We start from the raw sequence: 230,686 nt of genomic DNA, 5'->3' as shown, positions 1-230,686 counted from the left end.
GCATGGGTGTAAAAGCTTATTTAGAACAAGCCTATAATACAGAAAGTTACCGCGCTATGTACACACCAGAACAACTTGAAATTGATGCAAATATGCCAGCATGGGTTACCGCTGCTTTTGCTATTGCAGTTTTTGCTGGTGCTTTAGCTGCTATTGGTTTATTACTCAGAAAATCGTGGTCTGTTAAACTTTGGTACTTATCCCTTTTAGCGGTATTAGTTCAAATGGGATATGCTTTGATAAATGGTTATGCTTCAAGTATAGTCATGACCATAATGATAATAGTATTTGCTTTTATCTTTACTTGGTTTGCCAGAAAATCTGAAGCTAACGGCTGGTTATCATAATTAATTATAGAGTTTTACCTTATCCAACAACCATCCCATGTTGCATCTGTAACTAAAGGGATATCAAATGCTTCTCCATTGTAAGTATTTCCAGAGGCATTACCGCTAACTTCTAAAAAGCGGTAAGCCCAACATTTGTTATCATGATCTACATGGTTATTGGTTAAGGTTAAATTGAGCATTTCCTTAAACGCCAAATGCCCATGGTTCATATAGTTATTGTAAATCTCCAAGTCTGCTCCTTTATACATATACATGCCGCAATTATTTAATGTATTATCATGTATGTAAGTTGTTGCTGGATTGGTTTTTGGATTGTCGTTTGAATACATTAAAATTCCATTCCAGTTATTCACAGAAACTGTGCGCATAGTTATGTTATTATGCCTTATGGTCCAATCTGCATTTTTCCAGTAGACCACTGGACCATCTATATATTCGCTGTCATTACCTTGTAACAAAATATTATGTTCTACTAGTACATTTTTACCATCCGTATTCACAATATCGCCACCTCTATTATTGTGAAAATAATTGTTTCTAATAGCAATATCTTTATTTGTTCTGCCTGCTCCTTCTATGTCTATACCAAACTGAGGCGATGTGCCACTGGTATGATGAATTTCGTTAAATTCTATTAATACATCTGCACTTCCAACAAGAGAAACACCTTGTCTTCTATTATCTGAAAAGTTATTCCTCCTGATAGTAATATGTTTTAAATTTTGAGCTTCGCCCTTCTTATTTCCAACCATTAAAATTCCATCGCCATTAGCTTTACCTAGTATTACATTTTCTACAGTAACAAACTGACTTTCGCCTTCAATACAAATTAAATGCCCTTCATCATGTGCTGTAGCGCCATCAGCTCTTGGGGTGTAAATATGGTTGTCTCTATCGCCTAATATTGTTCCTCCAGAAATGACGACGTTAACTTTATTTCTTACTGCTATGGCACAGTAATTCCATTTATTGTTTGGAGCCATTTCTATAACAGCATCATCATCTAATAAAAACGCTACGTTATTATCCAATGTAATACCAGCTTGATAAATATCGTTACCATATTTCCCTATTAAGTAATGCCCTTCTGGCAAACGAATAATACCGTAACCTTCTGTAATAGCCCAATCTATTGCTGCTTGCATATTATCAGTTGTTTTTACAGCTTCAGATCTGTTATTTGGTATATCCCAACGCTCTAACTCTATTGTGTATGTTCGTGTAGAAATTTCCGAATAAGGTAAAACGGCTATAGATCCCATAACACCATTAAATGGGTTAGGGTTGTTGGAGTCGGTATTACTTAAAGATGAAGGTGTAATATTTTTTGGGTCATCCGAATCATTATAACATGAAGACAGTAAGGTAATTATACACAAATATAAGTACCATTTGGTAGTAGTAGGTTTAAACATAATATAGTAGGCTTTTTGGGGTTGTTACGTACTATTTTACGCTAAAAGTAGTAAAAGATTTTTAATATTACTTATGCCTACCTTTTAATTCTTTTTCAATATCCTTTAGTGTAAAGCCTTTAGCTTGTAATAGCATTAAGTAATGAAATAATAAATCTGCAGATTCATACAAGAATAGCTCATCATTATTATCCATAGCCTCTATTACTGTTTCTACAGCCTCCTCACCTACTTTTTGGGCAACCTTATTAATGCCTTTTGAAAATAAACTTGCTACATAAGATTTAGAGGTGTCTTTATTAGCAACACGTTCAGCAATGACATATTCCAATGTAGAAAAGAAGCCGTAATTGGGCGTATTTTCCTCGTGCCAACAAGTATCGGTACCTGTGTGACATATTGGACCTACAGGATTTGCGCGAACTAAAAGTGTATCTTTATCACAATCGTTCTTAATATCCACCAACTCTAAAAAGTTACCACTTTCTTCCCCTTTGGTCCATAAACGCTGCTTACTTCTACTGAAAAAAGTGACTTTCTTAGTCTCCAATGTCTTTTGATAAGACTCTTCATTCATATACCCTAACATTAGTACATTTTTTGTTGTAGCATCTTGTATTATTGCTGGAACTAGTCCGTTTTGGTCGTATTTTATTATCATAATCTTATGTCATTCCTGCGAAGGCAGAAATCTATTAGTTATTAGTCTTTTGTATGGATTCCGCATCAAGTGCGGAATAACAGCACGCATAATTTTAAATGCGTACTTCTATATCTTGTTTTTTTAATGCTTTCTTTAAATCTGGAATTGGAATTTCTCCAAAATGAAACACACTGGCTGCCAATGCTGCATCAGATTGTCCTTCTTTAAATGTGTCTGCAAAATGCTGCACATTTCCTGCACCACCAGATGCTATAATTGGAATATTTAACATACCCGATAATTTGGCCAACGCCTTATTTGCAAAACCGTTTTTAGTGCCGTCGTGATTCATTGAGGTAAATAATATTTCGCCTGCACCACGTTCTTCAACCTCTTTTGCCCATTCAAACAAATCAATCTCCGTTGGAATCGTTCCTCCTGCTAAATGCACTTTCCAATGTCCATCTACCTTTTTAGCATCAATAGCTACCACCACACATTGGCTACCAAACTTGTCGGCCAATTCATTGACTAATTCTGGGCGTTTAACTGCCGACGAGTTAATAGATACTTTATCTGCGCCATTTTTTAATAAGGCATCTACATGTGCTACACTGGAAATACCACCACCTACAGTAAACGGAATATTAACCTGTTCTGCAACACGTAGTACCATATCTAAAGTAGTACCTCTGTTTTCTAAAGTAGCGGCAATATCTAGAAACACTAATTCATCAGCACCTTGTTCAGCATATTGTTTCGCCAATGCCACAGGGTCTCCTGCATCACGTAAATCAACGAAGTTCACACCTTTTACGGTACGTCCGTTTTTAATGTCTAAGCAGGGTATTATTCTTTTTGTTAACATATCTTGTCATTCCTGCGTAGGCAGGAATCTATTTAATATTACTTTATTGATGTGGATTCCGCATCAAGTGCGGAATGACAGTCTTATAAAAATCTTTATTTAATTACTTTTAAGAATATAACTCTCAAGTTGTCTTAGACTAATTTTATTTTCATAAATGGCTTTTCCTATTATGGTGCCTTCACATCCTAATTCAGCTAATCTTGGTAGCTCTTCAAATTTTGAAATACCTCCAGAGGCAATCAATTTAACGCCTTCTAACTCCCCTAGCATCTTCTCATACAAATCAAACGAAGGCCCTTCTAGCATGCCATCCTTGGCTATATCTGTACAAATTACGTACGACACACCTTCCTGTATATAGTTTTTTACAAACGGAATCAACTCTTCATCTGATTCTTCTAGCCAGCCACTTATGGCAATTTTTTCATTGTTAGCATCAGCACCTAGAATGATTTTGTCTGCTCCAAATTTAGATAACCAACTTTTAAAAACCTCTGGTTTTTTAACGGCAATACTTCCTCCTGTTATTTGTCCTGCTCCAGACTCGAACGCAATGCGTAAGTCTTCATCAGTTTTTAAACCGCCACCAAAATCAATTTTTAAATTGGTTTTCGTTGCAATGGTTTCTAAAACTTTATGATTTACAATATGACTTGCTTTAGCACCATCTAAATCCACTAAATGCAAATACTCAATACCATGATTTTCGTATTGTTTTGCAATTTCTAGTGGATTCTCGTTGTATATTTTCTTTGTGCTATAATCGCCTTTCGACAATCTTACACATTTACCATCTATGATGTCTATTGCTGGAATTATTCTCATTTTCTAGCTTTTGGCAATTAGCTATTGGCCATTAGCAAAAAGCTAAGAGCCAACTGCTAAAGGCTACATATTTATAAAGTTCTTTAATATTTTAACACCTTCATTTCCGCTCTTCTCCGGATGAAACTGAGTGCCATAAAAATTTTCATGTTGTAATGCCGACGCATAATTGATGCCATAATCTGTAGCAGCAATGGTTTCATTACAATGTTCTGCATAATAACTATGCACCAAATACATGTATTCGTTTTCTTTGATATAGGTAAATAATTCGGATTTTAAATCCTTAATAATGTTCCATCCCATTTGCGGTACCTTTACATCATCTGAAAAGCGTTTTACTTTGGTTTGAAAAATGCCTAATCCTTCTGTATTACCCTCTTCAGTATGCAAACACATCAATTGCATGCCTAAACAAATACCTAATACAGGTTGTTTAAGCGTTGGGATTAACTTGTTTAATCCGGTTTCTCTTAGCATTTTCATTGCGGAACTTGCTTCTCCTACTCCAGGAAATATCACTTTATCTGCCGCTTTAATTTCTTCTGGGTTGTTTGATAATACAGCATCATACCCTAACCGCTTAAAAGCAAATTGAATGCTTTTTATATTTCCTGCGCCGTAATCAATAATTACAACAGAAGCCCCTCCTAGCCTCCCCGAAGGGGAGGAACTCATACTCTTATTTATATTGTTATTCATTAATTTCATTTTTTTCTCCTCCCCTTCGGGGAGGTTGGGTGGGGCCTACAACATTCCTTTAGTACTTGGTAAAAACATCTTGTTAGGATCGCGTTTTACAGCCATTTTCATAGCTTTTGCAAAGGCTTTAAAAATCCCTTCAATTTTATGGTGTTCGTTTGTGCCTTCTGCTTTTATGTTTAAATTACATTTCGCACCATCTGTAAACGACTTAAATAAGTGGAAAAACATTTCCGTTGGCATATCCCCTATTTTTTCACGTTTAAATTCTGCATCCCATTCCAACCAATTTCTTCCGCCAAAATCGACAGCTACTTGCGCTAAACAATCATCCATAGGCAAACAAAAACCATAGCGCTCTATACCTAATTTGTTGCCTAAGGCTTTATTAAACAATTCGCCCAAAGCAATCATTGTATCTTCAATGGTATGGTGCTCGTCAACTTCTAAATCGCCATCTACTTTAATGGTTAAATCCATAGCACCGTGGCGCCCAATTTGATCTAACATATGATCGAAAAACGACAAACCAGTATCAATATCATTTTTGCCAGAACCATCTAAATTCAATTTTATATATATCTGTGTTTCATTGGTGTTGCGAGTTATCTCTTCAACTCTATCTTTCAGCTTTAAAAACTCGTATATCTCAGCCCAATCAGTACTTGTTAAGGCTATGCAATCTAAAATATCTTGTTTAGAATTTTCAATCTCATCAGCACCTAATTCTGGATTTTCAGACAAATAAATGCCTTTTGCACCTAGGTTTTTGGCCAACTCCATATCTGTAATTCTATCGCCTAATACAAACGAATTCTTCAAATCATAGTCTTCTGAAAAATATTGCGTTAACAACCCTGTCCTTGGTTTACGTGTCTCTGCATTTTCATGAGGAAACGTTTTATCAATATGTATTGCCGAAAATTCTACACCTTCCTTTTTAAAGGCATCAATGATTTTATTCTGAGCAGGCCAAAAGGTGTCTTCAGGAAAACTATCTGTTCCTAGACCGTCTTGGTTGGTAACCATAACTAACTCATAATCCATTTCACTGGCTATTTTCGCCATGTATTGAAATACTTTTGGATAGAACTCTAATTTTTCAAGACTATCTAATTGATAATCTACTGGCGGTTCCAAAACCAAAGTGCCGTCTCTGTCTATAAATAATACTTTTTTCATTTTTTTGTCATTCCTGCGAAGGCAGGAATCTATTTATGTTATTCAAATTTATACGGATTCCACATCACCTGCGGAATGACAAATCATTCTAACGCTTTTAATGCTTTTATTAAAACTTCATTTTCTTCCTTAGTTCCCACTGTAAAACGCAAACAATTTTCGCATCCGGGTTGTGTGGTTCTATTTCTAATAACGATTCCTTTTTCTATCAATTCATTGTAACGTTTTGTGGCATCATCTACTTTAGCTAACACAAAATTAGCATCGGTTGGATAAATTTTTGATACAAAACTAATAGCATCTAATTCTTCAACTAAAATATCGCGCTCGCTTAATATTGATGCTACTTGCTGTTGCGTTAACTCATTTTGCTCTAATTGCGCAATCGCTTTTTGTTGCGTGAGTTCGTTAACATTATATGGTGGCTTAATGCGATTTATAACCGATATAATTTCCTCGGATGCATAACATATACCTAAACGAATTCCCGCCATGCCATAAGCTTTAGATAATGTTTGAGTGACGATTAAGTTTGGAAACTCATTCAATCTGCTTGCCCAACTTTCTTCGTTTGAAAAATCGATATACGCTTCGTCAATAACTACAATACCTTTAAATTCTCTTACTAATCGTTCTATTGATTTAGCTTTAAAACTATTCGCTGTAGGATTATTTGGCGAACACAAAAACAATAATTTAGAGTTTGAATCTGCTTCCTCTAAAATAGCATCAACTTTAGGTTGAAAATTTTCATCCAACTGCACACGTTTTATGGCTACAGCATTAATATTTGCCAATACACTATACATGCCATAAGTTGGTGGTAAGGTAATGATGTTGTCTTGATTTGGCTCGCAAAACGCACGGTAAATTAAATCTAGCACTTCATCGCTACCATTGCCTAAAAGTATATTTTTTTGAGGAATAGACTTTATTTTTGAAAGTAATGATTTTACAGTACGCTGTTGCGGGTCTGGATAACGATTTACACCATTTTCAAACGGGTTTTCATTGGCATCCAAAAACACCATAGCATCACTATTACCTTGATATTCATCTCTTGCTGATGAATATGGTTTTAACGCTTTTACAGTTGGTCTTATTAAATCTTGAATACTCATTGTTTCAAATCCTTTAATCGAATGCTCACAGCATTTTTGTGCGCCTGTAAGCCTTCTGCTTCTGCCATTAACTCGATAGTTTCGCCAATATTCAAAATACCTTCTTTAGATATTTTTTGAAATGTCATGCTCTTCATAAAGCTATCTAAATTCACTCCAGAATAGGCTTTAGAAAATCCATTCGTGGGTAATGTATGATTGGTTCCAGAGGCATAATCTCCCGCACTTTCGGGCGTATAATCTCCTATAAAAACTGATCCTGCATTATTTATGTTATCAATATAAAGGTCTTCGTTTTTACAACAGATAATATAGTGTTCAGGACCATATTCATCAATCATTTCTATGGCTGTTGCATCATCTTCAACATAAATTAATTTTGAATTTGCGATAGCTTTTTCGGCGATGGCTTTTCTTGGCAATGCTTCTAACTGTTTAGAAACTTCTTCTGAAACACTATCAATTAATGCTTTGGATGTAGATACCAAAATAACTTGACTGTCTACACCGTGTTCTGCTTGACTCAATAAATCTGAAGCTACATACGCTGCATTTGCCGTTTTATCTGCTACCACCAACAATTCGCTTGGTCCTGCAGGCATATCAATAGCAACACCATATTTAGTGGCTATTTGTTTTGCTACTGTTACAAATTGATTGCCTGGTCCAAAAATTTTGTAAACTTTTGGAATGCTTTGTGTACCAAAAGTTAAACCTGCAATGGCTTGAATACCACCAACTTTAATAATTTTGGTTACCCCACAAAGGTGTGCAGCAAACAAAATCTCTGATGCTAACTTACCTTCTTTATTGGGTGGCGAGCATAATACAATCTCTTTACAGCCTGCAATTTGCGCAGGAATTGCCAACATTAAAACTGTTGAAAACAATGGTGCTGTCCCTCCTGGAATGTATAAACCAACCTTTTGGATGGGACGCTTTTCTTGCCAGCATTTAACACCATTTGCGGTTTCTATCTCAATTTTTGACGTTCTTTGAGCATTGTGAAACGCTTCAATATTTCCCTTTGCTTTTTTGATGGCATCTTGTAATTTTTCAGAAACCAATTGAATGGCTTCTTCAATTTCTTCGGAAGTTACCACATTGGAATCTAAAGAAACACCATCAAACTTTTGAGTATATTGCTTAATAGCACTATCCCTATTTGTAGAAACATCCTCAAATACTGTGTTTACAGTATCCTCGATATCTCCAACGGTTTGGGTTGGTCTTTTTAAAATTTCGGACCATTCACTTTTATCTGGATTAAATATTGTTTTCATAAGACTTTTTCAAAACTAAATTGACAAGATTCCTGCCTCCGCATGAATGACAAAAAAAATTAAAGTACCATTTTTTCAATTGGACAAACTAGTATCCCTTGTGCGCCATTAGCCTTTAATTCGTCAATAACTTCCCAAAACTGGTGCTTTGGAATTACAGAATGTACAGAGCTCCAACCTTCTTCAGCAAGTGGTAATACCGTTGGGCTTTTCATACCTGGTAATACTTTAATAATCGCATCTAGTTTATCATTAGGAGCATTTAGCAATACATATTTTGATTGTCTGCCTTTTAAAACCGACTGAATTCTAAACTGTATGGTTTCTAAAATTGCCTGTCGCTCACTATCCATCTTTGGAGATACAGCTAAAACAGCTTCAGAGGTTAGTAATACTTCTATTTCTTTTAGACCGTTTTTAAATAAGGTACTTCCACTTGATACAATATCGCAAATACCTTCTGCTAAACCAATATTAGGTGCAATCTCTACAGAACCGTTAATTTTATGCAATTGTGCTTCTATATTTTGTGCTTTTAAAAACTTTTTAACGGTTTCTGGATAGGATGTTGCAATACGTTTGCCGTTTAGATCCTTTAATGAATTTGCCTTAGAATCTTTGGGAACAGCTATAGATACTTTGCATTTAGAAAAGCCTAAACGTTCTACAAAATCGATACCATCACCTTTTTCGATTAGTACGTTTTCGCCAATAATAGCCACATCTACAACACCATCTTTTAAGTACTGAGGAATATCTCCGTTTCTCAGGTAGAAAACTTCCACTGGAAAACCTTTAGCCGAAGCTTTTAATTGGTCTTTTCCATTATCAATAGAGATACCTATATCTTTTAATAAACGCATTGAATCTTCGTTCAATCTGCCAGATTTCTGTACTGCAATTCTTAATTTACTCATTTTCTTGTTTTTCTGAATTTGAAACTACCAAGCTAAATTAAAATTAAAAAACCCGCTTGAACAGTCTCAAACGGGTTTAAATATATGTTGATTTTACTCAATACATTTTTACTTCGCTTGAGAGCAAATGCAAAAATGATGATGTGTTTGAGTAAAAGTCATTTCTATTATTTGGTGCAAATATCTATAATTTATCTCTATTATTCCAAATTAAATTTATAATTATTAAAATAATTTAAAGAAATATTAAATTTTAAAAATTATAATTAAAAGACCTGATTATAAATTATTGATTTCCCAAAATGATAGGTAATCCACTATCACCAGAACCAATAACAATTACTTTACTATTAGGTGATTCTGATAATTTTGTTGTAGCTTCTATACCTTTATCTTGAAGAATCTTATCTGTTAAAGAAGCACTTAATATACGATTTGCATCCGCTTTACCCTGTGCTTCAATACGCTGTTTTTCAGCTTCTTTTGATGCGGTTACTAATCTAAACTCGTATTCTAAAGATTCCTGTTCCTGCTTTAGTTTTCGTTCAATAGCATCTTTAATTGATGGTGGTAAAGTTACATCCTCAACTAATACTCGCTTAACATTTAAGTACTGTCCTTCAAGCTCTTTACGAACTTCTTCCAAAATTTCTTGTTCTATAACATCACGTTTACTTGAATACAATTGTTCTGGTGTATAACGCCCTACAACACTCCTTGCCGCTGAATTAATTGCTGGATCTAATAACTCAACAACAAAATCTTTCCCTTTTGTTTTTATTAAACTCCCTAGGTTTTCATATTCAGGTTCAAACCATATTGTACCATTAACGGATACCTGCAGACCATCAACTGAAAGCACATTCATTTTATCTGAAATAGATTGTTGTCTAACTTTAAATATTAACATATCATTCCATGGTGCTACAATGTGAAAACCTTCTCCATATGTTTTTTCAGTGTTAATACCATCCCCAAAACGTTCAAAGATCACTCCGCCTTCTCCAGGTCCAATTGTTACTGCAGATTTAGCAATAAGCACAAATAGAATGACAACTAATACTATTACAGGTACTGCTATTTTTGGTAATTTTTCCATAATTATATATTTAAATTAATCCGTTATATTTTCTTAAAAACCATTCAGCTGATAGTGTTAACACTAAAAAACCTAATAGGTATTTCCAATCAATCAAAGGTACAGTATTTTTATCGCTTTTTTGGATAGGCTTATAGCTTTCATTAGACAGCAATTCTGAAATTAAAGCATCCGTTGAATTTACAAAATAAGCCTTACCGTTTGTATTAGTAGCTAATTGTTGCAACTTCGTTACATCAGCATTTAAAAATTGTTGTTCAATATTATATTCTAACACTTCAAAGCTTCCAGATTTTGATATATTTTCATTTTTTGAACGTACTAAAAAATTATATTTTGAAGCCTCTATACCTGTTAAATCTATTTGATAATTATTATTTTTAAGTACAAAAGGTAGCACCTGCTTTTCTTTTGAAATAATGTTTTCTAGAATTAATTCAAGAGACTGTCGCGCATCAAACTCATAGTTCTTATCAAAAATTTGTGATTTAAAAATGATATTAGCACTTCCTGTATAAAACGATTCATAGTCTACTGTTAATCTTGTTTTTCTTTTATTTGAAGCTAAATACTGTACTAACTTTCCAATAAAATTATCAAAATTAGAAAACGATTTTTCATTAATAAAGCTCTGAGCACGCCATCTCCAAATACCTTCTCCAAATAGTATAGCTTCACGTCTTCCATTATATTCTAGGGTTGCCAACAATGGCTCTTCTTTTTGAATACCCAAAACTGTTTTATCTAATAAGGTTTCAAATGGAACAGAAAATTTAGAGGCACCAAAAGCTCCCTTTAGTGGTGGAAAACTTTCAAAATTGATATCTTCTACTAAAAAGGGAGAAAAATTCAGGTTTAATCTAGGTTGAAAATCTTCAACTTGCCCAGTATTCTCGTGTGTTAAAATTTCGTTCGTATTATTTAAAAATCCTAGTTCGGTTTTTGAGCCAATTACTGTAAATGTATTTACCGATAAGGTATTCAATGATTGGTATAGTCTTTTAAACTTATTGCTTGGTTGATATAGTATAATTAACTGAAATTCATTTATTCTATCTAAAATTTCAAAAGGATTTAAAATTGAAACTGATCGCTGCTCATTAGTTTCAATACTTTTCTTAAATGCACCAATATCAGGATGAAGTATATCGCTTACTATTGCTATTTTAGTTTTTTGATCGATAACTTCAACAGCAAAATTCTTTGAATTATTTATAGTGTTTTTTTCTGTTTGTAATGGCTCTAGCGTTGCAACATAACTACGAATACCTACTCTATTAGCTGGTAATGTAAATTGAATGATTTCTGAATTATTTTCTTTTGAGAAATTTATTTTTTTACTAAATATTATTCTTCCATTTGATGACACACTAAATCTAGAAGAAATACGCTTATTACCCTGATATACTAAAATAGCTTCAACAGGAAATTTATTCTTTAAAAAAGCATATTTATTAACATTAAGTTGTTTTATTTTTAAATCGGTATAAGTTACTGTATCTCCTAATATTATTGGGTAAACAGGCTGTGAATACACATTTGAAACAGAATAATCATTTCCAAATGTTTGGTTTCCGTCTGAGATTAATACAATAGGAGCAATATCGTTTTTATAAACTTCTGAAATTTCACGTAATGCTGCATCTATATTACTTCCTTGCGACTTAAAATTAAACGCTTTTGAATTTTTGAGTGCTTCATCAAAAGAAAACATCTCTAAATCAAAATTTTTATTCAATTTAGGATCGTTTTTTAATGATTCTAAAAGCTTTAAAGCATCTTCTTCTTGATTTAAGTGTGCTATCGAATTAGAATTATCTATAGCTAATATGAGATTGGGGGTTTCTGTATAAACTTTAACTTGAGTAAACTTTGGGTTTATCAATAATAGTAATAACGCAAAAACCGTTAAAAAACGTAAAAATGTAAAAACTAAGGATAATTTACCTTTATATTTTGATTTATACTTATACTGAAAAAGCGCTACAAGTAGCGCTATAATTCCAGATAATATAATATACAAAAGTATTTCTGTTTGCATTAAAACTTTAAACTATGTAAGCATTCCACCATCAACATTTAATGTTTGCCCAGTAATATAGGCACTCATATCACTTGCCAAAAACACACATGCATTTGCTACATCTTCAGGTGCGCCACCGCGTTTTAAAGGAATTCCTGCTCTCCACCCTTTTACAACTTCTTCATCTAACTTAGCAGTCATTTCAGTTTCAATAAAACCTGGAGCAATGACGTTACTTCTAATATTTCTTGAACCCAGTTCTAAAGCTACCGATTTAGAAAAACCAATAATTCCAGCTTTAGATGCTGCATAATTTGTTTGCCCAGCATTACCTTTTACTCCTACAACAGAACTCATATTAATTATGGAACCCTTTCTCTGTTTTAACATAGTACGTTGTACTGCTTTTGTCATATTAAAAACAGATTTAAGGTTAACTTCAATAACTTTATCAAAATCTTCCTCACTTATGCGCATTAATAAATTGTCTTTTGTGATACCTGCATTGTTAACTAAAACATCAATACTTCCAAAATCACTCAACACATCTGCTGCTAATTTTTGAGCTTCATCAAAGCTTGCTGCATTACTTTGATAACCTTTTGCGTTTACTCCAGCATCTTTCAATTCTTTTTCTAGTTCGTTAGCAGCTTCAACAGAAGAACTATAGGTAAAGGCTACATTAGCGCCTTGTTCTGCAAAAACTTTTGCTATCCCTCTTCCAATACCACGACTGGCACCTGTAATTATTGCTGTTTTTCCTTCTAATAATTTCATTAGTGTAGTTAGTTATTTTAATTTAATAATAAGCATTTTCTGTTTATTCAAATATAATAAATAGAAGTTGCTCTAAATAAAAAAACCTCACAATATTTGTAAGGTTTTCATTGATTTTGATATGTATTTAGCCAATAACTTCGGCTACTTTTTTTCCTATTTCTGCAGGAGAATCTACAACATGGATACCACACTCACGCATAATCTTTTTCTTTGCTTGGGCTGTATCATCACTACCTCCTACTATTGCTCCTGCATGCCCCATGGTACGACCTGCTGGTGCAGTTTCACCTGCAATAAAACCAACTATTGGCTTTTTACTACCACTTTCCTTGTACCAGTTAGCTGCATCTGCTTCTAGTTGACCTCCTATTTCTCCAATCATAACTACTGCTTCAGTTTCAGGGTCATTAATTAATAATTCAACAGCTTCTCTTGTTGTAGTACCAATAATTGGATCTCCTCCAATTCCTATTGCAGTGGTAATTCCCAAACCTTGTTTTACAACTTGATCTGCAGCTTCATATGTTAATGTTCCTGATTTAGAAACAATACCTATTTTACCTTGCTTAAATACAAAACCTGGCATGATACCAACTTTAGCTTCGCCAGGAGTAATTACACCTGGACAATTAGGACCGATTAATCTTGATCCTTTATCTTTTATATAATTTGAAGCAGTAATCATATCTGCTACAGGAATTCCTTCTGTTATAGTGATAATCACTTTTATTCCTGCATCAGCAGCTTCCATAATAGCATCAGCAGCAAATGCAGGGGGTACAAAAATAATAGTAGTATCAGCTCCTGCTTTTTCTACAGCTTCTTGTACTGTATTAAATACAGGTTTATCTAAATGTGTTTGCCCTCCTTTTCCTGGTGTAACACCTCCTACAACATTGGTACCATATTCAATCATTTGACTAGCATGAAATGTACCTTCACTACCTGTAAAACCTTGAACTATAATTTTTGAATCTTTATTTACTAAAACGCTCATTTGTGATAATTTTTCGTTTATTTTTTGAGTCAAGCAAAAGTAATTTATTTTCAGGGAAAAATAAACTACTTACCACTTTGTTTTTTTAAAGTTTCCAAGATTTCTGGAATTTTTCTAATTGAAGCAATTTCTTTGTATTTTGAACGGAAATCATCAGCAGGAATTCCAAAATAGCCCTTACCGCCTTCTAAAGATTTACTCACACCTGCTTTAGCTGAAATAACTGCTTTTTTACCAATTGTTATACCGCTTGTAATACCCACTTGCCCCCAAATGGTTACTTCATCTTCTATTACCACGCAACCAGCAATACCAACTTGTGAAGCAATCAGGCATTTTTCTCCTATAATTGTATCGTGTCCAATTTGAACAAGATTATCAATTTTAGTCCCTTTTTTTATTGTTGTGTCTCCAGTTACGCCTCTATCAATGGTACAAGAAGCACCAATATCTACATTATCTTCTATTACTACTCTTCCACATGACAATAACCTATCAAAGCCTTCTGGTCTATTTTTGTAATAAAAAGCATTAGCTCCTAATATAGTACCTGCATGAATGGTAACATTATCTCCTATAATAGCATCATCATAGATACTTACATTTGAATGAATGATACAATTTTCTCCAATCTTTACATTATGACCAATAAAGGTATTAGGTTGAATAACTGTATTTTCTCCTATTTCAGCTGTATCAGAAATTGATATGTTAGAGGCCTGAAATGGTTTAAAGTGATGAGATAATTTATTGAAATCTCTAAATGGATCATCACTAATTAAAAGTGCTTTCCCTTCTGGACAATCTACTTTTTTGTTTATTAGAATAATGGTGGCTGCAGACTGTAGTGCTTTATCATAATATTTAGGATGATCCACGAATACAATATCTCCTGGCTCGACCACATGAATCTCATTCATTCCTAAAACAGGAAAATCATCATGTCCTACAAACTCACAATTGATTAATTGTGCTATATTTTTTAAAGATTGTTGTTTTGGAAACTTCAACTATTATTATTCTTTAATTCGTTCTTTATATGTACCCTTTTCAGTTTCAACCTTAATTTTATCTCCTTCATTAATAAATAGCGGTACATTTACTGTAGCTCCAGTTTCAACAGTAGCTGGTTTAGTTGCATTAGTAGCTGTATTACCTTTTACTCCTGGTTCTGTATGCGTTACTTCCAAAATAACACTTGCTGGTAAATCTACTGATAAAGGCATATCATCTTCAGTATTAATTAATACTGTTACCACTTCCCCTTCTTTCATTAATCCAGGATTATCTAAAGCAGCTTCTAATAAACGTATTTGCGTGTAATCTGCTTCATTCATAAAATGATAAAATTCACCATCATTATATAGATATTGAAACTTATGAGTTTCTACACGAACGTCATCTAATTTATGTCCAGCAGAAAATGTATTATCAATTACTTTACCGTTTGTAACACTTTTTAGTTTAGTTCTAACAAATGCCGGTCCTTTTCCAGGTTTAACATGCAAGAATTCAACTATTTTATAAATATCATTATTATATCTAATGCACAATCCGTTTCTAATATCACTTGTAGTTACCATATAATTTTGTTGCTATTTTTAATTTGATTTAAAGTACCCTTTCATTATACCTCTATGCGAATTCTTAATAAATTGAAGAATTTCATCTCGCTCTGGGGTTGCTTGCATTTCTGCTTCAATTATTTCAGAAGCTTGTGTATTATTATAATTCTTTTGATATAAGATTCTATAAATATCTTGAATTTCTCTAATCTTTTCAGTTGTAAACCCTCTTCTTCTTAATCCAACAGAATTAATACCTACATAAGATAGAGGCTCGCGAGCAGCTTTAACATAAGGTGGCACATCTTTTCTTACCAAAGAACCTCCCGTTACAAAAGCATGATTACCAACAGATACAAACTGATGAACTGCTGTCATACCTGCTAATACAACGTGATCTCCTATATTTATATGCCCTGCAAGTGTACTATTATTAGAAAAAATACAATTATCGCCTACTATACAATCATGTGCTATATGGCAATATGCCATTATTAGGCAATTGTTACCAATAACGGTTTTCATTCTATCTGCAGTACCTCTATTAATTGTAACACATTCTCTAATAGTTACATTATCTCCAATTTCAACAGTTGTATCCTCATCATTATATTTTAAATCTTGAGGAACTGCCGAAATAACTGAACCTGGAAATATATTACAATTTTTACCGATACGTGCGCCTTCCATTATGGTAACATTACTACCTATCCAAGTACCTTCCCCTATTACCACATTATTATTAATAGTAGTAAATGGCTCTATTACAACATTTTTTGCAATTTTTGCGCCAGGATGCACGTATGCTAAAGGTTGATTCATTTTTTATGTTTTAATTATTTTACTTTGGAAATCTGTGCCATCAATTCTGCTTCCGCACATAACTTCCCATTTGCATAAGCGTACCCCTGCATATGGCAAATTCCTCTTCTGATAGGAGTGATTAATGTACACTTAAAAATTAAAGTATCTCCAGGGCTTACTTTTCTTTTAAACTTAACATTATCCATTTTCATGAAAAATGTTAGATAGTTTTCTGGATCTGGAACGGTGCTCAATACAAGTATACCTCCTGTTTGTGCCATTGCTTCTACTATTAAAACACCAGGCATTACTGGTGCTCCAGGAAAGTGACCTTTAAAAAACTCTTCATTCATCGTCACATTCTTCATCCCAACAACATGCTTATCTGAAAGCTCAAACACTTTATCCAGTAACAAAAATGGTTGACGGTGCGGTAACATATTCATGATTTGAGTCACATCCATAAGCGGTTCTTGATTCAAATCTATATTAGGCACATTATTACGCCTTTCATTCTTAATTATTTTAGATAATTTTTTAGCAAACTGAGTATTTACAAAATGTCCAGGTTTATTAGCTATAATTTTTCCGCGGATTCGTGTTCCTACTAAAGCTAAATCCCCAAGAACATCTAATAACTTATGTCTTGCTGCTTCATTTGGATGATGTAATGTTAAATTATCTAAAATACCATTAGGCTTTACAGCTATATTTTCTTTATTAAAAGCCACCCTTAACTTTTCCATAGTTTCAGGAGACAATGGCTTATCAACATAGACTATAGCATTATTTAAATCGCCTCCTTTTATTAAACCATTTTCCAGAAGCATTTCTATTTCATGTAAAAAGCTAAATGTTCTTGAATTTGATATTTCATTTTTAAAATCTGAAATCTGATTCAATGTGGCATTTTGAGTACCTAAAACTTTGGTACCAAAGTCTACCATAGTAGTAATTTGATACTCTTTAGCTGGCATTACCAAAATTTCACTACCACTTTCTTCATCAGTATACGATATAACATCAGACACCACAAACTCTTCTCTTGTAGCATCCAACTCTACTATTCCTGCCTCTTCTATGGCTTTAATAAAGAACTTTGATGAACCATCCATTATTGGAGGCTCTGATGCATTGAGCTCGATAATAACATTATCTACATCTAAACCAACTAATGCTGCTAGAACATGCTCTGAAGTTTGAATCATTACACCATTCTTTTCCAAGCAAGTTCCTCTTTGGGTATTGGTTACATAGTTTGCATCTGCTTCTATAACAGGAGCCCCTTCTAAATCTACTCGTTTAAAAGCTAAACCAGAGTTTGCCTTAGATGGCTTAAAAGTTAAGGTTACGTTTTTACCAGTGTGCAAACCGACACCAGTAAGAGACACCTCATTATTTATAGTTTTTTGTTTAGTATTAGTATTAACTATTGCCATAGTTTTTTTCTATATCGTTAATTTTTTTAATAATTTGGGGTAAGTTCTTAAAGTGTACATAAGATTTATTGTAATCACCATAAGCTAAAGCTGGTGATCCTTGCAATACCTCATCATCTTTTACATTTCTCCCAATACCAGATTGGGCTTGAATTTTAACATTGTTACCTATAGTGATATGGCCAACGATACCTACTTGACCTCCTATTTGACAATTTTCGCCAATTTTGGTAGAACCAGCTATACCAGTTTGAGCAGCAATTACAGTGTTTTTACCTATTTCAACGTTATGAGCGATTTGGATTTGATTGTCTAGCTTAACGCCCTTTTTTATAATGGTAGAGCCTAAAGTAGCTCTATCTATAGTAGTTGCTGCACCTATATCTACAAAGTCTTCTAAAATTACATTACCTGTTTGTGGTACTTTTTGGTACTCTCCCTTTTCATTAGGTGCAAAACCAAATCCGTCAGCTCCAATAATAGCTCCCGAATTAATGACGCAGTGGTTTCCAATAACACATTCTGAATATATTTTTGCTCCTGCAAAAACTATGGTATTATCTCCAATCTTAACATTATCTCCTATGTATGAATTAGGAAATATTTTTACGTTATTTCCAAGAACAACGTTTTCTCCTATATAAGAGAAAGCACCTATATATATATTTTCTCCATAAGAAGAGGAATCAGAAATAAATGATGGTTGCTCTACACCAAACTTATTAAGTTTTACCTGATTGTAATATTCTAAAAGTTTTGAAAACGATTTGTAGGCATCATCAACCTTAATTAGAGTTGTTGTTAAGCTTTCTTCAGGCTCAAAAGTTTTATTTACTATTGTGATTGAAGCCTTTGTTGAATATATATAGGATGTATATTTAGGATTCGCCAAGAATGTTAAAGCCCCTTCAACACCTTCTTCAATTTTTGCAAGTTTTGATACTTTAATATTTGCATCGCCAACAATATCCCCTTCAAGAATATCTGCTATTTGTTGTGCTGTGAATTTCACACGTTTTGAGTTAGTTCAGTTTTAATAATTTGAGCAAAAATAGGAAAAATGTAATAAAGTTATAACGCCTTCTTTTTTAAGATATTCTATGGTTGTAAACATTTTAATAATCAGAAAATTATGCACTCGTTTCTATTTTGGATAGCATATATAATATTTAGTAACAGGTTTAGATAAAGCCTTAAGGTTTAAATGATCTGTAGCCTTAACAATATCTTGAATTTTTCCAGACTTGTATAGAATATTAATATTCTGTTTTTTGGTTTGATAGGCTTGATTAAAAATATCTCCAGCAAACACAAAATATTTTGCCTCTTCATTACTAATATTATATTCCTTAGTAACCCTACTCAAATACTTTTCTAAATCATTTGTCTTAATAGGCTTTTTCTTTATTTTTATTTTTAATAATACCCTGTCAATTATCATTTCACATAATTTTTGAAGCACAAAATCATCACTGCTTTTCCAAGATTTCATTGCTGATACGATGTCATAATCATCTAGCTCATTAAAAACATCTAATGTTTTATCAGTAAAATTGTCTATTGAAATATCATTCTGCAAAAAATACTTAAGTGCTTTGCTCGCCTCTAAATTCCAACCTTTACTGGTTAGTTCCTTAGCTCTAGACAACACCCGCATCATTAGTTGTTCTGCCACTAAGCCTGTTTTATGTAAATATACCTGCCAATACATAAAACGGCGGGCAATAATAAATTTTTCTACGCTGTAAATGCCTTTTTCCTCAACAACCAATTCATCATCAACTACATTTAGCATGGTAATTAAACGTTCACTATTTACATTACCTTCTGCAACACCAGTATAAAAACTATCTCGCTTTAAATAATCAGCTCTATCAATATCCAGTTGTCCAGAAATAAGCTGACACATAAAAGAACGATGGTACTCGCCCTTAAATATTTTGATAGCAAGCGTTAAACTTCCGTTAAATTCTTCATTCAAACGCTCCATAAACAACAACGAAATTTGCTCATGAGATACACCATTTACTATACTATGCTCCATAGCATGGGAAAATGGACCATGACCAATATCATGTAACACAATAGCCATATACAATGCATCTTCTTCTTCTTTAGAAATTGTAACTTCCTTATAACGAAGTACATTCACTGCCTTTTGCATAAGGTAAATACATCCTATAGCATGATGAAACCTTGTGTGATGTGCCCCTGGATACACTAAATAAGACATCCCCATCTGGGTAATTCGTCTAAGACGTTGGAAGTATTTATGCTGAATGATATCAAAAACTAACGAATTTGGAATAGTAATAAATCCGTAAATTGGGTCGTTTAATATTTTAAGTTTATTCAAACTTTGAAAGTTTACTAATTTTTACAAATATAAATATATGAAGTCCAATTGGGGACTACATTTCATAAAATAGAGATAATATGATTAACATACTTTGGGTTGATGATGAAATTGATTTATTAAAACCGCACATACTATTCCTTGAAAAGAAAAACTATAAAGTAACCACTTGTAATAGTGGAACTGAAGCTATCGATATTATCGAAGACACTAATTTTGATATTGTTTTTTTAGATGAGAATATGCCTGGGCTCACTGGTTTAGAAACATTAAACGAGATAAAGGAAAAGAAGGACAACCTTCCTGTGGTAATGATAACCAAAAGTGAAGAGGAATATATAATGGAAGAAGCTATTGGCAATAAAATAGCCGACTACCTTATAAAACCTGTAAACCCAAATCAAATTTTACTGAGCCTAAAAAAGAATTTAGATCATTCCAGATTAGTATCTGAAAAAACAACATCAAACTACCAACAAGAATTTAGAAAAATAGCTATGGATTTAGCTATGGTTAATTCTTATGAAGACTGGGTAAACTTATACCAGAAATTAATTTACTGGGAAATTCAACTAGAAGATATTGAAGATGCAGGTATGTTTGAGATACTAGAATCACAAAAAACTGAAGCCAACATCCAGTTTGGGAAATTTATTGATAAAAACTACCCGGATTGGTTTGATGATACATCTGCAGCTCCAATTATGTCCCACACTCTATTTAAAGATAAAATTGTACCAGAGCTTAGTAAAGAACAACCAACACTTCTAGTAGTTGTAGATAACTTAAGGTATGACCAATGGAAAGTTTTTGAACCCGTTATAAACAACTATTATAAAAAGGAACAAGAAGAAGCCTTTTTTAGTATTCTACCTACTGCAACGCAATATGCCAGAAATGCTATTTTCTCTGGACTAATGCCGAGCGAAATGGAAAAGCTATATCCGCAATACTGGAAAAATGACACAGACGAAGGTGGAAAGAATTTACATGAAGCCGATTTTTTAGAAACCCAAATGCAGCGTCTTGGATTAAACAATTTAAATTATGAGTATCACAAAATTACAAACCTGAAAAACGGTAAAAAATTAGTTGACAATTTTAAATCATTAAAAAACAACGATTTAACTGTAGTAGTATATAATTTTGTAGACATGCTGTCTCATGCTAAAACCGAGATGGAAGTTGTTAAAGAACTAGCATCTAACGATAAAGCCTACCGCTCACTAACATTAAGCTGGTTTAAAAACTCTCCGCTATTAGAAATGATTCAACAAGCGCAACACCTAGGCTTTAAATTAATTTTAACTACAGATCACGGCACCATAAATGTAAAAAATCCATCCAAGGTTATTGGAGATAGAGATACAAGTTTAAACTTACGTTATAAAACGGGAAGAAGCTTAACCTTTGATAAAAAAGATGTATTACTGGCGGATAACCCTAAAAACATCCACTTGCCATCTATTAATATGAGTAGTTCCTTTATTTTCGCGAAAGGCGATTTGTTTTTTGCTTATCCAAACAACTACAACCATTATGTGAGTTATTATAGAAACACATATCAGCATGGAGGCGTATCATTAGAGGAAATGATTATTCCGTTTACCGTTTTCACATCTAAATAAAATCTTTGTAATACAGAAAACATCGATGAAGTGCAAAATTTATTAGTTTTTTTAATTTTTTTTGTGTAATATTGCTTGAAATTGAATGATTGATTTGGAAACTACTTATAGTTTAAATGAAGTTGATGGTGTTGCAGAAAGGCTTATAAAAACAGTAAATTCTAAGACTATTTTACTTCATGGTAAAATGGGAGTAGGTAAAACAACACTTGTAAAAAGTATTGCGAAAGCATTAGGAAGTGCTGATGAAGTAAGTAGCCCCACCTTTTCAATCATTAATGAATATAAGGTAGATGAAGGTCTGCTCTATCATTTAGATTTGTATAGAATTCAAGATATTGAAGAAACATACAATTTCGGTATTGAGGAGTATTTATACACAAATCATTGGATTGTAATAGAATGGGCAGAGATCATTAAACCAATATTAGATTATAAATTTTGTGAAATTTTTCTAGAGGAAAATAATCAGAATTTAAGAACTATTAAAGTGAAAATTTAAAATATAAACTTAACCGATAGCCCAAATATAGCATAAGAAAACCAGCATATCTTACATATTTTTAAAAGATTACGGGAAACCCACAACGATATTTTTAAAAATCAATGTTTTTAACATTTTTTTAACATATATCAAAAGATACAGCCTTAGTCTTTACATACCTTTGGGGTAATTAATTAATTAAATCCCTTAAAGAAATGAAAACTAAAAAGTATGTAATTGCCTTAGCAATTTTCGGAGGTATGTTGTTTTTAGCAAGTGCTGCAAACACATACAATTCAAATGCAGATCAGACAGCAAAAATTGAAAAAAGATTATGCAAACCCGGTAAGCACGGATAAATACAGCATATTGCTAGGTAGTATTATAGCTACGCTAATAGCTATTACTCCCTATTTATTTTACTTATATGAAAGTGTTCCAGAGACTGAAACTTGGGACACTTTTTTATTTGTTTATCACAGTAACTTTTATGAGAATGCAAACTCGGCAATGTGGGTTTTAACAGGTAAGGTTGTACCTCTTTTTCTCATTTTTATATGGTTTTTTACTTGCCGTCATTGGTGGTATCATACTCTCTTGGTTCCTATAGTTATGTATCTCTATCAAATTTTAGGAATCTTCAATGAAGAAAATTCGTATCTAGATGAATTTCAACTCATATATATGATACCTGTTATGGCTATAGTAATTCCATCAATCTATTTAATAAGAGCTCGTATATTTAATAGAATGAACGAAGCAGATAAAAGCTTACAAGAGTTAGAAGATGAATTTAAAGCAACACCTAAGAATTTCTGGGGGAAAATCAAACAATATTTCTAAATTAATTTAGCTCTAATCTTTCTCTCTCCTTCAAATCAATTTCTTTCTTTTTGGAATTTAATCTGTAATTGCCTAACTTATAATTAAATCCTAATACAATTAGCCTATTTTCTAAATTGTCATTTACAAACCAATCTTGGTTTAAATATCTAGTGGTTTGGGTAAAGTTTCTAGTATTAAATATATCTCTCACTCCAATATTTAGAGACGCTCTACTATTCCAAAAGGTTTTATTTAAATTAATATCTACTCCTAGTCTACTACTAATATTACTTGGACCAACAAATACGGAGCTAATGTAATCTACACCAATATCAGCTGTTAGACTTTTATCTTTTAAAAAATTAAAATAATTAACTACACTAGCATATACAGACCACCTTTCATTATTTAAAAGTTCATTATTTGTTCCAACTGCAAAAAAATTATTTTCATAAAAAAATAAAGATGATAACACATAAATATTCCAATCTCTAGTAATTTCGGTATAAGTGGTAAAGTCTAAGCCATAAGATTCATTATGATCTATATTAGTAAATACATATTTTAACAACCTATTATCATTATCCTGAATAGGTAATTCTAAAGTTGGGTTTTTCTCATAACGGTAATAGATTTCAAAGGTATATTTATTTTTCAGAGTATAACCCAAGGTAAAACTATCATCTATTTCGGGAAGCAAACTTGGGTCTCCTGTAATAAACGCATTATCATTTAAAAAATATCGAAATGGATTCAATTGTCTATACCGTGGTCTATAAATACGTCTGTTATAACTCAAATATATTTCGTCTTCATTTTTCAAGCGATTTAAAAGATAAAAAGATGGGAAGAGATTTGTATAGTCATTTATATTTGTCGCACTTGTAGATAATGATTCTCCTTCGGTTTCAGTCACTTCTACCCGTAAACCCGTCTTTAAACTCCAACGCTCCCAGTCTTTTTCGTAACTAATATAAGCTGCATAATTTTTTTCATCATAAATAAAAACATCAGAATTGTCTAAATCATCCTCTCTAATACCATTTTCAAAACTAAATTGATCTAAAATATTGTCAGAATTTATACTTACTGCTTTTATTCCTGCTTCAAAAATTGAACCTCCTTCTGATGGTAATCTGTAATCGACTTGAGCTGTACTCAATTTAATATCTTGGCTTGAAAATGTTTGAAATCGATTATCTCTAAAAGATGATGAAGCGTTTGGTAAAAAATAGCCAGTATCTACATTTTGGAATTCAGAAAAATCATAATCTGTATGATGTAAGTCTATAGATAGTAGTTCGCCTTCTCTTTTGAATTTATGCTGATATCCCAATGAAAAAGCCAAATTAAATTTTTCTGAAACTAAATTATTAAAGGTTCGAAACGTAGAATCTAATGCTTGATTAGCACCAAATACTTCTGTTACGCTATTTACTCGAGTTCTGGAATTTTCTCTTGGAGCTATTAAAGTATTTGCTGTAAAGTTTAAACTGTTACGTTCATTAAAATCATAAGTGATTGTACCTGTTATATTTTGGTTATCTGACTCACGTTCTCGTTTAAAATCTGTTTCCCAACTGGATACTATACTATTATTATCAATGAAATTAATTTCCTCTAAATTGTTTCTAAAATCTTTACGAGGACTAATATTATAATTGATGTATGCACTTAGTTTTTTAGATTTAAAGAAATGACTTGTTCCTAATGAAAATTTAGGGAATTGAAATCCTTGTTGATAATTACCAAAAACACTACCATGGTAACCTGCAATAATATTTTTACTTGTTTTTATATTTAACACTGCTCCTCCCTCTGCATCGTACTTTGCCGGTGGATTGGTAATCACTTCAACTGACTTGATATTATTAGCTGGAGTTGCTTCTAAAAGTTGCTGCACTTCATCAATGGATAAATGTACCCGCCTATCGTTTATATAAACTACAGGAGACGTATTTTTTACAGAAATGGAACCATCCACGATGACACCAGGTGTGTGCTTTAAAACATCTAGAACATTACCATTGGATAAGGTAGAATTTTCAACATTAAAAACAATACGATCAACCAATCGTTTTACAGTAGGACGTTTTGCAGTAACAACTACCTCATCAAGAGTTTCCTCTGCTTTTTTTAAAACTATAGTTTTGAAATCAACATTTCCAATCAGATTTATTTTTGTGGAAAAACTCTCAAAACCTAAAAAACTTATGGTTAAAGTATATGTCTTTGCAGTTAAGTCTTCAAACTTAAAAAAACCCTTTTCGTCTGTGGTTGTTCCCAATACCCTATCTTGGTTTTGAGAATCCTCTAATATTACATTTGCAAATGCAACATCTAATTGATTTTCATCGTTTACAATCCCTTGGATACTGTAGTTTTGAGAGAATCCCCAAAAAGACAAAAATAAAGCAAAAAGTAGTGTGATTCTCCTGTACATAAACGATACGATACTATACAAAATTAGAACAATTAAATTAAAGTACAGTGGGCTAATACCGTAAGTTACCTAACTTATATTCTTACTTATTTGTTAATCAGCATACTGCACTATTAAATTATTCGCATTTAAAATATTTATAAAACCAAAAATATTTGTAATTTCAATTTTGATAAATATTTTTACGATGTCTCAATCCTTGTCGCCTTTTACAAAGCAACAATTACTTCCGCAAGAAGAAAAATTAGAAATTTTAAAACATAAAAGACAACTTTATATAGGAGTTCCTAAAGAAACAACTTATCAAGAAAACCGAATTTGCTTAACTCCAGATGCGGTATCTGCATTAGTAAGTAATGGCCATAAAGTTTTGATAGAGTCTGGTGCTGGTAAAGGTGCTAGATTTAGTGATAAGGATTACAGTGAAGCCGGAGCGGAAATTTCTAGTGATACTACAAAGGTATATTCGTGTCCAATGATACTTAAGGTTGAGCCCCCTAGTTTAGAGCAAATAAAATTGATGAACCCGCAAGCAATTTTAATTTCTGCACTTCAGTTAAAGACACAAACCAAAAAATATTTTGAAGCTTTAGCTGCTAAGCGTATTACTGCTTTAGCTTTTGAATTTATTAAAGATGAAGATGGCACCTACCCAGCTGTGCGTTCCTTAAGTGAAATTGCTGGTACAGCTTCTGTTTTGATAGCGTCGGAGTTATTATCAAATGACAAAAATAGTTTAGGCTTAATGCTAGGAAACATTAGTGGTGTTCCCCCTATTGAAGTAGTTATTTTAGGAGCTGGTACTGTTGGAGAGTATGCTGCAAGAAGCGCTATAGGTCTGGGTACTGGAATTAAAGTTTTTGATAATTCAATAACAAAATTGAGACGTATACAGACTAATTTAGGAAAGTCATTATTTACATCCACTATTCAACCAAAGAATTTACTTAAGGCACTAAAACGTTGTGATGTTGTTATTGGCGCTGTGAGAGGAATAAATAGAGCTCCAGTAGTAGTAACTGAAGCAATGGTACAACACATGAAAAAAGGAGCCGTAATAATTGATGTGAGTATTGATATGGGGGGGTGTTTTGAAACCAGTGAAGTAACATCTCACATAGAGCCAACTTTTATAAAACATGGTGTTATACATTATTGTGTGCCTAACATACCTGCCAGATACTCCAGAACTGCTTCTATCTCAATTAGTAATATTTTCACACCCTACCTTATGAAAATAGCTGAAGATGGTGGTATAGAAAATTCTTTAAGATTTGATAAAGGTCTAAAAAATGGGTTGTACTTTTACCACGGTATTTTAACTAATAAATCTGTAGGCGAATGGTTTGACTTAAAGTATAGTGACATTAACCTGCTAATTTTTTAATCTACCGTTAACTCGTTTAAACTTTGTAAATGAAATTGATACAACGTATAGGCTACTATCTTGGTGGTTTCGCTATAGGATTAATAATTTTAGCTTTTTTCTTAAGTGGAAAAAAAACATCTTGCGCTTATGGTCCTGAAGCAAGAGTGTTAAAAAACATTAACTCAAAACCTTTTAAATACTCCAATAGTGCGTTACAAGAATTTGATACAATTACGATTAAGTCTTTGATAGAGACAGGAGATGTAAACTTTTCCAAAAGCGAGCCAAGGCAAGAACCATGTGGCACTTACCTAATTGAAAGCCTTCTAAACGATAAGGATATAGAAATAATTATCGAAAATTGCGATAGTCTAGTTACCATTACTAATCTTTCTTTCCAAGAATGATAAAACGTGTGTTTGATCTTTTTTTTGCTTTGATAGGTTTAATACTGCTATCCCCTTTCTTAATTATTATTGCTATAGTTATAAAATTAGATTCTAAAGGTCCTATTTTATTTATTCAAGAACGTGTAGGTCAACATAATAAGGATTTTAATATTTATAAATTCCGAACTATGTACCTTAAATCTCAAAAAAAAGGGTTACTTACTATTGGCGACAACGACTCTAGGGTTACCAAAATAGGATACTTCTTAAGGAAATATAAAATTGATGAATTTCCGCAACTAGTTAACATCATCAAAGGCGAAATGAGTTTTGTAGGTCCAAGGCCTGAACTTAGATATTATGTTAATTTTTATAAACCTGAGGATTTAATAATTTTTAAATTAAAACCAGGTATTACTGGTTTAGCTTCTTTAGAATATAGAGATGAAGTAGAATTATTAAAAAAAGCTGAAGATCCAGAAAAGTACTTTATTGAAACTATTATACCTGACAAGCTAAGTTATAATAAACGTTATTTGAAGCAACGACACTTCTTATTTGATTTAAAATTAATATTTAAAACCATATATAGAGTTATAGCTAAATAATCTAAATTGGAATATCCTTTAATTATTAATAATTTCACATCGTAAGTGTTTTTATGAAAATGGATATTGAAGTTTTTAAAAGGATTAAAGGTTTAATTGAAGCTTGTGGGCTACTTTCAGAGGGTAAAATTACAGTTAATACCTCTTCAAACTATGACTTTTCAGAAGAAACTATTTTAATAACCGGTGCAGCTGGTTCCATTGGAAGTGGTCTAGTAAAAAAGTTATTATCATCACAATTCAAAAAACTTATTTTAGTAGATAATGCTGAAACACCATTGTTCTTTCTTAAACAAGGCATTACCAATAATCAATCAAACAACATAAAGTTTATCTTAGGAGACATTAGAAATAAACCACAAATGTCCCATATCTTTAAGCTCTATAAACCAACTTTAATTTTTCATACAGCAGCATACAAGCATGTAGCGCTCGTTGAAGATAACCCGTATGAAGCTGTAAAAACAAATATTTTTGCAACACAATTACTTTCTCAATTAGCTCTAGAGTATTCCTCAAAACGGTTCATTTTTATTTCAACTGATAAAGCTGTTAATCCTGTTGGAGTAATGGGAATGACAAAATCTATTGCTGAAAAATATCTAACCAATTTGAATAATAGCTCAACATATACCAAGTTTGTCTCTGCGCGATTTGGAAATATTTTTGGTTCTAATGGTTCTGTTGTACCACTATTTATAAAACAACTTAAAAAGGGCGAACAAATAGCGATTACAGATAAAGAGGTTTCAAGATTATTTATTGATATGAACGAAGCTTGCTCCCTTATATTAGAGCTTGCTAAACTTAATATTAAAAATCATAGCAAAGTTTCATTTGATATGGGTAAGCCAATAAAGATAGTGGATTTAGCTAAAGCACTAATTTCTATATTAAAACCCAAGCATGAAACATTAATTAATGTTACTAAACTACATCCAGGTGAGAAGCTTCATGAGTCTATCGTAGCTAGTAATGAATCCCTTATAAGTTCTGGAAACGAAAAGATATTTTTCCTTATAGACAACAATCACATAACTAAAGATTTAGACATAAAAAGGCTCGATAGCATTAATAACGATACTTCATTGGATATGATAAAAAGTTTACTAATGGAGATATGCGGAACTTAGAGTAGTTTTCGCCTCTGCTTTTCTTTCTTAATAAGTGCTAATTCCCTACCTGTTTGTCCAGCTACTGAAGTGTTTTCTTCTGCTCTCCTAATTAAATATGGCATAACATCTTTTACTGGGCCAAATGGTACGTACTTTGCTATATTATAACCTAGATTTGCTAAATTAAAACTTATATGATCACTCATGCCATATAACTGGCCAAACCATATACATGGATCATTATTCAAAATATTTTTTTCAGACATTAATTTCATTAACAAATAACAACTTTCTTCATTGTGAGTTCCTGCGAAAATAGACATACAATCTAGATAGTCTGTCATATATCTTAATGCTGTATTAAAGTTCTCATCAGTTGCCTGCTTACTTTTACAAATAGGAGATTTATATTTCATTTCTTTAGCTCTATCATTTTCCTTTTCCATGTAAGCGCCTCTCACAAGTTTATAACCTAAATAATAACCATCAGTTTTAGCTTTCGCATGTTCATTTTTCAAGAAGTTCATTCTATCATGCCTATACATTTGTAATGTGTTATATACAATTGCTTTTTCTGTGTTATATACTTTCATCATTTGGGTTATCAAAACATCAGCTGCGTCTTGTATCCAGCTCTCCTCGGCATCTATCAAAACTGCAACATCATAAGCTTTAGCTTTTTTACAAACAGCATGAAATCTGGCTTCTACTCTTTTCCACTCTTCAGTTTCATCAATATTTAACTTCAAATTTTTGTTTTTCTTTTCATAAAGTTCAAAGCGCCCAAAACCAGATGGTTTAAAAACAGCAATAGGAATAGCATCTAAAGCTTTAGCAAATTCAATAATTTTTAAGACTGTTTGTAATGCATTATCGAACTCCTCCTCGCTTTCTTTTCCTTCTACTGAATAGTCTAAAACAGAGCTTACACCTTTTTCATACATTCTATTTATCACAGGCAAACAATCCTCTTCATTTATACCGCCACAAAAATGATCAAATACTGTAGAGCGAATAAGACCTTCTATAGGTAAATTAGCTTTTAAAGCAAAATTAGTTGCAGCGGTTCCAATTCTCACTAAGGGCTCAACCGAAATCATTTTAAACAGAAAATAAGCACGTTCTAACTCAGAGTCGCTCTTTAGACTAAATGCAATATTGGTATTATCAAAAATATTCTTGTAAAGCATATCAATGTTTTCACAAATATAATTATAGTACCATTACCAATTTTATTAAAATCTCCTTAATTTCGCACGCAAATTAATCAATTTAGATATGGACTCCATAACTGCAAATAGTGGTATAATTCATTTCAATGAAGTTTGTTATCCTGCACTAAACCAACATATAAAGAAAAATAATTTTTCCAAGATATTTATTCTTGTAGATAGTAATACTCATGAGTATTGTCTTCCTTATTTCTTATCTAATCTAGACAGCTCTAATAGTATAGAAATTATAGAAATTGAAGCAGGTGAGATATATAAAACCATAGAAACATGTGTTGGAGTGTGGAACTCTTTATCTGATCTAGATGGAGACCGAAAAGGTTTACTGATTAATATCGGTGGAGGCGTTGTTACTGATTTAGGAGGTTTTGTAGCTTCTACATTTAAAAGAGGCATTGCATATATCAATGTACCTACTTCGCTATTAGCTATGGTTGACGCTTCTGTAGGTGGTAAAACTGGAGTTGATTTAGGGACTTTAAAAAACCAAATAGGAGTAATTAGCATACCAGATATAGTTTTAATAGACACTAAATATCTTGATACACTTCCTCAGGAGCAAATGAGGTCGGGATTAGCGGAAATGTTAAAACATGGGCTAATTAGTAATGAAATCTATTGGAATAAATTTAATAATTTTTCTGAGCTTACTTTAGCAGATTTAGACGAGTTGATTTACGAATCGGTTTTAATTAAAAAAGATGTAGTAGATAAAGACCCTAGAGAAAATGGGCTAAGAAAAACTTTAAATTTTGGACATACCTTGGGACATGCCATAGAGTCTTATTTTTTAAGTAACCCTAGCAAGGTAGACTTACTCCATGGAGAAGCAATAGCCATAGGCATGATTTTAGCCATTTATATATCTAAAGAATTAGTTGGTTTTCCAGAAAATAAAGCTAAAAGTATTAAAGAGTTGATTCGTAAATACTATGAGAAAGTTGAATTTGAGGACAATGACTATACTTCAATTATAGAATTGCTTAAATATGATAAAAAGAACTCTCATGGTAATATAAATTTTGTTCTACTGGAAGATATTGGTAAGACTAAAATAGATTGTATAGTTGAAGAAAATGTTATTTTGGATGCTTTTGATTATTATTCTAATTAAAAATTAAATAGTAATAAAAAAGACCTGATAGTTTAAACTATCAGGTCTTTTTTATTTATGTTCTTTTTAGCGAATACCATTTTTTCTTTTTAGGAGCACCATAATACCCATATTTTGCACCATAACCAAAGTTAGATTGTTTTACATCATTTACAACTAACATCATACCATTGAGCTTATTGGTTTCATGAAGTTCATTCGCAAAGTTTAAAATCTCTTTTTCTGTATAATTAGCTCTTGTTAAGTATATAGTATGACCCGCATACTGACTTATTAATATTGTATCTGTCACTAACATAGATGGAGCTGTATCTACGATTACGTAATCGTATTCTTTACTTACTATATCAAATAATTCCTTTACCCTATCTCCCATCAATAATTCTGCAGGATTAGGCGGTACTTTACCTGACAATAATACATCTACATCAATATCATTTACTTTATGTCTATTTATTATATCATTGACTTGTAGAGAGTTCTCTACTAAAAATTCTGTCAGCCCATTTTTAGAATCTTTATCTTTTACAACATTCTTTATAGCTGGAAATATTTGCGGGTTTCTAATATCTGCTCCTACAAGTAGTACTTTTTTTCCTGTATTCGCTATAGTTAATGCCATATTCATACTAAAAAATGATTTTCCTTCTCCATTAATGGTAGAAGTCACAAAAATTACATTATCATAATTTTTAACTTTTCTACCTTTCCGAATGTAATCAGCATTTGTTCTAATTATTCTAAATGATTCTGATAGAATTGAACGGTCATTTATTTCAATAAGCATTTTATTACCTTTATTAAGTCTAGGTATTTCACCTAATACTGTAATATTTCTAAGCTTATTCTGTAAATCTTCTTTATTATGAATTTTGCTATCTAATAAATCTTTCAAATAAATAAAACCAAAAGGGATACATAAACCTAAAACAAAAAATGTAAAATAAGTGATAGAAGAATTGGGAGATACAGCAAAATAGTTAGAATGGGCGGAATCAACTATTTTGGCATTAGGTGAAGTAGATATTAGTGAAATCGTAGCTTCTTCACGTTTTTGCAAGAGATAAAGATATAGTGACTCTTTAATACCTTGTTCTCGTTGAATATCTCTAGATTTTCTAACTTGACCTGGAACTGCATATATTTTCGAATTCAATTTTGAAGATTGATTTTCAAGACTTTTAATTTGAAGACCAACTGTTTCAGCTGAATTATCTAATCCATCTTGTAGACTATTTTTTAAAGATTTTAGTTGTTGATCTAAATTAACAATTATAGGGTTTTTCTCGTTTGAACTTTTTAAAAGTCTGTTACGATTATCTAATAATTCATTATACTTTGAAGCTATAGTATTAAGAGCCCCATTTGCTAGACCTATATTAGCAGGTATTCTTTCAAAGGAATCAACATTTAGCTGATTCTTCATGAAATTTATTTTATTGTATTCAGTACGTGCTGTAACTAAACTTTGTTCTGTTTGAGCATTAGACTGTAAATACAGACTAGCTTCTGACGAAATATCGGTTAATTTATTGCCTGTTTTAAATTGTTCTATTTCGTCATCAACTTTCCCTAAATCAGAGGCTATCAAATTAATTCTTTTGTTGATAAATTCAGCCGTATTGTTAGATTTTGCACTTTTTTCCTCAATTGAAGTTCTATTGTACTCATCTATCAAGGTGTCTAATACTGCTTTAGCCTTTGAAACCACTCTATCATCAAGGGATAAATTTAATACCATAGAAAATTCTGAAACCTGTTTTACTTTTACAGAAGCTCTATAGGATTCGGCAACTCTGTTGATAGGTCTTAATCGAAAATAAAAAATTTGATTAATAAAACTTGATAAGTTACTGGTATTGGGAGTTATTAAAATATCTCCAATAGGTGAATCTACATTTTTTCCAAAGTACCCCTTCTTTTTTAATTCTTGCTCTCCTACTAAATAAATGATATCAAATTCTGTTTCAGAAATCACGTTTAGACTAAAATCTAACTTAGATCTATTAATAAGTGTATCAGACTCTAGAAAATTGATTTTCAATGGAGCTTTTGATAAAGGAAAATATTCGGTATTATGTATACGACCTTGAGCAAAAAAAGTTTTATTTAAATCTAAACGTTTAACAACACCCTCCATTAATCTTCTAGACCTTAAGACTTCTATTTCATCTTCAACTTTTTTACTATCCTTGTTAGGTATCTTACCTAAATCTTGAAGAACCTCTTCTGCGGGATTAGAAACACCGTTATCACCTACAAGCATAATTTTTGCATAAGCATTATACTCTGGAGCTGTATACCTTAGCTTAAAGAAGGCCAGTGTAATAAATATTACACAGCTCAAAACAAACCATTTCCATTGTTTTAGATAGATATTTATTATTTTTTTTAAGTCAATATTTTTATCCATCGATGTAGGTTTTAAATTTTTGTGTCTAAAATAGAAACTATAATTATCATCTAGATAATAAAATTACTGTAGAAGTTATGATGATAGATGCTATAGATATTGCAACATTAACTCTACCATCAAAATACGCCTGAGTTATTGCTGACTTGTTAGGTTCAACATAAACAACATCATTTTGAGTCAAAAAATAAACAGGGGAATCAAATAACTCCTTATTTGTTAAATCTACTCTAGTGTAAGTTTTTGTGCCGTTAAAATCTCTTACTACAAGTATGTTTTCCCTTTTTGCCTTAATTTTCAGATCCCCAGCTAGGGCAATAGCCTCCAAAAGGGTAATTCTCCCTCCGGAAACCTGATACATCCCAGGTCTATTTACCTCTCCTAAAACAGCTATTCTAAAATTCAAAATCCTTATGTTAACTATTGGATCCTTAAGATAATCGGAAAGCTTCTGTTTTAGTAGTTCTTTAGCTTGCTCTACACTTAAACCTAGTAGCTTAATTTTGCCAAGTACAGGGTAATCAATATTACCATCTTTATCAATTAAATAATCGATATATTGCAAACCACCAGAGCTGGTCTGTCCTTTTTTTAAATTAAAAGGCTCTACTGCCTCTAAATCGAATGTGGAAACATAAACGCTAATAATATCATTTATTTTAAGTTTTGGAGTAAATGTATTTGTTTCAACTATAGTCTCAAAATCCTTAGCTGTCTGAAAATAAACAACATCTCTTTTTGAAGCACATGAAAAAAAACAAATTAATACTAAAAAACTAATTACAATTATGGACGCTTTGATGGAATTAAAAAACATTATAAATAAGATTTGGGGTAAAACTACGAGATTTAAAATAAAATTTATTGAACTGACTTAAAAACTTTAGAATCTTTGGACTTATCATCTATTATGCCTTTCGCCTTTTTGTATACCTTAACTCGCGTATCAAATTTCTCGTATTCTGAATTATTAGATTTATATTCTGGTATTAACCCTTTTATTTTCATTACAATATTATTGCTTTGAAAACGATTAGTAATACAGAGCTCTTCAATTGCTGCTTTTACTTTTATATAATCTAACTCTCTTGTTTTACTTATTAATATTTTTTTATGATATGTAGACAAAGTATTTTCTCCATTAGCTAATAACTCTTCATATAACTTCTCTCCTGGTCTTAATCCTGTAATTTTGATATCAATATCTTCTGGATAGCTTAAACCCGAGAGTTTTATCATATTCTTAGCTAAATCGTAAATTTTCACAGATTCCCCCATATCAAATATAAATATCTCACCTCCTTTACCCATAGTACCTGCTTCCAAAACTAATTGAGCTGCTTCCGGTATTGTCATGAAATAACGCGTAATTTCTTTATGAGTTAATGTTAAAGGGCCTCCTCGTTCTATTTGCTTTTTAAACAAAGGAATAACAGATCCGTTAGAGCCTAATACATTTCCAAAACGTGTAGTTATAAATTTAGTTTTGCTCTCTTTTTGAAGACAACTAATATACATTTCTGCCATTCTTTTGGTTGCCCCCATTACACTTGTTGGATTAACAGCCTTATCTGTAGAAACAAAAACAAATTTTTTAACATTATACCTTGAAGCTGTATCTGCTAATAATTTGGTTCCATTTACATTAATTTTTATGGCTTCATAAGGAGATTTCTCCATTAAAGGGACATGTTTATATGCTGCTGCGTGAAACACCATGGTTGGCTTTTCTGTTTGAAAAATTGTATCTATTCTCAAACCATCTCTAATATCCGCAACAATAGCAATGAAATTGTGTTTGTTATTACGTTTTAAATCTTGCTGAACATCATAAAGTGCAGACTCAGCTTGATCAACAAGTATTAATTTCTTCAAATTAAAATTCGCTAATTGCTTTACCAGTTCACTACCTATAGAACCTGCTGCACCTGTTACTAATACTGTTTCTCCATTAAATTCGTTTAATAAATTCGGATTATCTATATTAATTTGAGGTCTTCCTAATAAGTCTTCTATCTGAAATTGCTTTATTTGGCTACTACTAAATTCTCCATTAATCCAATCTTCAATAGGAGGTACCTTTTTAATTTTTACTTCAAAATCAATCAAACTATCAACGAAATGAATCAGATTACTAGGATCTATACTTTGAGAAGCAATTATTATCTCATCAATGTTATTATGTTTAATAAATCGTTCATCAATTGCACTTGGAGGTAAAATCCCAATCCCATTAATTAATTTCCCTTTTTTCTTTTGGTCATCATCAATGAACAATATTGTATTATAATTTGTTTTTGTATTGTTCATTAATGCATTGTATGTAACAATACCTGAATCTCCAGCACCATAAATCATTACGTTTTTATTTGATATCAATTTACACTTGAGATAATTATATCCAAACTTAAATAGTAATCTACAACCGCTTAGTAATACAAAACTTAAAAGCACATGGAATACAATAATGGATTTAGGAATTGTAAAATTAGGTATAAATCTTAAAGAAGAATTTACTAGTACTACCAATGTAGTTATTAAAGCTATTAATGATACTGCCTTAAAAACATTAATAACATCTGCAAAACCAGTATGTCGTATTACACTTTTAAAGGAACCTACCAATAGAAAACTTATTATAGAAATCACTAAAAGGATAGGCGTTTGAATTAAAAACTGTTCTAAATCAAAATTAAGAGTAAAATTGAACCGTATAAAATAAGCAGCAAAAAACGCAATTGTTACTATTGCTAAATCTATAACAAAAACGAGCCATTTGGAGGCAAACTTCTGTGAATAATAGGAAAAGTAATTTTTTAACATAAGTAAGAGTTTTGGTAATTATTTTAATTTAGGGTTTTTAATATTATTTTGAGTATTCTTTCTAAATCGATATCTGTCAGGTTTGAACCGCTTGGTACACAGAGTCCTTTTTTGAATAAATCTTCAGATACACCATTTGTGAAATTTATATACTCTTTAAATACTGGCTGCATGTGCATGGGCTTCCATAAAGGTCTTGACTCTATATCTTCATCCTGCAATGCCAATCTTATTTTTTCTCTTTGTTCAAAAGAATTTGTTTTAATACAAGTTAACCACCTGTTAGAGAAAAAACCAGTTGGCTCTGTTAAAAATTCTATAGATTTAATATGTTCTAGATTATTCTTATAAAATTGAAAATTTTTCCTTCTTGTCACTACCCTATCTTCTAACACTTCCATCTGCCCTCTACCTATTCCCGCTACTACATTACTCATTCTATAATTATAACCAACCTTAGAATGCTCATAATGAGGAGCATCATCTCTGGCTTGTGTCGATAAATGAATAGCTTTATCCTTATCTTTCTTACTATTGGTTATTAAAGCTCCTCCTCCAGAAGTAGTAATAATTTTATTACCGTTAAATGATAAAATACCAAATGTTCCTAAAGTACCACACTTTTTACCTTTATATTTACTACCTAAAGCTTCAGCACTATCCTCAATAACAGGAATATCATATTTTTCTGCTATGGCATTAATTTCGTCATACTTATATGGCATACCATAAAGGTGCACTGCTATGATCGCTTTAGGTTTTTTGTTTTTCTCTAGTCTATCCTTTATAGCTATTTCAAGAAGCTCAGGAGACATATTCCATGTATCCGCTTCACTATCAATAAAAATTGGTGTAGCTCCCTGATACATGATTGGATTAGCTGAAGCGGAAAATGTAAAACTCTGGCATAATACCTCATCTCCTTTAGTAACGCCTAACAAAACCAAAGCCAAATGAATCGAAGCTGTTCCAGAACTCAAAGCTGTAACCTCTTTTTCTCCTAGATATGCTGAAATATCTTGTTCAAAATTGTTTACATTTGGTCCAAGGGGAGCAATCCAGTTAGTGTTGAAAGCCTCTTCAACATAACTCCTTTCTCTCCCCCCCATATGAGGTGACGACAAATATATTCTTGTTTTTGTTAACATTATATAATTAATCCACTTAAAGCAATTAATAAGTAAAATACTGTTTATGAAATCTCCCCTCTATTTAGAAGAAAAACAAAATCAAAAACTAATATTCAAAATTTCCAAAATTGATTTAAAAAGTTGTGATAACATCTAGCGTCATTGAGAGGGATTATGACAAATTATTTTAACAACTTAATTAAATCAAAACTTTGCTATTAATCAATTTAATCTTGTAATACGGGGTAAATTTAATAATTGTTTTAGTTCAAACTGACAACTAATCACTTATTTCGCTAAAAGCGTATTTAAAATCGGCTAACGACATTAAGTGTTTTTTTCATGGATAATGTTTGCATGTTATCGACATGGTAAAGTTTTAAATATAAACTAAAAACCTGTTTATATGTGAACATTTGTTAGAAAATCATTTTTTTAAATGAAAATATGAAGTGCTCTTTTATGATATATAACTATAAACTAAAAAATGAATCAAAAATTAGTAATAAAGCAAGCTAAAATATGTTTGATTACTAAACTTTTCTTGTGCTTACACCTGGTTAAGTTTATGCTTCTATATCCTCTCAGTACTCGTTTTTTGTTTCATTTATGATTTTCACGACGTATTCGGTAATTATACTGATAAATCCTTGGATAGCTAAGTACTGTATAAGTAAGTTATGAAAATCTTGTTGATGACCTCTTTGTCATTTTTCTTTATTTGATAATAGCATATATAACTTAACAGAGTCATAACTCGACGAAGCTCATTTGATGGACACTTCATATTTATTTATAAGGTATCTCGTGTATTATCACTTATTAGAAGGTCTTAGAGCTTTTTTAATGTACCTTCTTTAATATCCGAGTATCAAGTGAGGCATCAGTATACATTATACATTTAAGGCTAGAGTTTTCTACTTCAAGTAACTTTATGTCTTTTAAATGTGTAGTTTCAATCCTCCACACTTTTTGCGTCAATAATAAAAAGGACTCTTGTCTATTCATAGTTCCCAGTCTAATTCAAGAACACTTCTTTCTAATTGGTTCTCCTTTTGAATCTAGATAATTTGTGAACTTGGTAAACCTGCCTGCTGGTAGACAGTTTTTTTTCATTCGACAGCTAAAGATTTAAAACTTGAAAGAAATATGATCATTCCCTTTCTTAATTTAAGAAGTAAGAATTTTTCTTCTATATATTTGTATAACTATTTTAAGTTTATTCAAATACAAGGTTTAAGAACTCCTCTAAATCAGTATAACCATCTCCATCTGTATCTATTGTTCCATCTTTTAATGTTAAATCTGGTCCAAACATAGCTCTTTCCCATATATCAGGCATTCCATCTCTATCGGTATCATAACTTATTGGTCTGACATTATTAGGTGTAGATGGTCTATTATCTCTTGCCGAATCCCTTAGTGACCCATCGTAAATAGTAGGTCTTTCAAGACCGTAAACAGAACTTGTTCTTGAAGCACTTCCATCATCTTTAGCTAAAGCAATAGCTTCTATATCATCAGAATCTCTATAAAATCCTACTGTACCATCTGCATTTAAATATTGACTTGCTCCTACTGATGCAAATAAATCTGTTTTAAGTTCACTATTTGATAAAATTATTGGAGCTTTTCCATTATAAGGCAAAGGTGAGCTAACAAACCAACTTGATTTTACAGGCTCGGTTGCTGCCAAAGGAAAGTTAGACCACGCAGAACTTTCGTCTGTATTTTCATCATAACTAGTTAACGAATAAATATCTAAAACATTTTGATCGATGTGGTTAAACCTGCTATAAATTCGATTATTTGACTGTCCATTACCAGTGCCTAGCTTATGAATCCCTACACCATCATTGCCTCCACTGGCAATTGTATTAATTCCTGATTGAAAATAATTACCCACAAGGTTAATATCAAAACTATCGTTAGCAGTATATGCACTAATGTTAAGTGTTCTGTACCTAAAATTGTGTATGAAATTGTTAACAACATCCAATTTAGCCCCACCGCCAGATGAATTTGGAAATCTATGACTTACATTTGTTATTACATTTCTAAGAAAAGAAAACTCCCCACTCCTAGTATCGTTACTACCAACTATAGCTCCCGTTTTATTTTCATAAAACAAACAGTTTTGTATTGTTACATTACCATCACTTTCACTAGAATCAAAATCTACAGCTTCATCAGTGGCATATGCAAAAGAACAATGATCTACTATAACATTTGAGCATTGGGGGGCAGTTATACAATCCCTCTCAAAAGTATCTTTTTTTCCGTTTCTAAATCTTACATATCTAATAATCCAATTATCGGCAAAAGCAATATACATTCTAGACCCAGTAAGTGTTATACCTCCCTCAGGTGCTGTTTGTCCTGCAATGGTGAAATTTCCACTACCGGCAGTTAAACTTGATTGCAAGTCTATCTCACCAGACACGTCAAAAACAATTATTCTTGTGTAGGTTTTACTTAATGCTTCTCGCAAACTTCCTGGACCACTATCGTTCAAGTTGGTAACGTGTTCTACAACACCACCACGTCCACCTGTTACATTTGCACCTGCTCCATAAGCATCTGGAAATGCCTTTAATTCTGCAGCAACACTATTATCAATATTAACTTCATTTATAGTAATATCAACTTTAGCAGTATCACAGTTTTCTTCTGTACTACTCTCATCACATACAGTGTATTCAAAAGTATCAGTACCAAAATAATCAGAATTTGGTGTATAAATAAATACATCATCGGAAAAATTGTTAAGTGTACCGTTATCCACTATTTCCAAAGTTCCATTTTGTGGAGAAGTATTACTAATACCAAAATTTGTAGGTACACTATTATCATTTTCAAATACTCTAATTTCTATTGAAGCATTTTCACTTGTCTCTACAACGTCATCTTGGAGTTCTATTTGAAAAATTTCTTCTGCTGGTTCTACTTCTTCTGGAATTTCTTCCTCAATAATCTGTTCCTCAAATTGAGATACATAAAGTTCTTCATTGTTACATGAAAACATTACAATCAAAGAAAGTAAAATAAAAAACAATAATTTTGAGTTTTTAAGTAGGTACATCACAATAAACTAGATTTTAGGGACTTCAAATATATTTACTTCAAATCTATTTTTTATGCATTTCATCGAAATTCTATTTTTTATTGTAGTACTTTGAATACAAAATGCATTTCGTCGATTTAAACTTTCATTATTATACGTGACAAAAACATTTTCAGATTATAAAATCTTCTATTTTTTGTAATTGTTCGCAAAAATATGCAGTTAATCGATTATTTTAAAGCTTTATTAATAACTTGTTAATAAGTATTTAAGTATATTGTTCTTTAACGATATTATAAGTCCTTTTATATAGATTTAGGTTTTGGAGTTAAAATAGATTTCTAAAATTAGACATAATATTTTTATATTACATTACACCAATTTCGATAATAACTTTATTTCGACTCTTTATAATGAAAGCATAATCTTTTCTTAAATAATGCTTCTATCTAAAATATTAAAGTTGCAGAATCAAATAAACTAATTCTCCTCCTCGATCCTCTGTTTTAAAGTTGTAAGTAATATGTTGTTTATTTCGCTTAATTGGAATTTCTTTTCTCTAATTAAATATGAAGTTATTTCTAATTCTATGTTATTTTTGCTGTATGCTGCATGATATTTATTGTTTCACTTCGTAATATGAATTTTTACACCTCTTTTGTATTGCCAAAAAAATCTAAATCATTTATAGCAACATAAAGAAAATAATCAAGAATTATTTAATTCACTTTTTAATTTGCCTGTAGAATCTCTTCTTTAAACGCTTTTGTGAAAGCTGTTGCTCCATCTGCAGACATATGTGTAAAGTCTTTCCAATAGTCTACATTATATTTTTTAAAAAAATCAGAATAATCATAATAAGAAGTATTCTTAGATGCAAAGTATTGCTTTGTTATAGATTGAACATTGAAATGATTTCTTTTTAATGTAGGAGAAGTGAAGAATATTAGGCGAGAATTATTATTTCCACTGTAGTCAATGATTAAATCTATAAATTTATTAATTAAAGGGTTAATTTTTACCTCATTTACCATAAGCTTGTCTTGTTCCAACTTTAAACTATCTGATTTCAGCATTTTTTCAAAAATTTCTCTTTGCTCTTGATTAGGATATAAAGGATCATAACCGCAATATTCGCTGTAATCATAACTTGGAGCTAAAGAGTTTTTTAAAATTCCCAATACCTTACTATTATATATATAAGAATTAAAAATTCTTGATATATAAATTTCATTAGGAAAAAAATTATAAATAAAAGCACTAACGTCATCACTCCTTTGAATCATATTTATCAAACCCATCATATCACTACCATTGTACTCTGAGTCATAAAGACTAGCATGGTCTATGTGAACTAATAAAATTTGATCTTTCTTTTTTAATGTAGATATTAAGGCAGCACTATAACCAATTTTAGTACCATCTACACCAATATTAAAAGATGAAATATTTAAAGACTCATTATCTATATGGTGATTAGCTCTTGAGCTTCCAAAAACTAATAAATCAACAGAATCTTTTAATGAAAAAAAATGATTGACCTTGCCTACACTTTGTCCTGTGTAAACCTTTTTATCCATTTTTTTTAAGCATAGGCAAATTAATCTATCCGCAGCAAAAAAAACAAGAGCTAAGACTAACAATAATTTAATTGACTTTTTCATCTAAAATTGAAAATATATAAAGTTACTCGAACTTGAGAAGAATAAAGTTATGTTTATCAAAATAAAAGTAGAAATCACTATAAAACTAGTATTACTTAACTTTGAGCCAAACTCTTCTAAAACTAAATCTTTTCTAAAAATATAGGTATCAAAAGATAAAGCAAGCAATAATCCATACATTAGACTTGTAAAGCTAGAAATATTACCAATATAAGGAGATAGATAAGGGCCTTTTGTAAGTTTTACAAAAATTAAAACAGAATCATCGAAACTAAGAGCTCTAAAAAATATCCATACTAAACTAACCAAACTGAATATAAAAAGATTCTTTAGTAGTGTATATTTTTTTGGTATTAAATTAAATCGCTTTTCAAGACTTAACAGTAATCCATGAATAGCACCCCAAATAACAAAATTCCATGAGCTACCATGCCACAATCCTCCTAATAACATAGTTATTAAAAGATTACGATATTGTATTTTAATTCCTTTTTTATTTCCTCCCAATGGAATATATAAATAATCTTTTAACCATGTAGATAATGAAATATGCCACCTCCTCCAAAACTCAGTAATGGAAACAGAAAAATATGGTAGATTAAAGTTTCGTTTAAAATCAAAACCTAGTATTTTAGCTGTCCCAATAGCAATATCTGAATACCCACTAAAATCAAAATAAATTTGAAATGAGTATAAAACAACAGCCATTGCCAAACTAGATGCATTATGTATATCGGGTGTATTATATATACCATCTATGATACTTCCAATAGCATCTGCAACCACTACCTTTCTAAAAAAACCAATAAAAATTTGAAATAATCCATTTTTAAATCTATCTAGAGACATTTCTCTTTTACGAGCTAGCTGAGGTAATAAATTCGATGCCCTTTCAATTGGACCAGCTACAAGCTGAGGAAAGAAAGAGACAAACGTTGCGAATTCAATAAAATTATTAGTTGGCCTAAGATCTCCTCTATAGATATCGATTGAATAAGACATAGTTTGAAAAGTATAAAAAGATATACCTACTGGTAAAATAATACTTAGTGTAGAAACTGATACCTCGTAACCAAATACAGACCACAAATTCACCCAAGACTCAATAAAAAAATTAAAATATTTGAATATGCATAACAGTCCTAGATTTGATATTAAACTAATAATCAAAAATATTTTTTTCTTTGATTTAGATGAATAAATTTTCAAACCAACCAAATAATCCAAAATAGTAGAAAAGGCAATTAAAGATAAAAATCTCCAATCCCACCAACCATAAAAAACATAACTAGCAATTAGTAGTAAAACATTTTGCCATTTAAAATATTTTTGGGGGATTAGCCAATAAGAAGTAAAAACTATTACAAAAAATAATAAAAAAGCAACAGAGTTAAAAATCATTATTGTTCAATAGTTATTGAATAAATACAGGAGACGAAGATAAATATATATTACTGATGATATAAAACATATTGTGCTGTTTTCGATGTACTGAGCTATTTGGCCATTAAAACGTACTTTAATCTTGAGAGGTTATTTCTTTTATTAATCTTATCGATGAAAATCAGAATTTAATCTCCTTTTTGTTTTTATATCAATACAATTTTTCATCTTTGCTTAGCTATTTTAATAATTTCTAAAATCATTTTAAAACTAGTTAGTTTTAATATAACTTAAAAACAAAATGAAAATACTTGTAACTGGAGCAGCCGGATTTATTGGTTTTTATACGTCAAAAGTTTTAATTGATAGTGGGCATGCTGTAATTGGCCTAGATAATATTAACGACTATTACGACATCAACCTTAAATTTGATAGGTTAAAAGTGTTAGGCATTGATAAAAATGAAGCCTCTACATTTAATAGTTTAAGTAAAAGTGAAAAAAATGATAGTTTTTCGTTTATAAGAATGCATTTAGAAAACCGTGAAGAGCTTCCTAAACTTTTTAAAAATGAAAAATTTGACGTTGTATGTAATCTAGCGGCTCAAGCTGGTGTAAGATACAGTTTAGAAAACCCAGAATCTTATGTAGATTCAAATTTAGTGGGGTTTTTAAATATTTTAGAGTGTTGCAGGAATTTCAAAATAAAGCATCTTGTTTATGCAAGTAGCTCTAGTGTTTATGGCTTAAACGAGAAAATCCCTTTTTCTACACACGATAATGTAGACAATCCAATTAGCTTATACGCCGCTACAAAAAAAAGTAATGAATTAATGGCACATACTTATAGTCATTTATTCAAGTTTCCAACTACAGGGTTACGTTTCTTTACAGTTTATGGTCCTTGGGGAAGACCAGACATGGCTATGTTCTTGTTTACAGATGCTATAGTGAATAAGAAACCCATTAAAGTCTTTAACTATGGAAAAATGGAACGTGATTTTACTTATGTAGATGATATAGTTGAAGGTGTAGTAAGGATTCTTGAACATCCAAATATAGAGAGAATAGAAAATAATGATTTATATAAAGTTTATAATATTGGGAACAACAATTCTGTAAAATTATTAGACTTTATACAAGAGATTGAATCAAACCTTGATACTGTAGCTGAGAAAAATATGCTACCTATACAACCTGGTGATGTTGAACGCACTTGGGCAAACGTAGATGACTTGATAAAAGATTATGATTACAAGCCAAATACATCTATAAAGCATGGTGTAAAAGCATTTGTTGATTGGTATAAAGCATATTATTAGCTTTACGTAACTAACCACATAATCCTTTTTTACCGATAAAAATCATTCAATATATATGCTTTATGATTTTAATCGTAAAAAACATCAACTTAGTATAATAATAAGCTGGGTTTAAATATTTTTTCACATATTTGTGCTAGCTATTAAAAAACCCCCAATTAAATGTTAAATAATCTACTCAATAATACCATATTAGTCACAGGTGGTGCTGGTTTTATAGGTTCTAATCTATGTGAAACTCTTCTTGCAAACAATATAAAAACCATTTGTTTAGATAATTTTTCTACTGGAAAGAGAAAAAATATCGAACCATTCTTAAAAAACAAAAACTTTACTTTAATAGAGGGTGATATCAGAAATTTGAAAGATTGTCACGTTGCTTGTGAAAATGTAGATTTTGTTTTACATCAAGCTGCACTAGGATCTGTTCCTAGATCAATTAACGATCCTGTAACAAGTAATGATGTCAATATTTCGGGTTTTTTAAATATGCTTGTTGCTTCCCGAGATGCAAAAGTAAAACGTTTTGTTTATGCTGCCAGTTCATCTACTTATGGAGATCATGAGGCTTTACCTAAAGTAGAAGATGTTATTGGTAAGCCATTATCTCCTTACGCTATTACTAAATACGTGAACGAGTTATATGCTGATATTTTTAAAAGGTCTTATGATTTGGATACTATTGGTTTACGGTATTTTAATGTTTTTGGAAAACGGCAAGACCCAAATGGTGCCTATGCAGCTGTAATTCCGCTGTTTGTAAAACAATTGATTAATCATGAATCTCCAATTATAAATGGAGATGGTAGTTATTCTAGAGATTTCACGTTTATAGATAACGTTATTCAAATGAATATTCTTGCTATAACTACTGAAAACGAAAAAGCTTTAAATAATGTATATAACGTAGCTTACGGAGACAGAACAACCTTGTTAGAGTTAACTAAGCTATTAAAAAAGCATCTTTCTTCTTTTGATGATGCTATTAAGGATATTGAAATAAAACATCGTGAAAATAGAATAGGAGATATACCTCACTCTTTAGCTTCTGTAGAAAAAGCGAAAAAACTATTAAACTATAACCCCAAATACAATATTGATGAAGGTATTAAAGAGGCTGTTAATTGGTATTGGGAAAATTTATAATCAAAAATAAATGAAAGTAACAAATATTTGTTGTATTGGTGCTGGTTATGTTGGAGGACCAACCATGGCAGTTATTGCAAAGAAAAACCCAAACATTAAGGTAACAATAGTAGACATAAACCAATCCAGAATTGATGCTTGGAACAATTCAGATGTTTCAAAACTTCCAATTTACGAACCAGGCTTAGCTGAAATTGTTGAGGAAACCAGGGGCAAAAACCTGTTTTTTTCTACCGAAATTGATAAAGCTATTGATGAATCTGAAATGATTTTTATATCAGTAAATACCCCTACTAAAACCTATGGTAAGGGAAAAGGCATGGCTGCAGATTTAAAATATGTAGAACTTTGTGCTAGAAACATTGCTGATGTGGCAAAAACTAATAAAATAGTAGTTGAAAAATCTACATTACCGGTAAGAACAGCACAAGCCATAAGGAGTATTTTGGATAATACAGGAAGTGATGTAAATTTCGATATTTTATCAAATCCAGAATTTTTAGCTGAAGGAACCGCTATAAAAGACTTATTAAACCCCGACAGGGTTTTAATAGGTGGAGAGTCTGAAGAAGCCATAGAAAGTTTAGCAAATATATATGGAAGTTGGGTACCTCAAGAACAAATTTTAAGAACCAACGTTTGGTCTTCAGAACTTTCTAAACTTACTGCTAATGCCTTTTTAGCTCAGCGTATTTCTTCAATAAATTCTATCTCAGAATTATGTGAAAGAACAGAAGCTAATGTTGATGAAGTGGCAAAAGCCATTGGTATGGATTCAAGAATAGGACCAAAGTTTCTTAAATCATCTGTTGGTTTCGGCGGATCATGCTTTCAAAAAGATATACTAAATCTCGTTTACATAGCAAGAAGTTATAATCTAAATGCTGTTGCTGATTATTGGGAACAAGTTATTATTCTTAATGATCATCAAAAAAGACGATTTGCTGACAATTTAATAAGTACATTATACAATACTGTTTCAGGCAAGAAAATAGGTTTCTTAGGTTGGGCATTCAAAAAAGACACTAATGACACAAGAGAGTCAGCTGCAATATATGTTGCAGATTATTTATTGAATGAGCAAGCAAATATTGCTGTCTATGACCCTAAAGTTCCTGAGAATAAAATTCAATCAGACCTGAACTATTTAGGTTCAAGAAACCAAGAAGAAAACAAAGCACTAGTGGAACATTGTGTATCTCCTTATGATGCATTACAAGACGCTCATGCTGTTGCAATTTTAACTGAATGGGATGAGTTTAAGACTTATAATTGGAAGGAAATTTACTCTAACATGAAAAAGCCTGCTTTTATTTTCGATGGTAGGAATATACTTAATAAGCAAGAAATGGAGAATATCGGTTTCGTATATTCTTCTATTGGTCAATAATTTAGAATAATAAAATTATGAATAATAATAAAATAGCTATTATAGGGTTAGGTTATGTGGGTCTGCCATTAGCACGTCTTTTTGCCACAAAGTATTCTGTAATTGGATTTGATATTAATGAAGTTAGAATATCAGAATTACAACAAGGAAAAGACGTTACTTTAGAGGTAGACAATAAAGTATTAAAAGCTGTATTAAAAGATAGTCCAAATTCTGAAGTTGGTTTATTTTGCTCTTCTAACATTGAAGATATAAAAGATTGTAATTATTATATTGTTACTGTACCCACGCCAATTGACAAAAATAACAGGCCAAATTTAACACCACTATATAAATCTAGTGAAACAGTAGGTAAAGTCTTAAAAAAAGGAGACGTAGTTGTGTACGAATCTACTGTTTATCCTGGTGTAACTGAAGATGAATGTGTACCTATTTTAGAAAAAATAAGTGGATTAGAGTTTAATAAAGACTTTTTTGCTGGTTATTCTCCAGAGCGAATTAATCCAGGAGATAAAGAACATACTGTTGAAAAAATATTAAAAGTAACAGCTGGTTCAACTCCTGAAATTGGGGAAAAAGTAAATGATTTATACGCAAGTGTAATAACTGCAGGAACACACCTAGCACCCACAATAAAAGTTGCTGAAGCTGCAAAAGTTATAGAAAATTCTCAAAGAGATATTAATATTGCTTTCGTTAACGAGTTAGCAAAAATATTCAATTTGATGGATATTGACACACATTCTGTATTAGAAGCAGCTGGAACAAAATGGAATTTTCTTCCATTCAAACCAGGATTGGTTGGGGGGCATTGCATAGGTGTAGATCCATATTATCTTGCACAAAAAGCCCAAGAAGTTGGTTATCATCCTGAAATTATTTTAGCAGGTAGACGAGTTAACGATAGCATGGGGCAATATGTAGCAAGTGAAGTTGTTAAAATGATGTTAAAAAATGACATTAAAGTTAAAGGCTCCAAATTACTAATGCTAGGGATTACTTTTAAAGAAAATTGTCCAGATGTTAGAAACACAAAAATAGTTGATGTGATAAAACATTTAAAAGACTACGGAATTGATATTACTATTTTTGATCCGTGGGTAAATTCTGAGGAAGTAATGCGTGAATATAATCTAGAGACAATTAACAACTTACCAAATGATAAATTTGAAACAATTATTTTGGGGGTTGCTCATCAGGAATTTCTTAATTTAAACTTTAATGATTTACTGTCCGAAAATGGTTTAGTTTATGATGTCAAAGGGATTATTACAGAAAAAGTTAGTGGTAGGTTGTAATAAGTTGGATCGTTATACCTTTTTCAAGTAGAATACTATTTTTTTATTTTATGTATTAGTACCAAATAAAAAACACTAATACTTTTTTTGAAATTTATCATATCTTGTTTTTTATTTATTATTAGTTGTGAGACATTTATTCAATAAATATTTCTCAAAAAAACTACAAATGATTGCGTTTTTTATTTCTGTTTGATAATAAAAGATTAAATCAAAAATTATCTTTAATTACATATTTATCTGACACATGATTTTCATCGTAAATAGCTGAAATTGATAGAATTGATTGTGCCTATATCAAAAAATAATCTATTTTAGACCAATATTAATTTTTCGTTAAGTAATAATTAATTTTTTATGAATAACAAACACGAACCTTTTATTATACATCGATATAAAAGTATTGGTTATGCTTTTAAAGGCATGCTTTTATTATTAAAAACAGAGTCTAGTATACAGGTTCAATTTTTTTTAGCAATTATATTAACACTCGCTGGTTTCTTCTTTGAAATTTCATCTTTAGAATGGATAATCCAAATTTTTACAATTATATTGGTAATGAGTGTTGAAGCACTCAACACTGGTCTAGAAAAAATTTGTGATTTTGTGCATGAAGATTTTGAAGAACGTATTGGTTTTATAAAAGATATAGCCGCTGGTGCTGTAGCAATTTCTTCATTGGGTGCTTTAATAATAATTTTAATACTATATACCCCCAAACTAATACATATTTTATGAGACTTCCCATAAAAAGTATCTTAATTTTTGCCTATTTGGCAAAAGATTTTAATGTTTATTTACTTAGACTTGATCATTTTGGAATGTCAACTTCCTGTGTAATATATATATTCTTTTTTCTATTGTTAACTTTCAGTATTTTTGTGGTTGCCAATATCAAAAACAGCTATACCCGCGTAATTATTGGTATACTTTTCTATTTTTGTGCGGTTGCTTATGATTCTTATCAAAGAATAATGCTTGAACCTTTTGATTACAATGCTTTTATAAACATGATAGATGCTGCTGGTTCAGCAGGAGAAGCATTTCAACAGTATAAGAAATTTTACGTAATATCCATAGTTTTAGGGTTACTTTTGCTTTTTGGTATTATCTTAAAACCAAAGCGGCAAATATTTAATAAGCCTTATTTTAGTTTAATACCTGTTTTTTCTTTTTTTCTATTCACATATTTAATTTTTTATAAAGGAGGAAGTGGAGCGTTGGGTTTACCATCCGTCTATACACCTATATCTTATTCTTCTCTTGTTATGTACGAATTAGCACAGGATGATTTTGGTACTAGAGAAAATATTAATATTGACAGAGATAAAAATAATATTGACCATGATATCATTTTTATTTTAGACGAAAGTGTATCAGCAGTCTATATGGACATAAATAATTCTTATGGGGTAAATACCTTTTTAGGTAATACTTATGACGATTTTGACATTTTCAATTATGGTTATGCAGCCTCAATAGCTAACTGTAGTTTTGCCACAAATCTTACGTTAAGATACGGGGGTACAAGAGATAATTATAAAAAGATTATATACTCAAAACCTTCAATATGGAAATATGCTAAAAACGCAGGATTAAAGACTATATATATTGATGCTCAGCGCACGGAGGGTGAGCTTCAAAATGGAATGACTACTAGTGAAATGGAAGACATAGAAGAATTCATCCAATTAGATAATACTAGTATCCTAAATAGAGATCAGGAAATAGCCAGTTTATTGGTAAAATTGATAAATAATAATACTAATGAGTTTATATTTATTACAAAAATGGGTTTGCATTTTCCAATCCACGATAAATATCCAGATGAATTCATGAAATATAAACCTGCATTACCACGAGGAAATTGGTTAGAGACAGGAGATACTGGTCTTCGAACTGGATTTAATGGTAGTACAGAGGAATGGATACAATATCGAAATTCTTATAGGAATGCCATGGAATGGAATATTGGAGAGTTTTTCAGGAAAATCTTTGAAAATGCCAAATTAAATAATTCACTAATTATTTACACAGGTGATCATGGGCAGGATCTTCATGAAAGAGGTAATCCAGGTGTTCATACGCACTGTAGTGCTGAACCGACTATGGAAGAGGGCTTAGTTCCTCTTGTTGTTATTCAGGGAAAATCATTAAATACTTTAAACTGGCAAAAAACACTGAGCCATAATAAAAATAGATCTAGTCACTATAATATATTTCCATCTTTATTAAAATTAATGAAATATGATAGCAATGAAGTGTCTAAAATATATGGAAACTCTCTTGATGTTCAAACAAAAGATGATTTTACATTTAATAAATACTGGAATGCAAGATTAGGTATAGAACCAAAATGGGAAAAAATCAACTTGGATAGTATTATTAGCCCACCAATTCAAGACTATATAGAATAAAATTTGAAACTTTAAAAATTTAATTTGCGGTGGTTAAGTCTTTCATTAATTTTTCGGTAAATAACTTAGCTCCTAAAGTATTCAGATGATCTGTATCTTGAAATCCATTATCTGGTATATCAAAATCCATATAATTTAAATAGTCAAATTTTTGAAGATTTGATTTATAAAACTCATTAAATAGCTCAAATTCTTCTGCTTTTCTCCTGGAATATTCACGATGCAGAGGAGTTCCTATAAAAAACAACTTTATATCATTCTGTTCGCAAAAGTCAATAATTTTAAATAAATATTTTTTATCATTTTCTGAATATTTCAACTCCCTGTATTTTATGCCTGATTTAAGTTGAGCTATATCTTCTGATAATTTATCTCTATTTGAAGGCAAAAATTTTCCTAAGTCTCTTTCTGTTAATTCTCCTTTAAAAAGGAGTTTCACAGAATATTTCGGAGCTTCTATTATGCCTTGTATAACCCCAGAAGGATTTGATTTAAATAAAAACATAAAATCAGAAAAATCCATTAAATCTGTGTATATTCTGAACTTACTCCTGATATTTGTAGTATTAAAAAGCCATCTGTCTTCATACTCAATAAGTAAATTATGATTGGATAATGATAGAAGTAAAGTATCTATTTGAGGGTTTTCGTTTTTCATCTTCCTTATTTTTAAAAAAGAATAAAAATAAGAATCAGCACTATGAGATAAATTGATACTATTTGAAAAAATATTGTCATCTATGCTACATTCTGTATGAGAATCACCCAATATTAAAATGTTTTGTTCTGTTCTAATTTTATAACCAAAATAATTATTAATTAATAAAGAATTAAAAAGAAGAGAGATAAGACATATTCCTAAAAATATTCCTAAAAACTTAAAACAACTATTTACGAAACTTCTCATGATACTAATAAGCTATTAGAATTGGAAATAAATAAAATCTTGCTGCGAACCTCCATACCAAAATATGGTAAAAAATATAATGACATAAAAACTCCATCTCATATATTTGGGAATATTTGTTCCAAAAAGTTCTAAAGCATGTTCTTTGTCTCTCTGTAGCCATTCTATTACCACTAATGCAATAACAAAAGCAAAAGTTATTAACCAATCATTAAAATCAACTGGAATAGTAAAAAATGTTATGCTTAACACCCCCCTTAAATAAAGAAAGGCATCGGTAACACTTGGAGCCCTAAAAAACACCCACGCAATCATGGTTAGCAAAAATGTAAAAATAATCTGCCCTATCTCATTATAATTTGCAAATAGTCTACCTTCAGCAACTCCATTAGTATTTACTCTGTTTTTTTTCATCAACATTATCGGCAAAAAATATAATGCATTTAAAAAACCCCAAATAATAAAGGTCCAGTTGGCTCCGTGCCAAAAACCACTTACAATGAAAATTATAAAAGTATTTCTGATTTTCATTGCGGTTCCTCCCCTACTTCCTCCTAACGGAATATAAACATAGTCTCGAAACCACGTAGACAAGGATATATGCCAACGCCTCCAGAATTCTGCAATATCTCGTGAAAAATATGGGAAGGCAAAATTTCGCATTAAATTAAACCCAAATAAACGAGAGGTTCCAATAGCAATATCAGAATAACCCGAGAAATCACCATAAATTTGAAAAGTAAAAAAAAGGGCTCCAAAAAATAATGTACTGGCTGAACTTTCAGAATAATTATCAAAAATTTGATTTGCAAAAGCTGCACAATTATCCGCAACAACAACTTTTTTGAACAGACCCCATAAAATTTGTCTCATCCCGTCTATTGCCTTTGAATAAACGAATTTTCGTTTTTGATAAAATTGCGGGAGTAAATTTGTAGCTCTTTCAATCGGTCCAGCGACTAGCTGAGGAAAAAAGCTAACAAAAGCAAGAAATGAAATAATATCTTTGGTTGGTTCCAATCTTTTCCTGTAAACATCGATTGTGTAGCTTAACGTTTGAAAAGTATAGAAACTAATACCAACAGGTAGAATTATGTTAAGCCCTTGAGCGCTTATATCTTTACCAAAAAAGCTAAAGGCGTCAACAAAATTATCAAGAAAAAAATTATAATATTTAAAAAAACCTAAAAAACCTAAATTAACTAATAGGCTTAAAATTAATAAACCTTTACGTTTTGTTTTATCATTATATTTATTAAGCCCAATCCCAATCGAATAATCTAATAAACTACTAAATACAATTAATGCTAAAAACCTATAATCCCACCAACCATAAAAAACATAACTAGCTAAAATTATTAATAGGTTTTGTAATTTTAAATTCTTTTGGATTACAAACCAATAGATAAAAAAAACTATAGGTAAAAAAATTGCAAAATCTATTGAATTAAACAGCATAAGAACTGAGTAGTTTTAAGTTTATTATTATAGATTGTCAGAATTAAATTCTATTAAAAATAACAAGTCGCAATATATAAAAATATACTTTTAAACCTTGTGTTTATTATTCATACTACATAACTACAGATTAATAGAATTAGTAAGCTTTTTTTAACTACATATATTTATATCTATATTGAACAAAAAATAAGCTTAACAAACAACATTAGACCGAATATATTATTAACTTGACGAAAAAACAGGAGTAAATTTAAGTCTTTTATCATCTTTACAAATCATTATTGAAATTAATATTCTATTTATTTAAAGAACAATCAATAGCTTTTACATTTAGCTATGATTTTTCTTAAAAAGAATTGTCCCAAATTATAATTATGAATAAAAAGAAAATTTCATTTGTAATAGGAGCTTTAACCGCTGGTGGTGCAGAACGTGTTATCACAAACCTTTCCAATCAACTTATTGAAAAATATGAAGTTCATATCATAAGTTTAATAAAAAAAGAATCAGAACCCTTCTACAAATTAAATAGTAATATAAAGTTATTTACTTGTACAGAGCAATATAAACCAAGTAGTAGTATTATACAAGGAATAAAACTAAACTATTCACTTTACAAAACAATATCCAACTATTTAAAAAAAGAAAAAATAGATTTATTTATTGGCTTTATAACTAGTGCAAACGTGTTAGCCATATTAGCAGCTAAAAAGAATAACATTCCATGTATAATTAGCGAACGTAATTATCCGAAAAAATCAACCACTCCTCTACAATGGCGGATTCTAAGAAAATTATTATACAAAAAAGCTGAGTTTTTAGTTGTGCAAACTGATGAAATGAAAAAACAGTTTGAATCTATCATCAATAAAAATAAAATAGTCATTTTAAAAAACCCTATAGCTCCAGAATTAACTAATGCAAGAGATACAAGTCAAAAAAAAGAAAATCTTATTTTAAATGTAGGTAGCTTAAGCAACCAGAAAGCACAAGATGTACTAATTAAAGCTTTTGCCAATATAAATCATAACAACTGGAAATTAATAATTGTTGGTAAAGGAGAAAAACAAAAAGAGTATGAAGAACTAATAAAATCTTTAAAATTAGATGATAAGATAAATTTATTGGGACAAACAAAAGACATTGCACATTATTATAATAAATCAAGAATTTTTGCTTTTACATCCATATTTGAAGGCTCTCCTAATGCTTTAATCGAAGCCATGCACTTTGGCCTTCCTTGTGTGTCTACAGATTGTCCCACCGGTCCTTCAGAATTGATAACGGACGGACATAGTGGTTTTTTGATACCAATTGGAGATCAAAAACAACTAGAAGATCGTTTATCAGAATTAATAAGTGATGAAAAATTGAGAGAAAAATTTAGCGTCAATGCTGTAGAAAGTGTTAAATTCTTAGAAGCTGAACCAGTAACTATGGAATGGAATAATTTATTCGAAAAATTATTAAATTAAAAAATAAGCCCCAAACATGAATTTTTTTGATTTAAAAAAACTTGTATTAACCTATTCTAAAAGTACAGTTTTAAAAAATATTCTTTTAGTTGGTGGCCTTACGGTATTAGTTAAATTAATATCTTTTTATAAAGAGACCGTTGTTGCCTCAGCTTTTGGTTTATCTGAATTATTAGATACTTTCTTTATTGCTATGCTTATTCCAGGTTTTGTAAGTAATTTATTTACAGGAGCATTTGGAAGTGTTTTTATTCCTAATTATGTTAAAGCATCAAAATTAGATAATGATTTAAGAGCATTTCAAGCCACTGGGTTTTTAATAACGATAGGTGTTTCAACTCTTTTCACTATAATAGCGATACTCATAACTGATACCTTTCTTGAATCATTTTTTAGTGGTCATTCAAAAACATATTATGATTTAATAAAGATACAGTTTTACTATATTGTTCCTTGTATTTTTATTTGGGGTTTAAACTCTCTATTGCATGGATTACTGCATATTAGCGGAGAGTTTAGAGTACCTACATTTGTTGGAGTAATTACTCCAATATCCTTTTTAATATGCATCATTTTCTTTAAAGAGCAATTAGGTCAAAAGGTTTTGTCCGTAAGTTTATTATTAGGTACGCTATTAGAATTTATTTTAATATTATTAATTTCTTTTATCAAGAAAATTATTAAATTATCAAAACCAAATTTTAATAGTCCTGACATAAAAATAATGCTGAAACAAGTTCCAGCTAAAGTGTTATCTGGGTTTTTAACAGGTCTTATACCTGTTACAGATCAATACTTTGCAGCAAAACTAGCAATTGGATCAATTGCCGCTTTAAATTATGGATTAAAAATTCCTGCTTTTTTAACATCTATATTAATAATTTCAATGGGAAAGGTTTTACTTCCTCACTTTTCAAAGTTAGTAATAGAGGACAAAAAATTAGCGTTTGATAAATTATTTTTCGCTCTAAAACGCTTATTTATAGCAACTTCAATAGCTGCGGTATGTATTATTGTTATATCGCCATGGTTAATCGAGTTTTTATTTGAGCGTGGAGAATTCACAAGTAAAAACACTGATATTGTTTCTTATCTACAAATTATTTTTTTAGTTTATGCTCCATTTACCGTTTGTGGAATGGTAATAGTTAACTTTTTGACAAGTATAAACGAGAATAACTTTATGGCTAAAGTAGCATTTATTGCTGTTATTTTAAATTTGGTTTTAGATTTTATTTTCATGAAGTACTTTGGCGTTTTTGGTATTGCACTTTGCACCACAACGGTTTTTATTGTTAGAGCCATTATACTATATAGATATACTCTAAAACTTAAAAAACAACATCAATTAAATTGAAACAATTACTAAGAATACTGATATTATTTTTGATTTTCTGGGATTTCCCTGCCTTTGCTAATATTTATATAAGCCCAGCAATGGGAGGAATAACTAGTTATTTAACTATATTTCTTTTATTGGTTTATATGTTGTTTTTTGTTGATAATTATAGAAAGCCCCTATTACCGTTTATTTTTTTAGGCATTTCTTATTACACCATTTCTGGGATTAATTTTATACCTCCTTATGGATTTGTTGAAAATTATCTTGTGTACTTTATTAAATTCATGATAGTGGTTGTCTGCTCTACTGAAGTTGCAAAAGATTCAAAAATAGAAGAAATATATATAGCTTCAATTTTTGGTGCCTTGAGCATAGTTGCACATGCTACAATTTTTCCTGATATCGATGCGCGCTTTGGCAAAGGTTATGGACGTTATAGTGGTTTTTATTTAAATCCCAATTATGCAGCAATTATAAGCCTTGTTGGTTTTGGTATTAGTTACGGAGTTAAAAATATTAAGTTTAGGTTAGTTGGTCAACTTGCATTTACACTGTCTGGTTTATTAACTCTATCTAGGTATTTTATATTAATATGGTTATTTATTAATATAGTTGCAGTTTTTATGAATAAAAAAAACTTAGTAGCCCCTATTTTGGGAGCTATTGTGCTTTCATTTATTTTATTCTCGGGTGCTATAAAATTAAATGCGTCTAGATTTGAAGCACTGCAAAGTATTTTTAATGATGAGGAAGTTAAAACTGATACTATGAATCATGATAATAGAGCAGACACCTGGGCTCAGTACACTGATGCTATTATGAAAAAGCCTTTTACAGGTAATGGTTATCGTACCTTGCAAGGAAAAGGGAGAGGACTAGGGATAGAAGTAGGAGTACATAATTTATATTTATTGGTAATTGGAGAAGCTGGTATCATTGCTTTTGCTTTTTTAATGTGGATTGTGTTATTTCTCTCTATAAAAAGTATTCAACACTATCAACATAACTTTTATTATATTTTTATAACAATTGCTTTGATAACATCTTTTCTTGTAGGGCATACATTTTTCGGCAAATTCTCTACTGTATTTACCTCAATCTTTTTATATCTAAAATTATTAGAACATGATAAGAAGAATAAACAATCGTTAGAGTAAAGCAATATAAAGATCAAATTAGTTCAAATAAACATTTATAACTCCAAATTATTAACATAAATGAAAAACATTATAAAATACTTATATCTAAATACTTTCTTGCAAAGAATACATTTATTTTTTTTATACAATGTTATGCCCGAAAAAATTTACTTAAAAAGAAGGTTTAAAAAATCATTTAAAAGAGAATTAGATTTAGATAATCCGAAAACTCTTAATGAAAAAATAGTTTGGCTAAAACTTTTTGATAGAACAGATTTGCATACCATATGTGCTGATAAATATGCTGTAAGATCATATATTAAAGAAAAAGTAGGAGAAGAATATTTAGTCCCTTTATTTTATCAAACCAAAAATGTTGAAGAAATCATACCGGAGAACCTACCTAGTCCTCCTTTTATTATTAAAGCAAATCATGATAGTGGTGGCGGGATTTTTGTTTTTGACAAATCTAAAACAGATTGGAACGAAGCTCAAGAAAGTCTAAAAAAACGTTTAAAAAAGAATTATTATCCAAGATCTAAGGAGTGGCAATATAAAAATATAGAACCATGTATTATTGTAGAAAAGCTTTTGATAAGCAAAAATGGAAAGATCCCTTTTGATTATAAAGTTCATTGTTTTAATGGAAAAGCAAATATGATTCAGGTCGATATTGACAGAGATTCTGATAATCATCATAGGAATTGGTACAATACAAAATGGGAAAGAGAACCTTATAAATGGTCTTCTTTAAAAGAAAATGGGAAAGCTACAGATCCTTCGGATGAAGATGTAGAAAAACCTAAAACGCTAGACGAAATGTTAGCCTTATCCGAAAAATTATCTACAGATTTTTGTTATGTAAGAGTCGATTGGTATGACGTAGATGGTAAATTATATTTTGGAGAATTAACCTTTCACCATGATGGAGGTAATAGGCCTATAATTCCTGAAAAATGGGATAGAATATTAGGTGACATGGTTCCTTTACCCCAAAAACAGATTTAGTCATTCATCAATAAAATGGTAATCATACTTAATTAGTTAATATTAAGCTATGCAAATTCTAAATATTTTAAATTTGGAGATAATATGTACTGTTGAAATAACATTTATCTAAAATGAAAAAAGTTTTTGTTTTATGCTTTAAACTCACATATAAATCAAGAATAATTATAATATATTATATTAAACACAAAAAAATATTATTAGTTTACTTAATAAATGTAAAAATAAAAGGAGTGTTTTCCAAGAATGATGATATTTTTAAATTCAATCATTTTGTAAAGGAATCATACTAATGCCTCATTATCATTTTAACTTATTTGCATCTAAATTATTCTTTTTACATATGTTAACTACCCAATATAATGACCAAATAAAATAAACTTAGTTCATTAAAATTAAATAAAATGATTGTTTCCAAAAATACATATAAAGAATATTTGAAATCTGACGCTCTTGCACTTGGTATAAATGTTGAGAGTTTTTATTTTAAAATTATAAATTTATGCTTCCCTAATTACATCTGGCAATTTCAAAAAAGCTTACGGAAATTAGAATACCATCATAACTGTAAAAATAATGGTTTAAATAAGCTGTATTACATTTTCTTAAAGTATAGATTTAGAAAAATATCTTTAAAACTTGGGTTTTCTATTCCCATTAATGTATTTGGTCCTGGGTTATCAATTGTACATTATGGTACCATTGTCATTAATAGCGCTTCAAAAATTGGTAAAAACTGTAGAATTCATGCTTGTACAAATATTGGTGCATCTGGAGGTAAACCTGAAGCTCCTCATATTGGAGATAATGTATATATTGGTCCAGGAGCAAAAATTTATGGAAATATTAAAATAGCAGATAACATTGCTATTAGCGCTAATGCAGTGGTTAATAGATCATTCGAGAAAAAAAGCATTCTCATAGCAGGAAATCCAGCAAAAGAGATTAAAGAAGTTAATATCAAAAAAATAATCAAGCACATCTAACTGCTGTTATTACCAGTATATAATGATTAAAAAAATTAACATAATTTTTGTTTTACCTACATTATTTGCAGGAGGTGCAGAGAAAATAATGTCTTTTATATCGCAAAATATAGATAAAGAAAAATTCCAAGCAAAACTATTAATTGCTGGGCATAGTAAAGACGCTGCTTATGATATTAAAAACATCGAAGTCACTTATCTTAACAAAGACAGAGTTCTCTATGCAATACCCCAATTTTTTATTTTTATAATTAAAAATAAACCTGACATTGTATTCAGTTCTATTTCTCACTTAAATATAGTTATGGCTTTTTTTTCTTTATTTTTTAAAAAAACAAAATTTATAGGACGAGAGGCTACAATAAGTAGTGAATATGAAGAAGAAAAGAAGAAAAGAATTAATATTAATAAAATTTTATACAAAAAACTCTATGGCAAATTAGACATGATTGTTTGCCAATCAAAAGACATGTCTAAACATATAATGGACACCTATAATATCCCTCTAAAAAAAACAATTATAATCAATAATCCCATAAGTAATGATTCATCACCAATAAATAATGGCAAGCATAAAAGTAAAACTAAACATTTAATAACTGTAGGTCGCCTTTCAAAAGAAAAAGGCATTTTACGTATTTTAAGAATCTTAGCTAAGCTTGACTTTGACTTTACTTACACCCTTATTGGTAATGGGGATGAAAAAGAAACTATTTTTAAAGAAGCTAAAAGGTTAAATTTGTTCAATAAAATTAAGCATATTCCTTTTACCAAGGATGTAAGTAGTTATATTGCGAAACATGATTTTTTTTTACAAGGCTCCTATGTTGAGGGCTTTCCAAATTCTGTTTTAGAAAGTTGTGTTGTAGGAACTCCAGTTATAGCTTTTGATGTCCCTGGGGGCACCAAAGAGATAATTAGTAATGGTATTAATGGTTTTTTAGTGAATACTGAAAATGAATTTATCAATAAGCTAAATACTAATGTAAATTTTGAGCCAGATAAAATAAGAAGTTTTGTTCAAAAAAAATTTAATAAAGAAAAAATATTGAATGAATATGAAAAAATGTTTAAGGAGATATAATAATTCTTCTCAAAATTTCACCTAACTACTTAGAAATAAAATATGTGTGGTATATACGGAACAACAATACAATATGAGGGTTATCAGATAAAGGCTAAATTGGAAAGAACACAATTTAGAGGTCCTGATAAAACTGACTTCAAGTCTTATTCTTTCAATGATTCACAAGTTTATTTTGGACACAATAGGTTATCCATTGTGGATTTAGATGCGAGATCAAATCAACCTTTTAATTATATTGATAAATTAGAAATTGTTTTCAATGGAGAAATATACAACTTCATTGAAATAAAAGAAGAATTAAAGCAGAAAGGATACAAATTTACAACCACAAGTGATACTGAAGTTATATGTGCAGCATATCTTGAATATGGATTTAATTGTGTTGACAAATTAAACGGAATGTTTGCTTTTGTAATTTATGATATCGGCAATCAAAAATTTTTTGGTGCTCGGGATAGATTAGGTCAAAAACCTTTTTATTATTTTCATGACAAAAATAATTTTGAATTCGCTAGTCAAATTTCATCGATTCAATTATTTAATAAAAGATTATCCATTTCAAGTAAGGCAATTAGAAATTATCTCTCTTGGGGGGTAGTTCCAGATTCAATGTCTATTTTTAATGAAGTAAAAAAACTTGAAGCTGGTCATTATTTTACTTACAATTTAAATAATGGAGACTTTAAATCTCAAGTATACTGGGATATTGACAGTTTTGGAAAAAACAAATTTTCAGGATCGTATGATGAAGCACTAAACAAATTAGAAATATTAACAACCAAAGCCGTTAAGAATAGACTAGTTGCAGATGTTCCTGTTGGAGTATTTTTATCTGGAGGTATTGATTCTTCGTTAATAGCTGCATTAGCTACTAAGACTACAACTGATAAAATAAAAACATTCTCTGTTAAGTTTAATGAAAAAGGATTTGATGAAAGCAGTTATGCTCAACAAGTTGCAGACCACTTAAAAACCGATCATCATGTTATTAATTGTAATTATAATGAAGGTTTAGATTTAATTAAAGATTTTAGTCATTATTATGATGAACCATTTGCTGATTCTTCTGCAATACCATCTATGCTTTTAGCAAAACACACAAAAAAGCATGTAACTGTAGCTTTATCAGGGGATGGTGGTGACGAAAGCTTTATTGGATATCACAGATACAATTGGGTAACTTATATGAATATGATATATAAGTTACCAAAACCTTTAAGATTACTAGTTGCTTCCTCATTAAATATACTTCCTCATTATAAACTTAAAATTATATCTAGTGTCATAAAAAATGATGATGTTAATAATGCATATTTAAGTACAATATATGGCTCTGCACCAAGCTGGGTAGATAATTCGATTCCGACAGATTCAAACTTTGAAGAATTAAAATATTTATTCCATAATTCTAAAAACATTTACGAAAGAGTTTCTGATTTCGATATTAAAACCTATTTAAATTGGGATATAAACACTAAAGTAGACAGAGCTTCTATGGCTTATTCATTGGAAGCTAGAGCTCCTTTAATGGATTATAATATTGTAGATTTTGCAAGGTCTTTGCCTACTGACTTTAAATACAAAAAAGATAATCAAAAAAGAATTCTTAAAGATATTTTGTATAAACATGTCCCAAAAGAAATTTTTGACAGACCAAAAGCTGGGTTTACCATGCCCTTTAAAGAATGGTTTAAGTATGAATTAAAAGATTTTATCTTATCAGAATTGAGTGAAGAAAATTTAAAATCAATACCAAACATAAAATCTGCTGAAATTACTAAAATGATCAATCAACATATGAATGGTTCTTGGAATCGATACCATATTATTTGGAAGCTAATAGTTTTAAAACAATGGCTTAATAATAATGAATCAGGAATTTCTATTAAATAATTTATAGTAAGGTGGAATCAAAACCCAATTTAAGTATTATAAACATTAGCATGGCTAGTGGAGGTGCTGAAAAAGTAATTAGTCTATTATTAAAGAAATTAGTTATTGATTATAACGTAACACTCTTTTTACTTTATAATGACATCCACTTTGACATACCAAAAGAAGTCGATTTAGTCATATTTAATAGTAAAAGTTCTTCAGCTAAATCAAATTTTATTCAAAAAATGTTTTCTCCTATTATATTTCAAATAAAATTTTTAAAAGAACTAAAACGAAGAAAAATAAAAGTATCAATATCGTTTTTAGCATTTCCAAACTTTTTAAATAGCATTGCTGCCTTAAGATTTATCAAATTAAAAACAGTTATAAGTGAACGAGGTTATCCGTCAGATAATACTACATCAAAGCTATCGTATTACATATCAAAAATCTGCTACCCTATCTTGTACAATAAAAATGATTTGCTATTTTCTAATTCTATATATATTAATAAAGATTTGGAAGAAAACTTTAAAGTAAAAATACCCTTAAAAGTTATCTATAATCCTATAATTATACCTAAAGCCAACGCATTAAATAATAAACTCACTTTAAAAGAAGAAGTGCTAAAAATTACTACAGTTGGTACTTTAAATAAAAGGAAAAATCAGAAGATGATAATAAATGCCGTTTCTCAATTAAAAGACAAGTATGAACTCTCCATCTATGGAGATGGTAATTTAAAGAATTATCTTAATGATTTAATTAACAAAAAGAAAATGACTGATGTTGCTTTTTTGAAGGGTAACATTAAAGATATTAATCAGCATCTAATAAAGTATGATTGCTTTGTATTGTCGTCATTTACAGAAGGTTTCCCTAACGCTCTTTTAGAAGCTATGGCTGTTGGGTTACCATGCATATCTACAAATTGTTTGTCTGGACCTTTAGAGCTTTTAAATAAAAACTCAGAACCTATTACTATAAATGAAGGTAGTTTTTACAAAGGAGATTATGGCTTACTAGTTAATAATGATGATGAAAAAGGTCTCGCCAAAGCCTTAAATTATTACAAGGAAAACCCTGAAATAAGAAAGGAATACGGTAGATTAGCTCACACTAAGGCTAAACAATTTGAGCTAAATAATATTTATAGTCAATTTAAAGAACTTATTAATTTTTAGTACTAAAAACTATGTGCGGAATAAATGGTTACGTAAAATATGGTCACGAAAGCCAAGAGAAACTCAATGCAAATATGAGTAAGATGAATTCTCTAATTTTTCATCGAGGACCAGATGAAGATGGAGTGTTTACAGAATCAAACCATTCCCATTCAATTGCCCTAGCAATGCGCAGACTATCTATTATAGATTTAAGCTCAGGTAAACAACCTATTTTCTCAGATGATAAAAGTATTGTAATTGTTTTTAATGGTGAGATATATAATTATAAAGAATTAAAGGCAAGGTTAGAGAAGTTAGGGGTTAGTTTTAATACAACAAGTGATACGGAGGTTATATTAAAACTTTATGAAACGTTTGGCGTAGAATCTTTTAAAGAACTAGATGGGATGTTTGGTTTTAGTATATATGATAAAAATAAAGACAAAATATACATTGCACGAGATTTCTTCGGAGAAAAACCTTTATACTATTACAAAAGTAATGATCAATTTGTTTGGGCTTCAGAATTAAAATCCATTACAAGTGTTATAGATAAAAAACCTGCAATAAATAGTAAAGGTCTCAATCTTTATTTTAGACTCACTTATATTCCAGCTCCTTACACCATTTATGAAAATATACATAAGCTTAAGCAAAATCATTTTATTGAATACGATATAGAACGTAATAATTTTTCTATTCATCAAATTGAAAAAGAAACAGATAATACTGTTTCTAAAATTGATATCCCTTTTGACGAAGCTAAAGAGAATGTAAAAGATTTAGTGTATGAAAGTGTAACAAGTAGATCGGTCTCTGATGTTCCAATTGGTACTTTTCTATCTGGTGGTGTTGACTCTTCTGTTGTATCATTATGCTTATCGCAGCACACATCAAAACCTATTGATACGTTTTCCATAGGGTTTGAAAAAAAGTCTTATGATGAGAGTGAAAAATCCAGAGTGGTTGCAAAACTAATTAACAGTAACCATCATGAATTTATAATCAATGAAAAAGATTTAGTTGAAGATGTAAATAAAATTTTATTGAATTTTGACGAACCCTTTTCCGATTCTTCTTCTCTCCCAACCTATTTAGTTTCAAATAGAACTAAAGACCACGTAAAAGTTGCTTTAACAGGTGATGGAGGCGATGAAGTATTTGGTGGATATAACAAGTACTACATAGGAAAATTAAATACTAAATATACCAATATAGTTCCTAAGAGTATCCACAACATAATGAAAAGCGTTACTAGTCCATTTTTGAAAACTTCTAGTGATAACAGAGGAAAACGATTTAAAATCAAAAGGTTATTAAACTCTATTGATTATAATGGTGGAGAATATTATTGGGATATATTATCATTAGGTTTTCAAAAAAATGCTTTGGGTAGTTTTTTACTTCCTAAATATTTACACGAAGACCTATTTAACACCTACAAAGAAGATACTAAAATTATGCATCCGCAAACTTTAACAGATTTTAGGTTAATCGATAAGGTTACAAGTCTTGAAGGAGATATGCTTGTTAAAGTAGATAGAACTAGTATGTTAAATTCATTAGAATGTAGAGCACCTTTTTTAAACAAAAAGATTTGGAATTATACGAATACTTTACCTGAAGAGTACTTAATGAAAGGTTGGAATAAAAAATATATTCTTAAAGAAGCTTTTAGAGATCAGTTTCCAGAAGATTTTTTAGATAAAAGCAAGAGTGGTTTTGGGGCTCCTGTTGGAGATTGGTTAAAATCTGGACTCAGAAAAGAATTAGAAAGCTATATTGTAGAAAAAGAGCTCATAGATCAAAATATTTTCCATGTTGATAATACTATAAAGCTTGTTAAAAATCATATAACAGGAAAAGAAGACAATACGTTTAAAGTATGGACATTTTATTGCTTCCAGAAGTGGTACTACAACATCTACAAGCAGTTATAAAATGAAAAAAAAAATTATTAGAGTTACTACTGTTCCCGAATCTCTTGGTGGTCTACTAACAGGTCAGTTAAATTTTATGTCACAATATTTTGATGTTGTTGGCATATCATCTACAGGAAACGAATCTAGGCTGTTAAAGGTTGGTAAAGATGAGGGGGTTAGAGTTATACCTGTAGAAATGACAAGAAAAATAACTCCAATGAAGGACTTAAAAGCAGTTTGGAAACTCTATAAAATTTTTAAAAAAGAAAAGCCTTATATTGTACATTCCCATACCCCTAAAGCTGGTACTCTTAGTATGTTAGCAGCATTAATAGCTAACGTACCACATAGGTTACATACAATAGCAGGTTTACCATTAGTTGAAGCGACAGGTTTTAAGCGACTTATTCTTAATACAGTGGAAAAAATAACATATCGCTGTGCTACAAAAATATACCCTAATTCTTATGGCTTAGTAGATATCATCTTAAAGCATAAGTTTACATCAAAAAAGAAACTTAGAGTTATAGGTAAAGGAAGTTCTAATGGTATTGACACTAATCATTTTAACCCATTGTTATATAATGATAGTTACAAAATTAAATTGAGAAAACAACTAAAAATACCAGATACCAGTTTTATATTTATTTTTTTAGGTAGACTAGTTGCAGACAAAGGATTAAATGAATTAATCAAAGCTTTTTCAAAACTTAATAAAGAGTTTTCAGATACTAAATTATTGTTGGTTGGGGGTTATGAAAGGGAACTAGACCCTCTCTCTCCCGATTCTGAACATATTATAAATACAAACAATAATATTATAACAACTGGATGGGTTAATGATGTAAGACCATATTTTTCTATATCTAATGCTCTAACTTTTCCAAGTTATCGAGAAGGTTTTCCCAATGTACTAATGCAAGCTGCGGCTATGGAACTAGTTAGTATTGTCACTAATATTAATGGTTGTAATGAAATCATAAATCATGGTAAAAACGGTATCATAATTCCAGTAAAAAACGATGAAGCTCTCTACAATGCTATGATTCAAGTTTATAACAATAAAAGTGCTTCTATAGTTATGGGAAAAGCATCTAGAAAAATTATTGTTTCAAATTATAAACGTACTGAGGTTTGGAATGCCCTTCTCAAAGAATATAATAGCCTTTCGTAGGAAAAATATTTTACAAAAACCAGATTATTTTATTTTTGATATGTATCGGTAATGATACGCTTGCTATAACAATAATTAATGGGAGAGGATATTAAAATTACTTCTTTAACTAAAGAAGAGTTACAAACTGCTATTGTCAAAAACACATATTGGGGCAATACAGCAGTTCAAATTCCTTTTTCAAAAAGTAAAGCTTACTGGATATTAAAAAACGATAGAATAGCCAAAAGTGATGTTTGTGCTATTATAGGTATCGAGCATAACACTATTATTTCTTTCATTTTTTTAGTTCCAGATTATATAAATACGACTACTGGTACTGAGAAAATATTTTGGAGTAGACGTTGGTGGATCTCAGAAAAATACAAAGATTCCATTTTACCCACTTATACTATGAATATAGCTATGAATATTATAAATAATAAGGCTATAATAAAGTTTTTAGGGAAATCAGCTGAGGAATATTATAAAAGACAACCATTTAAAGAATTTGCACATAGAACCAGATACTACATAATCTTCAACTTAGATTCGGTTATCCTTATGAATAGGAAAAAAAAATTAAAATACTTTAAATATTTACTTAGCAAAATAGATACTTTTTCCTTGTATGTAGTATCCATATTCAATAAGCAAAAAACAATAAAAACAACTAAAAATCTTAAATACGAATATATTTCAAATATAGACGAAACCTTATGGGAATTTATTAGTCCTTTCTGTAAAGAAGATTTAGTCCCAAAATCTAAAGAATATATCAACTGGCAAATAGATAATAGTCAATACACTAATGCTCCTTTATGTGCAAAACAGCAACATAAATGTCTTGTAAGTAGTATTCATGAAAGAGCATATAATATAAGTTATTCCATAAAAAAAGAAGATAAAATTATTGGCTTCACTTCATTCCTAATAAGAGGAAAAGAAGCTATGGTACGTTATTTTATTTCTGATGATGATGATATGGCATGTTGTGCTGATGCCCTAATGGAAAATATTTTGCAAACTAAGGCTACAAATTTGCAAACTGAAAATGAAAAATTGGGCAATTACATTAAAAATAAATTTATTAACCTATATACAAATAAACGCAAACTTTATGCTTTAGCATATAATAATATTAATATAGACTTTGATAATACCTTTATCAATGACAGGGATGGTAATTTTGCGTAATACAAATTACAGATGGAATTAATCAATACGCTTTATAATTCTATTAAAGAACACAGTTCTAATACTGCATTTTGTATTAACGAGCAGTATTATACCTATAAAGAATTTAATCATTTAGTAAATCAAATACGCTCTGAAATTATACAAAAAATAGGTGTTGATGAAAAAATTATTGGGCTTTTTGCTCACGATGATATTTATACCTATGCTAGTATTATTGCTCTATGGTTAGAAAATAAAGGATATGTTGCTTTAAATCCTTTATTTCCAGATGATAGAAATATTGAAATTTTAGAAATTGTTGGTTGTGAAACATTACTTAATTCTAACAATCAAACCTTTACAGTTGAAAAACTAAAACTAATAAATACATCAAAAATAACTAATAAGATTCAAGACTTAAAACCTAAACCCAATGATAAAAATGGTGTAGCATATATGATTTTCACTTCAGGAAGTACTGGAAAACCAAAAGGTGTTCCCATAACTTTTAACAACATAGAAGCATTTGCAAAAGAATTACATCACGACAACTATTTTTCTATAAATGAAAAAGACAAGTGTTTACAAATGTTTGAATTAACTTTTGATATGTCTGTTGTATCCTATCTATTACCATTGTTGTATGGTGCCTCAGTATATACCATTCCTAAAGGCAAAATTAAATACATGCAAGTATTTAGTTTATTAGAAAAACATAAATTAACAGTATTAATTACTGTACCATCAATAATAAATTATTTAAAACCTTATTTTGCTGAAATAAATGCCCCACAAGTAAAAGTATCTTGCTTTGCGGGAGGAAAGCTATTTGATGACATAGCAAATGAGTGGAATAAATGTATACCAAATGCACAAATAATAAATTACTACGGTCCTACTGAAACTACAATTTATTGCGGTTACTATTTGTATACACCACCAAGTAAAAGAAAAAATAAAAACAACATCATTTCAATTGGTAAAACTTTTAAAAATACCGATTATTTAGTTATAGATGAAAATAATAATGCCGTACCGGATGGTATTACAGGTGAGTTAGCAATTGCCGGTGCGCAAGTTACACCTGGATATTGGAATAACTCATCAAAGAACCAAAAATCATTTTTCATAAAAAAAGTTGATGGAGAGCCTAAAAGATATTACAAAAGTGGAGATCTTTGTTATAAAGATGAAGATGGCGACTACATGTATGTAGGCAGAAATGATTTTCAAGTTAAAATACAAGGATATAGAATTGAACTTGGAGAAATAGAGTATCATGTTAAAAAAACGATTCCAAATAAAAATTTTGTAGTACTAGATATTGAAAATAGCACTGGAAATAAAGAACTATATTTAATACTAGAATCAGACAAGTTTGATGTATTACCTACCATTAAATATTTAAAGGAAAAACTACCTCATTATATGATTCCAACCCAAATTAGATTTATAAATATTATCCCGCATAACATTAATGGCAAAATAGATAGACACGAATTAAGAAACCAATTAAACCATGAAAAATAGAGACATTTTAGAAAAAATATCCAAATCTTTTAGCACTATTCTAGAGCACAATAATTTTACTCTAACTGAATCTACTACATCTCATGATGTAGATGGTTGGGAGTCCATAACACACATGATGATTATTAATGATATAGAGAAATCATTCAATATTAAGTTCAAATTAATGGATTTAATGAATATGGATACTGTTGGAGATTTAATAAAGGCTATTCAAAAAGAACAAAATATAATCCATAGTTAGAGATAGCCATAAAGTTTAAAATAAAAACGCCTTTCTCGTAAAATGTATAGACTTTTTTTTAAACGTCTTTTAGATTTATTCTTAGCTACATTGGGTTTATTACTTATATTACCTATATTTCTAACTTTGATTATATCTTTGGCAATTCTTAACAAAGGAAATCCCTTTTTTGTTCAAAAACGCCCTGGAAAAAACGAAAAAACATTTAGCATCATGAAGTTTAAAACAATGAATGATGATAGGGATAAAAACGGAAATCTATTACCTGATGAAAAACGCTTAACTACAATAGGTAAAGTAATTAGAAAAACATCTTTAGATGAGCTACCACAACTCATCAATATAATAAAAGGTGATATGAGTTTTATAGGCCCTAGACCCCTATTAATAAGATATTTACCTTATTATTCAGAAACTGAAAAAAAAAGACACGATATAAGACCAGGCATTACTGGATTAGCCCAAATTTCAGGTAGAAATTTATTAAACTGGAATGATCGACTGAAAAAGGATGTTGAATATGTTGAGAACTTAAGTATGGGGTTAGACGTGAAAATTTTTATACAAACAATACAAAAAGTTATTACCTCAAAAGATGTGGTAGTAAATCCAAATTCCGTTATTCAAGATTTAGATGCGATTAGATCAAAACATTAAGTGGGCCATTTTAGTAACCGGTTGGGGAAGAAATGCCAAGGACACCCTTAAAGCTTTTGTAAAAGGAAAACTAAAAAACTCTAGCATAGATTTAGTCATCTATGAAGAGGCTCCCTGTGGAGCTAAAGACTATGCAGAAAAACATAATATCGAAACATTACAAGTCTTTAAAAAAGATTACCCAAGCCTATTAGACTATCAAGAGCGATTAACTAAAGAGATAAGAAGTAGAGGCATTGACTATATCTTTATGCTAAATTTTAAATATATAATCAAACAACCAATGTTAAAAACTTTCCCTAATCGTATAATAAATATTCACCCTTCTTTGTTTCCTAGCTTCTTAGCAACTAAAACAGCTATTCAAGATGCGTTAGATTACGGCGTAAAAATTACAGGAATAACAACCCATATTATTGATGATAAAATCGATGAAGGCATTATATTATGTCAGCACTCTATAAAAGTGTTAGAAAGCGATACTTTTGAAACACTTTATCCCAAATTTGCTAAAAACGGAAAAAAAATAGTTTTAGAAACTATTTCTGAAATTGAAAAATTACATACTAAAGAAAAGTAAATATGAATGTTTCTTATCAAAAATAATAACTTTTAAACGTAAAATATAGGCAAGTATAAAAGCCTATTTTACTTTTACAAATATGAAATATAAAAATATTAAACGTTTATTTGATTTTCTTTCAGCAGCTACTATTTTCTTGCTTTTATCTCCTGTATTTGTAATCATTACAATATGCTTATTAATTACTAATAGCGGTAAACCGTTTTTCTTTCAACTACGTCCAGGTAAAAGTGAAAGTGTTTTTAAGATTATTAAGTTTAAAACCATGAAAGATTTAAAACCTGGAGATGAGAAAAATGTTCATAGTTTAAATAGAGTAACCAAAATAGGAGCTTTCATTAGAAAATATTCTATAGACGAAATACCACAATTGATTAATGTGATAAAAGGAGATATGAGTATAGTTGGCCCTAGGCCTTTATTAGTACATTATTTACCTTTGTACAACGATTTTCAAAAACAAAGGCACAATGTAACTCCCGGTATAACAGGTTGGGCACAAGTAATGGGGAGGAATGCTTTAACATGGGAAAAAAAATTTGAGCTAGATGTGTGGTACGTAAAAAATCAATCCTTAAATTTAGATTTAAAAATAATTTTGTTAACTATAAAACATATCATAATTCCTTCAGGCATCAATAACAATGAAGGGACAAACATGCCAGAATTTACAGGAACTAAAAAATAGTTTAAGCATATTAATTCTATAGAGATTAGAACAATGCAATTAAAAAAAGATGTTTATAAATTTGAATGCATAGAAGTTAAAAACAAAACTCATGTAGCAAACTACAAAGCCCATTTAAGAGAAATAAATGGAGTTAATATATTTTATTCGTATGAGTATATTAACGCAGTTATTCAAAATAACTTTATGTATGCCACTCTTAAAAAAAAGCATGAGACAATAGCCCTAATGCCCATTTATTTAAAAAAAATAAATGATTATGATTTATGCGATTCTAACAACACTGATTTTTTTGATGCATCCTCACCTTATGGCTATGGAGGTCCAATTTTTAATCCTACAAATTCAGCAGAAGAAATCTCACTATTTTGGCATTATTTAGACTCGTGGTACTCTAAAAACAATATTATAACTGAATTTATTCGGTTTAATTTATTTGGAAATCATAAGCACTATTCTGGCCATTTAGTCCCTACATTAAATAATGTTAAAGGAACTTTATTTGATTTTGAAACTCTCTGGAATAATTTTAAACAAAAAGTTAGAAACAATTATCGTAAGTCTCTAAAATTCAATTTAAAATCAAAAATTTACGCTAAAAATATTGACACAGATGTCTTAGAAAAATTTCATGATATCTATATTAAATCATTAAATAGAAACAAAGCTGCTTTAAATTATTATTATTCGAAAACCTATTTTGAGGATTTAATTAACAACAACCCAAATGATACTATATTAGTTCTAATATTTAAGGAAGATATAGCCATTTCTGCTGAATTGATTTTAATTGATGGCAATACGCTCTACTCACATTTAGGAGGTACACATTCCGAATATTTTAATATGAGGCCTAATGATTTTTTAAAAATTGAAGTAATGAAATGGGCTATTGAAAACAATAAAAAATATTATGTTCTAGGTGGTGGTAGAAGCAACAATGATGGATTATACCAATATAAGAAATCATTTTTTCCATTAGATAAAGATATAGTATTTTATACAGGAAGGAAAGTCATTAATCAACCTATATATAACAACCTAATTAAGAATATTAAAGTTGAGTTTACGGATGCGATGGATGATGTTAAAAATTCAGAAAAATATTTTCCTTTATATGGCCAAAAAAAAATAATTGCAAAAAAATTGAATATTAAAACCGAAGAATTACGAATAATATCTACAAAAAAAGAGTGGAAAGATGCCATAAAATCAGTTGGACACTATGACTTTTATCACACTTATGATTATCATACATTATCTAAACTAGAAGACGAAACCCCATTATTAATTGAATACACAGAAGATAATAAAAAGATTTACCTTCCATTAATTAAACGAAAAATCCCAAATACTGAATATTTTGATGCTACTTCTGTTTATGGATACGCTGGTCCATTGCAAATTAATATAAATAGTGCTTTTGATAATAGTATTTTCGTTAAAAAGTTAAATGAGTTTTTTGAAAAAGAAAAAATTGTATCTGTCTTCTCAAGATTAAATCCTTTCATTGATTATCAAGAGTTAATTTTAAAAGGTATTGGCAAAATAGAAGAATTAAGTAATGTGGTAAATATTGATTTGACTAAAAATGTTGACGAACAAAGAACTACTTTTTCTAAAACTACTAAGCGTTATATTAATAAATGTAGAAAAACATTTGATTTTAGATTAAGTAATAGTAAAGAAGATATTCTCAAATTCATAGATCTATATTATGAAAATATGGATAGAGTTAATGCTGAAGACAAATATTACTTCTCAAAGCAATACTTTTTTGATTTCATTAAAAGTGACGATTACAAAACTAGTGTACTTTTAGCAATAGATAAAGAAAGAGAAGATATTATATCAGCAGCAATGATGGTAAAAACTAACAATATTATTCAATACCACATATCTGGTACACGAAATGAATATTTAAACATATCACCTATTAGGCTGTTAATAGACGAAATGCGCTTAAAAGGAACTGAAGAAGGTTTTAAATACTTTAATTTAGGTGGTGGGTTAGGAAATCAAGAAGATGAACTATTTAGATTTAAAGCTTCTTTCTCTAAAGATTTTAAGCCTTTTAAAATATGGAAACATATAACTAATGAAAAAACATATAAAGAACTAGTTACAAAAAATAAAACCGGTGATTTAGATTCTAGTTTTTTTCCCTTGTATAGACTATAAAACTAAATTTTATCTTTTAAATATTCAGTTAGTTTGTTAGCAATAATAGTTCTTCCGTTATTATTCCAATGCTTATCATATATTAATGTAGTTGGCCGCTTAGAAGCCTCTAAATCTCTAGAAAAGTCTACCCAGTTAAAATTATTATTGTCTAAATATTCTAAGAATAAATTTGGAGTTTTGCTTTTGTCTATTAACAAAGTAAACTTTTCCTTATCGTATCCATAAGTATCAATTAAACTTTTAAAGTTTTTAAGATATTCTTCATTATTATTTTTTTCTTTTGCAAGTTTTTGATCTTCGGTTAGTTTTTTCTTGGACTTTGATTGCCCAGTTATAAAAGAAAAAAATCTATTTGGGGTTTGTTTTAGAGGATCTAAGATACCGATACTTTGAGTATAAGCCAATATTTTTACTTTTCTAAGATTTCTATATAAAGAAGATTCTAATCGCATTCGGTCCTGTACAACATTGTACGTAGACCTTGTTAAATCATTTTCAAATTTTAATCCAAAAATAACGTGATCAATTAAATCAAACTTCTTTTTGTAAGAATGTACCAAATGCAATTGATCTGCAAAATCATATCCAGCATACCCAAATTCATATACATCTATACCTTGTATTTGATTCTCTATCTTTTTGCCAATTGAATTATAATAATTCTGATGGAAGCCTTCTATGAAAGAATCACCAACGAGTGCAATTTCAATTTTATTTTCTATCGGATTATATTCTCGATATGAATTAAATCCCGAATTATTAATATGATATTCGGAAAAATTTTGTCGTCTGTTCCCAGTAACCGAAAACCCTGATTGGTTAGGCACCCACTTCTCTACTCCATATTTATCAACATATCTTGAAGGATAATCTTTGGTTAAATGAAATACACGAACATATACTTCTAAAGCTAATACTATTAATACAGCGTAAACAAAACATTTTAAAATTAATTTTTTCATATCCTTTAAAATTGAAAATATATAAATGATCTATCTACACTACTATCATAAAACAGTAACATTAACATAATAACAATTGAGTAAATTATAAACCTCACTACTCTAGACTTAAAATTAAAGGGAGACCTTTCATCCTTCCTTATAATATATTCGTAAATAACAAACAATACAATAAGTATATAATAATCAATCATACGATAGCCTAATGGATGGTTGTAAGGAGCGTATGTGAAATTAGATATTATTCTTTCTATAAAACTAAAAGCATCTGTAATGGACTCTGATCTAAAAAATATCCTAGAAAAAGTAACAATTGTAAAAGTCAACAATACCTGACCTATTTCAATTAAAGAGGGGAACAAAGTATTCTCACCAACTACAGAATGTTTATAAATAGTATTTCTTCCCATTAAAAATACTGGAATAAATACCAAAGCATGAAATGCTCCCCAAAAAATAAATGTCCAATTAGCACCATGCCAAAAACCACTTACTAAAAATATGATACAAATATTTCTAACTGATTTTAACTTACTTACTCTAGACCCACCCAGCGGAATATAAATATAATGCCTAAACCATGTGGATAAAGATACGTGCCAACGCTGCCAGTACTCAGCAACATTCCTAGAGAAGTTTGGAAACTTAAAGTTTGACTTCAATTCTATACCAAAGAGTTTTGAAGTACCTATTGCTATATCAGAATAGCCACTAAAATCTCCATAAACTTGAAAACTAAACAAAGTTACTCCTAAAATTAAGGTAGAAGCTGGGTAAGTAGTATAATTAGAAAAAACATCATCTACTATTGGGGCTATACCATCAGCTATTACTACTTTTTTAAACAATCCCCACAATATGAGTTTTAGACCAGAAACACACTGCTCGTAACTAAATAATCTATGGTTCAATACTTGAGACAATAAATTTGATGCTCTCTCAATGGGGCCAGCAACCAATTGCGGAAAGAAGCTGACAAATGCTGCAAAACCTAGAAAGTCTTTTGTAGGTTCTAATCGTTTGTAATAAATATCAAACGAATAAGACATAGTTTGGAACGTGTAAAATGAAATACCTACTGGAAGTAGTACTCGCAATGTCCATGTACTTTTAATATCATAACCAATTAAGTGGCAAACATCAATCCATGAGTCTACAAAAAAATTAAAGTACTTGAAAAACCCTAATAAGCCAACATTAAAAACAACACTACACCAAAGCCAAAGTTTCCTCCTTCTCGTACTCTCATTAGCATGAATCTGTAATCCTACAAAATAATCTACTAAAGTACTTAGGAAAATTAGAGAAAGAAACCTCCAATCCCACCAACCATAAAAGAAGTAACTCACTACAAGAAGAAATAGGTTTTGCCCCTTTATAATTTTTTTCAAAAAAAACCAATACGTAATAAATACAATCGGAAGAAAAATAAAAAACTCTAAGGAATTAAATACCATACTTAACTGCTATTAAAGTTCTATATTTATTAGTCCCTGCTTAACTTGCTCTGCTACTTGTTCATGACCATAACATGTCCAATGATGATCATAATCAAAGGTCCAACTTTTCTCATCATTACTGGAGTTTAAATGAATAATATAAAAACCTTGAGCTTTACATAATTTGATTATCTCTTTATCTGAATTAGGATGGAATACTAAAATTTTATTATGAATATCATAATTCTTCTTAATATAAGACAAGAGAGATTTTATCTGTTGATTGATATTAACATCTTTATTTCCATGATCTACCTTTGTTGTTTTTTTAAACTTCGAAAGGCTACTAAAGTTTATCGGAAATCGATTATAAAAATAATAGGCTAATTTCCAGTTATAAAGCATTTTTTTCATACTTGGAGCCTTCATTTTACCGTATACAACCTTTTGAGACTTTAGGTCTACTTGGGTAATATCTTCTAGCTTTTTAATATCTTCAATACTTTCTCTAAAATCACTATCTGTGACATAGATAAGATTTTCAATTGGATTAAGCGAATCTAATTGTTTAGAAATTTCAAAAGCCTCTATAAATGAAATTCCTGATCTTGCTGCTTCCATAAAATTGTAATTACTTAACCTTTGTTTTAACAAAACAGCTTGATGACATTCGTTGGGGTTCATAAAATTTTCTATAAACGAATCACCAATTATGGTAATTAAATTATCATAATTTTGAGGAAGTTGCCCCGGCCAACCAAGATCATTAATTTCCCAAGTGTGGGTACCATTGAGCCAATAACCTGTTTGGTTTGGATAGTATTTTTGAATACCGTCTTTATCTATAGTACGTTGCGGAATATCAGATACAGCATGGGTTAACCTTACCACAACCTCTCCTGTAACAAGTGCTGCTAAAAAAAAGAAGATTATATTTCTTAAAAATTTAAACATAATTTAAAATTGAAAATAAATAAATTCCTGCTGCTCACCTGTAAAACTGAACATTAAAATTATAATCAGTAAGTAAAATAACCATCGTAAAGGTTTACCTAAGGTATCTATCCTGTCAATTGCATACTCTCCTCTTCTACCTATCCATTCAACTATGATAAAGAATAAAACTAAAAGCAGAATTGTACTAGGTAATATTTGAAAAGCCGAAAATAAAGAACTATTAAAAATACCTTTTAAAAATAAAAATGCATGAGTTACAGAATCTGCTCTAAAAAACACCCAAGCTATTAATGTCAAGAAAAATGTTAATACTATTTGTAAAATTTCCTTTATACTTGGTAGAACACTGTCCATAGCCACTATATCTGTATTTATTCTGTTTTTATTTGTTAACATAAGTGGTAAGAAGTAAATTGCATTTAAGCCCCCCCATACAATAAAAGTCCAATTTGCACCGTGCCAAAATCCACTAACAAGAAAAATTATAAATGTATTCTTTATCTTCATACTTGTACCTCCTCGACTTCCACCCAATGGAATATATAAATAGTCTCTAAACCAAGTAGATAAAGACATGTGCCATCTCCTCCAAAATTCAGCAATATCTCTAGAAAAATAAGGGAATGCGAAATTTCTCTTTAAATCAAAACCAAATAACCTAGACACACCAATGGCTATGTCTGAATAGCCTGAAAAATCTCCATATATCTGAAAAGCAAAGAAAAAAGCCCCTAATAACAAGGTACTCCCTGAATAGTCTTCATAATTATTAAAAATCATGTTTGCATACTTAGCACAGTTATCGGCAATTACAACTTTTTTAAATAAACCCCATAATGCCTGACGCATACCATCAACTGCTAATTCATAAATAAATTTACGCTTGGTATAAAACTGAGGAAGTAAATTAGTTGCACGTTCAATAGGTCCAGCTACTAATTGAGGAAAAAAGCTAACAAATGCAGTAAATGCAATAAAATCTTTAGTTGGTTTCAGTTTTTTATTATAAACATCTATAGTATAACTTAATGTTTGAAATGTATAAAAGCTTATACCAACTGGTAATATAATTTTTAAGGTGCTAATTTCAAGAGGTTGTCCTAAAAGCGTAAAAGAATCTACCAAACTTTGTACAAAAAAATTATAGTACTTAAAAAAGCCTAAAAATCCGAGGTTAACACAAATACTTATCCATAGCAACAATTTTCGTTTGTTTTTAGACTCTGATCTTTGTAAAAGAATACCAATAGTGTAATCAACTATAGAACTAAACGCTATTAAAGACAGAAATCTCCAATCCCACCATCCGTAGAAAACATAGCTTGAAATTGCTATAAGCAAGTTCTGCGCTTTTAAATGTTTTGCAGTAACAAACCAATATAAGATAAATACTATTGGTAGAAATATAAAAAACTCTATAGAATTAAATAACATATAAAGTAGATAAGTAGGTTTATTTGGTTTCTATTTAATGGTTAAATATCTTTTAATAAATAAAGTATTTCAAAAATTTTCTATGAATTACACAATAATTACTTTAACAAACACATAATATACTAAACAATAAGAAAAAAAGCCTCATAAAATGAGGCTTAACAATGTAATCAAAAGACAATCAAACACTTACATCTCATTAAATATAGAGTGCATTAGCCTCTTCTTGTCGTTTATACTTTCTTCTAAAGATATCATAGTTTCAGTGCGATATACACCTTCAATTTCATCAAGTTTGAATATTACTTCTTTGGCATGTTCTGTATTTCTAGCTCTTACTTTACAGAATATGTTAAACTTACCTGTAGTAATATGTGCTACTGTTACAAACGGAATTTCGTTTATACGCTCCAACACAAATTGTGTTTGAGACGTGTTATTTAGATACACACCAACATAAGCAATAAATGAATAACCAAGCTTTTTATAATCTAATGTTAGAGATGAACCTCTAATAATACCTGACTCCTCCATCTTCTTTACACGCACATGCACTGTTCCTGCAGAGATTAAAAGCTTCTTTGCAATATCTGTAAATGGTATTCTTGTATTGTCAATTAACATATCAAGAATTTGATGATCAATTTCGTCTAGTTTAATTTTCCCCATAATGAACTATTCTTAAATAAAAATCAAAAATAATACATTTTTTATAAAGAATACGCACATTTAATATGCTTTATTTTAAAAATAATGCGATTTCCTTAGTATTTAATTTTACGAAAACGTTTTCGCTATTTAGTTCCAATACTTTATTGTCTACAGTTGAGATTATAGCCCCTTTAGCATCAATTTCCCTATGTGCAAAACTATCTAACAACTCCCCTCTTTTTTGAAAAATAGGTACAAATTCTATTTTACCATCAAGTAATCTCTCCTCAAATTGAAAAGCTAAATCCATAGTACTTTTATCTTTCTGGTTTATACGTGCATTTCGGATAATAACATCAAAAAACAATTTTTTGTTCTCAGGAATATCTTCATAAGATTTATATTTATTACCATCAATGTCATTTTTAGAAATATAATATAGAGACGTTAAATAAGATATAAAAATGAGTTCTCGCGTTATGTCTCTAGCATAATCTTCATGAAAATGACCAGCTTCAAATAAAATTGTAGGAACATTTTCAGTTTGAAACGTATCCCCAACACAATTAATATTAAAAGCATCATCGTATACTCCAACCTGCTCTGGAATTGTTTTTTGTAAATGGTTATTCATTTCCGCAATAACTTCCATAGCTATCTTCCGCGTTGGAGTTATGGTGCAATCATTATCTTGTGCTGGTGCTAAAAACGAAATTGTTGCTGACTTATTTGTGTTACCAGCACTAAAAATAGTACGCTGCCCATGTAAATTATAGCAAAAATGAGGTTTAAAATCTTCGAAAACTTCTCGCAATATTATACTTTCTGGCTGTGTTCTATGTTGAGCATCACGATTTAAATCTACATTATTGGCATTTACACGTGTATAGACTTTCGCTCCATCAGGATTTAAAATAGGGATAATACAAAGTGTGCAATTTTCTAAAATAGTATTTGTTATAACATTCGCCGCAATACATACATTTAAAAAATCAAAAAGTGCTTTAGTTGTGGTAGATTCATTTCCATGCATTTGAGACCACATCAAAATTCGCTTAGATCCGCTACCTATTTTTACTGCATAAATATCATTTTCTAAAACTGATTTACCTACTATTTTTACCTCTGCTTTTGTATCATATTTAGAGAGTAATGGTATAATTTTTTCATTAGTTATATACCTATGATAGAGAGAAGATTCTTTATGATTATTAAAGAGTAATTGCAAGTCTGAAATTTCCATATCTTTTATTTGGTCTACAAAAGTAAACATTTCGGTTTTTACAATTGTAAACACTTGCTTTATGGGCTTTTGTTTAGTTTAGTAAACAAATTGAAACACATCTATTCGATAAATTTTTCAAATTAACACTATTTCAAAAAATACAATATTAAATTATTGGTAATCATAACTTTAAAATATTTTATTTAAATTAATTGATTAATAAAAAATCAAAGTGTTCGTTATATATATAGTTCAATTAAATGCTTTTTATTACATTTGTAACAACAAATCTCACATGATAACAATTTACAATGATAAACAGCGAAGAATTCACTAAAAGGCTTCAAAAAATCATCGGATATTATGGTGAGTCTGCCTCTTCTTTTGCTGAAAAAATAGGTGTACAACGCTCAAGTATTTCACACATATTATCTGGTAGAAATAAGCCTAGTTTAGAGTTTGTTTTAAAAGTACTTTCAACTTTTCCTGAGGTAGAATTATATTGGCTATTAAACGGCAAAGGAAGCTTCCCTAAAACCATAGAAATAGAAAAACAAACTCCTACCCCTTCCTTAGAAATGCCTTCAAAACAAATTGCAAGTATTAAATCATCTCATGAAAAGAAAATTGAACGAATTGTCATTTTTTATTCTGATGGGAGTTTTGAAAACTTCGAAAAATAGATTTCTAGTTTGTAATTTTGTAGTAAATTATTTTAGATGAAAAATACACTGCTTTGCCTCGCATTAATTTTATTAACATCTTGCTACAAAACCGAACGTAATTGTAAAAATTATAGAACAGGTAAATTTTATAGTGAATCTATTGTTAATGGTATAGTTTACAAGTCATACTTTGTTAGAACAGAACAACTACAAATTGAAACATATGATAATCATACAGATTCTTCAGAAATACGATGGATTAATGATTGTGAAGCCGTTTTTAGAACTATAAATCCTAAGAATATGTCAGAACAAAAGGATATACACCTTAAAATTTTAAAAACTACTGACTCTTCTTACTCCTTTGAGTATTCTTATGTTGGCGAAGTTAAAAAAGCCAAAGGTATTGCTTATAAAATAGAATAAATTAATCAAAAGGATATAAAAAGGATTCTGCTAACTCAAAATCAATGGTTTTATCTTCGTTTATGTAATAATTAACCAGTATCTCCCCCCAATACTCTCCATCTGAAAAATCAGCTATAAACCACTTATGATTTAGAAGCTTTACGGTATTAATTAGCATTTTTCTACCCTCAGAAGATGCATAAGGCACAATAGGGTGCTGACCTTCGATCTCATTCGTGCTATAAATCTCATCCTTAATTAATGGAATTAATTTGCTTACATCATAACCATCCTTTTCAAAATAACTTAGCGCATCCTCATTTCGCTCCAGATTAAAATGTGATAGAGTTAACATATTACTCTGTAGGATAGACAAAGAATCTGTTAGTTTTTCAGCTTTAACTTTATAATTCTCTAATTTCCTATTTTGATCTTCAAAAATACGTTTAGCATTTGCATATTGAAAAATAATAAGCAATAATGCAAACACAAACAGATACATAAAAATTTTTTGCTTCATCTCTATATCGTAATTTCTAAGTTATCATAAGCTAAAAACACATTTTTAGGCAACTCCTTCTCTACTTCAGCATGAAACCCTAGTTTATGACTTATATGTGTTAAAAAGGCGCGCTCGGGTTTTATTTTAGCTATAAAATCTAAAGCTTCCTCTAAATTAAAATGAGAATAGTGTTTTTCTATTCTTAAGGCGTTAACCACAAGTACTTTTACCCCTTTTATTTTTTCAATTTCTTTTGGTTTCATTGATTTCAAATCAGTGGTATAGCAAAAATCTCCAAATCTAAAACCATAAACACTAAGCTTATAATGATAACCTTTTACAGGCATAACATTCAAACCTTTTAAATTAAACGCTTTATTTTTTAATTTATGGATTGACACCGAAGGAGCTCCTGGATACTTATTTTCGGTTTGAAATATATAGTCAAACCTTCTCTTTAGTGATTTTAAAACTCTTTTCTGAGCATAAATAGAAATATCGCCTTGCTTAAAATAAAAAGGCCTTATATCATCTAACCCTAAAACATGATCTGAATGCTCATGAGTAAATAAAATCCCATCAATTTTTTCACACCCAGCACTCAACATTTGCTGTCTAAAATCCGGACCGCAATCAACTACATAACTATAATCTTCCCACTCAACCAAAACTGATGTCCTTAATCGCTTATCCCTTTTATCACTACTTAAACAAACAGGATGTTTGCTACCTATTACAGGAATGCCTTGCGATGTGCCAGTACCTAAAAACGTTACCTTCAAAACCATAATTTTACTAAACAAAAATAAGGTTATTTTTTTGTAAACTATGGTTATTTGGTATCTTTACCTAAAATTGTATTAACCTAGATTGCTTATGGAAATCAGCATAAATGGCGACAGAGAATTTGATGATATTCCTTCATTAAAATCTAAAGCTCTCAGAATAAATCTTAACGAAAATATTTACGGAACATTTGCTGAAATTGGAGCAGGACAAGAAACTGCTAGACATTTTTTTAGAGCAGGTGGTGCCTCAGGCACAATAGCAAAAGCAATGTCTGCCTATGACAAAGATTTTAGTGATGCTATTTATGGTATTGAAGATGATAGACGCTATGTTACTGAGTCTAGGTTACGTAAAATGCTTTCCCATGAGATGGCATTAATGGAGGAACGTATTACAAGAGATGAAAATCCTGATAAAATATTCTTTACTTATGCCAATACAGTAGCCACCATAGATTTTGCAAAGCAATTTAAAGGCCATGGTTGGGTTGGCATTAAATATCAGGTTGAAGCTGGGGCAAATTATAACGAAATCATCCTTCATATTAGATTTAAGGAAACTGACGCTCGTTTACAACAAGAAACACTTGGTGTACTAGGAACAAACCTAATATATGGTGCATTTTACAAATACAATGAGCCTAAAAAACTTCTAAGATATCTTTATGATCATTTAGATAAAGACCAATTAGAGATTGACACTATAAACTTTTCAGGACCTGTGTTTAAAAATGTTGACAACCGATTGATGAGCTTACAGTTAGTAAAAAATGGTATGACTGACGCTGTAGTATTTGGTCCTGATGGCAACAATGTTTTACCTGCCAGAATTTTTTACAAGAAAAATATTCTAGCGCTTCGCGGTAGTTTCAGACCCGTAACAAAGGTAAATATGGCTATGTACAAGAAGTCATATGAAATGTTTGTGAAGGAAAATAAAGTAGACCCTGACAAAACCGTTGTAGTTTTTGAAATTACACTTTCTAATTTACGCGCAGAAGGAAAAATAGATGAACAAGATTTTATCGATAGAGCAGATTTGTTATGCGCCCTAGGGCAATCAGTAATGATTTCAAACTTCCAAGAGTATTATAAAGTTGTAGAATACTTCTCTAACTACACAAAAGCTAGAATGGGATTAGCAATGGGTGTAAGCAACCTTATAGATATTTTTGATGAAAAATATTATCGTCATATAAGTGGAGGTATCTTAGAAGCTTTTGGCAAACTATTCTTTAAAGATTTAAAAGTATACCTCTACCCTATGTTTGACCCTAAAACAGGAGAACTTATTGATAGTGAAAATTTAAAAGTATACCCTCGAATGAAAGAATTGTATAAATTCTTTAAATATAACGGTAAAGTTATTGACATTGAAGATTACGATGAAAGCATTATGAATATCTTCTCCAGAGAAGCCTTAAAAATGATTGAGACTGGCGAACCTGGATGGGAAGACATGCTTCCAGAAGGTACTGCCGATTTAATAAAAGATTTCAGATTGTTTGGTTATACCAGAAGACCTCTTAAGCCATTAACCTTGAAACACCGTACTTCAACAAGAAAGAAAAAATAAAAAAAAGGAGCCATGAGGCTCCTTTTTTTATGCATCTAATATTTGCGCAGCATGCACCTTGGTTTTTACTTTAGTGATTACTTGATCAATCACTCCTTCTTCATTTATGATAAATGTAGTTCGATGTATGCCATCATATTCTCTACCCATAAACTTTTTTGGTCCCCAAACACCAAAAGCTTCGATTACTGATTTATCCTCATCCGCAAGTAAAGAGTATTTAAAACCATATTTATTCTTAAAATTAGACTGTCTTTTCGCGCTATCTGCACTTACACCTAAAATTTCGTAGCCTTGCGCCTGAAAGCGATCAAAATTATCATTTAAATCACAAGCCTCAGCCGTACATCCTGGCGTACTCGCTTTAGGATAAAAGAAGACTACTAATTTTTTTCCTTTATAATCACTTAACTGCACTGTATTTCCCTGCTCATCTAAAGCTGTAAAGTCAGGTGCTTTATCTCCTGTTTTTAATGTTGTCATACCAATTTTTTGTTTAATAATTTATTAACTTCGTTTTACAAAAATACAACCAAATGACTAAAGAAGAAAGTGTAGACTTTGTTATAAAAACATTAAATGCTATATACCCCCATATACCTATTCCTTTAGATCATAAAGACCCTTACACTTTATTAATTGCAGTTTTAATGTCTGCACAAAGCACAGATGTAAGAGTAAATAAAATAACACCTTTACTTTTTGAAGTTGCAGATAACCCTTATGATATGGTTAAATTATCTGTAGAAGAAATACGTGATATTATAAAACCTGTTGGATTGTCTCCTATGAAAAGCAAGGGCATTCATGGTTTATCTAGAATTTTGATTGAAAAACATGACGGAAACGTCCCTCAGAGTTTTGAAGCTTTAGAGGCTTTACCAGCTGTGGGACATAAAACAGCTAGCGTAGTGATGTCTCAAGCGTTTGGCATACCTGCATTTCCTGTAGACACACATATACATCGTTTAATGTACCGTTGGAATTTAAGTTCTGGAAAAAATGTATTACAAACTGAAAAGGATGCAAAACGCTTATTTCCAAGAGAATTATGGAACGATTTGCATTTGCAAATTATTTGGTATGGTCGTGAATATTCTCCTGCTCGTGGTTGGGATTTAGAAAAAGATATGATTACTAAAACTATTGGAAGAAAAACTGTAATTAAGGAATATTACAAGAAGAAAAAATCCTGATTCTAAACAAATCAGGATTTTTTCAACTTTTTAGTATTAATTAAGAAGCATTTCGTACTTCCCGTACTTCCCGTTTTTTACTTTTAAAGCTTTAGAATAATTTAGTAGAAACTTGACAGTTTCATCTTTTGGCTTTAAGTTTTTGGTGTTTTCTAAAGAATTTTCAGAGTAAATTTTTGCCATTTTATCATTTTAAGGGTTAATTCAAAATAATAACGCTATAAAGAATCCAATATTGTATTTGAAATAACGTTTTGCTTAAAATAACAATAACCAAAGACCAGATAGTCATTAAAAAATGATTATAACAATTAATATTTCCTGAAAAACCAAAATAGTTCCGCATCTGCATTAGGGATTGCAGCTGGCTACCGTGTAGCGCGGAAAGCGCGACCCGAGCACGAAAACTCAAAAAACGTTCTGATTAGACTTCGAGGGGAATGCCCAAATTATTATAACCAACAACTAATTGGTTAAAACAATATTATGCTTATCTATTATCTTACGTAAATTAATGAGCGCATAGCGCATTCTTCCTAACGCAGTATTAATACTTACTCCTGTTCTTTCCGATATTTCCTTAAAACTCATATCGTTATAGATACGCATCATTAACACTTCTTTTTGGTCTTGGGGCAACTCCTCTACCAATCGCCTTACATCGCTCTCTACTTGCTCTTTAATAATACTTTTCTCTGCGTTAAGGGAATTGTCACTAAGTACAGAAAAAATACTAAATTCTCCAGTATTATCAAATTTTGGCATTCTATTACTCTTTCTAAAATAGTCTATTACTAGGTTATGAGCTATGCGCATTACCCAAGGCGAAAATTTACCTTCTTCATTATACGCGCCTCGCTTTAAAGTACGTATAACCTTTATAAATGTGTCTTGAAAAATATCTTCAGCGATATCTTTATCATAGACTTTTGAATAAATAAAACTGTAAATTTTGTGCTTGTGTCTTGTGATTAAAGTTTCTAGTGCACTTTCTTGTCCTTTAATGTAGCTACTAACTAGAACAGCGTCGGTAATAAGTTCTCTTTGCATGTTATTTACTTTTAATGCACGAAGTATGCTTCGAGCTTTGGGGTTATTTATTTTTTAAAAGTAAAATTATGCTATAGACAAGTCTTTTAATAAGTTATCAACAATTCAAATATAACAACAATCATTCCTAAAAAGCAAAAATTAACATCTTTTTTTAACATTTTCCTTAACTATTCTTCATTTTTTATGCTCATTTACTTATAGTATCTTTGTAAAATTATTCCTTTAAAAGCCTATGAATACTACAATTTCTGAAGTAAACCCAAAAGAAAATATTATCATAAAAGGCGCTAAATTGCATAACCTTAAAAATATTGATGTTGTAATACCTAGAAACAAATTAGTGGTAATTACTGGGTTATCTGGCTCAGGAAAATCAAGTTTAGCATTTGACACATTATATGCTGAAGGCCAAAGACGTTATGTAGAAAGCCTATCTAGTTATGCTCGTCAATTTTTGGGACGATTAAATAAGCCTAAAGTAGATTATATAAAAGGCATTGCTCCCGCTATAGCTATTGAACAAAAAGTAAATTCTACAAATCCACGTTCTACTGTTGGCACAACTACAGAGATTTACGATTATTTAAAACTATTGTTTGCAAGGATTGGGAAGACATACTCCCCTGTTTCGGGCAATGAGGTTAAAAAAAACACTGTAACGGATGTACTCAATCATATCATGTCTTTCCCTGAACGTGAAAAACTATTACTCTTGGCGCCTTTATGCCTTGAGGAAGGGCGCAGTATAGAAGATAAATTAAAAACATTAAAACAACAGGGGTATGCCAGAATAAAAGTTGATAATGATGTTTTAAGAATAGACGAGACTATCAATCTACCTAAGAATAAAGAGAATATTTTACTAGTTGTAGATAGAATAATAGTTAAACACGAAGAAGATTTTAAAAACCGACTAGCAGATGCTATACAAACTGCCTTTTTTGAAGGTAAAGGAGAATGTATTGTTGAAACGCTAAACGATAGTGCAAAACATGAATTTAGCAATAAATTTGAACTTGATGGCATATCATTTTTAGAACCAAATGTTCATTTGTTTAGTTTTAACAACCCTTATGGCGCATGCCCAAAATGTGAAGGTTATGGAGATATTATAGGTATAGATGAAGATTTAGTAATACCCAACACAGGACTTTCTGTTTATGAAAGCGCTATTTTTCCTTGGCGTGGAGAAAGCATGAGCTGGTATAAGGATCAACTAGTGAATAATTCTCATAAATTCGATTTTCCTATACATAAGCCTTATTTTGAACTGTCGGAAGAACAAAAACAACTTATTTGGACAGGAAATGAGTACTTTGAAGGTTTAAATTCATTCTTCTCAGAATTAGAATCTAAAGCTTATAAAATACAAAACAGGGTTATGTTATCTCGCTATCGCGGAAAAACAAAATGCAAAACTTGCAATGGTAAGCGCTTACGTCCTGAAGCAAATTATGTAAAAATAAATAGCACTACTATTACTGATTTAGTAGAAATGCCTATAAAAAAACTAGTGCAATTCTTTAAAGAATTAGAGCTAAACGATTATGATACACAAATAGCCAATCGACTACTTAAGGAAATTAATAATCGACTTTCATTTCTATCTAACGTAGGGCTGGATTATTTAACCATAAACCGAAAATCCAATACTCTATCGGGAGGGGAAAGCCAACGTATTAATCTTGCCACATCTTTAGGTAGTAGTTTAGTGGGTTCAATGTATATTTTAGACGAGCCTAGTATTGGTCTACACCCAAAGGATACAGAACGGTTAATTTCTGTACTGCAATCTTTACGAGATCTGGGCAACACTGTAATTGTAGTTGAGCATGATGAAGACATTATGAAAGCTGCAGATAGTATTATAGACATTGGTCCTGAAGCTGGCACTTTTGGCGGAAACGTAGTTGCCAATGGTACTTTTAGTGAAATTTTCGAGTCTGAGTCTTTAACCGCGAAATATTTAAATGAAAGTATGAAGATAGAGGTTCCTAAAACTAGAAGAACCTCAAAGTACTATATAGATATTAAGGGTGCTAGAGAAAATAATTTAAAAAATATAGATGTGCGTTTTCCTTTAGAAATGTTAACGGTTGTAACCGGCGTTTCTGGTAGTGGTAAAAGTACATTAGTAAAAAAGATATTATTTCCTGCATTGCAAAAGAAATTGACTGACTTTAGCGATAAAGCTGGTCAGTTTTCCTCTTTAGAAGGCAATTTTGGTAACATTAAGCATATTGAGTTTGTAGACCAAAACCCTATTGGTAGATCTTCTCGCTCTAATCCAGTAACATACATTAAAGCTTATGATGATATTCGTGCCTTATACTCAAAACAAAAATTAAGCAAAATACGAAACTATCAAGCGAAACACTTTTCTTTTAATGTTGATGGTGGGCGCTGCGAAACTTGCAAAGGAGAAGGAGAAGTTACCATTGAAATGCAATTTATGGCCGATGTACATTTAGAATGCGAAACTTGTGGCGGTAAGCGTTTTAAAAAAGAGGTATTAGAAGTAACATTTGCAGATAAAACTATAGATGATGTTTTAAATTCAACTATTGATGATGCTATTTCTTTTTTTGAAGCCAATGGACAAGATAAAATTAAAAACAAACTTCAACCTTTACAAGATGTTGGGTTAGGTTATGTTACCTTAGGACAAAGCTCTTCTACGCTCTCTGGAGGTGAAGCACAACGCATCAAACTAGCAACTTTTTTAGGAAAAGGCAATACTAAAGATAAAGCTCTTTTTATTTTTGATGAACCTACTACCGGACTACATTTTCACGATATTCAAAAGCTATTAAAATCATTTAATGCTTTGATTGCTAAAGGCCATTCCATTATAGTAGTTGAACATAATATAGAATTGATAAAATGTGCTGACCATATCATAGATTTAGGACCTGAAGGTGGCGAAGAGGGTGGAAATCTAGTTGCTTCTGGCTCTCCTGAGGATGTTATAAAAGTAAAAGCTTCTGAAACAGGTAAGTATTTGAAAGAAAAAATATAAAAAGGGATATGCCAATGCAAATCCCCTTTATTATTAAATACCTTAAAAACTACAACTTATAACCTACTCCAAACAGTAAATTACTCAATTTAACTTTGCTGAAAGAGCTTTCAGACAAATCAGCTAAACCCAAATCGTATCTAGCATTAAGAAAAAATTTATCTGTTAAATCATAAGAAGCTCCTATGTTTGCACCAAAATTTACCGATTTTAATCCAGCTGGAGCATCCAACAAGTATCCTAAACTAGGTCCTGCATAGGCATTTATTTTTTCTGCCACATTGTATTTTATTAATAGAGGCACATTAATTTGATTTAAATCCTCTACTATAATAAATCTAGCTTCTGGCTGAAATTTGAAGTTCTCTGACAATTCAATATCAGCTGCCGCCACACCTATATAAAACCCAGATTTAGTTGTAGTTGTCGAATTACTTAATAAAACACTAGAACTTTCTGAAACTTTACTTGCACTATTTGATTTTTGTAAAAGCGAAGTTGTTGCAGGAGCGGCATTACCACTTTCAACACTAAATCTATCAGCTGCATTAGAATAACCAGCATCGACGTGTATCACTCTACAAGATGTAAAACTAATAGCAATTAATAAAATTGCAACGAGGGAAATTGATTTTTTCATGATTAAAATTATTGATTAGCTATGCTAAACTTAATAAATAATTATTTAAAAACCAATTAGTTATAAATTTAAAGACACTTTTAATAAAACAAAAAGGCAAATGCACTTAGCACTCCAAAAGTTAAAGGAATTACCATAGACAAGAAAATAAATGAGGCTACCCCTGCTTTAAATAAGCTTTTAAACCACCCTTGAACATAAAATCTTTTTAGCGCAATTATTAAATAAATAAAAGTTGAAAGTAATATTAAAAAATCCAACCAATTTGGGATATCTATTAAAAAATTTACGACTATCACAATACTAAATACAGTAAAAAGAAATGAAAAATAATAAAAACTAAAAACAAGATGATGAGCATACATCCCTCTTCTAGAGTATAATATCTTTAATATGAGTGCAAAAATTGGCAATAAGAAAAACATAGCAATAGGAATAGCGTCATAAAATGCTCCAAGAATACTACCACCTTTTCTCGATTTATAAAACTTTAAGGCTTGGGCATACATACGTTTTTCCCAATACCCAGGCTCATCACTCATACCCATAGCACTATAAACAACACTATCAGCAGCTTTAAGCTGTATCAAGGAGTCAACTCTTTTAGTATTAAAATCAAAAGACATCATATCATCAGCATTTATCTTTTCTGCTTTAGCTATTGAATCTATTTGAGCATCTGATATTCCAGTAATAAACTTATTATTTTCCAATGCTCCTGTAATAGCATTAGTTATTACTGAGTCTCTACTACGTTTTTGTTCAGCACGTTCTTTCTTAATTGAATCTTTAACATGCTCTTCAACAATATGTTCCACAGTATTTGTCTTTGCCAATTTCTCATTCAAGCCCTTAATATGGCTACGCTGTACAAAAGAAAATAAAAAGAAAAACACAACAGTAATAAACAAATACATTTGTGCAGGATGTAGGTACCTTAAACGCTTACCTTCTACAAATTTTTTAGCAATAAAACCTGGTTTTAATAATAACGGAAAGAAGCTTTTAAAAAAACGAGCATCAAAAGAAAAGTAATTACTTATAGTATTGTAGAATAACACTTTTACTGTTAAATCATCTTTAGCCTGTTGTCCACAATGCGGACAAAAATTAAATGCATTGTTAAATTGTTGCTCACAATTTTTACATGTTTCCAAAGATTTTACCATAAACGTTTTAATGCTTTATAAAATTAATAAAAATAACAGACACAAAAAATAACACTACACCCTTAAAATCAACAACTTAATTTTTTGGCATGCTGTTTGTAATTACATTATCGAACCCATAAAATTTAACAATTATGAAAAAGTTTATCTTATTTTTTGCAGCAATAATCCTAGGAGGATTTTCTGCTACCGCTACAACCAATTTAGAAAATAATACTGTATCAACATTTTACAGAGGTTACGGCAACTCTTTCATATTTATTGAAAACGGTATTGAATTTTCAGTATTCCCAGATGGACAGTTTGATTTTAATATTTTAAGATATCAGCCAGATTTAGCTATTTCTATTGGAAATAGGAATGCTAACATCACTTTCAACTCTGGATTTAACTATAATGCCTATGTACAGTATGATGAATTTGGTGCCATTATTCAAATTGAAAACACTCCTGTGTTTTATGATTTTTATGGTCGTGTTATTCAAGTTGGAAACGTAAATGTATTTTACAATAACTTTGGACGCGTAAACCGTATTGGAGGTCTTTATGTACACTATAATAGATTTAATAGGTTTTCACACTATACTGGATTTATTAATAGATGGAATCGCTCTTATGTTTTTAGACCATGGCATAGTTTTTATAGCGCCCCAGTATTTAACCATTGTGTTGTATACAATAGGCCATATAGACAATTTTACACGCCCGTAAGATATGTATATAAAAGACCTTTTAGAAATAATTTTAGACCTAGAACTGCGATTGCTACAAGAAGAGGAAATAAAATTGTAAGAAACAGAAACTACGCTACAGTTAACAGAAATGTAAGAAACAGAACAAAAGTAAATACTGTTGCTAATAACAGAAGATCGATTTCTAGAGCTAATACCGTTAAAAATAATAATTCTAGAAGAGTTGCTACAAATACTAATAGAACTGCTCAAAATAGAAGTATTAACAAAACAAATTCTAGAGTTGAAAATAGAGGAAATAACACTGTGAGACGTGAGAGCTCTATAAACAATAGAAATTCTCAATATAGAACGCGTGGAAATAGCAACCAACAAGTTGTTAAAAAGCGAACTAGTACTACTGTGAGGCAAGTACCTAAAAGGAATTCGTCTCAGCAAATAACAAGGCAAAGAAGTACTACGATTGCAAAAAAACCAAAAGCAAATAACACTCGTATATATAACAGACAAAACACAAATAGAAGTTCTGGACAAACAGTTACCAGATCTTCAAGAAGCTCCAAACCTGCTACTCGAGTAGCAAGGAATACAAGACAAGTAAATTCTAGAGCAACACAAAGTAGAAATACTTCTAGAAACAATAATACATCATCTAATTCTACCCGTAGAAGAAGATAAATAAATTTTGGTTGGTTAGTTGGAAAGCCCTGCGATATGTATGCCTCAAAGCAACATCGTGGGGTTTTCTTTTAAACTATTTCTTCAAAACTTTATCTACAAGTATTTTAATATCTTCTGACAAATTCAATTTGTAAACAACTAAAGAAAACACAATGGTAACTAAAATAGACTTCAATACTATATTCAAAACAGGATGAAATCCAAAATCCCAAAAATAAAACGCAATAGCCATAAAAAATAAAACCGCTGCCGATTTTAGGGTTTTTATTGTAAATGGTATTATTTTAAATGCCTTGTACACAAAATAAACTTTTGATGTATTGTAAAGACATACTGCTATAAAAGTTGCCAAAGCTGCTCCATTTAATCCATATATTGGAATTAATATAATATTCAATAAAACCATTAAAAACACTATTACAATCCCCATTACTAGCACCACCTTATAATAATCACTATTAAACAATATAGCATTATTACTCCCAAGCAAAGTATCATATAATCTTGAAACACTAATCAAAAGCACTACATATAAACCCACACGGTACTCGTCTGCTATTAAATAATACAGTTGATTAATATTTAAAACGATAAGTAAAAAAACTAAGCCTCCTATTATAAATAAGTTTAATGAACTACGCTTATATAAATCTGCCAAACTATCTATGTCTTTTTCGTTTAAATATTTTGCAGACATTGGCAATAATATTTGATGCATTGCCCTTTGAGGGACAGCAATTACTGCTGCTATAAAAACAGCTACGTTATAATAAGCTATGTTTTTAGCATGTATAAACTTACCTAACATTACTTTATCTATATCCAAAAGCTGCGTAGCTACTAAACCTGCAATTATTATAAGTAAAGAATAATTTAATATACTTTTTAAGTTATTAACTTTTTTAAATGTTATAACCGGCGGATACACATTAAAGGCATATATCATCATTGCTAACATTCTTAGAACATAAACCACCACTAAACCTGTTATAAATTGGTTTACTTGTATAAAACCAAGATATAGAGCAAACAACAACATCATTGTACCTACTCTATGGAAAACTTCTTTCATAAAGTTACCAAGAACCGTTTGGAGATGCACCTTAACCCAAGCGTAAAATACTTCAAAATAAGCTAAAGCAGAAGCCACTATCACAATGTGCCAAAAGTAATCTTTTATCTCAGGGTTTTCAGTGGATAAAAAACCAGCAATTACATCATATCCACAATAACCTATAGAAGCTAGTGGTATAATTACCACTAGTGGCAAGAATAGCATTAGCGTTAAAAAGCTATTTAACGAAGTTCTTGTTTTAAATTGCGAATAAAATTTAACTAGCGTATTATATACACCAAATGCAGCCAATGGCATCATAACATAAGCAGCAGACAATACAAAACCAACAATACCATAATAGGTATCACTCATAAAGTTGGTGTACAAAAACAGTGTATTTATAGCACCAATAGCAAAACCTATATAAGTGGAAATGATATTTTTAAGTGATTGAGATACTACGATACCCATTATAATAACTTTGATAAAGTTTGTGTGAGTGTTCTTCTATGGTAAAATTCCAATCCAATTGGATTAGTTTGCAAACTGCCACTCTTATAAAGCTTATAATAGTCTAATATAGTTTTTTTAAGTGATTTTAAATTTTGATAGTCAAAGAATACTCCTGTGTTAGTTTTTCTAACAATATGTTCTATATCTGATCCCCTGGGACCAATTGCCACTATAGGCCTATTAGAAACCATATACTCGAAAAGTTTTCCTGGAATAATACATCTAGTATCTTCAGAATCAATTTCAATTAACAATAAAATTTGAGATTTTTTCTGAAATTTAATAGATTCTGAATGAGAAACATACCCCACCTCATTAATACTATAAGTTGAAATAAATTTTTTAATACTTTTTAACACTGTTTCGCTCACAAAACCAACAAGATTTAACTGAAAATCTTCTTTAAAATCATCATACTCAGCCACCAATTCCGAAAGCGCTTTCCATAGAATTTCAGGATTCCGTTTGGATAGTAAAGACCCAATATGAGATATTGTAAATTTAGAATCCATACTAACTTCTACTGACGTTTCGTCGTCATACCCATTAGTAATGACGTCAATTGGCTGTTTAGTTATGTGTTGAAACTCTTGTTTAGTTACAAATGATGTTACCACAATCTGATCAGCCTTATTTAACACCTGTTTTTCTAAAGATTTATGTTTCTTTTGAGAAGCTTTAGTGAGCTTTAGTTGCTTATGATACCCAATAGTAGTCCATGGGTCCCTAAAATCTGCCAACCATTTTACTCCTTGTTTTTGCTTTAAATTTAAGCCAATTAAATGCATGCTATGTGGTGGCCCAGTAGTAACAATAGTCTCAATATTATGTTTAGAAACATAATCTTTCAAAAAAGAAGTAGCAGGTTTTACCCACCCCACTCTTGCATCTGGAATAAAAAAATTACCTCTTACAAAAAGCATTAGTTTTTCAACTAAAGACTGTTTTTTATTTTCACTAATAATACCTTTACTGATAACATCAGTTTTTCCTTTAGAAAAGAGTTTAGCAAATTTATAAGGTTCTGAAATAGGCAGTTTTATAACTTTGATTTTATTTGATACTTCTGCTTCAAGACTAGTATCTATTATTGGATAGTTAGCATTTTCTGGAACAAAAACTATTGGTTCTATCTCAAAATCGGGAAGGTATTTTACAAACTTAAGCCAACGTTGTACACCAGGGCCTCCAGCTGGCGGCCAATAATATGCTATTATGAGTACTTTTTTACGCACTCGTTTTTTGTTTCTTAAACTCAAAAAACACGCCAAGTAAAAGCAAAACAGCTAATAATGCAGAACTTGCTAATGAGATACCGCTTCCTGTTTTAACTACATCTGGATCAAACTTAAACTCTATTACGTGCTTACCAGCAGGAATTTCCATACCTCTTAAAATATAGTTTACTCTTGTGAAATTTTCTCCCTTACCATCAATTGTAGCTTTCCAACCATGTGGATAATAAATTTCGGAAAACACTGCAAAACCGACTTCTTCATTATTGGAGACATACTTTAAATAATTTGGCTTAACCTCTTTAAGCTGAATACTTGCTATAGAATCAACTTGAAATGTATCCTTTAAATCAGAATTATAGTTCTCAATATCAACTAAAGCGGTTGTTTTATTATTCAAGCTATCTAAAAGCTTTATCTCTTCATTTGCTGAAGAGACTCTAATTAACTTTTCAACAAACCATGCATTACCATTAGCTTCATCATTAACATAAGGAAAAATAGCACCTTTTTCATCTTGAGCAATAATATACTTGGTATTAAGCATATTCATCACATTAATATTATTTCTAGACACATACCAGTCAAAAACCTCTCTGTAACGCTTTAATTCTGCCGCATTGTAACCATTTAAGGAATTATGAAAATACGAAGGTTTTGAAGGCCCTGAAACTAAATCGAATACTCTAAAGTGTGATTTATCTTCCTGAATTTGCTTATCAACTGCATTGGCAGAAAACGGCTTATTCATTTTTATAGATGATACGAAATCATCTTCATTTACATACCGTCGATTTACACCAACTAAATCAAACAAAATTAAAGCTGCAAAACCGATAATTACCCATTGATCTTTTATTTTCCCCTTCAAATACCCTAAAATTAATCCTGCTGAAAACAAAACTAAAACCAATGTCCTTAATACATCTGCAGTAAAAATAGACTTTCTATCCTCTTTTATAACCCGACTAAAACCTTGCCCATAATTTTGAATATATTGCCCATCCCTGATACCAACAAATTCAAACAGGGAAGATCCAAATAATAGAAATATTAAAGCTAGTCCTCCAACAATCCCCGTAGTATACTTTAATGCTTTTAGCTTTTCTTCCTCTTTATTAAAATCATTAAACAATCTTACCAAACCAAAAACTCCTAATACAGGAATACACAATTCTAATATCACTTGAATGGAACTTACCGCTCTAAACTTATTATACAAAGGCACATAATCAATAAAAAAGTTAGTTAAAAAATTTAAATTCTTACCATAAGAGAGCAATAATGATAACAATACACCTCCCAATAACCACCATTTTAAACGTCCTTTCAATAAAAATAACGCAAAAACAAACAAGAATAAAATTACTGCTCCCACATAAGCTGGCGCTTCTACAATAGGTTGATCTCCCCAATACGTTGGAGCATTCTCCGCCTGCTCCATTGCTTGACCTGGAGAAGCTCCTAGTTTTCTAAAAAAATTATATGTTTCAGAATCTTTACCAACATTATCATAGGTGCCACCTCCCATAAAATTTGGTATAAACAAATTGAATGTTTCTGTGATACCGTAACTAAATTGAGTGATATAATCCTTATCTAAACCCGAAGTTACTTGTTTAGAAGAACCATCTGGATTTATCGTTAACTCACTCTTACCTCTTGTACTATGCTTTACATACTCTTGGGTTGCTAATACATTTGTAGCATTTAAACCAATTGCTAAAACCACCGCCCCTACTAAAATACCAATAGATTTAAAAAAATGCGGCAACATTTGCTTCCTAAAAGCATCTATTAAATAGGCAACCCCCAAAACCACAACCAGAAACAGCAAATAATATGTCATTTGAAAATGATTCGCCACCAACTCTAACCCCATTCCTACTGCTGTTACAAGAAAACCTATGATATATCGTTTTTGAAACACTAATAGAATACCACTTAATACCAGCGGCATATAAGCAATAGCGTGAGCTTTACTATTGTGGCCCACACCAAGTATTATTATCAAATATGTTGAAAACCCAAAAGCTAAAGCTCCTAATGCAGCTAACTTAAAATCAACCTTCAAAACTATAAGAAGAATATAAAAGCTCAACAAATAAAGAAACAAATAATCTGCTGGTCTAGGTAAAAAGCGTAATACTAAATCTAACTTTTTTATATAATTATGAGGATACCTCGCTCCTAGTTGATAGGTAGGCATCCCTGCAAATGCACTATTGGTCCAATAGGTTTCCTCTCCTGTTTTAGCTTTGAAGTCCTTTTGTTGCTTAGACATACCAATGTATTGAACAATATCGCTTTGATATATCTGTTTCCCTTGTAGAACAGGATTAAAATACAACAACGAAACAACTACAAAACCTAATAAAATGAGTAAATGCGAAAGTGATTTCTTTAGTAAAAATTGCATGGGAAAAAGTTAAAACACTAAAAGCGGAAATTAGTCAATTTCTTCGTAATCCACATAATCTCCTACATTTTTATTTGATGCTTTACGATTTGGTATCTTATCAATAGTAACCTCCCCTTCTTTTTTGGGGGCTTCATGGCGTTGTTGATTGAACTGACCACCAAATTTCTCCTCAGCTTTTTTGGAAACATATCTCAACAAAAAAGGAGTTAATAATCGAGACAATACTTTTACTCCGTAATAAACGAGTAAAATGATACCAATAATTTTAATTAATCCAATAATGGATGCTTCTTGTAGCATAAATATGAATTTGTACAAAAATACAATTATAGCCACTTAAAAAACGTTGAAAAAACATAAAAAAAAGATAAAATATCTATATTTGAAATTAATGAAACCCAACCAAACCTAACATACATAAAAAGTATTACCCTAAATCATCTCTATGAAACCTTTAAAACATATACTTATTTCTTCTGTTTTTATCTTCAGCAACATAATTTTTGCGCAATATACAGAGGTTATAAACTCAAATAGACCTGGTATGTCCAGAAGTGCTTTCTCTGTGGGAACAAACGTATTACAGTTTGAAGTTGGCCCTTATTACTTAAAAGAGGAGCGCACACCTTTACCAAAATATGAAGTCTCTGGTTTGGGTGTTGATTTCTCAGCTAGATATGGCTTATTTTTAGAAGAGTTAGAAATAAACATTGAAGGCAATTATCAAAATGACACATTTACTAACTTTTCAACCTTTACCACTGAAAACAAACGTTCTAACTTTAGATATCTAACTGTTGGGGCCAAATATCTTGTTTTTGACCCTTATAAAAATGCGGAAAGTCAAAAACCAAATCTTTATAGCTGGAAAGCTAACCATAGTTTTAAATGGAAATCTTTAATACCTGCTGTAGCAGTTTATGTTGGTGCCAATTACGATACTAAAAACAACCCTTATACTGCATCCGGTATAGAAGGCTTTAGCCCAAAAATAATGATAGCTACACAGAATAATTTTAATGGAGGCTGGGTGTTCGTGATGAATTTAATTAAAGATAGAATTGGCACAGATCAGTCTGACTTCACATACATATTAACCCTTACGCATTCATTTAGCCCAAAATGGGTAGTATTTGGAGAAACACAAGGTATTAAAAGTGATTTCTATGCCGATAATTTGTTACGCTTTGGTGGTGCTTATTTATGGGATAAAAATTTTCAATTAGACACAGCAGTAACATTTAACACTAAAGATACACCTTCTGTTTTAAACCTAACATTTGGGGCCTCATATAGATTTGACTTTCATAAAGATAAAGATATTGATAACGGCAATTCTGCTGAAGAAGAATTAGAAAGAAAACATAGAAGCAAAGGCTCTAAGAAAAAGAAAAAACGCAAAAAAGACATAAATACAGAAGAAAAGAAAGTTAAAAAGAGAAAACGAAAAGATGAAGATTTTTAACAACCTAACTGTTTGTTATAGTATATGATTACAATTAAAGAAGTAACATCTAAAAGAGACTTAAAAGCTTTTGTAAAATTTCCATTTAAGCTTTATAAAGATTCTAAATTTTGGACACCTCCTATTATAAGTCAAGAATTAAAAACCTTTGACACAAAAGAAAACCCTGTTTTTAATGATGCTGATGCGCGTTTATTTTTAGCATATAAAGACAATACTATTGTAGGTCGTGTAGCTGCTATTATAAATTGGCTGGAAGTGAAAAGCCAAGACCAAAAAAAAATGCGTTTTGGTTGGTTTGATTTTATTGATGATATAGGAGTTTCAAAAGCGTTACTAGATAAAGTTGAAGCCATTGGTAAAGAAAACAATTTAGAGTATACAGAAGGCCCTGTAGGTTTTTCAAATTTAGATAAGGTTGGAGTTGTTGATGAAGGTTTTGATGCTATGGTTCCTATGGTAACATGGTATAATCATCCCTATTATACTAAACACTATGAAGCCGCAGGATATGCGATTGAAAAAGGCTATATTGAAAGCAGATTTCCGTTTTCAAATGTGAATCCGGAAACTTTTATGAAAGCGCAAGAGCTTATTAAACGAAGATATCAGCTAAAAGCACTTAAATTCACAAAAACCGAAGAGGTAATGCCTTATGCTGATAAAATGTTTGATCTCTTTAATGAAAGCTATGCCGAGTTATCAAGTTTTGTTGCCATTACAGATATTCAAAAAGCATACTTTAAAAAGAAATTCATCAGTTTCATCAATCCAGAATATATAAAGTTTGTTGTAGATAAAGATGACAAGCTAATAGGTTTTGCTATTGTAATGCCTGCTTATGCTAATGCACTAAAAAAAGCTAATGGTAAACTATTCCCTTTTGGTTTTACACATATTTTAAAAGCTAAAAAACATAGTAAAGACGTTATTTTCTATTTAATAGGTATTCATCCAGACTATCAAAATAAAGGTATTCACGCTGTTATTTTTAACGAATACTACCATACGTTTACTGAAAAAGGTATTGAAACTTGCTACAGAACCCCAGAATTGGAGGACAACATTGCCATCCAAAAAATATGGAAGCATTTTGCTCCTAAAGTATATAGAAAACGAAAAACTTATAGAAAAGGTTTATAAAGTTATTCTCCCATTGCTGACATTACTGCAGCAGACAAGCGTTTATAAGTTCCGTTTTGTAATCTATCTCTAATAGCATCAAAAGCATCTAAAGTCTCTCTTACATCTTCTAAAGTATGCGTTGCAGTAGGAATCATTCTTAATAAAATTAAACCTTTAGGTATCACAGGGTAAACCACTATAGAGCAGAAAATTCCATAATTTTCTCGTAAATCCTTTACTAAAGCCATTGCCTCTGGAATACTTCCTTTAAGATATACAGGAGTTACACAACTTTGCGTAGTTCCAATATCAAAACCTCTATCCTTTAAACCAGATTGCAGCGCATTAACAACATTCCATAAGTTTTGTTTTAACTCAGGCATTGTTCTTAACATATCTAGTCGCTTTAAAGCACCTTTTACCAATTGCATTTGCAACGATTTTGCAAACATTTGGGAACGTAAGTTGTACTTCAAATAGTCTATAATTTCTTGATCTCCAGCTATAAAAGCTCCTGTACTAGCCATAGATTTTGCAAATGTGGCAAAATACACATCTATATCATCCTGAACGCCTTGTTCCTCTCCTGCTCCTGCGCCTGTTGCCCCAAGAGTTCCAAAACCATGCGCATCATCAACAAAAAGTCTAAATTTAAACTTCTTTTTTAACTCTACTATTTCTTTTAATCTTCCTTGTTCTCCACGCATACCAAAAACACCTTCAGAAATCACCAGAATACCTCCTCCAGTTTGTTCTGCCATTTTGGTTGCTCTCTCCAAGTTTTTCTCTAAACTATCTACATCATTATGCTTGTATGTAAAACGCTTACCCATATGTAAACGCACACCATCTATAATACATGCATGAGCATCAACATCATAAACAATAATATCATCTTTAGCAACAAGAGCATCAATAGTAGACACCATACCTTGATATCCAAAATTCAACAAATAAGCAGCTTCTTTTTTAACAAAAGCAGCTAATTCATTTTGAAGTTGTTCATGAAGATTAGTATGACCAGACATCATTCTAGCTCCCATAGGATAAGCTGAGCCATATTCTGCTGCAGCTTCAGCATCTACTTTTCTTACCTCTGGATGGTTGGCCAAACCTAAATAATCATTTATACTCCATGTAATCACTTCTTTACCTTGAAACTTCATTCTGTTTGAAATCTCCCCTTCAAGTTTCGGAAACACAAAATAGCCTTCTGCATGAGCCGCCCATTTCCCTAGAGGCCCTTTATCCTTGTAAATCTTATCAAATAAATCTTTCATCTACTATTAAATATATCTCTAAATTAAACATAAATTCTTTAGAACTTTTTACAGCTCTTTATGTTTAGGTATGAAGTTTTAAGTTCTTAGTTAGTTACTGCAAAATTAAATATTTATCTGGTTTAAGCACAATTTTTAAGCTCCAATTATCGACAAAATAAAAAAAGAAATGGTTTTTTGCGATAAACAAAAAACCATTTGTATAAAAGTATTTATTTACTTACTATTTTATGTACTGAATTTTTTGTGAAGCTTCTTCATGAATACTATCAAAAAACCCTTGATCATTCATCCATTTATCAGAGTATACTTTACTCATGTATCTAGAACCATGATCTGGAAAAATAACAATAACTAGATCTCCCTTCTTAAACCTATTCTCTGCGCCTAGCTGCTTAATAGCTTGAATTGCTGCCCCTGATGTATAACCTACAAACATACCTTCGGTTCTAGCGATTTCTCTAGCGGTATGCGCACTATCTTCGTCTGTTACCTTAACAAACTCATCAATGGCATCAAAATCTGTAGCAGCTGGTATTAGATTTTTCCCCAAACCTTCAATGCGGTAAGGGTAAATTTCTTTTTCATCAAACTCACGAGTCTCATGATATTTTTTGATTACAGAACCAAAAGCATCTACACCTATGATTTGTATGTTTGGATTTTGCTCTTTTAAATATTTAGCTGTACCAGAGATTGTTCCTCCCGTACCACTACATGCTACTAAATGCGTAATTTTACCTTCTGTTTGATTCCAGATTTCAGGACCAGTAGAAGCGTAATGCGCATCGATATTTAATTGGTTAAAATACTGATTGATATAAACCGATCCTTTCATTTCATCATGAAGGCGTTTTGCTACTTGATAATATGAACGAGGATCATCTGCACTTACATGCGCAGGACAAACATAAACTTTTGCCCCCATGGTTTTAAGCATATCAATTTTATCCGCTGAAGATTTAGAGCTAACTGCTAGTATACATTCATATCCTTTTATAATACTTACCATAGCTAAACTAAAGCCCGTATTACCAGATGTTGTTTCAATTATAGTATCTCCAGGTTTTAATATGCCCTGCTTTTCAGCTTGATCTATTATGTAAAGTGCTATTCTATCTTTGGAAGATTGCCCAGGATTAAAAGATTCTACTTTTGCGTAAAACTTACCCTTTAGTTTTGAAGTGATGCGATTAAGTTTAACAAGCGGTGTATTGCCTACTAAATCTAATACATTGTCAAAAACTTTATTTTGTTGTTTCATAAATGTAATTTATCAACAATTTGAAATTATCCAAAATGATGACTTAAACTTGGCAAAAATAAGGATTTTTTTTTTTAGTGCCTAATCCCTTCTAAATCTAATAAAAAAGCATATTCTAAGGCTACTTCTTTTAAGCTTTCAAATCTTCCTGAAGCTCCTCCATGTCCTGAATCCATATCAATATGTAACAGCAATGTATTGTTATTAGTTTTTAAATCTCTCAATTTAGCAACCCACTTTGCAGGCTCCCAATATTGTACTTGAGAATCGTGTAGACCTGTTGTTACTAACAAATTAGGATATTTTTGTTTTGCAACATTATCATACGGAGAATAAGATTTCATGTAATTATAAAACTCTACTTTGTTAGGATTACCCCATTCATCATATTCTCCAGTGGTTAACGGAATACTATCATCAAGCATTGTTGTTACTACATCAACAAACGGAACTGCTGCCAAAACACCATTGTATAATTCAGGATTTGTATTGATAATTACCCCCATTAACAAACCTCCAGCAGAACCTCCATAAGCATATAAGTGTTTTGCTGAAGTATAACCTTCTGAAATTAAATGTTTTGAACAATCAACAAAGTCTGTAAAAGTATTTTTTTTCGTGAGTAATTTACCGTTTTCATACCAATCTCTTCCTAAATATTCTCCGCCTCTAATATGACTAATAGCATAAACAAAACCACGATCTAATAAACTTAATCTTATACTAGAAAACGATGGATCTATAGTAGAACCATAAGAACCATATGCGTATTGCAAAACCGGATTAGAACCATCCAGCTCAATACCCTTTTTATAAACAATAGACATTGGAATTTTTACGCCATCTCTAGCTGTAGCCCAAATTCGCTTAGACTCATAATTTTCTTTGTTAAACTTCCCTCCCAAAACCTCTTGTTCTTTTTTTACCTGTTTTGATTTTGTTTTGAAATTATAATCGATAACAGAACTAGGTGTTGTTAAAGAATTATAGCCATAGCGTAAAGTTTCACTAGCAAAATCTGGATTATTACCTATATAAGCGTTATAAGTTTTATTATCAAAAGGCAGATAATAATCTTCATTACCTTGCCAGTTTATAATTCTAATTTGATTCAATCCATTTTCGCGTTCATTTACCACCAAATAATTTTCAAAAATCTCAATATCTTCAAGTAAAACACCTTCTCTATGAGGAATAATGTCAGCCCAATTTTCTTTAGCTGTATTTGTTTCAGGAGTTTTACATAGTTTAAAATTTGTTGATTCATCGGCATTTGTAACTACATAAAAGCTATCCTCAAAATGAGCTATAGAATATTCTAAATCTTTAGATCGCTTTTGAAATACCTTAAAATTTTCATCTGGTGTATCTGCATTAAGAATGCGGTATTCAGTTGACAAAGTACTTGAAGAACCTATCACTAAATATTTCTTAGATTTTGTTTTATATATATAAGTATTGAATGTCTCATCGGTTTCATGATATACCTCAGTGTCTTCACTGGTTTTAGTACCTAATACATGTTTATATATTTTGTGAGACCTAAGCGTTTCTTCGTCTTTTTTTGTGTAAAACAACGTTTTATTATCATTTGCCCAAGTAATACTTCCCGTGGTATTTTTTATTTCATCTTGATAAACTTCTCCTGTTTTAAGATTCTTTATTTTTATAGTGTATTGTCTTCTACTGACAATATCTGTTGAAAAAGCTGCCATAGTATTATCTGAACTGATAGAAATCCCTCCTAACCTAAAATACGTATGGTTTTTTGCCATTTTATTGCAATCAAACATTATTTCTTCTTTGTCATCTAAAGTTTCCTTTTTACGAGTATAAATAGGATAGTCTTTTCCTGTTTCAAATCTTGTAATGTATAAATAACCATTCAACTTATACGGTACTGATGTATCATTTTCTTTAATTCGGCTTTTCATTTCTTCAAATAAAGCTTCTTGAAAACGCTCTGTATGCTTCATCATTGCTTTAGTGTAAGCATTTTCGGCATGCAAATAATCTAAAACCTCGTTGTTTTCTCTTTCATTCAACCAGTAATAATTATCTATTCTGGTATCGTTATGTATAGTAAGTTTATGTGGTTTTTTGTCTGCAACTGGAGGAGCTACGCTATCTAATGTGTTTTTCATCTGTCTATCATCTTTACAAGAGGAGGCAAAAATAAGGCATAGTATAATAATCTTAAGATGTTTTTCCACTTTAACAATTTTTAAATCAAAAATACCATGTATTTTAATAGTTTTGTACTCTACAAATTTATTTAACACAAGATTATGTTTGGAGATATGATGAACATGATGGGAAAACTTAAAGAAACCCAGAAAAAAGTTGAAGAAACAAAAAAGCGTTTAGATACAGTTTTAGTAGATGAACAAAGTAATGATGGCTTGTTAAAGATTACTCTAACTGCTAACAGAACTATAAAATCTGTAGAAGTTGATGATTCGTTATTAGAAGACAAAGAGCAACTTGAAGATTATTTAATTATTACCTTAAATAAAGCTATAGAAAAGGCCACCAACATTAACGAGACTGAGCTTTCTGCTGTAGCTAAAGAAGGTATGCCTAATATCCCAGGAATGGATATGTTCAAATAAAAATTGCTTAAACTTAAATTGTTTTAATGAAGTTTAATAGCTTTTTATGCATAGTATCGGTATAGTCTAAATGTGTTACCATACGCAATTTACCTCCTCCCATTCCTATAATTAAAATGTTATTTGCTCTTAACTTCTCTATAAATTGTTGCTCATTAACATCTGGATTTAATTCAAAAATAATAATGTTAGTTTCTACAGGTTGCACATGTTTTACTATCGAAAGTTTATTTAATACGCTCTCTATCTCTTTTGCTTTTCTATGATCTTCGGATAACCTGTCAATGTTATGATCTAGAGTATATATTGCTGCTGCTGCTAAATAACCTGCTTGTCTCATATTTCCTCCAAATATTTTCCTTATCCTTATTGCTTCATCCATAATTTTATGATTGCCAACTAAAACAGAGCCTACAGGACAACCAAGTCCTTTACTAAAACAAACAGAAATAGTATCAAATACTTTCCCATACTGCTCTGTAGTTTCATTTTTAGCCACTAGAGCATTCCATAATCTAGCACCATCTAAATGAAAACTTAAATTATTTTTATTACAAACTTTTCTAAGCTTTAAGATTTCATCGAAATCCCAACAGGCGCCACCTCCTTTATTTGTTGTATTTTCAACTTCAACTAAACTTGTTTTGCTGTAATAGTATGCATCTGGATTTATTGCTTTTTCAACCTGATTTGCTGTAAACATACCGCGTTGTCCATCAATTAAATTACAAGACACACCACTATTAAATGAAACCCCTCCAGATTCATAATTATAGATATGTGCATATTTATCACAAATTACTTGATCTCCCGGTTGTGTTTGCAGCTTTATTGCTGTTTGATTTGCCATCGTTCCACTAGGAAAAAATAAAGCTGCTTCTTTTCCAAACATTTCCGCAACCATCTTTTCTAATTTGTTTAATGTGGTATCTTCTCTAAAAACATCATCACCTACTTCTGCATTCATCATAGTCTTTAACATTTCTTTTGAAGGCTTTGTAACAGTATCACTTCTTAAATCTATAATCATAATCAAAAATTAAATCATTAAAAATAACTAAATGAATACATACCTGAAAACTAAAAAAGACAACTAAAAGTGTAAACCATTTTCTTATCAAACACAAAAAGCTTATTGATAACAAATTACGATTTATCTAAAAAAAAAGCTTTTAATCTATTGAACCCCATAATATTGGGTTTTATCTATTAATCGAAAAAATATTGCATTTAACAAAAATTTAATAAGTCAGGTTACTCTTTTCATAAATTTACCCCCAGTTAACTATTAATCTGATAAACACAAATTTTAAATTATGAAAAAAAATCTACTAATGCTACTTGGTGTAGCCGTAATCTTCTTCTCGTGTCAAAATGACTCTGAGCAATCAACTATAGAAGAAGAACAAGTTCTAACAGAAGCTGAGTTATTAGCTCAAGAAGCTGAGATCTTAGTCTCAGATGGAGAAGAAGACCCTACTTTCGAAATGAATGATGAAAGTGAAGTTTTAGCAAAAAGAGAAAATTCAAGTCAAGGATTATTAACTTTTGGTTCAGCAAGTAGATCAACTTCTAGTGATGCAAAAGAAATTGAACAAGAATACAAAGTTTCAAATATCGATAGATGTGATGGTATCCAAGCTACTGCTAATTTTTGGTGGCCAAGTCATCCGACAGACTGGAACAATGGTTTATTTAAATCTGAAGATGACTACCAACTAAAGTTTGTAACCTATACTGACGGTACTGCTAACATCAGCGGACAAACTAAATTAGGTTCATGTGTTTTAGACATCAATGTTTGGCTTAAAGATAAGAAAGATTGGGAAGCTTTTAGTGCACCAGAAAATGGCGGTTCTTTTAAAGATGAAGAAAATGACTGCACAAATGTAGATCATACAATTTTAGATTATTATGTGATTGATTCTTCAAGTAGCACTATTACTGCAACTGGTGGAGATTGCTGGGAAGAAGGTACTTTTGGTGTAGAACAAAGACCAGATCCTAGTGATGACAACACTCCTCATTTAGGTGTATTAGTTGGTAAAGGCGGAAGTTTATTTGACAGTAACAGTACAGAAACTTATGGCTTAAGTACTTGGGGTTGGTTAACAGATGATGACACAGGAGCTCGTAAATATATTATGGATTTCAACTTTAATATTGAGCCAATAGAGCAATGTGATGATTGCAAGGGAGATGTAGATGAATTAACTTTGAAATACGAATGGTTAAGAAAGAAGAGAGTTAGAGTATATCAAAAATATGAAAACACATGTTATGGTAAGAAAATATTTGACGGGTATTTAGAACCAGGCGAGGAGTTTTCTATAGAGGGTATTAACCATGACGGTTCTTTTGGAAAATATATCTACATATACATTGGGCATTGCTATTATACTAAAATTAAAACCAATTGTTATTTAAACATTGGACCAGGGTATGAAAGAGGTGTATTTACTGTCGTAAATGGTACAAGTACACATGGAGGCGAACTTTGTGATTATGTTAAGCCAAAACCTAAAAACTACTGTCGTTGGTGGTGGTATACTTATCATTAAATAGAACTGTAAAATTTATATCAAAAAAGAGAAGCTTCATTGCTTCTCTTTTTTTGTTGATATATGGATGAGATGTTCTTTTATTTCAATCAAAGATTTGCAAAACAACATTAATTACCTCATAACTCTTTTAACTTCTTTTCTCAAAACAGTTGTTTGACAGGCATCAAATTATTATTATAACTAGACTCTAGATTTTTAGTCAAAAATTATATTTCTAATTTCACATAAATTCTCAACATCATAATGAGCAAAATAAGACTGATCTATATTTCCATCTTTACTTTTGTGAATATTTACTCCATTATCCATTAACCTTACTGTATTCCACCTAAGTCTATTTGGGGAGATAAAATCTTTTTTTACATTATCCCCAATGTACCAAAATTCATCACAACTAAATTTATTCATAAAATAGAGATAGTTTTTAATATCTGGTTTACTACTACCAAATTCTTCTGAAATTATGATTTCGGAAAAGAAACGATTTAATTTAAGAACCTTAATTTTATTTCTCTGTTGCATACTTCTGCCATCTGTAAGTAAACCCAAATATACCCCACGACTTTTCAAAAACTCCAATAGATCTAAAACCCCTTCTGAAAGTCTTATCTCTGGCAAATGGTTTCTATATAATAAAATTAAATCTTTAACACTAAAAGATGAGCCATAGGTTTTTAAGATTGAATTGAATACATCTTTATCATTATAATAGAGAGACAACATATTTTTATATACAAGATCACTATGAATCCCAACTTCTTCACTTAATTTAACAGAAATACTTTTAAATGCAGATTTTAAATAATCTATCTCTTTATATAGGGTATCATCTAAATCAAAAACAACAGCTTTCTTACTATCACTCATTAGAAATTATTATTTCATCATCGTATCTAAGCATCAACAAATTATCTTTCCAATCCTCGAAATACTGTATTTCCTTTCCAAATAAATATTCCTCAATAATCCATTTAGGGTAATTTCCACCAGCGTTATACGCCAATGGATATCCTCCACCAAATCTTGGATTAATCTCTATTCCTACGACTGAATTATTGTCTTTATTAAAAAAAACCTGTATGGTTATACAGCCTCGAGCACCTTCAATTTTAGAAAATTTTTCTTCTAAATAAGACTTTACGAAATTTTTCCTTGTCATAGCTTTTGCTACCTCTCCACCCCTTACCTCTATCCTTTTTCTGGGAACAATACATTTTAACTTACCTTGATTGTTGTAATACATATCACAGGTATATTCATCGTAAAGATTGGGGTCTAAGTATTCAAAAAAATGCAAACTATTTTCTTCAAAATAAAATTTGGATAGTTGATTTTCATTAAAGACCACAAAATTATCCTTACTGCCACTTCCTGATATTGGCTTTATATAAATAGGGAGCTTATAATTTTTTTTATCATAAACCTTAGCTACTCTTATACCATAAGAACTAAAAAAATCTTGAGTAATTATTTTATTCTCTGCGATATCAATAATTTTTTTATCACATAATAGTATATATATTCCCTTTTCTTGAAAAAAACTTCTATTGTCACTTAGAACAGATAACTCTGTATCTATTGTAGGGATAATTAACTTAATATTATTATTTATACAAATCGTTAATAATAATTTTATATAATCTGGGTCGTCTACCTTACAAATTTTAAAGGCCTTATCTGCAATATGGGCAGCTGCAGAAAGTTCTGGGGCTATATCTGAAACATAAATTTTCCCTTTAGGGTCTATCATATTATATTCTTTCTTAAAAGCCTTTACAAGTGAAACTCTTCTTCCTCCAGACGAGATTAAAATATTAGCCATTAATGGTTCTTTTTTATTAATTTTTTGGGTTATACTTTTTTGAGAATAGGATTAAACATTCTAAATAGCAAATAAAAAGTTGCTTCACTGTTAAATAAAAATACTAATATTCTATAGGTTAAATTATTATAATCTTCTCCAATAAAATCTTTTAAGGGATATGCATTAGCTTCCTTGACTTGGTTCAAAATTATTTTTACTTCATTTAGCTTAATTCTAGATTTAAGCATTCTTACCATCATAAAAAAAACAAACGATTGTTGTCTTGTTTTTAATCGTGTTATACATGCTCTACTGTATAAATCATCTTGATTAACACTAGAAATTACATCTTTAAATACTACAGCTGCATTGGCATTATCTCTTATTACTCCTAAATAATGTTCTGGTTCTTTATTAGTCATAGCTGATTGAGGTGTAACAACATGCCTATGTATATCCATAGGTATCTTTGCCATTCTTTTAGCTCTAATAAATAGGTTAACAGTAAATATAGCATCCTCCATCCATCTGCCTTCAATAAATCTTACACTAGATTTATCTAAAAACTCTTTTTTAACTAAATACCACCACACCTCATTTTTATAGAAATTCTTAGCTATATATTCTTTACCTGTCAATACACTAAGATTAAAATCTTCTTCGTTAGTGTTTTTTGAATCGTTTAAATCGGAACTTAAAGTGGCTACTGTACCAAATGTTAATACGTCTAAATTATACTTCTCAGACAGGTAAAATATTTTCTTTAAGGTAAAATATGCTATATAATCGTCAGGGTCTAAAAAATAAAGATATTTACCTGTTGCTATATCAATACCTTTATTTCTTGCACTTCCAACACCACCATTTTCTTTAGAAATAACTTTGATGAATGAATACCTATCAGAATAATCTTTAGCTATCTTTACACTTGCGTCTTTAGAACCATCATCTATTACCAATACTTCATAATTAGAAAATTCTTGATGTATTAAACTATCAAGGCATCGTTTAATATATTTTTCCACATTGTATACTGGTATAATAATACTAAGATTCATCTTAAAAAAAGGTATTACTAATTACTGTTTCTTTTTCTTAAACCAAATATAGAGTAAAACCAAACTATGGTATACAAAACTTTTTCATTATTAAATGTACTATTTAGCATTTTATAAAAAAGAGAATTATACTCTTTTCCAATAAAATGCTTTATTGGGTAAGCATTAGCATGCTTTAACACAGCAATCTTATGCTTTAAATATTCATTAGGAAACCCTGTTCTTATCAATTTTATAGTACTAAAAAAAATATTTTTGTCTAATCTATATTTCAAATTATCAATAAGAGTATCATCTTTAATCTTCTTGTTAGCTATAGCGGAATCTATCAAATTGTTATAGTTAACCATCATTATATATAAATTATCAAAATATGCTGTCCTCTTATCTATATCTACACTCCTAACTACAGACTCTGGTGTTTGTACATATCTATGAATTGCAACTGGATAATACCCTACATTGTGTGCTCGTAAAAATAAATCCATTGTGTATACCAAATCAGCATTAAATTTATGCTCAGCAAACTTTATTTTAGTTTCTTTTAAGAAAGATTTTTTTACAATATACCACCATACTTCATGCCTCATATCTCTGTACTTCTTGATAAAATCTTTTCCAGTGCAGGTTACAAAGTCAGAATTTTTAATTTGTATTTCATTATTAAAAACGTCTGAAGTAGTATTTGTTAAAAGTGTATCAAAGCCTAATAGCTCTAAATCTTTATCAATTGCCTTTTCTAAAACAGTGTTTAATGTATGATTAACTAGATAATCATCCGCATCAAAGTTATAAATGTAAGTGCCCTTGGCTTTCTTTGCTAGCTTATTTCTAGTAGAAGACTCTCCTGAGTTACTCTCTTTAAAAAGAAAAATATTTTTGTGCTTTTTTGCATAGATATCAACTATATTAGCTGAAGTATCTGTAGAGCCATCATCCATTACCAAGATCTCATATTCATTTGATGATATACCTTGATTAAGTAAACTATCTAGACAATTCCCAATATACTCCTCAGCATTAAACATGGGTATTAATACACTTAATTTCATATACTATTGAGCTTCAAGGCAATTTAATAATTCTTAATTTGTAAAGTAATCTTAGAGGGTATAAACTTATATAAAACAAATATTTATTATTAAATAATGATGTAATTAACTTATGCTTAAAAGAGTTATTTTCTTCTCCAACAAAAAACTTTAAAGGATATGCTTTAATTTTCTCAAAATGGTTTAAGATCTTATTAATTTTACTTACAGGTAAATTAACCTTAATAAAACGATAAAATAGCATGTAAACATTCACGTCACTCCAAAACTGGATTTTTTTTATAAAACCACTATAATCAATATCTTTCCTTATTAAAAGATCTTTTTTAAGTGTATTAAAATTATCAATTAAATATTTGTAGTCATCTATTAATTTTATGATGTGTCTCCTTGATTCTTTATTCATTATGGAGTTTGGTGTCTTCACATATCTATAACCATCTATTGGCAAGAAGGCCATTCTTTTAATTTGTAAAAATAGTCTAAATGTAAACGGACCATCTTCTAGGTATCTTCCTTCTGGAAACTTAAGATTATTTTGAATAACATGCTCTTTTTTCATAACATACCACCATGCCATAACAACAAATGATTTACTATTTGCTACAAAATCAATCCCACTTTGCACATTAACTTCTTCAATAGATAAAATAGCTTCTGGATCAAACAAATCTAGAGCAGTGGTCGATAAATATTTAAATCCTACTAAATCTAATTCATACTCCTGTATATATTTTAATACTGTTCCTAGCAAACCAAAAACTAAATAATCATCAGCATCAATAAAATAGATATACTCTCCTCTTGCCATCTGTATACCCACATTCCTTGAAGCTCCAAGACCAATATTTTTATGAGTGTGTAACACTATATTAGGATAAAGCTTCACTAACTTTTCAGATACACCTTTGCTTTGATCTGTAGAACCATCATTTATTAAAATTATTTCGAAATGATTACTATCTAAATCTTGATTAACCAAACTATTAACACATCGTTCAAGGTGATTTTCTGCATTAAAAAAAGGGACAATTATACTTAGTTTCATAAATGTTTTAAACTTAACTTAATTTTTGAAACTCAACAAAAAGTTAGTAGATAAATTGAGTAATTTTGCATAAAAGTACTTTTATTAATATTTAACAAATAAATTTATTCGTTGTAAGGTAAAAAAACGTTAAATAAAGACACTTAAGATAGATACTTTACTATTTATACAATATGCTTCATTTTATTGTAGTTAACTTTTTAATATTAAATTTGAAAAAAATAAATATGATAACATCCGATAATATAAAAAACCTTAACACCCGCCTAGACAAACTTAGGCACTATCTTTGACATAGATGCCAAACTTATAGAAATACAGAACGAAGAAGAGCAAACCTTTGATCCTAATTTTTGGAACGATCCTAAAGCAGCAGAAACTATAATGAAATCACTTCGTGTGAAGAAAAAGTGGGTTGAGGATTTTAAAAATATAAAAACGCTTGTTGAAGATTTAGAAGTTATCTATGAATTCTTTAAAGAAGGGGAATCTACTCAAGAAGATGTTGAAAACCGTTATGAAAAGGCAGCTACGCTATTAGAAGATATCGAATTTAGAAATATGCTTTCTGAAGAAGGAGATAGCTTAAGTGCTGTACTCCAAATTACTGCTGGAGCAGGTGGTACAGAAAGTTGTGACTGGACTAGTATGCTAATGCGTATGTACTTAATGTATGCAGAAAAAAGTGGTTTCAAGGTAAAAGAGTTAAACTTTCAAGAAGGAGACGTTGCTGGAATAAAAACTGTAACCATAGAGATTGAAGGTGATTTTGCATTTGGATGGCTAAAAGGTGAGAATGGAGTACACCGTTTAGTACGCATCTCTCCCTTTGACAGCAACGCAAAGCGTCATACAAGTTTTGCTTCCGTTTACGTTTACCCTCTAGTTGATGATACTATAGAAATTGAAATAAATCCTGCAGATATAGAGATTAACACAGCTCGTTCTAGTGGTGCTGGTGGACAAAATGTAAATAAAGTTGAAACTAAAGTTCAGTTAACTCATAAACCTACTGGCATACAGATTTCTTGTTCTGAAACACGATCGCAACATGATAATAGAGCCAGAGCTATGCAAATGCTAAAGTCTCAATTATATGAGATTGAATTGCAAAAGCAATTATCTCAAAGAGATGATATTGAAGCTAGTAAAATGAAGATTGAATGGGGAAGCCAAATTAGAAACTATGTAATGCACCCATATAAATTAGTAAAAGATGTAAGAACCAATCATGAAACAGGGAATGTTGATGCTGTGATGGATGGTAATATTGAAGCTTTTTTAAAAGCATATTTGATGATGATGGGACAGAAAACAGAAGACGACAATCAATTATGACAAAAATAGATACGATTATATTTGATTTGGGAGGTGTTTTAATTGATTGGAATCCTGAATATGTTTTTTTAGAGGCTTTTAATGGTAATCGAGAAAAAATGCAATGGTTTTTGGATAATGTTTGTACCATGAGCTGGAATGAAAATCAAGATGCAGGTTACCCCATAACTAAAGCTACTGAAGATTTAGTTGAAAAATTTCCAGATTATGAACAGTATATCAGGATGTATTATGGAGATTGGGAAAACATGCTTAGCGGACCAATTCAAGGTACTGTAGATATCCTTGAATATTTACTACGCTTAAAATCATATAAAATTGTAGCCTTAACAAATTGGAGTGCTGAAACATTTCCTATTGCGCAAAAACATTTTGATTTTTTGAATTGGTTTGAAGGTATTGTTGTTTCTGGAGAGGAGAAAACCAGAAAGCCTTATAACGATATTTTCGAAATCACTTTGAAAAGGTTCAATATTGAAGCTGAAACATCAATTTTTATTGACGATAATGCAAAAAATATTGAAACAGCAAATAAGCTCGGGATAAATGGTATACAATTCTCTACTCCTAAACAACTTATCTCAGATTTAAAGAATTATAATATTACTATATAATGATAACTATTTACCACAATAATCGCTGTAGAAAATCAAGAGAAGGCCTTGAGATACTACAAAATTCGGGAAAGGAATTTAAAATTGTTACCTATTTAGAAAATATACCTTCAAAAGAAGAGTTAAAGAAAATCATAAACCTGTTAGATATTCAACCTATTGAATTGGTAAGAAAAAATGAAGCTATTTGGAAATCTGATTACAAAGGAAAAGAATTAACCAATGATGAGATTATCATAGCAATGATTGAAAACCCAAAACTTATTGAAAGACCAATAGTAATTAATAAAGAAAAAGCTGTTATAGGAAGACCACCAAAAACAATTTTAGATATAATTTAACATCAATAGATCATAAGAGATTTATTAATGTTAAGGTGTACTGCAAAAAAAAGGAAGCATTTAAATGCTTCCTTTTTTATTTAAAAAACTTATGTGTCTTAACTTTGTAGACGCTTTGCTTTCTTTTCTTCTCTAATCTCTTTAAGTCTTTCTATTAAAGAACCACCAATCCAATAAGGGATAACAAAAGTTAATAAGAAAATCATTAACCAAAAACCTATGGTTAATATAGTTAAAAAGGCTAAAAATCCTAAATATTGGTCAAATTCAAACATCATATTAAGCGTCTTTTGTAATGCTTTGCAAATTTAGCATAAAGCATTTTGTTTTACAAAATCAAATCAAAATTTATTAACATTTTTTTTAACTAATCTAAATTTGGTTGTGGCGTTGTTCTTAAATAAGGTTTTACAACCTTATGACCTTTTGGAAACATGCTTGGTATATCTTCTGTAGCAATTGCAGGAGATACTACTACATCTTCCCCATTATTCCAGTTTGCAGGTGTTGCTACTTTGTGATATGCAGTAAGCTGTAATGAATCAATTACTCTTAATAATTCGTCAAAATTTCTACCAGTAGAAGCTGGATACGTTATAATTAATTTTACTTTTTTATCATCTCCAATCACAAAAACAGAACGCACAGTTAATTTGCTATTGGCATTAGGATGAATCATATCATATAATTCTGAAACTTTTCTGTCTTCATCTGCTATAATCGGAAAATTAACAGTAGTGTTTTGGGTTTCGTTAATATCTCCTATCCATCCTTTATGAGATTCTAAACCATCAACACTTAGAGCTACTACTTTTACATTACGCTTATCAAATTCATCTTTATATTTTGCTACTGTACCCAATTCTGTAGTACAAACAGGAGTATAATCAGCTGGATGAGAAAATAATATACCCCAACTATTTCCTAACCACTCATGAAAATTTATTTCTCCTTCAGTTGAATTCGCTTTGAAATTTGGAGCTTCGTCTCCTAGTCTAATTGTTGCCATAATACTTTAGTTTATGTAATTAATTTATAAAATTATTAACCCTACTAAATTAATAGATTTAAGGTTTAAATCAGAATCAAAATAGTTATTTATATGTTAAAAAGAACTGCAAAAACTAACAAAAATCATATTCAAAACATCATTAAAAAAACTAACTTTGCAGCTTACTTTTTAATATCCAAATAAGATGAGTTTTAGAATAGAAAAAGACACCATGGGCGAGGTAAAAGTGCCTGCAGATAAACTTTGGGGAGCGCAAACAGAGCGTTCTAGAAACAATTTTAAAATTGGACCTAGTGGTTCTATGCCTTTAGAAATTGTTTATGGTTTTGCGTACTTAAAAAAAGCTGCTGCCTATACAAATTGTGAACTTGGAGTACTTCCTGTTGAAAAACGTGATTTAATTAGTGAAGTTTGTGATGAAATTTTAGAAGGAAAACATGATGACCAATTTCCTCTAGTAGTATGGCAAACTGGATCTGGTACGCAAAGTAACATGAATGTTAATGAAGTAATTGCCAATAGAGCGCATCAATTAGCTGGTAAAGTTATTGGAGAGGGAGATAAAACCATCCAACCTAATGATGATGTAAATAAATCACAATCATCAAATGACACCTTCCCTACTGGAATGCATATAGCTGCTTACAAGAAAATTGTTGAAACTACAATTCCTGGAGTAAAACAATTAAGGGAAACTCTAAATAAAAAATCGCAAGATTTTAAAGATGTTGTGAAAATTGGTAGAACACATCTTATGGATGCAACGCCATTAACATTAGGACAAGAACTTTCTGGCTATGTAGCGCAACTAGATTATGGATTAAATGCCTTAGAAAACACACTTAACCACTTAAGAGAATTAGCTCTTGGCGGAACAGCAGTAGGTACAGGCTTAAATACACCTAAGGGCTACAGTACACTAGTAGCTAGTTATATCGCAGAATTTACAGAATTACCTTTTGTTACTGCTCCAAACAAATTCGAAGCCTTAGCTGCTCATGATGCCCTAGTAGAAACTCACGGTGCTCTCAAACAAATAGCTGTTTCTTTAAATAAAATTGCAAACGATATAAGAATGATGGCTTCTGGACCTCGTTCTGGTATTGGAGAAATAATTATTCCTGCCAATGAACCTGGAAGCTCTATAATGCCTGGAAAAGTTAATCCAACTCAATGTGAAGCACTTACTATGGTTTGCGCTCAGGTAATTGGTAATGATGTTACCGTTTCTGTTGGAGGCACTCAGGGACACTATGAATTAAACGTTTTTAAACCTGTAATGGCATATAATGTATTGCAATCTGCCCAATTAATTGGAGATGCCTGTACTAGTTTTAATATTAACTGTGCCACTGGAATTGAACCTAATCATGCTGTAATTAAAGAATTATTAAATAATTCTTTAATGCTAGTAACAGCACTAAATACCAAAATTGGTTATTATAAAGCTGCTGAAATAGCTAATACAGCTCATAAAAATGGAACGACATTAAAGGAAGAAGCTATTAATTTGGGATATGTTACAGCTGAAGAATATGACGAATGGGTAAAACCAGAGGACATGGTTGGGACCCTAAAGTAAGTTCTACCTAAAAAACAAATAATAAAAAAAGCAGGTAAAAACACCTGCTTTTTTTGGTCGGTTAGCTATTAATCCTCCAATATAAAGTATCTAGAAGATATCGATACAAATATATAATTCTCAATCATCTTAGAAGTTAACATTTGTTAATACTAAGATTCTTTCAATTTTTTTCTTATTCTACTTAGTTGAACAGGAGTTATACTTAAATAGGAGGCAATATGATATTGAGGTACTAATTTATCTATTTCTGGTATATCTGATTTTAGTTTTAAATAGCGTTGTGAAGCATTTAACGAGATAAGCTCTAATTGTCGTTTTTCATATCTCATAAAAACTTTTTCTAACATAGAGGTATATAAATTACTAACTATTATATCTGTAGCACACATTTCTCTTAATTCCTTATAGTCTATTTCATAAAGAGTACATTGTGTGATAGTCTCGTATACTATTTCTGAGGGAGCATTCTTTATTAAGGCTGTTAGAGATCCTGCAAAGTCCATTGTAAAGAAAAAACGTTTATTAAACTCTTTTCCAGATTCTGAAATTACGTAGCAACGCATTACTCCAGATATTATTAAATATAATTTCGAAGGGACTTTTCCAAGTTCATCTAATTGTGTGTTCGCATCAATTTTTTTAAACTGAGAAATGCCTTTAAATTTCAAAAAAGTGTCTTCAGGTATATGACCAAAAGCGTCTAAAAATTCATCATTATTAAACATTAGGGTTATTTTGGGTTGGTTGGTACCCGCAATATAAAATTTGTTTGTATAACACAGAAAAAAACTCTATATACAGCTAAAATTTTCCATAAAAAATATAAAAAGCCCAAAAGTATTAACTTTTGGGCTTTAATAAAGTATAAATATAACTTCTTACTTTAATGTAAACTCTGAAGTAGAAACTAAATCTCTCTTATTAAATACGTTTACAACATAGCGTCCTTTTTCAAAATCATTTCCATTACTAGATGTTACAAACTCACATACATTTAAATTAGAATTTTCATAGTTAAATTTACTCACTGTACTATAATTTAGAGTCTTATCATCAAAAACAACTTGTTCATTAGCTCCTAATATATTGTTATTTGGATCTATAACCTGTACATACAATTCTTGGTCTCCAGCTTGTACTAATGGATTTTTAGCTATTGTAAAACATACTCTAATTTTATCTGCTCTTCTGGCTCTCTCTGTTGGAATTAGTTTTCCAGAAGTTCTTTCAATTACTCCAAAGCCTTTCAAATCAACGGTATTTAAAATTGATGCATTTTCTACTACTTCTGCTAGAGCAGTATTTTGTACAAGTAATGAGTCTCTAAACATTGCACTCTCCTCTAATCTAACACGCGTACTGTCTAAGGATGTTGCCAAATAAGAGTTTTCAATTTTAAGCGAATCGTTTTGTGCTAGTAATACATCCATTTCCTTTTGAAGATTTCTGTATTTTGTTTTGTAACGCCATAAGCTTTTTACATTTGTCTCAGAGATTCTTAGAGAGTCTATTAATCCTTGTATACGGTCTCTTGCTTCAATTAAATCTTTATTTGCAATATCATTTTCAGCAATGGCTTCATCATATTGCTTCGCCATAGCATTTAAATCATTCATTACTAATTCTTTTTCAGCAGTTAATTCATTTTTAGTATCCTTACTTTCTTTGTACAAATTCATTGTATAAAACCCTGTTGCTAAAAATAATACTAGTGCTATACCCAATCCCACTTTTAAACCTGTGTTGCTTTTATTTTCCATAATTATTATTGTTTTTAGTATTAATAGTGAACTTTAAAATTTCTAATTTGTTAATCGGTTGAAAGGTAATTTAATTTTTTTAGCCTCTCAAAAACATATACGCTTAACTAGCTCGTTTAGATGTTTTTATACTTAAATTGAAAAACAAGCAAACATTAAAACACTATAAACCAGAAACTTGAATCACAAAAAACAATAATTAAAACTTTGTTAAATAATCATATAAATTAAAACATTGAAAAGCATAAAATCTAATTCTAAAATTTATATATTTACATAATCACTTATATAACTATATATATTAAATGGATGCATTACAAGGTTTTGGAGAATTAGGCATAGGATCTCGATTAAAACGTATTAGTGATTATTTAATGAAAGAGACTCAATTGGTATATAATCATTTTGATACTGACTTTGACCCTTATCTATTTCCTGTATTTAAACTAATAAGCCAAAAAAAAGGTATTACAAATACTGAAATTTACAATGCTGTTGGATTAACACAACCAGCTATCACTCAATCTATTAACAAATTGACTAAAAAGAAATTAATATATTTTGATATTGACGATAAGGATAAGCGTAAAAAAATTATTTACTTATCTAAAAAAGGACATACACTTTTACTTCAATTACAGCCTATATGGAAAACTATTGATACAGTAATAAAAGAATTTACTACAGAAACATCTACATCTTTAATTTCTCATCTCAATAGTTTAGAGTTTAAATTAAAGACTTCTTCATTTAGTAAAAGCGTTATAGATAATGTAGATGTAAATAATCATACAATCAAAATATCAACGTATCAAAATACCGATGAAGAAAGAAATGCTTTTTATGATTTGAATGTGGAATGGTTGCGAACCTATTTTTATGTTGAACCTTTCGATGAAGAAGTATTAAGTCGCCCTGATAAATATATTATAGGCAAAGGAGGTCATATATTCTTTGCTAAACTAAACAACGTTATTGTGGGAACAGTTGCTTTAATGCCTTTACACGACCAAAATACATTTGAACTAACAAAAATGGCAGTTTCCCCAAAGCACAGAGGAAAAAAAATAGGACAAAAATTGATGCAATTTTGTTTAGATTTTGCAAAACAACTAGGTTTAAAAAATCTGGTACTATACTCTAATACAAAACTGGAAAATGCAATCTATATATACAGGAAATTCGGTTTTGTAGAAATTCTAGTTGAACCCAACAGTCCTTACCAAAGAAGTGATATCAAAATGGAAATTGTTTTTTAAAACTGCTGGTTTAATAAGTCGTCTAATTCATCACAATATTTTACATCATCGGTACAAAGCGTACTGAGTGTTTCTGTTAATAATTGAAATAATTCTTTATTGTTAGAATTTATTTGATAGGCAAGTTTAAATTCAGAGTATGCTCCTATAGCATTATCTTGTTTTAGTCTTGATATACCAGAATTTATCAAAAAATTAAAAGCGACTAAATCACTTTCTTGTACTTTTGTTTGTACCTCTAAGTAATGAGAAGCTGTATACCGTTTTACAGTATTAACAAAACTAAAAATTAAAAATAGACTTATCAAAACTGCTAGTATCAGGACTATGCCGTTAATTTTAAGATTTTCTGAAGCTCGCTTTCTTAACTTAAAGACCCTAAAATTGGTATGTAGAGGTACGAAAGCTACAATTTTACTTCTTTTAGAAAAAGGTTTTCTAGCACGTTTTTTATAAACGTGAACTTGCATTCCAAAACCCATATAACCAAACATAATTGCTTTATTTATAAGTATATATTTTTAAGCAATTGTTACAGTAAGGTTATCTCAAATTAAGTCTTAATACATTAATCAAAATCAGAATCAGTATTAGGTTCACGCCTCTTTAATTCTTTGTTAATTTGCTTTTTTATATTTTCAGAAAAATACCAATAAATCATATCTGAATTTCTTAATCTAGAATATTGATTCTTTAAATTTTTGTGTTGCATTTTTATTCTAGGAATATAAATTTCATTTAAATTAACTTGGTAATCTTTATAAATACCTAACAACTTCTTTTGCTCATGTATAGAAATCCAGTTAAATGTTTTTGAATAATTTTTTAAGTTTCTAATAAGAAACTGCTTTGCAGGTTTATTATATTCTCCATTCTCTCCTAAATATTTGTTTATTAATAAACGAATTACAAAATAAATATCAGTTTTTCTATCATATATTACTTCTGCTTCTCGTATAGCATTGATAATATCTCTTGAAAGTAGATCTTTTTCTTTATCGAATGTAACATTAACCTTTAAAGAATAATCTTTGAAATTAAATTTAAAAATATTAAAGAAGTATGCTTTTTTGCCTTTAAATAAGGTTACATGAATTTTTTGAGTATTGATTAAGTTAAGAATTGATAAGCAAATTGTTTCATGAAGTATTTTTTTCCATTCATATTTACTTGATATCTTTACATTATTATACTTTAACCTCGGGTATTCACCTATAATATATAAACCAATATCTTCACAAGGTGTGCTTTCTGTATTGAACTCTAGTTTCTCCTCTGAATATCTATATCGTTCATAGAGATTAACTCCTAAGAATTTAAACTCAGATATCTTCATAGAAAGAAAGCATAAATTAACTAATTAGAATTTGCTTTTAATGAATCTATCTGTCGTTGAAGTCGTTCAATTTCCTCTGTATTTTTATTTACTATTGGAATAGTTTTGGTAGAATCAATAGTTTGCTGTAGTATATCTATAGTTCTTGTATCCTCTGCAAAATAATAACCAATGCCTTCGCTAGACCTCCAGGCTTCATTTAGCTGATTATACACTGTCTTATCCCATTTACTGGGGTGCTTAACGTCTATCCATACCACATCACGATATTCACTATCAATCAACACTAAATCTGGTGTAGCTGCACCATCAAATTGTTGTGCATTTTTATCACTAATGGAAGATACAGTACCCATAAAAAACATACGTTTCTTTCCTGCTATATTCTTAATATATGGCCTAAACTCCACTGGTGTATTAGCTGTCCAATCATATTCCTTACGAGATTCCTTTACTTTTAGTGGCATAGCAGAAACTCCTGCATAGCCTTGTTTTTTAGCCGCATGATTATAATAATATAATTTATCTGTTCCATCTGCGGGTACAAATACACTAAAGCTCAAACTAGTACGCTCATCTCCCACTGGTTCTAAACCAAACCAATGATATAAACCACTGTAAGCCTCCTCTCCTGTCTCAGAAAAATCAAAATCAGTAACATAAGGTTGTTGGTTTTGGTCTTTGGGCATTTCAGGAATTTTTACTGCAGTTTCCATATTCCATGGTAGAGGATCACTGAAACCTCCTAAAAACTTAAGAGATTCTGCTTGTAATCTTGATACTTTTTCAGCTAAGGTGTTTTGTCGTGTAAGGTAACTGTGGTTTTTCATGTTTTCTGGACTTACATAAGTACCTTTTCCTATCAGAATACGTTCCATATAGTCATTAAAATCATGTTCGCCATTGTCAATTAGCATAACACCTCCAAAAGTTGGATAAGGAAATAAAAATCCCTTCCATTTTATTAAACTTACTACTTGAACCCAAGCTCCTTTGTCATTTTTCATATAATAGGTATCACTTGGTTCCAGTGTAAACAATTGAAAAAAGTTAAAACGTTGCACTACGGCATTATATGTGTTTCTGCTAAATTTTAGAGATTCTCCAATGGAAAAAGTTACTGGGATTCTATTTTCACTTGAAAATCTTGGGAATGGTGTTGTACTAGACACTGCAAATACCTCCTCAGTATTATCAGTCATCCCTTGCCAAACATATTTTTCAGTGGGTTGTATAGCCATCGTCCACTTGTTTTCACTTCCAATTCTAACCAAGTGAGGCAGTGACACATCTTTAGTTTCCCCAACGCTTTCATTGGCCATAGAAAACACATTTCTTAAAGGTTGAATACGCTCATTTTGAGTTAATGGCAACTCATTAATTTCAACTTTATTTAAATGATTAAAAACATTATACGTCTTCATGTAATCATACATCCTAAAATGCCATCCAACAATATACAAAAGACCAAAGAACAGTACTAAAACTGCAAGAATTCCTAGACGTCCACCTGTACTTGCTGACTTTCTAAATTTTCGTAATCCAAAAAATAGCACTAGGCTACTTAATAAAATAACAGAAATAAATTTTCTAATAAATAGTAGTGCAGGTTGATAATCATCCCGAAGTACAAATAATGCCACAAGCACTATTAAACTAACAATAATGACAATTACTTTTTGTTTCCCGCCCTTATTCCAATAATTTTTTATCATAATAAAAAGCCCTCCTTAACCCTCCCAAGGGGGAGGAAACTCACAGCGAGAGCAACTGTATTTATAGTTTAAACTTTCTCTTTTTGCTATGTGCTGTTAACTGAATACTACCTACTTTAAATAACCTTTGTCTTTTAATCTATCCCTAGCACTCTTGGTTTCTTTTTGGGATGCTTCTTCAGGATGTTCTATTAATTCCTCAGCTTCTTTAGTTTTTAAATCTTCAATGAGATCTTTTCCTTTTTCTATAGTGTCTTGAACCATACCTTCAAGAGAATCTCCTTTTTCCTCAATAATCTTTCCTGATTTTAACACAAAATTTGCCACATAAGTACCTATTAGTATACCTACTGAAATAGATGCAAATGCCGAGATGCCATAATAACTTGTAAATATTGAAATTGGAGATAAAAATTGAATTATTAATCCTATCAATAATAAAAAACCTACCACATAAACCATTCGCGGTAAAAATGTTTGTTTATAGATAAAACCTTTTTTATTTTCAGGTTTCATCTGCAACTCCTTACTATTAAAAATTTTATTAAAAAAACGATACAGTGTATTACGTTGAGACTCTCTCCAATACACAAAAACCCCTAATAAAATAGCGGCAATAAAAATTACTAAATCTAGTCCCATAACGTTAAAAGTTTGTTCTATAAAATTAGTCTAAAAAACTTAAATATTGTTACTAATAGTTGCTACAACCCAATCTTTAAAGGAATCATCCCAAGTTGTAAACTTTTCATAAAAATCTGGTTTATCGTACCAATACCAAAATAACACATCTTTTGGTGCAATATTTACCAAAAGTTTCCATATTAAATCTTGATGTTTAGGCTCTAATGATGAATGCGGTTTATGTAATGCAAAAAATAATGAGTCATCAATAACATCTGCTATTTTAAATTGATTACTAGTTTCAATCTTTTCCAAATAGCGTTCTACACTCATCACTTTTTTTCGAGATTTGATATCCAATTTATTCAAATAACTTTTAAATAATATAGGGTTTTCCAATATCTCTTGAACTGGATGTTGTGTTTTTTTTAGATATTGAAATAGCTCAAACTTCTTAATCCTGATATACCTATCCTTTTTAACATCTGCTTCTAAATTATAATCTACAATGGAGTGGCTTCTCAACTTATCCATCAATTCAGGTTGATTAATATGAAATATCAAAATATCATGGGCTGTATCCTTTATAGCTTCTTTGTGCCATGCTTTATCTTCAAATATTACAATTGGCACAATAAAATCTCTTAATAAATAAACACCTCCAAAAGCTCTTGTATAAAAGGAATCTGTAGTATACTGTAATTCGTGTAAATCTAAATCTCTGTCACGCAAATCGCCATAAGCTTCAGCTGAATCCAATAACTTTTGGTGCATGGTTTCGCTAATAAAATTGTTTCCCCTCTTAAATTCCTCAACTAGCTTTAGTTGCTCCTCTTTTACCTTATCAAGGTTATCAATTAAATGAAATTTAATCCTAATTTCATTATACTTTAACACATCTAATGGTTCGTAAAAAGCATCAATGTTTTGATCGAAATCCAAGCAAATAGCAGAATCTCTAGTAATGTCTTTAATCTTAGCACCATGAATTTTAAAAATGTATTTCATTATATCCCTATCAAACGTATGAAAGGGTAAATACACTGGTTTTCCTTTTTGAAGTGGAGAAATGATAATACCATGAGGGTTTGCCTCCCCATTATTTAAATAATTAGTATCAGCTTTCTCTTCAGCCACTTCGGGACTCCAACCTATACCGTCAATATAAAACGTTTTTAGATTTGTTTTGGTAAACCCAAGTTTTACCAAGCATTTATTGTAACGCTCTACTAACTTCCCACTTACTAGGATAAGTTCACTTCTGTATAGATTTGCTTGTTTTAGTTTGTCCATTTCTGTCATTCCTGCGAAAGCAGGAATCTTGTTAATTTTTATTTTCTTTTAGATTTATAGATTCCTGCTTTCGCAGGAATGACAACATTTAATCTAGCAATTTATGAATGATAGCATACTGCAATAACACAATTGTTCGAGTATCTACAATTTCTCCATTATTCAGCATATCAATAGCTTTTTCAAAAGGCATTTCCAATACCTCTATATCTTCAGCTTCACTGTCCAATCCACCGCCTTCGCCTACTTTCATGGCATCGGTATACTCTCCAATGAAAAAGTGCATTTTTTCGGTCATTACTCCTGGAGATGAGTATGCCTCATATATTTTTTTTACTTTCTTTAAGCAATACCCTGTTTCCTCTCCGGTTTCTCTTATAATACACGCTTCTGGATTATCTTTATCCAGCATTCCTGCAGCTATTTCTACCAACATCCCATCTTTATTATCATTTAAGTAAGTTGGCATTCTAAATTGTTTAGTAAGTATTACAGTTTTCTTCTCTCTATTATACAAGAGAATTCCAGCTCCATCTCCTCTATCATATACCTCACGCATTTGGTTTACCCACACACCGCTTTTCATCATGTAGTCAAAAGTGACTTTATTTAGAATGTAATAGTTATCAGAAAGTAATGTACTCTCGATATTTTTGACTTTTTCAACTCCCATAAATCAAATTTTTAATACTTGTTTATAATTTCATTTAATGATTTCGAATCCTTAAACTCATTATTAAGGAAATCATAAACGCCATATTTGATTTTTCCATTTTCCATATAAGCAACCGAAATTAAGTTTTCATTGATAAATCTATACCCATTGACATCTTTCTCTATTATCCTTCTAAAATTGTTTCCATCTAAATCTGAGGCAAATAGACAACTAAAATCTTTCCTATCTAAATAACCGTTAGAATTCGTGTCTTCCTCGACAACTAAATAAAAAATCATTTCCTTTAACTTCCCTAATCGATTCTCTTCAGAATATTTATTGGGAGCACTTACGTTAATAATTAAAGATTCTCTGTTTAAAAGTGTTCTTTTTACATTTAATTCCTTGTCAAGAAAAACTATATTTAATATATCTTTTGGAAAGTCATTATTGCCATAATACTTAAATTCATCATCGTCATCATAATATCTATAAAAGATTATATACCAAATATCTGAGTTATACAATTTCTGGGGACCATTATTGGCAATCGAGTAGTCTTTTTGCTCTTCTTCGTAGTCAGCTTTAAATATATTATCATTTGATTTATATTGACTTTGCCTTAAAAAATCATCGACAAAAGCATAAATAATAAATCCAATAACTATTGGGAGAAGTATTCCATTTAAGATTATTAAAAACCTTATAAATTTATTTTTCAACATGATATACTACTTTTAATCATTTTCAAACCGCTGTCTCGCTTCCATTTCAATATTTAACTGATTTACTCTAGCATCTACTTTTCGTTTAAAATCGGTATCTGCGATAGTTGCAACATTATCTAAGTAACGCACTACTTCTTGACGGCGAATTTCAGAAAAATCTAAGCCTTTCATATTGGCTCTCATCAACTCCTGTAACATATTATATTTAGTATCGTATTCCTGTTTGAAATAGATTTCTGGATTCTCAAACCAGTCTTTTTCTAAATCAAAATCAGTTAAGCGTAAAGAAATAGCAGATTGAATATTACGAACATCGCGCGATGAAAAGAACGGGAATATCGCCTGAATTTCCTTGTATAAATTCGCATAAAACAAATGCTGATTGGTCTTAAACTGTTTTTCAATTTTATCATAAACGGCATGCACACGTTCCTCTGTAGGTTTTTCAACACTACTTAATATATCTCCCATATTTTTAGCCAAACCTTGATCTTGTAAATACCTGTAGCTTTCAGGTCCTTGCATATTTACAAAATCTGGCATAGTATCATCAATTTTACGCCACCACAGATGATCTTGATCTAAAAAATCATGCTCTGTTCTGGCACCATCAATTTTAAAACGTCCTTGTACACGAGAAATCACAGCTTTATCTAACATCTCTGGGAGGTTGGTAAACAAACCAATAGAGCTGTTTCCATAATTTACCGCATAAGCACCTTCTGTATATCTTAAAAACACACCAATAACTTCCTTTACACCGGCAGAAACACCTTGAGCAGTACGTTCCTGTAAATTATTTTCTGCATCATCAATAGGTGCAAAAATTAATTTTGAAGGATCTTGTAATGGTTTCATCCACTCTACCATTTTTTCTGCAGAACCACCTTGAAATGTAGATATTAACGTATCCGGCATGGGATGAAACAAAAATGGTATATCTAAAGTATCGCAGTGCTCTTTTAAGCGCGTAGCAATTGCAGCTATGAGCATACTTTTCCCTGTCCCTGGAATACCATAGCCCATAAATACAGGCATAAAACCACCTAATTCTTGAAAAGGGTTTTTCTTAGCTATAAAATCGTAGCTTAATAAGCGCTCGGTTAACCTTCGCGCAAAATGCTTTGCATCACGGTTACCAACAATTTGTTCAAACTGAATTTTATTAAACTCTACACTTTTAGCAGTCCCTTGAAATACATTATTCCAACCCGAAACAGCAAATTCTGAATTTTCTAATTTATACGTCCTATCTTCAATAGTTTCGGTATATTCTAATGAGCTTTTACGTAATTGAATTTCATCAATTAAAGCTTCAAAATAAACTACCGTAAAATCGACAACATCTTTATCTGATTTGATAATTTCTGGATGACTCAAATATTTGTCATAATAAAATAAACTACAGGAAATTCCTTTTATGGGAGACATTAAAGATACTTCAGGAATACCCGCAAACTTTTGTTTCATGACACTCAAGTCATCTGAGGCATGTGGCTTTAAATCGTGTAAAATTTTGTAAGCCTGAGCAAATAGCATAAAAGCCGTAGCGGTATGCATTTTACTTTCAAATTCGCGTTTACCACTACTATCTAAAGCAGATTTATTCTCGTTTAAACTCGATAATCCAGATGCATCGTAATAACTATCCTTAATCCAAATACCCAAAGTAATGCCTTCTTGAACCGCATATAAAGTTCGATTCAAATAAATAGGAATCGCTACAGAATCTGGTAGCAAACGCTTTTTAAGAGCTAAAATAGTTTTAGATACAGATGTAATTGAAGCTGCACTCGAACCATTATTAGCGCGGGATAAATACAATAGAATAGATTCATCCTTAGCATCTTTATCTTTATTTTTAGCACGAGCTCCTTGCTCCCATTGTACACTTTTTAGGTAAGAAGACGCTTCATCACGAAGCATATCGAGTTCTGATAGTTTTACAGGGAATGTTGAGTTATGTTCCATGGTTTTAGTTTTCAGTCACAGTCTCAGTATTCAGTACTGTTTACTGAGACTGCGACTGCTTACTTTAAAGTTTTATTTCCACACCAGCAATTTCAATAGGTGGTTTTGCCAAGCCATTCATAATATCTGGTGTTTTGTTATATAATAATTGAATGACACGATGAGGCGCCAAAATGTATTGTTGCTGAAATACATCTCCCCAGTTTTGCAATATCTGTTTATTAAAAAAGCTACCTTCTTTAAATTCATTTTTAGATGCTACTTCTGTCACTTTAAGCGATACCGCATAAGATTCTAAAGGAATTGTTTTCTTACTAATGGCCTCCAGCACCGTATGTGTTAATACATTTTCGTCTTTAGTAAACATATTATGTATCGGTCCTAAATCAATACGTTTTATTAGCTTTGGCGATACTTTTGGCAACTTTTTATCAATACCATAAGCCATAGTATCTAAGGCCATATCTCTATCTCCTACAGTTTTAAGTATATCGTATATCTCATGTTTGTAGTCATTTATTTTATTGCCATCATAATTAAAATACATAAAACAGATAAAAGGTCTGTTTTTAACCACATCGTAGAAACTCCAGCTGGTTAGTAAATCTGCCCCAGAATCTTTTGGTGCACTTACAATTTTACCTTGTACAAACCGATTAAAAATATATGTTTTGTTTACCGAAGCATAATACACAATTGATGCAGCTTGAAACAATCTACTTTTCTTAACATGCTGCTTTTTACGCATCAAGGTATCTAAAAACTCTTCCTTAAGCGTTGCTATTGGCGTTAACCTCCCTAAATACTCATCTCTAAGCTCTAAGTCGTTAAACAAATAGCGAAATTCTAAGTAATTTGGAAAGCCAGATTCAGTTAAATCCACTTTCATATTGTCCTCATCATCATACATGTATTTAATACGCATGGCTTCAATAGAGTATAATAACAAATCACAATATTGCTTAAACATTGCTACTTCTGCAGTATTACAAATACTTTCGCGTTGCACCGCCACCACCAATTCTTTAAACACAAAATCTATCATTTTATGGTAAAATGTATAGTGCGCTTTGGAATCTAAAATAGCTGAATCTAAAGGTGTAACTATTTGGTTAATTGACATATTTCAGTACTCAGTAATCAGTCGCAGTTTGCAGTAGCAACATGCGGAATTATTTATTCTTTTTGGGCGTTACCACAAGGGTCGGGCTTTCTCTACTCAATCCCTCCTGCGTCGGGGATTTCAAACATACCGTTCAATCCCTAACGCAGTCCGAACTCACTTAAAATTTATAGTTTTTTGTTGAATAATTAAGACAATAAATCATCATCCTCTGCCTTAGGTTTAGGCGCTCCTTCAGGTTCATCATCGTTATCAGATGGTGCATTAACATCAGCCTTATAGTACTCTTCAAAAATCTCTTTCATATCAATACCATAACGCTCTGCAAAGTTTTTTTGAATATCTACATCTTTCTCGCGAATTTCTTGTAGTGCCTCCGCATAACTACTATAAACACCCTGCATTACCTTTTCGTGTACTGGTATGTTATCCATCATATCTTGACGCGCCTTAGCACTAGCCGTATGCATTGCTGCAAGAGTTTCCCCAATATGCTCATCAGTTTTAACACCTAAATGCTCCAATATAGCAGCGAACTCTTGATCAGTTCTCGCCTTCAAAGCCACAACATAACCATCGTAATATTTTAAACGCTCCTCAGTATCACTTTTTAACTTTGCACGATGCGTTTGTAAATTACTTCGTAATGAGGTTAATACTTTTATGGTTAAATTGTGCTTATGAACAAAACTATCCTTACTAGCGGCCAAAGTAGTGTAAGCGTTTTTTAAACCTTCAAGTTCTTCCACTTTTTGCTCCAATTCCGTAACTTTCCCAATAGCTTGTGCATATTCAGCAGATTGCTTATCCGCAACGTCTTCCAGTTCTTGACGTGCTTGCTTTAGCAATGCATAACGCTCTTCAAGCTTGGCTTCTACCTCTTTCTTCTTCTCTAGTGCTTTGGTGTGATTTTTAGTTGCCTCTACAATAGCATCTTGTAACTTATCCTCTACTTCTTTAATCTCTACTTCGCGATTTTTTAAACGGGTAACCGCGGCTTGAGACTTATAAGATAGCTCCTTTAAAAGTGTTTGTACATCAGCATTTTCTATACGCTCTTGAAACATAGCTTTTGCCTTATTATCGGCTGCAGCTCTCGTCTTTTCAGAATCTTTTAAAGCTTGTTCTGCTTTTGCTATTTTACTTTTTCGCCCCCAAAGGTTATTCCACCATGTATCTGGTTTTGCCAGAGCATCTTCCAATTCTATTTTGGCACGCTCTAAAGCTTTTTGCGCATCGTCTATTACTTTTTGCTCTGTAGCATTGAGTGATGAAAATTTTTCAAACAAAATACCAACCTCATCCTGATAATCAGTTAAATCTTTAATAGCGTCCAAAAGTGTTGTTCTGTCTTTTTCTGCCATGTTTACAACATCATCTAATGTTGCATTTAATATTTTCTGGCGAACTTCTGGATCATCTTCTTGAGACAATTTAGATTTCATAGTATCAATGGCTTTACCCCAATTGACATCTACTTTTTCAGTTTTTTCATTGGAATTTGTTTCTAATAAGTCAAAATCATCAGACATGGTTTATGTAGTGTTTTAAAGTTGAACATTTTTAAGGGTAAGCAATTTCGTTAAAAAAGATGACTTTTAAAATTTAAATCGCTTTAAATTATAAGTGTTTTTCTAGGCTGAATTGTTACAAAACATTCAAAAGTTTCATTTTCTAAAACAAAATTATGTAAGATAAAACTTCAATCAAAGTAATTGAAAACCATTGATTTAGATAGTTTTTCATTGTAACAAATTAACATGATGTTAATAAATTTCGCATATTAGGTTCATTTTTAACACTTTAGTTTATAAAAAAGCCTATCTTTGTGAAAGCTATTAACCCAAATCGACTAATTCATGTTTCTCTTAAACATACACCCAAGTAAAATCCCCTTATTAATAAGTCAAAGCCAAATTGTCACTGTCCTTTCTATAGTGGTAGTGTTTTTCTTAGTGCTTCTTATTCTTGGTGTAAGAAAATCTTATATTTTAAAAAAGGAAAACGACCAATTAGCAAAATCAGGTCCTTTACAAAGTGATGACGATAATAAAGCTTATAAAGATTTTAGAGATGGTCACCTATATGATAATAATTAAAATTTAATATGATTTTACTATTCCTTTTATTTGCCCCTATTTTCATACTTCTTTTTCTAATTTTTAGAAATATAGAAAAGCAAAGTACATTGTTACGTCAGTTTGATGCTACAAAGAAGAGTTTTGAAAACATCGATGTTTCTGATTATAAATTAGGAGACGGTCATATTTACAAATAGATATATATAAAATTAAAAAAGCCCACTTTATAAAGTGGGCTTTTTTAATTTTACTTAATACGTTAATTACCTAACTAATTTTTTATACTTAATACGTTTCGGCATTAAATCACCTCCTAAGCGTTTCTTCTTATTTTCCTCATAATCAGAAAAACTACCCTCAAAGAAATATACTTGAGAATCGCCTTCAAATGCCAAAATATGGGTACATATTCTATCCAAGAACCAACGGTCATGACTAATTACTACGGCACACCCCGCAAAGTTCTCCAAACCCTCTTCTAAAGCACGTAACGTATTCACATCAAGATCATTAGTGGGCTCATCTAAAAGTAATACATTACCTTCTTCTTTAAGCGTCATGGCCAAATGCAAACGGTTACGCTCTCCACCAGAAAGCAGTTTTACTTTTTTGTTTTGCTCACTTCCAGAAAAATTGAATCGACTTAAGTATGCCCTAGAATTAACCTGCTTTCCTCCCATCATTACTAACTCTTGCTCATCACTAAAGTTTTGCCATATTGTCTTTTCTGGATCTATATTTGAATGGCTTTGATCTACGTAAGCAATTTTAGCAGTATCTCCTACGGTAAAGGCTCCTTTATCTGGAGTTTCCTCTCCCATTATCATTCTGAAAATGGTTGTTTTACCAGCACCATTTGGTCCTATAATTCCAACAATTCCTGCTTGCGGTAAATTAAAATTTAAATCATCGTACAATAATTTATCATCATATCCTTTAGCAACACCTTTAGCTTCAATTACATTGGTACCCAAGCGTGGGCCATTTGGAATGTATATTTCTAGCTTTTCATCCAATTGCTTTTGATCTTGACTCATTAACTTATCGTAATTCTTTAAACGCGCTTTTTGTTTAGTTTGACGTCCTTTTGCACCTTGGCGTACCCACTCTAACTCACGTTCTAAGGTTTTTTGACGTTTAGAAGCCGCTTTACCTTCTTGGGCCATACGCTTAGATTTTTGATCTAACCAAGACGAGTAGTTCCCTTTCCAAGGAATACCTTCTCCTCTATCCAGCTCTAAAATCCAACCAGCCACATTATCTAAGAAATACCTATCGTGCGTTACTGCTATTACAGTACCTTTATATTGTGCTAAATGATGCTCTAACCAATGTACAGACTCTGCATCCAAATGGTTTGTAGGCTCATCCAATAATAATACATCTGGTTCTTTTAATAGTAAACGACATAACGCTACACGCCTGCGTTCTCCTCCAGACAGTACACCTATTTTTTTGTCGCCATCTGGAGTACGCAGTGCATCCATCGCTATTTCTAACTTGGTGTCCAGCTCCCAGGCATTTGCTGCATCAATTTGGTCTTGCAATTCTGCTTGTCGGTTCATTAGCTTTTCCATCTTATCAGGATCACTATACACCTCTTCTAAACCAAACTGATCGTTTATTTTATTGTATTCATCAAGAATAGCAACGGTTTCCGCGGCACCTTCACGTACCACTTCCATAACTGTTTTTTCATCATCTAGTTGCGGTTCTTGCTCTAAATATCCAACGGAATAATCCTGAGAAAACACAACATCCCCCTGATAATTTTTATCAACACCAGCTATTATTTTTAATAATGTAGATTTACCAGAACCATTAAGTCCTAAAATTCCAATTTTAGCGCCGTAAAAAAAGCTTAAGTATATATTTTTTAAAACTGGTGTATTTGTACTTTGAAATGTCTTGGTAACACCAGACATTGAGAAAATTATCTTTTTATCGTCACTCATTTTTTAATTGATAGTTATTAATCTTTAGTATGATTTATATTAATGATTATAGTCTTTATTGGCAGTGTGTAGAGCTCTTTAGACACGCCCTTTTAAAGCATTAAACACCCAAGCTACAGCTAAAAAGCCAATTCCTACAGCCGCAAAACCATATCCTGCTACTTCGTAATATCTAAATGCGCCAAGTGCTATAAGTCCAAGACCTACAAAAATCATTATCCATGTAGCCCAAGCCAACACTGTATTCTTATTCATCGCCATACTCTTTTCTATTTTGGTTAGTTAAAAAACAAATATCGTAGTTTTAAATAAAAAAAGCACCTATTTCAAGGTGCTTTTTCGCTATTAATCATTACGAATTTTTAGTTCATAGGAACTTCAATTATGACCACCTCAGCATCTTCAGAAGCAGAAATATCAACTGTATCTGTATCCCAAACACCCATGGCATCACGTTTATTTAAGGTATTTCCAGAGATTTTTACGCCACCTTCTGTAACAAAGATATAAAGACCATTATCTGGTTTTTTAATATTTAAACTTACTAAATTACCAGCATCTAAATTAGTTCTGTAGATATATGCCTGTTGACTAATAGGTAACGCATTACCTTCTAATTTATCCTTTGGTGCCACAACCGTTTGCAAGGTGTTTTTACGCGCAGAAGTATCAAATTTTCGCTGTTCGTAATTTGGCTCAACACCCATTTCCTCTGGAATAATCCAAAGTTGCAAAAAGTTAACTTCCTCAGTTTTACTGTCGTTAAACTCAGAGTGTGTTAGTCCAGCTCCTGCACTCATTACCTGAACTTCGCCAACCTCTATGGCGCGTTTATTTCCCATACTGTCTTTATGTGATAATGCACCCTTTAGCGGAATAGAAATAATCTCCATATTTTGGTGCGGGTGCGTACCAAATCCCATTTTTGGTTGTACCACGTCGTCATTCAATACTCTTAGCTTACCAAAATTCATGCGCTCTGGATTTTGATAACTTGAAAAACTAAATGTATGATGTGATTTTAACCAACCGTGATTTGCAAATCCTCTTGTGTCTGCTTTGTGAACTATTGTTTTCATTTTTTTTAATCTTTTGTCATTTCCTTGAAGAAGGAAATTTTATTATTACTTTTTTATTGTTATTATTAGGGCGTTACCCACAAGGGGTCGGGCTTTACGTTACAAGTCCTCGCTCCTACGTCGCTGTGGGCTTTCCACTGCAATCCCTAACGCGCCACTCATACTCTTCAACCCACCCCTAGCCCCTCCAAGGAGGGGAATGCTTACTCATACTTTTTCAAACCTACAAGGTTTCAAAAAACTTGCAGGTTATGAGTTCCCCCTTCGGGGTTTAGGGGCCTCTTATGGGGCCAGAAACCCCATTTTCCCCATTTGATAATCTCTCATGGCTTCCATAATTTCAGTTTGTGTGTTCATTACATAGGGACCATAAGTTTGAATAGGCTCATTAAATGGTTCTCCTGAGAGAAATAATAATTTACTTGTCGCATTTCCTTCAATAGAAAACCCTTCACCATCTTGATTAAATTGAATCAATTGATTTTCGTTGAGCTTCAATTGTTCTGAACCATTTACTGTAACATCGCCTTTTAGCAAATAAATTGTCGATTGATGATGCTCTGGAACAGCCACATCAAAACTCCCTCCTGCTTCAACATCAATGATATATGCATTAACAGCGGTTTGGGTTTGTATTCGACCATAAACGCCATCTAATTCTCCTGCTACAATTTGGATAGTTACTTTTCCATCTATAGAATACACTACTCTAAAATGGTCATGTTTCACATGTTGATAATTAGCTTCTATCATTTTCTTTTCAGCGGGCAAATTCAGCCATAACTGAATGCCTTCTATTACACCTCCTTTTTCAACAAAGGGTTTTGTAGGGCCTTCTGCATGTACAATGCCTCTTCCTGCAGTGGTCCATTGCACATCTCCTGCACTTACAATACTTTCGTTTCCTAAAGAATCTCTGTGTAGTTGTTCGCCTTGAATTAAAAACGTTATTGGTTCAAACCCACGGTGTGGATGCGGACCCAAATCAAATGGATTGCTTTTTGCATTTATTTCATAAGGCCCATAATGGTGTAATAAAATAAACGGATCTATATTATCTATGGTCTGCGTAGGTATGGGTTGTCGCAATCTTATGGGGCCCATATTTACGAAATCGCTTCGCCCTACTGTTTTTATTGTATTTAATTTCATAATACTTTCGTTTTAAATAGTTTCCATGGAAACTATTTGTGCAAATTTTTTTATCTTATTTTATCTAATAAATCACTTAAAGTACCAGCTTCTTCTTCAGATAAATTACTTAACAAATCATCCTTTAAGTTAGCCTCTATTTGCTTTAATAGTCCTAAACCTACATCTGTAATTTCAATATGTACAACACGTCTGTCTCCAGGACAAGGCAACCTATTTATTAAACTTTTATCACAGAGTTTATCCATAAGTCGAGTGGCATTGGGTGCGCGCTCTATCATACGTGCTTTAATTTCTTGCACTTTAAGTGGCTCACCTGCCCCTCTAAGAATTCTTAAAATATTAAACTGCTGAGGAGATAATCCATAGGGTTTAAAAAATTCATTGTGAATACTATTTATCCAATTAGCGGTGTAAATAATATTTAACATCGCCTTTACTTTGTTATTAACAAATTTAGATTTTATATCCTTTGAAATGTCTCCCATTGTTTAGTATTCAGTGTTCAGTACTCAGTCTCAATTAATAGTTATAGAGCTACTTTAAAAGTTTCCACTTTTTCTTTTAGTTGTTTATCCAAATCTTCATTTGTGATTTTTCCTTCTGAAAAGTTATCAAAAAATGATGGAAAACTAAAATCTGCTACTATATTACCACCCATAAAAGGAAAACGTCCTTTGGCTACTTCTAAAACAGTTGCTCCTCCTCTACCTCCTGGTGAGGTTGCCATTAAAAGCATAGGTTTTTCACTCCAAAGCTTACCGTCTATTCGAGACATCCAGTCAAAAATATTTTTAAATACCGTGGCATAAGCACCATTGTGTTCTGCAAGAGATAAGATGATACCATCTGATGATTTTATATGTTCTAAAAACGTTTTGGCATTATCTGGTATACCTTTTTCGTTTTCTAAATCGATACCATAAATAGGTAATTCAAAATCGTTTAAATCTAATACATCTACCGCTACGTCTTCAACTAAGCTTGATGCATATATTGCTAACTGTTTATTTATTGAGGTTTTACTATTTGTTCCTGCAAATGCTATTATTTTTTTCATTGCGTTTATGTTTTTTATTATTTATTTATCCTTTTATAAAATATATAAGAAACAGCTAAAGCTATTAAGGCTATTACTGCTGTTCCTTGTTGCCCATCACCTATCATGTAATGCGCAAAAAAGGCCAATACAAAAGCATAAAAGAAACCTGCATAAGCCCATTCTTTTAATGTTTTATACCCAGGCAGCCACAAAGCTACTAAACCTAATAGTTTTATTATAGCATAAGGATATATTATATATGTTGGATATCCAAAACTCTCAAATGCTCCTTTAATCATGTCGTGTTGAAAGAAGTACATACTTACTGAAAATAGCATTACAGCTGTTAATACTACTGTTGCTATATAATAGATTATTTTATTTGTTTTCATTTTGATTGTTTTTAATTACATGACAAAACTACGTAAAATAAATTTATATTCCAAGGAACATATTTCCATGTTATATATTTTAACAAATTATTCACTTTTTAGACAGGAATTGGTTTCGTAAATTCGTGTACAAATAAATACACCTATGGATATCAACTTCAATAAAAATGAAGATCACAATAAATTATTAGTCTCTGAACTCAATAAACGATTAGCTAAAGTAAGCTTAGGTGGCGGAAAATCACGTATTGAAAAGCTTCATAGCAAAGGGAAGCTTACTGCTAGAGAGCGTATTGTTTATTTGTTGGATGACAAGGCAAAGTCTATTGAAATTGGTGCTTTTGCAGGAGAAGATATGTATCCGGAACATGGCGGTTGCCCTTCTGGTGGTGTGGTTGTGAAAATTGGGTACATAAAAGGAAAACAGTGTATTGTGGTGGCTAATGATGCTACAGTAAAGGCTGGGGCGTGGTTTCCTATTACGGGGAAAAAGAATTTACGTGCTCAAGAAATTGCTATTGAAAACCGACTACCGATTATTTATTTGGTAGATTCAGCTGGAGTGTATTTGCCAATGCAGGATGAAATTTTCCCTGATAAAGAACATTTTGGACGTATTTTTAGGAATAATGCCATTATGAGTAGTATGGGTATTACGCAAATTGCTGCGGTTATGGGTAGCTGTGTTGCGGGTGGTGCCTACCTCCCTATTATGAGTGATGAAGCGTTGATTGTTGATAAAACCGGAAGTATCTTTCTTGCAGGTAGTTATTTAGTAAAAGCTGCTATTGGGGAAAGCATTGATAATGAAACTCTGGGTGGAGCTACTACACATTGTGAAATCTCTGGGGTTACTGATTATAAAGCCAAAGACGATAAAGATGCCTTAGACAAAATAAAAAACATCGTTGATAAAATTGGGGATTATGATAAAGCTGGTTTTAACCGCATTGAGGCTAAAAAACCCGCTGAAAATCCTGAAGACATGTTTGGTATTTTGCCCAAAAGTCGTGCTGATCAATACGATATGTATGAAATTATAAAACGCCTAGTGGATAACTCTGAGTATGAAGAATACAAGGCGGGTTATGGGCAAACCATTATTACCTGTTATGCTAGAATTGATGGTTGGGCAGTTGGTATTGTGGCTAACCAAAGGCAAATAGTAAAAACTACTGGATCTAAAACAAAGCCCACCGAAATGCAATTTGGTGGTGTGATTTATAATGATTCTGCTGATAAGGCTACACGTTTTATTGCAAATTGTAACCAAAAGAAAATTCCGTTAGTGTTTTTACAGGATGTTACTGGCTTTATGGTGGGCAGTAAAAGTGAGCATTCTGGTATTATAAAGGATGGTGCTAAAATGGTAAATGCGGTTAGTAATTCTGTTGTGCCAAAATTTACTGTGGTTATTGGTAATAGTTATGGGGCTGGTAATTATGCCATGTGTGGAAAAGCGTATGACCCGAGATTGATTTTTGCATGGCCTAGTGCAGAACTTGCTGTAATGAGTGGAAACTCTGCCGCTAAAGTATTATTACAGATTGAAAAGGCTTCTCTAGAAAAACAAGGTGAAACCTTTACTAAAGAAAAGGAAACCGAACTCTATAATAAAATTAAAGCTAGGTATGATAACCAAGTATCGCCTTACTATGCCGCTGCGCGTTTATGGACGGATGGTATTATAAATCCTTTAGATACCAGAACATGGATTAGCATGGGTATTGAAGCTGCTAATCATGCACCTATTGAAAAGCAATTTAATTTGGGGGTTTTGCAGGTTTAATAAATTATATACAGCCAACCTGTAGATGTTTTGCTAGAATCTTTTAGCTTTAAAATATAATAATAGGTACCTACCGGTACTTTTTTATGGCGTTGTATCACATGCTTTACATTTGCCACGCCATCCCAATTATTCTTATAATTATCTATTTTATATACCACAGAACCCCATCTATTAAAAATGGTTAATTCGTTATTAAAAGCTTCTATACCATCAATGGTAAATGTATCATTTATGCCATCATCATTTGGAGACACCAAATTGTAAATATTAATATCATCCTCAGTAATTAAAGCACCAAATGTAATAATTTCATAATCTGATGGGTTAAACAAAAAAGAGGTTATCGTTCCTTCTGAGAGAGAACCCGTAGTACTTGTATTTCCTAAATCTTTCCATTGCTGATCTGTAATATGCCAACCAACAACCCTTAGTTTACTTAAATCTGGGACTAAATTATCAATTTCACTTTCGCTGTTCCAAGTTAGTGTAACAAAAGAATTTTGTGGCCCATCAAAATCCCAAAACTCTATAATGCTAACCTCCCCAATTATGGGCTCTAATGCTTCTGTGTTAAAATTTGTAGTAAAGGTTGATGGGAAATTTGGATTTTCATCAAAATATGCAGCTTTAACTATAGTATTTGGTGTTGCATTGGTTGTTATTAAAGGGCGTAATTTATCATTATTACCTATAGGGAATGTAAAAGACAAATCGCCAGAATAACTAGCATAACCATCCGTATTTCTCTCATCATCTTCTAAAATGTAAAATGAGTTATTTAAATAGTCTATAGATACACTAGGGTCTTCTCTTGGTGTGATAACATCTCCTGCAATATAGCTTACACTATTTACAACTTCTGTATTTATGTCTAAAAACAAATGATTTATAACATCTACTTCCATGTCATAAAACCTAGGTACTTCAGAGCCTGAAATAGATAGTGCTATGTCATTATTATAAAAACCTGCTATACCAAGGTTTTCATTAAACGTACCGTCATTAATCAAATCTATATGAAATCCTACCTCTGCATTTTCATGCATTTGTACATTACCATAGTTTTGAAATGCTGGCTGAGCATAAGCACTTCCTATTAGGATTAAAAAAGTACAGAAGAAATATTTCATATTTTATCTATATGCTGTAAATAATACTACTAAATCTTCATTTTGCACATCGTTTGGCTGTACCCTCAAAACTGGGTTTGTACTATTATTTGTAATTACACCATTGGTATAAGTTACGTTAATCGTAAAACCATCTAGAGTAAAACTAGTTAACGCTCCTGATATAACTCCTAAATTATTTCCATTTTGATCACCATAACGCAGACCCAAACAGTTACTGCTACTTGCAAATCTTGAGATATCGTTAATAGAATTCCCATGACCACCAACATAAATGACTTGTTGGGTTATAGAATTATCAGTATTTAATCTTGCAAAACCATTCATCGTTCCATAAGAATTACTAATACCCCTAGCATTATTTCCAACAGCATTATCGGCATTAATATCTAAATTCTCAACATTGGCATGCGCTTGAAAAGTAACTTGAGTTGGCTGGAAAGGCACTGCAGAAACCGTAGTTATTCCAGCAGCAGAAACTATAAAAACACCGTTATAAACATTGCTATCATTGGCTATCCAATTGGTGCCATCATAGGTTTTTGTTACTCTAGTGGTTCCACTGGTATCGTACCAGATATCTCCTTCTACAGGATCTGTGGGCGCTACGCTAGCCGTAGTAACTTGGTTATTCCTAATGGTTTCTAAAGTTCCTTTATTATCAATTACCCTAACTTCTTGAGCATTGGTTGCAGTAACTGCAACCAAGATCAAGACTAGTATGATAGAATATTTGTATTTTTTAAATAAGAAACTTAACATTGGGGTGGTTTTAGTTAATCCACTGAACTTCAAATACGTCTCCTGCAAAGATTTCCCAATCGTTTGGTGCTGTAGTACTTGGAACTAGTGTAACTGCTCCTGCAGCAACCGTATAATCTACATTTGCAACTAACTTAGCTCCATTTCTGTACACCCATACTTTTTGATATACGGCAGGAATTGAGCCATCTGTTAAAGCTGGAGCTGTACCGTCTGTTGCTGCAGTAGCAGTTAATTGTCCTGCTGCCACAACATCTGTTGCCAATAATTTTTTTGTTTCTCCAGTAGCTTCATCTCTAACTAATATGGTCCAACCTGTACCAGTTGCTGTTCCTCCTGGCGCAGCCGTTGAGCCATCAGTAGCATCAGTAGATGGAGCATCTGTTGCTGTATCTACTAATTCTAAACCATCTAATGCAAAAACTGCTCCTGAAGCATCTATATACGTATCATCAGTTAGCGTACCTCCTAATTGCCATGTAGATACAATACCGCCATCTGGTGTGGCATCAGTTAACAATGTAATACCATTTTTAACTTGTAAAAACTTTTTAGTTCCTTTATTATCAATTACTCTAATTGTACCATTAAGAGCTGAAGATCTTCCAATATCTTCTGTTTTACCAACATCTCCTGTTGTTTGTTGTGCATTACCTAAGCTAAATATGAAAATAGCTATCAATGCTAATCCTAATTTTAAAAATTTTCGATTCATGTGTTCTAGGGTTTAATTATTTAAAAAATTTATTGCTATTAATTAATTTATTTGTACTATACGTATTTCATCACCTTCAAAACACGTAGCCTCTGCCTCTACTTCAATGGTCGTAGCATTAACTAAGGAAAACGCTATACGGGCTCCGTTTCTATAGACATCTATTTTATTTACATCTGTTATTATTCTAGGTGGTGCAAATTGTGTTTGCCCTTCGGTAGCTGTTATAACAACTTGCTCTTGAGTAACTAAATTTGTTGCTGAAACTTTTTTTAGTACACCAGAAGTGTTATCTACCACTACTATACTATTGTTGTTATTATCCAAAAACGTATCATCCAGACCTTGAATCGCTAAGGTGTTAATATTGTTGGTAGTTATTACCGTTGGAGTAGTTAGTATACCTCCAAGCTGTATGGTATTACTAGAAATAGAAAGCCCATTTTCAGCAGCTATGCTTTGATTCAGTGGTACCCAATTTACACCATTATAAGTGTAAATATCTCCTGTGCTCTGATCTACATAAATATCACCTGCTATTGGATTAACTATTACTGCTTCTGGAGTGCCTAGACCACGACGGGGGTTAATAGTTATTGACAACCATTGATTGCCGTCCCATACACTTACATTATTGTTTGTACTGTTAAACCAAAAATCACCAATATTATTAGAGGTAGGACCTGTATTACTAACAGTAATATTAGGTTCGTTACAAAGGTTCTTCCAGTTTGTGCCTTCAAAAACATATATACATTGGGTATCTGTATTATACACTAAAGCCCCCTCAAGAGGTACAAGCCCATCTATTTCTGTTTGTGATAAACGAGTTATGACTAAAACTTTATTATTGCTTTCTAATTCTAGTATGGAATTAGAATCTATTAAGGATGGGTTATCTCCAATCTTAACTTGTGAAAATAATAACAATGGAAAAACTAGTAAAAAGAGAGCAGGGGCAAATATTTTAGTGTTTATGTACAATTTATGAGAGTTTAAATTTTACACTGTTTGCTGTTTAGACACTACTTTATTTTTGAGGTCACAACTATTATTTTAAAAATATCGATAAAAAGCAATTATTTTCGCTAAAATACACATTTTTTTTGGTTAACCAATTATTTATTGACAAATGTTAAGAGATGAAGTTATATTAAGAGAAGTTTTTAAACCGAATAACATAGAGTGTAAACCAAATACAGAAGAATGTAATGTATTAATTTACAGAATATTATATGCTATAACTTTTTGAAAACTTTTTTTGATTGAAAACTTCAAAAAAATTATTATTCTATCATTGAAGTAGCCTGCAACAAAAATTCTATTATCATAAGTGGAATTGAAAGATTTTTCTTTCTGTTTTTAACTAGTATTTGAGAGTTTTGCTGAATTAGAAATTCGTATTACTACCAGATTATACTGTTCTTTTGATAAATGAAAAGATAAAAAAGCGAATCTAAGTTTGCTTTTTTATTTATACAAAATTGATCTTATTTTATCTCTGTACTGAAAGGAAACATTAGCTGAATACCCTTTTTCTGTGACAAACGTTTTACCTCTTTAATTAGCTTGTAGTTTTCTTCCCCAAGTTCTTCGGCTAAAATTTGCTCTTTGGCTTTTGCCAAACCAAAACTTTCTAGCATTTCATCCAAATTCTTTTCAAACACTGGGAATTCTTTAATTTTATAATCTTCAATTTCTGCAGCATCAGCAGCATATTGTAGTGCTAAATCTAGTCCTCCTAATTCATCTACCAAACCTCTATCTAGAGCATCATTACCTGTCCAAACACGTCCTTGAGCTATTTCTTCTACTTGTTCTGCTGTTAAATTACGTCCATCTGCAACGCGTTTTGTAAATAAACCATATACGTCAATAATTCCTTCTTCTATATATTTATATTGATTTTCATTGAGTGGCTCAAAGACACTATAGGTAACAGCATTTGTGTTAGTTGTTACTTGTTCTGCATTTATCCCCATATCATCAGCAAGGTTTTTAAAGTTTGGCAAAGTACCAAATACCCCTATACTACCAGTAATTGTTGTAGGTTCTGCTATAATCTTATCAGCATTTGCAGCGATATAATAACCACCAGAAGCTGCCAAATTACCCATAGAAACAATAACAGGTTTTACTTTTTTAGTTAGCTCTATTTCTCTCCAAATTAATTCACTAGCTAATGCACTTCCTCCTGGGGAATTAATTCTCAACACAATAGCTTTAATACGCTTATCATCCCTTGCCTTTTTAATGGATTCATTCATCGTTATATGTCCAACAATACCCTTATCTCCTTCTCCATACATAATATCGCCTTCAGCATAAATTACTGCTATTTTATGTTCACTAGACTTAGCTTTTAATTTAGGAGCAGCATATCTCGCATACTCTTCTATGGAAACACTATTTAAATCTTTATCTTCAGCAATACCGATTGCATGTTTTAAACCATTAACAAACTCATCATGATAAGCAATTTTATCTACTAATTTAGAAGATACAGCTAGCTCTGGTGTTCTTGCCAACAAACTATCAGCAATTATATCTAATTGTTCTACTGATACATTTCTAGTCTCTGAAACTTCTTTTTTTATTTCAGACCAAAGTCCGTTTAAATACACCGAAATTTGCTCACGATTATTATCGCTCATTTCGTTTTCTAAAAATGGTTCTACGGCACTTTTATATTTTCCATGACGCACTACCTCCATTTTAATTCCAGATTTCTCTTGAAAATCCTTAAAATACAAACGCTCAGTGTATAACCCTTTAAATTCCATCATACCAGCTGGATTAATATAAATAGTATCAGCAACTGAGCTTAAGTAATAATCCTTTTGCGTAAGTACATCAGCATACGACACTATAAACTTACCCGACGCCTTAAAGTCTATTAAAGCATCCCGTAATGTTTTTATTTGTGTAATACCAGCCATGACAAAATTATTATCAATGGATATTCCTTTTATTTTATCATCAGTCTTCGCATATCTTATGGCATCAACTAAGTTGAATAAACCGTTTCTTTCATCTTCATTTAAAAAAGGATATTCTTTAAAAACAGTTTTACCTGCATAATCGTTAATGGGAAAATCTAACTTTAGATCTAATACAGAATTTGACTTTACCTGAACTACTTCTTCTGAAGAGCCACCAAAAAGTGCGCTTATTATTATCAAACCTATAAAACAAAGTGCCAAAAACACAAAAATCCCTACTATTGTAGATAAAACCCTTTTAATAAAACTCATAATGCTTTAATTTTATTCGTTAGTCTAATAAACATAGAATTGTTACACTTTGGGACAACTCTATATCCACTTTTGCAAATCTAGGGATTCTTTAAAGAAAAAAATCTACTATATTCTTTAACTTTGCGCTTTTGAAAAAGAATGGCAAAGCAGAGAATAATACACATTCACGAGAAAACATTACAAGATTTAGAATTCCCAACAGTGTTACAGCAAGTAAGCGAATTATGCATTACGCCTCTGGGAAATCAAACTGTATTGGAAATTTTACCTTATAAAACTAAGGAAGACCTGCTATTTGCATTACAGCTTACTAATGAATATGTATCCTCTTTTTATAATGATAATCGTATTCCTAATCACGGATTTGATACTATTACCAAAGAAATTCAACTTTTAAATATCGAAAATACTTTTTTAGAAGTACATGGTTTAAAAAAAATCGTATCCATGTCTTTAACGGTAAACACCATTGTTACGTTTTTAAAAAAGTTTGAAGAATACTACCCTAATTTACATCAGTTTGCTTCACATATTGAAGTTACTAAAGTTCTAATAGAAAAGGTTGATGCTATTGTAGATAGGTTTGGAGATATAAAGGATAATGCCTCTGACACACTATATGATTTACGAAAATCCATAAGTAAAGTAAAAGGAAAAATAAATCAAAGTTTTGCTTCAGCGCTGAACACCTATCATAATCTAGAATATTTAGATGACATCAGGGAGTCTGTGGTGGATAACCGGCGTGTTTTAGCTGTTAAGGCCATGTATAGGCGAAAAGTTAAAGGTGCCATTATGGGAGGTAGTAAAACAGGAAGCATTGTATATATTGAACCTGAAACTACGCTACAATACACTAGAGAGCTCAATAATTTAGAATACGAAGAGAAAGAAGAAGTAGTTCGTATTTTAAAAGAAGTAACCGATTTTATACGTCCGTTTTTACCGCTTTTAAAAGACTACCAAACTTTTTTAATTGATATCGATGTTATTTCTGCAAAGGCGAAATATGCGAAGTCTATGAATGGTATCCTTCCAGAACTATCAGAAGATAAAAGCATGTACCTAAGAGATGCATATCATCCGCTTCTCTATTTAAATAATTTAGAAAAACAGGAAAAAACATTTCCACAAACCCTAGCACTTAAAGAGGGCAGCCGAATAATAGTAATCTCTGGACCAAATGCAGGCGGTAAAAGCATTACCCTAAAAACCGTTGGGTTATTACAAGTAATGTTGCAAAGCGGTATGTTAATTCCTGTACACGAACGTAGTAAGGTATGCCTGTTTGATAGGATTTTAAGTGATATTGGAGATAATCAGTCTATTGAAAACCATTTAAGCACTTATAGTTATCGTTTAAAACAAATGAACTATTTTTTGCGCAAGTGTAATAAAAATACACTCTTTTTAATTGATGAATTTGGTACAGGATCTGATCCTGAATTAGGAGGTGCTTTGGCAGAAACGTTTTTAGAGGAGTTTTACCATCGGGAAGCGTTTGGTATTATAACCACACACTATTCTAATTTAAAAATTCTTGCTACTGAGCTGCCACACATGATTAATGCCAACATGCTTTTCAACGAGCGTACGCTAGAACCTATGTTTAAGCTAGTTGTTGGACAAGCTGGTAGCAGTTTTACCTTTGAAGTAGCTCAAAAAAATGGCATTCCCTATTCTTTAATAAATAGAGCAAAAAAGAAGATTGAACGTAGTAAAGTACGTTTTGATGCCACAATTGCTAAACTTCAAAAAGAACGTTCTCGATTAGAGAAAACAGGACAATCTTTAAAACTCAATGAAAAGAAAAAAGGAGAGGAAGCTGATAAACTCGAAGAGATAAATGCCAAAATCCAGAAGAAATTAGAAAGCTATCAGGAATTATATGATAGCAATCAACGCCTAATTTATTTAGGGCAAAAAGTAAACGACATAGCCGAAAAATACTTCGATAACAAAAAGAAACGTGAGTTAATGGCAGAATTATTCAAACTGGTACAAATTGAAAATTCTAAACGTAAAAAAGTATCTGCAAAACAAAAACGTGCCCAAAAAGCTAAAGAAGAACAGATAAAGAAAGAAGCAGAAAAAAAAGTAAATATTATTAGAAAAAAGAAAAAGGCTGAAAAGAAAAAAGCAGCTGAAGCTCCACAAAAACCAAAACCTATTTTAAAAGTAGGCGACCGTGTACGCATGCACGATGGTAGAGCTGTTGGTAGTATAGATAGCATTGAAAAAAACAAAGCCAACGTAAATTATGGCATGTTTACTACTAATGTTGCTTTGGATTTATTGGAACTGGTTGAGGCAAAAAAATAGAGTCCTTTATGCATGTACTTCCTTTAGCAGACAAGTGTGTTAGGGATAGTAGTGATAGCTTTTGGGGAGGCGTGCATCGAGCAAAAACTACAAACGGATAGCCCGACCCGATCTTAGGAGGGAAACACCAAAAAATAACAGCCAGTACCAAGTTGTTGAATCGCAACTTAAGGTACCGACTGCTTTAACTATTCAAACTAATTAAATAGTTCTAATCTCGCCTCACTTTAACTTCTGTACAAATACCTATAACATTTCGTTTAGAACAATAAGCCTCAAATTTTTTATCGCTATAGAGGTAGCCTTCATGATACTCGCCCATATGCTTCCACGTAAGGTCCCAAACCTCGAACTGTACTTTTACATCGTGAGCACCGTTTGGAGGTCTAATAGCTGGTGGTGCATCATTTTTCTTAACTTTTTTCCAATTAGTATAATCGATCGAGTTTGACCCACGTTTTTTATACTTAAAACGAAAACGAACATCAAGGGTAATATTGTTATCTAAAATTGCATTGGCATGAGAAAACACCTTTGGTGTACAATCTTTAACTTTATAATCGGTAGTATAGCCCATTTTAGCAAAAGAGTTGTCTTTTAGATATCTAACCGTATAGGCAATAGGAACTCCAGGGTTGTTTCTACTATACACAGCATTTTCGCCAGTAATAATATGCTTAAGGGATGCAAATCCATCAGCATTTACAGCTTCTGAAGCTACTTCAGCATTTCCGCCAATAGTTACTACGGTAATACTTGATTTTTTAAGTACTTCGTCATATTCAGAATTTACAGAACCTGAACCATTTGCCGCTCCTGTAGCATATTCCAATACTAAATCCAAATCAATGGACTTTCTCATATCCGTTGTCTCCATTCTAAACATTATAATACGTCCGTAAGACACCGAGTTGATGTAAGCTGGTGGAGTATCTGAATCGATAGTACTATCAACGTCATTATAAGTTACATCAACCCCAAAAACGCTAGCGGGAGTTTTAGGAGTATCCATTGTTACGGTATAAAACACTTGCTTATATACCATGGCAGCTACACGCTTTGTTGTACTCGATTCATACTCTAATTGAGATGCTACCGAACCATTTGCCCACTCTACATTTAAACCCACATCTAAACTTAATTGTTTTGAAGAATAAAATGTGTTAGCTTGGTAGCTGGAATTAGAAGCATTTACATAACCTTCCTCATAGGCATTAGCATTCCACCATTCTAAAGCATTATCTATACTACTTTGTATATTTGAGTTTCTTGGATCGTCAACCACTAAAGTGCCTTCCTCCCCTATTCCAGGTAAATCTATGCGAAGCGTTACTGGAGACCTGTCTAACGTAATAGGATTTGGCATACCATCAAGCATATCCTGATTTCCATAAACTAATGCCCCTGGCCAAATAATACCATTAGTAGGTCTTAGTATTGCCACATCATCAAAATTTGCTTCTAGCGTATAGAATTTTTCTTCACATGCACTATAATTACCTTTATCTGGAGAAGTTTGGGTATTCTTTGTTTTGGTAACCGTTCTTTGTTTTGGTGCTCCACCTGTATTCTTTACATTTAACATGGTGTTTGCATCATAACTTAAGCTTGAAATTAAATCTGAGATTTCTTTTGCTTCAGGGTTTACTGTTGTTACAGATGCTGCTTCTTCGGTACTACATCCAAAAATTATAAGTAAAGCAAGCATACTTGTTGCTTTAAATAGAGTTCTGACTGTTAATAGCTGTGTTTTCATAATGATATATTTTTTTGATTCAACACTTCGAAACTACTCATGAACACATCTTAAATCTAATTTTTTGGGTGGACAAAAAGGGGACATACACATCAAATGAACCTTCAATTTTGATAGGACAAGATATTTTAAATTTTTAAAATATGTTTTTTAACATACTAAAAATCAATTGTTTAAATAAATTTTAAAAAATTTAGTGAACATCAAAATCATGGACAAGCTATGGACAAGCACTTTTCGGGTAAAGTAGGCCTCTGTAATTTGAACTCATATAATATTTAACTTAGCAACAGCTAATTAACATGAAAAATGAAAACTCCTAACTTATTCCTTATTCAAATTTTGTTGTTTAGTTTTTCTTTTGGTTTTTCACAGAACACTAAATTGATTGACAGTTTAAAAACAGAACTTACCAATAGAAAAGAAAACGATTCAGTTAAAGTGATGATTTTAACACGTCTTCATGAAAAATTGATGTTCTCTAAACCAGAACAAGCCAAATTATATGCAGAACAAGGACTTAAACTCTCTAAAACCATAAATTATACCAAAGGCATTGCTATTGGTTATATGCATCGTGCCGACTACTTTGCCAACAAATCCGAGAATGATTCCGCTTTGTTCTATTACAATAAATCTAAAACACTTTTTAAAGACATTAATAATACTCGAGGACTAATTTTTGTTAACCACTCCCTTTCTTCTATTGAAAGCTCTAATGGCAGCCTTGATAATGCTATTGCTATTACTAAGGAAAATATTGAATTGATAAAAACCCATGAAAAAGAAGGAGATGCAAAAACAAAATTTCTAGGTGCTCAATACGTTTCTCTAGCTAATATTTACATTGAAAAAGCTAATTATAAGACGGCACTAATTTATGCATTTCAAGGTTTAGAATGTTTTAAACAAATACATCATGAAACGCGTAAGGCTGATGCCTTAAAACAAATAGGAGATATTGAAAGCGGTTTAGAAAATCATGAATCTTCCATACAATATTTTAAAGAAGCCTTGGATATCTATGAGCGTTTTGAAGAAACATTTTATGTAGCTTATACTCAAAACTCCCTCGGTATTTCCTATCAAAATTTAAATGACTATGCCTCCGCAGAAAACTATTTTAATCTAGCCGTTGAAAATGCTAAAAAAGTAGAGGATAACTTAGGCCTCAGTAACGCCTTGCATAATCTTGGAGAGATTAAACGTTTACAAGGTAATTACAGTGAAGCAAAAACTGTTCTTAAAGAAGCTAAAACCATTGCTGAAAAAGAGCATATTAAACTAAGTACCATTAATGCTTTGATAAGCCTATCGAAAATTGACTTTGAAAATAAAAACTACAATTCAGCACTAAAACAAAATGTTGAGGCCATATCGATAGCAAAATCTTTAGGAGCTATGTCCCACCTTGCGAGTTTGTATAAAAATCGTTCAACCTTCTTGGAAGGAATGAATAAAAATAATGATGCCTTAGAGTTTTTAAAATTATATCAAACCATAAACGATAGCCTATATACCACCAAAAAACTACAACAGATTGAAGAATTAAAATCCATATACGAGACCGAACAAAAAGAAAATGAAATTGTAATACAGAAAAAAGAAATTGAAACTTTAAATACACAAGCAGCAAACGATAAGCTTACCAAAACGCTTTACGGTATTGGTATGGTATCCTTTCTTGTTATAGCAGGTTTAATCTATTTTAGTTTTAAACAACGTATAAAGAAAAACCGCATTGAACGCGAAAAGCAGGAAGCCATTTATAAACAAGAAATTGAGTTTAAAAAGAAAGAACTCGCCTCGCAAACCTTGCACCTGGTGCAGAAGAATACGTTTATACAAGAATTAAAAGACAACCTAGAAAAAATAAAACGATCTCCAGAACTATTTAAAGTAGAATTTAGGCGTATAGTAATGCTTCTTAAAAAAGAGAGTGCAGAAGACAAAGATTGGGAAGTTTTTAAATCATATTTTTCTGAAGTCCATAATAACTTCGATCATAAAATTAAAGACATCTATCCAGAGATTACCGAAAAAGAAATGCGTTTAGCTTCTTTCTTACGCATGAATTTAGCAACTAAAGAAATAGCCTCGATGCTTAATGTACTACCAGAAAGTGTATTAAAGAGTAAATACCGCTTAAAAAAGAAGCTAAATCTTGATAAGGAAACCGACCTCAATCAGTTTTTAAGTGAGTTGTAAAGGGCGTATCTTTGCAACATGACATTTGGTGTACCAAAAGATAAAAAATTGATTCTTTTTGATGGTGTATGTAACCTCTGCAATTCTTCTGTGCAATATGTTATAAAACATGATAAGAAGCAGCGTTTTATGTTTACTGCACTGCAAAGTGAAACTGGTAAAAAAATAATAGATCATTTTAATATTGATACTCGCAAGGTAGACTCCATAATCTTATATACTCCTGAAAAGGGTATTACTTACAAGAGTACTGCAGCGTTAAAAGTGGCTGCTCAATTAGGGTTTCCCACCAACATATTGAGTATATTTCTTATTATTCCATCATTTATCAGCAATTGGGTTTATGATGTTATTGCTAAAAATCGCTATAAATGGTATGGTAAAAAGGATGCATGTATGATTCCTACACCAGAGTTGAAGAGTAAATTTCTAGATTAAAAGAATAAAGAAACTCGTTTAAACTAATACTTAACTCATTTATAAGTACAACTTACTCAATACTTATTTTACATCATGTTAATTGGTTATAGTTTTAAAACAAACTTTAAATAACTAATCATGAAAAAGCTTTGTATTCTATTTCTACTATTCACTTCAGTTTTATTAGCCAAAAATACCAATCCCACAACATCATCAATAGAAGCAGTAACAGTTTTTGTTGATGGTGCCCAGGTGACACGTCACGCAAAAATCTTAATACCTCAAGGTACTACAGAGTTTTCTTTTGTTAAACTCTCTCCTTACATCCAAGAAAATAGCATTCAAATCTCCGGTCTTGACGACGCATCTATTTTATCTATAAATTATGCGATTAATCACATTACAAAATTTGATAAAACAGAAACTGTAACTAAGCTACAAAACGAAATTGAAAGTATAAATGACGCTATGCAACTGGAGCAAAACCTAATGGAAGGTTATGAGCAAGAAATAAAACTCATAGAAGAGAACCGAAAGCTTGGAAATGACACCCAAACTGTGAATCTGGATAAGTTGAAGCAATTTGCAGCATATTATAGAAAACGCATAACTGAGTTGAATACTTTAATCCATCAATCATTAAAAAAGAAGAGAGCATATGACAAACAGATTACAGATATAAAAAAACAACTCGCTGAATTAAATGTTGATGATAAAATACAAACAGGAGAAATAAAAGTAAAGTTAAACTCTAAACTTAGTAAACAACTCAACTTAATAATAAAATACAATGTAACACATGCAGGTTGGTTTCCTATATACGACTTAAAAGCAAAAAATATAAACAAACCTTTGGAGTTAAACTATAAAGCACATGTGTATCAAACCACGGGAGTAAGTTGGGAAGATGTAAAACTAACACTTTCAACCAATGACCCTAATACCAACAATTTAAAGCCGGTAGTAGATACCAAATACTTAAACTTTATTAGTAGAAAAAGCAATTATCAATCACAAAACGCAACAAAAAAATACCAATATAAATTTAATCCTTTTGTAAAAACTATAAGTGGGATTGTTACCGATGCCAGTGGCACCCCTATACCAGGAGTTAATGTGTTGGTTAAGGGCACAGCTAATGGCGTTGCTACTGATTTTGATGGCAATTATAGCCTACAAGTAAATGATGGGCAAGCTTTAGTATTCTCCTATTTAGGGTTTACAACCGAAACTATTCCTATTCATTCTAGTGTTATAAATCTTAGTCTGGAAGAAGACACATCGCAACTTGATGAAGTAGTGGTAGTAGGTTATGGCACCAGATCAAGTAGTTCTATTTCTGGGAGTGTTTCTACAGTACCTAGCGAATCAAATATTAAAATTAGGGGTATTGGTACTCTTAAAACCAAAGGCACACCATTGTATGTTATAGATGGTGTTATTAGTAGCCCTAGCGATTTTAGAAAATTAGATGAAAGTATGATTGCATCTGCCGATGTATTAAAAGATTCTTCCGCTATCAACATATACGGTAGCAAAGCTTCCAATGGTGTTATTGTAATTACTACAAAACAAGGTAACTATACGTCTAATGGAGACATCATTACAGAAGGTATTTCCAATACAAACTTTGAAATTCAGAAATTATCAACCGTAGTGTCAGATGGAGATATAACGGTTATTGAAATTGATAATTTTAAATTACCTGCCACATTCTCATACTTTACAGCTCCTGTGATTAATGAAAATGTATTTCTTACTGCAAAAATTGGAGATTGGCAAAAACTAAACTTGCTCCCTGGAGAAGCTAATATTTACTTTGAAGATAGCTATTCTGGAGTTACTCATATTAATCCGTATGCAACTACAGATAGTTTAACAGTATCTTTAGGTGTAGATCCAAATGTGGTTATTACAAGAACATCAAATAACGACTTTAAGAAAACCAATTTTATAGGTAATAATAGAATCGTTGAAAAAGGATACGATATCCAAATAAAAAACAATAAAACTACGCCTATAGATGTAGTAATTGTAGATAGAATTCCAATAAGTCAAAATAAAGATATTAAAGTAGATGATATCAATTCTGGAAACTCCGATTACAATAGTAAAAAAGGTATTTTAACGTGGAAAGCTAATATTGAATCCAGTGTTACTAAAAACTATAAATTCTCTTATGTGGTTAAGTATCCTAGGTATAGGAAGGTTAATTTGTAGTTTCCTTTAAAAAGCAAAAATTATGGTCAAACAAATAACATCTGTATTATTATTGTCTTTTTCAATGACAATAACTGTAATGTCTCAATCGAAAATAATGCTTCATTTTAAAGGTGGTTGTCATGAAATTAAAGATTTGCAATATGTTTTATATAATCTTAATGATTATGAATATTCTTCTGAAAACATTCATTTTTATGAAAAACAAGATACTATTATAACACTAAAATCAGGGCTTTATCATATAGATATCTCTATACTCGATTCAAAAAATGAGGAATTAGTAAAATCTTTTTCCATAAAGAAAGAATTTAAAGAGAATGAAGTGTATAAGGATACTATCACAATCCCCGACATAATTAGAAAGATGACAAGAGTTTTACATTATCCAAAAGATTTAGGGTTTTTCAAGTGTGACACTATTTGCAATGGAGAAATTATAGAATACCATAAAAATGGGAATATTAAGTCAAAAGGCATTTATATCAATGGTAGACCATCCAAAAACATATTCCTTTTTAACGAAGAAGGAATACTAACTGAAATAAAAATTTATGATAAAAATGGTTATTATAAAAAATCAAAGTACGATAATTTAGAAAAATATCTAGTAGACTAGCAAAACAAAAAAAGCCTTTCAAGAAATTGAAAGGCTTTTACTTTTGGGTGGAAGACCGGATTCGAACCGGCGACCCTTGGTACCACAAACCAATGCTCTAACCAACTGAGCTACAACCACCATATTGCAGCATATTAAATGCGTGTGCAAATGTAAATTTTTCAGAGAAATCTACAAAGACTTTTTTAATATTTAAATCGAAAAACACTATTACTTCAAATCAAAAAGACTGTCAACTGCTGGATAGCGCTCTACATTAAACCCCTCTCCTGCTTCTACACCAATTAATCTTCCTAAATCCCTAGCTCTATATAAAACACTGTCTGTAAAATTTTTACTAGAAATAGGTGTTTCAGGTTCATTACTATTTTTACTGTAAAATTGAGTTTCATAAGCTAAAACCGCTTTCATTTTAGTAGCAACAAAACCAGAAACATCTACAACAATATCTGGTTCTAAATTTTTCCATTGTATGTAATGGTATACAAATTTAGGGCGCCATGGTTGCTGCACTTCACCATGTTCATCCTTTGTTTCAATTTTAAGTAAGCCACTTAAAAAACAACTGTCACTTACCAACTTACTACCTTTAGCATGGTCTATATGTCTATCGTCTATCGCATTGCATAATACTATTTCAGGTTGGTACTTTCTAATCATTCTAATAATTGCTAATTGATGCGCTTTATCATTTATAAAAAAAGCATCAGCAAACCCCATATTCAATCTAAAAGCCACACCCAATACAGATGCAGCATTTTCGGCCTCAACCTTTCTAGTATCTGCTGTACCACGAGTACCTAACTCTCCTCTGGTTAAATCTATAATTCCAACGTTTTTACCATTGGCTACTTCTTTGGCTACTGTTGCTCCACAACCTAACTCTACATCATCTGGGTGTGCTCCAATAGCAAGCATGTCTAACTTCATAATTTATAGTTTTTGTTCATTTTTGACAATATTTAACTCTAAAAATGTCAAAATACATGTGCTTTTTATTAAAAAACTGATTTTTATTCAAATACCATTTCCTAAAAAATCTTAATTTTCACTATAAAGATAAGTTTATTTAGTAACCTGATAATACGAAAGCGTTTTCGTGTTCCCTTTTTGTATTTTTTATGTATAAAAAACAACAATAACATAAAAATGAATATCACTTAAAAAGAATGACAATAGTCATAATTATTAAAAATATGCCAAAGTAATTTTACATCATAATATCAAGATAAACTCGATAATCTAACTACAATTTAGAAATCATGATCTACTTAATGCTAACCATATTAGTTATAACCATTGCACTATTTGTTTGGGGTAAATTCACACCAGATATAGTTGCACTATTATCTATGATAAGCCTGTTTTTAACAGGCATATTAAACGCTAAAGAAACGCTAAGCGGTTTTAGTAACCCAACGGTTATTATGATTGCTGCTTTGTTTATAATTGGAGAAGGCTTATCTCAAACAGGGTGGACTGCTTTAGCAGGTAAAAAGTTTGTAGAGTGGGCTGGAAAAAGTATTCCTAAATTATTAGTTATTGTTTCATTGGGCTCTGGTATCCTTTCAGGTTTTGTAAGCAATACTGGTACTGTGGCTACCTTGATGCCTTTAACCATATCATCAGCTTGGAGTATTGGTACATTACCATCAAAAATGCTAATGCCTGTAGCATTTGGATCTAACACAGGAGGCTTATTAACATTAACGGGAACACCGCCAAATATTATAGCAAGTAATGCTTTGGTTGAAGCTGGTTATGAAGGCTTTTCGTTTTTCGAATTCGCATTAATTGGTCTACCACTATTAATAATTGCCTTAGTATATTTTAGATATGTAGGGTATAAATTATTACCTAAAAACAAGACCAATAATAAACCTGTGAATATTGAAACTACATTTCATAAATGGATAGAAGCTTACAAAATTGATGATGATTATTACAGACTTCGTATACGCTCTGTATCACCGCTTTTAAATACTAAAATTGGTATTTGGAATTTTGAAAAAGAACATGGAATTTCCATAATAAGATTAAAAAGAAGACATCCAAATCCTATCAAAGGCATTCCACAGTTTGTAGAGTTTCCAGATCATCAAACACTTCTTATGTATCATGATATTATTACGGTAAAAGGGAGTACTGAAGCTATTAATAAACTCATGATCAAATTCAGATTAGGTTTATTACCCTTAGAACCTGTAACTGATGAACTAAAAAACAATTTGGTAAATCAAGAAGTAGGAATGACCGAAGTTATTGTAAACCCCAACTCTATTTTAGTAGGCAGAAAATACAAATTAGGAGACTATTTTACGCGCTACGGCATTCAACTATTAGCAGCTTCCAGAAACAACAAACCACTTTTAGAGAAAGACATAAAAATAAAAGTTGGAGATGCCTTTTTACTAAGAGGATCATGGGAAAATATAGAAAGTTTAAAACAACAACATGAAAATCTAGTAATATGTGGTAGTCCAGAGGGCATGGCAAAAAACATAGACAGTTTAAATACAAAATCATATATCGCTCTAGGCGCTTTATTACTCATGATTGGGCTTCTTGTGTTTAAGTTAGTACCAGGATCTATGGCTGCTTTAATTTGCGCTGGTATTGTGTTACTTACAGGCTGTGTTCCTATGCAGAAAGCCTATAAAGGCATTAGCTGGACCAGTGTAGTAATGATTGCTGCTATGATACCTATGGGTATAGCTCTACAAAAAACAGGAACAGCACAAATGGTAGCTAATGCACTAGTAACATACTTGGGGTCAGTATCTCCAGTAATGCTACTTGGCGGTATATTTTTACTAACTACAACTTTTAGTCAGGTTATTAACAACTCAGCAACAGCAGTGCTTATGGCGCCTATAGCCATTTTAGCTGCAACATCTTTAAACATTTCGCCAGAACCGTTTATGATAATAGTAGCTATTAGTGCTTCAACCGCATTTTTAACACCTGTAGGTACTACAACAAACGCCATGGTAATGTCTGCGGGAGGCTATAAATTTATGGACTATTTAAAAGTTGGAGCACCCTTACTTTTAATATTCTTTATCATATCCCTACTATTAGTACCAATAATATGGCCTTTTTAGAAAGATGAAAATATTAATAATAAGTTAGTTAATTGTTTTTTGGGCGTTACCCTAAAGGGTCGGGCTTTCGGGAGTCGCTCCCTCCTCTGTCGGGGAGCTTCAACAAATCCCTCAATCCCTAACGCGGTACTGTCTGCAGTCTAAAGTACAACGGCAATACCAGTTCATATCTAAATAATCAAGGAAGACTATTAGCTCTTGAAATAATGAGATAATTCCGAAGCCATAGCTTTTTTAAGTTCAAGTGCTTTATTCGCTGCTGCCTCAGCAAAGTCATCGCTATTAGAAGCATAAATAATACCTCTGGAAGAATTAATCAAAAGTCCAACAGAATTATTCATTCCATACTTACATACGTCTTGAAGGTTTCCGCCTTGAGCACCAACCCCAGGCACCAGTAAAAAACTATCAGGTATAATTTGTCTAATATCTGCTAAATACTCTGCTTTAGTAGCGCCAACCACATACATTAAGTTTTCTGAATTTGCCCAGCCTTTTGAGGTTTCCAATACATGCTTATAAACCTCCTTATTATCGATGGTTTTCGTTTGAAAATCAAAAGCACCTTTATTAGAAGTTAAAGCCAACATAATAGTATGCTTATCTTTAAATGCCAAAAAGGGCTCAACAGAATCTTTACCCATATAAGGCGCTACAGTCACAGAATCAAACGCTAAATCCTCAAAAAACGCTTTAGCATACATCGTACTAGTATTCCCAATATCGCCACGTTTAGCATCAGCAATAGTAAAAATTTCAGGATGATGCGTGTTAAGATACGTAATGGTTTTTTCTAAGGCTTTCCAGCCTTTTAAACCATAAGCTTCATAAAATGCAGTATTAGGTTTGTAAGCCACACATAAATGGTGTGTTGCATTGATAATAGCTTTATTAAACTCAAAAATCGGATCTTCTGTATCCAATAAATATGGCGGAATTTTATTTAAATCTACATCCAATCCAATACATAAAAAGGATTGTTTTTTTTTGATTTCTGATATGAGTTGGTTTGTTATCATTTAAAATTTGAATAATACTGTTCCTATAATTTGGTCTTCATCAACAAACCCTCTATACCTAGAATCGTATGAATTATCTCTACTATCTCCTGAAAAAAAATATTTCCCTTTAGGTATAACTATTGGTCCAAAGTTACTCAAATTCCAAATTTTATTTCGTCCAAATATTGATTTAGATAAGTTCTTATTATCGTCATAAGAATATCGTTTAAAATTTATGGTATCATTTTTCACAAAAGATGTATTTAGATAAACAAGGTAAGCATTCTGAGTTATAGGATATGCTTAAAACTCTTGTCATCTTTAAATTTTGGGAATAACAATGTATCATATACGCTCTTATCTACTTTATAGGAAAACCGAAGATCGATTTGACTATCTAATTTTTTACTATTCACATAATATCTACCATTTCTGCATTCTAATTTATCTCCTGGCTCTGCTATTAATCTTTTCACAATAGTATTTCCTTTTAAACTATCTGAGAATTTGAAGTAAGCAAAATCATAACTTTTGGGTTTTATCAAGTTAGAACCAAAAATATATGAATTTAAGGGTAAATTAGGTTCGTTAGAAGATGACGGCAAATGATAATAAGTGAATACACCTGTAATCTTTAACAAAATAAACAATCCAACTATACCTATTAGTGAATTTCTTAAACCTGCTTTCATTTTTATTCAATCAAAGATGGATTAGATAGTTTCATCACTAGCCTTTAACTTTTCAGTGTTTTCAGCGAGTTGTAATTCATCAATTATTTTTTGAATGTCTCCGTTTACAATATTTTGAAGATCGTAAAGCGTTAACCCTATACGATGGTCGGTTACACGGCCTTGCGGATAATTATAGGTTCTAATTTTGGCACTTCTATCTCCTGATGACACCATACTTCCACGCTTTGCAGCATCTTCTTCTTGTTTCTTAGCCAACTCTAAATCGTATAAACGAGAGCGTAGCACTTTAAAAGCTTTCTCTTTATTTTTATGTTGCGACTTTTGGTCTTGACATTGCGCTACCAAACCAGTTGGTTCGTGTGTTAATCGTACTGCAGAATATGTGGTATTAACCGATTGTCCACCAGGACCTGAAGAACAGAAATAATCAATACGTACATCTTTAGGGTCTATCTCCACATCAAACTCTTCTGCTTCTGGAAACACCATTACAGTTGCTGCACTTGTATGCACACGCCCTTGAGTTTCGGTTTGTGGCACACGTTGTACGCGATGCACCCCAGCTTCAAATTTTAAAGTCCCATACACATCGTCTCCAGATACTTCAAATTGAATTTCTTTAAATCCCCCATTCGTACCCTCACTAAAATCTACAGTACTTACATTCCACCCTTTACCTTCACAATATTTGGTATACATTCTAAATAAATCTCCTGCAAAAATACTAGCTTCATCCCCTCCAGTTCCTGCACGTAATTCCACAACGGCATTTTTCGCATCTTCAGGATCCTTAGGAATTAACAATACTTTTATCTCTTCCTCCAGTTTTGGGATACCGTCTTTAGCTTCATCATATTGCATCTTTGCCATTTCAACCATTTCAGGGTCACTGCCATCAGCAATAATTTCTTCGGCTTCATTTAAATTGTTAGTCAATTCAACGTAAACCTCACGTTTATCCATTAAAAGCTTTAAATCCTTATACTCTCTAGTTAGTTGTACGTAACGTTTCTGGTCAGAAATAATATCTGGTTGGATAATTAAATCGCTTACCTCATCAAAACGCTGCTTTACTATCTGTAACTTATCTAACATCTGCTCTATTCAAATTAGTCATCAAAAATACGATAATTTATGAATTATATTTGATTAGAAACGGTTGTTATAATTATAAAAAAAGATTAAAACCCAAAAGTAAATTCTGTACTCTAAAAACAACTTTTAATTTAAAGGTTGATAAATTAAGGTTAGTATCCCGCTTCAATAGCGGGATTAGTTTAACTATCTATTTTAAATACATTGCTACACAATTTTTTAAAATAGAGTTTCACTAATAAAAATAATCTAAAAGTTTATACGTTAGTAGTTGTACTATGCAACAGTTTTCATCAATCTTTATGTTTTATAGGCCATTTTTTATATGGTCGTATGGGGTAAATTTCCTTTTGATGCTTCTTGGCTTTCATATCATAACCTTATTCCTAGTAAAAATTTTTCTCATCTTTTTTTTATGGTACCTTACTAATGAAACGAGTGCAAAACACAAATTAACTTTTTACAAAAACTTAGGCATTTCTACATTTAAATTATTCACCTTGCTCTTTGTTATGGATGTGCTATTTAGCCTCCCTTTTCTTATCATTCTTAAAGCATTTGTATGATTTTTGAATTAGACAATGTAGAATTACATTTTAAACAAAGGCGCATATTAAATGGTATTTATTTAAAAGGAGAAACGGGTAAAGTTACAGGTATATTGGGTAGTAACGGCTGTGGTAAAAGTAGTTTACTAAATATTGCATTTGGTAATTTAAACCCCAAATACAAGCTTATAAAAATAGATAACACCCCTATTTTAAAACCACTGTATGCTGCCAAAAAAGCAACACTTTTACCCCAATACAATTTTACTCCTAACCAAATGAAGATTAAAAATGCTTTTTCACTTTTCAATTTAAGCTGGGTAGATTTTAAAAATCATTTTGAAAGCATTCGCTTTTCCGAGAACATGAAATTTAATAGACTTTCAGGAGGGGAACGCCGGCTTTTAGAGATCTTTATTATTTTAAAAAGCAAAGCACCTATTGTTTTTTTAGATGAACCTTTTTCTCATATAGCACCTTTATATGTTGAGAAAATTAAACAACTTATTTCTGAAGAAAAACAACAAAAAGTAATTATAATTACCGATCACATGTATCAACATATTATTGATGTTTCTGATAGGATTTACTTATTGAAAAATGGATGTACTAAATTGATTGATACGTTATCTGAATTGGAAGACTACAAATACATTAGTACTCTTAAATAAAAAAGAAAGCCTAAGGCTCTCTTTTTTATCTCGAATTTATAATAGAATACTATCCGCATTTAGAAGAACCACAATCTTTACAGGTTAAGCAGCCTTCTTGGTATATCAAGTTAGCAGATCCGCAATTTGTACATGTTTGCCCTTTAACTTTTGTACCATCTTCAATGTACCTTTTTAATGCTCTACCTACTCCATTTTTCCAAGAATTAATAGAGATACTATCTAATTGCAAACTGTTAATTAAACCTACAATCTTATCAATAGGCATACCATGTCTTAGTGTACTTGAAATAAGCTTTGCATAATTCCAAAACTCTGGATTAAATTTATGGGACAATCCTTCAATTGTGGTTTTATAGCCTCTGGTGTTCTTATATTGAAAATCGTAGCGTTTCGTGCCATCTTCATTTTTATTCTTAATAATTAACCCTCTGTTTACCCAACGCGGTAGTAAAATACCATCTTCATCATCTGCTAAACCTGTAAAAATCTCGTAAGGCTTATCATCAACCAAACCAATAAATGCAATCCACTTTTCTTTTTTATTTTGAAAACGTACCACATCTGCTTCTAGAATTTGGGGACGCTTGTTAGGAAATTCCGTTAACGTATTTTGCGCATCGTCTTCTTTCTTTTCTTCATTAGAAATTAAAACTCCAGAGCGTGAACCATCACGATATACTGTTACACCTTTACATCCAACTTCCCATGCTTTTACATATAAATTACCTACTAAATCTTCACTTACATCATTTGGTAAATTAATAGTCACACTAATGGAGTGATCTACCCATTTTTGAATAGCACCTTGCATACTCACTTTACTTAACCAATCTACATCATTAGAGGTTGCACCATAATAGGGTGATTGCTTTATTAAATCATCCAATTCCGTTTGGCTAAAATTTTTAGACGTATCAATGCCATTTACTTCCATCCATTGTTTAAATTTATGATGAGATACTACGTATTCTTCCCAAGAATCTCCAACTTCATCCACAAAATCTACACGTACATCCTTATCGTTAGGGTTTACTTTACGTCTTCTTTTATACACTGGTAAAAACACAGGTTCTATGCCTGACGTAGTTTGTGTCATTAAGCTTGTAGTACCCGTAGGTGCAATGGTCAATAATGCAATATTACGTCTGCCATGCTCCATCATTTCGTAATACAATTTACTATCTGCTTCTTTAATACGCTTTACAAATGGATTGTCTTTCTCTCTATCGGAATCATAAATTGAAAATGCACCGCGTTCTTTAGCTAAATTTACAGAGCCTCGGTAAGCTTCAATAGCAATAGTTTTGTGTAATTCTACCGAAAATGCATTCCCTTCTTCACTACCATATCTTAAACCTAAAGCTGCCAGCATATCCCCTTCTGCGGTAATGCCAATACCTGTCCTTCTGCCTTCGTAGGCTTTCTTTCTAATATTTAACCACAAATTGCACTCTACAGCTTTTACCTCATCGCTTTCAGGATCTTCTTCAATTTTCTTAAGAATCACATCAATTTTTTCTAATTCCAAATCGATAATATCATCCATGATACGTTGTGCATAGATCACATGTTCTTTGAATAATTTGAAATTAAATTTTGCTCGATTTGTAAACGGATTTTCTACATAAGAAAACAAATTGATAGCCAATAACCTACAAGAATCATAAGGACAAAGAGGGATTTCTCCACAGGGATTTGTAGACACCGTTTTATATCCTAAATCGGCATAACAATCTGGGACAGACTCATTAGCAATGGTATCCCAAAAAAGAATCCCTGGTTCTGCAGATTTCCATGCGTTATGTACTATTTTTTTCCAAAGTCCATTGGCTTCAATCGTTTTTGATTGCTTTGGGGCATCACTAAACACCGGATATTTTTGAATATAAGGTTGTCCTGTTTTTACAGCCTTCATAAAGCCATCATCAATTCTTACGGAAACATTAGCTCCAGTTACCTTCCCAGCCTCTAACTTAGCATCAATAAAATCTTCTGCATCAGGGTGGTTAATTGAAATAGATAGCATTAATGCCCCTCTACGACCATCTTGAGCCACTTCTCTTGTTGAGTTGGAATAGCGCTCCATAAAGGGAACGATACCAGTAGAAGTTAATGCTGAATTTTTAACTTCAGACCCTTTTGGGCGTATGTGCGACAAATCATGACCAACACCACCTCTACGTTTCATGAGCTGCACCTGCTCTTGGTCTATCTTCATGATACCTCCATAGGAATCGGACACACCATCATTACCAATAACAAAACAATTAGACAGAGATGCGATTTGATAAGGATTACCAATACCTGCCATAGGACTACCTTGCGGCACGATGTATTTAAAGTCTTTAATTAAATTATATATCTGGGTCTCTGTTAAAGCATTGGGGTATTGTTTTTCTACTCGTGCAATTTCTTTGGCTATGCGTTTATGCATATCGTCTGGCGACAATTCAAACAGGTTGCCATCAGAGTCTTTTAGTGCATATTTGTTTATCCAAACACGTGCCGCTAAATCGTCGTTTTTAAAGTACGCTAATGAAGCCTCAAATGCTTCTTCTTGGGAGTAAGATTTTGGATGAGGGGTAGTTTTTACTTTCATTGTGGTGCTACAATTTTTAAAAAATTGATGGATTAGTTTAGAAACCGTAAAACAACAAAATTTATTTTATTTTCAACATGATAAAAATCATAAAGTCTACACTAAAAAACAAAATACCAATTGAAAATCAGTGAATTAAACATTTATCAACACAAAAAAGTTAACAAATTTTAAAAACTTTATAGCTAGAATATTCTAGAAATCAACCGCAAATCCAATACCAAGAAACTGTTTCCATTGCACCCTTGCTCCTGCTTCATCAAATTCACCTTCAACGGTAGCTGATGGTTCTTGAGTTTTAACATCATCATCATATCTTAAGTGCGATTCTAGGGTTGCTCTTACAAAACTATTTACTTTAAAGTCAAAATTCACTCTCCAGTCTACATCTACATTACCAAAATTGTTGATGTAATCGGTATAAACACTTAATAGATTTGTTGCCTTAATATTTTTAGCAAGTTCTAAGGCATAACTATTAGTCATTAAAATACCCACTTCTTGCCTAACATTACGTCCTTCTCTAATCAAATTGCCATTTGCATCAAAAACTGCAGGATCCACACCAAAAGATCCTGCATTTGCTAAGTCTTGGTCTAAAACAAATGTAGCCTTAAGCGTTAAGGGAGATGCATAAAATGATAATTCTTCTATATTTTTACCATATTCCATACCACCTCCAAAAAACAAATATCCTGGTGCCATTAATCTAGAAATAGGATTGTCTGTATCTGGGTATCTAAACCCGTTGGTTAATTGTGTTTTAAAATTAAAGCGTGCAGAATAAAACCATTTAGCGTTTGGCGTAGGTTGGTATCCTAAATTTGAAGTAATTTCGAAAATATCATCAGTTTTACGTAGCTCTCTATCTTCTTGTTTGTTTACACCGTAACCAATACGTACCCCATTATTCCAAAAGAAAAACTTGTCTTTATAATTAGCTGTGTATTGATATCCCAATAAAGCGGAAATAGAGTTTGTTCCACCAGCATTCCAGTTGGTAAAACTAACTTGACTCAAGTCTATACTAGCTCTTTGTGTTTGTTTCCATTGCGGACCATCATACACCTTTTTCTCTTTTAAGTAAAGTGAATCGGGTTGGGAAAAAGATAACTGAATAATAAAAACAGTGAGGGCTGTTATAAATTTTTTCATGGTTGTTAGGTTTGATTAGAATGCAACTCATCAAAAATCATTCCACAAGAGGGATTTGAATATGTTTTATGAATATACAAACTCCCCATACTCACTTTTTATTGTAAGTGATTTTTTTTCTGATGCTTCTACCCTACCAACTACTTGTGCATTTACATTAAACGATTTAGAAATTTTAATGATGTCATCGGCAATTTCTTGAGAAACATACAGCTCCATTCTATGTCCACAATTAAACACTTGATACATTTCTTTCCATTCTGTTTTAGATTGTTCTTGGATTAATTTGAACAATGGTGGCACCGGAAACATATTATCTTTTACAATGTGTAAATCATCAATAAAATGAAGAATTTTGGTTTGTGCACCTCCTGAGCAGTGTATCATACCATGAATTACATCACTTTTATATTTTGATAAAATTGCTTTAATAATTGGAGCATAAGTACGTGTTGGAGACAACACTAGTTTACCTGCATCTATGGGTGAATTTTCTACAGCATCGGTTAATTTTACACCTCCAGAATACACCAAATCTTCTGGAACCGCTGCATCAAAACTTTCTGGATATTTTTCGGCTAAATACTTATGAAACACATCATGTCTGGCCGAGGTTAGACCATTACTGCCCATACCGCCGTTATAAGCTGTTTCATAAGATGCTTGCCCAAAAGACTCCAAGCCCACAATAACATCGCCTGCCTTAATATTGGCATTATCTATAACATCGCTACGTTTCATTCTCGCAGTTACTGTAGAGTCTACAATAATGGTGCGTACCAAATCGCCAACATCGGCGGTTTCCCCTCCTGTAGAATGTATGGTAATACCAAAGGTTTTTAAATCTTCTATTAATGCTTCTGTACCATTTATGATAGCAGAAATGACTTCTCCGGGTATTAAGTTTTTGTTTCTTCCTATGGTAGAAGATAGTATTATATTATCTGTTGCTCCAACACACAACAAATCGTCTACATTCATAATTAACGCATCTTGTGCAATGCCCTTCCAAACAGAAACATCTCCAGTTTCCTTCCAATACATATAAGCTAGAGACGATTTTGTTCCTGCCCCATCTGCATGCATGATTAAACAATAATCGTCATCATTAGTTAAATAATCTGGGACAATTTTACAAAATGCTTTAGGAAACAACCCCTTGTTGATGTTTTTTATAGCATTGTGTACATCTTCTTTAGAAGCGGATACCCCGCGTTGCGCATATCGTTTTGATACTTCTTGGCTCATAATATTGTATTGTGCTGCAAAGTAAAGGAATATTTTAAAGATTTACCGTTTTAAACAAGGATAAGACAAGTGTTTTATCAACCTTTTTTTAACTAAGCTATTTTAGTTATTTAGTATTACCTGCTATGTTCTAGACTATTGTTTGCTTTATAAAAACATCCTGCCATAAAAAAACTAAATAAATAAGTTTTTATTAGATGTGTATTTTGTATATCATTTTTAAAATATATGTTTTTTTGATATACAAAATGCATGACTCACAGTATCTTGTAAGATACTAAAAACACTATAAAGTAGGCAAATTCGTTAATAATTTTTACATTGCAATTAATTGCACATATATTATGTGTTGCCCACAATTAAAACAAACTGAATGGCATATAGAAATAAAACATACGTAATTTTTGACGGAGATAATGATATGTGGGCTTATGCTCGAATGAAAGGTTGGAAAGCATTAAAAAATATTGACTTTAATTTCATTGATGCTCACGACTTAAAACCTCTTACAAAACAGGCAAAAAGCGAAGATTATATCAAAGGAAGATTATCTGAACGATTGAAAAATGCAAAACAAGTTATTGTGCTTGTTGGCGAAAAAACAAAAAATCTATACAGATTTGTAAGATGGGAAATTCAGCAATCAATAAATTTAGACTTACCAATAGTCGTAGCTAACTTGAACAAAGAACGAGAAATAGATGGCGTTTTATGTCCAGCTATCTTAAAAGGTGCCAACGCAATGCACATTTCTTTTCGAATGAAAATGATAAAGCACGCTCTTGATGATTGGCCACCTTATTACAAAAGTTCGGTTGATAAATCCGAAAGTAATAATTGGCGTTATAAAGAATCCGTCTATAAAAATTTAGGATTAAATGACTGAACCAAACTATCCTACAATTTTCGAGAAGGCTGACAGAAAATCTCTTTCTGCGCAGAGAAACTTTATCAATCTAAACAAGGGCATTTTATTTTTACTTGTTGTTTCGACTTTCTTGTCATCAATAAAAACCGATGAAAATTGGACAACATTAGTATCAAGTATTTTACTGGTCATTTCTTTAGTATTAACTATACTAATAATGCTCTTCAAACCTGAGAAAACTTGGTACGATGGAAGAGCCATAGCTGAAAGTGCCAAATCACTTACTTGGAAGTTTATAACAGGAACAAAACCCTTTGGATTTAAACTAAAAATGAGGGATGCCGAAGAAAAATTAATCAAAAATTTAAAGCAAATTATTGGACAGAAAAAAGAGTTTTTTCAGCTAATTGGAGAAGAATTTGGAGAAGGAGACCAAATTACAAAATCAATGATGGACCTAAGAAAACTTGAGTTGAAAGAAAAAATCGAACTTTACAGCTCTCAAAGACTTGATGTTCAAAGAAAGTGGTACTACAACAAATCAAAAGAGAACAGAAAAAATAAAAATCTATCATTCGGTGCTATTATCACTTTTCAAGTTTTGGCTATCCTGTCTCTAATTCTCGACTATTTTGGGTTTATAGATTTTATGTCAACGCCATTAATGGCTTGTTTGGCATCGTCTTTTATAGCTTGGCTTCAACTAAAAAAATTTCAGGAACTTACAGAATCCTATGGAATCACAGCAACTGAATTAAATTTAATCAAATCGAAAGTTAGACATATTAAAGATGAATCTGATTTTGAAAACTTTGTAGATGATGCGGAAACTGCAATTTCAAGAGAACATACATTATGGCTGGCTCGAAGAGATAGTACCGAATTATTTAAGTAAAAAAATAACTGTGGGCAACAATGGCCATAAACAATTGCTATTACAGGCTTATCCTGAAAATTCCTGCGGAATTTCCAAGTCGTCGTGTACTTACAAAAGTCAGTATTAACCTACGCAACTGTTCATAGCCTAGACCGTTGTGGTGTATAAACACAGTCAACTAAAAAAACTAAAGGAATAATTATATTTTATGTTTTTCAAACGAGTAATTCGTCAGCTTTCAGACCGGTCAACAAGAATTGGAATCATTTTCAATTTATCTCTTATTCTTATCATTAGTATGATTGCAACTCTACTGATTGATGCAAAAATCACACTCGGAGAAATTACAACAATAAAATTTCTTAACTCTCTATATTTCACATTTTTTATTGTGATTTTTGTTCTTACTGTTTTTTCTGCTTCTGGTGAAATCATTAAGAGTTTTCAACAGTATGGTTTGAATTACATCAAATTCATTCCAAAGATATGGAGGATTCATGAAAGACAAGTTCTGTTTGGTTTAAAAGTCAAAAGGTTGTCAGCAATAACCCAATTAATAATCTGTTTTTCTATGATTATTATTTCTATAATTTTTCTATCAACTAACATAAGCTGGAAATATTATTTGGGTGTTCCAATTTTATCCTTACTAAGTTCTTATTCGCTTACTCTTATTTTTATATTTGGTAAAACACCTGTAATTCTTTTGTTAGGAATATCATCAAAAGACTCGATTAAGGTTCAATCTGTTTTACTAAAAACCTTTAGAAGGGAAATAGGATATGCCCGCTCTATAGTTAGCTTGTTAGACCTGGAAAGCTATATTAATGATTTAAGCATAGGAGTTTATAACCGTGGAGGTACGTCAAGAACATCTTCTGACACCTGGTATCAAACTGTTCAAGAGCTTTGTCAAATAGTTAAAATAATCGTAATTAACTACAGTGAAACCTCTACTTTACTTAAAGAAGAATTACAATGGATAATCGGTAATAAGCTAAATAATAAGGTTATTATTTTCAAAACGGGGGAAAAACCTTTTCCTGAAAACTTTGACGTGAAAAGTTTAAAAATAGTGAACAACTGGCAAGGTTTGGTTCGTGCAATTAATAATCGACTATAACTAATTCTGAAATATTAACATGCATAAAGGATAAAAATGAGCTACAGAAACAAGACTTACATAGTTTTTGACGGAGACAATGATATTTGGGCTTACAGGTTCATGAAAGGTTGGAAAGTTAACAAGAATATCGACTTCAATTTCTATGACGCCCATGATATAAATCGCCTGACAAACAATGCTAGAAGCCCAGAGTACGTAAAGAAAAAACTTAAAGAGAGATTTAAAAGTGCCAAGCAGATAATAGTCCTCATTGGTGACAAAACCAAAAATCTTTACAGATATGTCCGATGGGAACTTGAAGTTGCTCAAGACCTTGGTTTACCTATTATAGCCGTAAATCTCAATGAAATGAGAAGTCAAGACCCTAACCGAGTACCGCCAATCATTCGTGACGAGTATGTAGTTCACATACCATTTAAACTTGCCATAATTAAATACGCCTTGGAAAACTTTCCACCTGAATTTAAGAAAAGAAAAGCCACGGACTCAGGACCGCGTGTTTATAATGAAAGTGTATACAAGAAACTTGAACTTTGATGAGCGATAACCTCATTAAATATGCAAGCCTCTTTAATAGTTCTGATACCTTTTCAATAAAGGCTCAAGCAAAGTTTGTCTCACTCAATAAATGGACACTTATAGCTTTAGTTTTATCTACGGCTATCAGCTCAATCACACAAGAGAATTGGGCAATTTGGACTTCGACTGCCTTGTTACTTTTAACAGCAACATTAAGCACTCTAATGTTGTTACTTAGGTTTGAAAAAGGATGGTATGAAGGCAGGGCGGTAGCTGAAAGTATCAAAACTCTATGTTGGAAATTTATGATAGGTGCTAAACCTTTTACTTTAGACTTGGAACCAGCTTCTGTTCAAAAGAAACTCATTGATAACTTTAAAAAGGTAATAGGTCAACGGAAAGATTTTTTCACATTAATTGGAAGCGACTTTGCAGAAGATGAACAGCTTCCTAATGAGCTTACCGAAATTCGGAATCTACCTTTAGACCACAGATTGTTTGTTTATAAAACTCAAAGACTAGAGAAACAGAAAAAATGGTATACCGACAAAGCAACTGAAAATAAGAAATGGACACGCATGAGCTTCTTTGTGATAATCGCAACTCAATTGATTGCTTTAATATACTTGGTATTGAATATAAAATATGAATTCAGTTTTACAATTGCACCAACATTAATTGCCATTTCGACCGCTTTTATGGCTTGGATGCAGTTAAGAAGATTTCAAGAATTAAGTCAATCCTATTTAATAACCGGAACAGAACTGAGTTTGATAAAATCAAAGATTGGTCAAGTTGAATCGGACGAAGATTTTTCAGATTTTGTCGATGATTCTGAAACTGCAATTTCAAGAGAATATACGCTATGGCTAGCTAGACGAGATAATATTGAACTATTTAAATAAAGATAACGCACTACAACAATGGGTATAAAACATAGGGCGGACAGTGGTTTCCACAAGTTTTCGGCTCTTATCCAAGTTCGTTTCGAGCGGACAGTTAAATGCTTCGATATGCCCTACGTTTCATACCCGAGACCGTTGTACAGTTGAAAACAAATATTGAGAATGTCGAAAATCCTATTCATTTTATTAACTCTATTTCTTTTTTCGTGTGATTCGGAACCTGACATAAATAATCCAAAACATTGGTCTTATGAAATTCATTATAAAATTGAAAGTACTGATTCTATAAAACCGATTGGACGAATTGAATTTAGTAGGACAAAATCTATAAAAGATAAATTAAGAGAAGAAACCTATAATGAAAATTGGTATCCTTCAATGGTATTTGATATTTACAATATATCGGACTTAAAATATTGCAAGGAAATATCAAGAAAATTAAAAATGTTTTCAAGTTGTCTTGACTCTCATCTTGGAGGAGATTTAATCATAAATAATAATTACATCTTTTATAATAATTCCGGTTGTTTGAATTGCACAGAAAGCGAAAATGAAATTGATTATTGCCGACCAGTAACGAACAAAATACTATCTGAATTGAATTTGACTCAAAACAGTACTTTAAAAGATATTGATAGCGAAATTGGAATGAAATTAAAACGGAATGAATGAAAGCCAGCAGATAACAATGCATAACCGCAATTATGGCGGATTCTGCTACCCTTCAACTGCACTCAGGGCCGGCTGAATCCACTCGGAATTGCTAAAATCAGTGCTAAACCGAAAAATAGTAACTTAAAAACCGTTTTAGTTCTCCTCTTTTCTTCTGTTAATTTAATAATTCAAAGTAAAGGAGACCGTTAGCACCAATATGAAACGAAATCAGATCTAATCAATAATTTCACAAAAAAATATCAGATAATTATCATTTCAAAAGAGTAAATTTACCTACTTAAGATCCAGATTACAGTAATAAGAAGTAATGAAAAAAAATAATTCCAATACAGTATTATCAACTTATAATAAATGCAAAAACATGATATGTTACATTTGTAAGTTTAACAAAAGAGAATTAAAAATAATAATTGCAATTTGTTTGCTATCAATAACAGCAGCCACTCATTCACAAGCTATTATTCACACTGGTAAAATTTTTGATGCAAACTCAGGTGCAGAGACTATACGAATAGATTCTAATAATAACGGTTCACGAATTACCGACTGTACTTTTATCAACTATAAGGATCCAATCATAACAATAATTGGTGCAACAGATGTTATTATTGATAACTGCAGGTTCATTGATGCTCCTGGAAAATTGTTAGATAGAGATATACATGCCATTAACATAGGCAGTGAGGGACATGATATAATCATTCGCAACTGTACATTTCGCGACATTGGAGCAGATGGATTCCAATGTGGTCATTCTGGAGGAAACATTACAAACATCACCATTGAGAACAATCTCTTTGAAGTTACTAAACCCCGAACTGGTGAAAATGGTGTTGATTTAAAGCAAACGACTGGTCCTATCTATGTTCGTAATAATGTGTTTAAAGGATTTAGACCTTGTGAAAAAGATACTCAACTTGGTTGTACAGGAAGTTCAGGAGAAGGACTTGTGATGCATTTAGGTACAAAGAATGTCATAATAGAAGGAAATCGATTTACTGATTGTATAGAAGGTATTGAAATTGAAAATGCTGGTAATACAGAAAATGTTATTATCAGAAATAACGTTTTTCATGATAACGTTGAACATGGTCTTAATGCACGAGTTGGTTTTAATCTTCGTGTTTACAACAACACATTTGTAAATAATGGGGTAAGGCATGTTCGTTTTCAGTCTAATAATATAACAGGTGCTAATAAGAACAATTTTTACGTTGGGAATGGTACTAGTTTTGAAAATGATCAATTAGGTGGAGAAGGAAACCTTGTTATTGCAAATGTAACAGATGCTAAATTTGTTGATATAAGTCAACATAATTATCGCATCGAAAGTAATTCACCAGCAATAGATGCTGGAGTAGAAGTTAGTGAAGTTATCAAAGATTTGGATGGTAAGGATAGACCTACAGATGGATTATATGATGTTGGTGCCGATGAATATTTTGCATCCCTTGGTATACAAGATTTGTATTTAGATAAAATTCAATTATTTCCAAATCCAGTAGATGATAATAAATTATTCTATAAAGTAGCAAGTGGTACATTAATAAAGAACTTTTACCTAATGGATGTAAATGGGCGTTTAGTTTATCAAGTCAACTCTTTTAACCAAAATTACATCGATGTAGCAAGTATTCCTTCGGGGATTTATTTTGGATATTTTGAATTAAATTCAAATCTTGTTATTAAAAAAATAGTAATTCAATAATTCAGAAGTGTACTTCATATAAAAGTAAACGATATTAAAAACGTGACTTTCCATCTATCAGCACCGCAAAAATTAACAGTATTTAAAATAACAAATACTGTCTATTTATAAGGTTTAAACAATATTATAAACTCGAATGGAACTTGGAGGGGAAAAGCAAGTAAATTGAAAAAATAAAAACTGGTGCTAACATCGTGTAAAGGTAATTGCTTGGTTCTAGCCTACTCAGAAAATCCTTCAGATTTTCCTCTAGTTCGTTCAATTTTTAGTAAGTTAGTTACTTGCATACGTAACTATCATTACACAAACACTTTGTACACAATATAATAGAACCAAAATGACATTAGAAAAATTATTAGATGAATTTTATGTCAAAAATGGAATTCCTCAAAATGGTGGGATTGATAATAAGACTTTTGAATTTAAGGTTTTTGGACTAAAACTGAATTTACCGAATCCAAAATTTAGAAGAGAAGCATTACACATTCACGACATTCAGCATATATTAAGTAATCAAGATACTTCTTGGAAAGGAGAGGGTTTTATAGCTGGATGGGAAATTTCAACTGGAATGTGGAAACATTTTCGATTGGGGTTTATGAGTTTATGGGCAATGGGGTACAGTTTATGGATTTACCCTAAATCAGTTTACAATGGATTTAAAAAAGGACTAAATGATATAGGAATAATTGACTTGAAAATAAGTAAACTTGACTTTATGAAAATGGAATATTCTGAGCTTTTAAAAATTTGTCAAAAGGAGAAAATTACCGAAATGAATACTTTTCATTGGATTCAATTGCTATTTTGGGTAGTTATAAGTCAACTAGTATTTCTTTTACCTATTTTGGTTGTTGGAATAGGAATAATATACATAATAAAATAAAAAATACTTTATACAACAATGGCTGTGAGTAATTGCTTGTTCTAGACTACTTCTGAAAAAATCCGCGAGTATTTTTGATTTAGTGTGTACCCACTGCCGACAGGCAGGCTTGCAAAGGTAAGTACTATAAGACGCAACTATCATAGCCGAAACAGTTGGTGGAAATCTAAAAATGGACTTAAAGAAAAAAATATCGCATCAAATTGAACTTCATTCAGCTCAAGGAATTAAAGATTGCTTTGAAAACGGACTGAACCCAAATTTAGATCTTAATGGGAAACCTCTTTTTGAGTTATTGATAAGTATGTACACGAGAAGTCCGAGATTTAAGGACTGCGTAAAAGTATTTATTGATTACGGACTTGAATTTAAAGACAAAACTTTGTTAGCTGTTTTGTCTAACAATTTACAGGATTTGGAAAGACAACTCGAAAACAAACCAAATGAAACTGACAAAGAAATAAACTTGAACTCTGCTTATACACCTTTAAAAAAAGCTTCATTACTACACGTTTGTGCAGAATTCAACCACCTTGAATGTGCTAAAATTTTAATCAAAAACGGAATAGATGTCAATCGTAAATCTGGAACTGACACTAATGGATTTGGGGGGCAAACCCCTATTTTTCATACAGTAAACCAAAACAATAATAGTTCAGCAGAAATGATGGATTTTTTATTATCTAAAGGTGCTGATTTAAGTTATACGACAAAGGGAATAATTTGGGGAGAAAACTTACCTTGGGAAACCTTTATTCCATGTGTAAATGCAATCAGCTATGCTATGTTTGGACTTTTACCGCAAATGCATAGAGACGAAAAGACTATTTCAGACACGGTAACTAAATTGTTAAAGCACGAATACGGAATTAATTACCAAGCAAAAAATATCCCAAACAGATATTTGAATGAATAAAAGCCTGTTGCCAATAATGTATATAAAAAATTACTACTTTTAGCTTAAACAAAGTTAGTTGCTCGTTTCCTAGCTTCCGATTTTCCTTCGGGAAATCCTAGCACTTAAATACGTAACTTTTCATTTGCAAACCGATGTGGGATACTTGCCTGCAACATGTGAAGCGGGCACGCCACGGCGTGAATCCTTTTCCTCCAATTACCCCGCGTCTTCCACTTTTTGTTGCACTCCTGCCAATTTTAGACTAACTTTGGTAGAGTTCACGAGAACTCCTCACTCTATTATGTATAGTCAATGGGGGGCAACAATGGCTCTCAGTGGGGTGTGCCTCACTTCGCTATACACAGTGGACGTTGTAATACATATAAAATGAGTTATTTCAAAACTTTAAATAAAGTCCTTCTTCCTTTACTAGTCCTAGTTAACTTACACTTATCTTTGGACTGCAAAATATGTCAAGAATCTACTTCTATAGGTTATAATATTGAACTTATACTAAGTGAAATACAGAATGATAATGAAATTAGTCATTTTAGTTATGTCCAGCAATATTCTTTATCTAAAAAATCAATACAACATCATAATAAAAAATCGACTTTTGAATTTAAAATTCAAAATACGAATTTATTAGACAAGCTAAATTTTCATAATCAAGAAAATATTGCTTTAAACCTTAAACCTATTCTCTTTCCTATTATTCTTAAAGAAATTACAAATCAAAAAATCTCATTGTATTTAATATAGTTGATTTAAAGTCTATCAATATTAAATAGCTCAATTACCATGATGAATAATAAATGGAATTGACAATTATTAATTACACAAAATTAATTTTCAATGAGATTAAAAAAATATATACGTTTTTTAATTCTTTTGATTTTCATAATAATAGCATCTATAGTTCCTTTTCCTATAAAATTTTATAGAAAAGATAATTTACCTTCTTACGAAATCGAGCAAATAGATAAAAAGGAAGAAAATGAAAATGAAGAAGACGATTATCAAGTGTTTTCTTGAGATTAAAAAAGCTTACTATAACAACGTTTATAACTCATTGCGGTTGAATTCCTAATCGGAATTCATTGCTATTTGCTATCTTTGGATACGGCGAAAATCATAGCTGATTTTCCGCAATGAATCATATACCAGACCGTTATAACCAGTTAGAACTCGCAAAATGAATGAAGAAATAATTAATCGTAAGGGGGCAAGAAAAGCACAAGACATTCCTAATGAAGTTTTAGAATTACTGAATGAAGGAAAAATTGAAACCGTTAATTTGACGGAATGGCTAGCTGTTGACCATTTAAAACTTATAAATACAAGTTTTTCTGAAATTGGAATTTCACAAGAAAATATAAAATCGATTTCTGATAAAATAAAAACTCAAAAAAAGCCCTCTACAATGAACACAACAAGGTTAGTTGGTTCCGCTCTTTATGACTTCTATTCATCCTCTAAAGAAATCAACTCTATATTTGATAAATTAAGTTCTCATATATCAGATTCAATTCGTTGTTATGCACCATATCTTAAATCTTTGGACGAAAAATTAAATATAGACGAAAAACTTAACCAATCTAAAAAATTAATTGCTGATACTCACTTTGGAGTTCTTGAAGTCGTATGGATGGCTCTAAGACCAGAAATTGATAATAACTTAGAAAAGTCAATAGAAATTTTGAGTGATTGGACAAAAAACAAAGATGAAAATATAAGACGATTTACAACTGAATCGACAAGGCCAAGAGGAGTTTGGTGTAAACATATTGAACAATTAAAAGAGAATCCAGAAATAGCTTTACCTGTTTTAGAAAATTTAAAATCTGACAAATCAAATTATGTTCAAAATAGCGTTGGAAATTGGTTGAATGATGCAAGTAAAACTACCCCTAATTTTGTTATTGAACTTTGTAAAAAATGGAAAATAGATTCACCCACAAAAGAAACTGAAAAAATAATAAAACGAGCTAGACGAACGATTGATAAAAAATAAATGGTTACAACAATGGCGCTCCGTGGGGTAGACCACTTAGCCATATATAGTGGACGTTACCCAATATTTAACCTAAAGTGTATTTAAAACTAAAAATATATATGGTTTTTAAACTCGATAAAAAAATCAAAACAGAGCTATTAAAATTAAAGGTGCAAAAATTGGAGTACATCTGTATGGTTCTAAAAAACAAATGAAAGGTTGGGTTTTGATTCCGAACAATCACTCAGATAAATGGATGAAATATGCTGAAAAATCTATTAAGTATGTTAATGGCTTAAAATAGTAACAAAAGTATAGCTATGTTGATAGCGTATTACTGGCAATTTTTAATGAGGTTTATTTTAATTCGCTATCTTACAGTTAACACAAAATTACAACTTCATTTCCACGAAGAATTGCTCATCAACAGTTTTCATAATGCACTAAAATTTGGTAATAAAAAAAATATTTATATTTTTGTAGACGACTGGTCTAATATTGAATAATGAAAAAAGAGGCAATAGATAATATTTTAGCGATAGGAACAGATTTGATTCTTAAAAATGGCTATCATAGCGTTGGGTTAAATAAGGTTTTACAGGAAGCTAATATTCCAAAAGGTTCTTTCTATTATTATTTTAAAAGCAAAGAAGATTTTGGTTTACAAGTGATAAAACATTATTCTGAAAAATCTCTAATTGTTCTTAAAAGTTATTTAGAGGATGACACTAAAAATCACAAACAAAGAATAGTATCTTTCTTTAAAGATATGCAAGAGGTGTATACGGCCAAAGAATTCAAAGAAGGTTGTTTGCTTGGAAATTGTAGCACAGAATTAGCTGATTTTTCAGCATCATTCAGTATTTTAATTGCTTCAGAATTAAGTATATGGGAAAGATGTTTCGAGAAATGTATAGAAGAAGGTCAAATAAATGGGCATATTAAGAAGTTAGAATCACCTAAGGTCTTAAGTAATTTAATCTTAACGACATGGGAAGGCGCATTACTAAGGATGAAATCTGAAAAACATACCGAATCAATTGAAACATTTATCCTATATCTTGAAAAATATCTGATATAATTTTTTTTCATCATTAAATAGTAGACTGGTCTAATTATCAATAATTTTAAATTTATTTCAATGGAAAATTCAAAAAACAAAACAGTAGTAATTACAGGTAGTAGCAGTGGTTTTGGTTACTTAACTACATTAACATTAGCGCGTAAAGGTTATAAAATTTGGGCTACGATGCGAAACACTGAAACTAAAAATGCTACCAAAAAAGAAGAATTATTAACTATAGCCAAAACAGAAAAATTAAACATTTCTGTAATTGATATGGATGTAAATAATGATGATTCTGTAGCAAACGCTATAACTACCATTGCCAACACTGACGGAAAAATAGACCATCTTATTAATAATGCTGGCTACATGTTTGTTGGAATCACAGAAGCTTATAGCATTCAACAAGCCAAAGACCAATTTGAAACCAACTTTTTTGGTATTTTACGTACAACAAAAGCAGTGCTTCCGTATATGAGACAACAGCAAGACGGACACATTGTTAATGTGACTTCTTTAGCAGGCAGACTTTCGTTTCCTTATTTTGGAATATATTGTGCAAGTAAACATGCTGTTGAAGCTTATTCTCAAGCCTTAAGGTATGAATTGGCACCTTTTGGAGTAGAAGTTAATATAGTAGAACCTGGACCATTTGGGACGAACTTATTATTTACAGGTCCTAAAGAAGAAGATCAGAATGTATTTAATGCCTACGGAGAACATAAAAATGTGCCTCATGCCATGTTAAAAAACTTTGAAGGGTTTTATGCAACAGATGATGCACCTAATCCTCAATTAGTTGCAGATAGTATAACTGAACTTGTTGAAACTAAAAAAGGAAATCGTCCTGAACGTGTTGTATCAGGAATTGATTATGGAGTAGTTGATTACAATACCAAAGTTTTACCGATACAAGAATCATTAGTAAAAGACGCATTACAAATGGGACATCTTTTAACAATTGAATAATCAAAATGGAGTTAAAAAATAAACATGTGCTTATTACTGGAGGTAGTTCTGGTATAGGTAAAGAAACTGCTAGAAAACTCATAGAAAAAGAGGCTAAAGTTGTTATTACAGGACGGAATTATGATAAACTAAAAAAAGTTGCAGATGAATTGGGAGCAATCCCAATTCAATTTGACATTAGTGATTTAAAATCTATTCCTGAAAAAACTAAAGAAGCAATTGATGTATTAGATGGAAAGATTGACATCTTAATCAATAATGCTGGGATAGGTATTTTCCCTTTATTGGGAGAGATAACCGAACAACATCTAATTGATGTGTATAACACAAATGTCTTTGGTTTAATTCTGTTAACTCAAGAAATACTACCAATTTTCAAAAAACAAAATTATGGAGATATTATAAACATAGGCTCTACAGCAAGCTCCAAAGGATTTGCAAAAGGCAGTGTTTATGCATCTTCAAAGTTTGCGGTAAAAGGAATAACACAGTCTTGGCAAGCGGAATTAAGAGCGTACAATATTAGAGTTAGTTTGGTAAATCCAAGTGAAGTAACTACTGCTTTTGCTGACCCTAACAGAATTGTACGAGAAGAGGAATCTAACAAACTTGGGGCTGAAGACATTGCTCATACCATTCTGTCAATCTTAGAAATGCGAAAAAAAGGATTTATCCCAGAAGTTACAATTTGGGCAACCAATCCATTCTAACAATTACTATTAACAGTAAAGTATATATAAGTCATAGAGTGGTTTGAACTTCGTCTATGACTTTTCTTAGCTGGTGCTTAAAACCTTTCCTTATATTATATATAGTACTAAACACTATGGACTAAATGCCATAGGTTTTTTATCTGACCAAAGTGCATAGTTTTAACTAATTTTGACACCGATAAATACTCATAATTAATATAAATGAAATATCTCGCTAAAACATTCTTCTTCCTTAGCTTACTCTTTTTCTCCTGTGATGAATACAAATGGACTTTTGAATTTGGCAATGATAGTGGCAAGAATCAAGCAAAATTAGTACACAAAAACGGTACAGATTACTATGTATTAGGAAATAATAATTTTGATAGTGAAAAATCTCAAAGCATCATTTTAAAATTAAATTCTGAAGGAAAAAACGAATGGCAATACGTATTTAAGGATCCAACAAATTATGAAAACATAATAGATATAGCAGATTTTGCTATTTCAGCTGATGGTACAATTTATGCTACTGGTTCCCAATGGCTTTCAAAAGATAATATGTCTCAAGCTGTTATATATAAAATAAAGAATGGTAAATTATTAGAAAAAAAAGTTTTTAAAACACATGAAAAAATAGATAGAGTTATTATCAAAAAAAATAAAATTACAGTATTAGCTTCAACTTATGACTATAAAAATATTATAAGTATGAATAGTAATTTTACAGAAAATTGGAACAAAAATTATCATATCTCCACATCTAATGATTACTTAAATTATTCCGATAACTTTTTTTATTTTCTTACTATTAAAGTTTATCCATATGAAATAAATTTAGTAAAAATAAGTTCAGACGGTTTATTAATCTGGGATAGAAGCTATAAGCTTGAAAACCTTGGAGAAATTTATGAAGAAATTAAAAAAAATCCATCTAAATTTTTTCTCCCAGACCACCTAGAAATCATAGATAAACAAATAATTATCACTGGCTATAATAGACTGCAATCAAGTTTTAAATATTTAACTTTAGATTGTGAAAATGGCAATATAATTAAAGCTGTTCACTCTAATCTTGATAATCTAAAAATTGATGAATGTAATTCCAAATTCACACTATTAAAATCTCCAAGCTATTTATTAAATAGACGCAGGGAGGATAAAAGTAGTAATTTTGAATCCTTAGTAGTATTCAAAGCTTTTAAGAAAATTAATAAAGACGTATGCTACTGTAACTTACCAAAATTTCAAGATGAAAAATTTGGTATAAATGATTTTATAATTGAAGATTCTCTTTTTGTGGGCTTCAAGGTTATTAACAGCAATTATGACCAAAAATGGAAAATAGATAAATATTAGTCTTAAAAACTAACGCGTAAATAATAACTCTCTATATTTCGTTAATGGCCAAAGCTCATCATCAACCAATAATTCCAATTTATCACAATGGTATCGTATATCAGTTAAAAATGGTTTTACCTTTTCGCAATATGCTTCGGCTTTCTTAGTAATATCTTCTAGTTTATTAGCCTTCTTACGCTCATTAATCATATCAGTTACATTTTTATTGATGCCATCAATATGTCCTGAAATAGACTTAATAAGATTCATCTGCTCCTTTCCTAAGTCTTTATAATCTTTATCAAAAATTTCTTTTAAACCTTTTACGTTGTCTATTAAAATATTTTGATACTTTACAGCAGTAGGGACAATATGATTACGAGCAATATCTCCAAGCACCCTACTCTCTATTTGGATATGATTGATGTATGCCTCTATTTCTACTTCATAACGCGCTTCAGATTCAATTTTACTCATTACTTGCATTTCTTCAAACAAGTTGATGGTGCTTTTATGAAGTTTCACTTTTAAAGCTTCTGGAGTTGTTTTATTATTGCTTAAACCTCTTTTTTGAGCTTCTTTTTCCCACTCTTCTCCATAACCATTCCCCTCAAACAGTATATCTCGGGATGCTTTTATGTACTCTCTTAACACATTAAAAACAGCTTCATCTTTCTTAAGGTTCTTTTTATCTATAAGTACATCTACTTCTTCTTTAAAATCCTTTAGCTGTTTTGCAACAATAGTATTTAAGACCATTAAAGGATTGCCGCAATTCTCCATTGATCCTACGGCTCTAAACTCAAATTTATTTCCAGTAAATGCAAATGGAGATGTTCTGTTTCTATCCGTATTATCTAATAATACATCAGGTATTTTACCAACCACATTTAACTTTAAATCTGTTTTTTCTTTTGGTGACAATTTTCCTTTGGTTACTCCTTCTAATTCTTGTAATACTTTAGTAAGCTGTTCCCCAATAAATATAGATATAATCGCAGGAGGTGCTTCGTTTGCACCTAACCTATGATCATTACTTGCTGAAGCAATAGATGCTCTTAATAACTCTTCATTCTCATAAACTGCCTTTATAGTATTTATAAAGAAGGTTAAAAACTGAAGGTTACTCATTGGTGTTTTACCAGGCTTTAATAAGTTGACTCCTGTATTTGTTTGTAAAGACCAATTGTTATGTTTACCAGAACCGTTAATATTAGCAAATGGTTTTTCATGAAGCAAAACCTTAAAATCATGACGAGAAGCTACACGCCCCATTACATCCATAAGTAAAGAGTTATGATCTACTGCCAAATTAGCCTCTTCATGAATTGGTGCTATTTCAAATTGATTTGGAGCTACCTCATTATGACGTGTTTTTGCAGGTATCCCTAAAAGCATACATTGGTTTTCTAAATCTCTCATAAAATTTAATGCCCGATTTGGAATGGATCCAAAATAATGATCATCTAATTGTTGCCCTTTGGCCGAAGAGTGCCCTAATAATGTTCTGCCTGTTAAAGTAATATCGGGTCTACATGAAGCTAAGTTCTTGTCTACCAAAAAATACTCTTGTTCCCAGCCCATTGAAGATGTTACTTTCTTAACATTTTTATCAAAATATTTACATACATCAGTAGCCGCATCATCTACAGCGTGAAGTGCCCTTAATAACGGTGTTTTATAATCTAAAGCCTCTCCTGTGTAGGCCACAAAAATAGTAGGGATACATAATGTTGTTTCGTAAACAAAAGCGGGTGAGGATGGATCCCATGCAGTATAACCTCTAGCTTCAAATGTATTACGAATGCCTCCACTAGGAAAACTTGACGCGTCAGGTTCTTGCTGTACTAATTGACTTCCTCCAAATTTTTCAATAGCATTGCCGTTTTCTAAAGTTTCAAAAAAAGCATCATGCTTTTCTGCTGTAGCCCCAGTTAATGGCTGAAACCAATGTGTATAATGCGTTACACCTTTAGACAATGCCCAATCTTTCATTGATGAAGCTACTTGGTCTGCTACATTTCTACTAATTTTTTTCCCATCTTCAATAGCATTTATAACCCCTTTGTATGCATCTCTAGTTAGATACTGCCTCATAGTATGTTCATTAAAAACATTAGCACCAAATAACTCAGATCGTTTACCTTCTTCAATAAAAGTAACAGGCTTATAGCTTATAGATTTTTTAAGTGCATTAAATCGTAGAATTGCCATTGTAGATTTTATTTAGTTTTTTAAGAATTAAAATACAAAAATAGTTCATCTTGGAGAATTAATAAATGTAAAAGCACTTTTTCGCAGTTATCAATATTTCAATATTTATATAAAAAACTATACTTTTTTTAAAATAAACCATAAAAAAATGGGGGATAAATAAAAATAACATTGCGTTTTATGAAAACCACCCCTGATAATTTAAAGTAACTCAATAAAAAATTATATTTGTTCAAATTAATAAAAATTATATACCAATAAATAATTAATTATGGCTAAAATTAAATTAGAATACATTTGGCTTGATGGTTATCAGCCAACTGCTAACCTTAGAAGTAAAACAAAAGTTGAAGAGCACGAAAATTTTAAAGGTACATTAGATGAGATAGGAATGTGGTCTTTTGACGGTTCATCAACTCAGCAAGCTGAAGGTGGTTCTTCAGACTGTTTATTAAAGCCAGTTGCTATTTATCCAGATCCTGTAAGAAGAAATGGATACTTAGTAATGACAGAGGTTTTAAATGCTGATGGTACACCACACCCTTCTAACGGTAGAGCTACTATCGATGATGACGATAATGATTTCTGGTTTGGTTTTGAGCAAGAATATTTTCTTTGGGATCCAGAAACAAACTTACCATTAGGTTTCCCAAGAGATCAAACACCTCAAGGACAATTTTATTGTTCAGTTGGTGGAAAAAATGCTTTCGGAAGAGAGATTATAGAAAAACATGCTGATTTATGTATTGATGCTGGATTAAATTTTGAAGGTATTAATGCTGAAGTTGCTGCTGGACAATGGGAATTCCAATTATTTGCTAAAGGAGCAAAATTAGCAGGAGATGAAATTTGGATTTCTAGATACTTATTAGAGCGATTAACAGAGGAGTATGGTTTAGCTATCAACTGGCACCCAAAACCACTAGGAGCAACAGATTGGAATGGTTCTGGTATGCACGCAAACTTCTCTAACGAAGTTTTAAGAACTTGTGGTTCTAAAGAGACTTACGAAAAAATATGTGAAGCATTCCGTCCTGTAGTTAAAGAGCATATCGCTGTTTACGGTGCAGATAACGACCAACGCTTAACTGGAGAACATGAGACACAATCTATAAATGAATTCTCTTACGGTATTTCAGATCGTGGAGCTTCTATCCGTATTCCAATTATTACAGTTGAAAAAGGATGGAAAGGTTGGTTAGAAGACAGAAGACCTGCTTCAAATGGAGATCCATACAAAATTGCCGGAAGAATTATTAAAACAGTTAAATCTGCTAAAATTTAATTCTTAATAAATTAGTTAAATCTAAAAAACGCTTCAAATTATTTTTGGAGCGTTTTTTTATGGCGTTACCCTGCGGGTCGAGCCTGTCTACGGGCAAGGCTTCCACTAATAGTTTTGGCTTCCCGCTAAAGCGGGACCAAAAACTGCAATTACAATACCTAACGCACCTTTCTGCAAACACACTTATTTGCCCTAATATACTTCTGTACCTGTTAAACTTCTGCCAATTTTAACAATATAAACATTATATAAATCGTTACTTTTGTCTCAAATTATTTCAACCTTGAAAACTTCTTTTTCATTAAACATTTTACTTTTGTTAGCTGTTTTTGTTACACAATACATAAGCTCACAACAAAAAATAGAAATAAAATACTCTGGATTTTTAACCTATGACGAAAACAAATATCCAGGTGCAAGAATATTAACCAGAGACGATTCGGAACAAGTACATATTTTCCATGGCGGTACTGATATGTGGTGCGATAAAGCCTATTATTATGGAAGCGATAATTTTATTGAAGCCTATGGTAATGTAAAAATGATACAAGGCGACACCATTAATATGACTTCAAAGTATGTAGAGTATAGTGGAGAAAATCAACTAGCATTTGCAAGTGGCGATGTTATTTTGACTGATCCCAGCTCTACAATTACCACAGATACTTTATACTTTGATAGAGAACGTCAACAAGCATTCTACAGAAGTTATGGTACAGTGGTTAAAGACTCATCTGGAACTATTACAAGCAAAATAGGTAGATACTACATGCAAGAGAAAAAGTACCGTTTTATTGAAGATGTGGTGCTTACAAATCCGGAAGCCAAAATTGTTACTGATTATTTTGATTTTTATTCAGATACAGGGTATGCCTATTTATTTGGTCCATCAACTATTACCACTGAAGAAAGCGTTACTTACTGTGAAAAAGGGTATTATGATACCAAAGCCAAAACAGGTTACGCTATGAAAAATGCTAAAATAGATTATGATGGCAAAGAAATAGTTGGAGATAGCTTGTATTTTGATCAGAATAGGAATTTTTCATCAGCAACGAATAATATAAAAATCACAGACACATTAAACAATAGTGTTGTTAAAGGGCATCATGCAGAAGTTTTTAAAGCAAAAGATTCAATTTACATTACTAAACGAGCGTATGCCATAACTGAACAAGAAGGAGATTCTCTATATATTCATGGAGATACACTTATGGTTACAGGAACGCCAGAAAAACGCATTACCAGAGTTTTTAGAAATGTTAAACTCTATAAGTCTGATTTAAGTGGAAAAGCAGACTCTATACATGTAAATCATGAAAGTGGTTTAACACAACTAATAAACATTAATGCTCCTGGTTCCAATGCAGCCTTTTCTACTGCGAGAAAACCAATTTTATGGAACTTAGGAAATCAGATGACAGGAGACACAATTCATTTACAGTCTGATACAGAACGAGATAAAATGGATTCTTTAATTGTTTTTAACCATGCCTTTTTAATCAGTAAAGACACCCTCGGGAATGGCTTTAATCAAATAAATGGTAAAAAATTGGTTGGATTATTTAATGATAAAAATGAATTATATCATGTAGATATCATAAAAAATGCGCAATCTATTTATTATTTAAGAGATGAAAATGGAGATTTAGTAGGTATTGACAAATCAAAATCTGGTTTAATTAATATATTAATTCATGATAATGCTATCGAAGAGGTTAGAAAAATTAATCAAGTAGATGGTACTATTTATCCTGAATCAGAATTCCCAAAAAACGATAAAATTCTTAAAGGTTTTGATTGGCGTGAAGAAGAACGTCTTAATAGTGTGGAAGACCTCTTTAAAGATGACCCACCTCTGGAATTACCAATTATTAAAGGTTTAGATGATTATGTTCCTGAAAATGATTTTTTTGATGAGAAAAAAATAAAACAAATTAAAACTACAAGAAAGTCAAGAAATGTTAAAAAAGTAAGTAAACCCATACTTGAAAATTTACTATCAAAACCTAATAGTTTTGAGCACACGGTCTGGAAAAAAGCTAAGGTCTTAGTAGAAGCTAATTGTATGGTTTCTATTGATAACAATAAAATTGTTGATAAAATTAAAGGTACTAAAATAAAAAATGGATATATATATCAATATATAAAAAAAAAGAAAGGGGATTTCCAATTATCAATTTGGCTAAAAGGACAGGGTAATATTCAGCTATCACTTCAAGAACATGGAGATGATTATACTAATTACTCTAAACTAAAAATTGATTTAAAAGATAAATGGGTAAAATATTCTCTTGAATGTGAAAAAGAAGACGATACCAATAATCTCAGGGTAACGATAAGTCAAATTAATTCATCCGAAAATATTTATGTGTATGGAGCATACTTAATTCAATTTTAATTTGAAAGAAGACTTCTTAAAATACCAAGCGCAAACTACACCACATCCATTATCAATGGAAATATCTCATGCTGATGGCTGCTATATTTATGATACAAATAAAAATGCTTATCTAGATTTTGTTGCTGGAGTATCTGCCTGTTCTTTGGGGCATAATCACCCTAAAATAAACAAGGCAATACAAATCCAATTGAATAAATATTTACACGTAATGGTGTATGGGGAATATATACAGAAACCAGCAGTAGAACTTACAAAATTATTAGCTGACAATTTACCCAAATGCTTAGAGAAAACTTACCTAACAAACTCTGGGACCGAAGCTATTGAAGGGGCACTAAAACTAGCAAAACGAGCAACAGGAAGAAGCGAAATTATTTCAGCTAAACACGCTTATCATGGTAATACCATGGGGGCTTTAAGTGTTATGGGGTTTGAAGAACGTAAACAAGCTTTTAGACCTTTACTTCCTGATGTTAAGTTTATTGAATTTAATAATAAAAATAGCTTAGATGCTATTACATTTAAAACCGCTTGTGTTATACTTGAAACTATTCAAGGAGGTGCAGGATTTATTGAACCAACCAACGACTATCTGAGAAAGGTTCGCAAAAAATGTGATAATACAGGTACACTTTTAATTTTAGATGAAATACAACCTGGGATAGGTAGAACAGGAAAGCTTTTTAGTTTTGAGCATTATAACTGCATCCCTGATATTTTAGTTACAGGCAAAGGTCTTGGTGGAGGGCTACCTATTGGAGCTTTTACTTCATCATCAGCACTTATGGATTTTCTTATGGATAATCCAAAACTTGGGCATATTACAACTTTTGGAGGACATCCACTTATAGCTGCATCTGCGTTAGCAACTTTAAAAGAAATAATTGCAACTGATTTAATGTCTCAAGCATTAAATAAAGAGAAATTATTTCGCAAACTACTAAAACACCAACTCATCAAAGAAATCAGAGGAAAAGGACTAATGCTAGCCATAATACTTCCCTCTTCTGAAATTGCAAATACATTAGTTTTAGAAAGTCAAAACCAAGGTTTAATACTTTTTTGGTTATTATTTGAGCCAAAAGCTGTTAGAATTACCCCTCCTCTAACCATTTCAGAAGAAGAAATTGTTAAAGGATGTAATATTATCCGTTCGCTTCTAGATAGAATAGCTCAAGAATAAAGTATTTAATCAACTGATATAGAGACTATCTAGCATACTATCTCCTAAAATCATAAAGACTTGTTCATTACTTTGTTAAAAACATTTATAATTAGATTCTGAATTTCATAGGTGAGAACATTATTTTTATCTAAGTTGAACAGTACACTCAAACGTGTTTATGGAGTTTAGTCAAAACGACAACAACAATTTGCCACTTACTAAGTTTGAATCGATGTTAAAAACAAACCATGTTTTGTTTTTTGATTCAGAAGAATTTGAAAACATCATTCATTACTATCTTAACCAAGGGAAAATTGCTTTAGCAAAAAAAGCAATAAAACTTGGTTTAGAGCAGCATCCCTCCTCAACTAGCCTTAAGCTTTTTAATGTAGAAATTCACGTATTTGAGAATAATCTTGAGACGGCTAATAATTTGTTGAATGAGTTATATCAGTTAGAACCTCATAATGAGGAGATCTTCATTCAAAAGGCTAATATCCTTTCTAAAGAAGATAATCATGAAAAGGCTATTGAGGTACTTAAATTTGCGCTTGACCTAACAGAAGATGTTGTTGATATATATTCACTAATAGGTATGGAATATCTATTTTTAGATGCTTTTGATGATGCAAAAATATATTTTATGAAGTGCCTTGAAGAAGATATTGAGGATTACTCAGCACTTTATAACGTTATATACTGTTTTGATTATTTAGAACAGCATAGCGAAGCCATAGATTATCTAAATGTATTTTTAGATAAAAACCCATATTCTGAAGTTGCATGGCATCAATTAGGGAAGCAATACGTTACTTTAAAAAAATATAAAAAAGCCCTTGCTGCTTTTGAATTTGCTATAATTTCCGATGATACTTTCATAGGAGCATATCTTGAACGCGGAAAGGTTTTAGAACAACAAGGTAATTATGCAGAAGCTATAGAAAGCTATGATGTAACCCTTAAATTAGATGATCCCACTTCATTTGCATTATTAAGAATTGGAAGTTGTTATGAGAAATTAAAAAACCACGATCTAGCACTTCAATATTTTTACAAAACTGTACATGAAGATCCTTTATTAGATAAGGGTTGGATAGCTATTACCAAATTCTACAAGAAAAAGAAAAACTTCCAAAAAGCACTTTATTACATAAACAAAGCAATTAATATAGATGCTGAAAACGTAAATTATTGGAAACTATATGCACAAATAAATTATAGTTTAAATTTCTTTGAAGAAGCAGAAAGAGGATATAAAAAAACACTTGAGCTTGGTAATTTTGAATTAGACACATGGATAGCAAGAGGCGACTTATTATTAAAACTAGGAGAAGCGCAAGCTGCTATATTTAATTTTGAGCAAGCTTTAGAGTTTTATCCAGATAATGCAGAAATACAGTACCGATTAGGAGGCTTATTTTTCTCTATTCATGAAAAAGATAAAGGGATTTATTACATCAAAAATGGCTTAAAAAACAACTATGAGTTCAGTTTTATCATAGATGAGTTGTTTCCAAAATTACTTGACAACAATCGAGTAAAGTCTTTGATAAATCAAAAGTCATAAATTACTTCAAATTATCTACCTTTGGTTTATCAAATTATAAGGTATGCAACGCAGTTTAAAAGACTATTTAATTATTTCCTTAAAAGGTATGGCCATGGGTGGAGCTGATGCTGTACCTGGAGTTTCAGGGGGCACAATTGCTTTTATATCAGGGATTTACGAAGAGTTAATTTCAACCATAAGTAATGTTAAACCCGAGCTATTTAAAACACTTTTCAAAAATGGTTTAACACAATTTTGGAAGGACTTAAATGGTAATTTTATTGTTGCGCTTTTGGGAGGTATTGTAATAAGTTTTGTCTCTTTTATGAAACTTGCTAAATACCTATTAGAACATCATCCTATTCTTATTTGGTCGTTCTTTTTCGGACTTATTATTGCAAGTATTTATTTTGTTGGTAAACAAATAACCAAATGGAATTTTGGTACAATAACAGCCCTTATCTTTGGAGCTGTCATAGCTTATTATATATCTACGCTACCCTCAATGCAAAACAGTGATAACGACTATTTTTTGTTTATTGCTGGTGCCATAGCAATATGTGCAATGATACTTCCTGGTATTTCAGGTTCGTTTATTTTGATAATTCTTGGGGCATACAAAACTCTAAGTGATGCTATACATGACGTAGACATAAAAAAGATTCTCATCTTTACAACTGGTGCTGCTTTTGGATTATTAAGTTTCAGCCATATTTTAAAATGGCTATTTAAAAATTATCATAATATAACATTGGCACTATTAACAGGATTCATTTTTGGGTCTTTAAATAAGGTATGGCCTTGGAAAAACACTTTGTCTTGGCATACCAACTCTAAAGGAATCAAAACACCACTTATTCAAGAAAGTATTTCGCCATTTAACTTTAATGGAGAGAACCATATTATGTTATCTGTAACCCTTATGGTTTTGGGTTTTTTAACTATTTTTATTCTTGAAAAAGTTGGTAGTAAAAAATAATAATGAACAGTACTAGAACTTTTAATGATAAATTATTTCTAGTATTAAAAGGACTAGGTATGGGGGCTGCCAATAAGGTACCTGGAGTATCTGGCGGTGTAGTAGCCTTTGTTGCTGGATTCTATCAAGAGTTTATTTATTCTCTAAAAAAAGTAAACGGGAAAGCTTTCAAACTTCTATTTAATGGCAGGTTTAGGAGTTTTTTCAACTATATTAATGGCCGTTTTCTAGGATTACTTTTCCTAGGTATGATTATTAGTTATTTTAGTATTTCAAAAGTTCTTGATTATTTGATTTTACATTACGAGCTCTATGTTTGGAGTGTCTTTTTTGGAATGATTGTAGGCTCCATATATTATATTAACAAAGATTTTAACGACTGGAGCAACAAAACAATTATATCACTTTGCCTTGGTATAGCCATTGGTTTAGGAATTAGCTTTTTAAACCCTGCAAAAGAAAATGACAATCTGCTATTCGTCTTTTTCTGTGGTATTATAAGTGTCTCAGGGATGACACTTCCCGGATTTTCAGGATCATTCATTTTAATTCTACTTGGAAATTACGTTTTACTTTTAGTAGACTCTGTAAATGCACTTTATGATACAATAACAGATATTTTTAGTGGAAACTTAGATTTTATATATGACGAAACACGTATAAGAATGTTGAAAGTTTTAGTTGTATTTACTTTAGGTTCGGTTACAGGACTTGTTACATTTTCTCATGCACTAAGTTATATTCTTAAACACTACAAGAGCATTACTACTGCATCTATTATAGGATTCATCATTGGATCTCTTGGTGTTGTTTGGCCGTGGAAAAAAACTATTTATAAACACCTGGAAAATGGAGATTTAATGCTAGATACTGGAGGAGAAAAAATTATAGAAAACTACAAACGTTATATACCAGAATTAACTACAGAAACTTATTTTGCCATTGGTTTTATATTTATGGGGTTAGTAATTGTAATTGGACTTGAAATCTATGGACAAAAACAAAAAAAACATGTATAAATTAGGTCTTTTAGGCAAAAATATATCATATTCATTTTCTCGCAATTATTTCAAAAATAAGTTTGAAAAAGAAAACATTACTGGTGTTAGTTATGAGAATTTTGATATTGAAAACATTGACTTATTTCCTAAAATCATTAATAATACTGAAGGTATAAAAGGTCTTAATGTTACTATACCCTATAAAGAAGATGTTATACCCTATCTAGATAAATTAAATAAAAAAGCAAAAGCAATTGGTGCTGTTAATACCATAAAAGTTACTAAAAAAGGTAAACTAGTAGGATATAACACCGATTGCTATGGATTTATAAAATCTTTAAAACCATTTTTAAAAAAGCACCATAAAAAAGCCTTAATCTTAGGTACCGGTGGTGCTAGTAAAGCTGTACTATATACTTTAAAAAAAAGAGGTATTATTTGTCATTATGTTTCAAGAAATGCCAGAAAACATGTAGAGTATACTTATGATGATTTAAATGATAAGATTATTTCCGAATATCAAATTATAATAAACTGCTCTCCTGTTGGCACATTTCCAGATGTAGAAAGCTGTCCAAAAATCCTTTATGAATCTATAACTAAGAAACATATTTTATTCGATTTAATATACAACCCAGAAGAAACAAAGTTTTTACGATTGGGTAAGCAAAAAGGAGCTACAGTTATTAATGGTCTCAACATGCTCAAACTCCAAGCTGAAAAAGCATGGTCCATCTGGAACTTAAATAAATAATTATTTTACATATTAAAACCGCTCTCGTTTTTTGTAAATACTTTAGTTGTTAGTATCTTTAAACAAAAAGTGTACAACCCCTAAACATTTATTAAAATGTCTGAGCCAGATAACCTGCATGAAGCAGATGGAAATCAAGAGAATGCTGAAGCTACTGAAGCAATAAATAGTAATAAAGAAGAAACAAACTTTATCGATTCTATTTCCGAAGAGAAAATAGTTGAAGTTATTACAGAAAACACTACTGGAAAAAGAGAAGAAGATGGTATTGATGAAATTGAAGAGTCTAATGCTGAAGATGCAGAAGATGAAGGGAATAAGGAGCGTCATACTATAGAATTCAAGGAGTATGATAAAATGTCTCTGGAAGCACTAGCTATTGAGCTAGAAAAGTTATTAAAAAAAGAAAAAGTTCAAGCCATTAGGAGTCATGTAGACGCAATAAAAAACGAATTTAACTCTAAATTCAACGCTCTAATTGATGAGAAAAAAGCAGATTTTATAAATGATGGTGGAAATGAAATAGATTTTTACTATTCTAGTCCCGTTCAAAAACGATTCAAATCTGCATACAGAGACTACCGTAATAAACTCAATGATCATTATAAAAATATTGAACAAAATCTAAAGCAAAATCTTCAAAAAAAGCTTGAAATCATTGAAGAACTTAAAGGTTTAATTAACGTTGAAGAAAACATAAATACAACATACAAACATTTTAAAGAATTACAGGAGCGTTGGAGAAATACAGGCCCAATACCAAGAGATAAGTATAATAATGCTTGGAATAGCTATCATCACCATGTAGAAATATTCTATGATTTTTTACATCTAAATAGAGATTTACGTGATTTAGATTTTAAACATAATTTAGAAAAAAAAATAAAGATAATTGAACTAGCTGAGGAATTAGGCAAGTACGACGATCCTATGCGTGCTTTTAGAGAGCTTCAAGAATTGCATAAAATGTGGAAAGAGGAACTTGGTCCTGTAGGTAAAGAACATCGTGAAGTGATATGGGAGCGCTTTAAGGCTGCTACAAAAGTTATAAACGATAAGAAGCAAGTTTACTTTAAGGAAATTGATAAAGTTTATGAAAAGAATCTTGAGAAAAAAGAAGAAATCATTTCTGAAATTGCAAATATTACCTCTAATGCTTCAAATTCTCATGGAGGTTGGCAGAAGAAAATAAAAGAAATAGAAATACTAAGAGAAAACTTTTTTAATGCTGGTAAAGTACCTATTAAAGTTAATGAGACTACTTGGTCTAAATTTAAAGAAGCTGTTAGAAATTTCAATAGAAAGAAAAACGCATTTTACAAAGATCTAAAAAAGGAGCAATACCAAAACCTACAAAAAAAGAAAGAGCTTGTTAAAATAGCTGAAGATAATATGGATAGTGAAGATTTTGATGCCACTACTCCTCTAATGAAAAAAATCCAAAGTGATTGGAAGAAAATTGGTCATGTACCAAGAAAGGATAGTGATAAAATTTGGAAACAGTTTAAAACAGCTTGTAATGCTTATTTTGATAGATTACATAGTAAACGTAATGAAGCGAATAAAGAGTTTATTGAAGCTTTTAATAAAAAACAAGAACTTCTTGAAACTCTTAAAAACATTGAACTAACTAAAGACAAAGACAAAGACTTAACAGTTATTAAAGATCATGTTAATACTTGGAAAACATTAGGAAAAGTGCCTAATGATAAACGTTACATTGAAGGTAAGTTTAATAAAGTTGTTGATGAACTATTTTCTAAGTTAAAGATTGACAAAAATGAAGCCGAAATGATAAAGTTTGAAACCAAACTTGAGACTTTAAATAATAATGACGATAATAACAGAAGTTTAGACAATGAGCATTCATTTATCCGTAAAAAGATAGACGAAATAAAAAGTAAAATAAACCAACTAGAAAATAATTTACAATTTTTCACAAATGTTGAAGATGACAATCCATTGGTAAAAGAAGTAAATACTAATATTGCAAAGCACAAGAAGGAATTAGAGCTTTGGAAAACTAAGCTTAAAAAGATAAAGAAGATGTATTAAAGCTTAAATAGTAATTTTAAGCTGATTGCGTGTAAATTCTAATCTCTTTTCTATTAAATTCTAGTACATTTTCTTCTTTTAATTCGTTTAAAAGCGTATTTAAGGTAGGTCTTGATGTTCCTATTAATGAAGCCAAATCTTTTTGAGTATACGGGTGATGAATAATTTTATCTCCTGTTTTCTCGCAATCATAGCCATAATCAGCACATAACTCATGTAAAAATTCCAACAAACGTGTTTTTGTATCTTTAAATAAAAGTAATTGAAGCCTCCTTTCTAATTTTTTTAGTTTAAAACCTATAAATTTATAAACTTTAAAACTAAAAGTTTGATTATCTCTCATAAGATTATGCATAGTCTCCACTCCTATTGGACAAATGCTTGTTGAATTATCAATAGACATGGCAAATTCTTCACGCTTAGATTCTCCAAAAATTGCAGTTTCTCCAAATAATTCTCCTCGTGTTAATATGGCTTTTACTACTTCCTCTCCATCGTCATTGTAGTATCCAAGTTTTACTTTTCCCTTTTCAATCAAGTAAACTTTGTTTGCAGAATCTTCTTCAAAATAGATATAATCCTGCTTTTTATAGGCATCAAAATCATGATCAGTTTTATAAGCTTTAAATTTATGTGGACATAAAACTTTGAAAAGATTAGCGTCTTCAAAAAACCAAATAGACTTCATTGTTTACACTTTTGATTATTATAATGTCGTAAACAATCTTAAACACTTACACGAAAGTCATAAAAAAACCTCCATTTTAGGAGGTTGTAGTCTTATTCTTCTTCTTCACTTGATGTTGATGTTTCATCATCTTCAAGTAAACTTAACATATCATGTTTTTGCAAGAGATTATACCATTGAATAACTTTTTTTATATCACTAGCATATACTCTATCTTCATCATAATCTGGTAATACATCAAAGAAATATTCTTCAAGTTTATCTTTTCCGTCTTTTGGACCAACACTAGAAGGATTACTTTTTTCTTTATCTTTAATTTTACCTAAAACCTTATGTAGAGGCACTTCTTCGGTAAGAGTATAAATAGCAATCTCACTCAATACACTTACATTATTTTGTAAACTAATAGATAGTCGTTTACCATCTAATAAAGATTCAGCCACAAAACCTCCTCGGGTTTGTGTTACTAACTTATATAGTCCAGGTTTTCCTGATATAGCCAAAACTTTTTCTAAACCCATAATTTATTTCATTTTTAGAGAGCCGCAAATATCATGTTTTTAAATATAACGCAAAAATTATCGCTTCTTTTTTTGATTAGGAAAACGCATTCTGTAATCTGCATTTATTTTTCCTTTTGAAATGTTGGAAAGTTTATTTTTTATTAAACGTTTTTTAAAACTAGACAGTTTATCTGTAAACAAAACACCTTCAATATGATCATATTCATGCTGAATTACTCGAGCAATTAAACCATCAAAGGTTTCAGTATACTTCTTGAAATTCTCATCATAGTACTCTACTGTTATTTGAGGTTGTCTAAATACATCTTCGCGTACATCCGGTATACTTAAACATCCTTCATTAAAAGCCCATTTATCTCCTTTCTCTTCTAGAATTGTAGCATTTATAAAAACTTTTCTAAAATCTTTAAGTGCTTTTCTTTCTTCTTCAGACATGTTTTCATCATCAGCAAATGGAGAAGTATCTACCAAAAATAAGCGTATTGATAAACCTATTTGTGGAGCTGCTAAACCTACCCCCATTGCATTATACATGGTTTCGAACATGTTATCAAGCAATCCATTCAAATTAGCATAATCTTTGGATATTTCAGTACCCTTTTTCTTTAAAACAGGGTCGCCATAAGCTACAATTGGTAAAATCATTATTAGGAACAAATTATTTAAACAAAAATACGATACTTACATGGTAAAATTATCGATTGAATAAAAAAACTATTTAGAGTATAAATAATTTTGCAAAATTAAAGTGGCACTAATTTCATCAACTAAAGCTTTATTCCTACGCTGTTTCTTTTTAAGCCCGCTATCAATCATTGTCTGAAATGCAATTTTTGAGGTAAAACGCTCATCAACCCTTTCAACAGGTATTTTGGGGAATGCTTTGTAAAGTTTTTTGAGAAAAGACAAAATTAGCACTTCACTTTCAGAAGGCGTATTATCAAGCTGTTTTGGTTCTCCTACCAAAAACAATTCTACATTTTCTTTTGATAAATAGTCTTTTAAAAAAGTAATTAGCTCATTTGTTGCAACAGTAGTTAAACCAGAGGCTATTATCTGTAACTCATCTGTAACAGCTATTCCTGTTCTTACTTTACCATAATCTATGGCTAGAATTCTTCCCATGTACTAATTTTGAGCAAAAGTAATTCTTTAAAATAAAAAAGACTGCCTTTATAGACAGTCTTCTTTGTGTTTAACCTTATTATTAAATTTGAATACTTAATCGTTATTAAGATAATTTTCTTTTGTTCATTTTAGGAAATACTAATTTGATGTTTTCAACTTTTCTTTCTCTGTTTAAGAAAATTCTAATGTCACTACTACTCTTTGCAAGAGTTTCTTTAATTTTTACACTATCAATGATTACTGTTGCTTCAGTTGTTTCAGATACAGTAACTTGAGTTTCTACTTTATTAGTCTTAGTATCATTCTGAGCTCCTATAGCTGAGAAAGAAAGTAAAAAGATAAATAATATGTAAAAATTTGTTTTCATGACTTGGGTTGTTTCATTTGTTTCAACAGTTCAAATATATATCCGTTAGCTTGCTCAACTACAATAAATTAGTTGTACATCAACGTATTTTCGATTATTAGAAAATCTGAAAAGTTTTATCGATAAATAGTGGAAGTGCCTATTTTCAACGTTGAAATACACAGAAAATGTATTTCATCTAGAATTAGTATTTCTTCAAAGGGAAAATGAGCTTTCTATACCTTGAAAAAGCTTCAAATTTTCAAGTTGTATTACAAAACAATTAAAAGTAAAATACTACTCTATTTTATCCTTTACATATTATATTTGCGCAAAATATTTGATACAAATGATAGAATTACAACAAACTATAGAAAGTGCTTGGAATAATAGAGAACTTTTAAAAGATGCTAAAACTACTGAAGCTATAAGAACTGTTATTGACTTATTAGATAAAGGTAAGCTAAGAGTAGCTGAGCCAATTGAAAATGGTTGGCAAGTAAACGAATGGGTTAAGAAAGCTGTAGTTTTATATTTCCCTATACAAAAAATGGAAACTTTAGAGGCAGGTATTTTTGAGTACCATGACAAAATTCCATTAAAGAAAAATTTTGCTGAAAGAGGAATTAGAGTAGTGCCTAATGCTGTTGCTAGGCATGGTGCGTACATTTCTCCAGGGACTATTTTAATGCCAAGTTATGTAAACATAGGAGCATATGTTGATGAAGGTACTATGGTTGATACATGGGCTACTGTTGGTAGTTGCGCTCAAATTGGTAAAAATGTACATTTATCTGGAGGTGTTGGTATTGGTGGTGTATTAGAACCATTACAGGCTGCTCCTGTGATTATAGAAGATAACGCTTTTATTGGATCTAGATGTATTGTTGTAGAAGGTGTAAAAGTTGAAACTGAGGCTGTTTTAGGCGCAGGTGTAGTGTTAACCATGAGTACAAAAATAATTGATGTTACAGGAGACACTCCAAAAGAGTACAAAGGTATAGTACCTGCAAGATCTGTAGTAATCCCTGGTAGCTATGCTAAAGAGTTTCCTTCTGGAAGCTACAATGTACCATGTGCTTTAATTATCGGAAAACGTAAGGAAAGTACAGATAAAAAAACATCTTTAAATGATGCGCTTCGAGATAACGAAGTTGCTGTATAAGTAAATAGTTTTTAAAAAAATAAGTTCCAAATTCCAATACTTAGTCCTTGGGATTTGGAATTTTTTATTTGTAATTTCAACACTATGAAGATTTTAGTAATTCAACAGAAAATGATAGGAGATGTTTTAACATCAACTATATTGTTTCCTATATTACGAGAATCTTTCCCTAATGCAGAATTACATTATCTTATCAATTCTCACACAATGCCCGTTGTGGCTCAACATCCAGATATTGATGAATTTAAACTATTTACACCTGAAGTAGAAAAAAGCCGTAAGGCCTTTTTTTCTTTTTTAAAACTTATACAAAAAGAAAAATATGATGTTGTAATAGATGTATATGGTAAATGGTCAAGTAACTTTATTACACTTTTTTCAAAAGCAAATACTAAAATTGGATATTATAAATGGTATACCCATTTTTTTTACACTAACCCTGTAAAACGCTTAAAAAAATCAAAAAACAGCCAAGGCCTCGCTATAGAGAATAGACTACAACTATTAGAACCTATTTGCAAGAATTCATTTAAAGTTAAACCTAAAATATATTTATCTTCTCAAGAAATAGAGGATGCTAAAACGTTTCTTATAGATTCTAAGATTGATATGTCTCAAACTTTATTTATGGTAAGCGTATTAGGAAGTGATGCCAGTAAAACATATCCATTGTCATATATGGCTAACATTATTGATGCAATTGTAGTGCATACAAATGGCAATATTCTATTTAACTATATACCCAAACAAAAAGAAGATGCTAAAACCGTTTTTGATTTGTGTAAACCTAAAACTCAAGCAAAAATCTACTTTAATGTTTTTGGAAAAAGTCTTCGAGAATTTATTGCTATTTCATATAACTGCAGTGCGATTATAGGAAACGAAGGTGGTGCTATAAATATGGCTAAAGCTATTGATATTCCAACTTTTGCAATATTCTCACCATGGATAGATAAAAACACTTGGAATATCTTTGAGGATGAAAACCAAAGTATTTCAGTACATTTAAAAGATTACAAACCAAAGCTCTTTGATGGCAAAACCAATAAACAAATAAAAAAATTGGTAGCCAATTATTACTCTGAATTTGAACCTAAATTATTTACCACAAAGTTAAAGTGTTTCCTGAATAATTTATTGGATATAAGTTAATGCCTTATTTACTGCTGTTTCAACAAAATAACCTTCCATCACTTTTGTTTGAATTTCTGTTACATTTCTTTTCATCTTGTGATAATCTTCAGTTGATAAATCTCCTAAGATTTTATTTAAATCTTTTAAGTTAGAAACTGTAACTCCTATATTATTCTCCCTAACAAAATCTGCTAATGCCGCTTTATCCCAAATTATAACTGGCAAACCACACAATAAGTATAATGAAGTCTTGTGGGGATTGTTAAATTGTAAGTACTCCCCATAGTTACCACTGCAAGTTTCTGTTGAAATACCATCCCATACTAAACCAAAGTCAGATTCAATTTTGTAAGCCACCTCATCAGATTTAAAAACACCCTCATAGTAAACTACAGATTTAGCTTCTTCAACCTTGCGCTTTTTGGGATCAAAACCAATGCCATAAAGCCTTAAATCGTAGTTTCGGTTTTCTAACATATCAAAATCAAAAATATACGAGTTTTTACCATCGCCAAAACCTCCTGCGTAAGCTATACTATATGTATCGTTTAGTTTTCTATTGGTATTTTGCTTTGGTCTTTGCTCAGATATGTAATCAAAAATACCTAAAACAATTATTGGGATAGAAACACCTTGTTCTAAAAACCACTGTTTCATGGACGGATTGTGAACTATAATAACATCTGATGTAATAATTTGGTTAAGCTCAGCAGCAACATCTTTTGTTCTACCCTTTAAAATTCTAACATCATGAACTATAGTAATGATTTTGCATTTTTTTGCCTTTGAAAAAAACATAATCATCCCCCTAAACTTGTTATTAGGGTATTGTGTAACAATTGTACTCTTTCTTGGCAACTTTAAAAGAGCTAAAAAGATTCCAAAAAAATTCTTTATCGTACCGATTGCTGAATTTGGAATAGAAGACTGCTTAAACCCCAAATTTTTAAAGCCCATTTTTTGAAAAACGAATTCGCAATCAGTCTTTGCTTTTCCTGCTGCATTAAATAATGACTTATAATTTCTCGAAATGTAATACATTGAAATGAAATCTTTTATTTAGCTAATTATATGCCTAGTTTTGTTAAAAATATAAATGTATGCAAAAGTATGATTATTTAATTGTTGGTGCTGGATTATTTGGAGCTGTATTTGCACACGAAGCTACAAAAAAGGGTAAAACATGCCTGGTTATTGATAGAAGACCTCATTTAGGTGGCAACATATACTGTGAAAATGCAAATGGTATTAATGTACATAAATACGGCGCACATATTTTTCATACAAATGATACTGAAATTTGGAATTATATTAACCAATTTACTTCATTTAATAATTATATCAATTCCCCACTATCTTTATCAAAAGGAAAGCTTTATAATTTACCTTTTAATATGAATACCTTTCATCAATTATGGGGTATAAAGACACCAGCTGAGGCCAAAAACATCATTAAAGAGCAAATTGCTAAATACGGCGTTAAAAACCCAAAAAACCTAGAAGAACAAGCATTATCTTTAATTGGAAAAGATATATATGAAACGCTTATAAAAGAGTATACAGAAAAACAGTGGGGCAAAAAAGCAACAGAATTACCTGCCTTTATTATTAAAAGACTTCCTGTGAGATATACTTTTGACAATAACTATTTTAATGACAGGTATCAAGGTATTCCCATTGGAGGCTATAATAAAATAACTGAAGGATTACTTAAAGGTATTGAAACAAAAACGAATGTTGACTTCCTTAAAAATAAAAGTGAATTAGAAACAATGGCTAAAAAAGTAGTGTATACTGGTAATATCGATGAGTACTACAACTATAAATTTGGCAAGCTAGAATACCGTTCTTTACGCTTTGAACACGAGATTTTAGATATTGATAATTTTCAAGGAAACGCAGTGGTTAACTACAATGACACCGAAATTCCATATACCAGAATTTTAGAGCATAAACATTTTGAATTTGGTAAACAAAAACACACTGTAATTACAAGAGAATTCCCCGAAACTTGGACTCCTAAAAAAGAAGCATATTATCCTGTGAATAATCATGAAAACCAACAGAAATACCAAAAATATAAAGCACTAGCAGTCAACGAAACCAATATACTCTTTGGAGGAAGATTGGCTGAATATAAATACTATGATATGCACCAAGTTATAGGGTCTGCTCTTGCTAAAACTAGAAAAGAATTTAATGAGTAGTTTTTGTAATACCAAACTTAGTATAAGTTGATTTTTGATTTTTAGTAGCCATTCGAATTAGTTTATTATTGGCTATGGCTTTTTCATTTTTATACGGTCTTTGATGATGTAAATGCAAACATATTGCACTATACCTTATTTGTTTAAAAACTATTCCAAGATTTACTAAACGTTCTCCCAATTCTCTATCTTCTCCTCCATATACCATTCGCTCATCAAAACCATTCACTTCTAAAACATTATCTTTCCACACAGAAACATTCATACCATCAAAAGTTGCTTTAGTTGTGGTAAAAGTATTTAGTAATGAGGTTTTTAATTTTGATGGACTTAATTTATTCATCTTAAAACTCCAAGGTTGTCCCTTTTTTAATAACCAATGTTTCTTAAAACAATTTTGTGATTCAATCACATTGAGGGTAATTAATTTAGAAACGTCTTCTGTAAGTTTAAAATAGCCTCCAGATAAAGCTATATTTGGCCTTCTTAACTCCAAATGCGTTTCGACAAAATCGCATCTCGCAATACAGTCTCCGTCTGTATAGATCAAATAATCAGCCATAGCAGCTAAAGTGGCTTTATTCAAAATTACCGTTTTTTGAAACCCATTATCAGGATGCCACACATGCCTAATAGGATAGTCTACCTTATTGACCATATAGTTAACCATAGCCTTAGTCTCATCGGTAGAGCCATCATCAGCAATAATAATTTCAAAGTTTTTAAAGGTTTGAAACTGATAACTCCATAACACTTTTTCTAAGTATTCTGGTTTATTATATGTACTTATGATTACTGAAACATCAATTATTCCCATTGCACCAAAAATAGCTATTTTTACCAAAATTTTTTGAATTCTAGTAATGATAAAACTGTCTGGTGTTATTATAACCTTTAATGAAGAAAGAAACATTGAAAGGTGTTTACAATCTTTGGTAAATATTGTAGATGAAATTATTGTTGTTGATTCCTTTTCTACAGACAAAACAAAATCTATCTGTGCGAAGTATAATGTAAAATTCATTGAGCAAACTTTTTTAGGATATATAGAACAAAAGAATTTTGCCCTTACTAGAGCGACTTACGATTATGTTGTATCCTTAGATGGTGATGAGGCTCTTTCTGAAGAACTACAAAAATCAATAATTAAACTAAAATCTAATTGGAAGTTTAATGGTTACTATTGCAACAGATATAATAATTTTTGTGGACAATGGATAAAGTATTCTGATTGGTATCCTAATAAAAAATTAAGAATTTTTGATAGAAGAAAGGCGGAGTGGAAAGGTATTAACCCTCATGATAATGTACTTTTAAATGATTCTAAATCAAAAACTGGTCATTTAAATGGAGATATTTTGCATTGGACTTACCAGTCCTACTCCGAGTTTAACAAAAAAACGGAATACTTTTCTACAATTGCTGCTAAAGCTTATTTTGATAAGGGAAAAAAGTCTACCTTTTTTAAAATTTGGTTAAATCCTACTTGGGCTTTTTTTAAAGCTTATATTTTACGCTTAGGCATTTTAGATGGTATCAACGGGTTTGTAATTTGTATACAAACCGCAAATATTACGTTTTTAAAGTATTCTAAACTTTTAGAATTACAACGAAAACATCAACTCAAAAAATAGTCATCAATAGTTTTAGAGCAGTTCTCCCAAGTATATGGTATTACGTACTGCCTAACATCTTCCTCTATTTCAAAAGCTTTTTCAATAAGAGAAATTACATCTTTGTAAGAAGCATCTAAATCAAATAAATACCCATTTACTCCATGTTGTATTAAATCTGGCGCAAACCCAGTTTTAGAAGCTACAGGTACACAATTAGACATCATTGCTTCTAGAATAGGCACTGGTCCTCCTTCTAAAAGTGATGGAGATACAAACACATCCAATTTATTGTATAACTCCGGATAGGATTCATAAGATACATTATTATGATATACAAAATTTGAAAAAGCTTTCATTTCATTAAACCTATAATAATCTTCCCAGTTTCTTCCAATAATATGAAAAACCTTTTGGGGCATATTTTTAATGATATCAAAAATCAAATCAGGATTTTTTCTTTTTCCAAAATTAGAGCAAAACCCTATGTCTCCCCCACCTCTTTGATGTCTATAAAATGTAGTTGATGATGTACCTATATGAAGCACTTTTAATAATTCTGACTTCACGCCAGAATTAATTAAATACTCTTTTATATCAGAATTTAAACAAACGATAGTATCCGCCTTATTTAAACACCACACTACATGAGTTTTTGAGTATTTTTTTGACCAATTAGGGTGTGTAAACATTACAATGTTTTTCTTTTTTAAAATACTTGGAGTACTACGTATACAACGGCAAAAGTAATTCTGATAAATGAAGAAGTAGCCATCAGCTTCTGGTAAATTCCTTAGCTTATTATGATAATGAGTTGTCGCTTCTAATGAAGAATGGCGGGATAATCGTCTCACTTTTGCTCCAAAAATCCAATCTTTATCTTTTTCTCTAGCAACATAGGCTACTTTTCGAACAACCTGAGGAGATTCATAAAACTGTGATTTTAATATTGCCAGTAAATACTTCCACTTATGCATTACTGCAAAATATAGCTGTTCTCCTATATTAGTATTAACCATCTATCTAAATTGGTGATTGTAAGTCTCTATCCTTATACTTTTTCTTCCAAAAAAATATTCTCTTTTTAATTCTATTCTTGCGATAAAATTTTTCCTGAAATGCCTTTGTATAAGACCACATTGCATCAAATATTTTCTGTTCATCTTCTCCTGTACATTTGGCATATTCGTTACTCATTACCGAAATCATCGATTTATGAATAGTAAGCTTTGAAAAATTTTTAATTCTTGTTTCAAATCCCATTTTACCAAATTCCATACGATTTAAGTCTACAAGATAAAAGTTATATTCACTTGAATTTCTAGTTATAAGTGTATTACCTGGGGAATGATCTAAAAAATGTATCCCTTTTTGATGTAATTTATAAGTAAACCTTGTAAACGCTCTTAAAATAGTCTCATGATCACTTATGTTGAAATCTGTAGTTAACTCTCTATATGTTAAATCACAATTTACAAATTCACTTACATAAAAACTTCTCTTGAAGAAAAAAGGTAACATTTCTTTTTGATAAGCTACAGGCAAAGGAGTTTTAATACCAAGATCTATCAATTTATTAGCATAGATATAAGAGCGTTCTGCCTTAGATTTTCTAAAAAAGCGGTATACGACTTGATTTATAAAATTAGGCGTTTTAAAGGATTTTATAGTATATACTTTTCCATTAATTGTAATGTTTTTTATGACATTACGTTCAGCATTACCCAAAATATTATTTAAGCTATTAAAGTTTAAAATAGCTTCTTCTAATTTAGTTCTTAAATTAATATATTCAGGATGTATTATAAGAGTAGTTTTCATTAAGTACCTTATCTCCTACCAGAGGTTTATCTGCAAATATATCCAAATAAATTTGAGTAAAGCTGTACTTTAGTATATAGCTAAAATAGTATCCAATTTGTGTAATCAATATTCAAAATGTACTTTTGATTTCAAACCTATTTAACAGTTTACACTAAGATTTATGCACATTTTACACGTATCAGCTGTAACCAATTGGGGAGGAGGCGAATATCATATTGAAAATTTGTGTAATGAGCTATTAATCACAAATACTGATATAACCAATACTGTTTTATGTGTGAAGGATTCTCCTTTCCATGAGCGTCTTTCAAAAACCAATATTAAACACTCCACTGCTGCATTAGGAATAAAAATTGATTTAAGGTATATTTTTAAAATTGGTAAAATATGTAGAAAATCGAATATTGATCTTATACATATTCATGATCCAAGTGCATTACAACTCACTATTATCGCTGACAAAATATATAACCTTCCTCCTTTTATATTTAGTAAAAAAACGTCTTTTCCAATAAAAAACCGCAAAAAAACATTATACAAATACAATTACTACAAAATAAAAAAAATTCTATGTGTCTCTAAAGAAACTCAATATGTAGCAGAAAAAGCAATAACTGATAAAAGTAAACTTACTACCATTTATCACGGTACAAACCTAAAAACTAAAAGTATAAAAACACCCTTTTTAATAAGGGATAAGTATAGAATTCCTCCAAATAAAACAATTATAGGTCATATAGGTAATCATATCAAAGCAAAACATCTTGAGACTTATATAAATATAGCTCATCACATTATAAATATAGAAAAGCTTGACGAGTATATTTTTGTTCAAATTGGTACGTTTAGTGAGCGTACTGATGCTCTTTTACAACAAGTACAAAAATTAAACTTGAAAGAACATATCATTTTCTTGGATTATATACCTCAAGCGTCAAATTTTATTCCTCAATTTGATATTTCTTTAATGACTTCTCAAAGTGAAGGAATGCCTCAGTTTATATATGAATCCATGTATCATAAAACCCCCATAGTTAGCACTAATGTTGGAGGAATTCCAGAACTGCTTACCCATGAAGTCAATGGCTTTTTAGCTAATATGCACGATCATGAAACATTAGCCAAACATGTAATAAAACTCAAAAATTCTAAAAAACTTCAAAAACAATTTACCTCTGATAGCTATAAAAAACTCTTGGAACAATTTACAACTGAAAATATGGCTAAACAAACTGTAAACATCTATAAATCTTTGTTGAGTAATGCCTAACTTACATGCTGAAGTAAAAACTTCTTCAGAAATTTTAAAAAGTGGAGGTGTTATTCTATTCCCAACTGACACATTTTGGAGTATTGGTTGTGATGCAACAAATAAAAAGGCTGTTGAACATCTTTTTGATTTTATGAAGAATAACAGTAAACAAAATGTTACCTGCTTAATGGCTGATGATAGAATGTTAAGCAGATATATAGAAAGCCTACCTTTTGCGGCACAAAGTATTATCGAAATTACAGATACTCCAACTACAATAATTTATGATAATCCAAAAAATTTAGCTGTAAACCTCGTATCAAAACACAACACACTTGCTACAAGAATTCCGGATGACGAGTTTTGTTATCAACTTTCAAGGAGAATAAACGCTCCTATTGCTTCTCTTATAGCTCATTTTAATAATAAACCAATACCAAAATCCTTTAAAGAAATAGAGCCTTCTGTTTTAAAAGGTGTAGACTATGTCGTAAATTTGCATCGTGAAAAAAAATGTGTTAAACCCGCATCCATTATACAGATTAAGAATAACGGAATTGTTAAGGTTATACATAAATAATATAGCCAAGAATTCACAAATAATTTATGACAAATATTCTGTATAAAGAAGAGAGCTATAGTATTGTTGGCGTGTTATTTGAAGTATACAATAATTTAGGTAGTGGGTTTTCTGAAATCGTTTACAAAGATGCCATTGAGTATGAGTTTAAAAATCTGAATATTCCATTTGAAAGAGAAAAAGAATATTCAGTAAATTACAAGGACGCTGTATTACCACACAAATTTTATGCTGATTTTATTGTTTACAATAAAATAATCTTAGAATTGAAATGTGTAGAATCCTTACATGACAAACACATATCCCAATGCCTCAACTATCTTAAAGTAAGTAAAAACAAACTAGCTATTTTAGGAAACTTTCATAAAGATGGTCTGAAATATAAAAGAATAATATTTTAATAATTACTAACTATGAGACAGAGAAAATTTAGTGATATTAAAAGTTTTAGTTTTTTGAATTATTAGATAATTCGTGAATTCGTGGCACATAATATATGAATTATAAAGAAGCACTTCAAAACAACATATTTAAAATTATATCAAAATCTGCAAGCGAAATTAATTTAGAAAGCTATGTTATCGGAGGTTTTGTAAGAGATTTTTTGTTACAACGAGGTAATGCCAAAGATATTGATGTTGTTGCTATTGGTAGTGGTATTGAATTAGCTAAAAGAGTTGCTGATAATTTACCTACACAACCCAAGGTACAAATTTTTAAAACCTATGGCACTGCAATGTTACGATATGAAGACATAGAAGTTGAATTTGTTGGTGCAAGAAAAGAATCTTATTCTGAGGATAGCAGGAACCCTGTTGTAGAAAACGGTTCATTACAAGACGATCAAAACCGTCGTGATTTTACCATAAATGCTTTAGCGCTCAACTTATGCGAAACTGATTTTGGTAATCTACTTGATCCTTTTGAAGGCATAAAAGATTTGAAAAATAAAATTATTCGTACGCCTTTAAACCCCGATATTACCTATAGTGATGATCCGTTGCGGATGATGCGCGCCATTAGATTTGCTACACAACTTAGCTTTCATATTGAAACAGAAAGCCTAAAAGCCATAACTAGAAATGCAGAACGTATTAAGATAATTACCAATGAACGCATTATAGTAGAGCTCAACAAAATTTTAGAAAGCAAAATTCCTTCTATTGGATTTTTATTATTAGAAAAAACAGGCTTACTTAATTATATTTTACCAGAACTTACCGCTCTAAAAGGTATTGATGAAATAGATGGACAACGCCATAAGGACAATTTTTATCATACGTTAGAAGTTGTAGATAATATTTCTAAACATACAAATAATTTGTGGTTACGTTGGGCTGCATTATTACATGATATTGGAAAAGCGCCCACTAAAAGATACAGTAAAAAAATAGGTTGGACATTCCATGGACACGAATTTGAAGGTTCTAAAATGGTATATCGTTTATTCAAACGTTTAAAAATGCCTTTGAATGATAAAATGAAGTTTGTACAAAAATTGGTATTAATGAGTTCAAGACCAATTGTACTGGCCCAAGACATTGTGACTGATTCTGCAGTAAGGCGATTAATATTTGATGCAGGCGATTATGTAGATGACTTAATGACGCTTTGTGAAGCAGATATTACCACAAAAAATCCAAAGAAATTCAATAAATATCATAATAATTTTAAAATAGTAAGGGAGAAAATTATTGAAGTTGAAGAACGAGATAATGTTAGAAATTTCCAACCACCAGTTACTGGAGAGAAAATAATGGAAACTTTCAATTTAAAACCATCTCGGGAAATTGGGATCATTAAAGAAGCTATAAAAGAAGCTATTTTAGAGGGAGAGATTCCTAATGAATATAATGCAGCTTATAACCTGATGCTAGAAAAAGGAAAAGCACTTGGACTTAAACAAATCATTAAAGAGTGAAGATAATACGTACTAATTCCGAGCATTCTGGATTTGTGAACTTAGTATCACAACTTAATAAGTATTTAAAAACTGTAGATGGTAATGATCATGATTTTTATATGCAATACAATGGTATTGATACTTTAAACCATGTGGTTATAGTATTTATTAAAGACATACCTGTAGCATGTGGTGCTTTTAAGGCCTACAGTAAAAAAAGTGTTGAAATAAAGCGAATGTTCACATTACCTGATTATAGAGGGCAGCAATTAGCCTCTAAAACTTTAAACGAACTTGAAATTTGGGCAGCTGAGTTAGGCTTTAAAACTTGCATTTTAGAAACTGGAAAACGACAAGTAGAAGCTGTTAATTTTTATAAAAAAAACAGCTACCAAATTATCGGAAATTTTGGGCCTTATATAGACATTGATAACAGTATTTGTTTTGAAAAAGAATTAAGCTATGCAAAAAGATAACAAACGTGTAATTTATTGGTTGCTCACAGGGTGTTTTCTCATTTTTATTATGGTAATTGTTGGAGGTATTACCAGATTAACACATTCAGGTTTATCCATATCAAACTATAAATTGATATCAGGCACCATTCCTCCCATGAACGATATAGAATGGCAAGAAGCTTTTAATTTGTATAAGCAATACCCAGAGTACCAAAAACTTAATTATAATTTTACTCTCGAAGATTTCAAAGACATCTATTTTTGGGAATGGTTACACCGGGTATTGGGACGCCTTATAGGTATTGTTTTTATTATCCCTTTTCTATATTTTTTAGTTACCAAGCAACTTACAAAGTCAACTATAAAAAAATCGATTATTCTATTATTCATGGGTGGCTTCCAGGGTTTTTTAGGGTGGTATATGGTAAAAAGTGGTTTGGTAGACAGACCAGATGTGAGCCACTACAGGCTAGCAGCACATTTAACAACGGCATTTTTAACGTTTGCCTATACATTTTGGGTAGCTCTAGATTTAATATTTCCCAACAAAAAAGAAATTGACATCAAATTCAGAAACCTTGTACGCTTTGGACTATTTATACTTATAGTTCAAATAATTTATGGTGCCTTTGTTGCAGGTTTGGATGCCGGGTGGATACACAACCATTGGCCAATGATGAGTGAAGGGAAATTTATGCACGAAACCGTACACATTGAGAAAAATCCACTATATAAAAACTTTATAGAAGGTAAAAGTGGGGTGCAATTTGTACATCGCATTTTAGCTTATATTGTGGTATTAGTAGTTATTATTATATGGCGAAAAAGTAAACAACTTATTCTTTCAAAATATCAAGTTATTGGCATACTCGCCTTACTAATAATGGTAGGTATGCAATTTCTTTTAGGCATACTTACCATATTACTTCAAGTGCCAGTTTGGTTAGGTATAGCCCACCAAATAGGTGCATTCTTTTTATTATCTGCTATGGTGTTTTCCTTGCATAGATTTAGCAAATAAAATATATCTTTGTACAACAAATTGTAATTATGATTTACAGATTCAGAGTCATTTTAGATAACGATACCGAAGAGGATATTTTTCGCGATTTAGAAATTCGTGAAACTGATACCTTAGAGGATTTACATAACATTATCACACAATCTTTTGGTTTTGATGGTACTGAAATGGCATCATTCTATGTAAGTAACGATCAGTGGGAACAAGGCGAAGAGATTTCTCTTTTCGATTTAAGTGATGATGGTTCTGCACGTTTGATGAACGAAACTGAAATTTGTGACGTGGTGCACGAAGCTCAAACCAAACTTATCTATGTATATGATTTTTTGAGCATGTGGACATTCTATGTAGAACTTGCAGAAATTGTAGATATTGTAGAAGGTTTTGATTACCCTAACTTAATGTTTGTTCAAGGTCAAGTTCCCGATACTGCTCCAGATCGTGTTTTTGAAGTCGATGAAAATGATGATTTTAATGAATTTGATGACGGTATTGACATTGAAGATTATGATAATTTAGACTTCAATGAAAACTGGAATTAAGAACGCTTTTTGTTAATATTTAAAGGGTTAACATTTTCATAATTATGAACCAAAAATTCTAAAGCCTTTTCTAATATATCTCCCATTGTATTACATTTTTTAAATTTCACGTCATGAGTATATTCAAAGATCTTGAATTTCAATAAATCTATATGCTCCTTTTTTGAAATATTATCTTCTATCTTACAGTCTAAAAGTTCGTTAATACGATTATTATAACTCTTAAGCCGTTTTACTAAAATAGAACGCTCTTCTATTTTATACTGTTCAATAGATAGCTTTTGAAAAGAATCTGATACTATTTTTACCATCTCTAAATTTTCTTTAAAAAATTGTGGTCGGTAAATATTAAATTTCCCCTCATAAGATTGTTGGTCAAAATCTATCGCTCTAATCTTGTAAACTACCTTATCAAAATCGTGTGTTGGCACAATAACATAATTGTAAGAGCGCATATCCCCTAAAAGCCGTATCATACAACGTTCGTTAAACTTTACAAACTCTTTAGCTATTTGTGCCTTTTCCATTTTGGTACAATTAGGTAATATATCTTTAATAAATACATCTCCAGGAATACCTGCAATATGCTCTTCTATCAAAGTATTATTACTTACCAAAAAATTTAAGTTATATGGCGATAACATATGTTCTAACTCCAAACCGTAAATTCTTGAAGCATCAGCTGTTTTTACATAAAAATAGGTGTAATTATCATTTAAAATATTTCTAATTTTTATTCTAAAAGGCTTAGAATTTCCAAACGTACAATAATCAATAGCATCAACACTTAAAAATGGAAAAATAGCTTCATTACCATCAGAATGTAAAATAGTATAAACTTTTTTTAAGGAAGCATCAATCTCTTGCATATCAAATTCGTTGTAGTACACCCTTATCCAAAGTGTATCTTCATCGTCTTCATCAAGAACTTCAACGCCACCTTGAAATCTTAACAGATCTTCATAAAAAATGGGAAGCTTTATATTCCTACTGTATTCAGAAAGATAACTATCTAATTTGCTAGAAATAGGATAAGACGGTTTCTTTTTTGAAATTTTTAAATCCTCCATAAGCACATGTCATTATTCAAATTTAAGCTTTTCTGTATATTCCCAACTACCTGTTCTGACAATTTAATTTGGATTACAGAAAGATTTCTTTTGAGATTAATGTAACAAAAATTCACAAGCCTCGTCTTAAAACTATAACTAATAAACCACTGAATTTATTTCAGTCTAAAATATTCACGTTTGGAACCAATTTTAACAATTAATAATCTTACCAAAAAGTTTGGTTTTTTAACTGCTGTAAAAAACCTCTCGTTTACTATAAACAAAGGGAATGTATATGGGATTTTAGGCCCTAATGGTAGTGGCAAATCCACAACACTAGGCATAGTACTTAATGTAGTTAACAAAACATCAGGCGATTTTAAATGGTTTGATGGTAGTATATCTACGCACAATGCCTTGAAAAAAGTTGGTGCCATTATTGAGCGACCAAACTTTTATCCATACATGACTGCATATGAAAACCTAAAACTAGTATGTAAAATAAAAGATGTAGACACATCTAAAATTTATGAAAAACTAGAAGTTGTAGGCTTGCTAGAACGTAAAAATAGTAAGTTTAGAACATATTCTTTAGGGATGAAACAACGTTTAGCTATTGCTTCAGCTTTACTTAACGATCCAGAAATTTTAATCTTAGATGAACCTACTAACGGCCTAGACCCACAAGGTATTCATCAAATTCGACAAATTATCAAAGATATTGCAAACCAAGGCACCACAATTCTTCTAGCCTCTCATCTTCTAGATGAAGTTGAAAAAGTATGTTCACATGTTGTGGTATTACGAAAAGGTGTAAAATTATATGCTGGGCGTGTAGATGAAATGATATCTAGCCACGGCTTTTTTGAATTAAAATGCAACAATCATGAAGCTCTTATTGAAGTTATCAAAAAAGACAAAGCATTTGGAAAGGTAAAAGTTGAAGAAGACCTAATTACAGCTTTTTTAAATGAACCACTAAGTTCTGAGGATTTTAATAAGCAATTGTTCAAAGAGGGTATCATACTTACCCATTTGGTACAGCGCAAAGAAAGCTTGGAGGAACAATTTTTACAACTAACTGATAACAACTAACCCATAACCAATGTTACGTCTTTTACAATTAGAATTACAAAAATTATTGCTTAATAAAACAAGTAAGGTTCTTATTTTTATATCTTTTATTTTACCGCTTTTCATAATACTAATCTCTTCTTTTAAAATTCCTTTTTTCGGATACTTTACTATAGAATTAGGAGAATGGGGCGTTTTCAATTTTCCGATGATATGGCATTTGGTTACCTATTTTGCAGCACATTTCAAATTATTTTTTGCAATTGTTGTGGTTAGCATGATAGGAAATGAGTATAGTAACAAAACGATTAAACAAAACCTTATTGACGGATTATCCAAGAAAGAGTTTATTCTTTCTAAATTTTACACAATCGTATTTTTCTCTCTTATTTCCACGGTAATAATTTTCTTTTTAAGTCTTTGTATTGGACTCTTTTACTCCAGTTACAATGAACTTGGGATAATTTTTAAAGAAACTGAGTTTTTATTAGCATATTTTGTAAAACTTGTTGGTTTTTTCAGCCTTTGTCTTTTACTTGGTATGCTAATTAAAAGGTCTGCCTTTGCTCTTGCATTTTTATTTGTTTTATTTATTTTAGAATGGATAATTTATGCCATAGTTTATAAATTCACTGATGATGATTTTGCTACTAATGTTCATAATTTTTTCCCATTAAAGTCAATGTATAAACTTATAGATTGGCCAGCTTTGAGAATTGCTTCAACAAAAGTTACTAATAATAAAGAATTAATACACGACTATGCTGTACACTGGCATGAAGTAGCAATAGTATTGGGTTGGACAGCTCTATTTATCTTTTTATCGTATAGATTATTAAAAAAGCGGGATTTATAATATCTTTGATAGCATTTGCTATGTAAAAGATGAAAAAAAACGCTGTATTCTTATTCTTATGGTTGTTTACCCTAAACTTGTATTCTCAAAGACAAGCTGCAAACTGGTACTTTGGTAATAATGCGGGTATCACATTTAATGTAGATGGCACAGTCTCAGAACTTACTGATGGTGTACTAAGTACCAATGAAGGTTGTACAACAATTTCGGATACAGATGGAAACTTGCTTTTCTATACTGATGGTATAACAGTTTGGGATAGGCTACATAGACCCATGCCAAATGCAAATCCATCCAGCGGAGGTTTATATGGAGATCCGTCCAGTACGCAATCAGCTATCGTAATACCCAAACCAAACGATGAGAACATATACTATATCTTTACAGTAGACACTACTGGACCTAACGATCCAATTGACTTTGGTTTTAATTACTCTACCGTAGATATACGATTAAACGGAGGGTTTGGAGATGTTGTGCCAACATCAAAAAATATAAACTTACGCAGTGATAGTTCCGAAAAAATAAGTGCGGTTGTTAAAGATTGTGAATCTAAAGAGTTATGGGTCATTACTTTTGGTCCTTCCACCAGAGTTATTGACGATGTGGTTTTTCATGATACCTTTTATGCCTATGAAATTACAGATACTGGTATTAACACTACACCTGTAATATCAAGCTTTCCCTCTCTAGAAATTACAGATCCTAGAGGATATCTAAAATTATCACCCGATGGTACTAAAGTAGCTTGCGCAAATGTAACTTCGGGCTTGTTTCTTTTTGACTTTGATGTAAACACAGGTCAAGTTACTAATCAATCTCAAATAACTGTAGATTCTTCATTACCTAACAAACCACAATCACCGTATGGTCTAGAGTTTTCGCAAAGTAATGAGCTGTTATATGTAACAGCTTATTATGATGCACAAGATCCTATAGAATTTAATACAGCTAACGCTCAATATACATCTCTAATACAATTTGATTTAACAGTACCTAATATATCGTCAAGTGCTGTTATTATTGATGAGCGTATTGGTTTTAGAGGAGGTCTTCAACTTGGTATAGATGGTAGGATATATAGAGCTATGAGTAGAACCTTTACCCAAGGTTTACCTAACCTTTCTGTGGTAAACGCTCCAAATGCCAGAGGATTAAATTGTAATTATCAACACAATAAAATAGCATTAAGTAGAAATTCTACACAAGGTCTTCCGCCTTTTATAACATCATTCTTCACACAAAAGATAGATATCATTGACAATAACGCTTCAAGTACAGACTTACCATTATGTGAGGGAGAGCGTTTCATTCTAAGAGCTCCAGATTTTCCTGATGCCACATACACATGGACAAGAAATGGAAATAATCTTACTAATAATGGAAATACCTACGAGGTACAAAATAATCTAGATGGGTTATATTCTGTTTTAATTGATCTTAATACGGGACGTTGTGAAGATCGGCTAGAGGGAGCTGCTAGAGTAAGTTTTTCTCCAAATCCTACTGCTTCAAATTCTGAATTATTCCAATGTGGTGAGGATGGCATTGTTGATGGATTAACACTATTTAATTTAGAAGAGGCTACATTAGCATTAACTGAAAATAATGATGAATTACGAGTAAGGTTTTTTACTGACCCAGCAAGAACAGAACAGATAATTGATACATCTAGATATCCTAATACAATAAATAATGAAACAATTTATGTTGAGGTTTACAACTCTGATACATTGTGTAGCGTAAATGCAGAATTAACTTTAAATGTAAGCACAACAGATGTTGAAAACACATCACTTCATGAATGTGATTATGATGACAATAAAGATGGTTTCTATACTTTTAACTTACGTGACGCAGACGAAAGTATAGTTAGAAACCTTCCTTCAGGTCTAAATATATCTTATTATAAAAGTTATGAAGATGCACTTCTAGAAAAAGATAAATTAACTGATAATTATACAAACGAACAACCTTTCTTTCAAACTATTTATGCTAGGGTTGAAAATGAAAATAATTGTTATGGCATAAGTGAGGTAGAGCTTATCGTAAATATACCACCAGAGGTTGAAAGTGAATCCTTAACATATTATTGCACAAATTATTTTCCTGAACCAATAATTATAAACGCTGCCATTCCTGTTACTGAACAAAATAATTATACTTATTTATGGTCTACTGGGGAAACCACCCACGACATCAATATTAATAACATAGGCATTTATACTGTTGATATTACTAACATTATTACCCAATGTACTTCAACAAGAACCATAACCGTAGAGCCATCTAGTGATGCAACGTTTGCACAACCAGATCCTTTTACTATAAACGATGCTACTTCAAGTAATATTGTAGCTGTAAACGTTACTGGAGATGGTATTTATCAATATAAGCTAGTAGATACTGAGAGAGATTTTGAGTATCCATTTCAAGATAGTAATGTTTTTGATAATGTAAAAGGAGGTATTTATACCGTATTCGTAAAAGACATAAAAAACAATTGTGGTACAGTACAAAATAAAGTATCAGTCATAGGCTTCCCAAAATTCCTTACTCCAAATAATGATGGATATAATGATACATGGCAAGTCTATGGTGTTTCAGAAATGTTTCAACCAAATACTAAAATTATGATATATAACAGGTATGGTAAGCTTCTAAAGGAAATAACTCCTTTAGGAGAAGGTTGGGATGGTATCTTAAATGGACAAATATTACCTGCAGACGACTATTGGTTTTCAGTTATTTTAGAAGATGGAAGAATTTTTAAAGATCATTTTACTTTGAAATATTAGTTTGATAGACGATAACATGTGTTTCATCGGTTTTTTTTGCGTTTCATCTAAAATATATTTACTTTCGTCGTCATATATTATCTATATACAAATTGTAATATCATCAAATTTAACACATTGAAAAAGCCCCTACATTTCAATTTTATATTAATTACGTTCTTATTGGGCACATACCTCGTTGTAGCACAACAAATTAATGTAAATGGAAATGTTACCGCTAATCAACTTATACAGGATAATTTAGTTGATGGATGTGTTGAGGTTTCAAATGTAGTATCTACAGTTAATGGGGATTCTAATGGGTTTAGGAGTTTTGCTGAATTCAGTAGAGGTAGCTCTAATTTTCCTTTTGAAAACGGAATTATGCTTTCAACAGGGAATGCAGAGTCTGGTGGTAATACTCTAATTACCACAGATTTGAGTGAAGGCTCAACCACTTGGGGCACAGATCCCGATTTAGAAGCTGCATTGGGAAACAATAATTTTTTAAATGCTACTTCCATAGAGTTTGATTTTGTGTCCATATCAAATCAAGTACAGTTTAATTATCTCTTAGCTTCAGAAGAATACTCTGGTATTAATCCCTGCCAATTTTCAGACGGTTTTGCTTTTCTCATAAGGGAAGCAAGTAGCACAGGACCATATCAAAATATTGCAGTAGTCCCAGGCACCTCTACTCCTGTTAGTACAAATACTGTACATGATGAAATTGTTGGTGTTTGTCCTGCCCAAAATGAACAATACTTTGATGGTTATAATATAGGAGACACAAACTATAACGGGAGAACAGAAGTACTTACAGCTTCCGCAACAATTATACCTTATGTACAATACCATATTAAATTAGTAATCGCCGATCAAGCCGATCAAAGATTTGACTCAGCAGTTTTTATTGAGGGTGATAGTTTTAGAATACTAGAACTAGGAGAGGATATCACAACTTGTGCAAGTTCTGTAACTATCGATGCAGATATACAAAACACCTCATCAACTTATGAATGGTTTTTAAATGGAAGTACAACACCAATTTCAGGGGAAACTAACCCTACTTTAACTACTACACAGTCTGGAAATTACCGTGTGGAAATCACTACACCATTAGGATCTACTAGCTGTGTTGAAGAAGATGAAATTGTAGTTTCCATACAAAATGAGATCACTTTAACTTCTATAACAGATTACCCACTTTGTGATGATTTGAGTGGCGATGAAGTGGAAACTTTTGATTTATCCACAAAAGATAGCGAAGTGTCTAGCATCATTCCTTTTACAAACTACATGTTTAGCTATCATTTATCAGATGCTGATGCACGATCTAATAGCAACCCTATTACAAGTCCCATACAAAACACATCGCTTACACAACCTATTTTTGTTAGAATAGATGATTTAGATTCTGGTTGTGTAGCCTATACTGCATTCAATATAACGGTAAATACTATTCCAGATATCACAGATCCTACTAATCTCCCTATTTGTGATAGTGATAACGATCCCAGTGATGGTTTTACTACCATAGATCTTAATGAAAAAAATGATGAAATAACATCTGGGGATCCTAATTTAATAGTTACCTACCACTACAATGCTTTAGAAGCAGATAATGGCAATAACTCAATACCAATTCCTTACATTAATACCAATACACCTAATGAAACTGTATTTGTAAGGGTTACAAATGCCACAACAGCCTGTTATACTACTAGTACATTAACTGTAGACATTACCAATGGTCCAATAGTGAATAGAGAACCAGTACCTCTTGATGGATGTGATGTAGAACGAGATGGTATCGATAATTTTGACCTAACGGAAGCGATAAATGATATTTTACAAGGTTTAACAGGAGTTACCACTACGTTTCATGAAAGCTTTGATGATGCTGAAACAGGTAACAGCCCTATTGCCAATGAAACTAATTATCAGAATATTGAACCAGAACAACAAATAGTTTTTGTTCGTGTGGAAGATAATGTTACAGGTTGTTCCTCTGTAGTACCGCTAGAAATTCATCCTAACCTTTTATTAACAGGAACAGATACTACTAATTTTGCATTATGTGATGATGCTTCCAATGATGGCGTAGAAGAGTTTAATTTATTTACTGTTGAAACTTACATTGCAAATGAACTTCCTGATATTGTGGTAACATTTTATGAAACGCAAACTGATTTTGATAATAATAATCCTCTAAATAAAAACCAGTTATATACAGTTACAGAAACAACAAATTTAATAGTTCGCATAGAAAATGGCAGTTGTACAGAAGTTTCAGATATAAATTTAGTAATTAACCCTGTGTTAGTTTTTAACCCTATAGCTCCAATCCCTTATTGTGATGACAATGATGATGGTGTGGTAAGTATAGAGTTAGCAAGTTTTGATGATATTGTAACAGGTGGAAACACTAATTTTACAGTCTCATACTTTGGAAATCAAACAGGTGCAGATACCAATACTAATCAGTTACCACCATTTTATCTTAACTCTTCTCCTAATGAAACCATATATGCAAGAATACAAAGCACTCAAACAGAATGCTTTACAATTGAATCTTTTGATATAGAAATTCTACCTGCCCCACCAATAACGCAACCTACACCTTGGCTTATTTGTGATTCAGATGATGATGGTATAACCATTTTAAACCTTAATGACAGAATACCAGACATTGTCTCTGATACAACCGGATTAAATATACAGTTTTTTACAACTATAGATCATGCTAATAACAATATCAATGCTATACAAGATCAAGATGTTATCAATTATGAAACTGGCACTCAAAATATATTTGTTAGGGTTGAAAGTACTGCTTCAGAATGTTTTGCCATAGCAACACTAGAAATTATTGTCAACACTATTCCCGTACTAACACCCATTGATAAGTTTCAGCTATGTGAAGATGATAATGACCAAAGCACAGAATTCTTATTTGCTGATTGGGATTCTAAAATTTTAAACGGACAAGTTGGAAAAGAAGTTTTTTATTTTGAAGATGCTGCATATGCTATACCTATTGATAAAAACATCCCATACACCAATACATTTAGCCCTCACCCTATATATGTGCGTGTAGAAAATTTAACGGATGCTAATTGTAATGCAACATCCTCCTTTATAATTGAAGTTGGCGCCAACCCTATTTATAATACACCCATTTCTGTTCCCAGGTGTGATGACTCCAGTAACGATGGCGTTATAACTTTAGATTTAAATGAAATTATAGATGAGATTTCACAAGGTTCAACTACCAACTTAGATATTAATTTCTTTACCAGCGAACAAGCAGCCATAGATAATAACTCACCAATTCCATTAGAATTTACAAATGCTCAAAACCCACAATCACTATATGTAAGGATAGATAACCAAGATTCAGATTGTTTTGTTATTGAAGATTTTGCAATAAACGTAGTTGCAGCTCCAGATTTATCAGAGGCAGAACCATTCAGACTATGCGATGATGATTATGATGGCTTTACTGTATTTAATTTAGATGATGCGCAATATGAAAACTTTGACAGGATACAAACAGGCACAGTTGTTAGCTATTTTGAAAATTTAGAAGATGTAGATAACGATGCTCTTGCTATAGCAGATCCTAATAACTATTCTTCAAATTCTAAAACCGTATTTATAAAAGTTTTAAGTACACTAACCACCTGTTATACAGTATTACCTCTAGAGCTGGTTGTAACACCATTACCTCCAATACAATTTAGCGGTACTTACCCAATATGCGATAATGAAACCAATACGTTTGATCTATCTGTAATGGACGACATCATTGTTGAAGATTTAAGTACCGTATCCATAAGTTATTATGCAACTGAAATTGATGCGAGAAATAACTCAGGTGATGAATTAAATAATCCGTTTAGCTATACCTCAGATAGTCATATTATCTATACCAGAATGGAAGATTCAACCACAGAATGTATTACCTATGGAAGCTTCACATTACAAATCAATCAAAATCCAGTAGCAAATCCGCCTGAAGATTTAGTGGATTGTGATGATGATTATGATGGTATTTTACGGTTTGACCTTCTCAATGAAACTGCAATTGAGATTTTAGGAACACAAAACCCTGCAGAACATGAAATCACCTATCATAGAACATTAAATGATGCTGAAAATGATGATGCAGCTTTGGATAGTTCTCATGAAGTCAATCTAAACGAAACAATTTATGCTAGATTAGAAAACACAAACACTGGATGTTATGATATTACAGAATTTAATACAACTGTTTTACCCCTACCCATAATTTCTATTGATAATGTTGTAGCATTTTGTACAGATGATTTACCTCTAGTTATAAGTGCATATACAGGAGACGATAACGATACATATTCATGGTCCAATGGTGCGACCACATCAATAATAACATTAAATAACATCTCAGAAATTGGAGATTACACTGTTACAGTTACTAAAAATACGGGGTGTGATTTCACAAAAGAGTTTACAGTTATAGAATCACAACAGGCTCCACTAAACCCGAGTACAACTGTTAATTTTACCGATCCTAATAGTATTACAGTAAATATTGATGCAACTGCAACTGGTGATTACAGGTTTATTCTAGATGATGGAGAGCCACAAACTTCTAATGTTTTTGATAATGTTTCTATTGGTCGTCATGACATTACAGTAATAGATTTAAATGGTTGTAACCCTGCTTATGATGTCGCTTTTATATTTGATATCCCAAAATTTGTAACGCCCAACAATGATGGTTTTTTTGATACCTGGCATGTTACTGGTGCAAACCAACTCCCTGGAACTTTAGTTTATATATATAACAGGCATGGCAAACTTTTAAAAATGCTATCCCACACATCTCCTGGCTGGGATGGCACATATAACGGTCAGCATATGCCAGCAGACGACTATTGGTTCTCTGCAGATATTGTTCATGAAGGGGAAAGCTTTAATATAAGAGGGCATTTTGCTTTAAAGAGATAGTAAATTAAATTTTTTTGGGTTTTTTTAAAAAATCTATATCAACATCTAGTTATTCAACACTAAAAATTAAACCTTAAGCGTTTATTTAAGTCTAAAAAGACTTAAAAGCAATATATTTATTGCTTTTAAAAACTAAACTCTACCAATACCAAATAATTAATAGTTATGCTAAGGAAACTTATATTTTGCTTAATTGTTTTAGTCAGCCATCAAGGGTTTTCCCAATTAAGTAAAACACACTATATCCCTCCCTTAACGTATGCTGAATCGGGTAGTTCTACACCACAAGACCAGTATATATATCTTTCAACTCCTAGAAATTCTGACGTTCCTTATACTATAAAACCCATAGGACAACCTGAAGCAAATTATATAACTGGTACTGTAAGCAATAATAATCCAGCAGAAATCTCAGTAGGCAGTGGTGGTAATACCCAACTATTTATAACACCATCAGCTTCAAGTGTAATCTCTGCAAATAAAGGTTATATAATAGAAGCTGAAGATGTGATATATGTATCGGTAAGAATGAATGCTGGTTCACAAGCAGGTGCTCTTGTAAGCAAAGGTTTATCTGCACTTGACACCTCATTTCGAATTGGTAGTTATAACAATGAAGGAGCTTTTGCTAATTCTCGTGATAACTATTTGAATTTTGTTTCGGTAATGGCTTCGGAGGACAATACACAGGTTACCTTTAGTAACTTACCCGCAGGACTTATAATTGAAAATTACAGTGGAACTACTCCGATATCGGTAATATTAAATGAAGGAGAGAGCTACACTATAGCTACTAATAGCGCTAGAAGTTTAATTAATGAAGATGGCTTAATAGGCGCCCTTGTAGAATCAGATAAACCAATTGTTGTTAATTGTGGATCTGCAAATGGTACTTTTGGTGGTGGCGGTGCCAGAGATTATGGTATAGATCAAATTGTTGGAGAAAGTAAAATAGGTACAGAATATATATTTGTAAGAGGAGATGGCTCAAATAATTGGGAAAACATCTTACTAGTAGCTCATACTAATAATACCTCAATTAATATCAATGGAAATGCCTCTGGTATTACTATTAATGCTGGGGAATACTTCATTATAGAAGGAAATAACTATAGTAATAACGACAACATGTATGTTGAAACATCACAACCTGTTTTCGCATATCAAGGCGTTGGTGGTTTAAGTAATAACGGTTCTCCTTCTGAGGCTAACCAAGGGATGTTTTTTGTGCCTCCACTAAGTTGTGAAACACGTGGTAATCTGGATAATATAGCTAATATTAATCGTATTGGCGGTAATAACTATGAAGGAGGAATTACCATAGTAACAAAAAGTACTGCTAATGTTACCGCAATATCGTCTACAACAGGTAATATTCCTCTAGGTGCTCCAAATGCTGTAACTGGAAAAACAGATTATGTTACCTATAAAGTTAAAGGTATCACAGGCAACATTACGGTAGAAAGTGATGATGAGTTATATTGTGCATATTTCAATTACAGTGGGCAAGCTACATCTGGAAGCTTCTATTCAGGGTTTCCTTCGCCGCCAGAAATTAATTTTGATGTAACATTTACTGCCTTAGGTAACTGTATTCCTAATGTTACTTTAGAAGCTGCAAATGCTCAAAACTTTGATAGTTTTAGGTGGCTTTTTGATGATGGCTCTGGAGCAGGTTTCGTTGATATCTTGGAAACTAATTCTAGTATAACACCCAATAATCCAGGAACATATAAATTAGTAGGTATTATAGCATGTACTAATGATGAGCTAGAGTCTGTGGAAATCCCTGTAAGTATTTGTCCAGATGATAGAGATAACGATGGGATTATCGATAATATAGATATAGATAATGATAATGACGGTATCCCTGATTGTACAGAGTCTAGAGGAGACGTTACACTAAATACTACAAATTTAAACACACCTGAATTAGTATTTCAAGATGGAAGTACAAATACAACTATAGCTACGGGTAACTTTACCCAGACTAATAGTGATGGGGGTACCAATACATTCAATGGAAACGCTACAGGTAATATTAATAGTGTAGTTATGCCTGCAACTTCTGCTCAAAACAACTATACTTTGAATTTTACCGAAGCTGTAGATATCAAATTCTCAGAAAACAATACTATAACACATGTTGAAGCTAATGGCGAATTTTTTATAGTTAGAATATTACCCGTAGATAAAAACATTACATTAGTGGATCCTGACAACAGACTTTTAGTAGATTCAAATTTTGATGGCATTTTTGAAACTGGAGTTACCATATTATCTGGCTCAGAAATACGCTTCAAGTTTAACCCTTCACCTAGTGGAAATACACCTTATGAATTTCTCGCAAATCAAGTTGATGGTTTTTCATTTGTTCATATTTTAGAAAACGGAACCTCGTCTTCTACATTTAATGGGGTTTTATCATTGTCATGTTATCAAAAAGATACAGATTTTGATGGTATTAAAGATGCATTTGATTTGGATAGTGATAATGATGGCATTCCTGATTTTATTGAAAATCAAGGTGTTTTAACTCCCTTATCAGGAATAGATGCAAATAATGATGGTTTAGACGATATTTATGATGCAAGTATAGCTCCTATAGATACTGATGGGGACACCGTTCCAGATTTTTATGATTTGGATAGCGACAATGATGGTATTACAGATTTGATAGAAACCGGGGAACTAGGCTTACTTTCTGATACAGATTTAAATGGAATTGTTGACGGCCCAAGTTTTGGAACCAATGGCTGGATAGACGTAGCAGAAACTACACCTGACAGCAATGAGATTGGATATACATTAAATGACTTAGATGCCGATGGCGTTTTTAGCTACATCGATGAAGATAGTGATGGCGATGATTGTACCGATGTAATTGAAGCTGGCTTTTCTGATGGTAATATGGATACCTATTTAGGCGATGTTACCGTTGTAGTAGATTTAGTTGCAGATGCCTCCACAGGTTTAGGTCTCGTTACCAATGCTATTGATGGGTATACTTTGCCAGACGCTAACTACTTAACTGCAGCCCCTATTACAATTACAGAACAACCAGCAACAACCACAGTCTGTGAAAACTCGACAGATAGCTTTATGGTTGTCTCTCCTGAAGCAGAAACCTATCAATGGGAAACTAGCACAGATGATGGTACTAATTGGAGTATAATTACAGATGACGCTACCTATTCGGGAACTCAAACCGATCAGCTTACAATTACCAATATTCCGTTAAGTTTCAATAATTTTCAATATCGTGTAAAATTAGATCGTAGTGGAAATAGTTGTGGTATTTATTCCGATCCGGCGATTTTAGAAATAAATGCTTTGCCGATAGCTAATACCCCAAATACTTTCCAACAATGTGATGATGACAGCAACGATGGACAATCCTTTTTCAACTTAACTTTAGATAATATTAAAGCAGAAATCAATCCAAATTTTATTGCTGAAAACTTAGTATTTACCTATTTTGAGACAGAAGTCGAAGCAAATAGTAATTCAGCCCCTATACTTACCCCTGAAGCATATTTAGATTCACCTGGCTTTACACCAGAAACTATATGGATTAGAGTTGAGGACACAAATGGATGTCATAGCGTAGTGCCATTAACACTTCAAGTTAACCCTAGTAGTACAGCTTTAAATAACTACAATCCGCAACCTAAATTTCAATGTGATGATGGTATAGATAGTCGTGATGGCATAGCTACTTTTAACATAACAGATATTAAAAATGAAATTGAAACTAATATTTTCACTACCGTTACGGTAACGGCTCATTTCTATGAAACTTTAATGGATGCAGAATTAGAAACTAATGAAATCATAGATATCAGTAATCACGAAAACACTAACTCTCCCAATGTGCAAACTATTTGGGTAAGAGTAAAAAGTAATTTAGGGAACGATTGTTTAGGGATAAAAGAATTTACCAATCTATTAAATGTCGAAGCTTTACCTGTAGCGCATCCAGTCGTTATAGAGAGACAATGCGATTACAACTTAAGCGATAGTGTTCTAAATTATCCTTTCAATGTTTCACAATTAGAATCTGATATCCTTAATGGACAGAATACATCGAATATTAATATTACCTATTTTGATGATTCAGGAAACCCCTTATTATATAATGATGGTACTCCAGTAATTAGCCCAATCCAACCTGTTTTCACTTCAGAAAATCAAACTATAACAGTAAGAGTAACAAATAATAATACTCAAGATCCTGATGGCGCTTGTTTTGATGAAACCCTTGTAAGTTTTATAGTAGATGTTAATCCAATAGCCAACCCAGTATCTCAACAAATTGTATGTGATGGAAATAGTGGAGACATTGATGATGATGGATTCTACCCTTTTAATACTTCGACATTTACAAATACAATTTTAGGTAACCAAACCGGAATAATGGATATTAATTATGATTTTTTTGATGAAAATGGTAACTTCTTAATTAATCAACCTAGTTTACCTAATCCCTTTATATCTAAAACTCAAACAGTATTTGTTGAAGTAATCAACCCTCAAAACATGTATTGCTCAGATGTTACTACAATAGATTTAATTGTAAACCCAAAACCTGAGTTTGAAGTAGAAAGCCCAAGAATAGTATGTTCTTCAAATCCAGCATTTAATATTAGCTTAGAACCTCTAGGTGTAAATACTAACGAAATATTTACTTATGAATGGCGTTTTGAAGGTAATCTAGTATCCAATGATGCCGTTTTAAATAATGTATCAACACCAGGAATTTATTCCATAACGTTAACTAAAACAGATGGTACCGGCTGTTCAAGAACTAGAGAAATTAGTGTTGAATCTTCTGAGATAGCAAACATTACAACCGAAGATATAGATATTGTAGATATCTCTGAAAACAATACTGTTACCATAGATACTTCTAATATCGGCAGAGGTACTTATGAATTCGCTTTAGTTGAAAAAGACTCTAATTTTAGGAATTACCAAACCGAACCTATTTTTACAAATGTTAGAGCAGGGTTCTATACGTTATATGTTAGAGAAAGTATTTGCGGAGAAATAAATATTCCTATTTCGGTAATAGGGTATCCAAAATTTTTCACTCCAAATAATGACACTTTTAATGATTTATGGCAGATAAGAGGTGTAGATGAAAATACTCAGGCTAATAGTATAATTTATATTTATAACCGTTATGGAAAACTCATGAAGCAGTTATTAACCTCTGCTGATGGTTGGGACGGCACATACAATGGGCAACTCATGCCAACTGATGATTATTGGTTTAAAGTATACCTTGAAGATGGTAGAACTTTTATGGGACATTTTACCCTAAAACGCTAGTAAAAATTTCACTAGTTAAATTCTTATTCCCATCTATATTAAGTAATTTAGAAGCATTGTAATTACAACATGAATTACTTGCTATGAAATTTAAAATTGAATCAGAATTTAAACCCACAGGAGACCAACCTCAGGCAATTCAGCAACTTGCTGATGGTATAAGCTCAAACGAAAAGTACCAAACACTTTTGGGTGTAACAGGTTCTGGTAAAACATTTACTGTAGCCAATGTCATTGAAGAAGTACAACGTCCTACACTGGTTTTAGCACATAACAAAACACTTGCAGCCCAGTTATATTCTGAGTTTAAACAGTTCTTCCCCAATAATGCAATAGAGTATTTTGTATCTTATTATGATTATTACCAACCTGAAGCTTACATACCAGTTTCTGGAGTTTACATAGAAAAAGACTTATCCATTAATGAAGAAATCGAAAAGATGCGACTAAGCACTACCTCTTCCCTACTTTCTGGAAGGCGAGATGTATTAGTTGTAGCATCTGTATCCTGTCTTTATGGTATTGGTAATCCTATCGAATTTCAAAAAAACGTTATTACCTTAAAAAGAGATCAGGTTATTTCCAGAACCCAATTATTACACCAATTGGTACAAAGCTTATACTCAAGAACTGAAGCTGATTTTCGACATGGTAATTTCAGAATAAAAGGCGATACAGTAGATATATTTCCCAGCTACGCAGATGATGCTTTTCGTATTCACTTTTTTGGAGACGAAATAGAAGATATTGAGTCCTTTGATATTCAAACCAATAATGTTGTTGAAAAATATGACCGTTTAAATATTTATCCCGCAAACATGTTTGTGACTTCTCCTGAAATTTTACAAGGAGCTATTAAAGAAATTCAAGATGATTTAGTAAAACAACACGATTATTTTAAGGATATTGGTAAACACCTTGAGGCGAAAAGACTAAAAGAACGAACGGAGTTTGATTTAGAGATGATTCGCGAATTGGGTTACTGCTCTGGTATAGAAAACTATTCTAGATACTTAGATGGAAGAGCTCCTGGAACCCGACCATTCTGTTTATTAGATTATTTCCCGGATGATTATTTAATGGTAGTAGATGAAAGTCATGTTACCATATCGCAAGTACATGCCATGTATGGTGGAGACAGAAGCAGAAAAGAAAACTTGGTAGAATATGGCTTTAGGTTACCTGCTGCTATGGATAACCGCCCCTTAAAGTTTGAAGAATTTGAAGCTTTGCAAAACCAAGTAATATATGTAAGTGCTACACCTGCTGATTATGAATTACAAAAAACTGATGGTATTTATGTAGAACAAATTATTCGTCCTACAGGTCTATTAGACCCAATTATTGAAGTTAGACCAAGTTTAAATCAGATTGATGACTTAATAGAAGAAATACAAGTTCGTGTTGAAAAAGATGAGCGTACATTAGTAACGACTCTAACCAAAAGGATGGCAGAAGAACTCACAAAATACCTAGACCGCATACAAATACGTTGCCGTTACATTCATAGCGATGTAGATACATTAGAGCGTGTTGAAATTATGCAAGACCTGAGAAAAGGGTTATTTGATGTGTTAGTTGGTGTAAACCTACTTCGTGAAGGGTTGGATTTACCCGAAGTATCTTTAGTAGCTATCTTAGATGCAGATAAAGAAGGGTTTTTACGCTCTAACAGATCTTTAACACAAACTGTTGGAAGAGCAGCAAGAAATCTAAATGGAAAAGCTATTATGTATGCTGATAAAATTACTAACAGTATGCAAAAAACAATAGATGAGACAAACTATCGTCGTGAAAAACAAATAGCTTATAATACAAAACACAATGTAAAACCTAAAGCATTAAACAAAAGTTTAGATAATGCATTAGCAAAAAATTCTATAAGCACTTATAGTTATGAATTAGAAGCCGCAAGAGCAGCAGAACCTGAAAGCGAGTATTTAACTAAACCTGAGTTAGAAAAGAAAATTAGAGAAAAACGCAAACTCATGGAAGAAGCTGCAAAAGCTTTAGATTTTATTGTAGCAGCACAATTAAGGGACGACATAAAAATTTATCAAGATAAATTAGAAAAGCTAAAAGTTTAAGGGTTATAACTTTTAGCTTTTCATGAATATCAGCCGATTAACGACCTAC

Annotated in this window: 199 protein-coding genes and 1 tRNA gene (1 of these 200 cut by a window edge); 97 read left to right on the top strand and 103 right to left on the bottom strand. The window is 31.4% G+C overall.

The window, feature by feature from the left end; genetic code table 11:
* On the top strand, positions 1-347 hold the 3' portion of the coding sequence (locus EYD46_RS05175) for a hypothetical protein (protein ID WP_130936000.1). Its footprint begins 73 nt before the window's first position; only the last 347 of its 420 coding nucleotides appear in the window; the start codon falls outside the window, past its left edge; it ends in the stop codon at positions 345-347.
* 14 nt (positions 348-361) lie between these two features.
* Here the strand turns inward: EYD46_RS05175 and EYD46_RS05170 are convergent, their stop codons facing one another.
* The 19 genes from EYD46_RS05170 to EYD46_RS05080 form a co-directional block, all read right to left on the bottom strand.
* Positions 362-1,765, bottom strand: a complete 1,404-nt coding sequence (locus EYD46_RS05170; protein ID WP_130935999.1) for a right-handed parallel beta-helix repeat-containing protein — start codon at positions 1,763-1,765, stop codon at positions 362-364.
* Positions 1,766-1,832: 67 nt separating this feature from the next.
* Positions 1,833-2,426 carry a bifunctional phosphoribosyl-AMP cyclohydrolase/phosphoribosyl-ATP diphosphatase HisIE gene (hisIE, locus tag EYD46_RS05165; RefSeq protein WP_130935998.1) on the bottom strand — a complete coding sequence of 198 codons (594 nt, stop codon included), beginning with the start codon at positions 2,424-2,426 and terminating at the stop codon, positions 1,833-1,835.
* 94 nt (positions 2,427-2,520) lie between these two features.
* A complete protein-coding gene (gene hisF, locus EYD46_RS05160; protein WP_130935997.1) occupies positions 2,521-3,276 on the bottom strand; it encodes an imidazole glycerol phosphate synthase subunit HisF in 756 nt (251 codons plus the stop codon).
* Positions 3,277-3,375: 99 nt separating this feature from the next.
* Positions 3,376-4,104, bottom strand: a complete 729-nt coding sequence (hisA, locus tag EYD46_RS05155; protein WP_130935996.1) for a 1-(5-phosphoribosyl)-5-[(5-phosphoribosylamino)methylideneamino]imidazole-4-carboxamide isomerase — start codon at positions 4,102-4,104, stop codon at positions 3,376-3,378.
* Positions 4,105-4,167: 63 nt separating this feature from the next.
* Positions 4,168-4,782: an imidazole glycerol phosphate synthase subunit HisH gene (hisH, locus tag EYD46_RS05150; protein ID WP_130936239.1), complete on the bottom strand. Its 615-nt coding sequence runs from the start codon at positions 4,780-4,782 to the stop codon at positions 4,168-4,170.
* A gap of 69 nt (positions 4,783-4,851) precedes the next feature.
* Positions 4,852-5,988 (bottom strand): bifunctional histidinol-phosphatase/imidazoleglycerol-phosphate dehydratase HisB, encoded by a 1,137-nt coding sequence (gene hisB / locus EYD46_RS05145; protein ID WP_130935995.1) that lies wholly within the window; start codon positions 5,986-5,988, stop codon positions 4,852-4,854.
* 83 nt (positions 5,989-6,071) lie between these two features.
* Positions 6,072-7,109, bottom strand: coding sequence for a histidinol-phosphate transaminase (gene hisC, locus EYD46_RS05140; RefSeq protein ID WP_130935994.1), 1,038 nt, complete (start codon positions 7,107-7,109; stop codon positions 6,072-6,074).
* Complete coding sequence (gene hisD, locus EYD46_RS05135) at positions 7,106-8,392, bottom strand: histidinol dehydrogenase (protein ID WP_130935993.1); 1,287 nt, start codon at positions 8,390-8,392, stop codon at positions 7,106-7,108. The genes hisC and hisD overlap by 4 nt, the downstream gene beginning before the upstream one ends.
* Before the next feature lie 59 nt (positions 8,393-8,451).
* Positions 8,452-9,309, bottom strand: a complete 858-nt coding sequence (gene hisG, locus EYD46_RS05130) for an ATP phosphoribosyltransferase (RefSeq protein ID WP_130935992.1) — start codon at positions 9,307-9,309, stop codon at positions 8,452-8,454.
* Between the two features lie 286 nt (positions 9,310-9,595).
* The gene (locus EYD46_RS05125) at positions 9,596-10,408 is read right to left on the bottom strand and encodes a prohibitin family protein (protein ID WP_130935991.1); all 813 of its coding nucleotides are present in this window, start codon (positions 10,406-10,408) and stop codon (positions 9,596-9,598) included.
* Between the two features lie 10 nt (positions 10,409-10,418).
* Positions 10,419-12,449: a VWA domain-containing protein gene (locus EYD46_RS05120; protein ID WP_130935990.1), complete on the bottom strand. Its 2,031-nt coding sequence runs from the start codon at positions 12,447-12,449 to the stop codon at positions 10,419-10,421.
* Positions 12,450-12,461: 12 nt separating this feature from the next.
* A complete protein-coding gene (gene fabG / locus EYD46_RS05115; protein WP_130935989.1) occupies positions 12,462-13,208 on the bottom strand; it encodes a 3-oxoacyl-[acyl-carrier-protein] reductase in 747 nt (248 codons plus the stop codon).
* Positions 13,209-13,335: 127 nt separating this feature from the next.
* Positions 13,336-14,208 carry a succinate--CoA ligase subunit alpha gene (sucD, locus tag EYD46_RS05110; protein WP_130935988.1) on the bottom strand — a complete coding sequence of 291 codons (873 nt, stop codon included), beginning with the start codon at positions 14,206-14,208 and terminating at the stop codon, positions 13,336-13,338.
* Positions 14,209-14,273: 65 nt separating this feature from the next.
* Positions 14,274-15,218: a UDP-3-O-(3-hydroxymyristoyl)glucosamine N-acyltransferase gene (locus EYD46_RS05105; protein ID WP_130935987.1), complete on the bottom strand. Its 945-nt coding sequence runs from the start codon at positions 15,216-15,218 to the stop codon at positions 14,274-14,276.
* A gap of 6 nt (positions 15,219-15,224) precedes the next feature.
* Positions 15,225-15,791, bottom strand: coding sequence for an elongation factor P (gene efp / locus EYD46_RS05100; RefSeq protein ID WP_130935986.1), 567 nt, complete (start codon positions 15,789-15,791; stop codon positions 15,225-15,227).
* 18 nt (positions 15,792-15,809) lie between these two features.
* Complete coding sequence (gene lpxA / locus EYD46_RS05095; protein ID WP_130935985.1) at positions 15,810-16,595, bottom strand: acyl-ACP--UDP-N-acetylglucosamine O-acyltransferase; 786 nt, start codon at positions 16,593-16,595, stop codon at positions 15,810-15,812.
* Positions 16,596-16,609: 14 nt separating this feature from the next.
* Positions 16,610-18,016: a bifunctional UDP-3-O-[3-hydroxymyristoyl] N-acetylglucosamine deacetylase/3-hydroxyacyl-ACP dehydratase gene (locus EYD46_RS05090; RefSeq protein ID WP_130935984.1), complete on the bottom strand. Its 1,407-nt coding sequence runs from the start codon at positions 18,014-18,016 to the stop codon at positions 16,610-16,612.
* Entirely contained in the window at positions 18,003-19,028 is a 1,026-nt protein-coding gene (gene lpxD / locus EYD46_RS05085) for a UDP-3-O-(3-hydroxymyristoyl)glucosamine N-acyltransferase (protein ID WP_130935983.1), read from the bottom strand. The genes EYD46_RS05090 and lpxD overlap by 14 nt, the downstream gene beginning before the upstream one ends.
* Before the next feature lie 132 nt (positions 19,029-19,160).
* The gene (locus tag EYD46_RS05080) at positions 19,161-20,372 is read right to left on the bottom strand and encodes an HD domain-containing protein (protein ID WP_130935982.1); all 1,212 of its coding nucleotides are present in this window, start codon (positions 20,370-20,372) and stop codon (positions 19,161-19,163) included.
* Between the two features lie 80 nt (positions 20,373-20,452).
* Between EYD46_RS05080 and porX the strand changes: the two genes are divergently transcribed.
* The 3 genes from porX (at position 20,453) to EYD46_RS05065 (ending at position 23,327) form a co-directional block, all read left to right on the top strand.
* Positions 20,453-22,000 (top strand): T9SS response regulator signal transducer PorX, encoded by a 1,548-nt coding sequence (porX, locus tag EYD46_RS05075; protein ID WP_130935981.1) that lies wholly within the window; start codon positions 20,453-20,455, stop codon positions 21,998-22,000.
* Positions 22,001-22,085: 85 nt separating this feature from the next.
* Positions 22,086-22,502, top strand: coding sequence for a tRNA (adenosine(37)-N6)-threonylcarbamoyltransferase complex ATPase subunit type 1 TsaE (tsaE, locus tag EYD46_RS05070; RefSeq protein ID WP_229731274.1), 417 nt, complete (start codon positions 22,086-22,088; stop codon positions 22,500-22,502).
* A gap of 303 nt (positions 22,503-22,805) precedes the next feature.
* Positions 22,806-23,327 (top strand): hypothetical protein, encoded by a 522-nt coding sequence (locus EYD46_RS05065; RefSeq protein WP_241657675.1) that lies wholly within the window; start codon positions 22,806-22,808, stop codon positions 23,325-23,327.
* 1 nt (position 23,328) lies between these two features.
* Here EYD46_RS05065 and EYD46_RS05060 read toward each other — a convergent pair whose 3' ends face one another.
* Entirely contained in the window at positions 23,329-25,752 is a 2,424-nt protein-coding gene (locus tag EYD46_RS05060) for an outer membrane beta-barrel family protein (RefSeq protein ID WP_130935979.1), read from the bottom strand.
* Positions 25,753-25,939: 187 nt separating this feature from the next.
* Between EYD46_RS05060 and EYD46_RS05055 the strand changes: the two genes are divergently transcribed.
* The 4 genes from EYD46_RS05055 to EYD46_RS05040 are packed head-to-tail and all read left to right on the top strand — an operon-like array spanning position 25,940 to position 29,251.
* Positions 25,940-27,139, top strand: coding sequence for an alanine dehydrogenase (locus EYD46_RS05055; protein WP_130935978.1), 1,200 nt, complete (start codon positions 25,940-25,942; stop codon positions 27,137-27,139).
* Between the two features lie 29 nt (positions 27,140-27,168).
* Positions 27,169-27,528 carry a DUF4258 domain-containing protein gene (locus EYD46_RS05050; protein WP_130935977.1) on the top strand — a complete coding sequence of 120 codons (360 nt, stop codon included), beginning with the start codon at positions 27,169-27,171 and terminating at the stop codon, positions 27,526-27,528.
* A complete protein-coding gene (locus tag EYD46_RS05045) occupies positions 27,525-28,118 on the top strand; it encodes a sugar transferase (protein ID WP_130935976.1) in 594 nt (197 codons plus the stop codon). Before EYD46_RS05050 ends, EYD46_RS05045 begins: the two co-directional genes overlap by 4 nt.
* 59 nt (positions 28,119-28,177) lie before the next feature.
* On the top strand, positions 28,178-29,251 hold the full coding sequence (locus EYD46_RS05040) for a UDP-N-acetylglucosamine 4,6-dehydratase (protein WP_165454341.1): 1,074 nt from the start codon (positions 28,178-28,180) through the stop codon (positions 29,249-29,251).
* Here EYD46_RS05040 and EYD46_RS05035 read toward each other — a convergent pair.
* On the bottom strand, positions 29,248-30,423 hold the full coding sequence (locus tag EYD46_RS05035) for a proline dehydrogenase family protein (RefSeq protein ID WP_130935974.1): 1,176 nt from the start codon (positions 30,421-30,423) through the stop codon (positions 29,248-29,250). The two genes, EYD46_RS05040 and EYD46_RS05035, sit on opposite strands and share 4 nt — an antisense overlap.
* An 88-nt stretch (positions 30,424-30,511) precedes the next feature.
* On the opposite strand from EYD46_RS05035, the gene aroB reads away from it, so the two are divergent.
* Positions 30,512-31,579, top strand: coding sequence for a 3-dehydroquinate synthase (aroB, locus tag EYD46_RS05030; RefSeq protein WP_130935973.1), 1,068 nt, complete (start codon positions 30,512-30,514; stop codon positions 31,577-31,579).
* Between the two features lie 55 nt (positions 31,580-31,634).
* Here aroB and EYD46_RS05025 read toward each other — a convergent pair whose 3' ends face one another.
* The 7 genes from EYD46_RS05025 to EYD46_RS04995 form a co-directional block, all read right to left on the bottom strand.
* Positions 31,635-33,992: a GumC family protein gene (locus EYD46_RS05025; RefSeq protein WP_130935972.1), complete on the bottom strand. Its 2,358-nt coding sequence runs from the start codon at positions 33,990-33,992 to the stop codon at positions 31,635-31,637.
* A 46-nt stretch (positions 33,993-34,038) separates the two neighbouring features.
* A complete protein-coding gene (locus tag EYD46_RS05020; protein WP_130935971.1) occupies positions 34,039-34,809 on the bottom strand; it encodes a polysaccharide biosynthesis/export family protein in 771 nt (256 codons plus the stop codon).
* A gap of 44 nt (positions 34,810-34,853) precedes the next feature.
* Positions 34,854-36,815 (bottom strand): polysaccharide biosynthesis protein, encoded by a 1,962-nt coding sequence (locus EYD46_RS05015; protein ID WP_130935970.1) that lies wholly within the window; start codon positions 36,813-36,815, stop codon positions 34,854-34,856.
* Between the two features lie 23 nt (positions 36,816-36,838).
* Positions 36,839-37,963, bottom strand: a complete 1,125-nt coding sequence (locus EYD46_RS05010) for a DegT/DnrJ/EryC1/StrS family aminotransferase (protein ID WP_130935969.1) — start codon at positions 37,961-37,963, stop codon at positions 36,839-36,841.
* Between the two features lie 1,201 nt (positions 37,964-39,164).
* Positions 39,165-41,027 carry an Ig-like domain-containing protein gene (locus EYD46_RS05005; protein WP_229731294.1) on the bottom strand — a complete coding sequence of 621 codons (1,863 nt, stop codon included), beginning with the start codon at positions 41,025-41,027 and terminating at the stop codon, positions 39,165-39,167.
* A 713-nt stretch (positions 41,028-41,740) separates the two neighbouring features.
* A complete protein-coding gene (locus EYD46_RS05000) occupies positions 41,741-42,589 on the bottom strand; it encodes a hypothetical protein (protein ID WP_130935967.1) in 849 nt (282 codons plus the stop codon).
* 84 nt (positions 42,590-42,673) lie between these two features.
* The gene (locus EYD46_RS04995; RefSeq protein ID WP_229731276.1) at positions 42,674-43,675 is read right to left on the bottom strand and encodes an MBOAT family O-acyltransferase; all 1,002 of its coding nucleotides are present in this window, start codon (positions 43,673-43,675) and stop codon (positions 42,674-42,676) included.
* A gap of 682 nt (positions 43,676-44,357) precedes the next feature.
* Here EYD46_RS04995 and EYD46_RS04990 point away from each other — a divergent pair.
* The 6 genes from EYD46_RS04990 (at position 44,358) to EYD46_RS04965 (ending at position 51,628) form a co-directional block, all read left to right on the top strand.
* A complete protein-coding gene (locus EYD46_RS04990) occupies positions 44,358-45,377 on the top strand; it encodes an NAD-dependent epimerase (protein WP_130935965.1) in 1,020 nt (339 codons plus the stop codon).
* Positions 45,378-45,539: 162 nt separating this feature from the next.
* Positions 45,540-46,523, top strand: a complete 984-nt coding sequence (locus tag EYD46_RS04985; protein ID WP_130935964.1) for an SDR family oxidoreductase — start codon at positions 45,540-45,542, stop codon at positions 46,521-46,523.
* A gap of 10 nt (positions 46,524-46,533) precedes the next feature.
* Complete coding sequence (locus EYD46_RS04980; RefSeq protein WP_130935963.1) at positions 46,534-47,913, top strand: nucleotide sugar dehydrogenase; 1,380 nt, start codon at positions 46,534-46,536, stop codon at positions 47,911-47,913.
* Between the two features lie 17 nt (positions 47,914-47,930).
* A complete protein-coding gene (locus EYD46_RS04975; RefSeq protein WP_130935962.1) occupies positions 47,931-49,211 on the top strand; it encodes a nucleotide sugar dehydrogenase in 1,281 nt (426 codons plus the stop codon).
* 357 nt (positions 49,212-49,568) lie between these two features.
* Positions 49,569-49,949: a diacylglycerol kinase gene (locus EYD46_RS04970; protein WP_130935961.1), complete on the top strand. Its 381-nt coding sequence runs from the start codon at positions 49,569-49,571 to the stop codon at positions 49,947-49,949.
* Positions 49,946-51,628 carry a sulfatase-like hydrolase/transferase gene (locus EYD46_RS04965; RefSeq protein WP_130935960.1) on the top strand — a complete coding sequence of 561 codons (1,683 nt, stop codon included), beginning with the start codon at positions 49,946-49,948 and terminating at the stop codon, positions 51,626-51,628. Before EYD46_RS04970 ends, EYD46_RS04965 begins: the two co-directional genes overlap by 4 nt.
* 19 nt (positions 51,629-51,647) lie before the next feature.
* Here EYD46_RS04965 and EYD46_RS04960 read toward each other — a convergent pair whose 3' ends face one another.
* The gene (locus tag EYD46_RS04960; RefSeq protein WP_130935959.1) at positions 51,648-52,286 is read right to left on the bottom strand and encodes a hypothetical protein; all 639 of its coding nucleotides are present in this window, start codon (positions 52,284-52,286) and stop codon (positions 51,648-51,650) included.
* Positions 52,287-52,550: 264 nt separating this feature from the next.
* The gene (locus EYD46_RS04955) at positions 52,551-53,993 is read right to left on the bottom strand and encodes an MBOAT family O-acyltransferase (RefSeq protein ID WP_130935958.1); all 1,443 of its coding nucleotides are present in this window, start codon (positions 53,991-53,993) and stop codon (positions 52,551-52,553) included.
* Positions 53,994-54,370: 377 nt separating this feature from the next.
* Between EYD46_RS04955 and EYD46_RS04950 the strand changes: the two genes are divergently transcribed.
* The 17 genes from EYD46_RS04950 (at position 54,371) to EYD46_RS04870 (ending at position 74,211) form a co-directional block, all read left to right on the top strand.
* Positions 54,371-55,471, top strand: coding sequence for a glycosyltransferase family 4 protein (locus EYD46_RS04950; RefSeq protein WP_130935957.1), 1,101 nt, complete (start codon positions 54,371-54,373; stop codon positions 55,469-55,471).
* 16 nt (positions 55,472-55,487) lie between these two features.
* On the top strand, positions 55,488-56,828 hold the full coding sequence (murJ, locus tag EYD46_RS04945) for a murein biosynthesis integral membrane protein MurJ (RefSeq protein ID WP_130935956.1): 1,341 nt from the start codon (positions 55,488-55,490) through the stop codon (positions 56,826-56,828).
* Positions 56,825-57,970 (top strand): O-antigen ligase family protein, encoded by a 1,146-nt coding sequence (locus EYD46_RS04940; RefSeq protein ID WP_130935955.1) that lies wholly within the window; start codon positions 56,825-56,827, stop codon positions 57,968-57,970. Before murJ ends, EYD46_RS04940 begins: the two co-directional genes overlap by 4 nt.
* A 60-nt stretch (positions 57,971-58,030) precedes the next feature.
* The gene (locus EYD46_RS04935; protein ID WP_130935954.1) at positions 58,031-58,960 is read left to right on the top strand and encodes an ATP-grasp fold amidoligase family protein; all 930 of its coding nucleotides are present in this window, start codon (positions 58,031-58,033) and stop codon (positions 58,958-58,960) included.
* Between the two features lie 404 nt (positions 58,961-59,364).
* A complete protein-coding gene (locus EYD46_RS04930; protein WP_130935953.1) occupies positions 59,365-59,946 on the top strand; it encodes a serine O-acetyltransferase in 582 nt (193 codons plus the stop codon).
* A gap of 22 nt (positions 59,947-59,968) precedes the next feature.
* Complete coding sequence (locus EYD46_RS04925; protein WP_130935952.1) at positions 59,969-61,030, top strand: glycosyltransferase; 1,062 nt, start codon at positions 59,969-59,971, stop codon at positions 61,028-61,030.
* A 42-nt stretch (positions 61,031-61,072) separates the two neighbouring features.
* The gene (asnB, locus tag EYD46_RS04920; RefSeq protein WP_130935951.1) at positions 61,073-62,926 is read left to right on the top strand and encodes an asparagine synthase (glutamine-hydrolyzing); all 1,854 of its coding nucleotides are present in this window, start codon (positions 61,073-61,075) and stop codon (positions 62,924-62,926) included.
* An 11-nt stretch (positions 62,927-62,937) separates the two neighbouring features.
* The gene (locus tag EYD46_RS04915; protein WP_130935950.1) at positions 62,938-64,092 is read left to right on the top strand and encodes a glycosyltransferase; all 1,155 of its coding nucleotides are present in this window, start codon (positions 62,938-62,940) and stop codon (positions 64,090-64,092) included.
* Between the two features lie 11 nt (positions 64,093-64,103).
* A complete protein-coding gene (asnB, locus tag EYD46_RS04910) occupies positions 64,104-66,014 on the top strand; it encodes an asparagine synthase (glutamine-hydrolyzing) (RefSeq protein ID WP_130935949.1) in 1,911 nt (636 codons plus the stop codon).
* Position 66,015: 1 nt separating this feature from the next.
* The gene (locus tag EYD46_RS04905) at positions 66,016-67,170 is read left to right on the top strand and encodes a glycosyltransferase family 4 protein (protein WP_130935948.1); all 1,155 of its coding nucleotides are present in this window, start codon (positions 66,016-66,018) and stop codon (positions 67,168-67,170) included.
* A 78-nt stretch (positions 67,171-67,248) separates the two neighbouring features.
* Complete coding sequence (locus EYD46_RS04900; protein ID WP_130935947.1) at positions 67,249-68,346, top strand: hypothetical protein; 1,098 nt, start codon at positions 67,249-67,251, stop codon at positions 68,344-68,346.
* Between the two features lie 12 nt (positions 68,347-68,358).
* Entirely contained in the window at positions 68,359-69,858 is a 1,500-nt protein-coding gene (locus EYD46_RS04895) for an AMP-binding protein (RefSeq protein ID WP_130935946.1), read from the top strand.
* Positions 69,848-70,102 (top strand): acyl carrier protein, encoded by a 255-nt coding sequence (locus tag EYD46_RS04890; protein WP_130935945.1) that lies wholly within the window; start codon positions 69,848-69,850, stop codon positions 70,100-70,102. The genes EYD46_RS04895 and EYD46_RS04890 overlap by 11 nt, the downstream gene beginning before the upstream one ends.
* Before the next feature lie 42 nt (positions 70,103-70,144).
* Positions 70,145-70,759, top strand: coding sequence for a sugar transferase (locus tag EYD46_RS04885; protein ID WP_130935944.1), 615 nt, complete (start codon positions 70,145-70,147; stop codon positions 70,757-70,759).
* Positions 70,737-71,339, top strand: coding sequence for a formyltransferase family protein (locus EYD46_RS04880; protein ID WP_130935943.1), 603 nt, complete (start codon positions 70,737-70,739; stop codon positions 71,337-71,339). The genes EYD46_RS04885 and EYD46_RS04880 overlap by 23 nt, the downstream gene beginning before the upstream one ends.
* A gap of 82 nt (positions 71,340-71,421) precedes the next feature.
* Entirely contained in the window at positions 71,422-72,030 is a 609-nt protein-coding gene (locus EYD46_RS04875; protein ID WP_130935942.1) for a sugar transferase, read from the top strand.
* A gap of 33 nt (positions 72,031-72,063) precedes the next feature.
* Positions 72,064-74,211, top strand: coding sequence for a GNAT family N-acetyltransferase (locus tag EYD46_RS04870; protein ID WP_130935941.1), 2,148 nt, complete (start codon positions 72,064-72,066; stop codon positions 74,209-74,211).
* A gap of 2 nt (positions 74,212-74,213) precedes the next feature.
* On the opposite strand, the gene EYD46_RS04865 is transcribed toward EYD46_RS04870, so the two are convergent.
* From EYD46_RS04865 to EYD46_RS04840, 6 genes are all read right to left on the bottom strand, one after another.
* Positions 74,214-75,176, bottom strand: a complete 963-nt coding sequence (locus EYD46_RS04865; protein WP_130935940.1) for a DUF4441 domain-containing protein — start codon at positions 75,174-75,176, stop codon at positions 74,214-74,216.
* Positions 75,177-75,181: 5 nt separating this feature from the next.
* Entirely contained in the window at positions 75,182-76,567 is a 1,386-nt protein-coding gene (locus EYD46_RS04860; RefSeq protein ID WP_308807861.1) for an MBOAT family O-acyltransferase, read from the bottom strand.
* Positions 76,568-76,645: 78 nt separating this feature from the next.
* Positions 76,646-77,569 carry a hypothetical protein gene (locus EYD46_RS04855; protein ID WP_130935938.1) on the bottom strand — a complete coding sequence of 308 codons (924 nt, stop codon included), beginning with the start codon at positions 77,567-77,569 and terminating at the stop codon, positions 76,646-76,648.
* Between the two features lie 3 nt (positions 77,570-77,572).
* The gene (locus tag EYD46_RS04850; protein ID WP_130935937.1) at positions 77,573-79,006 is read right to left on the bottom strand and encodes an MBOAT family O-acyltransferase; all 1,434 of its coding nucleotides are present in this window, start codon (positions 79,004-79,006) and stop codon (positions 77,573-77,575) included.
* Between the two features lie 189 nt (positions 79,007-79,195).
* Complete coding sequence (locus EYD46_RS04845; protein WP_130935936.1) at positions 79,196-79,675, bottom strand: Lrp/AsnC family transcriptional regulator; 480 nt, start codon at positions 79,673-79,675, stop codon at positions 79,196-79,198.
* A gap of 70 nt (positions 79,676-79,745) precedes the next feature.
* Positions 79,746-80,930 carry a M14 family zinc carboxypeptidase gene (locus EYD46_RS04840; RefSeq protein ID WP_241657674.1) on the bottom strand — a complete coding sequence of 395 codons (1,185 nt, stop codon included), beginning with the start codon at positions 80,928-80,930 and terminating at the stop codon, positions 79,746-79,748.
* Positions 80,931-81,193: 263 nt separating this feature from the next.
* Here EYD46_RS04840 and EYD46_RS04835 point away from each other — a divergent pair, with 263 nt between their 5' ends.
* Both EYD46_RS04835 and EYD46_RS04830 read left to right on the top strand, forming a co-directional pair.
* A complete protein-coding gene (locus tag EYD46_RS04835; protein WP_130935935.1) occupies positions 81,194-81,565 on the top strand; it encodes a helix-turn-helix domain-containing protein in 372 nt (123 codons plus the stop codon).
* Positions 81,566-81,601: 36 nt separating this feature from the next.
* Positions 81,602-81,973: a DNA topoisomerase IV gene (locus EYD46_RS04830; RefSeq protein ID WP_130935934.1), complete on the top strand. Its 372-nt coding sequence runs from the start codon at positions 81,602-81,604 to the stop codon at positions 81,971-81,973.
* A gap of 1 nt (position 81,974) precedes the next feature.
* Here EYD46_RS04830 and EYD46_RS04825 read toward each other — a convergent pair whose 3' ends face one another.
* Positions 81,975-82,475, bottom strand: coding sequence for a hydrolase (locus EYD46_RS04825; protein ID WP_130935933.1), 501 nt, complete (start codon positions 82,473-82,475; stop codon positions 81,975-81,977).
* Between the two features lie 2 nt (positions 82,476-82,477).
* Positions 82,478-83,239, bottom strand: coding sequence for an MBL fold metallo-hydrolase (locus tag EYD46_RS04820; RefSeq protein ID WP_130936236.1), 762 nt, complete (start codon positions 83,237-83,239; stop codon positions 82,478-82,480).
* Positions 83,240-83,333: 94 nt separating this feature from the next.
* Here EYD46_RS04820 and EYD46_RS04815 point away from each other — a divergent pair, with 94 nt between their 5' ends.
* Entirely contained in the window at positions 83,334-84,821 is a 1,488-nt protein-coding gene (locus EYD46_RS04815; RefSeq protein ID WP_130935932.1) for a TonB-dependent receptor, read from the top strand.
* A 27-nt stretch (positions 84,822-84,848) separates the two neighbouring features.
* On the opposite strand, the gene bcp is transcribed toward EYD46_RS04815, so the two are convergent.
* On the bottom strand, positions 84,849-85,304 hold the full coding sequence (bcp, locus tag EYD46_RS04810) for a thioredoxin-dependent thiol peroxidase (protein WP_130935931.1): 456 nt from the start codon (positions 85,302-85,304) through the stop codon (positions 84,849-84,851).
* Positions 85,305-85,357: 53 nt separating this feature from the next.
* On the opposite strand from bcp, the gene EYD46_RS04805 reads away from it, so the two are divergent.
* On the top strand, positions 85,358-86,017 hold the full coding sequence (locus EYD46_RS04805) for an endonuclease III domain-containing protein (RefSeq protein WP_130935930.1): 660 nt from the start codon (positions 85,358-85,360) through the stop codon (positions 86,015-86,017).
* 36 nt (positions 86,018-86,053) lie between these two features.
* Here the strand turns inward: EYD46_RS04805 and EYD46_RS17705 are convergent, their stop codons facing one another.
* Both EYD46_RS17705 and EYD46_RS04800 read right to left on the bottom strand, forming a co-directional pair.
* Entirely contained in the window at positions 86,054-86,200 is a 147-nt protein-coding gene (locus tag EYD46_RS17705; protein ID WP_165454340.1) for a hypothetical protein, read from the bottom strand.
* Between the two features lie 282 nt (positions 86,201-86,482).
* Positions 86,483-87,067: an RNA polymerase sigma factor gene (locus tag EYD46_RS04800; RefSeq protein WP_130935929.1), complete on the bottom strand. Its 585-nt coding sequence runs from the start codon at positions 87,065-87,067 to the stop codon at positions 86,483-86,485.
* Between the two features lie 235 nt (positions 87,068-87,302).
* Here EYD46_RS04800 and uvrA point away from each other — a divergent pair, with 235 nt between their 5' ends.
* On the top strand, positions 87,303-90,089 hold the full coding sequence (uvrA, locus tag EYD46_RS04795) for an excinuclease ABC subunit UvrA (protein WP_130935928.1): 2,787 nt from the start codon (positions 87,303-87,305) through the stop codon (positions 90,087-90,089).
* 49 nt (positions 90,090-90,138) lie between these two features.
* On the opposite strand, the gene EYD46_RS04790 is transcribed toward uvrA, so the two are convergent.
* Entirely contained in the window at positions 90,139-90,729 is a 591-nt protein-coding gene (locus tag EYD46_RS04790; protein WP_130935927.1) for an outer membrane beta-barrel protein, read from the bottom strand.
* An 80-nt stretch (positions 90,730-90,809) separates the two neighbouring features.
* Positions 90,810-91,898 carry a DUF3667 domain-containing protein gene (locus tag EYD46_RS04785; RefSeq protein ID WP_130935926.1) on the bottom strand — a complete coding sequence of 363 codons (1,089 nt, stop codon included), beginning with the start codon at positions 91,896-91,898 and terminating at the stop codon, positions 90,810-90,812.
* Between the two features lie 134 nt (positions 91,899-92,032).
* On the opposite strand from EYD46_RS04785, the gene EYD46_RS04780 reads away from it, so the two are divergent.
* On the top strand, positions 92,033-93,268 hold the full coding sequence (locus tag EYD46_RS04780) for a hypothetical protein (protein WP_130935925.1): 1,236 nt from the start codon (positions 92,033-92,035) through the stop codon (positions 93,266-93,268).
* 76 nt (positions 93,269-93,344) lie between these two features.
* Here the strand turns inward: EYD46_RS04780 and EYD46_RS04775 are convergent, their stop codons facing one another.
* The 4 genes from EYD46_RS04775 to EYD46_RS04760 are packed head-to-tail and all read right to left on the bottom strand — an operon-like array spanning position 93,345 to position 98,798.
* Positions 93,345-94,799 (bottom strand): oligosaccharide flippase family protein, encoded by a 1,455-nt coding sequence (locus EYD46_RS04775; protein WP_130935924.1) that lies wholly within the window; start codon positions 94,797-94,799, stop codon positions 93,345-93,347.
* The gene (locus EYD46_RS04770; protein WP_229731279.1) at positions 94,799-96,076 is read right to left on the bottom strand and encodes a glycosyltransferase family 4 protein; all 1,278 of its coding nucleotides are present in this window, start codon (positions 96,074-96,076) and stop codon (positions 94,799-94,801) included. Before EYD46_RS04770 ends, EYD46_RS04775 begins: the two co-directional genes overlap by 1 nt.
* Entirely contained in the window at positions 96,069-98,495 is a 2,427-nt protein-coding gene (locus EYD46_RS04765) for a YfhO family protein (RefSeq protein ID WP_130935922.1), read from the bottom strand. The genes EYD46_RS04770 and EYD46_RS04765 overlap by 8 nt, the downstream gene beginning before the upstream one ends.
* A gap of 30 nt (positions 98,496-98,525) precedes the next feature.
* On the bottom strand, positions 98,526-98,798 hold the full coding sequence (locus tag EYD46_RS04760) for a DUF4834 family protein (RefSeq protein ID WP_130935921.1): 273 nt from the start codon (positions 98,796-98,798) through the stop codon (positions 98,526-98,528).
* A gap of 145 nt (positions 98,799-98,943) precedes the next feature.
* Between EYD46_RS04760 and EYD46_RS04755 the strand changes: the two genes are divergently transcribed.
* Positions 98,944-99,963, top strand: a complete 1,020-nt coding sequence (locus EYD46_RS04755) for a transporter (protein ID WP_130935920.1) — start codon at positions 98,944-98,946, stop codon at positions 99,961-99,963.
* Positions 99,964-99,987: 24 nt separating this feature from the next.
* Positions 99,988-101,106 (top strand): GNAT family N-acetyltransferase, encoded by a 1,119-nt coding sequence (locus tag EYD46_RS04750; RefSeq protein WP_130935919.1) that lies wholly within the window; start codon positions 99,988-99,990, stop codon positions 101,104-101,106.
* Positions 101,107-101,108: 2 nt separating this feature from the next.
* Here EYD46_RS04750 and EYD46_RS04745 read toward each other — a convergent pair whose 3' ends face one another.
* The 3 genes from EYD46_RS04745 to EYD46_RS04735 form a co-directional block, all read right to left on the bottom strand.
* The gene (locus EYD46_RS04745) at positions 101,109-102,368 is read right to left on the bottom strand and encodes an aminotransferase class I/II-fold pyridoxal phosphate-dependent enzyme (RefSeq protein WP_130935918.1); all 1,260 of its coding nucleotides are present in this window, start codon (positions 102,366-102,368) and stop codon (positions 101,109-101,111) included.
* A gap of 223 nt (positions 102,369-102,591) precedes the next feature.
* Positions 102,592-103,632: a PLP-dependent cysteine synthase family protein gene (locus tag EYD46_RS04740; protein ID WP_130935917.1), complete on the bottom strand. Its 1,041-nt coding sequence runs from the start codon at positions 103,630-103,632 to the stop codon at positions 102,592-102,594.
* Between the two features lie 74 nt (positions 103,633-103,706).
* Positions 103,707-105,776 carry a S9 family peptidase gene (locus tag EYD46_RS04735; protein ID WP_130936235.1) on the bottom strand — a complete coding sequence of 690 codons (2,070 nt, stop codon included), beginning with the start codon at positions 105,774-105,776 and terminating at the stop codon, positions 103,707-103,709.
* A gap of 144 nt (positions 105,777-105,920) precedes the next feature.
* On the opposite strand from EYD46_RS04735, the gene EYD46_RS04730 reads away from it, so the two are divergent.
* Positions 105,921-106,244: a YbaB/EbfC family nucleoid-associated protein gene (locus EYD46_RS04730; protein ID WP_130935916.1), complete on the top strand. Its 324-nt coding sequence runs from the start codon at positions 105,921-105,923 to the stop codon at positions 106,242-106,244.
* A 13-nt stretch (positions 106,245-106,257) separates the two neighbouring features.
* On the opposite strand, the gene EYD46_RS04725 is transcribed toward EYD46_RS04730, so the two are convergent.
* Positions 106,258-107,274, bottom strand: coding sequence for a threonine aldolase family protein (locus tag EYD46_RS04725; protein WP_130935915.1), 1,017 nt, complete (start codon positions 107,272-107,274; stop codon positions 106,258-106,260).
* Between the two features lie 286 nt (positions 107,275-107,560).
* Between EYD46_RS04725 and EYD46_RS04720 the strand changes: the two genes are divergently transcribed.
* Complete coding sequence (locus tag EYD46_RS04720; protein WP_130935914.1) at positions 107,561-108,805, top strand: hypothetical protein; 1,245 nt, start codon at positions 107,561-107,563, stop codon at positions 108,803-108,805.
* Between the two features lie 198 nt (positions 108,806-109,003).
* Here EYD46_RS04720 and EYD46_RS04715 read toward each other — a convergent pair whose 3' ends face one another.
* From EYD46_RS04715 to EYD46_RS04695, 5 genes are read right to left on the bottom strand one after another with little or no spacing between them, the layout of a single operon-like run.
* Positions 109,004-109,675, bottom strand: a complete 672-nt coding sequence (locus EYD46_RS04715) for an HAD family hydrolase (RefSeq protein ID WP_130935913.1) — start codon at positions 109,673-109,675, stop codon at positions 109,004-109,006.
* Positions 109,668-110,630 carry an ATP-grasp domain-containing protein gene (locus EYD46_RS04710; RefSeq protein WP_130935912.1) on the bottom strand — a complete coding sequence of 321 codons (963 nt, stop codon included), beginning with the start codon at positions 110,628-110,630 and terminating at the stop codon, positions 109,668-109,670. Before EYD46_RS04710 ends, EYD46_RS04715 begins: the two co-directional genes overlap by 8 nt.
* 29 nt (positions 110,631-110,659) lie before the next feature.
* The gene (locus tag EYD46_RS04705; RefSeq protein ID WP_130935911.1) at positions 110,660-111,670 is read right to left on the bottom strand and encodes a glycosyltransferase family 2 protein; all 1,011 of its coding nucleotides are present in this window, start codon (positions 111,668-111,670) and stop codon (positions 110,660-110,662) included.
* A gap of 17 nt (positions 111,671-111,687) precedes the next feature.
* Positions 111,688-112,722 (bottom strand): glycosyltransferase, encoded by a 1,035-nt coding sequence (locus EYD46_RS04700; RefSeq protein ID WP_130935910.1) that lies wholly within the window; start codon positions 112,720-112,722, stop codon positions 111,688-111,690.
* A 13-nt stretch (positions 112,723-112,735) separates the two neighbouring features.
* Positions 112,736-113,770 (bottom strand): glycosyltransferase family 2 protein, encoded by a 1,035-nt coding sequence (locus tag EYD46_RS04695; RefSeq protein WP_130935909.1) that lies wholly within the window; start codon positions 113,768-113,770, stop codon positions 112,736-112,738.
* 227 nt (positions 113,771-113,997) lie between these two features.
* Between EYD46_RS04695 and prfB the strand changes: the two genes are divergently transcribed.
* The 3 genes from prfB to arsC all read left to right on the top strand — a co-directional run bounded on the left by prfB (position 113,998) and on the right by arsC (position 116,063).
* Positions 113,998-115,108, top strand: a protein-coding gene (gene prfB / locus EYD46_RS04690) for a peptide chain release factor 2 (RefSeq protein ID WP_130935908.1) whose coding sequence is annotated in 2 segments (ribosomal slippage) — positions 113,998-114,060 and positions 114,062-115,108 — 1,110 coding nt in all. Because the reading frame shifts where the segments join, the coding sequence is not laid out codon by codon here.
* Positions 115,105-115,722, top strand: coding sequence for an HAD family hydrolase (locus EYD46_RS04685; RefSeq protein WP_130935907.1), 618 nt, complete (start codon positions 115,105-115,107; stop codon positions 115,720-115,722). The genes prfB and EYD46_RS04685 overlap by 4 nt, the downstream gene beginning before the upstream one ends.
* Positions 115,722-116,063, top strand: coding sequence for an arsenate reductase (glutaredoxin) (arsC, locus tag EYD46_RS04680; protein WP_130935906.1), 342 nt, complete (start codon positions 115,722-115,724; stop codon positions 116,061-116,063). The genes EYD46_RS04685 and arsC overlap by 1 nt, the downstream gene beginning before the upstream one ends.
* Before the next feature lie 98 nt (positions 116,064-116,161).
* On the opposite strand, the gene EYD46_RS04675 is transcribed toward arsC, so the two are convergent.
* Complete coding sequence (locus EYD46_RS04675; protein ID WP_130935905.1) at positions 116,162-116,341, bottom strand: hypothetical protein; 180 nt, start codon at positions 116,339-116,341, stop codon at positions 116,162-116,164.
* A gap of 89 nt (positions 116,342-116,430) precedes the next feature.
* Positions 116,431-117,072: a peroxiredoxin gene (locus EYD46_RS04670; RefSeq protein WP_130935904.1), complete on the bottom strand. Its 642-nt coding sequence runs from the start codon at positions 117,070-117,072 to the stop codon at positions 116,431-116,433.
* A 187-nt stretch (positions 117,073-117,259) separates the two neighbouring features.
* On the opposite strand from EYD46_RS04670, the gene fumC reads away from it, so the two are divergent.
* Positions 117,260-118,657, top strand: coding sequence for a class II fumarate hydratase (gene fumC / locus EYD46_RS04665; protein ID WP_130935903.1), 1,398 nt, complete (start codon positions 117,260-117,262; stop codon positions 118,655-118,657).
* A gap of 152 nt (positions 118,658-118,809) precedes the next feature.
* On the opposite strand, the gene EYD46_RS04660 is transcribed toward fumC, so the two are convergent.
* Positions 118,810-119,385, bottom strand: a complete 576-nt coding sequence (locus EYD46_RS04660; protein WP_130935902.1) for a Crp/Fnr family transcriptional regulator — start codon at positions 119,383-119,385, stop codon at positions 118,810-118,812.
* Between the two features lie 153 nt (positions 119,386-119,538).
* A complete protein-coding gene (locus EYD46_RS04655; RefSeq protein WP_130935901.1) occupies positions 119,539-120,420 on the bottom strand; it encodes a chromosome partitioning protein ParA in 882 nt (293 codons plus the stop codon).
* Positions 120,421-120,725: 305 nt separating this feature from the next.
* On the opposite strand from EYD46_RS04655, the gene EYD46_RS04650 reads away from it, so the two are divergent.
* Positions 120,726-121,679: a helix-turn-helix domain-containing GNAT family N-acetyltransferase gene (locus EYD46_RS04650; RefSeq protein ID WP_130935900.1), complete on the top strand. Its 954-nt coding sequence runs from the start codon at positions 120,726-120,728 to the stop codon at positions 121,677-121,679.
* Here EYD46_RS04650 and EYD46_RS04645 read toward each other — a convergent pair.
* The 10 genes from EYD46_RS04645 to EYD46_RS04600 all read right to left on the bottom strand — a co-directional run bounded on the left by EYD46_RS04645 (position 121,676) and on the right by EYD46_RS04600 (position 132,656).
* Entirely contained in the window at positions 121,676-122,173 is a 498-nt protein-coding gene (locus EYD46_RS04645; protein ID WP_165454339.1) for a hypothetical protein, read from the bottom strand. The two genes, EYD46_RS04650 and EYD46_RS04645, sit on opposite strands and share 4 nt — an antisense overlap.
* A 74-nt stretch (positions 122,174-122,247) precedes the next feature.
* Positions 122,248-123,015 carry a hypothetical protein gene (locus EYD46_RS04640; protein ID WP_130935898.1) on the bottom strand — a complete coding sequence of 256 codons (768 nt, stop codon included), beginning with the start codon at positions 123,013-123,015 and terminating at the stop codon, positions 122,248-122,250.
* A 20-nt stretch (positions 123,016-123,035) separates the two neighbouring features.
* Complete coding sequence (locus EYD46_RS04635; RefSeq protein WP_130935897.1) at positions 123,036-124,730, bottom strand: hypothetical protein; 1,695 nt, start codon at positions 124,728-124,730, stop codon at positions 123,036-123,038.
* Between the two features lie 111 nt (positions 124,731-124,841).
* Positions 124,842-125,372, bottom strand: a complete 531-nt coding sequence (locus tag EYD46_RS04630) for a hypothetical protein (protein WP_130935896.1) — start codon at positions 125,370-125,372, stop codon at positions 124,842-124,844.
* A gap of 39 nt (positions 125,373-125,411) precedes the next feature.
* Entirely contained in the window at positions 125,412-126,647 is a 1,236-nt protein-coding gene (locus tag EYD46_RS04625; RefSeq protein ID WP_130935895.1) for a DUF6638 family protein, read from the bottom strand.
* An 88-nt stretch (positions 126,648-126,735) separates the two neighbouring features.
* Positions 126,736-127,320, bottom strand: a complete 585-nt coding sequence (locus EYD46_RS04620; RefSeq protein ID WP_130935894.1) for an NUDIX domain-containing protein — start codon at positions 127,318-127,320, stop codon at positions 126,736-126,738.
* 11 nt (positions 127,321-127,331) lie between these two features.
* Entirely contained in the window at positions 127,332-128,027 is a 696-nt protein-coding gene (locus EYD46_RS04615) for a hypothetical protein (protein ID WP_130935893.1), read from the bottom strand.
* Positions 128,028-128,039: 12 nt separating this feature from the next.
* Positions 128,040-130,001, bottom strand: coding sequence for an AAA family ATPase (locus tag EYD46_RS04610; protein ID WP_130935892.1), 1,962 nt, complete (start codon positions 129,999-130,001; stop codon positions 128,040-128,042).
* A 64-nt stretch (positions 130,002-130,065) separates the two neighbouring features.
* Positions 130,066-131,124 (bottom strand): hypothetical protein, encoded by a 1,059-nt coding sequence (locus tag EYD46_RS04605; protein WP_130935891.1) that lies wholly within the window; start codon positions 131,122-131,124, stop codon positions 130,066-130,068.
* 188 nt (positions 131,125-131,312) lie between these two features.
* Positions 131,313-132,656: a microtubule-binding protein gene (locus EYD46_RS04600; RefSeq protein ID WP_130935890.1), complete on the bottom strand. Its 1,344-nt coding sequence runs from the start codon at positions 132,654-132,656 to the stop codon at positions 131,313-131,315.
* Between the two features lie 327 nt (positions 132,657-132,983).
* On the opposite strand from EYD46_RS04600, the gene EYD46_RS04595 reads away from it, so the two are divergent.
* Positions 132,984-133,223, top strand: coding sequence for a hypothetical protein (locus EYD46_RS04595; RefSeq protein ID WP_130935889.1), 240 nt, complete (start codon positions 132,984-132,986; stop codon positions 133,221-133,223).
* An 8-nt stretch (positions 133,224-133,231) separates the two neighbouring features.
* Positions 133,232-133,402 (top strand): hypothetical protein, encoded by a 171-nt coding sequence (locus EYD46_RS17700; RefSeq protein ID WP_165454338.1) that lies wholly within the window; start codon positions 133,232-133,234, stop codon positions 133,400-133,402.
* A gap of 66 nt (positions 133,403-133,468) precedes the next feature.
* Here EYD46_RS17700 and ettA read toward each other — a convergent pair whose 3' ends face one another.
* The 7 genes from ettA to EYD46_RS04565 form a co-directional block, all read right to left on the bottom strand.
* On the bottom strand, positions 133,469-135,160 hold the full coding sequence (ettA, locus tag EYD46_RS04590) for an energy-dependent translational throttle protein EttA (RefSeq protein WP_130935888.1): 1,692 nt from the start codon (positions 135,158-135,160) through the stop codon (positions 133,469-133,471).
* Positions 135,161-135,238: 78 nt separating this feature from the next.
* Entirely contained in the window at positions 135,239-135,415 is a 177-nt protein-coding gene (locus EYD46_RS17695; RefSeq protein WP_165454337.1) for a CAL67264 family membrane protein, read from the bottom strand.
* A 107-nt stretch (positions 135,416-135,522) separates the two neighbouring features.
* On the bottom strand, positions 135,523-136,239 hold the full coding sequence (locus EYD46_RS04585) for a pirin family protein (protein ID WP_130935887.1): 717 nt from the start codon (positions 136,237-136,239) through the stop codon (positions 135,523-135,525).
* 282 nt (positions 136,240-136,521) lie between these two features.
* Positions 136,522-137,391 carry a pirin family protein gene (locus EYD46_RS04580; protein WP_130935886.1) on the bottom strand — a complete coding sequence of 290 codons (870 nt, stop codon included), beginning with the start codon at positions 137,389-137,391 and terminating at the stop codon, positions 136,522-136,524.
* Positions 137,392-137,441: 50 nt separating this feature from the next.
* On the bottom strand, positions 137,442-137,879 hold the full coding sequence (locus EYD46_RS04575; protein ID WP_130935885.1) for a MarR family winged helix-turn-helix transcriptional regulator: 438 nt from the start codon (positions 137,877-137,879) through the stop codon (positions 137,442-137,444).
* A 41-nt stretch (positions 137,880-137,920) separates the two neighbouring features.
* Positions 137,921-138,451, bottom strand: coding sequence for an NADPH-dependent FMN reductase (locus EYD46_RS04570; protein WP_130935884.1), 531 nt, complete (start codon positions 138,449-138,451; stop codon positions 137,921-137,923).
* 17 nt (positions 138,452-138,468) lie between these two features.
* Positions 138,469-138,825, bottom strand: a complete 357-nt coding sequence (locus EYD46_RS04565; RefSeq protein ID WP_130935883.1) for a DoxX family protein — start codon at positions 138,823-138,825, stop codon at positions 138,469-138,471.
* 145 nt (positions 138,826-138,970) lie between these two features.
* On the opposite strand from EYD46_RS04565, the gene EYD46_RS04560 reads away from it, so the two are divergent.
* Positions 138,971-140,614 (top strand): acyl-CoA carboxylase subunit beta, encoded by a 1,644-nt coding sequence (locus EYD46_RS04560; RefSeq protein ID WP_130935882.1) that lies wholly within the window; start codon positions 138,971-138,973, stop codon positions 140,612-140,614.
* Here EYD46_RS04560 and EYD46_RS04555 read toward each other — a convergent pair.
* The 5 genes from EYD46_RS04555 to sppA all read right to left on the bottom strand — a co-directional run bounded on the left by EYD46_RS04555 (position 140,611) and on the right by sppA (position 146,478).
* The gene (locus EYD46_RS04555) at positions 140,611-141,747 is read right to left on the bottom strand and encodes a gliding motility-associated C-terminal domain-containing protein (protein ID WP_130935881.1); all 1,137 of its coding nucleotides are present in this window, start codon (positions 141,745-141,747) and stop codon (positions 140,611-140,613) included. The two genes, EYD46_RS04560 and EYD46_RS04555, sit on opposite strands and share 4 nt — an antisense overlap.
* Positions 141,748-141,750: 3 nt before the next feature.
* Positions 141,751-142,509, bottom strand: a complete 759-nt coding sequence (locus EYD46_RS04550; protein WP_130935880.1) for a hypothetical protein — start codon at positions 142,507-142,509, stop codon at positions 141,751-141,753.
* A gap of 10 nt (positions 142,510-142,519) precedes the next feature.
* The gene (locus tag EYD46_RS04545) at positions 142,520-143,224 is read right to left on the bottom strand and encodes a hypothetical protein (protein ID WP_130935879.1); all 705 of its coding nucleotides are present in this window, start codon (positions 143,222-143,224) and stop codon (positions 142,520-142,522) included.
* Between the two features lie 42 nt (positions 143,225-143,266).
* Positions 143,267-144,208 (bottom strand): hypothetical protein, encoded by a 942-nt coding sequence (locus EYD46_RS04540; RefSeq protein ID WP_130935878.1) that lies wholly within the window; start codon positions 144,206-144,208, stop codon positions 143,267-143,269.
* A 506-nt stretch (positions 144,209-144,714) separates the two neighbouring features.
* Complete coding sequence (gene sppA / locus EYD46_RS04535; protein WP_130935877.1) at positions 144,715-146,478, bottom strand: signal peptide peptidase SppA; 1,764 nt, start codon at positions 146,476-146,478, stop codon at positions 144,715-144,717.
* Between the two features lie 156 nt (positions 146,479-146,634).
* Here sppA and EYD46_RS04530 point away from each other — a divergent pair, with 156 nt between their 5' ends.
* Positions 146,635-148,803, top strand: coding sequence for an endonuclease MutS2 (locus EYD46_RS04530; protein WP_130936234.1), 2,169 nt, complete (start codon positions 146,635-146,637; stop codon positions 148,801-148,803).
* Between the two features lie 211 nt (positions 148,804-149,014).
* On the opposite strand, the gene EYD46_RS04525 is transcribed toward EYD46_RS04530, so the two are convergent.
* Positions 149,015-150,559 carry a thiol-activated cytolysin family protein gene (locus tag EYD46_RS04525; RefSeq protein ID WP_130935876.1) on the bottom strand — a complete coding sequence of 515 codons (1,545 nt, stop codon included), beginning with the start codon at positions 150,557-150,559 and terminating at the stop codon, positions 149,015-149,017.
* Positions 150,560-150,868: 309 nt separating this feature from the next.
* Between EYD46_RS04525 and EYD46_RS04520 the strand changes: the two genes are divergently transcribed.
* From EYD46_RS04520 to EYD46_RS04505, 4 genes are all read left to right on the top strand, one after another.
* Positions 150,869-152,767 carry a tetratricopeptide repeat protein gene (locus EYD46_RS04520; protein ID WP_130935875.1) on the top strand — a complete coding sequence of 633 codons (1,899 nt, stop codon included), beginning with the start codon at positions 150,869-150,871 and terminating at the stop codon, positions 152,765-152,767.
* 18 nt (positions 152,768-152,785) lie between these two features.
* Complete coding sequence (locus EYD46_RS04515) at positions 152,786-153,205, top strand: thiol-disulfide oxidoreductase DCC family protein (RefSeq protein ID WP_130935874.1); 420 nt, start codon at positions 152,786-152,788, stop codon at positions 153,203-153,205.
* Between the two features lie 120 nt (positions 153,206-153,325).
* Entirely contained in the window at positions 153,326-155,407 is a 2,082-nt protein-coding gene (locus EYD46_RS04510) for a DUF4139 domain-containing protein (protein WP_130935873.1), read from the top strand.
* A 22-nt stretch (positions 155,408-155,429) separates the two neighbouring features.
* Positions 155,430-156,026 carry a hypothetical protein gene (locus tag EYD46_RS04505; RefSeq protein WP_130935872.1) on the top strand — a complete coding sequence of 199 codons (597 nt, stop codon included), beginning with the start codon at positions 155,430-155,432 and terminating at the stop codon, positions 156,024-156,026.
* Positions 156,027-156,071: 45 nt separating this feature from the next.
* Here EYD46_RS04505 and EYD46_RS04500 read toward each other — a convergent pair.
* Positions 156,072-156,147, bottom strand: a tRNA-His gene (locus EYD46_RS04500).
* Between the two features lie 89 nt (positions 156,148-156,236).
* Positions 156,237-156,956: a bacillithiol biosynthesis deacetylase BshB1 gene (gene bshB1, locus EYD46_RS04495; RefSeq protein ID WP_130935871.1), complete on the bottom strand. Its 720-nt coding sequence runs from the start codon at positions 156,954-156,956 to the stop codon at positions 156,237-156,239.
* A 344-nt stretch (positions 156,957-157,300) separates the two neighbouring features.
* Between bshB1 and EYD46_RS04490 the strand changes: the two genes are divergently transcribed.
* On the top strand, positions 157,301-159,130 hold the full coding sequence (locus EYD46_RS04490) for an SLC13 family permease (protein ID WP_130935870.1): 1,830 nt from the start codon (positions 157,301-157,303) through the stop codon (positions 159,128-159,130).
* Positions 159,131-159,321: 191 nt separating this feature from the next.
* On the opposite strand, the gene pyrF is transcribed toward EYD46_RS04490, so the two are convergent.
* From pyrF to prfA, 4 genes are read right to left on the bottom strand one after another with little or no spacing between them, the layout of a single operon-like run.
* The gene (gene pyrF, locus EYD46_RS04485; protein ID WP_130935869.1) at positions 159,322-160,149 is read right to left on the bottom strand and encodes an orotidine-5'-phosphate decarboxylase; all 828 of its coding nucleotides are present in this window, start codon (positions 160,147-160,149) and stop codon (positions 159,322-159,324) included.
* Positions 160,150-160,425, bottom strand: coding sequence for a signal peptidase I (gene lepB / locus EYD46_RS04480; protein WP_130935868.1), 276 nt, complete (start codon positions 160,423-160,425; stop codon positions 160,150-160,152).
* The gene (locus EYD46_RS04475) at positions 160,422-160,823 is read right to left on the bottom strand and encodes a S26 family signal peptidase (RefSeq protein ID WP_130935867.1); all 402 of its coding nucleotides are present in this window, start codon (positions 160,821-160,823) and stop codon (positions 160,422-160,424) included. Before EYD46_RS04475 ends, lepB begins: the two co-directional genes overlap by 4 nt.
* Before the next feature lie 21 nt (positions 160,824-160,844).
* Positions 160,845-161,921 (bottom strand): peptide chain release factor 1, encoded by a 1,077-nt coding sequence (gene prfA, locus EYD46_RS04470; protein ID WP_130935866.1) that lies wholly within the window; start codon positions 161,919-161,921, stop codon positions 160,845-160,847.
* 562 nt (positions 161,922-162,483) lie between these two features.
* On the opposite strand from prfA, the gene EYD46_RS04465 reads away from it, so the two are divergent.
* Positions 162,484-163,140 carry an ATP-binding cassette domain-containing protein gene (locus EYD46_RS04465; protein WP_130935865.1) on the top strand — a complete coding sequence of 219 codons (657 nt, stop codon included), beginning with the start codon at positions 162,484-162,486 and terminating at the stop codon, positions 163,138-163,140.
* Between the two features lie 49 nt (positions 163,141-163,189).
* Here the strand turns inward: EYD46_RS04465 and EYD46_RS04460 are convergent, their stop codons facing one another.
* The 3 genes from EYD46_RS04460 to EYD46_RS04450 all read right to left on the bottom strand — a co-directional run bounded on the left by EYD46_RS04460 (position 163,190) and on the right by EYD46_RS04450 (position 168,145).
* Positions 163,190-165,742, bottom strand: coding sequence for an adenosylcobalamin-dependent ribonucleoside-diphosphate reductase (locus EYD46_RS04460; protein ID WP_130935864.1), 2,553 nt, complete (start codon positions 165,740-165,742; stop codon positions 163,190-163,192).
* Between the two features lie 195 nt (positions 165,743-165,937).
* Positions 165,938-166,897 carry a DUF3078 domain-containing protein gene (locus EYD46_RS04455; protein ID WP_130935863.1) on the bottom strand — a complete coding sequence of 320 codons (960 nt, stop codon included), beginning with the start codon at positions 166,895-166,897 and terminating at the stop codon, positions 165,938-165,940.
* A gap of 66 nt (positions 166,898-166,963) precedes the next feature.
* Positions 166,964-168,145, bottom strand: a complete 1,182-nt coding sequence (locus EYD46_RS04450) for an AIR synthase related protein (RefSeq protein ID WP_130935862.1) — start codon at positions 168,143-168,145, stop codon at positions 166,964-166,966.
* Positions 168,146-168,518: 373 nt separating this feature from the next.
* On the opposite strand from EYD46_RS04450, the gene EYD46_RS04445 reads away from it, so the two are divergent.
* The 15 genes from EYD46_RS04445 to EYD46_RS04380 all read left to right on the top strand — a co-directional run bounded on the left by EYD46_RS04445 (position 168,519) and on the right by EYD46_RS04380 (position 182,689).
* The gene (locus EYD46_RS04445; RefSeq protein ID WP_130935861.1) at positions 168,519-169,031 is read left to right on the top strand and encodes a TIR domain-containing protein; all 513 of its coding nucleotides are present in this window, start codon (positions 168,519-168,521) and stop codon (positions 169,029-169,031) included.
* Positions 169,024-169,908, top strand: coding sequence for a DUF4231 domain-containing protein (locus EYD46_RS04440; RefSeq protein ID WP_130935860.1), 885 nt, complete (start codon positions 169,024-169,026; stop codon positions 169,906-169,908). Before EYD46_RS04445 ends, EYD46_RS04440 begins: the two co-directional genes overlap by 8 nt.
* A gap of 280 nt (positions 169,909-170,188) precedes the next feature.
* On the top strand, positions 170,189-171,013 hold the full coding sequence (locus tag EYD46_RS04435) for a hypothetical protein (RefSeq protein ID WP_130935859.1): 825 nt from the start codon (positions 170,189-170,191) through the stop codon (positions 171,011-171,013).
* 36 nt (positions 171,014-171,049) lie between these two features.
* Positions 171,050-171,553, top strand: coding sequence for a TIR domain-containing protein (locus EYD46_RS04430; RefSeq protein ID WP_130935858.1), 504 nt, complete (start codon positions 171,050-171,052; stop codon positions 171,551-171,553).
* Complete coding sequence (locus EYD46_RS04425; protein WP_130935857.1) at positions 171,553-172,440, top strand: DUF4231 domain-containing protein; 888 nt, start codon at positions 171,553-171,555, stop codon at positions 172,438-172,440. The genes EYD46_RS04430 and EYD46_RS04425 overlap by 1 nt, the downstream gene beginning before the upstream one ends.
* Positions 172,441-172,602: 162 nt before the next feature.
* On the top strand, positions 172,603-173,112 hold the full coding sequence (locus tag EYD46_RS04420; RefSeq protein WP_130935856.1) for a hypothetical protein: 510 nt from the start codon (positions 172,603-172,605) through the stop codon (positions 173,110-173,112).
* 364 nt (positions 173,113-173,476) lie between these two features.
* Entirely contained in the window at positions 173,477-174,823 is a 1,347-nt protein-coding gene (locus tag EYD46_RS04415) for a right-handed parallel beta-helix repeat-containing protein (protein WP_165454336.1), read from the top strand.
* 337 nt (positions 174,824-175,160) lie between these two features.
* Complete coding sequence (locus EYD46_RS04410) at positions 175,161-175,709, top strand: hypothetical protein (protein ID WP_130935854.1); 549 nt, start codon at positions 175,161-175,163, stop codon at positions 175,707-175,709.
* A gap of 172 nt (positions 175,710-175,881) precedes the next feature.
* A complete protein-coding gene (locus EYD46_RS04405) occupies positions 175,882-176,625 on the top strand; it encodes an ankyrin repeat domain-containing protein (protein ID WP_130935853.1) in 744 nt (247 codons plus the stop codon).
* A gap of 873 nt (positions 176,626-177,498) precedes the next feature.
* Positions 177,499-177,642: a hypothetical protein gene (locus EYD46_RS17690; protein ID WP_165454335.1), complete on the top strand. Its 144-nt coding sequence runs from the start codon at positions 177,499-177,501 to the stop codon at positions 177,640-177,642.
* Positions 177,643-177,802: 160 nt separating this feature from the next.
* Positions 177,803-178,621 (top strand): DNA alkylation repair protein, encoded by an 819-nt coding sequence (locus EYD46_RS04400; protein WP_130935852.1) that lies wholly within the window; start codon positions 177,803-177,805, stop codon positions 178,619-178,621.
* Positions 178,622-179,108: 487 nt separating this feature from the next.
* A complete protein-coding gene (locus tag EYD46_RS04395; RefSeq protein ID WP_130935851.1) occupies positions 179,109-179,684 on the top strand; it encodes a TetR/AcrR family transcriptional regulator in 576 nt (191 codons plus the stop codon).
* A gap of 60 nt (positions 179,685-179,744) precedes the next feature.
* Positions 179,745-180,638 carry an SDR family oxidoreductase gene (locus tag EYD46_RS04390; protein ID WP_130935850.1) on the top strand — a complete coding sequence of 298 codons (894 nt, stop codon included), beginning with the start codon at positions 179,745-179,747 and terminating at the stop codon, positions 180,636-180,638.
* A 5-nt stretch (positions 180,639-180,643) separates the two neighbouring features.
* Positions 180,644-181,348: an SDR family oxidoreductase gene (locus EYD46_RS04385; protein ID WP_130935849.1), complete on the top strand. Its 705-nt coding sequence runs from the start codon at positions 180,644-180,646 to the stop codon at positions 181,346-181,348.
* Positions 181,349-181,552: 204 nt separating this feature from the next.
* The gene (locus EYD46_RS04380) at positions 181,553-182,689 is read left to right on the top strand and encodes a hypothetical protein (protein WP_130935848.1); all 1,137 of its coding nucleotides are present in this window, start codon (positions 181,553-181,555) and stop codon (positions 182,687-182,689) included.
* 9 nt (positions 182,690-182,698) lie between these two features.
* On the opposite strand, the gene EYD46_RS04375 is transcribed toward EYD46_RS04380, so the two are convergent.
* Entirely contained in the window at positions 182,699-184,885 is a 2,187-nt protein-coding gene (locus EYD46_RS04375) for a glutamine synthetase III family protein (protein ID WP_130935847.1), read from the bottom strand.
* 271 nt (positions 184,886-185,156) lie between these two features.
* Between EYD46_RS04375 and EYD46_RS04370 the strand changes: the two genes are divergently transcribed.
* The 8 genes from EYD46_RS04370 to EYD46_RS04335 all read left to right on the top strand — a co-directional run bounded on the left by EYD46_RS04370 (position 185,157) and on the right by EYD46_RS04335 (position 196,077).
* Complete coding sequence (locus tag EYD46_RS04370; protein ID WP_130935846.1) at positions 185,157-186,170, top strand: glutamine synthetase beta-grasp domain-containing protein; 1,014 nt, start codon at positions 185,157-185,159, stop codon at positions 186,168-186,170.
* Positions 186,171-186,453: 283 nt separating this feature from the next.
* A complete protein-coding gene (locus EYD46_RS04365; protein WP_130935845.1) occupies positions 186,454-188,571 on the top strand; it encodes an OstA-like protein in 2,118 nt (705 codons plus the stop codon).
* Position 188,572: 1 nt separating this feature from the next.
* A complete protein-coding gene (locus tag EYD46_RS04360; RefSeq protein ID WP_130935844.1) occupies positions 188,573-189,757 on the top strand; it encodes an aspartate aminotransferase family protein in 1,185 nt (394 codons plus the stop codon).
* 160 nt (positions 189,758-189,917) lie between these two features.
* Positions 189,918-191,306: a tetratricopeptide repeat protein gene (locus EYD46_RS04355; RefSeq protein WP_130935843.1), complete on the top strand. Its 1,389-nt coding sequence runs from the start codon at positions 189,918-189,920 to the stop codon at positions 191,304-191,306.
* A 43-nt stretch (positions 191,307-191,349) separates the two neighbouring features.
* Complete coding sequence (locus tag EYD46_RS04350; RefSeq protein WP_130935842.1) at positions 191,350-192,267, top strand: DUF368 domain-containing protein; 918 nt, start codon at positions 191,350-191,352, stop codon at positions 192,265-192,267.
* A 2-nt stretch (positions 192,268-192,269) separates the two neighbouring features.
* Positions 192,270-193,286 carry a DUF368 domain-containing protein gene (locus tag EYD46_RS04345; RefSeq protein WP_130935841.1) on the top strand — a complete coding sequence of 339 codons (1,017 nt, stop codon included), beginning with the start codon at positions 192,270-192,272 and terminating at the stop codon, positions 193,284-193,286.
* Positions 193,258-194,022 carry a shikimate dehydrogenase family protein gene (locus EYD46_RS04340; protein WP_229731281.1) on the top strand — a complete coding sequence of 255 codons (765 nt, stop codon included), beginning with the start codon at positions 193,258-193,260 and terminating at the stop codon, positions 194,020-194,022. Before EYD46_RS04345 ends, EYD46_RS04340 begins: the two co-directional genes overlap by 29 nt.
* A gap of 96 nt (positions 194,023-194,118) precedes the next feature.
* Positions 194,119-196,077: a DUF349 domain-containing protein gene (locus tag EYD46_RS04335; RefSeq protein ID WP_130935840.1), complete on the top strand. Its 1,959-nt coding sequence runs from the start codon at positions 194,119-194,121 to the stop codon at positions 196,075-196,077.
* 16 nt (positions 196,078-196,093) lie between these two features.
* On the opposite strand, the gene EYD46_RS04330 is transcribed toward EYD46_RS04335, so the two are convergent.
* The 5 genes from EYD46_RS04330 to EYD46_RS04310 form a co-directional block, all read right to left on the bottom strand.
* The gene (locus EYD46_RS04330) at positions 196,094-196,765 is read right to left on the bottom strand and encodes a Crp/Fnr family transcriptional regulator (protein WP_130935839.1); all 672 of its coding nucleotides are present in this window, start codon (positions 196,763-196,765) and stop codon (positions 196,094-196,096) included.
* 92 nt (positions 196,766-196,857) lie between these two features.
* On the bottom strand, positions 196,858-197,286 hold the full coding sequence (locus EYD46_RS04325; RefSeq protein WP_130935838.1) for a DUF5606 family protein: 429 nt from the start codon (positions 197,284-197,286) through the stop codon (positions 196,858-196,860).
* A 57-nt stretch (positions 197,287-197,343) separates the two neighbouring features.
* A complete protein-coding gene (def, locus tag EYD46_RS04320; RefSeq protein ID WP_130935837.1) occupies positions 197,344-197,934 on the bottom strand; it encodes a peptide deformylase in 591 nt (196 codons plus the stop codon).
* Between the two features lie 69 nt (positions 197,935-198,003).
* The gene (ruvX, locus tag EYD46_RS04315) at positions 198,004-198,414 is read right to left on the bottom strand and encodes a Holliday junction resolvase RuvX (RefSeq protein WP_130935836.1); all 411 of its coding nucleotides are present in this window, start codon (positions 198,412-198,414) and stop codon (positions 198,004-198,006) included.
* A gap of 106 nt (positions 198,415-198,520) precedes the next feature.
* Entirely contained in the window at positions 198,521-198,784 is a 264-nt protein-coding gene (locus EYD46_RS04310) for a hypothetical protein (RefSeq protein ID WP_130935835.1), read from the bottom strand.
* A gap of 328 nt (positions 198,785-199,112) precedes the next feature.
* On the opposite strand from EYD46_RS04310, the gene EYD46_RS04305 reads away from it, so the two are divergent.
* Both EYD46_RS04305 and EYD46_RS04300 read left to right on the top strand, forming a co-directional pair.
* Positions 199,113-199,928 carry a 2,3,4,5-tetrahydropyridine-2,6-dicarboxylate N-succinyltransferase gene (locus EYD46_RS04305; RefSeq protein ID WP_130935834.1) on the top strand — a complete coding sequence of 272 codons (816 nt, stop codon included), beginning with the start codon at positions 199,113-199,115 and terminating at the stop codon, positions 199,926-199,928.
* Positions 199,929-200,012: 84 nt separating this feature from the next.
* Positions 200,013-201,080: a glycosyltransferase family 9 protein gene (locus EYD46_RS04300; protein ID WP_130935833.1), complete on the top strand. Its 1,068-nt coding sequence runs from the start codon at positions 200,013-200,015 to the stop codon at positions 201,078-201,080.
* Here the strand turns inward: EYD46_RS04300 and EYD46_RS04295 are convergent.
* On the bottom strand, positions 201,063-202,103 hold the full coding sequence (locus EYD46_RS04295) for a beta-1,6-galactofuranosyltransferase (protein ID WP_130935832.1): 1,041 nt from the start codon (positions 202,101-202,103) through the stop codon (positions 201,063-201,065). The genes EYD46_RS04300 and EYD46_RS04295 overlap by 18 nt on opposite strands.
* 59 nt (positions 202,104-202,162) lie before the next feature.
* Between EYD46_RS04295 and glf the strand changes: the two genes are divergently transcribed.
* On the top strand, positions 202,163-203,269 hold the full coding sequence (gene glf / locus EYD46_RS04290; RefSeq protein WP_130935831.1) for a UDP-galactopyranose mutase: 1,107 nt from the start codon (positions 202,163-202,165) through the stop codon (positions 203,267-203,269).
* Here glf and EYD46_RS04285 read toward each other — a convergent pair.
* Positions 203,259-204,113, bottom strand: a complete 855-nt coding sequence (locus EYD46_RS04285; RefSeq protein WP_308807862.1) for a glycosyltransferase family 2 protein — start codon at positions 204,111-204,113, stop codon at positions 203,259-203,261. The genes glf and EYD46_RS04285 overlap by 11 nt on opposite strands.
* A 19-nt stretch (positions 204,114-204,132) precedes the next feature.
* On the opposite strand from EYD46_RS04285, the gene EYD46_RS04280 reads away from it, so the two are divergent.
* Positions 204,133-204,903, top strand: a complete 771-nt coding sequence (locus EYD46_RS04280) for a glycosyltransferase family 2 protein (RefSeq protein WP_130935830.1) — start codon at positions 204,133-204,135, stop codon at positions 204,901-204,903.
* On the opposite strand, the gene EYD46_RS04275 is transcribed toward EYD46_RS04280, so the two are convergent.
* Together EYD46_RS04275 and EYD46_RS04270 are read right to left on the bottom strand one after the other, a co-directional pair.
* Positions 204,888-205,901, bottom strand: coding sequence for a glycosyltransferase family 4 protein (locus EYD46_RS04275; protein WP_130935829.1), 1,014 nt, complete (start codon positions 205,899-205,901; stop codon positions 204,888-204,890). The genes EYD46_RS04280 and EYD46_RS04275 overlap by 16 nt on opposite strands.
* 4 nt (positions 205,902-205,905) lie before the next feature.
* Positions 205,906-206,703, bottom strand: coding sequence for a lipopolysaccharide kinase InaA family protein (locus EYD46_RS04270; protein WP_130935828.1), 798 nt, complete (start codon positions 206,701-206,703; stop codon positions 205,906-205,908).
* A gap of 163 nt (positions 206,704-206,866) precedes the next feature.
* Here EYD46_RS04270 and EYD46_RS04265 point away from each other — a divergent pair, with 163 nt between their 5' ends.
* The 7 genes from EYD46_RS04265 to EYD46_RS04235 all read left to right on the top strand — a co-directional run bounded on the left by EYD46_RS04265 (position 206,867) and on the right by EYD46_RS04235 (position 212,462).
* Entirely contained in the window at positions 206,867-207,976 is a 1,110-nt protein-coding gene (locus EYD46_RS04265) for a glycosyltransferase family 4 protein (protein WP_130935827.1), read from the top strand.
* Complete coding sequence (locus tag EYD46_RS04260; RefSeq protein ID WP_130935826.1) at positions 207,969-208,538, top strand: L-threonylcarbamoyladenylate synthase; 570 nt, start codon at positions 207,969-207,971, stop codon at positions 208,536-208,538. The genes EYD46_RS04265 and EYD46_RS04260 overlap by 8 nt, the downstream gene beginning before the upstream one ends.
* Positions 208,539-208,564: 26 nt before the next feature.
* A complete protein-coding gene (locus EYD46_RS04255) occupies positions 208,565-208,939 on the top strand; it encodes a GxxExxY protein (RefSeq protein ID WP_130935825.1) in 375 nt (124 codons plus the stop codon).
* A gap of 95 nt (positions 208,940-209,034) precedes the next feature.
* On the top strand, positions 209,035-210,459 hold the full coding sequence (locus EYD46_RS04250) for a CCA tRNA nucleotidyltransferase (RefSeq protein ID WP_130935824.1): 1,425 nt from the start codon (positions 209,035-209,037) through the stop codon (positions 210,457-210,459).
* Entirely contained in the window at positions 210,456-210,917 is a 462-nt protein-coding gene (locus tag EYD46_RS04245) for a GNAT family N-acetyltransferase (RefSeq protein ID WP_130935823.1), read from the top strand. Before EYD46_RS04250 ends, EYD46_RS04245 begins: the two co-directional genes overlap by 4 nt.
* Positions 210,904-211,920, top strand: coding sequence for a COX15/CtaA family protein (locus EYD46_RS04240; RefSeq protein WP_130935822.1), 1,017 nt, complete (start codon positions 210,904-210,906; stop codon positions 211,918-211,920). The genes EYD46_RS04245 and EYD46_RS04240 overlap by 14 nt, the downstream gene beginning before the upstream one ends.
* A 29-nt stretch (positions 211,921-211,949) precedes the next feature.
* Positions 211,950-212,462 carry an IS1096 element passenger TnpR family protein gene (locus EYD46_RS04235; RefSeq protein WP_130935821.1) on the top strand — a complete coding sequence of 171 codons (513 nt, stop codon included), beginning with the start codon at positions 211,950-211,952 and terminating at the stop codon, positions 212,460-212,462.
* On the opposite strand, the gene EYD46_RS04230 is transcribed toward EYD46_RS04235, so the two are convergent.
* The gene (locus EYD46_RS04230) at positions 212,459-213,532 is read right to left on the bottom strand and encodes a hypothetical protein (protein WP_130935820.1); all 1,074 of its coding nucleotides are present in this window, start codon (positions 213,530-213,532) and stop codon (positions 212,459-212,461) included. The genes EYD46_RS04235 and EYD46_RS04230 overlap by 4 nt on opposite strands.
* Before the next feature lie 180 nt (positions 213,533-213,712).
* Between EYD46_RS04230 and EYD46_RS04225 the strand changes: the two genes are divergently transcribed.
* The 6 genes from EYD46_RS04225 to uvrB all read left to right on the top strand — a co-directional run bounded on the left by EYD46_RS04225 (position 213,713) and on the right by uvrB (position 230,637).
* Positions 213,713-214,609, top strand: coding sequence for an ABC transporter ATP-binding protein (locus EYD46_RS04225; RefSeq protein ID WP_130935819.1), 897 nt, complete (start codon positions 213,713-213,715; stop codon positions 214,607-214,609).
* A 10-nt stretch (positions 214,610-214,619) separates the two neighbouring features.
* On the top strand, positions 214,620-215,444 hold the full coding sequence (locus EYD46_RS04220) for an ABC transporter permease (RefSeq protein WP_130935818.1): 825 nt from the start codon (positions 214,620-214,622) through the stop codon (positions 215,442-215,444).
* A 29-nt stretch (positions 215,445-215,473) separates the two neighbouring features.
* Entirely contained in the window at positions 215,474-218,242 is a 2,769-nt protein-coding gene (locus EYD46_RS04215; protein ID WP_130935817.1) for a T9SS type B sorting domain-containing protein, read from the top strand.
* A 162-nt stretch (positions 218,243-218,404) separates the two neighbouring features.
* Positions 218,405-223,216: a T9SS type B sorting domain-containing protein gene (locus EYD46_RS04210; RefSeq protein WP_130936231.1), complete on the top strand. Its 4,812-nt coding sequence runs from the start codon at positions 218,405-218,407 to the stop codon at positions 223,214-223,216.
* A 165-nt stretch (positions 223,217-223,381) separates the two neighbouring features.
* Positions 223,382-228,550, top strand: coding sequence for a T9SS type B sorting domain-containing protein (locus EYD46_RS04205; RefSeq protein WP_130935816.1), 5,169 nt, complete (start codon positions 223,382-223,384; stop codon positions 228,548-228,550).
* An 83-nt stretch (positions 228,551-228,633) separates the two neighbouring features.
* On the top strand, positions 228,634-230,637 hold the full coding sequence (gene uvrB, locus EYD46_RS04200; protein ID WP_130935815.1) for an excinuclease ABC subunit UvrB: 2,004 nt from the start codon (positions 228,634-228,636) through the stop codon (positions 230,635-230,637).
* Positions 230,638-230,686: the final 49 nt, after the last annotated feature.

The organism is Hyunsoonleella pacifica (assembly GCF_004310335.1).
Classification (GTDB): domain Bacteria; phylum Bacteroidota; class Bacteroidia; order Flavobacteriales; family Flavobacteriaceae; genus Jejuia; species Jejuia pacifica.
Note: the sequence above shows the minus strand (reverse complement) of the source record. Positions and strands in the feature narration are given on the sequence as shown.

Bases quoted from the DNA above. Each gene is read 5' to 3' on its own strand.
- EYD46_RS17695 (WP_165454337.1), bottom strand. From the start codon at position 135,415: ATGAATAAGAATACAGTGTTGGCTTGGGCTACATGGATAATGATTTTT.
- EYD46_RS04620 (WP_130935894.1), bottom strand. From the start codon at position 127,320: ATGGGAGTTGAAAAAGTCAAAAATATCGAGAGTACATTACTTTCTGAT.
- EYD46_RS04565 (WP_130935883.1), bottom strand. From the start codon at position 138,825: ATGAAAACAAATAAAATAATCTATTATATAGCAACAGTAGTATTAACA.
- EYD46_RS04685 (WP_130935907.1), top strand. From the start codon at position 115,105: ATGACAAAAATAGATACGATTATATTTGATTTGGGAGGTGTTTTAATT.
- EYD46_RS04415 (WP_165454336.1), top strand. From the start codon at position 173,477: ATGATATGTTACATTTGTAAGTTTAACAAAAGAGAATTAAAAATAATA.
- EYD46_RS05025 (WP_130935972.1), bottom strand. From the start codon at position 33,992: ATGGATAAAAATATTGACTTAAAAAAAATAATAAATATCTATCTAAAA.
- EYD46_RS05005 (WP_229731294.1), bottom strand. From the start codon at position 41,027: ATGTACCTACTTAAAAACTCAAAATTATTGTTTTTTATTTTACTTTCT.
- EYD46_RS05040 (WP_165454341.1), top strand. From the start codon at position 28,178: ATGGATATTGAAGTTTTTAAAAGGATTAAAGGTTTAATTGAAGCTTGT.
- EYD46_RS04275 (WP_130935829.1), bottom strand. From the start codon at position 205,901: ATGGTTAATACTAATATAGGAGAACAGCTATATTTTGCAGTAATGCAT.
- EYD46_RS04950 (WP_130935957.1), top strand. From the start codon at position 54,371: ATGAATAAAAAGAAAATTTCATTTGTAATAGGAGCTTTAACCGCTGGT.
- efp (WP_130935986.1), bottom strand. From the start codon at position 15,791: ATGGTAACTACAAGTGATATTAGAAACGGATTGTGCATTAGATATAAT.
- EYD46_RS04850 (WP_130935937.1), bottom strand. From the start codon at position 79,006: ATGTTATTTAATTCTATAGAGTTTTTTATATTTCTACCAATAGTATTT.
- EYD46_RS04355 (WP_130935843.1), top strand. From the start codon at position 189,918: ATGGAGTTTAGTCAAAACGACAACAACAATTTGCCACTTACTAAGTTT.
- EYD46_RS05125 (WP_130935991.1), bottom strand. From the start codon at position 10,408: ATGGAAAAATTACCAAAAATAGCAGTACCTGTAATAGTATTAGTTGTC.
- EYD46_RS04725 (WP_130935915.1), bottom strand. From the start codon at position 107,274: ATGATTATAGATTTAAGAAGTGATACTGTTACAAAGCCTTCAAAAGAA.
- EYD46_RS04800 (WP_130935929.1), bottom strand. From the start codon at position 87,067: ATGCAAAGAGAACTTATTACCGACGCTGTTCTAGTTAGTAGCTACATT.
- EYD46_RS04670 (WP_130935904.1), bottom strand. From the start codon at position 117,072: ATGGCAACAATTAGACTAGGAGACGAAGCTCCAAATTTCAAAGCGAAT.
- EYD46_RS04515 (WP_130935874.1), top strand. From the start codon at position 152,786: ATGACATTTGGTGTACCAAAAGATAAAAAATTGATTCTTTTTGATGGT.
- EYD46_RS04440 (WP_130935860.1), top strand. From the start codon at position 169,024: ATGACTGAACCAAACTATCCTACAATTTTCGAGAAGGCTGACAGAAAA.
- EYD46_RS04605 (WP_130935891.1), bottom strand. From the start codon at position 131,124: ATGTCAATTAACCAAATAGTTACACCTTTAGATTCAGCTATTTTAGAT.
- EYD46_RS04655 (WP_130935901.1), bottom strand. From the start codon at position 120,420: ATGGAAAATAAAAGCAACACAGGTTTAAAAGTGGGATTGGGTATAGCA.
- EYD46_RS05055 (WP_130935978.1), top strand. From the start codon at position 25,940: ATGTCTCAATCCTTGTCGCCTTTTACAAAGCAACAATTACTTCCGCAA.
- EYD46_RS04345 (WP_130935841.1), top strand. From the start codon at position 192,270: ATGAACAGTACTAGAACTTTTAATGATAAATTATTTCTAGTATTAAAA.
- tsaE (WP_229731274.1), top strand. From the start codon at position 22,086: ATGATTGATTTGGAAACTACTTATAGTTTAAATGAAGTTGATGGTGTT.
- EYD46_RS04260 (WP_130935826.1), top strand. From the start codon at position 207,969: ATGCCTAACTTACATGCTGAAGTAAAAACTTCTTCAGAAATTTTAAAA.
- EYD46_RS04580 (WP_130935886.1), bottom strand. From the start codon at position 137,391: ATGAAATTAAATACAATAAAAACAGTAGGGCGAAGCGATTTCGTAAAT.
- bshB1 (WP_130935871.1), bottom strand. From the start codon at position 156,956: ATGAAGTTAGACATGCTTGCTATTGGAGCACACCCAGATGATGTAGAG.
- asnB (WP_130935949.1), top strand. From the start codon at position 64,104: ATGTGCGGAATAAATGGTTACGTAAAATATGGTCACGAAAGCCAAGAG.
- prfA (WP_130935866.1), bottom strand. From the start codon at position 161,921: ATGTTAGATAAGTTACAGATAGTAAAGCAGCGTTTTGATGAGGTAAGC.
- arsC (WP_130935906.1), top strand. From the start codon at position 115,722: ATGATAACTATTTACCACAATAATCGCTGTAGAAAATCAAGAGAAGGC.
- EYD46_RS04825 (WP_130935933.1), bottom strand. From the start codon at position 82,475: ATGAAGCAAAAAATTTTTATGTATCTGTTTGTGTTTGCATTATTGCTT.
- EYD46_RS04615 (WP_130935893.1), bottom strand. From the start codon at position 128,027: ATGTTGAAAAATAAATTTATAAGGTTTTTAATAATCTTAAATGGAATA.
- EYD46_RS04445 (WP_130935861.1), top strand. From the start codon at position 168,519: ATGGCATATAGAAATAAAACATACGTAATTTTTGACGGAGATAATGAT.
- EYD46_RS04610 (WP_130935892.1), bottom strand. From the start codon at position 130,001: ATGGAACATAACTCAACATTCCCTGTAAAACTATCAGAACTCGATATG.
- EYD46_RS04215 (WP_130935817.1), top strand. From the start codon at position 215,474: ATGAAAAAAAACGCTGTATTCTTATTCTTATGGTTGTTTACCCTAAAC.
- EYD46_RS04570 (WP_130935884.1), bottom strand. From the start codon at position 138,451: ATGAAAAAAATAATAGCATTTGCAGGAACAAATAGTAAAACCTCAATA.
- EYD46_RS04395 (WP_130935851.1), top strand. From the start codon at position 179,109: ATGAAAAAAGAGGCAATAGATAATATTTTAGCGATAGGAACAGATTTG.
- EYD46_RS04750 (WP_130935919.1), top strand. From the start codon at position 99,988: ATGATTACAATTAAAGAAGTAACATCTAAAAGAGACTTAAAAGCTTTT.
- aroB (WP_130935973.1), top strand. From the start codon at position 30,512: ATGGACTCCATAACTGCAAATAGTGGTATAATTCATTTCAATGAAGTT.
- EYD46_RS04505 (WP_130935872.1), top strand. From the start codon at position 155,430: ATGGTCAAACAAATAACATCTGTATTATTATTGTCTTTTTCAATGACA.
- EYD46_RS04595 (WP_130935889.1), top strand. From the start codon at position 132,984: ATGTTTCTCTTAAACATACACCCAAGTAAAATCCCCTTATTAATAAGT.
- EYD46_RS04510 (WP_130935873.1), top strand. From the start codon at position 153,326: ATGAAAAAGCTTTGTATTCTATTTCTACTATTCACTTCAGTTTTATTA.
- EYD46_RS04785 (WP_130935926.1), bottom strand. From the start codon at position 91,898: ATGGTAAAATCTTTGGAAACATGTAAAAATTGTGAGCAACAATTTAAC.
- EYD46_RS04880 (WP_130935943.1), top strand. From the start codon at position 70,737: ATGCGATTAGATCAAAACATTAAGTGGGCCATTTTAGTAACCGGTTGG.
- EYD46_RS04855 (WP_130935938.1), bottom strand. From the start codon at position 77,569: ATGTTTAAATTTTTAAGAAATATAATCTTCTTTTTTTTAGCAGCACTT.
- EYD46_RS04960 (WP_130935959.1), bottom strand. From the start codon at position 52,286: ATGAAAAACGAAAACCCTCAAATAGATACTTTACTTCTATCATTATCC.
- EYD46_RS04405 (WP_130935853.1), top strand. From the start codon at position 175,882: ATGGACTTAAAGAAAAAAATATCGCATCAAATTGAACTTCATTCAGCT.
- EYD46_RS04805 (WP_130935930.1), top strand. From the start codon at position 85,358: ATGACTAAAGAAGAAAGTGTAGACTTTGTTATAAAAACATTAAATGCT.
- fumC (WP_130935903.1), top strand. From the start codon at position 117,260: ATGAGTTTTAGAATAGAAAAAGACACCATGGGCGAGGTAAAAGTGCCT.
- EYD46_RS04630 (WP_130935896.1), bottom strand. From the start codon at position 125,372: ATGGGACTAGATTTAGTAATTTTTATTGCCGCTATTTTATTAGGGGTT.
- EYD46_RS17700 (WP_165454338.1), top strand. From the start codon at position 133,232: ATGATTTTACTATTCCTTTTATTTGCCCCTATTTTCATACTTCTTTTT.
- EYD46_RS04390 (WP_130935850.1), top strand. From the start codon at position 179,745: ATGGAAAATTCAAAAAACAAAACAGTAGTAATTACAGGTAGTAGCAGT.
- EYD46_RS04965 (WP_130935960.1), top strand. From the start codon at position 49,946: ATGAGACTTCCCATAAAAAGTATCTTAATTTTTGCCTATTTGGCAAAA.
- EYD46_RS04220 (WP_130935818.1), top strand. From the start codon at position 214,620: ATGTTACGTCTTTTACAATTAGAATTACAAAAATTATTGCTTAATAAA.
- EYD46_RS04650 (WP_130935900.1), top strand. From the start codon at position 120,726: ATGGATGCATTACAAGGTTTTGGAGAATTAGGCATAGGATCTCGATTA.
- EYD46_RS04235 (WP_130935821.1), top strand. From the start codon at position 211,950: ATGATTTACAGATTCAGAGTCATTTTAGATAACGATACCGAAGAGGAT.
- EYD46_RS04305 (WP_130935834.1), top strand. From the start codon at position 199,113: ATGATAGAATTACAACAAACTATAGAAAGTGCTTGGAATAATAGAGAA.
- EYD46_RS04375 (WP_130935847.1), bottom strand. From the start codon at position 184,885: ATGGCAATTCTACGATTTAATGCACTTAAAAAATCTATAAGCTATAAG.
- hisA (WP_130935996.1), bottom strand. From the start codon at position 4,104: ATGAGAATAATTCCAGCAATAGACATCATAGATGGTAAATGTGTAAGA.
- EYD46_RS04830 (WP_130935934.1), top strand. From the start codon at position 81,602: ATGAAAAATACACTGCTTTGCCTCGCATTAATTTTATTAACATCTTGC.
- lpxA (WP_130935985.1), bottom strand. From the start codon at position 16,595: ATGAATCAACCTTTAGCATACGTGCATCCTGGCGCAAAAATTGCAAAA.
- EYD46_RS04980 (WP_130935963.1), top strand. From the start codon at position 46,534: ATGAAAGTAACAAATATTTGTTGTATTGGTGCTGGTTATGTTGGAGGA.
- fabG (WP_130935989.1), bottom strand. From the start codon at position 13,208: ATGAAATTATTAGAAGGAAAAACAGCAATAATTACAGGTGCCAGTCGT.
- hisB (WP_130935995.1), bottom strand. From the start codon at position 5,988: ATGAAAAAAGTATTATTTATAGACAGAGACGGCACTTTGGTTTTGGAA.
- EYD46_RS04465 (WP_130935865.1), top strand. From the start codon at position 162,484: ATGATTTTTGAATTAGACAATGTAGAATTACATTTTAAACAAAGGCGC.
- EYD46_RS04270 (WP_130935828.1), bottom strand. From the start codon at position 206,703: ATGAAAACTACTCTTATAATACATCCTGAATATATTAATTTAAGAACT.
- EYD46_RS04720 (WP_130935914.1), top strand. From the start codon at position 107,561: ATGAAAAAAAATCTACTAATGCTACTTGGTGTAGCCGTAATCTTCTTC.
- EYD46_RS04240 (WP_130935822.1), top strand. From the start codon at position 210,904: ATGCAAAAAGATAACAAACGTGTAATTTATTGGTTGCTCACAGGGTGT.
- bcp (WP_130935931.1), bottom strand. From the start codon at position 85,304: ATGACAACATTAAAAACAGGAGATAAAGCACCTGACTTTACAGCTTTA.
- EYD46_RS05120 (WP_130935990.1), bottom strand. From the start codon at position 12,449: ATGCAAACAGAAATACTTTTGTATATTATATTATCTGGAATTATAGCG.
- ruvX (WP_130935836.1), bottom strand. From the start codon at position 198,414: ATGGGAAGAATTCTAGCCATAGATTATGGTAAAGTAAGAACAGGAATA.
- hisF (WP_130935997.1), bottom strand. From the start codon at position 3,276: ATGTTAACAAAAAGAATAATACCCTGCTTAGACATTAAAAACGGACGT.
- EYD46_RS04490 (WP_130935870.1), top strand. From the start codon at position 157,301: ATGCTAACCATATTAGTTATAACCATTGCACTATTTGTTTGGGGTAAA.
- EYD46_RS04845 (WP_130935936.1), bottom strand. From the start codon at position 79,675: ATGGGGAAAATTAAACTAGACGAAATTGATCATCAAATTCTTGATATG.
- EYD46_RS04525 (WP_130935876.1), bottom strand. From the start codon at position 150,559: ATGAAAACACAGCTATTAACAGTCAGAACTCTATTTAAAGCAACAAGT.
- EYD46_RS04745 (WP_130935918.1), bottom strand. From the start codon at position 102,368: ATGAAAGATTTATTTGATAAGATTTACAAGGATAAAGGGCCTCTAGGG.
- EYD46_RS04790 (WP_130935927.1), bottom strand. From the start codon at position 90,729: ATGAAAAAATCAATTTCCCTCGTTGCAATTTTATTAATTGCTATTAGT.
- hisG (WP_130935992.1), bottom strand. From the start codon at position 9,309: ATGAGTAAATTAAGAATTGCAGTACAGAAATCTGGCAGATTGAACGAA.
- EYD46_RS04295 (WP_130935832.1), bottom strand. From the start codon at position 202,103: ATGTATTACATTTCGAGAAATTATAAGTCATTATTTAATGCAGCAGGA.
- EYD46_RS04835 (WP_130935935.1), top strand. From the start codon at position 81,194: ATGATAAACAGCGAAGAATTCACTAAAAGGCTTCAAAAAATCATCGGA.
- EYD46_RS04205 (WP_130935816.1), top strand. From the start codon at position 223,382: ATGCTAAGGAAACTTATATTTTGCTTAATTGTTTTAGTCAGCCATCAA.
- EYD46_RS04705 (WP_130935911.1), bottom strand. From the start codon at position 111,670: ATGAATCTTAGTATTATTATACCAGTATACAATGTGGAAAAATATATT.
- EYD46_RS04300 (WP_130935833.1), top strand. From the start codon at position 200,013: ATGAAGATTTTAGTAATTCAACAGAAAATGATAGGAGATGTTTTAACA.
- EYD46_RS04645 (WP_165454339.1), bottom strand. From the start codon at position 122,173: ATGTTTGGTTATATGGGTTTTGGAATGCAAGTTCACGTTTATAAAAAA.
- EYD46_RS04400 (WP_130935852.1), top strand. From the start codon at position 177,803: ATGAATGAAGAAATAATTAATCGTAAGGGGGCAAGAAAAGCACAAGAC.
- EYD46_RS04230 (WP_130935820.1), bottom strand. From the start codon at position 213,532: ATGGAGGATTTAAAAATTTCAAAAAAGAAACCGTCTTATCCTATTTCT.
- EYD46_RS04640 (WP_130935898.1), bottom strand. From the start codon at position 123,015: ATGAAGATATCTGAGTTTAAATTCTTAGGAGTTAATCTCTATGAACGA.
- EYD46_RS04250 (WP_130935824.1), top strand. From the start codon at position 209,035: ATGAATTATAAAGAAGCACTTCAAAACAACATATTTAAAATTATATCA.
- EYD46_RS05000 (WP_130935967.1), bottom strand. From the start codon at position 42,589: ATGGATAAAAAGGTTTACACAGGACAAAGTGTAGGCAAGGTCAATCAT.
- EYD46_RS04930 (WP_130935953.1), top strand. From the start codon at position 59,365: ATGATTGTTTCCAAAAATACATATAAAGAATATTTGAAATCTGACGCT.
- murJ (WP_130935956.1), top strand. From the start codon at position 55,488: ATGAATTTTTTTGATTTAAAAAAACTTGTATTAACCTATTCTAAAAGT.
- EYD46_RS04425 (WP_130935857.1), top strand. From the start codon at position 171,553: ATGAGCGATAACCTCATTAAATATGCAAGCCTCTTTAATAGTTCTGAT.
- EYD46_RS04985 (WP_130935964.1), top strand. From the start codon at position 45,540: ATGTTAAATAATCTACTCAATAATACCATATTAGTCACAGGTGGTGCT.
- EYD46_RS04265 (WP_130935827.1), top strand. From the start codon at position 206,867: ATGCACATTTTACACGTATCAGCTGTAACCAATTGGGGAGGAGGCGAA.
- EYD46_RS04870 (WP_130935941.1), top strand. From the start codon at position 72,064: ATGCAATTAAAAAAAGATGTTTATAAATTTGAATGCATAGAAGTTAAA.
- EYD46_RS04865 (WP_130935940.1), bottom strand. From the start codon at position 75,176: ATGAAAAAATTAATTTTAAAATGTTTTGTTTACGCTGTATTAATAGTA.
- EYD46_RS04955 (WP_130935958.1), bottom strand. From the start codon at position 53,993: ATGCTGTTTAATTCAATAGATTTTGCAATTTTTTTACCTATAGTTTTT.
- uvrB (WP_130935815.1), top strand. From the start codon at position 228,634: ATGAAATTTAAAATTGAATCAGAATTTAAACCCACAGGAGACCAACCT.
- EYD46_RS04430 (WP_130935858.1), top strand. From the start codon at position 171,050: ATGAGCTACAGAAACAAGACTTACATAGTTTTTGACGGAGACAATGAT.
- EYD46_RS04280 (WP_130935830.1), top strand. From the start codon at position 204,133: ATGATAAAACTGTCTGGTGTTATTATAACCTTTAATGAAGAAAGAAAC.
- EYD46_RS04625 (WP_130935895.1), bottom strand. From the start codon at position 126,647: ATGGACAAACTAAAACAAGCAAATCTATACAGAAGTGAACTTATCCTA.
- EYD46_RS04970 (WP_130935961.1), top strand. From the start codon at position 49,569: ATGAATAACAAACACGAACCTTTTATTATACATCGATATAAAAGTATT.
- EYD46_RS04890 (WP_130935945.1), top strand. From the start codon at position 69,848: ATGAAAAATAGAGACATTTTAGAAAAAATATCCAAATCTTTTAGCACT.
- EYD46_RS04900 (WP_130935947.1), top strand. From the start codon at position 67,249: ATGGGAGAGGATATTAAAATTACTTCTTTAACTAAAGAAGAGTTACAA.
- EYD46_RS04555 (WP_130935881.1), bottom strand. From the start codon at position 141,747: ATGAAATATTTCTTCTGTACTTTTTTAATCCTAATAGGAAGTGCTTAT.
- EYD46_RS04635 (WP_130935897.1), bottom strand. From the start codon at position 124,730: ATGATAAAAAATTATTGGAATAAGGGCGGGAAACAAAAAGTAATTGTC.
- hisIE (WP_130935998.1), bottom strand. From the start codon at position 2,426: ATGATAATAAAATACGACCAAAACGGACTAGTTCCAGCAATAATACAA.
- EYD46_RS04335 (WP_130935840.1), top strand. From the start codon at position 194,119: ATGTCTGAGCCAGATAACCTGCATGAAGCAGATGGAAATCAAGAGAAT.
- EYD46_RS04350 (WP_130935842.1), top strand. From the start codon at position 191,350: ATGCAACGCAGTTTAAAAGACTATTTAATTATTTCCTTAAAAGGTATG.
- EYD46_RS04885 (WP_130935944.1), top strand. From the start codon at position 70,145: ATGTATAGACTTTTTTTTAAACGTCTTTTAGATTTATTCTTAGCTACA.
- EYD46_RS04385 (WP_130935849.1), top strand. From the start codon at position 180,644: ATGGAGTTAAAAAATAAACATGTGCTTATTACTGGAGGTAGTTCTGGT.
- EYD46_RS04370 (WP_130935846.1), top strand. From the start codon at position 185,157: ATGGCTAAAATTAAATTAGAATACATTTGGCTTGATGGTTATCAGCCA.
- sucD (WP_130935988.1), bottom strand. From the start codon at position 14,208: ATGAGCGTTTTAGTAAATAAAGATTCAAAAATTATAGTTCAAGGTTTT.
- glf (WP_130935831.1), top strand. From the start codon at position 202,163: ATGCAAAAGTATGATTATTTAATTGTTGGTGCTGGATTATTTGGAGCT.
- EYD46_RS04735 (WP_130936235.1), bottom strand. From the start codon at position 105,776: ATGAAAAACACATTAGATAGCGTAGCTCCTCCAGTTGCAGACAAAAAA.
- EYD46_RS04460 (WP_130935864.1), bottom strand. From the start codon at position 165,742: ATGAAAGTAAAAACTACCCCTCATCCAAAATCTTACTCCCAAGAAGAA.
- EYD46_RS04420 (WP_130935856.1), top strand. From the start codon at position 172,603: ATGTCGAAAATCCTATTCATTTTATTAACTCTATTTCTTTTTTCGTGT.
- EYD46_RS04550 (WP_130935880.1), bottom strand. From the start codon at position 142,509: ATGTTAAGTTTCTTATTTAAAAAATACAAATATTCTATCATACTAGTC.
- EYD46_RS04435 (WP_130935859.1), top strand. From the start codon at position 170,189: ATGATTGCAACTCTACTGATTGATGCAAAAATCACACTCGGAGAAATT.
- EYD46_RS04740 (WP_130935917.1), bottom strand. From the start codon at position 103,632: ATGAAACAACAAAATAAAGTTTTTGACAATGTATTAGATTTAGTAGGC.
- EYD46_RS04330 (WP_130935839.1), bottom strand. From the start codon at position 196,765: ATGAAGTCTATTTGGTTTTTTGAAGACGCTAATCTTTTCAAAGTTTTA.
- EYD46_RS05015 (WP_130935970.1), bottom strand. From the start codon at position 36,815: ATGTTAAAAAATTACTTTTCCTATTATTCACAGAAGTTTGCCTCCAAA.
- EYD46_RS04340 (WP_229731281.1), top strand. From the start codon at position 193,258: ATGGACAAAAACAAAAAAAACATGTATAAATTAGGTCTTTTAGGCAAA.
- EYD46_RS04380 (WP_130935848.1), top strand. From the start codon at position 181,553: ATGAAATATCTCGCTAAAACATTCTTCTTCCTTAGCTTACTCTTTTTC.
- EYD46_RS04990 (WP_130935965.1), top strand. From the start codon at position 44,358: ATGAAAATACTTGTAACTGGAGCAGCCGGATTTATTGGTTTTTATACG.
- EYD46_RS04975 (WP_130935962.1), top strand. From the start codon at position 47,931: ATGAATAATAATAAAATAGCTATTATAGGGTTAGGTTATGTGGGTCTG.
- EYD46_RS04410 (WP_130935854.1), top strand. From the start codon at position 175,161: ATGACATTAGAAAAATTATTAGATGAATTTTATGTCAAAAATGGAATT.
- EYD46_RS05010 (WP_130935969.1), bottom strand. From the start codon at position 37,963: ATGTTAACAAAAACAAGAATATATTTGTCGTCACCTCATATGGGGGGG.
- EYD46_RS04765 (WP_130935922.1), bottom strand. From the start codon at position 98,495: ATGCAATTTTTACTAAAGAAATCACTTTCGCATTTACTCATTTTATTA.
- EYD46_RS04475 (WP_130935867.1), bottom strand. From the start codon at position 160,823: ATGAAAGCAGGTTTAAGAAATTCACTAATAGGTATAGTTGGATTGTTT.
- EYD46_RS04780 (WP_130935925.1), top strand. From the start codon at position 92,033: ATGAAAAAGTTTATCTTATTTTTTGCAGCAATAATCCTAGGAGGATTT.
- EYD46_RS05060 (WP_130935979.1), bottom strand. From the start codon at position 25,752: ATGTACAGGAGAATCACACTACTTTTTGCTTTATTTTTGTCTTTTTGG.
- sppA (WP_130935877.1), bottom strand. From the start codon at position 146,478: ATGAGTTTTATTAAAAGGGTTTTATCTACAATAGTAGGGATTTTTGTG.
- EYD46_RS04700 (WP_130935910.1), bottom strand. From the start codon at position 112,722: ATGAAATTAAGTGTATTAATACCCATGTTTAATGCTGAGGAGTATATT.
- EYD46_RS04455 (WP_130935863.1), bottom strand. From the start codon at position 166,897: ATGAAAAAATTTATAACAGCCCTCACTGTTTTTATTATTCAGTTATCT.
- ettA (WP_130935888.1), bottom strand. From the start codon at position 135,160: ATGAGTGACGATAAAAAGATAATTTTCTCAATGTCTGGTGTTACCAAG.
- EYD46_RS04935 (WP_130935954.1), top strand. From the start codon at position 58,031: ATGAAAAACATTATAAAATACTTATATCTAAATACTTTCTTGCAAAGA.
- uvrA (WP_130935928.1), top strand. From the start codon at position 87,303: ATGAATACTACAATTTCTGAAGTAAACCCAAAAGAAAATATTATCATA.
- EYD46_RS04715 (WP_130935913.1), bottom strand. From the start codon at position 109,675: ATGAGTGATAGTAAGAAAGCTGTTGTTTTTGATTTAGATGATACCCTA.
- EYD46_RS05045 (WP_130935976.1), top strand. From the start codon at position 27,525: ATGATAAAACGTGTGTTTGATCTTTTTTTTGCTTTGATAGGTTTAATA.
- hisC (WP_130935994.1), bottom strand. From the start codon at position 7,109: ATGAGTATTCAAGATTTAATAAGACCAACTGTAAAAGCGTTAAAACCA.
- EYD46_RS04585 (WP_130935887.1), bottom strand. From the start codon at position 136,239: ATGAAAACAATAGTTCACAAAGCAGACACAAGAGGATTTGCAAATCAC.
- EYD46_RS04310 (WP_130935835.1), bottom strand. From the start codon at position 198,784: ATGAAAACAAATTTTTACATATTATTTATCTTTTTACTTTCTTTCTCA.
- asnB (WP_130935951.1), top strand. From the start codon at position 61,073: ATGTGTGGTATATACGGAACAACAATACAATATGAGGGTTATCAGATA.
- EYD46_RS05020 (WP_130935971.1), bottom strand. From the start codon at position 34,809: ATGTTTTTTAATTCCATCAAAGCGTCCATAATTGTAATTAGTTTTTTA.
- EYD46_RS04925 (WP_130935952.1), top strand. From the start codon at position 59,969: ATGATTAAAAAAATTAACATAATTTTTGTTTTACCTACATTATTTGCA.
- hisD (WP_130935993.1), bottom strand. From the start codon at position 8,392: ATGAAAACAATATTTAATCCAGATAAAAGTGAATGGTCCGAAATTTTA.
- def (WP_130935837.1), bottom strand. From the start codon at position 197,934: ATGATTTTACCAATTGTAGCTTATGGCGACCCTGTTTTAAAGAAAAAG.
- EYD46_RS04775 (WP_130935924.1), bottom strand. From the start codon at position 94,799: ATGGGTATCGTAGTATCTCAATCACTTAAAAATATCATTTCCACTTAT.
- EYD46_RS17705 (WP_165454340.1), bottom strand. From the start codon at position 86,200: ATGGCAAAAATTTACTCTGAAAATTCTTTAGAAAACACCAAAAACTTA.
- EYD46_RS05035 (WP_130935974.1), bottom strand. From the start codon at position 30,423: ATGCTTTACAAGAATATTTTTGATAATACCAATATTGCATTTAGTCTA.
- EYD46_RS04255 (WP_130935825.1), top strand. From the start codon at position 208,565: ATGACAAATATTCTGTATAAAGAAGAGAGCTATAGTATTGTTGGCGTG.
- EYD46_RS05090 (WP_130935984.1), bottom strand. From the start codon at position 18,016: ATGGCAATAGTTAATACTAATACTAAACAAAAAACTATAAATAATGAG.
- EYD46_RS04600 (WP_130935890.1), bottom strand. From the start codon at position 132,656: ATGTCTGATGATTTTGACTTATTAGAAACAAATTCCAATGAAAAAACT.
- EYD46_RS04840 (WP_241657674.1), bottom strand. From the start codon at position 80,930: ATGTTTACTTTTGTAGACCAAATAAAAGATATGGAAATTTCAGACTTG.
- EYD46_RS04560 (WP_130935882.1), top strand. From the start codon at position 138,971: ATGGATATCAACTTCAATAAAAATGAAGATCACAATAAATTATTAGTC.
- EYD46_RS04730 (WP_130935916.1), top strand. From the start codon at position 105,921: ATGTTTGGAGATATGATGAACATGATGGGAAAACTTAAAGAAACCCAG.
- EYD46_RS04755 (WP_130935920.1), top strand. From the start codon at position 98,944: ATGAAACCTTTAAAACATATACTTATTTCTTCTGTTTTTATCTTCAGC.
- EYD46_RS04905 (WP_130935948.1), top strand. From the start codon at position 66,016: ATGAAAAAAAAAATTATTAGAGTTACTACTGTTCCCGAATCTCTTGGT.
- EYD46_RS05050 (WP_130935977.1), top strand. From the start codon at position 27,169: ATGAAATTGATACAACGTATAGGCTACTATCTTGGTGGTTTCGCTATA.
- EYD46_RS04575 (WP_130935885.1), bottom strand. From the start codon at position 137,879: ATGGGAGACATTTCAAAGGATATAAAATCTAAATTTGTTAATAACAAA.
- EYD46_RS04450 (WP_130935862.1), bottom strand. From the start codon at position 168,145: ATGAGCCAAGAAGTATCAAAACGATATGCGCAACGCGGGGTATCCGCT.
- EYD46_RS04675 (WP_130935905.1), bottom strand. From the start codon at position 116,341: ATGATGTTTGAATTTGACCAATATTTAGGATTTTTAGCCTTTTTAACT.
- hisH (WP_130936239.1), bottom strand. From the start codon at position 4,782: ATGAGTTCCTCCCCTTCGGGGAGGCTAGGAGGGGCTTCTGTTGTAATT.
- EYD46_RS04895 (WP_130935946.1), top strand. From the start codon at position 68,359: ATGGAATTAATCAATACGCTTTATAATTCTATTAAAGAACACAGTTCT.
- porX (WP_130935981.1), top strand. From the start codon at position 20,453: ATGATTAACATACTTTGGGTTGATGATGAAATTGATTTATTAAAACCG.
- EYD46_RS04710 (WP_130935912.1), bottom strand. From the start codon at position 110,630: ATGGCTAATATTTTAATCTCGTCTGGAGGAAGAAGAGTTTCACTTGTA.
- EYD46_RS04815 (WP_130935932.1), top strand. From the start codon at position 83,334: ATGGAAATCAGCATAAATGGCGACAGAGAATTTGATGATATTCCTTCA.
- EYD46_RS04995 (WP_229731276.1), bottom strand. From the start codon at position 43,675: ATGTCTTATTCAATCGATATCTATAGAGGAGATCTTAGGCCAACTAAT.
- pyrF (WP_130935869.1), bottom strand. From the start codon at position 160,149: ATGATAACAAACCAACTCATATCAGAAATCAAAAAAAAACAATCCTTT.
- EYD46_RS04545 (WP_130935879.1), bottom strand. From the start codon at position 143,224: ATGAATCGAAAATTTTTAAAATTAGGATTAGCATTGATAGCTATTTTC.
- EYD46_RS04520 (WP_130935875.1), top strand. From the start codon at position 150,869: ATGAAAACTCCTAACTTATTCCTTATTCAAATTTTGTTGTTTAGTTTT.
- EYD46_RS04760 (WP_130935921.1), bottom strand. From the start codon at position 98,798: ATGCTACAAGAAGCATCCATTATTGGATTAATTAAAATTATTGGTATC.
- EYD46_RS04660 (WP_130935902.1), bottom strand. From the start codon at position 119,385: ATGTTTAATAATGATGAATTTTTAGACGCTTTTGGTCATATACCTGAA.
- EYD46_RS04325 (WP_130935838.1), bottom strand. From the start codon at position 197,286: ATGGGTTTAGAAAAAGTTTTGGCTATATCAGGAAAACCTGGACTATAT.
- EYD46_RS05170 (WP_130935999.1), bottom strand. From the start codon at position 1,765: ATGTTTAAACCTACTACTACCAAATGGTACTTATATTTGTGTATAATT.
- EYD46_RS04695 (WP_130935909.1), bottom strand. From the start codon at position 113,770: ATGAAACTAAGTATAATTGTCCCTTTTTTTAATGCAGAAAATCACCTT.
- EYD46_RS04875 (WP_130935942.1), top strand. From the start codon at position 71,422: ATGAAATATAAAAATATTAAACGTTTATTTGATTTTCTTTCAGCAGCT.